This is a genomic window from Pseudoxanthobacter sp. M-2 (assembly GCF_046156265.1).
Lineage (GTDB): Bacteria > Pseudomonadota > Alphaproteobacteria > Rhizobiales > Segnochrobactraceae > CAMDHY01.
In genome coordinates, this window is record NZ_JAWDIR010000001.1 from 1 (window position 1) to 201,038 (window position 201,038).

Sequence of the window (201,038 nt, forward strand, 5' to 3'; positions counted from 1 at the left end):
CAGCGACAGAAGGTCTGCGGGACGATCTTCTTCAGCCGGGTCGTCGGCGCACCCTGCCGTGCGATGTATTCGGAAACGCCGTACTTGTCCTCGGCCGCCGGGTTCCAGTCGTAGGACCACCCCATCGCCGTGAACGGATAGCCGTAGGACTCCTTTGTCGGCACATTGCGCGTGTAGGACGCCCACATCTGCCGGAACACGAACGCCTGAGTCTCGGCGAACGCCGGATCGACCGCAGCGCGGGCGACCGCGGCGGGATCGTCGGGCAGCATGAAGCTGCAGGTCTTCGCCGCCACGTCCGGCCCGCTGGCGCAGGGACGGAAGGCCTTGCGGACCGGAATGGTGAACTCGACCATCACATATTCGCCGGTGCGTGGCGGCAGGCCGAGGATCTGTTGCATGGCCAGCACCGGGTCCGCCGCCCCTGCGCACGCCGCCGCGAGTTCCTTCGGCAGCGCAACGAACAGCGACGCCTTCAGCCGGCCCTTCGCGTCGACGATATCGGAGGCCCCCACCCATCGCAGCGCGATGACGCGAACGTTCGTGCGCGTGTCGTCGATCGGTCTCAATGCCTTCGCGAAGCCCGGGCGCTTGATCGCAGCATCACGCACCGCCGCGTTGTAGGCGTCGAGCTGGTCGGCGCGCACTTCCGCCGGCGCCGGCCAGAAGATCGCCTCCTCCGCCATCACGGCACCGGCGGCGGTCAGGGCGATCCCGGTGAAGGCCAATCGGCCGAGTTGCAGCAACCACGATCCGATCGAAGACATGCCTCATCCCCCGACATGCGGCTCCGTCTTGGCGCGCCAAGGCGCGCAAAACGACGACCACGTTCCTTCGAAGGTCTCACTACGACGGGTGAACGGGCAATGTCTTGCGCTGGCGCAATTCCAGCGTCAGGTGCCACTTCCGGCGTCAGGCCGCCGCCGTCCCTGTAGCGCACCGAACAGACGCGACAGCGCGGGCCTGACCGGCAGGAACATCCGGTAGCCGGTTTCCAGGATGGTCATGGCGCCGGGCAGCGAGGCGAGACGGGCCGCCCAGCGCCAGCGCGGCAGCACCCGCCAGATGCCGACGAATGCAGCCGCCCCCGACAGCAGCGCCCCGTCGGCGCGGCGGACATGGAAGCGCGCCATCGCCTGCGGGCCCGTGAGACCCGGCCCGAGCGTCGCCTCGTCTTTCGAGACGTCGCGAAAGCACAGCGCGGCAGCGCCCGGCTGTGAGGCGTAGTGGCCGATCTCCGCCCGGCACAGCGGACAGGAACCGTCGAAATAGACCGTCAGCTCGGGCGGATCAGGCGGCACGGCCGACCTCCAGACCCGCGACGACAGCGTCCGCCATCGCCTCTCCGCTGTCGAAGGCGGCCTCAACACGCGGGCCGAGGCACCAGTCGCCACAGGCGCCGAGCCGCGAGGACTTGTCCCACAGGAACGGCGAGCCCGCGGTCTCCTCGACCCGTGCGTAACGCCAGCGGTGCGCGGCAGCGAAGGTCGGTGTGGAGGTGATGCCGGTGGCTGCGCGCCAGTGCGGCTCGAGAAGTGCGGCCACGGTCTCCTGCGTCGCTTCGAGGTTGCGACGCGACCAGTCCGCCCCCGCATGGACGACGAGCGTCTCGCGACCACCACGCCGACCGAGCTTGGTGCCGTTCCGCGCGACCCAGGCGAGCGGCCCGTCGTGCGGCCTCAGGTGGTCCCAATCCACCGAGAGTGGCGTCTCGAACGCCAGCATCAGCGCCCAGCAGGGCGCGTAGCGAACCGCCGCCAGCTGCGGAAGCGCCACGCCGGCAGTCGCCGCGATCGGCACCGCCTGCGGTGCCGGCACCGCCAGCACGACGGCCGAGAAGGCGCCGTTGTCGGGCGCGTCGGCGACGCCCGCGGAGTTGAACACCGTCCAGCCCGAGGCGCCTCGCTCGAGGGCCGTGACCGCACGCCCGCCAACCACCGTCAACCCGTCGGCCATCGCCCGCGCCGGTGCCGTCATGGCGGGCGTGCCGACGAAGCCGCCGTCGAACCACTCGCCGACCATTCGCTCGACGCACCAGTCCTCGACCAGAGCGGAGAAGCGGAGCCCCTTCGCCGTGAAGTACTGCACTCCATGGTCGAACTGGAGGCCGTCCACACGGCGGGTCGCCATCCGCCCGCCGAGCCCGCGGCTCTTGTCGAAGATGACCGGCTCGATGCCGGCCGCCGTCAGGCGTCGCGCCGCAGCGAGGCCCGCCATGCCCGCCCCAATGATCGCCACCCTCGTCGTCATGTCCGCACCACTCGATGACCCGCTCCTGGTCAAGTTTCCGGCGCTCCATACGCTCGACGGACCGGTGTGGACCTGTGCACTGGCGTCACGCCTCGGCCTTCGGCGGAGGCCCGTGACATGGACTGCCCCCCCGATCCGCATCCCACCGGCTGCGCGTCACCGCCGGGCGCCAGGATTGCCGGCGGGATTGCGCGGGTCGCGCAGCGCCGCCGGCAGGGGCCGATCGCCGAAATCGATCGTCGAGCGGCGGAGGGCCCGGCCAGCCGCATCGACGACGAGGTTCAGCCGCGCATTGCGGAAGAAGAACACGCAGAGCCACTGCCCAGCGTCCTCACCGACGCCCTCGTAGAGCCGGCCGGTGATCGCGCCGGTGCGCATGAGATCTGGAACCGCCGAGGCCTCGAGGCCGAAGCCAGTGGCAATCGCCTCCGCATCGACCTCGAAGGGTGCAGCGAACGCGTTCATCTGACCGACCTCGCGACGACTTGCTTCATCACGGCTCGAATTACGCCGGCGTGCGCTTGAAAGCGCAACCACCGGAACGATCCGGGGGCGGCACCGCCCCCGAAATCGGAATCGGCGGAGGTCCGGGGGTCGCGGGTCAGATCAGATCACAGAGATCCGGGCCGGTGCACCAGTGGATCCCGTCGTCGCCGCGGATGATCGCGTCGAGGCTCTCGTCGGTCATGCGGTCTGCGGCTACACGTCGAATGGGGCGGTGTCGGCGCGGCCGTCCGCCCGGGAGTGTCACCGTCCGGTCGATCCGCCGTCGCGTCGTGCGCGGTTGCGCACGGCCGCGGCAGCCCCGCCTCGCGCCTCGCCCCGGCAGACCGAATGACTTGACCGCCGCCGAGCAGGGCGGTCATTGCTTCGGAAAGGGCCCGTCGCCGATCGTGCTGCCGCGCCGGCGAGCATGGGATCGAGGGAAACAGACTTGATGCTGAAAGATGGCCGCGCCATCGCGTCGATCGCCCAGGGGAGCCTTTCGCAGCGGGCCTACTCCGTCCTGCGCGACGGCCTCATCAATGGACACTTCCGGCCGGGCCAGCGGCTGGTGATGCAGGATCTTGCCGACCAGCTCGGCACGTCGATCACCCCGGTGCGCGAGGCCTGCATGCGGCTCGTCAGCGAAGGCGGCCTGCAGCTGCGCTCCGGGCGCTTCGCCATCGTGCCGCCGATGACCCTCGATCGCTACATGGAGGTCCGGCTGATGAGGCTCGAGCTCGAGGGGCTCGCCGCCGAGATCGCCGCAAAGAAAGCGACGCCCGAAGACCTCGCGCGCCTTCACGAGATCCACCCGCTCTACACCGCCGCCGACAAGCCGGAACTCCCCGAAGAAGCCTTTCGCCTGAACCGCGAGTTCCACTTCGCGGTCTACGGGATGTCGCGCCTGCCGATGCTGGTCAGTCATATCGAGAGCCTGTGGACCTCGATGGGACCCATGCTGACGATATTCTTCATCCGGGGGCGGCGGACCTACTATGGTGCCGATACCCACAAGCAGGTCATCGAGCGTATCGAGGCTGGTGATGGCGCCGGAGCGCGTGACGCCATCCGTCGCGACATCATGGCGGGCGGCGTCGATTTCATCCGCTTTCTGGAAGAAGAGAACGAAATCACGGTCCCGTAGCGCCCGAGTCTGGAGTTTCCGATTCTCCGACGGGGCACCCCTAAGCCGTTGACTCGTATTTTATAAGTTGCATGATGAGGCCTCATCCGAGCGGGGCGGCCGGGGGAAAGAGGCCATGTGGCTGGGAGGCTCTGCCGCAGCACCGGGGTCAGCCACGGCGACCGTCGTCTCGACGGGGCCGCAGGCGACAACCGACGCCCACGTGCCGTTGGCCCGTAAGCCCACGACCGCACGGTCCCGGAGACCGACACTGACACCGGGTGCGGGCCGGTCGGTCACGATGACCTCCATGGTGCCACCGCCCCTCCGTCGCCTGGCGTTCCAACGCGAGATGCCGAGGAGCCCAGGTGCTACGGCGACGCACTTCTCGCCACCGGTCGGATACGCTGCTCCGACCTCCTCTCTTCAACAGAAGCCGCAACGGCCCTCAGCCTTCGAACAAGGAGAACCACGATGCACCTGACCAAAGCGCTTCTCGCCTGCTCGGTTCTTGTCGCCTCGGTGTCGGCCGCCTCGGCGGAGGACTGGTTTCCCTTCTCCATCGCCACCGCCAAAGGTGGCGACCTGACGAAGGTCGAGACGATCGACTACACGCCCCTCGAGAAGGCAGAGAAGCCCTGGAACCTGTGCGTCCTCTTCCCGCATCTGCAGGACAGCTACTGGCTCTCGGTGAACTATGGCATTGCCGAGGAAGCGAAGCGCCTCGGCGTGAAGTTCACGCTGCTGCAGGCCGGCGGCTATTCCAACCTTCCGAAGCAGATCTCGCAGTACGACGACTGCCTGGCCGCCGGTGCCGACGCCATCCTGATCGGCGCGATCTCGGAAGCCGGCCTCGCCGCCAAGATCAACGAGGGCATGGCGAAGGGCGTCGTCAACATCGCGGTCGCCAACCCGGTGCTCGAGACCAAGATCACCGCGCGCATCACCCCTGACTTCCACGCCAAGGGCTTCGAGACCGGCGAATACGTCAAGGCCCATCTCGCCGACAAGGGTGGCGCCGCGGTCGGCTTCCCCGGGCCGCAGGGCTCTGGCTGGGCCGAGACCTACATGTCCGGCTTCCGCGATTCCACGGCGAACGGCAACGTCAAGCTGCTCGCGGAAGTGTTCGGCGAGGCGTCGGTGCCGGCGCAGCTGCGCCTCGTCGAGGACGCCCTGCAGACCTATCCCGACATGACCGTGATCTGGGGCGGCGCGCCGACGGCGGAAGCGGCGATCGGCGCCGTGGCCGACGCCGGCCGCGACGACATCACGATCATCTCCTCCTACGAGAACCAGACGATGCTGGGGTCGGTGAGGGACGGCAAGGTTCTTGCCTTCTCCACGGAGTATCCGGTGATCATGGGCCGCATCGGCGTCGATCTCGCCGTCCGCGCGCTCGAGAAGAAGGAACACGAGACGATCCTGCTCGTCGCCCCCGGCATCGTCAGCAAGGACAATGTCGAGACGATCGACACGACGCAGATCTTCGCGCCCGACGGCTTCCAGCCCGTCTTCTCGGCCGAGTAAAGCGTCGCCCGGCCGACGGACCCCTCCGGACGCGTCTTCGGCGCGTCCGGAGCACGTCATCGACAAGGAACCCACCGCGCATGCTGGAACTCACCGGTTTCTCCAAGGCGTTCAACCACGTGGTCGTTCTGGACAATGTGGATTTCACGCTGGAGCCGGGTGAGGTCCATGCCCTCCTGGGGGAGAACGGGGCCGGCAAGTCGACCCTGATCAATCTCGTCATCGGCACCTATGCCCGCACCGCCGGGCGGATGGTCCTGAAGGGCCGCGAGATCGAGACGCTCGATCCCAAGACGTCCCGCGAGCTCGGCATCGCCGCGGTGTTCCAGGAGTTCTCGCTGCCGCCTGACCTGACGGTGGCCGAAAGCCTGTTCCTCGGCCGTGAGGAGAGGATCGGCCCGTTCCTGCGCCGCAGCAGGATGCGCGCGGCTGCGCAAAAACTCCTCGACGAGTTCGGCTTCCACGTGCCGCTCGATGCCAAGATCGCGAGCCTCAGCCGCGCGCAGAAGCAGATGGTGGAGATCGCCAAGGCGCTCTGCATCGGTTCGGACGTGCTGATCCTGGACGAGCCGACGGCCTCGCTGACCGACGGGGAGGCGGAAAAGCTGTTCGAGGCGATGGCGAAGCTGAAGGCCCGGGGCGTCGGCATCATCTACGTCTCTCACCGCATGAGCGAGATTCGTGACCTGTCCGACCGGGTGACGGTGCTGCGGGGCGGCAAGCGTGTGGCCACCGTCCGAACCTCCGACGTCACCGACGGCGAGCTCATCGAGATGATGGTCGGCGTGCCGGTGGACAAGCTGTTCCCGGAGATCGACGCCGAGCCGGGCAAGGAGCGCCTGCGCGTGTCGCATCTCACTAGCGCCTCGGGATCGGTGCGCGACGCCTCGATCCGGCTGCACGCCGGCGAGGTGGTTGGGCTCGCGGGGCTCGTCGGCTGCGGGCGCAGCGAGCTCTGCCGCGCCATCTTCGGGCTCGAGCCGCTCGCCGATGGCGAGATCATCCTGTCGGGGCGTCACGTCACCCACCCGACGCCAGCGCGAATGCTGCACCAGCGCCTGTGCTACTTCCCGAGCGACCGTGGTGCCGAGGGCCTCGCGCTCGTGCGGCCCGTGCGCGAGAACGTCACCATGGCGACCCTGGACGAGCCGGCGATCGCCTCCGGCCCGCTCCTGCGCTCCTGGGACGAGGGGCGCGTCGTCCGCACGCCGCTCGAGGACCTCGGATTGAAGCCGATGGCGCCGGAGCGGCGGGTGATCGCGTTTTCGGGCGGCAACCAGCAGAAGGTGATGCTGTCGCGCGGCCTGATGCGGCCCTTCGACGTCTACCTGTTCGACGAGCCGACCGTCGGCATCGACGTCAACGCCAAGTCCGATGTCTATGCCCTGATCAAGCGCCTCGTCGAGGACGGCGCCGCCGTGATCCTGTCGAGTTCCGAACTCCCGGAACTGCTGCACCTCGCCAGCCGCATCTACGTCATGGCCGAGGGACGGATCGTGTCCGAGATTGCCGGTGAGGAAAGGACAGAGGCTGCGATCCTGTCACACTATTTCAGCCACTGAAGGCGGGGGAGACGGACGATGACCGCTTCCGCCTCGGCCGGCTCCGCGCCATCGACGCCTGCGAACCAGCGCGTTCGTCTCGAGTTCTTCCTCGTCAACGGCGGGATCGTGCTCGCCCTCCTCGTCGTGGCGGTGGTCTGCACCGCGCTCGCCGAGCCGCGGTTCCTGAACCGGCTGAACCTGATCAACCTCGGCCGCAACTTCTCCTTCCTACTCATCCCGGCGATGGCGCAAATGCTGGTGATGACGGCCGGCGGCTTCGACCTGTCCGTCGGCGCCGTGGTGGCGATCGGCTCGGTCGTCAGCGCCCTGGCGATGGGCGCAGTGCTGACCGCGATGCCGGGCGCCGAGGGGCTGTCGATCGCCCTGGCGCTCGCGGTCGTCCTCGCGGTGGGTCTCGGCGTCGGCCTCGTCAACGCCGTGCTGATCGCCGGTTTCCGGCTGTCGCCGTTCATGGTGACGCTCGCCGTCATGTCGGCCCTGACGGGGCTGGCGCTCTACTACACGCAGGGCATCCCGATCTACGGCGTCGCCGAGAGCTTCGTCACCAGCGTCGGCCGCGGCCAGATCGCCGGCCTTCCTGTCATCCTGGTGATCGCGCTCACGATCCTCGCCCTGTGCATCCTGCTGCAGCGCTTCACCGTGCTCGGCCAGCACATCTACGCCGTCGGCAGCGACGAGCGGGGCGCGCGGCTCTCCGGCGTGCCGACGCGGCGCGTGCTGGTCATCACCTACGCGATGGCCGGGATGCTCGCCGCCTTCACCGGCTTCCTGATGACGGCGCGGATCGGCTCGGGTCAGGCGACCATCGGCGGCACGCTGGCCCTGGAGACGATCGCCGCGGCCGTGATCGGCGGCGTGTCGCTGCGCGGCGGCGTCGGCCGGGCCGGCCTGGTGGCGATGGCCGCGCTGTTCCTGACGGTGATCGCCAACGCCATGAACCTCCTGCAGTTCGACAGCAAGTACCAGACGCTGGTGCTGGGCGTGGTCCTCATTCTCGCCCTCGGCATGGAGCGCCTGCTGCTGAGGAGCCGGGGTTCATGAGCGCGAGCGCCTCCGCGACCGTCGGCCTGCGGTTCGTCCTGCAGCGGCTCGGCCCCTGGCGGCTGCCGATCGGCATCCTCGTCATGCTGCTGGCCTTCGCCGCTGTCGAGCCGCGCGTCGTCTCTGGCGCGAACCTGCGCAACATCACCGTGCAGGCGAGCTACCTCGCCGTCTTCGCCCTCGCCCAGTGCCTGGTCATCCTGACCCGGGGCTTCGATCTCTCCCTCGGCTTCACCGTGTCGCTGGTCAGCGTGCTTTCGGCGATGGCGATGGTGGCGACGGGCTCGCCCCTGGTGGGCATCATGGCCGGGCTCGGCGTCGGGCTGCTCGTCGGCGCGGCGAACGGCCTGCTGATCGGCGGCATCGGTCTCAACCCGCTGGTGACCACCCTCGGCATGGCGAACATCGTCATGGCGCTCGCCTCCACGGTCAGCGGCGGCTTTCCGGTCTCGGGGCTGCCTGCCAGCTTCACCGGGACCTTCGCCCAGGGCAGCTTGCTCGGCATCGCGGCCCCGGTGTGGATCGTCGCGGTGCTTTTCCTCGGCGGCTTTCTCCTCCTCACCGTCACGCGCTTCGGCCGCAGCCTCTACATCATCGGCGCCAACCCGCGCGCGGCGGTGGCGGCCGGCATCAACACGTTCGGCACGCTCGGCTTCGCCTACACGCTGTGCTCGCTCGTCACGGCGACGGGAGCGCTGCTCCTGACCGCCCGAACCGGCTCGGGCGAGCCGAACCTCGGCGGCAACCTGACGCTCGAGGCGATCGCTGCGGCCGTCGTCGGCGGTGCCAAGCTCTCCGGCGGCGAGGGCGGGGTCGCCTCCGCCCTGCTCGGCGCGCTCTTCGTCACCGTGCTGTCGAACGGCATGAACCTCATCCAGCTCGACGGCTACCTCCAGCAGATCTGCCTCGGCGCCATCATCGTCATCAGCCTCGTCCTCAGCCGCGACACCTTCCGCCGCTGACCGGACCAATTCGGGTACAGTGCCAATGGGCTATCAGGTTTGCATCGACATCGGCGGGACCTTCACGGATTGCCTGGTGTCCGACGGTGACGGTCTGATTTCGATCTTCAAGTCGCCGACGACACCTGGGGAGTTCGAGAAGGGCTTCATCAATGTGCTGCACGCCGCCGCCGAGGGCCATGGCCTGACCCCCGACGCCTTCCTGAAGGACATCGAGCTGATCGTGCACGGGTCGACCGTGTCGACGAACGCGCTGGTGGAGAAGAAGACCGTCAAGGTCGGCCTGATCCTCAACGAAGGTCACGAGGACGTGCTCTTGCTGCGGCAGGGGCCGCGCAAGGGCGCCTTCCAGTGGAAGCTCGACTATCCCGACCCCTACGTGCCGCGCCATCTGACGCGCGGCGTCACGGGCCGGATCGACGCGCGCGGGCGCGAGCTGGTGGCCCTCGACGAGGACGGCGTGCGCAGCGCGGCCGCCGCCTTCCGGTCGCTCGGTGTCGAAGCGGTCGCCGTCGGCCTGCTCTGGTCGGTGGTGAACCCGGTGCACGAGCTGCGCGCGGGCGAGATCCTCACCGAGGAGCTCCCCGACATCCCGATCACGCTCTCCCACGAGATCAACCCGATGCCGCGCGAGTACCAGCGCATCATCGCCACCGCGATCGACGCGTCGATCCACCCGATCGTGTCGCGCTACATCGGGCGTCTGCAGAGCGCCCTCGACGAGGCGGGCTTCGCGGGGGAACTCCTGCTGGCGAACTGCGTCGGCGGGATGATGCCGCAGCCGGAGATGCTGAAGAAGCCGATCTACTCGGTGATGTCGGGCCCGACGCTCGCACCCATGGCGGCGCTCGCCCTGTCGGACGAGCCGGACATCATCGTCGGCGACATGGGCGGCACCACCTTCGACGTCTCGGCGCTGCGCGATCACCAGATCATCATCACCCCCGACAGCATGATCCACGACGACTCCCTCGGCATTCCGAAGGTCGACGTGCGCTCGGTCGGTGCGGGCGGCGGCTCGATCGCCCACGTCGACGCCGGCGGTCTCCTGAAGGTCGGGCCGCAATCCGCGGGCGCCCGTCCGGGTCCGGCCTGCTACGGCGCGGGGGGCGAGCGGCCGACGGTCACGGATGCCAACGTGGTGCTCGGCCTCGTCGATCCCGACTACTTCCTTGGCGGCAAGATGAAGCTCCACCGCGATCTGGCGGAGAAGGCGGTCGGCGAGGTCGCCGCGGCGCTCGGCATCGGCCTCGAGGAGGCGGCCTACGCGATCTACACGACATCCAACCACAACATGGTCGCCGCGATCGAGGAGATCACGGTGCGCGAGGGCATCAACCCGCGCGACAGCGTGTTCGTCTGTGGCGGCGGGGCGACGGCGATCCACATCGCCGAGATGGCCGATATCCTCGGCCTCAAGCGCTACATGGTCCCGCGCTTCATGGCCGGCCTCAGCGCCTTCGGCGGGCTCATCTCGGACATCCGCAATGAAAAGAGCGGCGTGCTGCTGACGTCCGACGTCGACTTCGATCTCGACGGCGTCAACGCCCTTCTGGCGCAGTTGCGCACGGCCGGGGACGGCTTCCTGGCAGATGCCGGCGTCGCACCGGAGAACCGCCAGTTCGAGGTCTCCTACATGGGCCGCTACGAGTTCCAGTCCTTCGAGATCGAGGTGCCGCTCACCCTCCCCGAAGGCGGGCTGACGGCCGCCGACCTGCCGGTGCTGGTCGAGGCCTTCCACCGGATGCACGAGCGCATCTACTCGATCCGCATCGACGGCGACGTGGTGGAGTTCACCGCCTGGAAGCTGCGCGCCATCGGCAAGCGGCCGGGTCAGGAGGCCTGGCGGCTGCATACTCTACCGGCGCAGGCGGGACCGGTGACGCCGAAGGCGTCGCGCCGGGTCTACGACCAGCCCGCCCGCAGCATGGTCGAGGTGCCGGTCTACGAGCTGTCGACGCTGGGCGAAGGGGCAAGGCTCGCGGGTCCGTGCCTCATCGAGTCACCGACCTTCACCGCCTACCTCAAGCGGGGCCACGACGGATCGCTGGACCCGTTCGGCAACCTCAACGTCACCGTCGCCTGACGCGGAAGAAGGAGACAGACGCCATGAAACTCCCCGACACTTCCGCTGCTGCCGATGCCGATGTCGCGAGCCGCCGCATCGACCCCTTCCTGATGTCGGTGCTGAAGAGCCGCTTCGAGGCGATCGTGCGCGAGATGACGCTGGTCGTGATGCGGGCGAGCCGCTCCGCCGTCATCAAGAACGCGCGCGATTTCAGCTGTGCGATCCTCACCTACGACCACCAACTCGTCTCGGTCGAGGACGCCCTGCCGATCCACGTCATGTCGATGGACATGGCGACCCGGCCCCTGACGCAGCTCTTCGACGACATCAAGCCGGGCGACATCTACATCAACAACTGCCCCTTCACGGGCGGCACCCACCACGCCGACCTGATCATGTCGATGCCGGTGTTTTTCGAGGGCGAGCCGCTGTTCTGGGTGGTCGCCCTCTCCCATCACGCCGACACGGGGGCCCCTGCCCCCTCGACCTACCTGCCCTTCGCCAAGACGATCTTCGAGGAGGGGCTGCATTTCCCGTGCGTGCGGCTCGCCGAGAACTACAAGGAGAAGAAGGACATCCTGCGCATCGGCTCGATGCGCAACCGGGTGCCGGACCTCTGGCTTGGCGACGTGGCGGCGCAGAGCGGTGCCTGCCGCACGGCCGAACGGCGCATCATCGACCTGATCGGGCGCTATGGCCGCGACACCGTCGTCGACTTCGTCGCGGACTGGTTCGACTATGGCCGCCGCTGCGCCAAGGCCGCCATCGCCAAGCTGCCGGCTGGCACCTACGAGTACACCACCACCCACGATCCGGTGCCGGGCGTCGCCGACGCGGGCATTCCGGTGCACGTGAAGGTCACCGTCGATCCCGTCGCCGGCGAGATCGTCGTCGACGTGCGCGACAACATCGACAACGTCCCGGGCGGGCTCAACCTCTCGGCCAACACTTGCACGGGCTCGTGCCGCATCGGCGTGTTCAACAATCTCGACGAGTCGATTCCCCACAACGAGGGATCGAAGTCGCAGATCAAGGTACTGTTGCGCGAGGGTTGCGCCATTGGCGCGCCGAAGTATCCGGTCGGCACCTCGGTCGCGACGACGAACGTCAACGACCGCCTGATGATCGCCGGCAACGCCGTCTTCTCGCGCATGGGCGCGCCCTACGGCCAGGCGGAAGGCGCCTCGCACCTGCCGGCGGGCGTGGGCGTGATCTCGGGCTCGGATCCCTTCAAGCGCGGCAAGGGATACGTCAACCAGATCTTCGTCGGCTATGGCGGCGGCGCGGCGAACCACGGCCACGACGGCTGGCTCACCTATTGCGGCCCGGCGAATGCGGGCCTCATCCAGCTCGATTCCGTCGAGGTGGACGAGTCGATGTATCCGATCGTCATCGAGCGGCGCGGCGTCGTGCGTGACAGCCAGGGCCTCGGCGAGTTCGAGGGCGCGCCTGGCATGGGCGGCGTCTTCTATCCGCTCGACCACGACATGACGATCATCTATGCGGCCGACGGTACGTCCAATCCGCCGCGCGGCGTGCTGGGCGGGACGACGGCGAAGGCGAGCTATTCGAAGCGCCTCGATCCGGACGGGAGCGAGGAAGTGCTGCCGGCGTTCTCCGAAGAGGTGATCCCGGCCGGCAGCCGCATCGCCTTCACCGCCTGCGGCGGCGGCGGCTACGGCGAGCCTCTGCAGCGGGACCCCGATCGCGTCCTGCGGGCGGTCAACCGCGGCTGGCTCAGTCCCGAGGTGGCGCGCGAATCCTATCGCGTCGCCCTGGCGGAGACGGCGGAGCCGGGCGTGCATGTTCTGGATGCTGCGGAGACCGCCAGGTTGCGCGGCGGCGCCTAGAAGATGTCCGGCCCCCGCGCCTTCCTGCTCCTGCTCGTCGCGGCCCTCCTCTACGGTGGCAGCTTTCCCGTCAACCGGCTGGCCTCGGAAGCGGGCTGGCCAGCCCTGGCCTTCGCCCTGGTACCGGCGCTGCTCGCCGGCATCGCCCTGACGGTGCTCTGCGCATTGCGCGGCGTGCGGCTGTCGCTCGGGCGGCGGGCCCTCACCGCGAACCTCGTCATCGGTGGCCTCGGGATCGGCCTGCCGGTCGGCATCCTCGTCGCGGCCGCCCAACATCTCCCCGCCTCGACGCTAACTCTGGTGCTGTGCCTCTCGCCGATCCTGACATTGGCGCTCGCGGCGGCGACCGGCACCGAGCGATTCGAACGCCGGGTCTTTTTCGGCATGATCCTCGGCACGCTCGGCATCGTGCTGATCGTCTGGCCCGACAGCGGCGTGGTGGAAGAAGGAGGCGCGGTGTGGTTCCTGCTCGCGCTCCTGGCGCCGACGATGTTCGCGGTGACCAACAACTGTGCGGTCTGGCTGCGCCCGCCCGCCACGCCCGCTCTGGCGATGGCGGCGGGAACGCTGCTGGGGGGTGCCTTCGTCGCCATCCTGGTGGCGCTGGCGACCGGGGCCGCATTCTGGCCGGCGGAGACCGAAGTTGCGCAGATCACGCCGTTGCTGCTGTCGACGGTGATCAACGGCGTGGTGTTCTGGCTGTTCTTCACGCTTGTCGCGGCGATCGGGGCTGCGCGCTTTTCGCTCTTCAACTATCTCGCCGTGGCCGCCGGAATCCTGTGGAGCATGGCGGTGTTCGGCGAGCGTCCCACGCCCGTCTTCTGGGTCGCGGCAGCGATGATGCTCGTGGGCATGCATCTGGCGTTGCGCGCCGGGCGGGGCGCCGCAGCGAAGCCGGCCGCCCCGAGTTGATCCGCCACCACGGCGGCGCGCCGTGGTGGAAGGATATCCGCGGGCGACGGCTGCCGATGGATGCGGCGCTACTTCGTGCCGTCGGGCAGGATGCGCGCCTCGACGTCCGGATTGCGGGTGTAGAGCCCGAGCACCTGGCCCTGCATGCGCAGGAGCGCCGCGACCGCGTCCAGCATCGGCGTGGCGATGTCGAGCCGGCGGGCGATCTCCAGCACCGAGGAGACGAGCGGGTCGATCTCCATCGGCCGGCCGAGCTCGACGTCGTGGCGGGTCGAGGGCTTGTGGCCGACGATGTCGGTGCCACCCTTGATGCGCTGCTCGATGCCGACGGCGAAGCGGGCACCGACGGCCTCCCCCACCTGCTTGCACTCGACCATCATGTCGTGGATCAGCTGCCGGGTGGCCCGGTCGGCGCCGATGACGTCGAGGCTTGCGCCGGTGAGCGCGGACACCGGATTGAACGACGAGTTGCCCCAGAGCTTGATCCAGATCTCGTCGCGCAGGCGCGGCTTGCGCGGTGCCTTCAGCCCGCCGGCGATCATCATCTCCGACAGCACCTTGACGCGCTCGCTCTCGGATCCGTCCGGCTCGCCCAGCGTGAAGCGGTCGCCGCTCGAATGGTGGATGACGCCGGGCTCGGGAATGTCGCAGGCCGGGTAGACGACGCAGCCGATCGCCCGCTCGGGCCCGAAGAACTTCCACTGGGCGCCGCCGGGATCGACCGTCTCGAGCCACGTCCCGTCAAGGGAGGTGCCGGTCTTGGCACCGTGGAAGTACCACCACGGCACGCCGTTGACGGCCGGCACGATGGCCGTGTTAGGCCCGAGCAGCGGGCCGAACTGCTCCACCACGGCCGGAACGCTGTGCGCCTTCATGCCGACGATGACATAGTCCTGCGGCCCGAGTTCGCGCGGGTCGCTGGTCGCCTTCAGCTTGTACGTCTTCGCCTCCCCGTCCTTCTGCAGCGTCAGGCCCTTCGCCTGGATCGCCGCGAGGTGGGGGCCCCGGGCGACCAGCGACACCTCGGCCCCGGCCTCCGCCAGAGAGGCGGCGATGTAGCCGCCGATCGCGCCGGCGCCGAATACACAGACTTTCGCCATGGTCACGCGTCTCCCAGTCCGAGCGTCTTCGCGAGGCCGATGCGCTGCACCTTGCCTGTGGCGCCCTTCGGAATTTCCGGCAGGAACAGGATCTTCTTCGGCACCTTGAAGTGGGCGAGCTTCGCCTCGGCGAACGACTGCAGCTCGCCGCTCGTCAGCGCCTGGCCCTCCGCCAGCACGATCGCCACGCCGACCTCCTCGCCGAGGATCTTGTGGGGGATGCCGAAGGTAACGCACTGCTGCACCGCCGGGTGCTCGAGCAGCACGTCGTCGACCTCCAGCGGAGAGATCTTCTCACCGCCGCGGTTGATGATCTCCTTGATGCGACCGGTGATCTTCAGATAGCCGCCGTCGTCGAGAAAGCCCTGGTCGCCGGTGCGGAACCAGCCCTCGATGAAGCCGGTGGCGTTCGCCTGCGGGTTGTTCTCGTAGCCGCTCGTGACGTTGGCGCCGCGGATGCAGACCTCGCCCTCCTCGCCCGTCGCCGCCCAGTGGTCGGCGGCGCGGATGCGGATCTCGGGGCCGGCCGCCATGCCGACGAACCCGGGCTTCTGCTCGCCGGGGGGCAGCGGGTTGGACGCCATCTGGTGCGTCGCCTCCGTCATCCCGTAGGCTTCGATCACCGGGCAGCCGAAGGTCTCGCGCAGGGCCATGAACACGGGCGGCGGCAGCGAGGCCGACGAGGAGCGCACGAAGCGCAGCTTCAGGGCGGCGACCAGGTCGGCGTTGCGCTCGGCGCGCTGCAGGATCGCCTGGTGCATCGTCGGCACCGCGGAATACCAGCTCGGCTTCTCGTCCGCCGCCCAATGGAAGAACTTCAGCGCGTTGAAGCCGGGCGTGCAGCAGACCGAAGCGCCGGCCGCCGCCGAGGAGAGCACCACGGCGATGAGGCCGTGGATGTGGAAGAGCGGCATGACGTTGAGGCAGTGGTCGTCCGGCGTCAGCTTTAGCGTCGCGACGATGTTGTTCGCCGAGGCGTTGAGGTTCGCCTGCGAGAGCGGCACCACCTTCGGGCGGGACGTGGTGCCGGAGGTGTGCAGCACGAGCGCCTCGTCGGTCTCCGACGGGGGCGTCGGCTCCGCCTCGTCCGCCCAGAGGGTGAAGGCGCCGGCGGGATCGTCCTCGGCGACCGCCAACTCGGCGACGGGAATGCCGAGGCGGTCGGCGACGCTGCGGACCGGGTTGTGGGAGCCGCTTTCGACCAGCACCAGCTTGGGCTTCAGGTCGGAGAGGTAGAACTCGTACTCGGCCTCCTTGTAGCCGGGGTTGAGCGGTGCCGCCGAGACGCCCGAGGCGACGGCGAGGAAGGCCGAGGCCATCTCCGGGCCGTTCGGCAGCACGATCGCCACCCGGTCGCCGGGACCGATGCCGCGCGCCGCGAGCTGCCGGTGCGTCTTCGTCACGAGCCCGCGCAGGCCGTCGAACGTCAGCGGTCGCCGGCCCGGCGCCGTCAGCGCCGTCGCGCCGGCTGGCGCCCCCTGCAACAAGCTCAAGACGGTCTTCGCCATCTGCATTTCCTCTCCCGGTCCTCGTCTCGTCTTTTGGTGGCGAGATCGCCGGATCATTTGCAGGCGTCTCACCCCGTTGCGCAAGATGTGACGACCACACGAAACGTGGGAACCAATTCCCTTTTGGTTCCCAAGACTTACCGAGCCGATTTGCTGACCGAAGCGAACCGCCGGACCCGGAGGTTCGGCTCCCATCGCCGGCTCCCCTGCGGAGCGTCGGACGATATCGCCCACGATCCGCTGCGGCATTGAGCGTCGACGTCCCGCCTCTATCTTTCCCACCACGCGACACCGTGGGTGCAACGCGGCGGGAGGGGGGGACGATGGTGAACCGACCGATGCGACTGCCGCCCGGACCCGGACAGGAGTCCGTCTGGGACTATCCGCGGCCGCCGCGGCTGGAACTCTGCGGGCTGCCCATCCTCGTCCGCTTCGCCGGCGAGACGATCGCCGAGACGAGCCGCGCCTATCGGCTCCTGGAGACGAGCCACCCGCCGGTCTACTACCTGCCGCCGCAGGACATCCGCCAGGATCTGCTGGAACCGGCGGCGGGAAGCTCGTTCTGCGAGTTCAAGGGCAAGGCGTCCTACGTCACCATTGTCGCCAACGGCCGGCGCTCGGAGCGCGCAGGATGGCTCTATGAGCGCCCGGCAGCGCCTTATGGCGCGCTGGCAGGCCACATCGCCTTCTATGCCTCGCGCGTTGACGAGGCGCGGGTCGGCGACGAGATCGTCCAGCCGCAGCCCGGCGACTTCTACGGCGGCTGGGTGACGTCCGGGATCGTCGGCCCGTTCAAGGGCGCGCCCGGCACGATGGGCTGGTGACGCGCACGACATCGTGCGGTCCGAGCTTGCGGCGTGTCAGCCTCGCGGCAGTCTGCTAGGAGAGAAGCAGAAATCCGCTGCGGCGCGCGTGCTGATCGACCGCCTGCAGGGATAGGAGGAGCCTCGGCACGGCGGCGGGCGATGGCGCGCACCGGCCGGCGGCGCAACTGCCTGTTTCGATTGCCCAACGGGGAAACACGATGGCTGGAGTTCGGGTCGCGGACGTGATGGCACGGACGCTCGCGTCCGCGGGCGTGGAGCGGGTCTGGGGCGTCGTCGGCGACAGTCTCAACGGCTTCACGGATGCCTTGCGCGCCACGCCGCAGGTGAAGTGGATGCACGTGCGCCACGAGGAGGTGGCCGCCTTCGCCGCCGGCGCCGAGGCGCAGCTCACCGGCAAGCTCGCCGTCTGCGCTGGCTCGTGCGGTCCCGGCAACCTTCACCTCATCAATGGCCTGTTCGACTGCCACCGCACCCGCACGCCGGTGCTGGCGATCGCCGCGCACATCCCGAGCCCCGAGATCGGCTCCGGCTACTTCCAGGAAACGCACCCGGAGAGCCTGTTCAAGGAGTGCAGCCACTACTGCGAGCTCGTCTCGAACCCCGCCCAGATGCCGCGCATCCTCGAGATCGCCATGCGGACGGCGATCCAGAAGCAGGGCGTCGCGGTGATCGTCATTCCCGGCGACGTGGCGCTGCTGCCGGCCGTCGGCCACACCGACGGGGCCTTCACGGCGGTGGCGGCGCCGACGGTGGTGCCGGCCGAGGCGGAGCTCGACAAGCTCGTCGCGATGGCGTCGAGCGCCGCGCGGATCACCATCCTCGCCGGAGGCGGCTGCGCGGGGGCGCACGACGAGCTGGTGGCCCTCGCGGCCGCCCTGAAGGCGCCGGTGGTGCACACGCTCCGCGGGAAGCCCTTCGTCGAGTACGACAATCCCTACGACGTCGGCATGACCGGCTTCATCGGCTTCCCCTCGGGCTATCACGCGATGCTCGACGCCGACCTCCTGCTGATGGTCGGCACCGACTTCCCCTACCGGCAATTCTATCCGACCGACGCCAAGGTGGCGCAGATCGACATCCGGCCGGAGAACCTCGGCCGGCGCACGCGCCTCGATCTTGGCCTCGTCGGCGACGTCAAGCAGACGCTCACAGCCCTGCTCCGGAGGCTGAAGCCGCGCGACGACGCGCGCTTCCTCGAGGAGGTGCAGGCGCACTACAAGCTGTCGCGCCGCGACCTCGATGCGCTCGCCACCGGCAAGCCCGGCGACAAGCCGATCCACCCGCAGTACCTCGCCAAGATGATCGACGAGGTCGCCGCCGCGGACGCGGCCTTCAGCGTCGACGTCGGCGAGACGACGGTCTGGGCGGCGCGCTACCTGAAGATGAATGGCCAGCGCCGGCTGATCGGATCGCTCATCCACGGCTCGATGGCGAACGCGCTGCCCCAGGCGATCGGTGTCCAGGGCGCCTTCCCCGGCCGGCAGGTGATCTCGATGTCGGGCGACGGTGGCTTCTCGATGCTGATGGGCGACCTCCTGTCGCTGCGCCAGCTGAAGCTGCCGGTGAAGGTGGTGATCTTCAACAACGGCCTGCTCGGCTTCGTCGACATGGAGATGAAGGCGGCCGGCTTCCTCAATGTCGGCACCGACCTGCAGAACCCCGACTTCGCAGCGATGGCGAACGCCATCGGCATCCTCGGCATCCGCGTCGAGGATCCGGCCGACGTGCGGGGCGCGCTGGAACAGGCATTCGCCCATGACGGCCCGGCGGTGGTGGACGTCGTCACCGACAAGATGGAGCTCGTCATGCCGCCGGCCGTGAAGGCCGAGCAGGCGATCGGCTTCTCGCTCTACGCCGCCCGGGCGATCCTGAACGGCCGCGGCGACGAACTGCTCGAACTCGCCAAGCGCAACCTGTTCCGGTAGCGCGAGCCGGCACGGCGGGGTCGCCCGAGGCGCCCCGCCGGTCCCTCAGCCGGGATCGCCTCTCAGATCTTCTGACGGACCGTCTCCCCTGCCCGCCCGTCAGCGGGCCGCGGCGGGGACGACGCCGGACCACTTCGGAAAGTAGTGCTCCAGCATCATCTTCGGCAGGATCAGGCCGAAGGCCATCGCCAGCAGGATCACCGCCGCGGTGGTGCCGTCGACGACGAGCGGCATCAGCAGGGCCGGCGACGCACCCTCCCCGGCGTTCATGATCTCGACCAGTCCCGCCGCCAGCCGGAACAGGAAAACGCCGGGAATCAGCGAGACGACGGAGGCGAAGGCGACGGCGGAGAACGGCAGTCGCAGGCGGTTCGCCACCGGCGTGACGATGGTGCCGACGATGAGGCAGGCGATGAAGGCGCCGGTCGCGAGGTTCGCCCCGTCCGCCAGCACGAGCCAGCGGCTCGCGTGGGCCAGCATGCCGATGGCGATCGGGATCGCCAGCGTGCGCCAGGGCATCGAGAAGAACGTGCCGTAGGCCGCCACGGCGACGCCCGCCGCCAGCACGTCGTAGAGGAGCGGCACGGGGATCGAGCGGCCCGGCGGCGGCAGGCTCTCCTGGCCGAGCGACAGTCCGGCGATGAGCCCGGTGCAGATCAACAGGATGACGAGGCTCGCAAAGCCGAAGCGGGCCATGCCGAGGGCGATGCGCAGCCGCGACAGGTCGAGGGCGCTGTTGAGGAGGTGTGGCCCGGGCACCAGCACCATGCACGGGCAGAGCGCGACGAGGTAGGGATCGGCGGAGGGGAGCAGACGCGACGCCAGCGCGCCGATCAGACCGGCGAGGAGCGCCGCGCACAGTGGCTGCGCGAGAAAGTTCGACGAGACGTGCGAAAGGCCGCGCCGCAGCACCGCCCCGGCACCGGCGCTGAAGGCCGTGATGCCGAGCGTCAGCGGATCGCTCGCACCGAAGATGATCGCCAGAGCCGCCGCCCCCGCCGCGGTCATGGTGGCGAGGCGGACGAGGGAGACCGGCGCCACGTGGCCGATCGCCTCGAGCGTGGTCAGCGCCTGGGCCGCATCCATCCGGCCGGCGGCAGCGGCGTCGACGACGTCCAGCGTCCGCGTGACCTTGTTCATCTCGACGCCCGCCGGCGCAGCGACGAGCGTTTCCACCCTGAGCCGGCCCGGAATCGCCTCGCCCTCGATGCGCAGGACGATCTCCCCCCAGGCCGGGAGCATCGACACCGACAGGCCGAAGGCGCGGCCGAGCCGCTCGACATTGTCGATGGTGCGCTGGGTCGTCAGGCCGTTGGCGTAGAGGAGCCTCGCGGCGGCGGTGACGGCGGCGACGGCGGCCTCGTGGGGCGCCGTCGCCGGGCTTTCGGTTGTCGCCACCTCAGATGGCGGGATAGCTCGGGATATAGGCGAGCTCATTGATGTGCGCCTCGATGTCGGCGGGACGCGCGACGCGGGCGAGGCCCTTGTCGAAGATGTGCTCGGCGATCCGCGCCGCGACGTGCAGCGACGCCTTCCGGATGTCGCGCTGCGGCGGGTAGATGAGGCCCTGGGCGAGGTCCGCGTCCGTCACCTGCTCGGCGACCGCCTTGGCGGCGACGATGAACATGTCCTCGGTGACGCGCGTCGACTGCGTCGCGAGCACCGCCATCCCCATCGCCGGGAAGATGTAGACGTTGTTGCCCTGCCCCGGGACGAAATGCTTGCCGTTGAAGTCGACCGGCGGGAACGGGCTGCCGCTGGCGAAGATCGCCTGGCCGTTCGACCACTTGTAGGCCTCTTCCGCCGTGCACTCCGACCGCGAGGTCGGGTTCGAATAGGGGAAGATGATCGGCCGGGCGTTGATCTTCGACATCGCCTCGATCACCGCCTGGTTGAACAGCTTCGGGACGGTGCTGACGCCGACGATGCCGGTCGGCCTGATCGCCTCGATCGCCTCGACGAAGGAGGAGATCGGCGCGTGGTCGTGGGCGAACGGCTTCTGGAAGGCCACCACGTCGGTGCGCGAATTGACCATCAGGCCGTTGACGTCGAACAGCCAGTTGCGGGCGCGCGCTTCGTCGATGGTGGCGCCTTCCAGCACCATCGCCTGGCTGATCAGTTCGGCGATGCCGGTAGCGGCCGAGCCGCCGCCGAGGAACAGGAAGGTCTGGTCCGTCAGCTTCTCGCCCGACATCCGCAGCGCGCCGTAGATGCCGGCCACCGCAACGGCCGCCGTGCCCTGGATGTCGTCGTTGTAGGTGCAGATCTGGTCGCGGTAGCGCTCCAGGATCGGCACGGCGTTGATGTTGGCGAAGTCCTCCCACTGCAGGCAGCAGAGCGGGAAGAGCTCCGTCACCGCGGCGACGAACTCGGCGATGAAGGCGTCGTATTCCGGACCGCGGACGCGGTTCTGACGCAGCCCGAGATAGAGCGGATCATCGAGCAACGTGCCGTTGTTGGTGCCGACGTCCAGCGTGATCGGCAGCGTCATCTCGGGCGGCACGCCGGCGCAGACGCTGTAGAGGGCCAGCTTGCCGACCGGGATGCCCATGCCGTTGACGCCGAGGTCGCCGAGTCCGAGGATCCGCTCGCCGTCGGTCACGACGATGAAGCGCACATCCTTCTGCGGCCAGTGCGACAGCACCTCCTTGATGCGGCCCTTCAGAGTGATCGGCAGGTACATGCCGCGGGGCGCCCGCAGGACGTGGTCGTATTTCTGGCAGGCCTCGCCGACGGTCGGCGTGTAGACGAGCGGCATGAAGACGGCCGGGTCGGACATCAGCACGGCGTAGTAGAGCGTCTCGTTGCGCGCCTGGAGGTCGCTCAGGAGCAGGTACTTCTGCAGGTCGTTGTCGAGCATCGACAGCTGCAGGTGGATGCGGGCGACCTGCGTCTCCAGGCTGTCGGGGACGGGGGGCAGGAAGCCCTCGATGCCGAGCCGGGCGCGGTCTTCGGTGGCGAAGGCGCTGCCGCGGTTGAAGGCGGGATCGTGCAGCAGGGACGAACCGCTCAAGGCGGGCTTTGCGCCGGACTGCGACATGGCTCGGATACTCCCCGGGAAGGACGTTTTATGGTTCGATGACGCACGGTCGACGGCAAGCGCAGGCGCTCGACCGGCGGGAGCGCGAGTGGCCCGCCGGCAAACTGCGTGGCGTCAGCCGTCTTCCTTGGCGACGTAGGGTTTCACCATCTTCGCCGGGTCGACGACCCGCAGGAACTCTTCCTCCGTCACGAAGCCGAGCGCCAGCGCCGCTTCCTTGAGGGAGAGGTCGTGGTCCATCGCATGGTGCGCGATCTTCGAGGACTTGTCGTAGCCGATGACCGGCGCCAGCGCCGTGACGAGCATCAGCGAGCGGTCGACATATTCCTGGATGCGCTTCAGGTTCGGCTTCGTCCCCTCGATCAGGTACTTGCGGAAATTGTCGCAACCATCGGAGGCGATGACGATCGAGTGCATGACGTTGAAGATCATCAGCGGCTTGTAGACGTTCATCTCGAGATAGCCGCTGGCGCCACCGAAGCCGACGCTGACGTCGTTGCCCATCATCTGCACGGCGACCATGGTGAGCGCCTCGGCCTGGGTCGGGTTGACCTTGCCGGGCATGATCGACGAGCCGGGCTCGTTCTCCGGGATGATCAGCTCGGCGAAGCCGGCTCGCGGCCCGCACGACATCAGGCGGATGTCGTTGCCGATCTTGTAGAGCGAGACGGCAAGCGTGCGCAGCGTGCCGGAGAACTGCACCAGCGCGTCGTGGGCGCCCTGAACGGTGAACTTGTTGGGGGCCGTGACATAGGGAAGGCCGGTGATCGTGGCGATCTCGGCCGCCACCGCCTCGGCGAAGCCCGGCGCGACGTTGATGCCGGTGCCGACGGCGGTGCCGCCGAGCGCCAGATGGTAGACGTCACCAAGGGCGTGTTCGAGGCGCCCGATGTCGTCGGCCAGCATGCCCGCGTAGCCCGACCATTCCTGGCCGAGGGTCAGCGGCGTCGCGTCCTGCATGTGCGTGCGGCCGATCTTGACGATGTCGGCCCACTCGTCGGCCTTGGCCGAGATGGCGTCGTGCAGCGCCTTGACGGCCGGGATCAGCCGCGCCGTCGCGTTCACCCCGGTTGCGATGTGCATGGCCGACGGGAACGAGTCGTTCGACGACTGCGACATGTTCACGTGGTCGTTCGGATGCACCGGCGCCTTGCTGCCGAGCGGCGTGCCCGCAAGCTGGCAGCAGCGGTTGGAGATCACCTCGTTCACGTTCATGTTGAACTGGGTGCCGCTGCCGGTCATCCAGACGTGCAGCGGGAACATGTCGTGGTGCTGGCCGGCGAGGATCTCGTCGCAGACGGCGACGATGAGCTTGTACTGCTCTTCGGGCAGGCGGCCGCCGGCGTGGTTGGCGCGCGCCGCGGCCTTCTTCAGGATCGCGTAAGCCGTGATCATCTCGCGCGGCATCAGGTCCTTGCCGATGCTGAAATGCTCGAGTGATCGCTGGGTCTGCGCGCCCCAAAGCTTGTCTGCCGGGACCTCAACCTCACCGAGACTATCGGCTTCCTTGCGAAGATCCGGCATGATAGTCTCCCTCAATTGTTGAATTCTTGGCGCTCGCGGAATTTTCTGGCGCTCTGGCGGGCAGCAAACGTGTTTTCATGCCACGCTAGGACCTTCGTCGCCACATGCTCTATGGGTTCTCCGGCGAGTGTCAAGGCTCACCGGGGCAACGGCAAGAGCACCGCCATCGTGGCGTCCGCGCGCATGTCGACGGATGGCCAGAGGGCCGGAAGCGTCACGTCGCGTGCCGCGATTCTGTTCGCGGCACGCTTCGGTTTGACGACGGGATCGCCCACCCGCGGGAAGCCGTCGGCAGTGGATGCCGCCGACGGCCCGATGCCGATCAAGCCGTCGCGGCGTTCGGAAGACGCCAGGCCACGGGCTTGGACTGCAGGGCACCGTCCTTGGCCGTCCGGCTGCCCGCCCGGTCCACCCTGAACAGGCAGCGCTGGGATTCCAGGGGCTGGAAGGCCGCCGTCAGGCCCAGGACCGTCTCCGCCCCGCCGAGCACGAGCACGCCCTCCGGGCGCATGATCGTCGCCATCCGCTCGAGCACGCTGCGCTTCGTCTCCACGTCGAAATAGATCAGCACGTTCCGACAGAAAACGACGTCGAAGATTCCTAGATCGGAAAAATTGTCCAGCAGGTTGACGAACTTGTACGTCACCATGCGACGGATCTGCGGCGAGATCTGCCACCGGTCTCCCACCTTGGTGAAGTACTTGGCGAGATAGTGGACGGGAAGACCGCGCTGGACCTCGAACTGCGTGTAGATCCCCTCACGGGCGCGCTCGAGGATCGGCTGGCTGATGTCGGTCGCGATGATCTCCACGCGCCTCCCCGCGACCAGCGCGGGATTCTCCGACAGCAGCATCGCCAGCGAGTAGGGCTCCTGCCCCGACGAGGCCGCAGCGCACCAGATCCGGATCGTCTGCCCCGCCGACGTCTGCTGGATCAGGGCCGGCAGCACGACGGCCTGGAAGGCGTCGAAGGGGAGCTTGTCGCGAAAGAAGAACGACTCGTTGGTGGTCATCGCCTCGACGACACTCTGCACCTCCGCATGGGCGCCCGGAGTGCGCAGCCGCGCGACCAGTTCGCCGAGCGTGGCGCACCCGAACTGGCGGGCAACCGGCAGCAGACGGCTCTCGATCAGGTAACCCTTGTCCGCGGCGAGCACGAGGCCCGAGCGCGTCTTCAGCATCGTCTGGAGGAACGCATAGTCACTGGCACTGATCATTTCCTGCCCCCAAGCATGCGGATCACCTTCGGGCCGATGTCGCTGATCGGCAGCACCTCGAACGCGGCACCCGCCGCGACGACGGCGCCCGGCATTCCCCACACCACGCTCGTCGCCTCGTCCTGTGCCAGAACGTTGCCGCCGGCACCGGTGATGGTCGTCGAACCGCGGGCGCCGTCGGCGCCCATGCCCGTCAGCACGATGCCGAGGAGGCCCGAGCGGTAGACCGCCGAGGCGGCGTCAAACAGGACATCCACGGCCGGCCGGCAGAAGTTGACCGGCGGGTCGTCGTTGAGCTGGATGCTCGCGACGCCACCCGACTGGGTGATGCTCATGTGACGCCCGCCGGGGGCGACGTAGATGTGGCCTGGCCTAACCGTCTCGCCGTGTTGACCTTCTGCGGCCGGTCGTCCGGCAGCGCGGGCGACGTGTTCGGCCAGGATCGCCGTGAACGTCGGCGGCATGTGTTGGGTGACCAGCACCGGCAGGTGGCCGATAGCCGGGCCGATCGCCGTGAAGAGCCGGTTGAGCGCCTGTGGCCCGCCGGTGGAACTGCCGACGACGATGGCGGAGACCGGGCCAGGATTGTAGGCGCGCAGCTTCACCGGGGCCTTCACCCGCGCCGCCACCGTCGGCGCCGCGGCTGCGGCCTTGCGCTCGCTCGTCCGCGCCGCAGACGAGGGGCGTGAGCGACGACCGAGTGCGCGGATCTTCGCCAGCAGTTCGTCGCGGAACGGCTCCGCTCCCGACTGGCCCTGCACCGCCTCCGGTTTCGCGAGATAGTCTGCCGCACCGCGCGTCAGGGCGCGAAGGCTGATCTCGGCGCCACGCCGTGTCAGGCTCGAGGCGACGAGAACGACGGTGCCCGGCGCCCGCTCGAGGATCAGCGGCAGGGCGGTGAGCCCGTCCATCTCGGGCATCTCGAGATCGAGCACGACGACGTCGGGGCGGCTCTTGGCGACGTCGTCGACGGCGCGGCGGCCGTTCGCATGCGTCGCGACGACCTCGAGGTCGGGGGCCGCCCGGAGCCACCCGCCGACGATCGAGCGGATCAGCATCGAATCGTCGACGATCATGACCCGGAGCTTTTCGGCGGTGGGAGCCGCCACGCCGCTCGAAGCTTCGGACTGGAGAGGGAGTGTCTGCATTGTGAGGGCCTTCCTTTTGCGGCGCGGATCGCTTTACGCCGCGATCAGGCCCACCTCGCGAAGCTTCTCTTCGATCACTTCGGAATCGAACGGCTTCATGATGTATTCGTTGGCACCGATCGAGATCGCCTCGACGATGTCCTCCAGCTCGCTCTGCGTCGTGCAGAAGATCACCTTCGGATCGGCGCCGTGGGGACGCCGCCGCAGCTCCCTGAGGAAGTCAGGGCCGTTGAGCAGCGGCATGTTCCAGTCGAGCAGGATCGCATCCGGCATCTCCCGCTCGCACGCCGCCAGGGCGACCACGCCGTCGCCGGCTTCCGTGACCTCGAAGTCGAGGCTTTCCAGGATGCGTCTGACGACGCGGCGCACGACGCGGGAGTCGTCGACGACGAGGCAGGTCTTCATGGCTGTTGTCTCTTCAGATCTGGTGCCGGAGGCTGATGGCGTGACCCGGAGGTCACGCCCGCAGCTCCGTCGGCGCCCCGCCGACGGTGCGGCCGACGTCGAGGATGACCATCAGTTCCGCGGGCAGGCGGTGGACGCTGCCGACGATCGCGGCCCAACGGCGGTCGAAGTTGGCCGGGGGCGGCTCGGACTCGCTCGTGTCGACGGTGCAGACCTCACCGATCTCGTCGACGATGAGACCGTATGGCTCGCCGCGGTACTCGACGCCGATCGCCATCGGGCGGTTGACGTCCCCCTGGGTGTAGCCGAGCACCCGGCGCATGTTGAGCGCGGTGACGATCCGTCCCCGCAGGTTGAGGACGCCCTCGATCGCTCCGGGCGCCAGGGGGACGCTGGTGATCCCCTCCGGCGTGAAGACCTCCTGGACGGCCTCGATCGGCAGGCCGAACAGCTGGCCGGCGATCCTGGCGGTGACGTACTGGCGAAGCGACTGGGGAGTGTCGCGCTTGCTATCGGTTTTCATGCCGCTGCATCCGTGAGCTGCGAGGTGGACGAGGAGGAGGCGGAGATTTCGGCGAGCGCCGAGACGAGGCCCGCCCGGTCGAACTTGCCGACATAGTCGGTGAAGCCGGCGGCCCGGCCACGCTCGACCGCCTCAGGCGTGCAGACGCCGGAGACCGCGATGATCGGCGTGTGCAGGAAGCGGACGTCCTGCCTCAGGATGGTGGTGAAGGCGAAGCCGTCCATCACCGGCATGTCGATGTCGCTGACGATGGCGTCGCACGGCCCGCCATTGGTCAGGTAGCTCAGCGCGTCTTCCGGCGCGCGGAAGCCGGTGACGTCGCAACCGGCCGCCCGCATCATCGGCTCGACCAGGCTCCGGTAGAAGTCGCTGTCGTCGACGAGAACGACACGCAGTCGGGCCGTGGTGCGATTGGCCGGGGCACGATCGAACCAGTCCTTGAAGCCGGTGGCGAGGAAGTGGCCGACGTCGAGAACCGCGGTGGCTGCGCCATTGATGATCGCCGCTCCGAAGGCACCCGGAACGTCCGACGGCAGCTGGATGTCGAGACGATCCTCGACGATGTCGACGATCTCGTCGACGACCAGGCCCATCGACCGCTCGCCCTCGGTGAAGACGAGAACCAGCAGCGTGCCTTCGGTCCGCTTCGGCATGTCCTCCGAGGCGGGCACCAGCGGGATAAGGTCGCCGCGATACTGGAAGACCTGGCGGCCGTTGGCGTACTCGACCGCGGTCGCCTCGACTTCCTCGAGCCGGGTGATGAGCGACAGCGGCACCGCCTTCGGCTCCTTGGAGCCGGCGCGGACGATGAGCATCGACACCAGCGCGGCATCGACCTTGTCCTCGCCCGACACGCCCGGCCCGTCGTGGGCGGCGGTTGCCTCGGACGCAAACGTGGCGGCCTGTGCGACACCATTGGGATCGACGATCATGATGACGCGACCGTCGCCGAGGATCGTGCAGCCCGAGAAGATCGCCACACCGCGCAGCTTGGAGGACATCGGCTTCACGACGATCTCTTCCGTCTGGCACACCGTGTCGACCACCAGGCCGAAGACCTGGCCGCCGACCCGCATCACCACCACAAAGCCCGCCTGGGGATCCGCCGCGGCGTCGGTGTCGGCCGTGCCAAGGAGGTCGGCGAGACGGACGATCGGCAGCAGCGTCTCGCGGAGCCGCATCACCGGGGCACCCTTCAGCTGCTCGATGACGTGCTCGGAACCCGCCTGGGCGCGTACCAGTTCGACGACCGCGAGCTGCGGAATGGCGAAGCGGTCCTGGCCGACGGAGACGATGAGCGCCGGCAGGATGGCGAGCGTCAGCGGGATCTTGATCGTGAAGGTCGAGCCCTCGCCGAGCTTCGAGCGGACGTCGACGGTGCCGCCGATCTGCTCGATGTTGGAGCGGACGACGTCCATGCCGACGCCGCGACCCGACACGCTCGTGACCTTCGCCGCGGTCGAGAAGCCGGGCTGGAAGATGAAGCGGAAGACCTGGGCGTCCGACATCTTGGACACTTCGGCCTCGGTGGAGAGGCCGTTCTCGATTGCCTTGGCCCGGATGCGGGAGACGTCGAGGCCACGGCCGTTGTCACCGACCTCGATGACGATCTGCCCGCCCTGGTGATAGGCGGCGAGCTTGATCACGCCGCGCTCGGACTTGCCGGCCTTGATCCGCTCGGAGGGGGACTCGAGCCCGTGGTCGGCCGAGTTCCGCACCATGTGGATCAGCGGATCTTTGATCAGATCGAGGACCTGGCGGTCGAGCTCGGTCTCGGCTCCGGTGAGCTCGAGGTCGATGTACTTGCCAAGGTCGTTCGACAGGTCACGAACGAGGCGCGGCAGCTTCTGCCAGGCGTTGCCGACGGGCTGCATGCGCGTCTGCATCACCGCGGTCTGCAGCTCTGCGGTCACCGTCGACAGCCGCTGCAGGCTGACCTTGTACTCGTTGTCCTCCGAGCGCCGGGCGATCTCGAGCAGCTGGTTGCGCGTCAGCACCAGCTCGGAGATCGTCGTCATCAGATGCTCGAGCGTGTCGACATTGACGCGGATCGTCTGGCCGGAGACCGGGCCATGGCCACCGCCGTCGTCGTTGGCCGCAGCGGCCGGAGCGGCCGGAGCCGCCACGGGCGGAGCGGTCACCTTCTCGACGAGCTTGGGAGCAGCGGCAGGCTTCGGCGGATCGACCGGCGTCTCCCGGAACATGCGCTCGAGCTCGTCGAGCGAGACTTCGCCCGGCATCAGGTCGCGGTCGAGCGTCTGGACCGGCGCTTCCGCCTTGACCGGCGCCGCAGCCGGCTTGGGGGGCTCCGCCGGCTTGGGGGCCTCGGCCGGCTTGGAGGCCTTGGTGGCCTTCGCGGCCTTGGCCGCTGGCGCGGGCGCCGCCTCGCCGGAAGCCATGGCGACCAGTTGGCTGATCAGGTCCTCGTCGGATCCGACGGGCTCGATGCCCTCGCTCGCTTCCAGACCCGCCAGGATCTCCTTGATCCGGTCGATCGTGGACAGAACGAGGCCGACCGCGTCGGAGGTGACGGTCATTCCCTCGCGGAACCGATCCATCAGCGACTCGGCCGCATGAGCGAGGGTCGCCAGACGGGTCAGGCCGATGAAGCCGCAGGTCCCCTTGATCGTGTGAACCAGGCGGAAGATGTTGTTGAGGATCTCGGCGTTGCCAGGGTCCTGCTCGAACTTGATCAGCTGAGTATCCGCGACGTCGAGATTCTCGTTAGTCTCGGTGAGGAAGTCGCGCAAAAGGTCGTCCATCGGTCAATCCCCGGCGTTTCGTACGGTTTTGAGTTCGACGGCCGGTCGAGGCGCAGCCGCGCCCGGCCGTCGCGATGCTTCAGGCTGCCCGAACGCGGGCAATGAAGGTGTCGACCTGGCTGCGCAGGCTGCTCGCCTGGTTCGAGAGGTCGGCGGCGGCGTGAACGATCTCGGTGGAGACGCGACCCGTGTCGTTGGCGGCCCTGCTGACGCCGACGATCGTCGTCGTCACTTCCTTGGTGCCGTAGGCCGCCTGCTGCACGTTCTGAGCGATCTCGCCCGTCGCGGCGCCCTGCTCCTCGACCGAGGAGGCGATCGCGGAGGAGATCTCGTCGATCCGGCGGATGGTGCCGGAAATCGCCTCGATCGCCTTGACGACCTCGTTCGTCGAGCTCTGCACCGCGTTGATCTGGGCGGAGATCTCGCCGGTCGCCTTCGACGTCTGCTCGGCCAGCGTCTTCACTTCCATGGCGACCACCGCGAAGCCCTTGCCGGCCTCGCCGGCGCGTGCCGCCTCGATCGTCGCATTGAGCGCCAGCAGATTGGTCTGCGAGGCGATGTCGGTGATCAGGTTCACGACCTGGCCGATGCGCTGGGCGCTGGCCGACAGGCTGCGAACGGCTTCCGCCGTGCTGCTCGCCTGGCCCGTCGCCTCTCCGGCGACCGAAGCGGCCATGCTGACCTGCTGGCCGATCTCACGCACCGACGCCGACAGCTGCTCCGCGGCCGAGGCCACGGTCTGGACGTTGGTGGTGGCCTGCTCCGCTGCCGCGGCAACGGCGGTCGACTGGCGGGACGTCTCGTCGGCCGAGGTGCTCATCACGCCGGCGCTCTGCTCGAGCTGCGAAACCGCGGCCGCCACCGAGCGGACGATACCCGACACTTCGTCGTCGAAACGGTCCGCGAGTTCGTTCATCGCCGACCGCTTCTCGACCTCCGCCCGCTGGGCAGCAGCGATCTGGTCCTTGCGCATCTGGTCGGCCGCCTGGAGCTCCTTCAGCAGCGCCTCGGTGGCGTTCCAGATGTCGCCGATCTCGTCCTTCGAGCGCCGCGGATCGATCTCGAGGTCGAGCTTGCCACCGGCGATGTCAGTAAGAGCCTGCGAGGCCCTGACGAGGGGGCGGCTCAGGAGGCGCGTGCCGATCCAGATGGCGAGGCCGATGCCGATCAGGAGACCGGCGGCGGCGGTCAGGAGGATGGTCGTCTGCTCCCGCTTCGCCTTGGCGACCATGGTGTCGCGGATCGGGCCAACCTGCGCCTGCAGCTGCTCGGCGTATGCGTTGACGGAAGCCTGGAGCGCCTTGCGGTTGGCTCGGTTGGCGTCGTTGTTGCCCTGGACGTTCGCCGCCTGGGGTCCCTCCTCCAACGCGAGGCGGGCCGTCTCGGCACGGAACTCACGGAAGCCCTTGAGGTCGCTCGCCATCTGGTCGAACAGCGGGGCATCCGCCGGCGGCGTCAGCGCCCGCAGATGCTCGGTAACATCGTCGATACGGTCGAGGTTCTTCATGATGCCCTCCGCAAAGGGCTTCGCCTTCTCGGAGCTCGCGGACATGTAAGTGCCGCGGGATTCCATCACGACCGCCGTGATGAACTTGTCGATACGTTCGACGAAGAAGGCGCGCTGCGCCGTCTGGTCGAGCAGCAACGCTTCATTCGCCGAACTCTGCAGCGAGCGGTACGACGTCACTCCCACGACGACGGTCGCCGCCGCCAGAACGCCGACGATTAGGAATAGCTTTCCACTGATCTTCACGTCATGTCTCCCATTGTGCCGCATCAGTGCGCCGCATCGGCGGCTTTCGTCGGCTTCTGCTCATCCTTCATCGCCTGCATGGCGATGCGTCTCATGTCGTCTTTTTCGATGTAGTTCAGTCCTTCGACGAGGATGTCCTGCACGACCTCGTAGTTCATCCGGCGGTTGGTATTTTCCTTCACCGCAACGGTGATTTCATTGAGATTGTACTTTGACAGCTTGCCGAACTCGACGACACCGTTCGTGTAGATCTCTCGGAATGCCTCGTCGGTTACGAAAGAGTCCGGCTCGACACTCATCTCGTTCAGAAGACCCGCGTCCGCCGTGTAAACAAGCTTCGCAACCACATATCCTTTGACTTCTCCCTCGGAAATCATCGGAACCGTGATCGTCGGGAGCTTTCGGTACTCCAGCCCCTCGAGATAAACTTCCTCTTCCTTGCCGGACTGGCCGACGGCCCAATACGCCGCGGCGTAGCTCGAGCCGATCGTGATCAGGCAGACCCAGAGCCCGATGAACAGGAGCTTGATCATCCGGGCGTCACCGGATCGGCGATGCGGCTGTCGTAGGTTCCATCCCAGTCCACGTCGCGCATGGCCCTGGACAGAATTTCTGAGACTTCTTGCGATGCCTCATAATGCAGGGCCAACAACGAGCGATCGCGGACGAGCTTCTCGCGAATTCCACGAAGCCTATCGGCCAGCACCTGGTCCGCAGCAACGTCGACGTCCGTCACCTGTGCTCGAACGAGTTCCAGCAGCGCCCGCGACTTCTGGCGAGTGGCCATGTCGTGGTCGTAGGGCTGGCGCGTGGACAGTGCTTCGATCTCTGCGTCGAGGATGGCCTCGAGGCGATTGAGAACACTCGTGACGGCCTGTTGGGCGGGGGTCATCACGAGGCCTCCCCGATCTGCTGGTCGAAGTCGAGCGGGAGGCCGACGCCGCCGGCGAGGTGAGGCGCCTCGGCCTGCAGGCCTCGAGAGGCGGCCATCGGCGTCGAGCCGTCCATGGACGACCCCCGCAGCGCCGCGGCCGCACGCATCTGGTCGGCGATGCCGATGCCACCGGCCTCCGCCAACTGGGCCGCGATCTTCTCGGCCAGCATCCCCTTCCAGATGCGGCCGCTGGTGCCCTCGCCGAAGACCGCATCACCGCGGCTCGGCATCATCGTTTCGACGAAGGTGGTGAGCGCCATCGCTTCGAACCGGCTGTAGACGTCGTCCTGGCGCCGAGGGCCGGCGGCACCGTTCGAGAAAAGAGCCTCGTTGGTGCGACGGGTCGCGAGGACGCCGGCGGCGTCGGTGAGGTGCCGCGGGCGCGAACCCGCGGCCCGGTCGAGGGCTGCATCGAACGCGAGGGCGTCCACGGAGGCGCCGCGCGTCAGACGCCGGCTCGCCTCTGCCACCTGGGTGGGGTCGGCGGCCCGAACGACATCGAGGACGATGTCGGAGGGTGGGCGAATGCTCATCGGGGGAACACCAGGCTCAGCGACTTTGTTGCTGGCACACTGCCCGCCCTAGCTTACGGGAGGCTTGCACGATGTCCGCGACAGGGAGCGCAGCGCGATTTCTTCCATCGCCTTGCGCTCTTCTTGGCGTGCGTGCTCGACGGTGAGCCGATCGGAGGTCGTCTCCGCCCGTCGCAGGCGCAAGCCCGCCTCGCGGACCGTCTCGCGCTGACTGTCGGCCTTGCGCCGCGTCTCGCTGACGCTCACCGCAACACCACGCAGATGCTTCGCCGACTGCTCGACGAACAGGCCGTGCAGATGCGAGCCCTCGCTCAGGGCCTCGAGGAGCGACCGCTCCTCCGCTGCCAGGCGCTGTTGCGCCTCGAGCGTCGTGGCGAGGGCCTGCTGGGCGCGCGTGTGCAGTTGCGACTGCACGGAGACGATGCGCTGCATCCGTCGAAGGCGTGACTGTGACATGGCGCTACCCCGTCGCCAGCCACGTTCCGACCGAGCCGCTGAAGATAGACAGCAGCTCCTTCACCGTGAACAGCAGCAACAGCATGCCGCCCGCCAGGAAAAACGGCACGGCGACGAAGAAGATTGGCACCGTCGGCGTCAGCTTGTTGACCAGGCCCGCCGCCAGGTTGACGATGATCGAGAACACGATGAAGGGGCTCGCGACACGCAGGGCGAGCAGGAAGGCTTCCGACAGCTGATCCGTGATCGCGACGAGGGCGAACTGCGGAAGGAAGCCGCCCGACGGTGGCATCGCATCGTAGGAGGCGACGAGGCCGCGCAGGAGTTCCCAGTGCTGGTCGGTGACGAACAGCATGACGGTCGCCGTCATGGTCAGCAGGGTCGAGAGCGCTGGCAGTTGTTCACCTTCGTCGACCATCGCACCGGGCATGCCGCCGATACCGATCGACTGGGCGATCACCGCGGCAAAGGACTGCAGCGCCAGGAAGAAGAGGCGGCCGAGCAGGCCGATCAGCAGCCCGATAGCGCTCTCCGAGACGATCCCCGCCAGGAGGCTCGCCGGTGTCGCCCCCTCGGCGAGGGGAAGCACGGTCGGGTAGAGCGTCGGCGTCAGCGCCAGCGAGACGGCGATTGCGATGTAGAGCCGGACAGACGCCGGGATGCGGCTGCTCGAGAAGCCCGGCGCGATCAGGATGCAGCCGCCCACCCGGCAGAACACCAGGAACGTCGCCAGTAGAATCTCGGACGGCACCGCCATCAGGAGATGCTGCCGAGCGACTTGATTTCGACGCCCCGGGCGATCTCGACGTGGGACAGTACCGGCAGCGAGGGGAACATCCGCTCGACGATCATGCGCACGTAGGGGCGCGAATCGGGCGCGGTGACGACGACAAAGGAATGGTTCTGACGCAGACGCTCGCGGATCGCCGCCGAGGCCTCGGTCCCGAACTGCTCCACCAGCCGCGGGTCGATGTCGAACTCGACGACGTCGCCCTTGCCGTCGCGCTTCAGGCTCTGGTGGAAGGCGAGGTCCCAGCGGTTGCCGAGGCGCAGGACGTTCAGGACGCCGTTGGTCGCGAGGTCGCCGCAGATCTGCTGCGCGATCCGCATGCGCACATGCTCGGCGACCTGCTCGGAGCGGCGCGCATGCGGCACGATCTCCGCCACCGCCTCCAGGATCAGCTTCAGGTTGCGGATGGAGATGCGCTCGGCCAGCAGCAGCTTCAGCACTGCCTGCAGCCCCGAGTAGGAGATCTGCGAGGGGCAGATCTCCTCCATCAGCCGCTTGTATTCTGGCTCCAGGCGGTCGAGGAGGGAGCGCATGTCCTTGTAGGAAAGGAGCTGCGGCAGGTTGTTGCGGATGACCTCGGCGAGGTGGGTCAGCACGACCGAGAGATTATCGACCGGAGCGAAGCCGTCGCGGCGCACCTCAGACGCGAAGGCCTCCGAGACCCAGACCGCAGGCAGACCGAACGCGGGCTCACGAACCTCGTCACCAGGCACATTCGGCTTGCGTCCGTCTCCGGTCACGACGAGGAGCTCGCCGATCCGCAATTCCTGATTGGCGATGGCCGTGCCGTACAGCCGGATCTGGTAGCTCTTGGCCGCAACGCCGAGGTCGTCGGAGATCTTCACATCCGGAATGACGAAGCCGTACTGCTCGGCGAACTTGCGGCGCATCTTGCCGACGCGGTGCGAAAGCTCGGTCGGCGAGCGGAGGATGGCGTTGGCGAGTTGCTTGCCGACGACGAGTTCGAGTTCAGCGACACGCAGCGATTCCTTGACTGACTCGCGGGTCTCCCGGGCTTGCTTTTCTGTCTGCTGGCGCTGCTGTTCCTCGCGCGCGGCCTGCTTGGCGGCGAGTTGTCTCGGGATCGTGTAGCCGATGAAGGCCATGACGCCGCCGAGCACCATGAACGGCAGTGCCGGCAGTCCCGGCACGATGGCAAAGCCGAACATCAGGGCGGCGGCGACGAAAAGTGCCCGGGGGTAGGCGCCGAGCTGGCTCAGGATCGCCTGTTCGGCTGAGCCGCGAGTGCCACCCTTGGAGACCAGCAGGCCCGCCGCCAGCGAGACGATGAGCGCGGGGATCTGCGAGACGAGGCCGTCGCCCACCGACAGCCGCGTGAAGACGTCGGCCGCCTCGGCGAGCGGCATGTCATGACGCGTCGTACCGATGATGATGCCGCCGAAGATGTTGACGGCGATGGTGATCAGGCTCGCGATCGCCTCACCACGGACGAACTTGGAGGCACCGTCCATCGAGCCGAAGAAGGCGCTCTCCTCCTCGAGTTCGCGCCGCCGGCGCTGAGCCTCCTTGTCGTCGATCAGCCCGGCCGAGAGATCGGCGTCGATCGCCATCTGCTTGCCGGGGATCGCATCGAGGGTGAAGCGCGCGCCCACCTCGGCGATGCGCGTCGCGCCCTTGGTGATCACCAGGAAATTGACGGTGACCAGGATGAGGAAGACGACGATGCCGATGACGAAATCGCCGCTCATGACGAACTGAGAGAAGCCGGCGATGACGTGGCCGGCGGCCGTCACGCCCTCATTGCCATGCGCCAGGATCAGCCTGGTCGTGGCGATCGAGAGCGCCAGACGCATCAGTGTTGCGATCAGCAGGATCGTGGGAAAGGCAGAAAACTCGAGTGGCTTCTGAATCCACAATGCCACCATCAGGATGAGAACGGAGATCGCCACCGACATCGCAAGGCCGATGTCGATCAGGACTGTCGGGATCGGCAGAAACAGAACCGCCAGGATCGCGACGATGCCGAGCGCGAAGCCGACGTCGTTCAGCGATTTGCGCTCCACGGCTGGCGTTGCAGCCAGGGTCGCGTTGGTTGGCTTCACTGCGGATCTCCCCCCGCGCCGGCTGTCAATAACCAGTCGCGATCCGGCCGTATACTTCTTCGGTGAAGGCGAAAATCTGCGCCCCGATGAAGGTTCCCGTCAGCGCCGTGACCACGAGGATCGTGATGATCTTCGGGATGAACGTCAGCGTGACTTCCTGAACCTGGGTCAACGCCTGAAAGAGAGCGATCGCGATGCCCACGACCATCGCGGCGGTAACAGCCGGGCCGGCCGCCAGGATGACGGTCCAGATCGTCGACTGGACGATATCGAGGGCGTCCGACTCATTCATGGCTAGGCGATGACCACGCCGTCGTCGAGCTTGAGGGTCTTGCCATCCGCCAGGGTGCACACCGGGCCGTCGCTGGTGATCTTCACCGATACGACTTCACCGCTGATCTTTCCGTCGCCGGACGTGACCGTCCGGCCGATCATGTTCTCGGCGAGGCTGAGGGCCGACGAGGTGAGAAGAGAGTCGAGCTTGTTGTTGACCTGAACGCTCTGCTCGACCTGCGAGAAGGAGGCGAGCTGCGCGATGTATTCGGTCGACTCCATCGGCTTGGTCGGATCCTGGGTCTTCATCTGGGTGACGAGCAGGCGCAGGAAGGCTTCCTGGTCGAGGGTCGAGCCCTGGGGACGCGCCGTCACCGGGTTGATCTGCTGTGTGCTTGCACCGAGTGCCGTCACGTCGGCCATGGCGTTCTCCTGTCCGCTGCGCGGAACGTCTTGTGATCAGGCGGCTTCGGCGATGGAAAGGCTCGGGCGAGCCAGGATCTCGGCCTCGACAGGAAGCAGCCGGCGGATCTCGCGCAGCGCGTCGAAGCATCGGTCCGCCGCGACGAGCGCCTCGGCACTGGCGAGGCCGGACAGGATCGGCCCGCTCGAGAACGCCGAGCGCGTGCGGAACATCAGGTTGGAGAAGAGCTTTTCCGCCGCGGCAGCATTCTGCGGGTCCATCAGCGCGGCCTGCAGCACGAAGTAGAGCTGACGCAGCGGCGTCGTCGTCTCTTCCGGCTGCAGGACGTGCCCTTCGAGCAGGAAGGTCGCATCGTTCAGGAGCTCGAGGGTGACCTTCCGGTTGGCGCGCAGGACGGCGCCGTTGATGAAGACGCGGTCGCCCGCCTTCAGGGTGAGTTGCATGGGCTTGCTCATCTCAATCCATCCCTGACGGTGCGGTTGATGTCGATCAGCCCGGTGAAGCTCTGGCTCGCCCCGCTGAGCAGCCGATCGGCCTCGCGGATGACCCAGAGGCCGATCGAGATGAGGTCGGTGCGCAGCGGCCCGGAGAGGCTGTTGCCCGGATCCGACAGGTCGGAAATCAGGAAGCCCCAGAGCTGCTGGACGTAGCGCACCGCCTCGGTCGCCTCGGCGGAACGGGGATCGCCGGCCGCAGCTCGGGTCAGCAGCTCGATGCCGTGATCGAAGGCCAGCACCTCGCGGCTGCGGCGCTCCTGCGAGTCGTCGTCCGCGATCTCAGCATAGGACATTCTGTACATGTTCGCTCCGCTTATCAGCGATAGTTGAGAATGCTGAGGTTCATGATCTTTGACGTCAACGAATAAGACATCTCGATCTGGGTACTCAGCGTGTCGATTTCGACTTTCTTTTCAGCCGGATCGACGCGCTCCTGGGCGATGATGCGATTGGCCACGATGTCGAGCTGGAGAGAAAGCCTGTCGTTGGCGACCTTGATCTCCTGCTGGGCGACTCCGAGACGTGCTTGCAGGCCGGCGAGGTCCGACAGGGCTCCGTTCAGCGTCGAAGCAGCATGATCGACGAGCACTTTCCGCGTATCGGACCGCAACTCGCCGGCACCGAGCCTCGACAGCATCGTGTATGCCTCGGCAAGCTTGCGCAGCCCTGTGTCGTTGGCGCTCGCCGACGTGGCGATCGTCCGGCTGCCGGAAATTCGGCTCTGCTGGGCCGCATCGCTTGCCGACGACCAGTTCGCCTTCCACGACGCCTCGGAGAAGAGATCGGCGAATGCGCCGTTGAGGAAGGACTCCATGGCGGCAGGAGAAATGTTCTCGACGAGGGGGCTCGACTGCGGATCGGTGGCCGGAAGCCCGAAGGCTGCGGCGAAGGCCGCGTCGACAGCCTGCATCGGCGTCGTCTCGATGTCCGCCAGGGGCTTGGCGGTCGTGTTGATGCCACCGAACAGATAGGAACGGCCATCGCTGGAATTCATCGCGCTCGCGAAAGCCGTCAGGGCCGCGGACGCCTGGTCCTGCAGAAGCGCCACGGCGTGATCGGAGCCTGGCAGCGCGAGCGTCGAACGCAGGAGTTCGTTGGCGGTATCCGAGACGTTCTGCAGCGCCACCTGCGTCTGATCGAGACGTGCCACCGCCAGCGAGTTGCCTGTCCGCATCCCTTCCAGCCCGTCGAAGTCGTTGCGCAGGAAGACGAGCCTTCCGGACTGCGCACCGAGCGTCGTTCCGATATCGGCGTGTCGACCAGTGACGACTTCCGACGTTGCCCTCGCCAACTGCTGCTGCAGGCTCGTGAAGTTCGTCCGGGCGGACGCGGCGATGGACAGGCTCGAGATGAAACTGGTCCGCATGAGACTATCCTGCTGAGGCGAGCAGCGTCTTGAACAGCTCGTCGATGATCGAGATCAGCTTGGCGGAGGCGGCGTAGGAGCGCTCCAGCTGCAGCTGATTGGCGTATTCCTCGTCGAGGTTCACGCCCGTGGCGTTCGACAGTGACTCCGAGGCACGAGACAGCACGGCGGTCTGATATTCGGTCTCTGTCGTCGCGGTCTGGCGGCGGCTCTCCAGCCAGCCGACGGAGGCGGTGGCAAAATCGGCGAGGCTCGAGGGGCTCGCCAGACCGGTATCGCCCGCGAAGGACTGCGAGGCATTGGTCGCCACTGCGAGGGCGAGCAGGCGGTCCGGGTAGGCCGCGGACCCCGATGCGTTGTAGCGGTAGTCGGCACCGTTGACGCCGCCGTCGCGGATGAGGTCGACGGAGCCGCCGGCCGCGGGATCGACCGCGCTGCTGAGGCGAATGCGGCTGGCGATCCCCGCCGTGCCCGCGTCGGGGATCGTCGCGCCGCCGTCATTGAAGATGCCCGCCAGTGCCGGCCCTCCGGCACCCGACTGGTCGAGTTCCGCGAACGCCGTGATCACGCCACGGGCGACCTCGTCGAGCTGGCGCTGGTAGCTCAGCGAGACGTCGTCCCGCAGACGCGCGAGGCCGGCGAGGCGTCCGTCGCGCAGCGGCATGCCGGCCGCCTCGCTCGTCACCGGCACGCCGTCGATCATCACGGCGTTGCCGACGGTATCGGCGAGATAGACGTGGGTCGGATTGAAGGAAACCGCGCGCGCGCGTCCCTCGAACAGCGTGACGCCACTGTCCGTATAGATCGCGAGATCGTTGTTCTCCCGCGTGATGGTCGTGACGCCGAGTTCCTCCGACAGTGCGGCGAGGACACCGTCGCGCTTGTCGAGCATGTCGGTGACGTCCGCACCCAGCGCGGTCCCGGCAACGACGGCACTGTTGAATTCCGAGAACTGCCCGAGAAGATTGTTGATGCGCGCAACCGACGTCGCCATGTCCGCGTCGGCGTCGCGGCGGACCGTGATCACCGCCGAGGCAGCCGAGTTCAGCGTGTCGACGAGATCGCGACCGGCCGTCACGACGCCCTGGCCGAAGAGCGGGTCGTCCGGCGCATTGGAGTACTGCGCTACGGCCGTCGAGAAGGCACCGATCTTCGCCGCCGGCGACTGCTGCAGTTGCGGGTCGGCAACGGTCTCGGCGAGTTGCTTCAGGCCGTTGAGCATCGCCTGCTGCCCCGCCGCCCGAGATGTGGCGTCGAGCATGCGGGTGTAGAGCGGTGCATCGGCCGCCCGCGTCACCTGGGGGATGCGGGCGGCGCCGTCGGCGGTGGTCGTCGTCGTGGCGATCTTGCGCGAGTATTGGGGGTCGTTCGCTCCGGACACGTTGCGTCCGGAGACCGAGACCTGCGTCGACGTCGCCTGCAGCGACGACCGTGCAGTGTGAAATGCAGCTGTCAGGCTCATCCGCGACCCCGTCTACCGGTTCGGTGCCTTCGCTCGGCCCATCACCGCTTCAGGTTCATCAGGACATCCAGCAACTCGTTGCCCGTCTGGAAGCTCTTCGAGTTGGCGGTGTAGTCGCGCTGGGCGATGATCATGTCGGTGAGCTCGGTCGCCATGTCGACGTTCGACTGCTCGAGCGCGCCGGAGATGACGCCGCCGTAGCCGCCCTCGGTCGGGAAGCCCATCTGCACCGCGCCGGAATCCGTCGTCGTCGCGAAGACGTTGCCGGGCATGGGCTGCAGGCTGTCGGGACTCGAGACGTCGGCGAGCGGGATGCGGAAGGCCGGCAGCTTGGCGCCGTTCTCGTAGACGGCATAGACCGTGCCGTCGCCTTCGATGGCGATATCGGACACGACGCTCGGAGCACTGCCGTTCACGGCGACGTTGATGGGCGTGTAGTCGGTCGCGAGCTGTGTCATCGAGCTCACGTCGAGCTCCAGCGTCTCGCCGCCGGGAATGTCGATCGACAGCATGTCGCCACTGGTGAGGTTGCCGTCCTCGTCGAACTCGAGCGTCTGCGTCCCGATCGCGGCGTCGGCATAGGGGAAGCCGCCGTCGGCCGCGGCGCCGGCCTGGTCATAGACTGCCATTTCCCACGAAGCCGGGCTTTCGGACGTCTTCGTCATGTAAATGTCGAGGACGACCTCATTGCCGAGCTTGTCGTAGGCGATCATCGACGACTTCACCGAAGTCTCGGCATTGGCATTGTTCGAGGACGGCAGCGGCCCCGTCACGACATCGTTCGTCGACGGCAGGTTCGCCGTGAAGACGCCCTCGGTGCTGGCCTTGGCCTGCAGATTCATGTTGGAGAGATTGATCGGCTCGAGATTGCCAAAGCCGTTCAGCTCGACCGACTTCGGGCCGTTGCTGATGTCGTAGCCCATCAGCGTGTAGCCGCTGGAGTTGACGAGGTTGCCGGTGTTGCCGTCGATCACGAAGGCGCCCGCGCGAGACAGGAACGGATTGCCCGTCGCATCGGTCACCGCGAAGAAGCCACGCCCCTGGATCGCGAGGTCGGTCGGCGACGTCGTGTAGTTCAGCGCACCCTGCTGCGACACGGAATAACGGACGTTGGTGACGACCGCGCCGGAGTTGTAGTTGTTCTTCCCACTCTCGAGAATGAGCGAAGAGAAATCGGTCCACGCCCGCTTGTATCCAGTGGTACCGGCGTTGGCGATATTGTCAGCAATGGTGCTCAGCCGGTTGGACTGTGCATTCATGCCGGAGACGCCGGTGCGCAGAACGCCATAGAGGCTCATCGTGGGAGTCCTTCAAGTGACTGATTGAGGAGAAGATGGAATGGCTCGCTTGCGCGAGGCTGGCGCTCGTCCTCGCCGTTACTGCGGCGCCAGCGACTGTGCGAGTTCGGAGAAAACATCACGGCACAAGGGGTTCTCGGGCCCCTGCCTGAGGGCGTCGTAGAGGCGGGTGGTGATCGAGACCGCCTGATCGAGTTCCGGATCACTGCCGGGGTGGTAGCCGCCGAGAAGGCGCAGGTCGCGGGTGTCCTCGAAACGCGCGACCAGCCGGCGCAGGCGGACGACGAGCTCGCGCTGCTCCTTTGTCCACACCAGGTCGGAAAGCCGTGAGATCGAGCCGAGGATGCTGACCGCTGGAAAGCGGCCCTGATCCGCAATGGCGCGGTCGAGCACGATATGGCCGTCGAGAGTGCCGCGGATCGCGTCGGCGACGGGATCGTTGTGGTCGTCGCCATCAACCAGCACGGAGAACACGCCGGTAATGGTGCCGGTCCCTTCCGGGCCGGGGCCGGCTCGCTCCAGGAGCCGCGGCAGATCGCTGAAGGTGCTCGGAGCATAGCCGCGGGCCACAGCCGGCTCCCCGGCCGCCAGCGCCACGTCGCGCGAGGCGTGGGCATAGCGGGTGACCGAATCGATGATGAGCAGCACCGAGCGACCGCGGTCGCGGAAGTATTCGGCTGCGCACATCGCGGTCTGCGGCGCCAGCCGGCGCATCATCGGGCTCTCGTCACCCGTCGACACGACGACGACCGACCGGTGCCGGTTCGCAGCGAGCGGGCCCTCGAGGAACTCGCGGACCTCGCGGCCACGCTCGCCGACGAGACCGATGACGACGACGTCGAACTGCTCGGCGCGCGCGAACATCGACAACAAGGTCGACTTGCCGACGCCCGAACCGGCGAAGATGCCGATGCGCTGGCCCTCGCAGATCGGCGTGAACAGATCGACCACCTTGATGCCGGTGCGCAGCGGCTTGCGGATGCGTCCGCGCGTCATCGCCGCCGGCGGCGGGGCCTCCGTCGGCAGCATGATCTCGCCCTGCGGCAGCGGCCCGCCGCCGTCGATCGGTTCGCCGAGGGCGTCGATGACGCGGCCGATCCAGGCGTCGGACGGGGCGAGGCCCTTGCGGCCCACCCGGAACGCGACATCGCCGACGCCGACCGAACCATTGTTGTCGAAGGATTTGACGGTCGCGCCGGCCTCGTCGATCTGCACTACTTCGCCGATCGATGGCCGTCCGGCGCTCTCGAAGCCGATTCGCTCTCCGAGCGAGACGAAGCGCGACAGCCCCGAGACGCGATAGTGGCTCGGCGAGACCTCGCGGACGATGCCCCCGACGCGCACGAGCGGCACGTTCGCACTGCAATCGTCGATGGTGGCGGCGAGACGCGCGAGCGAACTCATCGGGCGAAAACTCCGTCGCTGTGGGGCCGGCTCACGACGACGGGCCGAGGCTGCGGATGGCCTGCGCCAGCACATCCTCGCCTTCGCGGATGGCCGAGGCGGCGCTGTCGAAGGTCCGCGAGATCGTGATGAGCTTCGTCATCTCCATCACCGGATCGACGTTGGCGCCCTCCAGGAAGCCCTGGCGGACACCCTGCGCGGCGAGATCTTCCACCGGTAGGGCCGCCTCGCTGGACATGACCGCCGTCTCCCCGTAGCGCTGGAGACGGGTCGTATCCGGCAGGTTGAAGAGCCCCAGCGCGCCGACCTGAATGGTCCCCTGCACGATCGAGCCGTCGGCGCCGATGTGGACCGGGCCGCCGTTCGGATCGAGGGCGATCGGCGCGCCGCCGGCGTCGAGTATCGGCTTGCCGTCCACCGAGACGAGATCGCCCGCCTCGGTCATCTGCAGCCGACCGTCACGCGTGTAGGCGACGCCGTCCGGGGTCGAGACGCTCAGCCAGGCGTCGCCAGAGACGGCGACGTCGAGCGGGTTGCCCGTCGGTGCCACGCTGCCGGCCCGGCGGGAAATGTAGCTCTCGCCGCTGTCAGCGTAGGATACCTCGCGCGACCCCATCTTCGACAACACGGTCTCGAAGCGGACCTCCTCGGCCCTGAAACCAGCGGTGTTGAGGTTCGCGACGTTGTTGGCGACCGTTTCCATCCGGCGCTGCAGCGCCATCTGCGCCGACAGCGCGACGTAGATGCTGGACGTCATCAGTAGCCACCGCGTTTCAGGTTCTGCAGGGACATCACCAGGTCGAGGCCGACCGAGGGCGCCGAGGACGTCTCGAAGAGCATCAGCAGCGGTGAGGTGTTGGTGGAACTCGCCGCATCCCAGAGCGCGGTGAAGCGCGTCAGCAGCTTCTCCACTTCCTTCGGATCCTGGAGCGAGGCGATGTCGAGGCGGGCCTCGATGGCCGCGGCCTGCCTGTCGATGTTGGCCGCCTTCATCTCGTCGGGGAAGCCGAGCGCGGTGAAGACGACCTCCTGGATGGCCTCGTCGGCGAGGATGCCGTAGGCCGACGTCACCGATGCGGCACTGCGCTGGAAGTAGAGTGCGAGCCGGACACCCTCGTTCTCCTCGCCCGCCGACACCTCGAGGGACTGGCGCACATAGCGGTCGACGACGCCCTGCCGGACCGCGCTGCCTTCGACGGCGGAGCTGCCCTTGCCCTCGAAATTGAACATGGTGGCGAACTGGGTGAAGCGATCGTCCGACAGCCGCTTCACGAAGGCGTCGTCGGCGGAGATGCCTTCCGTCAGCACCTTGCGCATGTACGCCTTCGCGTACGACATCTCCTCGAGGCCAAACGCCTTCATGGCGAACTTGAAGAGACGCGTGTCGTCGAGGAAGTCGTCGATGGTTTCGACCTTCCCGATGTTCTCGAGATAGTAGTCGCTCTCCAGCGCGACCTGCCGCTCGGACGCCTTCAGCGTCAAGGACCGGTCGAGATCACGCGTGATCAGTTTGTAGCTTGTGTATGTCGAGAGCATCGTGGCCACCCGGTTTCCCGATGACCGTCGCCCCCCTGCCTTGCGCCAGCCTTGCAGCACCGCCGTGACGGGGATTCAGCCTCGCGCAAGCAACGCCACCTAAGCCTCCGGGCCAAGTTCTGGCGAAGGAGAGCGCTGGTGGGAATTCTGATCGGACTGGTCGTCGGGCTCGCCTCGATGCTCGGTGGCTTCATGGCGATGGGCGGCAAGATCGGTGTGATCTGGCAGCCGTGGGAATATGTCATCATCCTCGGCATCGCCCTCGGCACCTTCATCATCGCCAACCCGATGTCGACGATCAAGGACTCCGGCAAGGCGATCATGGAGGCGGTGTCCAATTCCGTTCCGAAGCGGGAAGACAACCTAGCGCTGCTCGGTCTCCTCTACACACTGATGCGCGAACTGCGCAGCCGGCCCCGCAACGAGGTCGAGGCGCACATCGACGATCCGGAAAACTCCGAGATCTTCAAGCACTACCCGAAGATCCAGAAGGACAAGTACCTGACGCAGTTCGTCTGCGACTACGTGCGGCTGATCATCATCGGCAACGCTCGCTCTCACGAGATCGAGGGGCTGATGGAGCAGGAGATCAGCACCGTCAAGAAGTACAAGACGAAGCCCTACAGCGCACTGTCGACGGTCGCCGAGGCGATGCCGGCGATCGGCATCTGCGCCGCGGTGCTCGGCATCGTCAAGGCGATGGGCGCCATCGACCAGTCCCCGGAGATCCTCGGGCATTACATCGGCTCGGCACTGATCGGCACCTTCATCGGCATCTTCGCCTCCTACGCGATGCTGTCGCCGCTCGCCGCGAAGGTGAAGCTGACGCGGGAGAAGCAGTGCCAGCCCTATGTCATCGTGAAGCAGACGCTGATCGCCTACATGAACGGCGCGCTGCCCCAGATCGCTCTCGAGCACGGTCGCAAGACGATCTCCGCCAGCGATCGTCCGACCATCGACGAGGTCGAGAACGACGCGATCACCAACACGCCCGGTTCCGGCGCGGCCCTGAAGCAGGCGGCCTGATATGAGCGCTCCAGCCACCACCGGTCGCGGCGACATCCGCGACATGCTCCTCGACGCCGCCGGTCTGTCGCTCGACCGGCTGCCGATGCTCCACGTCATCTTCGATCGCCTCGCGACGACCTGTGCCGACGGGATGCGCACCCTCGCCGCGTCGCAGTGCTACTACTCGCTCAGCAACGTCGAGAGCGCCCGCGTCGGCGATGTCCTAGACGCCTACGAAGGGACGGCCCTGGCGGCCGTGTTCCACGCCCCGGGCTGGGATTCCCACGTCATCGTCGGCTTCGACCGCGACTTCATCTTCACGATGGTCGAGGTCCTGCTCGGCGCCGACGGTTCCGAGCCGCCGGTGGAGGACGAGCGCAACTTCTCCAGCATCGAGGTCCGACTGGCGCAGTCTCTTTCGGAACTGGTCGGCAAGGCGCTGCAATCCTCGTTCTCAATGGTCTCCACGACCCAGTTCAAGCTCGAGCGCCTCGAAAGCCGCATGGATTTTGCCGTCATCGGGCGGCGCAACAACCTCGCGGTGGTGGCGAAGTTCCTGCTGCAGGCGATCAACCGCGGCGGCGAGATGTTCGTCATCATTCCGCAGTCGGCCCTGACGCCGATGCGCCAGACGCTGTCGCGCGTCATCACGGGCGACTCGTCCTCCCGCGACCCCGCCTGGATGAAGCAGATCCGCAGCGAGGTGCACCGCACCGAGGTGACCCTGCGCGCCGTGCTCGAGGAGCGAAGCTATCCGCTTGGCGAGATCGCTGACTTCACCGTCGGCCAGGTCCTGATGCTGCAGGCCACGCCGCGGTCGCGCGTGAAACTGGAGGGCAGCGACCAGCCGCTGTTCTGGTGTCACCTCGGACAGGCAGACGGCACATACGTCCTGCGCGTGGATGAAGTCGTGGACCAGGAAAAGGAATTCATCGATGACATCCTACCTGTCTGAAACTGCTCTTCTGGCGGCGCTGGTCGTCACCTGCATCTGCGTGGTCGCCATGTACATGCGGCTGCGGCGGCTCGACCGGCATCAGGCCGAGTATGAGCGAACCTTCGCCCGGACTTCCGACGCGCTCGACGCCACCCGCATCGAACTGGCGCGGTTCCGCCAGGACGGCCGTGACCTCACGGTGGCGCTCGAGGAGCGCATCGCCGAGGCACAGGCGCTGCTCAATGCCCTCGACCAGCGGGTCGGCGAGCGTGACACGCGCCCCCTTCACCGCCAGGCGAACTGACCGCCGCTCGCCCGCCTAAGCCGCAACCCGACCCTCTGAGAGGACACCATGTCGATCACGAACGACGGCAAGTCGCCCGCCGCCATCAGTCACGACGACGCACTCTTCGCCCGCGGTGGCGCCGAGGGCAACGACCAGGCGTGGAACTTCGGCGGCGCCCGCAACATCGACTCGATCCTGCGCATCCCCGTGCTCATGCAGGTGGTGCTCGGTTCGGCGACGATGCCGGTCGCCAACCTGATGAAGCTCGGCCGCGGCGCCACGGTGCCGCTCGACCACCGCGTCGGCGAGCCGGTCGACATCGTCGTCAACGGCCGCGTCATCGCCCGCGGCGAAGTCGTCGTCGTCGAGGACGACAACTCCCGCTTCGGCGTGTCGCTGACCGAGATTGTCGGCCCGGCCGGCGCCGACGGGGCCTGACGGAGCACACCCCGATGGCAACGGCCACCGCCAAATCCGTGCGCCCGATGCGCGGCCCCGACAAGGCGGCCGCGCTGCTGATGGCGATGGGCAATCCGCTGGCAGCGCGTGTGATGGCGCATTTCGAGCCGGAGGACATCCGGATCGTGACGCGCTCGCTCGCCGAGCTGCGACCGGTGGCCCCTGCCCAGCTCGAGACGATCGTCGAGGACTTCGCGACCCAGTTCGGCATCGGCGCGAATCTCGTCGGCACGGCGAGCGACGTCGAGAAGATGCTGGCGGGCGTCCTGCCGCCCGACCAGGTCAGCGAGATCATGGCCGACGTGCTCGGCAATGCCAACGCCTCGATCTGGGACCGGATGTCGGCGGTCTCGGAGGCCGCCCTCGCCGCCTATGTGATCAAGGAGCATCCGCAGACGGCCGCGCTCATCCTGTCGAAGGTGAAGCCATCGGCCGCCGCCAAGGTGATGAGCCAGATGAACTCCGAGCTTCGCAACGACATCATGCGCCGCATGCTGACGTTCAAGCCAGTCGTCGAGGAGACGATGCGGATCATCGAGCGAACGATCCACGAAGATTTCATGATGAACTTCTCGCGCACCGTAGGCACCGATACCCATGCGCGGATGGCCGACATCATCAACAAGATGGAACGCGAGCACATGGACAATGTGCTGAACAGCCTCGCGGAGACGCGGCCGAAGTCGGCCGAAATCCTCAAGGGGCTGCTGTTCACGTTCGATGACATCATCAAACTGGCTCCGAAAGCCCGCACGACACTGTTCGACAAGGTGCCGAACGACAAGGTCGTGCTCGCGCTGAAGGGCACCGAACAGGACTTCCGCGACACCATCCTGCAGTCGCTCGCCTCGCGCGTGCGCCGGATGGTCGAGCAGGAACTGACGAGCGGCGAGCCGTCGTCGCAGCGCGACGTGCTCGACGCACGACGGATCATCACCGATCTGGCGCTCGAGATGGCCGGACGAGGTGAGATCGAGCTCGGCGCCGACGGCGACGACGAAGGCTTCCTGAGCTAGATCGGAGCACGCGTGAGCGAGGACGCCGACAAAGACAGCAAAACCGAGGAGGCGACCGAGAAGAAGGTCTCCGACGCGATCGAAAAGGGCAACATCCCGCTCTCCCGCGAGATGACCGTCTTCGTCTCGCTCATCGGGATCCTCGTGACGCTGGCGTTTCTCGTCAGCGAGCGGTTGCCACCGATGATCGCCAGCCTCGCCCGCCTGATCGACGACGCCGGCGGCTACAGCCTCGCCGACTCGTCGTCGGCGACGGTGCTGGGCGTCGATGTCGCCCGCGCGGTGGCCGTCTTCCTCATCCCCATCGCGGTCGTCCTCGCGGTGCTGGGCGTCGTCGGATCCGTCGCTCAGCATCCCCCGAAGATGGTGCTCGAGCGCATCCGGCCACAGTGGAGCCGTGTCTCACCGGTCTCCGGACTGAAGCGCATCTTCGGCGTCCAGGGGTTCGCCGAGTTCTTGCGCTCTCTCACCAAATTCGCGGCGGTCGGGCTCGCTTGCGTCGTCCTGCTGCAGAGCGAACTGCGGCGGCTGATCAACGCCATGTACACCGACCCGACGCTACTGCCGGCCGAGATCCTCGCGATGTCGACGCGGCTCGTCGCGACGGTTTGCGCGGCGACGATCGTCCTCGTCGCCGCCGACCTCGTCTGGTCGCGGTTCAAGTGGCGCAGGGATCTGCGCATGTCGCGCCAGGACATCAAGGACGAGATGAAGCAGATGGATGGCGATCCGCTCGTCAAGGCGCGGATGCGTTCCATCGCGAAGGACAGGGCCCGGCGCCGCATGTTGACGGGGGTGCCGCGCGCCACGCTGGTGATCGCCAACCCGACACACTACGCGATCGCCCTGCGCTACGAGCGCGAGGCCGGCGGGGCACCAATGGTCGTTGCCAAGGGAACTGACCTCGTCGCCCTGAAGATCCGCGAAATCGCCACCGCCAATGACATTCCCGTCGTCGAAGACCGCCAACTCGCCCGCGCCATGTATGACGCGGTCGAGGTTGATCAGTGGATTCCGCCTGAGTTCTATCACGCAGTCGCACGTGTCCTTTATTTTATTTATGCGAGAGAAGGCCATGGAAAATAAATCCAGCCGGTACCTATCGAATTTCGCAGGATCGGGAGATGGCGATCGACGCTCCTTCGAGAGGCTGCTGGCGGATGTCCTGAAGCCGTTCATCCGCGAGCTACTGCTCGTCGATGCCGCGACGCTGATCGGCTATGCGCTGTCCGAGGACTGCTCCAATTTCGAGGACATCATCGCCTCGTGCGGTGAATCGATCGCTACACCGGCACTGCTGCGCTATGGCGGCTGCGTGGCGGTGACGTGCGAGTGGGGCTCCGCCCCCGCGGTGGCGATCGAACTCGAACTGCACCACACCGCCCTGACCACCTTCTTCCAGGTCGTGCTGGCGTCCGACTCGGTCGAGATCCAGCTGCATGGTCTGATTTTTCCCGGTCCGGCTCCGACACCGGCCGAGGCCTGGCGGCAATACCGCGCTGCATTGTCGAAAACGCCACAAGCGACGAGCGAGACCGCGGCGCAAGTCCTGAGCGCCATCGCCATCCCGGCCATCCGGCAGATCATGTAGCCGCGGAACGACCAGGTTCGCTCCGGTTCCGGGTCACCAATCGGCCCGAGGAGGCCGCAGGCAGGCACGCCAGCCTCGGGCAAGTTAGCCCCTCTATCTCTCCCTGCTATGGGCAAGGAGAGTTTCGTTGGAACCAGTTTACCTCTTCGACCTGGCGACCCGACATTCGCAGTGGGCCGCGCAGCGGCAAGTCACGATTGCCGGCAACATCGCCAACGCCAATACACCGCGCTTTCAGGCACGTGACATCGAGCCGTTCTCTGCGTCGCTCGACAAGACCCGTCTCGTCATGACCGCCACGCGCCCGGGTCACCTGAACCCTGCGGCGAACGGGGTCTCGGAGATCGGCTCCGAACACGCCGAGACCTGGGACGTCACCCACTCCGGCAACTCCGTGCGGATCGACCAGGAACTGATGAAGGCGAACCAGGCGGCCCGCGCCGTTTCCCTCGACACCAGCATCATGCGGTCGTTCCACCGCATGCTTCTCACGAGCTTGAGGTCAGGCGGATGATAGATTCTCTTCAGGCGATCGGCCAGATCGCGGCCGGCGGTCTCGAGGCGCAGTCGACGCGGCTGCGCATCGTTTCGGAAAACATCGCCAACGCACGCTCCACCGGCAACACCGCGGGGGCCGATCCCTACAGCCGCAAGACGGTTCTCTTCCAGGCCCAGCTCGATCGTGAGCTCGGCGCCTCCGCGGTTTCCATCAAGGGGCTGTCGACCGACAAGTCGCCGTTCCGCATCGAGTACGACCCCGGACATCCGGCCGCCGACGAGAGTGGCAACGTCAAGCTGCCCAACGTCGACATGCTGGTCGAGATGGCTGACATGCGCGAGGCGACGCGGTCCTACGAGGCGAACCTGCAGATGATGAAGCAGGCGCGCTCGATGATCTCGATGACGATCGACCTTCTGAGGGGCTCGTGATGATCAATTCGCTTGGTTCCGTTTCGTCCGTCGATACCTTCACGTCCATTGCGCCGAAGGCGCCCACCGGGGCCGGAGCGGCCGCTGGCGCCTCGCCGGAATTCTCGCAGGTGCTCGCGGACGTCGCCACCGATGCGATCGGTACCGTGCGTACCGGAGAGGCGATGGCGATCTCGGGCATCGAAGGCAAGGCATCGATCCAGAGCGTGGTCGCCGCTGTCATGGCGGCCGAGCAGACGCTGCAGGCGGCGGTCTCGATCCGCGACAAGGTCGTTTCCGCCTACCAGGAAATCAGCCGGATGGCGATCTGAGGGCCAGACCATGAGAGCACTTGCAATCGCCGCCACCGGCATGAGCGCACAGCAGACCAACGTCGAGGTGATCGCCAATAATATAGCGAACATCAACACCACCGGCTTCAAGCGAGCGCGAGCCGAATTCTCCGATCTTCTCTACCAGTTCGATCGCGTGCAGGGCGTTCCGAACCGCGGAGGCGAGAGCCCCGTCCCGGAAGGCGTGCGCGTCGGGCTCGGTGTCCGCACCGTCGGCGTACGCAACCTGCACGTCCAGGGCTCGCTCACCAACACTGGAAATCCGCTTGATCTCGCCATCAACGGGAGCGGCTGGTTCGAGATCTCCGGCCCGAACGGCGAGGCACTCTACACCCGCGCCGGTTCCTTCAACAAAGGTCCGGACGGTCAGCTCGTGACGATCGACGGCTACGCCGTCGAGCCGGCGATCGTGTTCCCCCAGGACACGGTCCAGATCGTCGTCAATGAGTCGGGTGAGATTTACGCAATGCTCCCCAACCAGGCGGACCCTCAGATGGTCGGCCAGTTGTCGATCGTCTCCTTCGCCAACGACGCCGGCCTGGAGCCGATGGGTGACAACTTGTTCAGAGAGACGGCCTCGTCGGGACAACCGTCCGCCGGCGTCGCCGCCCAGGACGGCCTCGGCAAGATCCACCAGGGCTACCTCGAGGCCTCGAACGTCGATCCGATCAAGGAGATCACCGAACTGATCTCCGCCCAGCGCGCCTACGAGATGAATTCGAAGGTGATCCAGGCGGCCGACGAGATGGCCGGCACGGTTTCCAAGGGAATCCGATAGATGAAACGGCTGTTGCGCGCCTTCTCGACCCGCCTCGCGAGGGCGGTCGCTCTCGCGGCCGCGACGTCGATGGCCGCCGCTGCGCTCACCGGCGCCGCGGCGACGCCGACGGCCGTCATCCTGCCGGTCCCGGCCGCCACGATCTATCCGGGCGATCACATCTCCGAGGAGATGCTGACGGAGAAGCAGTTCTACGTGCAGGCCGGCCGGCCGCACAGCTTCGTCGAGGACGCCGCTCCGGTGATCGGCAAGGTCGCGCGGCGCACCCTCGTCGCCGGCAAGCCCATTCCGAACAACGCCTTCGCGGAGCCTAACCTGCTGTCGCGGGGCGTCGCGACGGAAGCGCGCTTCGTCTCCGGCGGGCTGACCATATCAGCCCTCGTGGTGCCGCTTCAGAACGGCGCCCTCGGTGGTGTGGTGCAGGCGCGCAACGTCGACTCGGGCCAGGTCATCTCCGGTGTCGTCCAGTCGGACGGCACGCTGCTGGTGGGTGGACGATGAGAGCCCTCCTCGCAATCGCCGCCCTCGCCCTCGCGGCTCTGTCGGCCGATCCGGCAGCGGCGACGCGCATCAAGGACATCACCAGTGTCCAGGGCGTGCGCGAGAACCAGCTGATCGGCTACGGCCTCGTCATCGGCCTGCAGGGCACCGGCGACACGCTGCGCAACGCCCCCTTCACCGAGCAGGCGCTGCAGTCGATGCTCGACCGCATGGGCGTCAACGTCGACAGCGTGCCCCTGCGCGCCCGCAACGTCGCCGCCGTCACCGTCACCGCCGAGCTTCCGGCCTTCGTGGGCGTCGGCTCGCGCATCGACGTCACCGTCGGCTCCATCGGTGACGCCTCCTCGCTGATGGGCGGCACCCTGCTGGTGACACCGCTGATGGGCGGCGACGGCATCGCCTATGCCGTCGCCCAGGGCCCGATCGCGGTGTCCGGCTTCGCTCTGGAAGGCCAGGCCGAAACCCTGACGCAGGGCGTGCCGACCGGAGGCCGAATTCCGAACGGCGCGATCGTCGAACGGCAGGTACCGGCCCAGGTGGGCTCGGAGGGGCGCCTCGTGCTCGAGCTGCGCAACCCCGACTTCCGCACCGCGGCCAACATCGCTGACGCCGTCAACGCCTTCACCAAGGCGCGCTACGGCAAGGCGTCGGCCAGTGACCGCGACCTGCGGACCGTCGTCGTGGCCAAGCCGGCGAAGGTGTCGATGTCCCGCTTCCTCGCCGAGATCGGCGACTTGCAGGTGAAGGCAGACGCACCCGCCCGCGTCGTCGTCGACCAGCGCACCGGCACCGTCGTCATCGGGCAGAACGTGCAGGTCTCGACGGTGGCGATGGCACACGGCAACCTCACGGTCCGCGTGACGGAGACCCCGGAGGTCTCGCAGCCGAAACCGTTCTCCGAGACGGGCGAGACCGTCGTCGTGCCGCGCACGACGATCGAGGCCGAACAGGGCAGCGGCCACCTGGCGCTCGTCGAGGGCACTGACCTGCAGACGCTCGTACACGGGCTGAACCGCGTCGGGCTGAAGCCGACCGACATCATCTCCATCCTCCAGGCGATCAAGACCGCCGGCGCCCTGCAGGCCGACCTGGTCGTCCAGTGACGGGCCCAAGCGGGGCTTGAACCGAGGCATCCTCCCCATGCGCAACAGCATCCAACGGGCTCGCTCGGCCGCCGTCGCCGTGTCGCTGGCCGTCGCCCTCGCGAGCGCTTCCGCAGGCGCCTTCGCGACAGAGAAGGCGGACGCCACGCCGGAGGCGCCCGCGGTCACGCCGTCCGCAGAAACCGTGGCCGCCCAGTACTGCAACAACATCGCCGACGCCGCGGGGGACGCCCGCTTCGCCCGCCAGGCCGCCGCGCTTGCGGCGCTGGAGCGGGACATCGAGGACCGCCTCGCCCGCCTGGAGGCCAAGCGCGCCGAATACCAGGACTGGCTGGATCGCCGCGAGAAGTTCCTGAAGACGGCCGAAGAAGGCCTCATCGCCATCTACACGCAGATGAAGCCCGACGCCGCCTCGGCACAGCTCTCGATCATGGACGAGATGACCGCCGCGGCGATCCTGAGCAAGCTCCCGCCCCGCACCGCCAGCGCCATCCTCAACGAGATGGACGCGGCAAAGGCGGCCCAGCTCACCAACATCATGGCCGGCCTGGCCGACCGCACGACGAGCCAGAGGAAATCGGGATGAGACCGCTTCTCTTCGCACCGCTGCTGCTTCTGCTCGGCGCCTGCCAGAACTCGCACGACAACATCTTCACGGGACCGGAGATGACGCCGGTCGGCTACGGTCTGGCGACGACACCGCGGGCCGAGTTGCCGTCGAGCTTTGCGCCGGCGCAGCCACGGACCTTCGGCTCCACCTGGGGCAACAGCGGCGCGGAGCTGTTCAAGGACATTCGCGCCTACAAGGTCGGCGACGTCGTCACCGTCTCGATCGACCTCGACGACAAGGCCCAGTTCGACAACGAGAGCGACCGCTCACGCGAGTCGGGCTCGATCTTCGATGCGGCCGGGGCGCTGGCAGCCGCAGGCTTCGGCCTGGCGCCGGCCGCCGCGGACGCGTCGGGCAGCCTCAACATCGACGCCGGCACCCGCACGCGCGGCGCCGGCTCGATCGACCGGTCGGAGAAGCTGACCCTGTCGGTCGCCGCCGTCGTCACCGAGGTGCTGCCCAACGGCAACATGTTGATCAGCGGCACGCAGGAAATCCGCGTCAATTACGAGATCCGGGTGCTCAACATCGCCGGCATCGTCCGGCCGCTCGATATCTCCGCGCAGAACCGCATCCCCTACGACCGCATCGCCGAGGCGCGGATCTCCTACGGCGGGCGCGGGCGCCTGACGGACATGCAGCAGCCGGCATGGGGGCAGCGCCTCTATGACGTGACGATCCCCTACTGACGAGGTCGATGATGGCAGCTGCGGCGAGCAAGGACGCTCCACAGAAGGGCAAGGGCAAGGGCGGCGGTCTGTGGATCGCCGCCGGCGTCCTGACGGTGCTCGCCCTCCTCACTGGCGGCGGGCTCGGCCTTCATCTGTCTTCCTCGCTCGAGGAGGTGATCACCGAGCGCGAAAAGGAACAGACCGAAAAGGTCCCGACCGAAATCAAGTACAGCGGCGACATGGTGCTGAGCCGCCTCGATCCGATCATCGCCAACCTCGCCGCTCCCAGCGACACCTGGATCCGCGTCGAGACCGCGATCGTCTTCGAGAACGGCAAGGTCGCCAATCCAGAGATCACCATCGCCGAGATCAGCCAGGACATCGTCGCCTATCTGCGAACCCTGACACTCAGCCAGTTGCAGGGCCCGATGGCCTTCCAGCACCTGCGCGAGGATCTCAACGAGCGCGCCAGCCTGCGCACCTCCGGTGCCATCCAGGAACTCGTCATCGAGACGATGGTGATCCAATGACCTCGGCGGCCTGCACGGTACCACAGCAGCACCGGTGCGCGCCGGGGCAGTGGACCCTCGGCGTCGCCGCCCTCCTCACGGCGGCGCTCGCCTTCACCGCGACCGCCGGTCCGGCGGCGGCACAGGATCTCGCGGCGCTGGCCGACATGCTGCCGGAAGGCGGCGGCTCGGTGAGCGGCCGGATCATCCAGTTCGTCGCACTGATCACCGTCCTCTCGATCGCCCCGGGCCTGCTCATCATGGCGACGAGCTTTACCCGGCTCATCGTCGCGCTGTCGTTCCTGCGCTCGGGGCTCGGCGTCCAGAGCACGCCGGCCAACCTCGTCCTGATCAGCCTGGCGCTGTTCATGACGTTCTTCATCATGGGGCCGACCTTCGACCGCGCCTGGCAGGACGGCGTCAAGCCGCTCACCGAAGGCCAGATCACCGAGGCCGAGGCGTTCGAGCGGGCGACGGCGCCGTTCCGCGAGTTCATGCTCTCTCAGGTCCGGCCGAAGGACCTGCAGCTTTTCGCCGATATCGCCAGCGCCACGCAGCCGCAGTCCGCGTCGCCGGCATCGCCCGCACCGTCTCCGGTGGCCGAGGAGGTGGAGCTGCGCGTGCTCATCCCCGCCTTCATGATCTCCGAGCTGCGTCGCGGCTTCGAGATCGGCTTCCTGATCGCCCTGCCCTTTCTCGTCATCGACATGATCGTCGCCACCCTCGTCATGTCGATGGGCATGATGATGATGCCGCCAACCGTCATTTCGCTGCCCTTCAAGATCCTGTTCTTCGTCCTGATCGACGGCTGGAGCATGCTCGTCGGCAGCCTGGTGAGGTCGTTTGGCTGATCGGCCGACCGACCATGCCGAATGCCTCCCGAAAGCGCGCTCCGGCGCGCTTTTTCTTTTCCCGACCGAGGAAAATAGAGGGCCGTTGCTCTCACTGCTCGCGGGAAAGGCCTTCAGAGTGCGGCACGCAGCCCCGTCCAGCCCCGGAATCCGGGGCGCTGCGTCAAAAACTCTCCAGCGATGCGCTGGTGTCAGAAAACGCAAGCTTCGCGCAAGCATGCCCTGTCATGGTCTTTCCATAGCAGGTTGGTGACTTGGAACGACAAGTCGATGCGCCGCTCGTGAAACGGGGCGCCCACCAAAGGCATGATGCCGCCCTGCTATGCCGGCCAATCCGGCATGTCCCCCTAAATTTTGTGATCTAGTGCAAGAGGGACATCGCTATGTCTAGCCTTCTGACCAACACCTCGTCGATGGTTGCCCTGCAGACCCTGCGGAGCATCAACGATAGCCTCGACCAGACCAACAGCCGCGTTTCGACGGGCCTGAAGGTCAACTCGGCGTCTGACAGCGCCGCGTACTGGTCGATCGCCACGACCACGCGCTCCGACAACGGTGCCCTCGGGGCCGTTTCCGACGCGCTGGGTCTCGGCGCTGCCACTGTCGACGTGGTCTCCACCGGCATGAACGAGATTCGCAACGTCCTGCAGGAAGTGAAGCAGCTTCTCGTCACGGCTCTCGAGCCGGGCGTCGACAAGACGAAGATCCAGACGGAAATCACCGCCCGCCTGGAAGACATCTCGAACAAGTCGAAGACGTCCGTCATCAACGAGGAGAGCTGGCTCACGGTCGACTCGTCTGATGCGGACTACAACGGCACGAAGAGCGTTGTCGGGTCGTTCACCCGCGTTGGCGGCGCCGTGTCGGTCGATACGATCGACATCGACCTCGCCACCGTCAGCCTCTACGACGCCAACGGCAACATCGGCATCATGGACAAGGACCGGACCGCCGGCGGCACCACCATCGCCGTCGCCGACATCGACATCTCCGCTCTGACGAACGCCGCCGCCGACCTCACGACCATCGAGGAGTACATCTCGGTCGTCGACGAGGCTCTGACGGACATGACCACGGCTTCGACGGAACTCGGAACCGTGTCGACCCGCATCGAGTCGCAGCGCAGCTTCGTGAAGGCGCTGATGGATGCGAACGACCGGGCCATCGGCACCCTCGTCGATGCGGACATGGAGGAGGAGTCGACCCGACTGAAGGCCCTGCAGACTCAGCAGCAGCTCGCCGTCCAGTCGCTGTCGATCGCCAACTCGTCCAGCCAGAACATCCTGTCGCTGTTCCGTAACTAACGGGTCGTCGGCTCTCCCCCCTACGACGACTCTTGGGCCACGCTCCGCAAGGAGCGTGGCCCTCCTTCTTCCCCTGCCGACGATGCCGAGCCGCAGCGCCGCAACGCCCGCGCAAGGTTGACCCCCGACAGTCCCCCTCGTGCCCGCACCGATGGGCCGGCCGCATGCCGCGAACGCGTCTGCCGCCCGGCCGAGGTCGTCTCCCCGACGGCCGCGCCCGGTGTCGGAGCCTTCGAGGAACGGAAGCTGTCGATGACGGGCCGCGCACAAGCCGAAAAGCTCTGGCAGAACATTCTCGCCTTGGGTGGGCGGAGGCTGGCCGCACTCGGCCTCGTCGGCCTGACGGTGCTGCTGGCCGTCGGCGGCGGCGCCTACTATCTGAGCCGCCCCGTCCAGGAGGCGCTCTATACCGGCCTCAGCAGAGAGGACGTCAACCGCATCGGCGGCGCCCTGAAGGATGCCGGCATCGCCTTCGACGTCAGTTCCGATGGCACCTCGGTGCTCGTCGCCTACGCCGACACGGCGCAGGCGCGCATGCTGCTCGCCGAGCAGGGCCTGCCGCAGAATGCCAACTCCGGCTACGAGCTGTTCAACGAGCTCGGCTCGTTCGGCCTCACCTCCTTCATGCAGGAGATCACCAAGGTCCGTGCGCTCGAGGGCGAGCTCGCCCGCACCATCCAGACGATGAAGGGCATCAAGGCCGCCCGCGTTCACATCGTGCTGCCGGACCCCGGCTCGTTCCGGCGAGACCAGCAGCCGGCCTCGGCCTCCGTCGTCATCCGCACCGAACGCGCCGACGATACCTCCGCCGCCCAGGCGATCCGCCACCTCGTCGCCGCCGCCATCCCCGGCATGAAGGTCGACTCGGTGACCGTCCTCAACACCGAGGGCACCGTGCTCGCCTCCGGTGACGACGGCACCAACGCCGCCAGCGGCAAGCTCGCCAGGCTGCAGCAGGAGGTGAGCCAGCAGATCGAGGAGAACATTCGCCGCACGCTGACGCCCTATCTCGGCCTCAACAACTTCGAGATCAGCGTCGCCACCCGCCTCGACGTCGCCTCGACGCGGACGAGCGAGACGATCTTCGATCCGGACTCGCGCGTCGAACGGTCCGTCCGCGTCATCCGCGAGAACGCCCAGTCGCGCAACAGCTCGAGCAACGTGCCCGCCACCGTCCAGCAGAACATCCCTCAGGAAGAGCTTCCGACCGGCGACGGTGCCGATTCGAACGAACAGAACGAGCGCCGCGAGGAGCTGACGAACTTCGAGATATCGTCGAAGGTCGTCGAGACGCAGAACGACGGCTTCGCCATCGAGCAGCTGTCGATCGCGGTGCTGGTCAACCGGGATCGCCTGATGGCGAACGCCGGGACGGATGCGGGCTCGATCCCGGTCGATGCCCAGATCGTCGACATCGAGCAGCTCGTCACATCCGCCGCCGGCCTCGATCTGGCCCGCGGCGACAAGCTGAAGGTCGCGGCCGTCGGCTTCGCCCAGGGCGCCGGTGACCTCGAGCCGACGCCGCCGCTGTCGATGTTCGACCTGCTGATGCGCCAGATGGGCACGCTCATCAACGCCGCGACCATGCTCGTGATCGCCGTGCTGCTGATCCTGTTCGGTCTCCGGCCCGCGATGAAGGTCATCCTCGGCCGGCCGAAGGAGGAGGAGGAGCCGCTCCCGGACCTCCTCGAGGGCCCGGAGACGTCACTGCCGACCATCGATGCGGCTACCGGCGCGCCGATCTCCGCCGAGGCTCAGGCAGAACTCAACCTCATCGAAGACTTGACCAGCAAGATGAACCGCACGCCCCAGAAGCGGCTCGAGCAGATCATCGAGTACGACGAGGAACAGGCGGCTGCGATCCTGCGCCAGTGGCTTCGCCTCGAAGAGAAAGTCTGACGAATGAACGCTTTGGCTCGTTATATTCAGCGCTTCGACACCGTCGAGACGGCCCCTCCCGCCGAGTTGGTGCTCGCACCGCAGGACAATCATGCCCCGGAGCCCCCCGTCGATCGGGTCGCGGAGGCGCGGGCCGAGGGACAGCGTTTGGGCCGGATCGAGGCGGAGCGTGCGTTCGAGGAGCGCCTCGTCGCCGAGCGCGAGTCCTTCGCCCAGTTGCTGCTGGACGAGCGCGCCCGCTGGTCTCGCGAGGAAAGCGGGCGGCTGGCCGAGGCCATCACCGCCGCCGACCAGGCACTCGTGTCGTCCGTTTCGGAGGCCGTGTCGCGGACCCTGCTGCCGTTCCTCACAGCCCGCGCCCGCGAACGCGCCATCGCCGACCTCGTCGCCACGCTGGACGCACTCCTCGCCGACGGCAAGAACCCGGTCGTGACGGTCGGCGGCCCCCGCGACCTTCTCGCCGAGGTGTCGGACCGTCTCGGTGCGCGGGCCGACGGCGTGACCTTCCAGCCGTCGGAGCGGCCGGACGTCCGCGTCGTCGCCGACTCCACGATCATCGAGACCCAGCTCGCCGCGTGGCTCGGCCGCCTCGCCGATCTCCAGGATTGATGGTGCGCCATGGCCGACGCCGAGCATCAAGAACTGATCATCATCAAGCGCTACGAGGAGGAGGAGCACGAGGCGCACTCGAGCGCCTGGAAGGTCGCCCATGCCGACTTCATGACGGCGATGATGGCGTTCTTCCTGATCATGTGGCTGATCAACGCGACCGATGACGAGGTCAAGAAGTCGATCGCCAACTACTTCAATCCCGTCAACCTCGCCGAGAGCATGACGGACCGCAAGGGCCTGCACGACCCCGAGGACGTCGAGGCGGCGCCGCCGCCGGAGGCCGGGAAGCAAGGAGATGCTGGCGGAGCCGCTTCGGAGAGGCCAGCGGCCATCGCCGTGGTGATGGCCGCGCGCGAGCAGGCGGCGTTCCAGGACCCCTACGCGATCCTGGCGAAGCTCGCCGCGGAGGCCGACGCGATGGCCCCTGAAGCCGGGGACATCGACGCGCCGGAAATCCAGACCGGCGAGCCCGGCGACCCTGGCGGCGACACCGCCCGCGATCCCTTCGACCCGGTCTACTGGCAGACGAACGCGACCCGTCAGTCGCGGACCGAGAACCCCGGCCGTTCCGGCACGATCGCCAACGCCCGGATCGGCGCCGAGATCGACGCCGCAGCACGGGCGAGCGACGCCTCGGCGACGGCCGCCGACGGCGAGGTCGGTGACTCGGGTAGCGAGCCTCCTGCGGCCGCCACCGGCGCGGCAGACGGACCCGACGCCTTCGCGAATGAGGCGTTCGAGGGTGGCGCCGACGCCGCCTATGACGGCGGTCCGCATCTCGAGATCCGGCGCACCGCGGAGGGCACGCTCGTCAGCCTGACCGACGACATCAACTTCAGCATGTTCGCCGTCGGCTCCGCCATTCCGGACCCGCAGACCGTGAAGGCGATGGAGGAGATCGCCAAGGCGCTCTCGACGCGCTCGGGCGAGATCGTCATCCGCGGCTACACCGACGCCCGACCCTTCCGCTCCGAGACCTACGACAACTGGCGGCTGTCGACGGCGCGCGCCCACATGGCGCAGTACATGCTCGTGCGCGGTGGCCTTCAGGAGGATCGCATCCGCAGCGTCGAGGGCTTCGCCGACCGCGACCTCAAGAACGCCAAGGATCCGAACGCCGCCGAGAACCGCCGCATCGAGATCCTGCTGCGCGCCCCCGCCGCCGAGGCGCCTCGATGAGCGGCGGCAAGCTGGCCCGTCTCGCGTTGGCGGCTGTCCTGACGGCCGGTGTCGGCGCGCCCGCCCTCGCCCAGAGCGAGCGCAACAGCCGGCTGCTGCCGCAGGCCGCCGCCCCGGTCGCGCCGGCGGTGGTCGCGGCTCCAGAACCCGTCATGGCGCCGCCGCCCGTCGCGGTGCCGCCGCCGGCCGTCCCGGCCGCGGCCGCGGAGTCCATGCCGGCGCCCGACGCCGCCGCTCCGACCGTGCTTCCCGGTGCCGCCGCGAGCACCTTCTCGCCCCCGCCCGCGGCCGGGTCGCCGACAACGAACGCTCAGCCGATACCGAACCAGGCCGTGTCGGCCCCACCGTCACCGGCGCCGCGCGCCCTGCCACCCGCGCCGCGACCCGCCGCGGCGACCGCCGCCCCGCCGGCGGCCGTCGCTCCGTCGCCAGTTGCTGCTTTCACAACGCCGGAAGCGCCATCGCAGCCGATCGCAGCCGTGCCGGCGCGGGTGAGAACACCCGTGCCCGCCGTGCGCGTCGCGGCGCCCGTCGTGCCGGCGCAGGCACCGGTGGCCGCCGCCGCGAGCTCGACCGATGCGGCGACGGAATCGGCGACGGCCGTCGATGCCCTGGCGGAGGACACGGAAACGCTGCTGAGCGAGACGGTCGAAACAGAGGCCGCCGCTGGTCCGACTGCAGTTGCCGTGGAAGCCGCTCCCGAGGGTACGGCCATCGCGAACGACGCCCTTGAAGTCATGGCGCGCGATGCCGAGGCGATGCGGTTCGCCGCCGAGCAGGAACAGGCGGCGTTGACGGTGCAGCAGGCCGTGCCACGGCCCGCGCCACGCGTCGAGACCGTCGTGGAAGCCGCCGAAGTCGTCGCCGTCGTCGAAGAGCCGCCGGCGCCCCCCGCTGCGCCGGTGGAGCCGACTGCCGACGAGGTAGCTGTCGTCGCCGCGGAGCCGCCTGTGGCGGTGGAACACGAGGCTGCGGCGGAGCCGGCTTCCGAGGGCACCGCGGCCGCTTCGGCGCAGCCCGTCGTGACCGTGGAGCCCGAAACCGCTCCGGAGAGCGCGGTTCCCGCCGCCGCGGATGCGGCACACGCCTCCGTCGACGGCGCCGCCACGGTGGACCAGGCCCCCACCCCGGTCGATGCCGAGCCGACGGTCGCTGCCGAGGCCGCCGGAGGCAACGAGGATCGCGACAGGCGATCGGGCGGCATCCGCTGGATCGCAGGCGCCGGCCTGCCACCGCCCAACCCGGACGCGCCACGGGTCGCGGGGGAGTTGGACCCCGCACCGACCGACACCGACGGACCGTCGGACGAGGCCACCCTCGACACGGCTGCCGTCACCGCTGAACGGGAGGTCGCGCCGCGCGTGCGCCGTCGCCCGTCGACCCCGCCGATTGCTGCACCCTATGAGCTCGTGCGCACGCTGCAGGCCATGCAGGACGACATGGCCGGCGGCTCGACCGCCGCGCTGGCCGCACAGCGCACGCTGCTGCAGCGCATGGAGGAGGAGTTCGCCGGCGCCGATCCCCTCGTCTGGCAGGATCGCCGCAACGCCCGCGCCCTCGTCGCCTATACGCTCGGCGGCGGTCGGCCGGTGACGCTCCGGCGGTTGCTCGCCAGCGAGACGCCGCCCGACGGCGACGCCGCGCTGATGCGAGGAGCCCTCGCCTATGTCGAAGGCGACGAAGCGACCGCCCGCAAGTACCTGACCGACATCGACCCGACGAGCCTGCCCGCGAGCCTTGGTGGCCAGCTGGCGCTCGCCCAGGCGGCGCTCGCTGTCGGCGAGGACCCGAAGAAGGCCATGCTCCTGCTCGATACCGCGCGCCTGCTGGCCCCGGCACGCTGGTCGAGGAGGGCGCCCTGCGCCGCCAGATCTTCGTCGCCAGCGAACTGAACGACCTCGTCCGGTTCGAAGCACTCTCTGGCCAGTATCTCAGGCGCTTCCGCCGCTCCGTCTATGCCGGCAACTTCCGCCGTCGCTTCGCCGCAGCTCTGTCGCGCATGGAGTTTCTCGACGACCCTGCGCAGTTCCACCGCCTCGACGACATGCTGGCGGAGACGGACCCGGAGGCTCGACGCGAGCTCTACCTCGTCGTCGCGCAGGCGGCGGTAAACGAGGGCAAGACGACGGTCGCGGCCACCGCGGCCGAGCGCGCCCTCGCATCCGCCCCGCCGGGCTCGGTGGATGAGGCCCGCGGCCGGCTCTATCGCGGCGCGGCCCTGGCGGTCACCAGCGACGGGCTCGACGCCGCGATGTCGGAGCTCGGAAAGGTCAACCGCGGTGGCCTGCCGCGCACCGACGCAGCACTCCTGCAGGCGGCGACCGAGACCGCCATGCTGATCCGGACGGCCGCGGCAGCGGCGGGGGCGGCCCACGCGTTGCCCGTCGAGGCGGCCCCCGACGACGAGACGCCGTCGGCAACGGTCACCCGCGCCCGTGACGCGATCGCCGCCATCGACACGTTGCTGGAGCAAGCCCAATGAGCGGACTCCCCCTCATGAAGGACGCCTTCGCGAATGGAGGGCCGTCGGCAGCGGCCGGAGCCGCCGCCGACAGGGCTGCCACCGGCCATCGCCGCCCGTCCGCGGACGGAAACGCCTTCGCCGAGATCGTCTCGTCGCTCGGCCCCGCCCAGGCGCGGCCGGAGCCTCGCGCCGCGGAAGGGCCAGGCGAGGCGGCGACGCCCCCGGGCCGGCTCCCGCTGCCGGGGAGCCCCGTCGCGGCGCTCGAGCCGGCCGCCGGTGCGGCTCTGATGGCATCCGGGCCGCGGTCAGCCCGGGACATGCTCGGGCCCGTGTCCCGCCTCGAAGCCGCGTCGGCACTCGAGCCCGCAGCGGCGCTCGGGGTCACGCCAGCGCACCGGGCCGCTTCGGTGGCCGGGGGTGCTGCGGCACTCGCCCCCAGCACGCCGTCCGGCACGGCCGCAGGCCTCGGTGCGGGGCTCCAGGCCGCCCTGGCGGGAGCGACGGCACCGACCGGCGGTAGCCCCCCCGCGTCTGACGCCCTTCCGCCCGACACCGGCGCGGTCTCCAGCCAGCCGGCCACCGACCACGACGACCAGGCCACGGTATCCATCCTCCCCGACCGGCAGCCGCCGGCCGCGGTCCGCGAGGGGCGAGTACCCATCGCGGTGGACGTCCCGGCGGACCGGGACACCGCCCGTGCCGACGGACCGTCCGTCGAGGACGCTCCGTCCGGCGGCGAGACGCCCCGCACCGACACGGTCGACGCGGGGGCCGAACGGGCACCGCGTCTCGACACCATCGCCCAGCCGCCACCCGCGGCTCCTTCTACCGGTCCGGCAGGCGTCGGTGCGGCCGACGCGGACCGGGCCGTCGCCCTGCTCCCGGGCGCCCCCGCCGCGAACGGCCAGGCGACCGGTGCCCCGACCGAGGCCGGCGAGACGTCTGCGTCTCCCGGCACGCGGCCCTCGGGGTCGCTCGGCGCCCCGTCGGCGCCAGCCGAACCCGATGCGAGGCTACCCGGCGCCGGACCGTCCGATCCCGCCACGATGGCCGCCTTCCGGGACACAGCGCCGGGATCGAAGGCCACGCCGGAAGCGAGCCTGCCGCGTCCGGCGACGCCCGTGCCTGCGCAAGGCACCGCGTCGGCGGCCACCCAGGTGGAGACGGGTGCAGCACAGCCCGCCCTCCCCGCCACGACGGCCGCTGCCCCGCTCGGGTCGGTTTCTGCCGCCGATGCGCCCGCTCAGGCGTCCGGCACGGGCGGCGGCCGAGTATCCGCGCAGGTGCGGGACATGCGCACCCATTTCGCTCCGGTCGTTCCGCGGACACTTGCGGCGACTGTCGGCGGAAAACCGGAAGCGGCTGCTTCGGCCGGCTCGGCACCCGTGGCGATGGAGGCCGCGGCGCCCGCCGTCGAAGCGGAGCTCGCCCGCGCCGTCACGGCGCCGTCCCCCGCCCCCGCCGCGTCAACCGCCCAAGCGACCGCACCGTCGACCGCCCAGGCGACGCTTGCGGCGGCGTCGTCTCCGACCGTCATCGGCGCATCTGTTGCGGACGAGGTCGGCGGCCCGCCGTCTGCCACCGCCCGCGCCGTCACCGAGGGCGTCCGGGGCTCCGGGCCGCGTGAGACGGCACCCCCTGTTGCGACGACACCGGACCAGCGGGTCACGCAGCGTCCGGAGGGCGCGGCAGCTCGCCGTGCGGACGTGTCCGAAACCACCAATGGTGCCACCACGGTCGCCGAGACCGCGCCGGTCGCCGCGAGCCCGGATGGGGCCACACCGACAACCAGTGCAGGGTCCCCGACGGACCTGCCGCTGCGCACGCTCGCCCAGGAGATCGGGCGCGTCGCCCGACCGATCGCCGCCGACGGCGGATCCCAGCTGGCCACCACGACGGCCGGCCAGCCGAACGCCCTGCGACGCGACGTCGAAGTGGAGCTCTCGGCACCGGAGTTCGGCGTGGTGCGGGTGCGGATGCGCCTCCACGGCTCGTCGCTTGAACTGCGCCTGAGGACCGACGACCCCGCCACCCTCGCGCTTCTGGCCGAGCGCCGCACCGAGCTGGAGCGGGCCATCTCCGAAGTCGGCGTCGACGCGAAGGTCGTCGACGTCAGCCGTACGGCGGCGTCGGCCTCGGCGGCTTCCCCGTCCTCCCCGGGCGGCCAGGCGCCGACGAGCGACGGTGGCCGCGGTGGCGAAGGTCAGCCGTTCGATCAGCGGCCGTCGCCCGATCGCAACGACCGCCGCCCCCCCTTCGACCGACAGACCGATGGATCAATGCCCGATGAAGACCCGACTGCTCGTGCCGGCACTCGCCCTGGCACTCTGTTTGTCTGACGCCACTCTCGGGACCGCGTCCGCCTCCACCGGCGCCGACGCCGTCTGCGAGCGGGAAATGGCTGCCGCCTCGAAGCGTCACGACGTGCCGCTCGCAATCCTCTATGCCGTCGGCATGACCGAGAGCGGCCGCAAGGGCTCGCTGCATCGCTTCGCCATGAACATCGAGGGCAAGTCCTACTTCGCCTCGAGCGTCAACGACGCCCTGTCGGCGTTCCAGTCCGCCCGCGCCCAGGGCAAGAAGCTGATCGACGTCGGCTGCATGCAGATCAACCACCACTTCCACGGCAAGAAGTTCAAGTCGGTGGCGCAGATGTTCGATCCCCGTGCGAACGTCGAGTACGCGGCTCTCTTCCTGTCGGAACTGCGAGAGCGCGAGGGCAGCTGGACGATGGCGGTGGCCCGCTATCACGCCGGCCCGAACAACAATCCGGCCCAGAAGCGCTACGTGTGCGCCGTGATCACCAACATGGTGGCGAGCGGGTTCGGTGAGTGGACGGCCAACTCCCGTCGCTTCTGCGGCAAGTAGGAAGGCGGCTTTCGCTCCCGCGCGAAAGCGAAACCTCTTCCCTGGCAAAGCGAAACCTCTTCCCTCGCGAAGATCGTATCACGCCGGCGCGTCACCGCCGGCGGTTTGCGGACATGGACGCGCGCGACAGCCCGGGGATCGGGCTGTCCGTCGGACTTGCGTCCGTTTTCGTCGGTGGTGGGGGGATGGTCGCGCACAGCCGGCGCCACGGGCCCGAAGCCTCGGCGGCTGCAGGGTCAAAGGCGCGCGCGGTGATGGCGCGGCGGTCTGTCCGCCAGGGCACATCACAGTGGAAGCATCCGGCCGGCGATCCGCGAGGGGCGGCCGGATGCACTCTCATCGTCAGTTGAAAAGGGAGTCGATGTCGTCCTGCGAGACCACGCCGAGGTCACCCGCCAGCGCCGGTCCGTTGAGGAGCGAGTCCTCCTCGTCCATCTCGTCGATGTTGTTCTCGGTGGCGCCGAGTTCCTGCCAGATCTCACCCATGCTCCGAATGCGCTCTTCGATGTACTGCATCAGCGAGACGACCTTGCGGATGCGCTGGCCGGTGATGTCCTGGAAGTTGCAGGACTCGAAGATCAGGATCGCGTCGGCGCGCAGGCTGTCGATCGCCATCCGCGTCTCCGGCTCGGCCCGGCTGGCGAGCTCGGCCGCACAGGAGTCGATCCGCTCGGCGGCGGAGAGAATGGCTTCCGTCGCGCTTTCGGTGTCGGCCACAACGGCGTCGAGTTCGTCTGTGGCGCGGTGGAGCTCGGCCCGGTTGGAGCCCTTGGCGTTCAGCGCGCTCACCTCCGTGCGCGTCTTGCTGATGGCGCCGAGAATGCTCTCGATGCCCTCCCAGAGCAGGGCGCCGCCCTGCTGGACCCGCGCGACGTCGGGGCGCGACTGCACGGTCGCGACGAGCGTCCGCAGTTCCGCCAGCTCGGTGAAGATCTTGTCGAGATGGCCGTGAACGGCCGTCGACACCGCCGCGGCGCTGTCGCGGTCCCGCCGCGGATTGGTTTCTATGCGGAAGGGTCGCCGGGCCGCCGACATGTCAGTCTCCTCTCATCCTGTTCCTCGCGGATGAGCATCGTATTAGATTGGCGCCGCAAACGCGTAAATGGGGTGAGAGTTCAGCCTGCAAGCTTCGCACAAGTCTCAGCATCATAAAGGGTACCTTGCCACGTCGGCAAAGTCGCGAGCGACGGAAGCTTGACGTCGACGATGAACGATGGAGTGAACAAATGTCGCTGGACCCTTCGATGCCGATCCTGGTCGTCGACGACTACAAGACGATGATCCGCATCATCAGAAACCTGCTGAAGCAGCTCGGCTTCGAAGATGTCGATGAGGCCGCTGACGGCACAGAGGCTCTCGGGAAGATGAAGGAGCGCGGCTACGGTCTCGTCATCTCCGACTGGAACATGGAGCCGATGACCGGTTACGAGCTGCTGCAGCGCGTCCGCTCCGACGACGCCCTCTCCGCCATCCCCTTCATCATGGTGACCGCCGAGGCGAAGTCCGAGAACGTCATCGCCGCGAAGAAGGCCGGCGTCAGCAACTACATCGTGAAGCCGTTCAACGCGCAGACGCTGAAGGGCAAGATCGAGTCGGTCTTCCAGGCCTGATCCGGTGGAGCGGGACCCTTGCCGTGTCCCTCCTGACGGCGCAACTGCGACAGGCGCTATGGATCACGACACTCATCGTCATCTGGTGGGGACGTCCGCCGGCTATGGCGGACGACCGGCCGTTTGCCGGTTCGCCCGCCCCGGGAGCGTTCAACGCCGCGCCCCTGTTCATTCCCGCCCCGGACCGCAGCGCCATCGAGGAGGAACTCGGAGCCACCATGGCGATGACGCCGCCGGACCGACGCGTCATGGCGGAACTACCGTCGGGCTCCAGACTCTGGATCCGCCCGGGCGCCTACGAGCCCGGCCCATCCGGCAGTGACTGCCGGCGCTTCGACTACGAGTACGAGGCGATCGGCGGCGGGACAGCCGTGGTGATCGGCGCGCGGTGCAAGTCCGCGGCGGAGGTCACCTGGCATCCCTTGTCCCCGGACGTGGCGGTGGACGTGCGAGGGCTCGAGCGAGCCGAGCCGCCCGTCGCCATCGAAGCACCGGTCCGCCGGGCACCGACGGGTGACGGCGGCGGCCCCGCGAAGGCCGAGGTGCAGCCGCCGGCACAGCCGCAACCGTCGCGGCCCGCAGCGACGGCGCCGCCCGCGCGCGTCATTCTTCCCTTCACTCCGAGCCCCTGAACCCGGCCAGGCGGCAGCGGCTTCACTTTGCGCGCGCGGAGTTCGCACTCGCTTTCGTCTCTTTCGTATCTCACTCCGAATCTGGAGTCGTTCGTCTCTCAAATGCGATCCAATAGAGATTGAGTGGAGCGATTCCAAACCATACACGTCAGCCCATGGATGTTCTGCATCTCGCGCCCAGCGCCGCCGAACGAACTTGATGCAAATTAAAAATGGGGGAAGACCATGTACGTGGTTGTGGATCACCGAGACGCTGTAATCGCAGGTTACACTTCTGGTTTCGCTCGTGAGGGTTTCGCTTCCATGGGGTTCTGCTCTGGTGAATTCAAGGCATGGCTGGAGACCGCGCCGGATGAGGACCTCGCGTCAGTGCAGGGTTTCCTGCTCGGTGACGTCGATGGACGGACGTCCGTTTCGCAAGTGATCCGAAACCACTCGCGCGCGCCGATCATCGCCCTCAGCGAGGAGCGCTGCCTCGACCAGACGCTCGAGCTCTTCAGCGCCGGCATCGACGACGTCGTCCGCAAGCCCGTTCACGTTCGCGAGATCGTGGCGCGTTCCGATGCCGTTTGGCGGCGGGTGAACGATGTCGTGGCGCCGGCGACGTCCGGCCGCCTCCAGGTGTTCTTCGACGGCCGCGATCCGATGGTCGACGGCGAGCCGCTGCAGCTCCCGCGCCGCGAGCGCCACATCCTCGAATATCTCGTGAAGAACAGCGCGCGCCGGATCACCAAGACCCAGCTCTTCAATGCGATCTACGGCGTCTTCAACGACGACGTCGACGAGACGGTCATCGAGGGCCACATGAGCAAGCTGCGCAAGAAGCTGCGCCAGCGCCTCGGCCACGACGTCGTCGATGCGAAGCGCTTCATGGGCTATCGCTTCGTCGGCTGACGAAACCGACTCCGAACGTCTTGCAAGATGGTGGCCCGTGGCAGCGCTGCGGGCTTCGCCGTTTTCGGGCCTGCGCGCGAGCCGCCGCGCACCCGATGACGTCGCCGGGCGCGGCGCGCGTCAGGTTCCGAGCCGCTTCGCCTGCCGCTGCACGAAGAGCTCCATCTTCTCCCGGCCCCTCGACGTCATCGTCACGAGGATGCGCCGTCTGTCGGAGGGATCCGGCTGACGCTCCAGCAGGCCCGCCTCCTGCAGGTCCTCGATCCGCCGGAGTGCCGTCGTCGTGGATGCGCCGGAGGCGAGGCAGAGGCTGGTGACCGAGATCGACCGCCCCGTCGCCTCGGCGAAGGCGAGGTCGAGCAACATCTCCCACGCCGGATCCGAGAACAGCCCGGCATCGAAGATCGCCTCGCGATCGGCCCGCGCGGCGACGAGCGCCTTCAGATAATCCGGCGGCGAGGCCGGGGGCTTTGCCTGCCCGGCACCGTCCTCGATCATCGACAGCGCATGCTGGATCGACTTGGCGACTTCCTCGGCGGAGACCGGCTTCTGCAGGAAATCGACGGCATTCAGCCGCAGGGCGGCGACGGCCCGGTCGAGGGCGGCATTTCCCGTGATGACGATCGCCGACAACGGCCTCGACTGGCGGCGCACGGCCAGCTTCTGCAGGAGCTCGATACCGTCGATCTGCGGCATCATCAGATCGGTGACGACAATGCGCAGCGACGCGTGCTTCTGCACCAGTTCGAGCGCTTCATGGGCCGTACACGCAGCTATTGTCGGAAACCCCAACAGGGACAAGCCCTCCTGAAGCTCTTCCAGCACGTCACGATCGTCGTCTACTATCAGAACTCGCGGGGAGTCCTTGTTCATTGTCACCCACCTTGACTAGCTTCTAACGTCTCCATTCGCTGGCGGGTGTCGCTGCTGAGCCGCGGAAGCAACTTCATCAACTCCGAAAGCGGGCGCTTGTGAGAGATCAGATAGCCTTGGAGGAAGTCTACACAATGGGCGCGCGCCAAGGCAACGTCCTGCGGTGTCTCGATTCCTTCGGCGACGACAGCGAGGTTGAGACGGCGGCCGAGCCCAGCGAGCGCGGCGAAAATATCGCGCGCCTTGCTCCACGTGCGGGCAGATCGCACGATCTCGATGTCGATCTTCAGTTCCGTGACGGGGAGGTTGGCCAGCTGCGTCAGGCCGCTGCTGCGCTGGCCGACGTCGTCGAGGGCGAGGCCGAAGCCGGCGAGCCGCAGCTTGACCAGGGTCGAGAGGGCGCTCGCCGAGGAATCGTAGAGTGAATCCTCGGTCAGTTCGAAGGTCACCTGCTGCGGCGGCAGGCCGGCCGACTTGGTGATCGCCGTGATCGCCTCGACCGTGGAGCGTTCGAGCAGCACCGTCAGCGGCAGGTTGACACTGACCTGGCCCTGGTAGCCAGCCGCCAGCCATTCCGCGCACGCGGCCGCGGCCTGCCGGGCCACCTCGACGGAGAGAACGGAGATGATGGCAGGCTCGGTCATCGCAGCCGCGACGATCGCCGGCGGCGAGACCTTGCCGATCTCCGGCAGTTCGCCGAGCAGCAGCGCCTCGGCGCCGGCGAACTGCAACGTGTCGCTCCTGACGATCGGCTGGAAGGCGACCTTCAGGGAATTGTCGCGCAAGGCCGCCTCGAGGGCACTGCGGATCAGCGTCGAGGGAGGATCCGTGGGTGCGGCCCCCGCGCGGGCTTCCTCCGGCACTGCGTCGAGAAGAGCGGACAGCTGGTCCGGATCGAAGGGCTTTGCGAGGCCGCCGATGACCGTCAGGCCCTGGCGCTCGGCAGCGGCCGTGGTGCCGCGCAGGACTGCCTCGCCATGCCCCGTCATCAGCACGAGCTTCGGCGGTGCGCGCCACTTGCCGAGACGCCGCAGGACATCGAGCCCGTCGACGCCCGGCATCATCAGATCCAGAATGAGGACGTCGACCCCGTCGAAGGCTGCGGGATCCAGCAGACACGCGTCGCTCAGCGCCACCACGTCGTGGCCGCCGAGCTCCAGCATCTGGCTGATTTCCCGCCGCAGATCGCCATCGTCGTCGAGGATGACGACATGGCGGCGTTTCTGGGTCATTGCGTTTGCATTCGTCAGTCGCTCATCTTGCTGAACAGCATATCTTCCATCTCTTGCGCGAGCATTGCCGGGTCGATCGGCTTCAATCGCAGGATGTCGACGCCGAGGTTCTCCTTGCTAGCACTGCCGAGAATGTTGCCGGTGATCACGACCGTGAGACGAGGGCGGATCGCCGCCGGTAGCGACCGCGCCGTCGCGACGAGCCGGGAGCCGTCCATGTCGCCGAGCCGGAGGTCCGTCATCAGGCAGTCCGGCGCCAACCCCTCGACGAGCAGTCGCTCCGCCTCACCGCCGGTGTTGCAGATGCGCACGACCCAACCGCTCTCGGCAAAGAATTCACCAAGTTCTTCCGCCAGATCCGTCTCGTCGTCACACAGCAGCAGCGACTTGCGGATGGCCTCCGTCATTGGGCCGCCTCGCTCATTTCCCCATCCCGGTGATACTGCGGCAGGGTGATCGCGAACAAGGCCCCGCCGGCCGAGTTCGAGGCGGTGATCTCGCCCTTCATGCTGCGGATGATCTTTCGCGACAGGGACAGGCCGAGGCCGGTGCCTTGGCTCTCGGACTTCGTCGTCGTGAACGGCTCGAAGACCACGTCCAGGATGTCCTGCCGGATGCCGCCCGCCTGGTCCTGGATGCGGACGGAGACTTGCTCTCCCTCGACACGCGCCTGGACCTGCACGATCGGATGGGCCCCCTTCGACCGGTTTTCCTCGAATGCGTCGCGGGCGTTGATGAGGAGGTTGACGATCACCTGCTCGAACAGCGTCTGTTCGCCGGCGACCTGCAGTTCCAGGGGCAGGTCGAGGTCGATCACCAGCCGGATCCCCGACATGCCGTACTGCTCGGCGACAAAGCTGATGGCGAGGTCGATGGCGCGCCGCGGGGAGAAGGGCTCGGAGGTCAGCGTCGGTGTCCGACCGTAGCGTCGCACCTGGTCGGTGATGCGCCGGGCCCGCTCGATCTGGGCGTTGATGCGCTCGAGCTTGGCCTCGAGAGACGCCGTGTTGCCGTTGGCGAGCAGCCGCTGGGCGTTCGCCGCGGCCATGCGGATGACAGTGAGAGGCTGGTTGATTTCATGGGCGATGGCGGAGGCCATTTCGCCGAGGGTGGCGAGCTTGGCGGTCTGCATGATCTGAAGTTCGGCGTCGCGGATCTGGGTGGTGTCGGCAAGCGCGAGCATGCACTGCTGGCGGCCCTCCCACATGACACGCTGGCGACGGCCGCGCAGCGCCAGGATGGAGCCGTTGGCCCGCTGGAAGGAAAAGCTGACGAGGACGCCTTCCGCCTGGTCCGCCGAGAGAGAGTCCTGCGCCGCCTTGAGAAAGCGGCGCCACTCCCGCGACGTCGGCGGCGCGGTGTCGATCAGTGTCTGCGCCTGCGGATTGGCGAAGCTGACGACGTTGTTGAGGGAATCGAACACCACGACCAGCGCCGGCATGGCCCGGATGAGGGCACGCAGGTTCTCCTGCATGTGCGTCGCTTCCGCCTGCGCGTGCTCGACGGCGAGAAGGCGCTGGCGGTCCCGCATCGCCTGCATCAAGACGAAGACGACCAGCGACGTGACGGAGAAGAACATCAGGGCCAGCGGAATGAAGGCCGGGCTCTTCGCCAGCTCCTGCTCCCGCTTGTAGATGTTCTCGTTGTAGGCGACCGACGTCTGCAGGATCTTCTGCAGGGTCCTGTTCAGGGGCTGCAGTTCGTCGTGGAGCTTGTTGAGGCGCGGCGCGGGAACGATGACGTCCGGCTGCAGGTCGACCTCGGCGAGGAAATCATCGATGATCGCCTCGTAGCGCTTGATCGTCGGAATGTGGGCCGGCAACTCGTTCAGGAGCCGGCCTTCCTCCGATTCGTAGAGGATCGGAAGGCGCGAGCGCAGGATCTCGATGCGCAGGATGACATTTCCTGCCCCACCATCGTCGGATCGACCGCGTCGATACGCAGGGCGGCAAGCGACTTGATGAGCTCGATTTGCGCCTGATAGGCGACCCAGCCAGACGTGCGTACGCCAACCGACAACATCTCACGCTGTCGGGAATGATCCAGATAGAGAAAGGTCGTCGCCGCAAACAGGCAGGCCGTGGTCGCGACGAGCGCGACCGTGACGAACAGTGCCCACTGTCTGCGGATATTACTCAGCTTCAAAGACAATCGCTTTCACCTGCCACACCATGCGTCCATGGTAGAACTGTGAGTTGAGCTTGGGGTCCGACGAAATCGGATACATGACCCAGTAGGGCCCCTTGTCGACGACGGGCATGGTCTCGCCGTTCCGGCGCGACGCCAGGATGGCCCCGCTTTCTTCCCAGTCTTCCGCGGGGACGTCCATCTCGTAATCGTTGAGCGCGGTCACGCGCGCGCTCGAGACGGGGACGCCGCCGAGCGCGGCGAGGGTGCCGAGCGAGGGTCCCGAGAAGCGCTGATCGCCGCTCGTCCACGGGGTCTCGGTGGTGAACTCGACCTGCGGCAGCGCATCGACGGCCGCTGCATCCAGCGTGCGCTCCGCGATCACCGTTCCGTCCTTCGCGTGCCACTCCAGCACGAGATCGATATCGGCCGCGAGCGCCGCAGTGGCAAACAACGATGCCGAGATGATCCATCCAAGGACCAGGGCAGACGCAACCTTGAGCACGATCGTCCTCCTCAATCTCAACCCGGAATGTCGCCCGTCAGACGCCTGCCGGCCCAGGAATTTCGCGCGCGCAGCGTTTCATTGAGGGGCCTGCCCCGCCAGCCCAACAACCACCAATTTGACGCCGCGCACGAGAATTTGCTCCGGAAGTGGAATGATCCGCGCTCCAGCGTCCACATGGCACCCGTCACGCCTCCCTCCCGTGCATCGGCCGGGCCATGACAGTCTGATACGCGATGTGACCCCGTTCGCCGGTGACCGCGGAACCACTTCGGAGTAGGAAGGCGGCTGAATGATCGCCGGCGAGTCGAGCCGGCCATAAACGAGAACGGAACGGACCCCGCCATGGGGCGACGCTTTTTCGGAACCGACGGCATTCGCGGCAAGGCGAACACCTTCCCGATCACGCCAGAACTGGCCCTGAAGATCGGGATGGCCACCGGCATCGCCTTCCGCCGTGGCAATCACCGCCATCGGGTCGTCATCGGCAAGGACACGAGGCTGTCCGGCTACATGATCGAGACGGCACTCGTCGCCGGCTTCACCTCGGTCGGCGTCGACTGCTTCCAGACCGGACCGGTGCCGACCCCCGCCATCGCCATGCTGACCCGGTCGCTCAGGGCCGACATGGGCGTGATGATCTCGGCCTCGCACAATCCCTACGACGACAACGGCATCAAGATCTTCGGCCCGGACGGTTTCAAGCTTTCCGACGATCTCGAGATCGAGATCGAGGCGATGCTGGAGACGGACCTGTCGTCCAAGCTTGCCCCGTCGGCGGGCCTCGGCCGCAACACCCGCATCGACAGCGCCGCTGATCGTTACGTCGAGTTCGTCAAGCGGACGCTGCCGCGCAATCTCGGCCTGGACGGGGTGCGCATCGCGCTCGATTGCGCCAATGGCGCCGCCTACAAGGTCGCGCCGATCGCCCTGTGGGAGCTCGGCGCCGAGGTGATGGCGATCGGCGTCTCGCCGGACGGCTTCAACATCAACCGGGAATGCGGATCCACCGACACCAAGGCGCTGTGCGAGAAGGTGCATGAGGTGCGCGCCGACATCGGGATCGCCCTCGACGGCGATGCGGACCGGGTGATCGTCGTCGACGAGCGCGGCCAGATCATCGACGGCGACCAGTTGCTGGCGGTGATCGCCGGAACCTGGGCGGACGAGGGCAAGCTGTCGCAACCCGGCGTCGTCGCCACCGTGATGTCGAACCTCGGCCTCGAGCGCCATCTGGCGGATCGGGGCCTGACCCTCGAGCGCACCAAGGTCGGCGACCGCCACGTCGTCGAGGCGATGCGCAGCGGCGCCTACAACGTCGGCGGAGAGCAATCCGGCCACATCATCCTGTCCGACCACACGACGACGGGCGACGGACTGATCGCCGCCCTGCAGGTGCTCGCCGTGGTCGTCCAGACCGGCCGGCCGGTGTCGGAGGTCTGCCGCCGCTTCGAGCCCGTGCCGCAGGTGCTGCGCAACGTGCGCATCGTCGAGGGCAAGCCGCTCGAGGATGAGCGCGTCAAGGCGGCGATCGACGACGCCCGCCGTCGCCTCGGCAACCACGGCCGCCTCGTCATTCGCCCGTCGGGCACCGAGCCCCTGATCCGCGTGATGGCGGAGGGCGACGATGGCGGTTTGGTGAACGAGGTGGTCGACGATATCGTCGCCGCTGTCGGTCGCGCCGCCTGAACGACGCCGCGACGGGCTTCGCCTGGCGCCCGCGCCACCTCAGCCGGGGAGCAGACGCCTGAGGCGCTTTTCGAGGCGGTCGAGGCGCGCCAGCAGCGCCGGATCCGGCCGATCGACCGGCTCCGCCTCGAACAACCGCATAACCTCTTCGGCCGTCGCCGGCAGGCCGCTGACCGGGTCCGTCCAGGCCGTCCCGACGACGGCGGCGAGTGCGACGAACTCCTCGAACGACAACCGGCGTGGCCGCGAAGGCGGCGCGTGGTCTCGCGTGAAGCCCCATCCCGCATAGATCGCCGGCCCGTGCACGGCGACCGGCAACCCCAGCGCCACTGCGTCGAGGGCGCTGAACGCCGCATCGGTGTGGACGGCGACGACACGTCCGAGCGCCGCCGCCATGGCGCGGGCCGGCGGACGGGTGGCCTGCCGGGGTGGCAGCAGCGTGTTGCGCCAGGCACGGCGGAGATCGCGCGGCGGACGCGGCCGCTCGCGCAGGACGACGATCGCCGCCTCCGGGCGTTCGGACCGGACGGCCGCGACGACGTCCCCCTCGCTCGGCAACGCTGCGGCGAAGGGCGCCGCCGCATCCCCGGCCGCGGCCAGCACCACTGCCACCGTCGGCGCCGCGGCATCGCCGGAGGCGGCGGCGATGCGTCGCTCGGCGACGAGGTCGATGCGGGCGAAGGCCGTGCGGGAAAGCAGGGAGACGACGGCGCCGGCCCGCGCCTGGTCCAGCAAGCTCACCTCCGCGGAAGCGAGCAGGGCCAGTAACGCCCCGCTCTCGGCGAACGGATCGCCGCGCGGATCGACGTGAAGCCCGCCGTCGAACCCGTAAGTGCGAGCGAGGCGGTCATCGCGGATGACCCCGGGTCGCGCCGTGCCGGCCGGAGGGGACGGTTCTGCCGCACCGGCCCATGCGACGAGGTCGCCGCCACCGCCCGCGTCCAGCGGAACCACCGTCACCGGTGCGCCGCCACCGCCGAAGACCGCCTCGGCCAGTCGCCCGTCCAGGGGCGAGGCTGCGAGCCGCACCGGTGACCGCCGGCGCGCCAGCGTCTCCCGCCACTCGAGCAGCCGGTCGATCGCCTGTTCGACGCCGATCGCCTCGCAGCGTACCGGGTCGGCGTAGTGGGGGTAGGCCACGTAGGCGGCGGCGAACACTTCCAGCAGACTGCGCGGCTGTCCCCGGCGGCCGAGGGCGGCGCTGGCGGCGGCTTCGGTCGGGGTATCTTCCGTGAGCCCCCAGCCGGCATAGAACGGCACGCCGAAGGTGCGCACCGGCACGCCGGCGACGAGGGCCTCGAAGCCGAGCTGGCTGCTGACGGTGAACACGCGTCCGACCCGCGCCAGGAGATCGAACGGGTTGCCGGCGTCGGCGATCAGCGCGAGCCCGTGGCGTCGCGCATGATCAAGGAGGTAGCCCGTCGCACGCCCAGCCAGCACGTCGGGATGCACCTTCACCGCGATATCGGCGGCCGCCGCCTCGGTGAGAGCGGCCGAGACCATCGCCGCGAAGCTCGCCGCGCTGGCGAGGCCGCCGGCGATCGACTGGTCGCCGAAGACCTGGTCGACGAGCAGGATGCGCACAGACTTGCCGTCGGCCGCGGAAGGCGGGCCGAGGACGTTGTACTTGGTCAGTTTCTCGCCGCGGACCCGCGCCAGCGCCCGCTCGGCCGCCGCGATGCGGGCGGCGTCGAACGCAGGCGCGGCGACGATCAGCCGCTCCAGCCGCGAGGGCGTCGCGGCGCGGTAGTAGATCCCCTCATCGTCGAGCACCAGCGACAGCGGCGGCGGCTTGATCCGGTGCGATCCGACCGACCGTAGAAAGCCGTCCTCGGCCGCGAGAAAGGGCACCGCGTGGCGCTCGCCGAAGCGTCGCGGCCGCTGGGCGCTCGGCTTGTCGCCCCAGCCGACGACGAAATCGAGACGTTGCGCATCCACTCCGCGCGGAAATGCCACCACCGTCTGCACCCCGAGGAGGACGTCGAGGTGAGGGAAGGCCAGCGAATTGCGCGAGAAGACGCCGGCGGCCCGTCCGAGCGGTGTGCCGGGACGGCTCGACGGAGCGGCGGGATCGGGCAGGACGGCGCGATGCATCGTCATGCGTATAGGGCCCGTCACGCGCCCGCGAAAGCGGAGCGGGGGATGCGGCGGAGCGCCACGATGCGATTGCCCTTGGCGGAACCCTTCCAACCGATATATATCAGTCGTGAATATGCCGGACTGGAATACCCCCTCCGGCCGCCCGGCCCCGTCGAACGGACCCGTCGCCCGACATGAACATCCGCACTCTCTGCCTGGCGATCCTCCACGAGAGCGATGCCACCGGCTACGAGATCAAGAAGCTCTCCGTCGAGGGGAAGTACCGCTACTTCGCCGAGGCGAGCTTCGGGTCGATCTATCCGACCCTCGCCCGCCTCGAGCAGGAGGGGCTGGTGACGCTGCGCGAGGAAACGCAGCCCGGTAAGCCGGCGCGCAAGATCTATTCGATCACCGAGACCGGCCGTCGCGCCCTCGTCGAGGCCCTGAGCGAGCCGCCCGCTCCCGACGTCTTCCGCTCCGGCTTCCTGCTGGTGGCTCTCTGTGCCGAGCTTCTCGACCGCCGCACGATCACGGCGGCCGTCGAGGCCCGCATCACCCATCTGCGCGACGAGATCGGCCACCTCGAGGACCTGCTGCGCTCCACCAACGACCCGGCGACCCACTGGGCCGCCTCCTACGGCGTCGCCTGCATGACGAAATCGCACGAATACCTCGCCGAGCATCGCCACGAGATCGAGGCCCTGGGACGCGACGACGGTTCTGCACCGGCGGGCCGACCCAACCCGATCCCGGCCGCCTCATGAGCACGTCCGACGATCGCCCGACCCCTGCGCCGTTCCGGCCCCATCGCCTTGCGACGGATGAGTGAGATGACTGTTCGCGTATCGCCCATCTGCCTGTTGCCCGCGTCCCGCCGGCCGAGTTCCGCGCGTGGTCTGGCCGGCTCACTCGCGGCCGTTCTCGGGGCCGCTCTCCTCGCTGCGAGCCTCTCCGGCGGTGTCGGCGAGGCCCTGGCGGCAGAGGCGGCGCTCGATCCCGCGGTCGGGCCGCAGCCGCCGGCCGTCACGGTGGCCGACGTGGTGGCCGGAACCCTCACCGAGCGCGTCATCGTCACCGGCGACCTGGTGCCGAAGGAGGAGATCCTCGTCACCCCCGAGGTCGAGGGGCTGGCGACGATCGAGATTCTCGTCGAGGAGGGCGACAGGGTCGCGAAGAACCAGGTGCTCGCCCGTCTGTCGCGCGACACCGTCGACGTGGCGATCGCCCAGGCCGACGCGCAGATCGCCCGGGCCCGCGCCTCGATCGCCCAGGCCCGCACGCAGATCGTGCAGGCGAACGCCACGCTGAAGCAGGCGCAGAATTCGTTCGAGCGCGCCGAACGGTTGCGCAAGACCGGCACCGCCTCGATCGAGACCTATGAAACGCGGGAGGCGGAGGCCCTTGTTGCCCAGGCGCAGGTCGCCGCCGCGGAGGAACAGCTGGCCCTCGCCGAGGCCGATCTCGCCCTGGCCGAAGCCCAGAAGCGCGAACAGATGGTCGGCCTCGGCCGCACCGAGATCAAAGCCCCGACGGCCGGCATCGTCAGCCGCCGCGAGGCCCGCCTCGGCGCCGTCGTGAGCATGGCCGGGACACCGATGTTCCGCATCATCGAGGACGGCGAAGTCGAGCTCGAAGCCGATATCGCCGAAATGACGCTCGCCAAGCTGCGCGTCGGACAGAAGGCCACGGTGTTCCCGGCCGGGTACAGCGAGGGCCTGCCCGGCGAGGTCCGCCTCATCTCGCCGGAAGTCGACAACGCCACGCGCCTCGGCGAGATCCGGGTGTCGCTTCAGGAAGCCGAAGGGCTGGCCATCGGCGCCTTCGCCTATGCATCGATCGAGACGGCGACCCGCGAGGGCGTGATCATCCCCCTGTCGGCCGTGCTCTACGGCACCGGGGGGCGGGCGCAGGTGCAACTGGTCGAGGATGCCGTCGTGGTGTCGCGGCCCGTCACGATCGGCCTCCACGCCGACGGCCTCGCGCTGGTCACCGACGGTCTGAAGGCGGGCGATCAGGTGGTGTCGATCTCCGGCACCTTCCTTCGCCCAGGCGACCGGATCACGCCCATCGTGGCGAAGAACTGATCCTCCCGCAGCGCAACCAACCGGAACCCGCGCGATGAACATATCCGCCTGGTCGATCCGCAAGCCGGTGCCGTCGCTGGTGCTGTTCGTCGTGCTGATGCTGCTCGGCATCTTCACGTTCCAGACCCTGCCGATCACCCGCTTCCCGAACATCGACGTACCGGTCGTATCGGTGACGGTGACGCAGGCCGGCGCAGCCCCGTCCGAGCTCGAGACGCAGGTGACGCGCGAGGTCGAGGACGCGGTGGCGAACCTCGCCGGCGTCAAGCACGTGCAGTCGACGATCACCGACGGCCAGTCGGTGACGGCGATCGAGTTCCGCTTGGAAGTGCCGTCCGACGAGGCGCTCTCGGACGTCAAGGACGCCGTCGACAAGATCCGCGCCGATCTGCCGGGCGACATCGACGAGCCCATCGTCGAGAAGATCGACATCGAGGGCCAGGCGATCCAGACCTTCGCCGCCTCGGCGCCGGGGATGACGCTCGAGCAGCTCTCCTGGTTCGTCGACGACGTCGTCATCCGCAAGCTGCAGGGAATGCCCGGCGTCGGCCAGGTCGACCGCTATGGCGGTGTCGACCGCGAGATCGTCATCGATCTCAATCCGGCACGCCTGATGGCGCTCGGCATCACGGCCGCCGACGTGAGCAACCAGCTGCGCGCCACCAACGTCGACCTCGCCGGCGGCCGTGGCGAGGTGGGCGGCAAGCAGCAGTCCATCCGGACGCTCGCGGGCGCGCGCACCGTGGAAGAACTGGCAGAGACGAAGATCGTGCTGAGCGGCGGTCGCTCGGTACGGCTGTCCGAGCTCGGCACCGTCATCGACGCTTACGAAGAACAGAAGACCTTCGCCCGCCTCAACGGCGATACCCCGGTGGTCTCGTTCGCCGTCTTTCGCTCCAAGGGCGCCAGCGACTACGACGTTGGCAACGTCGTGCAGACGGCCATCGCCGAGCTCGAGGCCTCATACCCGAACGTTTCCTACGAGATGACGGACGATTCCGTCCGCAGCACCTACGGAAACTACGAATCCGCGATGATGACGCTGATCGAGGGCGCCATCCTCGCGGTCATCGTCGTCTTCGTGTTCCTGCGCGACTGGCGGGCGACGCTGATCGCCGCCACGGCGCTGCCGCTGTCGATCATCCCGGCCTTCTGGGTGATGGACCTGATGGGGTTCTCGCTGAACCTCGTCAGCCTGCTCGCCATCACGCTCGTCACCGGCATCCTCGTCGACGACGCGATCGTCGAGATCGAGAACATCGTCCGCCACATGAAGATGGGAAAATCTCCCTACCGGGCGGCGATGGAGGCGGCCGACGAGATCGGCCTCGCCGTGATCGCGATCTCGCTCACGATCGTCGCGGTGTTCGCGCCCGTCTCGTTCATGGGCGGCGTCGCCGGCCAGTACTTCAAACAGTTCGGCCTGACGGTGGCCGTCGCCGTGCTGTTCTCGCTTTTGGTCGCGCGGCTGATCACACCGATGATGGCCGCCTATCTGATGCGGCCGCACAAGCACGTCGAGCCGAAGGACGGCTGGCTGATGCGCGCCTACACGCGCTTCCTCGCCGGCACGATCCGCTACCGCTTCCTGACGCTGATCGTCGGCGTCGGCGTGTTCGCGGCCAGCATTCCGGCGATGGGGCTGCTGCCGACCGGCTTCATTCCGCCCGAGGACGTCAGCCGCATCGTCGTCTCGATGGAGCTGCCGCCCGGCGCCCGGCTCGACGACACCCAGGCGAAGACCGACGAGGTGGTCAAGTCGCTGCAGGAGATCCCCGAGGTCAGGAGCGTCTTCGTCCTCGGCGGCTCGTCCCCCACCGGCGAGATCGACCTGCGCCGCGCCTCCATCTACATCCAGCTGTCCCTGAAGGGGGAGCGCGAGCGCACGCAGAAGCAGGTCGAGGCGGAGGTGACGCGTCGGCTCGCCGCCATCCCGGACATGCGCGGCTGGTACGTGAACGACCGTGGCGAGCGCGAGCTGTCGGTGTCGCTGCTCTCCAACGACCCCGCCGCTCTCGACCAGGCGGTCGCACAGGTCGAGGCGGCGGCGCGCAAGCTCGAGGGCTTCTCCAACGTCGCGGCGAACGCCGGCATCCAGCGGCCCGAGATCTTCATCAAGCCGCGGCTCGACGAGGCGGCCCGCTTCGGCATCTCCACGCAGCAGATTTCACAGGCGGTGCGCGTCGCCACCATCGGCGACGTCGATGCCAACCTGCCGAAGTTCAATGCCGGCGACCGGCAGATCCCGATCCGCGCCCGCCTCGATCTCGAGGCGCGCGCCGACCTCGCGCTGGTGCGGGCCATCCCGATCACCGGCGCAAGCGGCATCGTCGCACCGCTCGAGGCAGTGGCCGACGTCAGCTTCGGCCTCGGCCCCTCCTCGATTACCCGCTATGACCGCGAGCGCCGCGTCGTCATCGGTGCCGACCTCGTCGGCGGGCTGGAACTCGGCGAGGGCCTGGAACGCCTTTATGCGATGCCCGAGGCCCAGAACCTGCCGGAAGGCGCCCGCATCCTGACGAGCGGCGACGCCGAGATCATGGGCGAGGTGTTCTCCGGCTTCGCGATCGCGATGGGCGCCGGCCTGATGATGGTGCTCGGCGTGCTGGTCCTGCTGTTTGGCAACGTCTTCCAGCCGATCACCATCCTCTTGTCGCTGCCGCTGTCCATCGGCGGCGTCGTCCTCAGCCTGCTGCTCACCCAGAACGCCGTCTCGATGCCGGTCGTCATCGGCATCCTGATGCTGATGGGCATCGTCACCAAGAACGCCATCATGCTGGTGGACTTCGCCATCGAGGCGGTGCACCGCGGCGAGAACCGCGTCGACGCCATCATCGACGCCGGCCGCAAGCGCGCCCGCCCGATCATCATGACGACGATCGCGATGATCGCCGGCATGGTCCCGAGCGCGCTCGGCACCGGCGAGGGCGGCGAGTTCCGCGCGCCGATGGCGATCGCGGTGATCGGCGGCCTCGCGGTGTCCACCGTGCTGTCGCTGATCTTCGTGCCGTCGTTCTACACGGTGATGGACGACGTCAGCCGCTTCTTCGGCTGGGTGTTCGGCCGCTTCATCGGCCCGACGGAAGACGTGAGCCAGCCGTTCGTGCACCCCGAGGAGGCGCCGCCTCAAGGCCAGCTCAAGCTGCCGCTGCGCGAAGCAGCGGAATAGCGTGAGGCGGCGGAAGTCGCCTCCGGCTCGGCGTCACGGCCCCGGCGCCGAGGCCTCCGCCTCATCGATCGCTTCCGTCCGCTTCGCCGCGAGATCGGCGGCGACGTGCTTCTCCCACGCGCGCCAGCCGAGCGGCAGGCACGCGAGGTAGAGGACCGACCCGACCGCCAGCATCTCGAACGGGAAGCTGACGAAGAGCGCCACCACCAGCACCACCAGCACGAACAGCGGCAGGATCAGATCGCGCCGGATGCGCATGCCGAAGCGCTTGCCCGAGAACGTCGGCACCCGGCTGACCATCAGGAAGCCAATCAGAAGCGTGTAGAGCGCCACGACGATCGCGCCCGCTCGCTCGCCGAGCCCCGTCCCGCCGAGGTCGACGCCGACGAGGCCGAGATAGATCGGCAGCAACACCACGATCGCCCCGGCGGGGCTCGGCACGCCGATGAAGAAGTTGCTCTGCCAGGCCGGCCGGGACGGGTCCTCCAGCATGACGTTGAAGCGCGCCAGCCGGAGCGCCGCGGCGATGGCGAAGACGAGGACGACGATCCAGCCGGCCGACCGCAGCTCATCGAGGGTCCAGGTGTAGAGGATGACCGCCGGGGCGACGCCGAAGTTGACGAAGTCGGTGAGGCTGTCGAGCTCGGCCCCGAACTTCGACGTCGACTTCAGGAGCCGCGCGACCCGACCGTCGATGCCGTCGAGCACCGCGGCGAGTGCGATCGCGGCGATCGCAAGTTCGTAGCGCCCCTCGATCGCCATGCGGATGGCGGTGAGGCCGGAACAGAGCGCGAGTAGCGTGACGACGTTCGGCAGCACCGTCCGGATCGGCAGGTGACGGAAGCGCAGCCGTCGCTTGGTGCGCGGGCGCTGCGGATCGAAGGGGGGAAACAGCGTCGCCATCGCCGGGCTCTCCTCGCGTTCCTCAGCCGATGCGGGTGGCGTCGAGCGCCGGGCGCAGCCCGGCGAGATCGGCGATCGGCGTCTCGCCGGCGACCGCCCGCTGCCCCACCGCCACCAGCGGCCGGGCACCGGCCGGCAGATAGACGTCGACGCGCGAGCCGAAGCGGATGAGACCGATGCGCTCGCCGACCATCAGATGGTCGCCGATCGCGTGCAGCGGCACGATGCGGCGGGCGACGAGGCCGGCGATCATCACCACCGCGACATCGCCGGCGGCCGTGTCGAGCAGGATGCTCTGGCGCTCGTTCTCGGCGCTCGAGGCCGGGTCCTCGGCGTTGAGGAAGCGGCCTGGCCGGTGCTGCGACTGCACCACCCGCCCAGTGATCGGGGTGCGGTTCACATGCACGTCGAAGACGCTCATGAAGGTGGAGATGCGCAGGCGCGGCTCCGTGCCAAGCCCGAGCTCGGCTGGCGGGGCCGCATGGTCGACCAGCGAGACGCGGCCATCGGCCGGCGCCACGGCGATGCCGTCTGACAGCGGCGTGACGCGGGCGGGGTTGCGGAAGAAGGCGGTGCACCAGATCGTCAGGATCAGGGCGATCCATCCGAGCGGCTGCCAGATCACGAGCAAAACCACGGTGGCCACCGCAAACATCGCGATGAACGGTCGCCCGGCCGGATGGATGGGCACCATCGCCCGCCGGATGGATTCGGTCACACCGTGCGCCATGCCGTCTGTCGCCTCGTCGCTTGCTGCCGCCGCCCCCGCGTCGGCAGTCCTTTCCCACGGATCGCCGCGGGTGTGAAGCGCACGGGCGGCCGGGTCGTTCCCTCTCGTCGCGGCCGTCGCGGCGCGTTAGCGTGTCGGCGGGGGGCGCAGTGGGGAAGGCGCGATGGGCAATCGGAACTGGCTCGCGATGGTGGCCGCGCTCGCGGCGGCGCTTCTGACGACGCCGACCGAGGCGAGCAAGCTCGTCGTCCGCAACCTGTGCACGGCGACCGTCTGGATGGAGCAGCTCAACGTTCCAAACGCGCCGAAGGTGGCCCGGATCGCCGCCGGCCGTCAGCGCACCTACAAGATCCCGGACGGGCGGACCGTCGAGGCGACGCGCTGGTGGCCGAAGACCGGCTGCGACGAGAACGGCGAGAACTGCAAGGTCGGCCAGTCGATCGGCCCCTGCCCGGACGGCGGCTGCGCGCCGCCGATCGATTCCAAGTTCGAGGCGACGTGGTGCGTCGGCGGCAACTGCGAGACCTTCTTCAATCTCTCGATGGTCGACGGCTACACGCTGCCGGTGTCGATGCGGCCGAAGGCGCCCGACAACATCAGCGCCGGCTGCAAGCCCGCCGCCTGCCCGTCCCTGTCGACGCGCAAGAACGTCTGCCCCACCGACGAGGACCTCAGCACCGACGGCCAGTTCCCGGCGCTGAAGGGCCAGGACCTCAGGATGCGCAATCCCGTGAGCGGCAAGGTGACGGGCTGTTTCTCGCCGTGCGGCAAGCTCACCTACGCGAAGGCCTTCGGCGGCCACGGCTTCAAGCCGCAGGACCCCGAAGCCGCCCACTACTGCTGCAAGGGCGTCGCCGACACTCCCGAGGTCTGCGGCGCCGGCCCCGTCCGCCACACGTCCTATGCGAAGCTGATCGACGAGGCGTGCGACCGGCAGGTCTACGGTTGGGCCTATGACGACGCCAACGGCACCCACACCTGCACCGGCGACGTCACCATCGTGCTGACGATCTGCCCGAGGGGCTGACGTCCGCATGTGAAGGGCGTGGCGGAACGGGACGGCGCGCCCCCGGCGCTCACAGTCCCGAACGCTCGCGCCATTGCGCTGCTGCCGCTATCGTGCCCGGAACAGACAAGAACTCCGGGAGGGCACCATCATGCTGCTGCGCCGCATCTCCGCTCTCGCCGCGGCGGTGGCGTTCGCCATCGTCGCCTCCATCGGCACCGCCGCCGCCAACAAGGTGGTCGTGCAGAACCAGTGCTCGTTTCCGGTCTGGATCGAGCAGCTGAACGTGCCCGGCGCGAAGAAGGTGGTGAAGATCGCCAAGGGCAAGCAGTACACCTACGATCTTCCCGACAACCAGCTGATCGAGGCGACCCGCTGGTGGCCGAAGACCGGCTGCGACAAGAACGGCGAGAACTGCACCCAGGGCCAGACGATGCCGCCCTGCCCCGCCCAGGGGTGCACGCCGCCGATCGATTCCAAGTTCGAGGCGACGTGGTGCGCCGGCACCAACTGCCAGACCTACTTCGACATCTCGATGGTCGACGGCTTCACCCTGCCGGTGACGATGAAGCCGAGCGCGCCGAAGAACACCATCCCCGGCTGCACCCAGGCGGCCTGCCCGTCGCTGTCGACCAGCGCCAAGGTCTGCCCGACCAGCGAGGACCTGAGCACCAACGGCAAGTACCCGGCGCTCCGCAACCAGGACCTCAGGATGACGGACCCGAAGACCAAGAAGGTCATCGGATGCTTCTCGCCCTGCGGCAAGCTCACCTACGCCAAGGCCTTCGGCGGCTACAACTACCAGCCCCAGGACCCGCAGGCGGCGTTCTATTGCTGCAAGGGCGAGGCCGACACCAAGGGCACTTGCATCAAGGGGCCGATCAGGTCGATGAGCTACGTCAAGCTGATCGACAGCGCCTGCAAGAACGAGGTCTACGGCTGGGCCTACGACGACGCCCACGGCACCCACACCTGCACCGGCCCGACGACGATCAACTTCACCATCTGCCCGAAGAGCTGAGCCGGCGGATGGTCCCGGGACGGTCGGGGAGCTGGTGGGGGCGGTTGCTGGCGGCGACGGCGGCTTTTGCCGCCGGCGTCGGACCCGGCCTCGCCGCGTCGGCGACATGGCAGCCGATCCGCGACACGGGCGGCCTCCGCGGCACGATGGCCTGCAGCCCCGACGGCGCGGTCTGTCTCGGCCTCGCCTGCCGGCGGGGCGGCCCGATGCAGTGGATGGTCCGCCTCACCGGGGGCCGTGTCCCGGCGAGCGGCCAGATCACGCTCTCAGTCGATGGGAAGCGGCTCGGCAGCTTCGCCTACGCAGCGAAGACGTCGGGGGCTGTCACCACGGCCGAGGCCCGCTACTCGTCGGTCCAGCACGGGGCCATCGCCGACGCACTGAAGCGCGGCCGGCGGACGACGGTGACGGTGACCGGGCTCGATCGCCCGGTCGACCTCTCGCTCGAGGGCGCCGCGCGGCAGATCGAGCGCACGTTCGCGCGCTGCGGCGTGCCGGAAGGAGAGCCGGCGCGCCCGATGTCGGCGCCCCCGACGGAGACCCGCGACCACGGCGCGCTGCGCGGGACCGTGGTCGCAAGCCTCGCGGCGCGGCCCGGACCCGGCGCGGGCGCGTTCTCGGGCCGTTGCTGACCGGCGACAGCCGGCCGGTGTTCGGCCTTGCGCGGGACCCGCCTCGCCTTGCCGCGTTCCCCCCTTTCGTCTAGGACACCCTCGCTTTCCGGCCGGCCCGCGCCCTGCGGCGCCGGCCGCATCACATGCGGGATTTCGGCGATGGCGAAGGGTGGCAAGGCGGACGCGGCGGAGGTCGGACCGGACGAGCGCGCGGGCGCCGCCGGGCACGCCCGCCCGGTGCCGCGCGCCCCGCGCGGCTTCGTCGATCGCGGCCCGGCGGAGATCGCCGCCACCGACCGCCTGCTCGCGGCGATCAAGGAGAGCTACGCGCTCTACGGCTTCGAGCCGGTGGAGACGCCGCTCGTCGAGTACGCCGACGCGCTGGGAAAATTCCTGCCCGACCAGGACCGGCCGAACGAGGGCGTCTTCGCCTTCCAGGACGACGACGAGCAGTGGCTGTCGCTGCGCTACGACCTGACCGCGCCGCTCGCCCGCTACGTGGCGGAAAACTGGGAAAAGCTTGCCAAGCCCTACCGCAGCTACCGCGTCGGCTGGGTGTTCCGCAACGAGAAGCCGGGACCGGGGCGGTTCCGCCAGTTCATGCAGTTCGATGCGGACACGGTCGGCACCGCGAGCGTCGCGGCGGACGCCGAGATCTGCATGATGGCCGCCGACACGCTGGAGCGCCTCGGAATCCCGCGCGGCGACTATGTGATCAAGGTCAACAACCGCAAGATCCTCGACGGTATGATGGAGGCGATCGGCCTCGCCGGAGAGGAGAACGGCAACCGCCGGCTCGTGGTGCTCAGGGCGATCGACAAGCTCGACCGCCTCGGGGCCGAGGGAGTCAAAGCCTTGCTCGGCGACGGGCGGCTCGACGAGAGCGGCGCCTTTACCCCGGGCGCGCAGCTCGCCCCCGGCGCGGCCGAGCGCATCCTCGCCTTCGTCGCCGCCGGCAGGACCACCGCCGCCGAGACCCTTGCCGCCCTGGTCGCCCTCGTCGAAGGCACCGACCTCGGCCGGCAAGGTGTCGCGGAGCTCTCGGACATCGCGGCCCTCGTCGACGCCGCCGGCTATACCGGCCGTGTCCGCATCGATCCCTCCGTCGTGCGCGGGCTCGAGTACTACACCGGCCCGGTCTTCGAGGCGGAGCTCACCTTCGAGGTGACCGGCGAGGACGGCAAGCCGGTGCGCTTCGGCTCGGTCGGCGGCGGCGGGCGCTATGACGGGCTGGTCGGCCGCTTCCGCGGCGAGGACGTCCCGGCGACCGGCTTCTCCGTCGGCGTCTCCCGGCTCGCCGCCGCGCTCGCGGCCCGCCGTGGCGACGCGGCGTCTGAGGGCACCGGCCCGGTCGTGATCCTCGTGCTGGACCGCGACCCGGCGGCGATGGCGAGCTACCAGACGATCGCCGCCGAACTGCGCGGCGCCGGCATCGCGGCCGAGATCTATCTCGGCTCCTCCGGCATGAAGCCGCAGATGAAGTACGCCGACCGGCGCAACGCGCCCTGCGTCGTCATCCAGGGCTCGAACGAGCGCGAGGCCGGAACGCTGGAGATCAAGGACCTCGTCGAGGGTGCCAAGCGCGCCGCGGCGATCAAGGACAACAAGGCCTGGCGCGAAGAGCGCCCGGCGCAGCAGACCGTGGCGCGCACCGACCTCGTGCCCGCCGTCCGCGACCTCCTCGCCCGCTACGGCCGGTGACGGCGATGGCGAGCGTCGTCTTCGCGGCCGCCCCCCCTCCCTACCCTCCCCCGCGAGGGGGGAGGGTTCGCGTCGTGCTTGGGGGACAGTGACATGGCGCCGACGGCTGCAATCGGGGTGCTCGAGGCGGATGCGCGGCTGGCGAGGCTGCGCGGGCTGCTGGAGGCCGCCGGCCACGCCTTCGTCGAGCCGGCGGTGCTGCAGCCGGTCGAGCCGTTCGTCGACCTTGCCGGCGAGGACCTGCGCCGGCGGCTGTTCCTGACGAGCGCCGCCGACGGGCGCGAGCTCTGCCTGCGGCCCGACTACACGATCCCCGTCTGCCGCCTGCACCTCGACACAGGGTCTGCCGGGCGGCAGGCGCGCTACGCCTATCTCGGGCCGGTGTTCCGCCAGCGCCCGCAGGGGCCGAGCGAGTTCCTGCAGGCCGGCGCCGAATGGCTCGGCCATGCCGACGAGGAGGCGACCGACGCCGAGGCCCTGGCGCGGGCGCTGGAGGCGGCGGCCGTGCTCGGCCTCGACCGGCCGACGGTGCGGATCGGCGACGAGGCGCTGTTTGCCGCCGTCGTCGGTGCCCTCGACCTCTCCGACGCGTGGCGGCGGCGGCTGACGTCGCTGTTCGGCGACGGCCCGCGCCTCACGGCCGCCCTCGACCGGCTCGACGGCACGGCGGCGCCGGAGCGGGCGGCGGTCGCCGGCGCGCTGGCATTCGCCGAGCCCGAGACGGCGCGCGCGCTCGTCGAGGACATGCTGTCGATCGCCGGGCTCTCCACCGTCGGCGGCCGCGGCGCCGGCGAGATCGCCGAGCGGCTGGCCGAGCAGGCGGCGTTTGCCGCCGGCGCCCGGCCGGCACCGGAAGCCGCCGCCGTGATCCGCCGCTATCTCGCCATCGCCGCGCCAGCTGACGCCGCCGGCGATGCGGTCGCCGCGTTCGCCCGCGACGCCGGCAGCGGTGTTTCGGCCGCGCTCGCCGCGGCGCTCGACGCCTTCCGCCGCCGCCTCGACCTGCTCGCCGAGCGAGGCGTCGCGGCGGCCGGGCTCGGCTTCGAGGCCGCCTTCGGCCGGCCGCTCGACTACTACACGGGCTTCATGTTCGAGCTCTACGACCCGGCCCGGCCGGACGGCGCGCAGGTGGTCGGCGGCGGCCGCTACGACCGCATGCTGACGCTGCTCGGCGCCGAGGCGCCGGTGCCGGCGGTCGGCTTCTCGGTCTGGCTCGACCGGCTCGGCTTCGGGGGGCGGGCATGACCACGGAATCGGCCGGCGGGCCGCTGATCATCGCGGTGCCCTCCAAGGGGCGCCTGCAAGAGAACACCGCCGCCTTCTTCGCCCGCGCCGGCCTGCCACTGGTGCAGGCGGGCGGCGCGCGCGGCTACCGGGCGAAGGTCGCCGGCCTCGCCGACGCAGAGATCGCCTACCTGTCCGCCTCCGAGATCGCCCGCGAGATCGCCGGCGGCGGCGTCCACCTCGGCATCACCGGCCTCGACCTCGTCCACGAGACGATCGCCGAGCCGGCGGCGCGCGACCGGCTCGTCCACCTCGTCGTGCCGCTCGGCTTCGGCCACGCCGATGTCGTCGTGGCGGTGCCGAAGGCGTGGCTCGACGTGCGCGGCATGGCCGATCTCGCCGACGTCGCGGCCGACTTCCGCGCCCGCCACGGCCGGCGGCTCAGGGTCGCCACCAAGTACGTGCACCTGACGCGGTCGCATTTCGCCGCCCACGGCATCGTCGACTACGCCATCGTCGAGAGCGCCGGCGCCACCGAGGGCGCACCGGCGGCGGGCTCGGCCGAGTTGATCGTCGACATCACCACCACCGGCTCGACGCTTGCCGCGAACGCGCTGAAGCAGATCGAGGGCGGGACGATCCTGAAGTCGGAGGCGCACCTCGTCGCCGCCCGCCGCGCCACCTGGGCGCCGCATCAGCTGGCGGCTGCTGGCGCCATCCTCGACCGGGTGGCGGCGGAAGCGCGCGGCCGGGCGCTGAAGGCGGTCGCCGCCGTCGTCGCGAACCCCGCGGCGGTCGCGATGGAGGCGGCGGAGCGCTTCGGCTGCACGATCCCGTTCGGCAGCGACAGCGCCGTGCTGACGCTGCACTGCCCGGCGAAGCGCGTCTACGACTGTGCGGCGTGGCTCAGGTCCGAGGCGGGTGCGGCGATGGTGACGGTGTCCGCGCTCGACGAGGTGTTCACCGCCGACAACCCGATGCTCGACCGGCTGGCGGCGGTGGTGCACGGCGGCTGAGCCGTCGCACCGTCTAGCCTCAGGTCGGCCGCACGAAGGTGTCTCGCGCCGCCTCCACCGCCTCGCGGTCGGCGCAGCCCTCGACGTGGTCGTTGACCATGCCGACCGCCTGCATGAAGGCATAGAGCGTCGTCGGGCCGACGAACGAGAAGCCGCGGCGCTTCAGCTCTTTCGCGAGCGCGTGCGATTCCGGGCTGTCGACCATCTTGCGCAGGCTCTCCCAGTCGAAAGCCTTCGGCCGCGAGGCCGGACCGGGCTCGAACCGCCAGACGAAGGCGGCGAGCGAGCCCGTCTCCTCCTTCAGCGCCAGCACGCGACGGGCATTGTTGATCGCCGACAGGATCTTGGCGCGGTGGCGGACGATGCCGGCATCCGCGAGCAGCCGCTCGACGTCGCGCTCGTCGAAGCGGGCGACCGTCTCGGCATCGAAATCGGCGAAGCCGGCGCGGAAGGCCGGCCGTTTGCGCAGGATCGTCAGCCACGACAGGCCCGACTGGAAGCCCTCGAGGCAGAGCTTCTCGTAGAGCCGGCGGTCGTCGGAGACCGGCCGCCCCCACTCGTCGTCGTGATAGGCGCGGTAGAGGTCGGAGCCGGCGCACCACTGGCAGCGGTGGCGGCCGTCCGGCCCGGCGACGAGCCCGGGCGCCACCGGCACGTCGGCTTCAGGCGAAGGTACGGCAGGCATCGTCCGGTCTCCCTCCCCACGGTGCCGTTGCGGCCCGTCCATCGAATCGGCCGAGCCTAGACCAAAACGGGAACGATTTCAGCTTTGCCCTGCGGCCGGAGGCAACCGGCGTGCCGGGGTGTGCGTTCGGGCGAGGTTGCCAGCACCCCCTCCGTGCGGTGTTATGGCGATCCGAAGGACGAGGCTCCCCCGTGATGTTTTCCCGCGTTCGACTGTGTTGCCTCGCCCTCGTGATCACCCTTCTCGTTCCGGTCGCCGCGGTGCGCGCCGCGACGCCGACGCCCGACGAGGTCGCCAACGCCTTCACCGACGAGGAGATCATCGACGGCTTCATGCGCACGGTCTTTGGGGCGGAAGGCAATCAGGATGCCCGAAAGGACATCGTCCGCAAGTTCATGAAGCCGGTTCGCGTCGTCATCATCAACCGCGCCGTCACCGACCGGACGGCCCAGGTGGCGAAGTTCATCGCGACGCTCGACAAGGTGGTCGACAACCTGTCGATCCGCACGGTGAAGAAACAGACCGACGCCAACATGGCCATCTTCCTGGTTGACCGCAGCGGCTACCGGGCGGTCATCCGCGAGACGCTGCCCGAGGGCTTCGACACCCGCTTCATCGAATCGAGCCACTGCTCGGGCGTCACCGGCGGCAAGCGCGACGGCACGCTCGAGAGCGCCTACATCTACATTCCGACCACCGAGGGCTGGCGTAGCACCCGACACTGCATGGTCGAGGAGATCACCCAGTCGCTCGGGCCGGTGAACGACGACTGGCGGCTGCCGAATTCGATCTTCAACGACTATTCCGACGTGCCGGGCTTCGGCATCTTCGACTGGTTCATCCTCAACACCCTCTACGACCGCCGCATCAAGCCCGGCATGAGCCCCGACGAGGTGAAGACGCTGCTGCCGGCGGTGATCGCCGACGCCCGCAAGCGCCTGAAGCGGCTGGTCGCCACCAAAGTGATCGACCCGGGCCGGAAGCCGGGGGAGTAAGGCGGCCTTTCCATGCGCGCCGAGGACATCCTCGTGCCGACGCCGGCGGGCCTCTGGAGCCCGGCGGCCGAGGTCCACATCGATCCGGTGCGGCCGGTTCCGCGGGCACTGATCACCCACGGCCACTCCGATCACGCCCGTGCCGGCCACGGCGCCGTGCTCGCCACCGCCGATACGCTCGCCATCATGGCCGCCCGCTACGGGGCGGACTTCGCCGGCACGACGCAGGCCGTCGGCTATGGCGAGACGGGCCGGATCGGCGGCGCCGCCGTCACGTTCTTCCCCGCCGGCCACTGTCTCGGCTCGGCGCAGATCCTGCTCGAGGCCGGCGGCCAGCGCGTCGTCGTCTCGGGCGACTACAAGCGCGAGCGCGACCCGACGTGCGCGCCGTTTGAGCTGGTGCGCTGCGACGTCTTCGTCACCGAGGCGACGTTCGGCCTGCCCGTGTTCCGCTTTCCGCCGGCGGCGGACGAGATCGCCAAGCTGCTTGGCTCGCTCGCGCTCTTTCCCGACCGCACCCACATGCTCGGCGCCTACTCGCTCGGCAAGGCGCAGCGGCTGATCGCGCTTCTGCGCGAAGCCGGCTACGACCGGCCGATCCACCTGCACGGCGCCATGGTGGCGCTCTGCCGGCTCTATGAGGAGCGCGGCGTGCCGCTCGGCCCGCTCGCGCCGGTGGAGGGGCGCGCGCGTGCGGCGCTGCCGGGTGAGATCGTGCTCTGCCCGCCGTCGACGCTCGGCGACCGCTGGTCGCGCCGCTTCGCCGACCCCGTGTCGAGCTTCGCCTCCGGCTGGATGCGCGTGCGCGCCCGCGCCCGCCAGCGCGGCGTCGAGCTGCCGCTCGTCGTCTCCGACCACGCCGACTGGGAGGACCTCTGCACCACCGTCGCCGAGACGGGTGCATCGGAGATCTGGGTCACCCACGGCGAGGAGGACGCCCTCGTCCACTGGTGCCTCACCCACGGCATCGCCGCCCGCCCTCTCCGGCTGGTGGGCTATGGCGACGAGGAGGAGAGTACGGTGGCCGAAGCGGTTGCACTGGCACCATGATGGTGCCAAAATTTTAGGGTAGGCAGTCTTGGAGAAGCGCCGGCCTTCCTACGATCTCACCCTCATCAAGGAGGTGTGTGGCGATCCGGGCCGGCTGGTGATGACGACGACCGCGGCGCTCTCGGCACGCGCACTCGGCTTCACGACGACCGACGTCTCGACGCTCGTCCGCGGGATCGACCGGCGCATGTTCTACAAGTCGATGACGAGCTACGCCGATGCCCGGGTCTGGCAGGACGTCTATCACGTGCCGGCGGATGGTCTGACCCTCTATGTCAAGTTCACTGCCGATGTCGTGACCGAGTTCGTGGTGCTGTCGTTCAAGGAGAAGGGTGAATGACCGACACCGTGAGGCTTCACCCCGAAACCGGTGCCACGCTCACCCGCGGCGTCCGGCGCACCCCCGTTGAGTATCGTCACGGCTCCGTCACCGTTGATCTGCCCGGCTGGTACCCCGACGGCGATGGTGACGGCCTGCACGATGTCACCGACATGCGGCTGCTCGACCGTGCCCTCAACCGCCTCAAGGCGGAGGCGGAAGGACTTCCGACGGCCGAGGACATCCGGCGGATCCGGCGACGCCTGCGCCTCTCGCAGCGGCGTGCCGGCGAACTCCTCGGGGGCGGGCCGCGCGCATTCCAGAAATACGAAGCCGGCGACGTTCTCGTCAGCCGACCTATGGCGAACCTGCTGAAGCTGCTCGATTCAGAGCCGAGCCTGCTCGCCCGGCTTGGCGACCAGCGCGCCGCATGACTCCCTTCGCTGAACTCCTCGACCGGCTCGCCTTCGAGCCGAGGCGCAACGCCAAGCTGGCGCTGATGGAGGCGTTCTTCCGGGAGGTGCCGGACCCCGAGCGTGGCTTCGCGCTGGCAGCACTCACTGGCGGGCTCGTCTTCCAGCACGCCAAGGGCGGGCTGATCCGCGGGCTGATCGCCGAGCGCGTCGACCCGATGCTGTTCGCCCTCTCCTACGACTACGTCGGCGACCTGTCGGAGACGGTGGCGCTGATGTGGCCCGAGCGGCCGGGCCGCAACGCGCCGCCGCCGGCGCTGTCGGAGGTGGTGGACGGGCTGTCGACGAGCGGCAAGGCGGCTTTGCCGGGGCTGCTCGCCGGCTGGCTCGACGGCCTCGACGAGACCGGCCGCTGGGCGCTCCTGAAGCTCATCACCGGCGGGCTGCGCGTCGGCGTCTCCGCCCGGCTCGCGAAGGCGGCCGTGGCTCGCCTCGGCCCCGTCGACGCCGACGCGGTGGAGGAGGTCTGGCACGGGCTGGCGCCGCCCTATCTGGAGCTGTTCGCCTGGGTGGAGGGGCGGGGTGAGGCGCCGGCGAGTGTCGACCCGGCGCCGTTCCGGCCGCCGATGCTGGCGCAGCCGCTCGACGAGGCGGAGCTAGCCAGCCTCGACCCGGCGGCCTTCCGCGCCGAGTGGAAGTGGGACGGCATCCGCGTGCAGGCAGCCTGCGGCACCGCCGAGGACGGACGGCGGGTGGCGCGGCTCTATTCGCGCACCGGCGAAGACGTCTCGGCCGCCTTTCCGGACCTGCTCGGGATGCTCGAGTTCGACGGCGCCGTCGACGGCGAGTTGCTGATCGTCCGCGACGGCTGCGTCGAGCCGTTTTCGGTGCTGCAGCAGCGGCTGAACCGCAAGGCGGTGTCGCCGAAGCTGATGGCGGAGTTCCCGCCGAAGATCCGCGCCTATGATCTCCTCGCCGAGAACGGCGAGGACCTGCGCGCCCTCCCCTTCGATGCGCGGCGGCAGCGGCTGGAAGCCTTCGTCGCCGGCCCCGCCGGCCCGGCCTTCGACCTGTCGCCGCTGGTGCCGTTCGACGACTGGGAGGGCCTCGCCGCGATCCGCGCCGACCCGGCAGGGGCCGGCACCGGCGTCGATGCCGACGCGGTCGAGGGACTGATGCTGAAGCGCGGCGACAGCACCTACGTGCCCGGCCGGCCGAAGGGGCCGTGGTTCAAGTGGAAGCGCGACCCGAAGACGGTGGACGCCGTGCTGATGTATGCCCAGCGCGGCCACGGCAAGCGCTCGTCGTTCTATTCCGACTACACCTTTGGCGTCTGGCGGGACGGCGAGGCGGGCGACGAGCTCGTCCCCGTCGGCAAGGCCTATTTCGGCTTCACCGACGAGGAGCTCGTGCAGCTCGACAAGTTCGTGCGGGCGAACACGACGAACCGCTTCGGCCCCGTCCGCGAGGTCGTCCACGAAGCCGCGAAGGGCCTCGTGCTGGAGGTGGCCTTCGAGGGGCTGCAGCGGTCGACCCGGCACAAGTCGGGCGTGGCAATGCGCTTCCCGCGCATCGCCCGCATCCGCTGGGACAAGCCGCCCGGCGAGGCCGACCGGCTCGAGACCCTCGAGACGCTGCTGCCGGGCTGAGCCGGCACTGCCCTCAGGGCCGCTTCACCTCGAGGATGTCCTCCGGCTGGTCGAGCGGCATTGTCACGATTCCGCCGCCCTCGCTCGCAGCTGCCGCCGCGAGGTCGAACATGCGGATCTGCCGGTTGTCGAAGGTGGTGATGTAGTAGCGGAGGTTCTTCAAGTCCGCCGCGCCGGTCCAGAACGTCACCTCGTAGTCGCTGGCGCCCTTGCCGCTGCGCACCGTGCCCGGGGGCAGGTCGAAGTTGTCGAGGATGTGGAAGGCGAGCTTCATCGCCGCCTCGCCATCGGCGGCGGGGGCGGCTGCTTGGGAGAACGCCACGGCACGGATGAAGCGCGAGGGCGGGGTGAAGTCGCCGGGCATCCCGAGCAGGCCCGACCCCTGGCCGGTCTGGTCGATCTTGATGTCGCCGAGCGCGAGCTGCGGCACGTTGAGCGCCGACAGGTTGACGAAGTTGCGCAGGTTCGTCGTGTGCCAGTCGAAGCCGGGCGAGTTCGTGAGCACGCCCAGCGGGTTGTCGTAGGTGTGCAGGACGCCGCCGACATATTCGACGACGAGGCTGTCGCCGGCTGCGTCCGTGACGATCATGTGAACCGGCGGCGCGCCATCGAAGCCCTCGAGCGGCGCTGTGCTCACGAAGATGTCCGAAAGCCCCGCCTTCACCTCGGCGACAGTGGCGAAGCTGCCGAGCACGTAGGTGAGGAGCTCCCACGAGCCCATCGACTTCTCGACGTCGCTCGCCGCGACCTCCTGGAAGCCGGCGTAGCCCGGGAAGTAGAACAGCCCGCCGCCCAGCCCCTTTTCGTTGAGCCCGTCGACGACGATCGGCATGCCGAAGCCGTTGGCGCCCGCGACGGCGTACTTGCTCGTCCACTGCAGGCCGCCGGGCTTGCCGGACGGCGCGGTGCCGGTGATCGCCTGCCCGCGCGGCATGTAGATCAGCTCGGACTTCGGGTCCGCCTGGAACTCGAGCGTCCGCGCCCGCACGACGGCACCGTCGGTCGCCGTGAGCTTGATGCCCGTGCAGGCGGCGGCCGGCGTGATCGCGGATGTCGCGAGCAGCGCCGAGGCCGCGAGTGCGGTGATGATGCGGCGGATCATGGTTGTTTCCCCTTGTTTGGCCCCCTTCCCTCGGGAGGCGGCTTCTCAGGCCGCCCCGAGGCGGTGCGGCGCCAGCCGATCGTAGAACCGGCGGGCGGCGTCGGCGACGGCGCGCTGCTCCGGATCGAGGCTCTCGGCATCGACGGGCGGCTTCGGCGCGGCAAAGCCCGTGGACTTCTCCACCGAGGCGTACCAGTGGGCGGCCCAGACGCCGTCGCTGTCGCGCCTGCCGGCGGGCCACGACAGCATCGCCGCGTCGAAGGGGATGCCGACGGCGGCGCAGAGCGCCGTGAGGATCCCGCGCGGATCGGCGAGCACGTCGGCGGCATCGATCACCGGCGGGGCATGGCCGAGCCGATCAGCGACGCGGTCGAAGATCTCCGCCTGCTCGACGACGCCGATGTCGTCGAGGGTCACCTGGCCGCGGCGGTCGGCGTAGGAGGCGACGACATCCTCCGGCCGCCGGATCAGGAAGGCGCTCGTCACGCCCGCGAGCCACTCGCGCCCGAACTCCGGGATCATGTGGTGGGTCATATGCTTCTGGTAGAAGACCGACGCCCCGCCGGGGATCGGGCCGACCAGCCAGTGGGCGACGCGACGGGCGTCCTTCTCGCCGGCGGCGATGATCTCGTCGCGCATCGGGTGCGGCGTGCCGGTGGCGGCGAGCCAGGCCGCGTAGAACGGCTCGTCGACGACGGCGGTGTCGGGGCGGTTCTCGAAGGCGCGCATCATCGCGGTCGAGATGTTGCGCGGCCCGGACCACATGGCGATGCGGACGGGCTCGGTCATCGGACGCCCCTCCGCGCTCGGGTCTGGAGCGTTCTCGCTGCGCAGCGCCGCCGGCGGTCACGGAAGAGCTGCGACTTGCGGGCCGCCGCGACGAGGGGCGGTGAGGCGGAGGCGGGGTGGTGCAAAGCCGTTCGCGTCATGCGCCCCTCGCCGGACGTGCCGCCTCGCGGCGGGCGAACTGCTTGTAGAGCTCGCGCAGTCGGCGCGTCACCGGGCCGGCGCGGTCGCCGTCGTCCGGAGCCCTGCCGATCACCCGGCCGTCGACCTCGCGCACCGGCACGAGGCCGGCGAAGGTGCCGGTGACGAAGGCCTCTTCGGCGCCGTAGACGTCGACGAGCGAGAAGCGCTTCTCGCGGATCGGCACGCCTGCGTCGCCGCACAGGCGGATGACGTTGGAGCGGGTGATCCCGCCGAGGCAGTAGAGGCCGTCGGAGGTCCAGACCTCGCCCTTGCGGACGATGAAGAAGTGGGTGGAGTTGCAGGTTGCGACAGCCCCCGCGTCGTCGAGCATCAGCGCCTCGTCGGCGCCCGCCTCCGTCGCCTGGATGCAGGCGAGGATGCAGTTGAGCTTGGAGTGGCTGTTGAGCTTCTGGTCCTGCTCGGCCGGGCCGGTGCGGCGGATGTGGACGGTGAACAGCTTCAGGCCACGCGCGGCGACCTCCGGGGCGGGCGACTTGTATTCGGGGATGGCGACCACCGTCGCCTTGCCGATCGTCACGCGCGGGTCCTGATAGGGCGTGCGCTTGACGCCGCGCGTCACCATCAGGCGGACGTGCACGCCGTCGGTCATGCCGTTGGCGTCGAGGCAGTCGAACAGGCGCGCCGTCAGCTCGTCCCGCGACAGGCCGATATCGATCTTCAGGGCGTGGGCACCCTCGTAGAGACGGTCGAGATGGGCGTCGAGGAAGCAGATGCCGCCGTCGACGACGCGCAGCCCCTCCCAGACGCCGTCACCCAGCACGAAGCCGGAGTCGAACACCGACACCACCGCCTGCGCCCGGGGCACCAGCGCGCCGTTGACGGAGATCAGCACATCGTCATTGCGCGGGTCGTCGACGTAGTCGTGGACGCCCTTGGCGAGTGGCTGGTCGGGGGGCGATGTCGTCATGGCGTCGGGCTCCGGTCTCCCGTCGATGTGTCACGACCTCCCGAACGGCACAACCCCGTGGCATCGCGGCGCGCCGCGCGTCGATGGTGGGCCACACCGCCCGGAGACGCGTCGGAACCGGCGAAACAGCGCCACGGCTGGGGCCGGGGTCGGCCCTCTAACGGCAGAAGGGGAGCGGCAAGGCCGCTCCCCTTCCTGTTCTCGGATATGCCGTCGCGGCCAAGTCCCGCCTAACGGCCGAGGAACATGGCGGCCAACCGCTGCAACAGGCCCTTCGGCTGAGCCGGAGGCGGCTCCTGTGCAGGGTGGTTTCCGCTCTACGCCTTCGCGGCGAACGGATGGGCCGCGCTGGCACGGTTGGCGGTGACGGTGGCCGCCTTCGGCTCGCCGGCAACGGCGCGCTGAATGGACTCCTTCACGGCCTTGTAGTTGTATTCCTGGATCTTCGCGTCGTCCTCGGCATCCCAGTGGATGAACACGCCGACGCAGATGAACAGGTCGTCGGCCTCGTCGGCCGGGATGGTGCCGTCGGCGACGCTGTCCTGCACGGCCTTGGCGACGCCGTACTGCGCCGGGCCGAACATCTGCACCGCCTGCTTGGCGCCCTTGATCGTGACCTTGTTGAACATCACGGTGTTGGGCTTGCAGGGCATGTTCGGGGCGAGCACCGCGAGCAGCGAGGTGAAGCCGTCCTTGTTGTTCGTCAGCGAATTGCAGAACGCCATCTCGGCGGCGCTGCCGCGCGGCCCGATGATCAGGTCGATGTGGGCGACCTCGTTGCCGTCGCCAACCAGCGACTCGCCGACCATCACCTTCGTAATCTTAGCCATAATAGGGCTCCCTCCCATCTTGGGGCATAGACCGGTTACCGATAAGAAGCCGCCCGACCACCCCCGCCCGCAGGCGACGGTTTCCGGCTATCCTTGTTGTCAGCGCTCGGCGCGTAGGCCGAACCGGTTGGCCAGATAGGATCTCTGGTTCTGCGGCGCCGAGAACCTAATCCGATTTCGATGACAACGGCAAGGCGCGGGGCCACCGCGCCGGCCGCCGTCCGGACTGCCCCGGAGGCCGGCAAAACGGCCCCGAGAGACGAGAAAACCCCGCCGTCGCGACACCTCGTCTTGAAACCTTCATCCTCGACACATTACTATAAGCAACGGCGGCGGACTCCGCCGCGACCACGCTGCGGCCAGCCAGTTCTCATCGACAGACGGGCCGAGGGTGGGGCAGAGCGCAAGTCGACAGTCAAAGTCGTTCGAGAGGAAGCTTCCCTGACCATCGCAATCGACGCCGAGGGTGCGGCACGCGTCGCCCCTCCGGAGACGGTCGGCGCCCTCCGTGACGCCGACACGTCCCTTGAAGCCGTTCTCGCAAGCCTTTCCGATTCCAAGGCCGAGGACATCACAACCATCGACATCGCCGACAAGACGACGATCGGAGACCACATGGTGGTCGCCTCCGGCCGCTCGCATCGGCACGTCGGCGCGATCGCCGAGCACCTGCTGCAGAACCTCAAGGACCAGGGCTTCGGCAACGCCCGGGTCGAGGGACTGCCGCAGTGCGACTGGGTGCTGATCGACGCCGGCGACGTCATCGTGCACGTCTTCCGCCCCGAGGTCCGCAGCTTCTACAATCTCGAGAAGATGTGGTCGGCCGAGCCCGCGCCGAAGGTTCGGCTGACGGGCTGATCGGCTCGGGCCGGCATCGAGACACGCAAAGCGGCGGGGCACCACCGTGCAGATCGTCGTGGCCGCCGTCGGCCGGCTGAAGGCCGGCCCGGAGCGTGAGCTCGCCGCCCGCTACCTCGACCGCGCGGCCAAGACCGGCCCGCGGATCGGCCTCACCGGCTTTCAGGTGCGGGAGGTCACGGAGGGCCGCGGAGCGTCGGTCGCGAGCCGCCGCGCCGAGGAAGCCGCCGCCCTCGCCGGGCTGCTGGCGCCGGGCGCGGCCCGCGTGGTCCTCGACGAGCGCGGCGCCGCCCTCGCAAGCCGCGACTTCGCCGACTTCCTGGCGCGCGAGCGCGACGGCGGCCGCACCGCCGCTGCCATCGTCATCGGCGGTCCGGACGGCCACGACCCGGCGATCCGAGACACGGCTGCGCTGGTGGTTTCGTTCGGCGCGATGACGTGGCCCCACCAGCTGGTGCGCGTCATGCTGGCCGAACAGCTCTACCGGGCGGTGACGCTGCTCTCCGGCCATCCCTATCACCGCGACTGACGGTCCCGCGCCGACGCCTTCTGCCGCCAAACGCCCGCGTTCTGGGCACGATGGCGACGCAATCCGGCGCTAACCGACCAGGAGTGCGGGGTTCAACTCGCGAGGGTCCGGTCGCATCGGGGCCGGTGTTGACGCTTCATTTACCATTTCGCCGGCGGACTGATCGCGGCGGCCGCTGGTCCGGCCGCGACCCGGAGGACAAGGCTACGGCTACCCTGTCGCCCCTGTTTCGAGCGTCCCGTAGCGTGACGGCCCTCGCCGTCGCGGCAGGCGTTCTGTGTGCAGGCGCCGTCATGGCCGAGGACGTCGCCCCGAAGGCGGATGCTCCCCTCCCGCAGTCCGGTGAAGGTTCCGGCCCGAACGCCGCCGCTTTCGAATTGCTGGACGCCGCCAAAACGCCGGGTGAGAGCCGCCGGAAGCTGCGCGAGAGCGAGCTTGCCGCCCTGCGGGCCCGCATCGAGGTGTCCGTCGAGCGCCAGGCGGCCCTTGCCGAGGAGGTCGCCGCCCTCGACGCCGACCGCGCGAGCCTCAACGCCGCCCTGATCGAGACGGCGAGCGACATCGGTGAGCTCGAGCGCTCGCTCACGACGGCGGAAGCGCGGCTCCTGCGGCTCGATGAGAGCCTTGCCGCCATCCGCCTCTCGCTCGACGAACGGCGCGAGGCGCTCGTGGAGGTTCTGGCCGCTCTCGAGCGGCTCGGGCGTCATCCTCCACCCGCACTGCTCGTCGCGCCGGCCGACGCCCGCGACGCCGTGCGGGGGGCCCTGCTGCTCGCCGCCGTCACCCCACAGATCCGAGTCGAGGCCGAGGCGCTCACCGCCGACCTCGCGACGATGGCCCGCCTCAAGACCGATGCCGACGCGGAACTGTCGCGCTTCTCCGCCGACCTCGAGGCGATCGCGGAAGAGCGCCAGCGCGTCGAACTGCTGCTCGCCGAGAAGCGGCGGCTCTACGAGCAGTCCTCCGCCGCCCTTGCCGAGGAACGCCAGCGCGCCGAAGCCCTGGCGGGTCAGGCGACCGGCCTGCAGGACCTCATCGGCCGCATGGAGGCCGAGGTCGAAGCCTCGAAGCAGGCGGCGACCGCAGCCCGCGAAAGCACTCCGAAGGGCGGCGCCGACCCCGGCCGCCTGTCGCCGGCCACCGCCTTCACCGCCAGTCGCGGCACCCTCCCCCTGCCGGTCGCCGGCGCGGTGACGGTGCGCTTTGGCGATGCGGCCGACGACGGCGTCCCGTCACAGGGCTGGACGATCGCCTCCACGCCCGGCGCGCGCGTCACCGCACCGGCTGACGGCTGGGCCGTCTATGCCGGTCCGTTCCGCTCCTACGGCAAAATCTTGATCTTGAACGTCGGCGACGGCTATCATCTGCTGCTGGCGGGCCTTGATAGAATCGACGTGGACCTCGGGCAGTTCGTGCTCGCCGGGGAGCCCGTCGGAGTGATGGGCGGGCGGGAGCCTTCGCGTACGGACGGAACGGGTGTGTCGGGCGACGCCCCTGTCGACAACGGTCCGGCGCTCTACGTAGAGTTTCGCAAGGACGGCTCGTCCATTGATCCGGCCCCCTGGTGGGCCGGCCGGGAAGACCAAGAGGTTCGCGGATGATGCGCAGACTTTCCCTCGTCGGCGTCGGTGTCCTGATCGGCATCGGCACAGCGGTCATCGCGACCGAGCCTCGCCTGCTCGGCCCCATGAGCGCCAACGCTGCCGTCAACGACATCTACCGGCAGCTCAACCTGTTCGGTGACGTCTTCGAGCGCATCCGCGCCGACTATGTCGAATCGCCCGACGACGCCAAGCTCATCGAGTCGGCGATCAACGGCATGCTGACCTCGCTCGATCCGCACTCGAGCTACCTTCCGCCGAAGGACTTCCGCGACATGCAGGTGCAGACCCGCGGCGAGTTCGGCGGGCTCGGCATCGAGGTCACCATGGAGGACGGCCTGGTCAAGGTCGTCACCCCCATCGACGACACCCCGGCCCAGAAGGCCGGCGTGATGACGAACGACTTCATCACCCACATCGACGGCGAGCAGGTGCAGGGCCTGACCCTGAACGAGGCCGTCGAGAAGATGCGCGGCCCGGTCAACACCGAGATCAAGCTGACGATCCGCCGCGAAGGCGCGGAGGAACCGGTGGAGATGACGCTCAACCGCGCCGTCATCCGGATCAAGTCGGTGCGCTCGCGCGTCGAGGGCGACGTCGGCTACGTCCGCATCTCGCAGTTCAACGAGCAGACCTTCGAGGGCCTGAAGGCGGCCGTCGAGGAGATCGAGAAGGAGGTCCCGGCCGACAAGCTGAAGGGCTTCGTCATCGACCTGCGCAACAATCCGGGTGGCCTGCTCGACCAGGCGATCTCCGTCTCCGACGCCTTCCTCGACCGCGGCGAGATCGTCTCGACCCGCGGCCGCCAGGCCGACGAGACGCAGCGCTTCAACGCCCGCGACGGCGACCTCACCGACGGCAAGCCGGTGATCATCCTCGTCAACGGCGGCTCCGCCTCCGCCTCCGAGATCGTCGCCGGCGCGCTGCAGGACCACCGTCGCGCGACGGTGCTGGGCACCCGCTCGTTCGGCAAGGGATCGGTGCAGACGATCATCCCGCTCGGCGCCAACGGCGCGATCCGGCTCACCACCGCGCGCTACTACACGCCGGCCGGCCGCTCGATCCAGGCGAAGGGCATCGATCCCGACATCGAGATCCTGCAGGACCTGCCGGAAGAGCTGAAGGGCAAGGCCGAGACCAAGGGCGAGGCGTCGCTGCGCGGCCACCTCGAGTCCCAGGACGGCCAGGAAGGCGGCGGTTCGCAGGCCTATGTGCCGCCGGACGCCAAGGACGACAAGCAGCTGAACTACGCACTCGACCTCCTGCGCGGCATCCAGATCAACCAGGCCTTCCCGCCGAGCGCCGACAAGGCAGCGGCCGAGGTGGTGGTGCCGAACTGAGGCGGCGTAAGCTGCGGATAATCAGAAGGTCGCTTCGCAATGACCGACCCCGACGCTGATACAAATCAAGCTCGCGGCACCCCCGGTGCCGCGAGCCCAGTCGCGGTTAGAACCCTCTATTTCAACGGATTCGACTTGGGCGCGACGTTATCGGACGTCGGCGTCCTAACGTTGTTGAACGGGCAGCCGCAGGTCCGACTGTCGATGTCGTTCACGACTGCAAAGACACTCTGTGCAGAGTTGTCGGCGTTGATATCTGAGTTCGAGAGCGTAACTAATCATTCCATAATGACAATGTCCGAGGTTCGGGCGGGGTATGACCAGCTGCGGCGCGGAGAGGAAAAGAAGTGACGGCAATTGGGCTACGGAATTCGAAGCCGGAGATGTCGTCGACATTCGCCTTTGAGCCGTATGTCTTGGCAATTACTGGATTTCTTAGGCTGCCCACCGGTTGGCACTACGGCAGGGGTATCGCCGCTTTGCCAGAGGTCGCCTGGACTGCGCTGGAGGTCGCAGGCCTCCTGCGCGACGCCGGTGCAACTTCTATTGAAGCATTCCCCGACGAGAGCGGCGGCATTTTGGTCTCTGGCTACAATACTGCTGACTGCGTTGATGTTTTTTGCAACCCTGGTGGGTATGTATCACTGCAGCATACGCGTGGTGACGCTGATGTGGCAGACGTTTCCTACCTGCAGCTCGCAGAATTGGGAGACTATCTAGGGGGTTTGCCGTGGAGAAGGAAGAGGTCGTTAGACTCATCCATCCACTTCATTTCAGTGCAGAATTCGGAAGATTTAAGAGTCTCGCCTTCAAGAACTCAACGGGAGGCGGCATCTCAGTCATCGACCCGGAATGCGCAGAGCTTGCAAGCGGGAACATTTGCAGCCACATCCGAAAGCATTATGAACCGAGAATTTCTGGGGATCCGGCGATCTTCTGGAGAGTTAAGTCGTCATCCCTCCCTCCGGGATGCAGCTTGACCCCTGACCCATCCGATGGTGACCCTTGCCACTTCAACCTTTTTGGCATCTCGGACAAGCAATGCAAGACCCTGCTATCATCGACAGAATTGGGTAGTTTCGAGACATGCAGGAATGGAGCGTCGAGGCCGTTACGGATTGAAGATCTGAGATAGTTGTGCTGGCGCTTGGCGCGTCAGCACCTTTCTCTATGCGATGCCTACTGCGTATCGAGGTCGCGGCAGGCCTGCAGGAACGACTGCGCGGTGCCCTTGATGCCCGGCAGCGGGCACTTCTTGTCGATGTCGCAATATTCCATGTAGGCCCAGTGGCTGATCTGCAGATCGTCCGAGCCGGTGGTCATCTGCATCTCCATCGTCCACGCCTTGTCGAACTTCTGCATGAAGCCGACGCCGGTGGTGCGCGAGCCGCCGCCGAGCGGCGTGAAGGAGACGTTGAGGGTGCCCTCCGGTGTGATCGAGCCGACCATGCGGGCGCACGTCGGGTCGCTGTCGGGCGTGACCGGCATCTGGTCGGACTTCGACCAGAACTGCACGCGCTGATAGCCCCAGATGTAGCCCTTCCAGTAGCGGTCGATCGAGTAGACGGTCTGGTCGTAGACCTCGAGAACCTCGTTCGTGTCCGGGCTCGAGACGATGGCGGGGAAGCCGGCCGGCGGCACGTACCAGATCGTCCCCTCGGTCCACTTCCACCGGCCGGGCTTCGGGTCCGCCGCTGCGGCCGGAGCTGCCGCCGCCAGCGCGGCCGCTGCGGCACCCGCCGCCAGCATCGCCCACATCCACGTCTTCTCAGTCCGCATCGCCGACACTCCCCGCGCGACATCTGGCCGTCATTCTGCCGGCCGCACCGTTCTGCTAATGCTGCCTCTTCGGCCGCGCGATTGCTACGGCCCTTCCACCCCTCATCCTTCGCGAGGCTTGCGTGAAGCACGGCAAACCCGGCTCGACCACCGGCGACGACCCGCTCGCGGGCCTTCCCTACCGGCCCTGCGTCGGCATGATGATGCTGAATGCCGACAACCTCGTCTTCGTCGGCCGCCGACGCGGGGGGCAGGAGCACGTCGCGCCCGGCTTCGAGTGGCAGATGCCGCAGGGCGGCGTCGATGCGGGCGAGGACCCGCGCGCCGCCGCCGCCCGCGAGCTTTGGGAGGAGACCGGCGTCAAGGCGGTGCGGCTTCTCGCCGAGGCGCCCGAGTGGCTGCCCTACGACCTGCCGCCGCCGATCGCCAAGGCCGCGTGGAAGGGGCGCTATCGCGGCCAGACGCAGAAGTGGTTCGCCTTCCGCTTCGAGGGCTGCGACGCCGACATCGACGTCCGCAATCCGCCCGACGGCCACAAGGAGGAGTTCCTCGAGTGGCGCTGGGTGTCGATGCGCCAGCTGCCGGAGCTCGTCATCCCGTTCAAGCGGCCGGTCTACGAGGAAGTGGTGCGCATCTTCGCGCCGCTGGTCGAGGGGCGGTAGAGTCTACGCCTTACTCAACGTCATCCCGGACAAGCGAGGCGCAGCCGAGCGCCGATCCGGACCCAGCGCAAGAGTGCGCGCCGGAGGCGCGACTTCAATGTCGCGCTACGCGCGACAACTCTTCCGCTGGGCCCCGGCTCGCTCCGCGTTGCTCCGCGTCCGGGGTGACGGCCGCGGGGGATGGCAAGTCATCGTCCCTCGCCCCCTAAAGCCGCAGCTTCCCACGCCGCATCTCGTAGAGCGCCACGGCCGTCGAGACCGCGAGGTTAAGGCTGTCGGCCTTGCCGGCCATCGGGATCTTCACGAGGTGCGTGCAGGCGGCCGCCAGGCGCTCGGAGAGGCCGGACTGCTCGGTGCCCATGACGAGCATTCCTGGCTCCGCATAGGGCACCGTGCGGTAGTCCACGGCGCCGGCGAGGTGCGTGCCGACGACCGGTCCCCTGAAGCCCACCCGCCAGGCGAGGAAAGCGTCGAGGCTCGCCCGCGCTACCTTGATATTGAAGATCGAGCCCATGCTCGCCCGCACGGCTTCCAGGCCGAACGGGTCGGTGGTGTCGCCGACGAGGATGACGCCGGTGGCGCCGGCGGCGTCGGCGGTGCGCAGGATGGTGCCGAGGTTGCCGGGATCGCGGATGCCCTCGAGCACCACCCAGACGGTGGCATCCGCCGGGTCGAGCGTGGCGAGATCGGCGAGGCGCTGGACGAAGACGCCGACGACGGACTGCGGGTTGTCCCGCCGCGTCACCGATTCCATCACGGCGTTGTTGGCTTCCAGCACCAGCGCGCCGTGGGTGCGGGCGGTGGCGGCAACGCGGCCGGCGACCGGGTGGCGCATCATGTCGGCGGCCACCACCAGCGTCTCGACCTTCCAGCCGGCATCGACGGCGTCGGCGACGAGCTTCAGGCCCTCGGCGAGGAAGAGGCCGGTCTCGGCGCGGCGCTTGCGCTGCGTCAGCGCGCGGATCTCCTTCACCGTCGGGTTGGAGACGCTGGTCACCGCCTTGACGAGGCCCGGCCGACCGGCCTCCCCCCACGAACTGTCGTCGGTCATGCGGCGCTCCATCGCGAGAACAGCGAGGTCGGCAGCAGGCGGTCGCTGCCCTCCTCGGCGAGCGCGAGTTCGCCCGTCTCGAAGCGGCCGCCGAGATCGCCGAGCTCCTGCTGGACGAGCCGGTCGATCGCGAGGTGCGAGGCGCGGATGGCGTAGACGGTGGTGACGACGGCGAGCGGCTCGGGCGTCAGCAACTGGCGGACGAGCGACAGCATCTCCGGCAGGTGCTCGAACAGCTGCCACACCTCGCCGGCCGGTCCGCGGCCGAAGCGCGGCGGATCGAGCACCACGGCGTCGTAGCGGCTGCCGCGGCGCACCTCACGGGCGGCGTACTTCATCGCATCGTCGATGATCCAGCGGATCGGCAGGCCGCCCATGCCGGAGAGCGCCTGGTTCTCGCGCGCCCAGGCGACGGATTTCTTCGAGGCGTCGACGTGCGTCACTTCCGCACCGGCATCGGCGGCGAGCAGCGAGGCGAGGCCGGTGTAGCCGAACAGGTTGAGCAGCCGGATCGGCCGGCCGGCGCCGCGGATCGCCAGCGCCATGTCGTCCCAATGGCTGCGCTGCTCGGGGAAGATGCCGAGATGGCGGAAGCTCGTGAAGCGGCAGAGGAAGCGGGCGGAGCCGTAGCCGAGCTCCCACGCCTCCGGCAGCGGCCGCGCCATCCGCCAGCGGCCGGCGCCCTCCTCGTCCGTCGAGCCCGTGAAGACGGCATCGGCCGCGTCCCAGCGCGCGAGCGGCAACCGCGGCCGCCACATCGCCTGCTCCTCCGGCCGCACGACGGTGACGCGGCCGTAGCGCTCGAGCTTCGCGCCATTGCCGGAATCGAGCAGCGCATAGTCGTTCCAACCCGCCGCGACGAGCACGGTCGAGGAGCGGGTTGTGGTGCCGGCGGCGGGGGGCGGAGCGATCTCTGTCACGGGCGGGGAGTTTAAGGACCAGGCTGGGCCGCGGGTCAACGTGTCACGTGCGGGGGCGCGCGACGGGCACGGCGGCGGGGCCATCCGCCACGTGCAACAGTCGTGGCATCCCGCCGCTCCTTTCCGCTGTTGCCGAGAACCGTTCCAAGGGGCAAGCTGCCGCCGACAGTCTCGGACCACCTGCGGGTTGGTGCACGGGGCGACGCCTCCCGCCGCAAGGGCGGCCGGGCGAGTCGACGGGAGCGAGCTTTCGATGGAGATGACCGGCGAGTACCGGATCGCAGCCCCGCGCGAACGCGTGTGGGCCGCCCTCAACGACCCGGAGGTGCTGAAGGCCTGCATTCCCGGCTGCGAATCGCTGGAGAAGACATCCGACAACGAGATGACGGCGGCGGTCACCGCCAAGGTCGGCCCCGTGAAGGCGAAGTTCACCGGCGCGGTGACGCTCCTGAACATCCGCCCGCCCGAGGGCTACACGATCTCCGGCGAGGGCAAGGGCGGCGTCGCCGGCTTCGCCAAGGGCGGCGCCGACGTGGCGCTCACCGAGGACGGGCCCGACGCCACCATCCTGAAGTACGCCGCCAAGGCGCAGGTCGGCGGCAAGCTCGCCCAGCTCGGCGCGCGGCTGATCGATTCCACCGCCAAGAAGATGGCCGACGACTTCTTCGGCGCCTTCGCCGCCAAGGTCGCCGCCTCCTCGGCCGCCACGGACGGCATGGCCGACGCGACGGCCCCCGCCAGCGCGGCGCTGTCGGAAGAAGATGCGGAGATGATCACCGCCGAGTCGCGCTCGTCGATCGCGCCGACCGACGCGCCGATCATCGGTGCGCCCGGCGCGGCCCACGGTGTCATCCTCGAGGCGGAACACGCCGTGGAAGACGCCGAGCAGAAGATGGAGGTCGCCGCCGGCAAGGGGGTGCTGGGCGGCCCGGTGGTCTGGGGACTGATCGCGCTCGCCGTGGTGATCGCGCTGCTGTGGGCCTTCAACTGATCGAGTTTTTGGAACGAGCGACGGCGCTCTCGGTGCCGCCAGCCCAACAATCGAGGGAGAGACGCGAATGACGGCGGTTTCTTTGACCGTGAACGGACGGGCGGCGAAAGCCGACGTCGAGGACCGTACCCTGCTGGTGGCGCTGCTGCGCGACACGCTCGGCCTCACCGGTACCCACGTCGGCTGCGACACGTCGCAGTGCGGCGCCTGCGTGGTTCATATCGACGGCGTCGCCGTGAAGTCGTGCACCATCCTCGCCGTGCAGGCGAACGGCGCGACGGTGACGACCATCGAGGGCCTGGCGAAGGGCGACGAGCTGCACCCGGTACAGGCGGCGTTCCGCGAGCATCACGGCCTGCAGTGCGGCTTCTGCACCCCCGGCATGATCATGACGGCGGTGGACATGATCAATCGCCACGGCGGCAAGGCTCTCGACGAGAAGACCATCCGCCACGAGCTCGAGGGCAACATCTGCCGCTGCACGGGCTACCACAACATCGTCAAGGCGATCGAGGCGGCTTCCGCCGAGATGGCCGGCATGGCGCAGGCCGCAGAATAAGCGTCGCGTCGTCGAGGAAACCGTTGGAGGAACCCAGATGGGTGTCGAGGGAATCGGCGCGCGCGTGCTGCGCAAGGAAGACAAGCGCTACATCACCGGCCGCGGCCGCTACACGGACGATATCGGCCTGAAGGACATGACCTACGCCGCGTTCGTGCGCTCGCCGCACGCGCACGCGAAGATCGTCTCGATCGACGCCAGTGAGGCGCTCGCCGCGCCGGGCGTCGTCGGCGTGCTCACCGGAGCGGACCTCGCCGAGGACAAGATCGGCGGCCTGATCTGCGGCTGGATGATCCACTCCAAGGACGGCACGCCGATGAAGGCGGGCGCCCATCCGGCGATCGCCCACGACCGCGTCCGCCATGTCGGCGACGCCGTCGCCGTGGTCATCGCCGAGACGCGCAACCAGGCGCGCGACGCCGCCGAGAAGGTGGCGGTGGAATACGAGGAACTGCCGGCGATCGTCGACCTCGCCCACGCCCAGGACGAGGACGCGCCGCAGCTCCATCCGGAGGCGCCGCGCAACACCATCTTCAACTGGTCGCTCGGTGACCAGGGCGCGGCCGAGGCGGCACTCGCCCGCGCCGCCAAGGTGGTGTCGCTCGACATCGTCAACTCGCGCCTCGTGCCGAACGCCATGGAGCCGCGCGCCGCGATCGGCTCCTATGACCCGGCCGAGGAGCACTTCACCCTCTACAACACGACGCAGAACCCGCACGTCGCCAGGCTGGTGCTCGCCGCCTTCGTCGGCATCGCGCCGGAGCACAAGCTGCGTGTCGTCGCCCCGGACGTCGGTGGCGGCTTCGGCTCGAAGATCTTCATCTATCCGGAAGAGACCGTCTGCCTGTGGGCGTCGAAGCGCATCGGTGGCCGGCCGGTGAAGTGGACGGCGGACCGCACCGAGGCGTTCCTCACCGACGCCCACGGCCGCGACCACGTCACCCGGGCGGAAATGGCCTTCGACGCCGACAACAAGGCGATCGGCCTGAAGGTCAAGACGATCGCCAACCTCGGCGCCTACATGTCGACGTTCTCCTCGTCGATCCCGACCTACCTCTACGCGACGCTGCTGTCGGGCCAGTACGACATCCCGGCGATCTATGCCGAGGTGGACGCGGTCTACACCAACACCACGCCCGTCGACGCCTATCGCGGCGCCGGCCGGCCGGAGGCGACCTACGTCATCGAGCGGCTGATGGAGACCGCGGCGCGCGAGTTCGGCGTCGACCCGGCGGAGCTCCGGCGGAAGAACTTCATCCGCACCTTCCCGCATCAGACGCCGGTGATCATGTGCTACGACGTCGGCGACTATGACGCGACGCTCGACGCGGCTCTGAAGGCGGCCGACTATGCCGGCTTCCCGGCCCGCAAGGCCGAGGCGGCGCGCCGCGGCAAGCTCCGCGGCATCGGCTTCTCCTGCTACATCGAGGCGTGCGGCATCGCGCCGTCGCAGGCGGTGGGCTCGCTCGGTGCCGGCGTCGGCCTGTGGGAATCGGCCGAGGTGCGGGTCAACCCGGTCGGCACCATCGAGGTGCTCACCGGCTCGCACAGCCACGGCCAGGGCCACGAGACGACCTTCGCGCAGCTCGTCAGCGAGCGGCTCGGCGTGCCGACCTCGTCGGTCTCGATCGTCCACGGCGACACCGACAAGGTGCAGTTCGGCATGGGCACCTACGGCTCGCGCTCCGGCGCGGTCGGCATGAGCGCCATCCTGAAGGCGCTCGAGAAGGTGGAGGCGAAGGCGAAGAAGATCGTCGCCCACCAGCTCGAAGCCTCCGAGGACGACATCATCATCGAGAACGGCAACCTGAAGGTCGCCGGCACCGACAAGGAAATGCCGTTCTTCCAGGTGGCGCTCGCCGCCTACACCGCCCACAACCTGCCCGCCGGCATGGAGCCGGGCCTGAAGGAGACGTCGTTCTACGACCCGACGAACTTCACCTTCCCGGCCGGCACCTACATCTGCGAGGTCGAGGTCGACCCCGACACCGGCACGGTGGAGATCATCCAGTTCGTCGCCGCCGACGACTTCGGCAAGATCATCAACCCGATGATCGTCGAGGGCCAGGTGCACGGCGGACTGGCGCAGGGCATCGGCCAGGCGCTGCTGGAAGGCTGCACCTACGACTCGGGCGGGCAGATCCTGACGGCGTCCTACATGGACTACTGCATGCCGCGCGCCGACGACCTGCCGATGTTCAACGTGATGACCACCGAGACCGTCTGCCCGGGCAACCCGCTCGGCATGAAGGGCTGCGGCGAGGCCGGCTGCATCGGCTCGACGCCGGCGGTGATCAACGCCATCACCGACGCCCTCGGCGTTCGCGAGCTGCCGATGCCGGCGACCCCGCAGGTCGTCTGGAAGGCCGCCCAGGCGGCGCGCCGGCCGATGGCGGCCGAGTGACGAACTGACCCGCGGCCGCCGCACCCCGGCGGCCGCCCCTTTCATCGCTTGACGCTCCCGCCGGCCGAGCGGCCGCACCGGGACGGAGGGACGAAACAGATGTACGAGACCACCTACCACCGCCCGGCGAGTGTTGCGGACGCCGCCTCGCTCGTCGCGTCTTCCAGCGAGGCGAAGCTGCTCGCCGGCGGCCAGACGCTGCTGCCGACGATGAAGCAGCGCCTCGCCGCGCCTGAGCACCTCGTCGACATCGGCAAGCTCGCCGAGCTCAAGGGGATCACCGTCACCGGCGACACCGTGACCATCGGCGCCGCCACCAAGCACGCCGAAGTCGCCGCCTCCGCCGACGTGGCGCGGGCGATCCCGGCGCTGGCCGCGCTCGCCGGCATGATCGGCGATCCGGCCGTGCGCCACATGGGCACGATCGGCGGCTCGGTCGCCAACAACGACCCGGCGGCCGACTACCCCGCCGCCCTGCTCGCCCTCGGCGCCACCGTCGTCACCAACAAGCGCTCGATCGCGGCCGACGACTTCTTCACCGGCCTGTTCGAGACGGCGCTCGAGGACGGCGAGATCATCACCAAGGTGTCGTTCCCGATCCCGCAGAAGGCCGGCTACGAGAAGTTCCGCAACCCGGCCTCCCGCTACGCGATGTGCGGCGTGTTCGTCGCGAAGACCGCGAACGGCGTGCGCGTCGCCGCCACCGGCGTCGGCTCGTCGGGCGCGTTCCGCGTCTCCGCGATGGAGCAGGCGCTGGCGTCGAACTGGTCGCCGGAGGCGGTCGCCTCGATCACCGTGCCGGCCGGTGACATGCTGTCGGACATCCACGGCTCGTCGGACTACCGCGCCCATCTCGTGACGGTGATGGCGAAGCGGGCGGTGGCGAAGGCGGGCTGAGTCCGAAGCGGATGTCGAAACGCGTCAAAGGGCGCCGGCAGAAGCTGGCGCCCTTCGAGTCAACGAAGCCCAGGAGGAGGAGGGGGACGCGAACCTCGCGTCCCGCCCCCGGATAGAACGGGGGCCGGGACTGACGCGCCGGGCGGGGGAACACCGTCGCAGTCGTCCCGGCCTCCTCACCAACCGACGCCTCGGTGCAAGGCGGCTCGGTCGGCTTGCTCATAAACGCCGGCACGAGGGGGCGGTTCCCGGCTGGTGACGGCGAACGCTAATTATTTGTACGGGCACCGGGGCCGCCTCGCCGGGGCGACTACAATCCCATGATCTACAAAGAAGAATCCCCGATGCGTGATACTGGCCCCTCGCCGCAAGCCACCGAACCGACGGGACGGCTCCGTCGCGCCGCCCTGGCCACGGCCGCGGCCGTGCTGGCCCTGCCTCTCGTCGCTCTCGCCGGCCCCGTTCGTCCGGCCGTCGCCGACACCGTCGCCACGATGGAGCGCCATCTCGACGCCCTGCAGACGATCGCCGACCAGAACAACGGCAACCGCGCCGCCGGCAGTTCGGGCTACAGGGCATCGGTCGACTATGCCGCCAAGGTGCTTGAGAAGGCCGGCTACGATGTCACGCGGCAGCGCTTCGAGATCACCACCTATCGCCTGACGGAGCGCCCGGCGGTGGCGGTCGTACGCCCCGAGAAGCAGCGCCTGCGCGAACGGAAGGACTATCTCGTCGCCAACTTCTCGGGATCAGCGTCTCTGCAGCGGCCGGTCGTGCCGGCCGGTGGCACCCGCGTGCCACCGCCCGCCGACGGAAAGGGCCTGAAGAGCGGTTGCAGCGCCGACGACTTCCCGGCCGAGACGCGCGGCGCCATCGCCCTCGTGCAGCGCGGCGGCTGCATGCTCACGCAGAAGTTCGAGAACGCCCAGCGAGCGGGGGCCAGGGCGATGCTGCTCTTCAACAGCGGCCTCCCGGGCGAGAAGGAGGTGGTGACGATCACCGCCGAGAACGGCAACACGCTGCCCATCGTCTTCCTCAGCTACCGGGCCGGCCGCGACCTGTTGCGCAGCGCCGAGGCGCGCCGCACCGTCGTCCGCCTCGACATCCGCGGGAAGGTGCTGACGAAGCCGACGTGGAACCTCATCGCCGACAGCCGTGGCGGCGATCCCGAGCGCACGCTGGTGGTCGGCGGCCATCTCGACTCCGTCCCCGATGGCCCCGGGATCAACGACAACGGCTCCGGCATCGCTCTGGTGCTGGTGGCGGCGCAGCAGATGGCGGAACGCGGGGAGAAGCCGCGCAACCGGGTGCGTTTCGCACTCTGGGCGGCCGAGGAAATGGGCCTGCTCGGCTCGGTCCACTACGTCACGACACTGCCGAAGCACGAGCGCCAGCGGATCTTCGCGTATCTGAACTTCGACATGGTCGCCTCGCCGAACTATGTCCGGTTCGTCGACGAGACCCTCGCAAACCCGGCGTCGGTAGCGATCGGTGACGACTTCCGTGCCGCGTTCAAGCGCAAAGGCCTCGTCTCCGCGCACTTCGATTCTGGCGGACGCACCGACACCTTCGCCTTCATCGAGGCGGGCATTCCTGCGGCCGGGCTGTTCTCTGGCGCGGAGGGCGAGAAGACGAAATCGCAGCAGAAGCGCTACGGTGGCCGCGCCGGCGAGCCTTACGACGCCTGCTATCACCAGCCCTGCGACACCATCGACAACATCAATCGGCGGGCGCTGCGCGAGTTTTCCTCGGCGGCGCTGACGGTGGTCGGAGAGATGGCGCGACGGAAACCGGCGGTGCCCGAGGCGACCGCTGCCAGAACACTGTCGTCATCGCCACGCTACAAGGGGCCATACGCGTTGTACTGACCACCCGCGATTTCGTCTCCGGGGCGCCACCTCGCCGGGGCTGACGCGAAGATGCCCGTTTCGACCGCAGAGGCGCTCCGACGGCGTGCCTGTGATGATTGACCAGCGAGGGATATGCGAGATGTCCAAGGGCCCCGCGCAGCGCAGCCTCGTCGCGCTTGCGTTCGCCGTGCTTGCTCCCGCGACGTTCGGACTTCCCGCCGCCGCTCAGACGGCGCCGTCCGACACCGTGGCCACCATGGAGCGCCATCTCGACGCCCTGCAGACGATCGCCGACGAGAATGGCGGCAACCGCGCCGCCGGCACGCCCGGCTACCGGGCGTCGGTCGACTATGCGGCGAAGGTGCTGGAGCGCGCCGGCTACGCGGTGACGCGCCAGCGTTTCGAGGTGAAGACGTTCGAACTGACGCGCAAGCCGGTGGTGGCCAAGGTGCGGCCGGAAGCCCGCCGCCTGCGGGACGGCAAGGACTACCTCGTCTTCGACTATTCCGGATCCGCCGAGATTCAGGGCCCGGTGGTGCCGGCCCGCGGCATCCGCGTGCCACCGCCAGCGAACGGCAAGGGTCTTGCGAGCGGCTGCAGCGCCGACGATTTCCCCGCCGAGACGCGCCACGCCATCGCGCTCGTGCAGCGGGGCGGCTGCTTCTTCACCGACAAGATCGAGAACGCCCGCCGAGCCGGCGCCAAGGCGATCCTCATCTTCAACACCGGCCTCGACGGCGAGACGGCGCCGCTCTCCGTCACCGCGGGCGAGGACAACGACCTGCCGGCAGTCTTCCTGAGCTATGGCGCCGGTCGCGACCTCTATCGCAGCGCCCGCCAGCGCCGCACCGTCGTCCGCCTCGACATCCGCGGGACCATCAAGACCAAGGCGACGTGGAACGTCATCGCCGACACGGCGGAAGGCGACCCGGACCGGACGCTGGTGGTGGGCGCCCACCTCGATTCCGTGCCGGAAGGCCCCGGCATCAACGACAACGGCTCCGGCACGGCGTTGGTGCTGGCAGCCGCCGAGGACCTCGCCAAACGCTCCACGAAGCCGCGCAACCGCGTCCGCTTCGCCCTTTGGGCGGCCGAGGAGATCGGGCTGCTGGGCTCCACCCACTACGTCCTTTCGCTGTCGAAGCGCGAACGGGCCCGGATCTTCGCCTATCTCAACTTCGACATGGTCGGCTCGCCGAACTATGTCCGCTTCATCGACCGCACCCGCGGCGACGCCCGGTCGGAGGCGATCGGCGCCCTCTTCGAGAAGGCGTTCGCGCGGCGCGGCCTCGGCGCCGGGCACGTCAACTCCAAGGGAATGACGGATACCGCCTCGTTCCTCGAGGCCGGCATCCCGACCGCAGGGCTGTTCGCCGGGACCGACGACCTGAAGACGAAGTCGCAGCAGCGCCGCTACGGCGGCACCGCCGGCGAGCCGTACGACGCCTGCTATCACCGCGCCTGCGACACCACCGAGAACATCAGCCGCCGCGCCCTCGAGGAGTTCTCCGACGCGGCCCTCAGGGTGATCCGCCAGATGGCGCGCCGGAAGCCGTCGCAGATCTTCGCCACCACGTCGGTGGAGATGGCCGCGCCGGCAGCGACTGCCGAGCCCGAGCTCCTCTACCGCGGTCCTTACGCCCTGCGCTGACGGCGGGCGTCAGCCCCAGCGGGCGAGGTCGGCGGCGCGGATGCGGCCGTCGTGCAGGGCGGTCGCGATCAGCGCCCCGGCGATGCCGGCCTCGGCGAGCGCCGCGAGGTCGTCCGGCCCGCGCACGCCGCCGGCGGCGAACACCCGGCGCGCGCCAGCGCGATCTTTCACATCGGCGAGGCGGGCCATGTCGGGCCCGCTGCCGGTGCCGACGCGGGCGAGCGTCATGACGATCAGCGTGTCCGGCCACAGCGCCGGGTCCGACCACAGCGCCGGCGGGCCCGCGAACGCCTCACCGTGGAAGTCGAGAGACAGCGCCACGGGCACGCCGGCCTGCTCCAGCCGCACAGCGAGGCCGAGGTCGTCCGCCGCCTGGCTCTCGCTGCCGATCACCACCCGCCCGGCCCCCCAGCCGCGAGCGGCCCGCACGGCCGCCTCGCCCGCCACGCCGGCGTCGAGCCAGAGTTCGGCCGTCGGCGCGGCCGCCGCCATCGCCGCGGCGGCCTCGACATTCGGCGCGCCGCGCTCGATCGCATCGAGGTCGGCGACGTAGACGGCGCGGAACGGGAACAGGCTCATCAGGCCAGCGAGAGCCGTCACCGGCTCGGGCGTCGTCACCAGGGGGCTCGACAGCGGCGCATAGTTCGCGCGATCACCGGCGCGGGCCTGCACGGCGATGCCGTTGCGGATGTCGACGACCGGGACGACGGTGAACACGGGATGGACCACCCTCTGAAGGCCACTGCAACGGCCGTCGCCGGTCTGGACGTCGGCGGCGCCCACGTCAAGGCGGCGCGCCTGGAGGGCGGGCGCATCGTCGCGGTGGTGCAGATCGCCTCGCCGCTGTGGCAGGGAATCGGCCGGCTGGAGGCCGCGCTCGCCGAGGCGCGGGCGTTCGTCGGAGCCGTCGACCGCATCGGCGTCGTCATCACCGCCGAGCTCGCCGACACCTTCGAGAGCCGCCACGACGGTGTCGCACAGGTGGTGCGGCGGATCGGCGAGGCGTTCCAGGGCATGCCGGTCTCGCTCTACGCCGGCCCGGATGGCCTTATCCCCCTCGCCAACGCCGCCGGCCACGTCCGCGGCGTCGCCTCAGCGAACTGGCACGCGACCGCGAATCTCGTGGCACGAGTGCTGCCGGACGCCCTCCTCGTCGACATCGGCTCGACCACGGCAGATCTCGTGCCCGTCCGCGCCGGCACCGTCGCCGCCGCCGGCTACAGCGACGCCGAGCGCCTCGCCGCCGGCGAGCTCGTCTACACCGGAGCGACGCGCACCTCGCTGATGGCGGTGGCCGACCGAGTGCCGTTCGGCGGCGCCTGGCAGCCGCCGATGAACGAACACTTCGCCGCCATCGGCGATGTCCACCGGATCACCGGCGCCCTGCCAGACGGCGTCGACCAGCACGCCACCGCCGACGCCCGTGGCCAGTCCGTCGCGGAAAGCCGCGCCCGCCTCGCCCGCCTGCTCGGCCGCGACACGGAGGACGCCTCGGAGGGGGAATGGCGCGCTGTCGCCGGGTACCTCGCCGAGCTGCAGTTGCGCACCCTGCACGACGCCGCGGCCCAGGTGTTGTCGCGCACGCCGCTGCCGGATGGAGCCCCGCTCGTGACCGCGGGGATCGGCGCGTTCTTGGCAGAGCGGCTGGCGGCCCGGCTGGAGCGGCCGGTCGTGCCGTTCGCGGGGCTGCTGCCGGTCGAGGCGGAAGCCGCCGAATGGGCAAGCCGCGCCGCCCCGGCCGTGGCGGTGGGGCTGCTCGCCGCCGCGGGTCGGCCCCCCTAACCCGCCCGCACCTCGTAGATCTCGACCGGCTCGGCGCGGCCCTTCGCCTGCACTTCGCCGAGGGGGCGGAAGGTGACACCGCCGGTGGCGTGGTCCCGCACCTGCCGGCTCGCCAGGATGGTGGTGCCGTATGCCTTGTTGATGCCCTCGAGCCGCGAGGCGACGTTCACGGTGTCGCCGATCGCCGTGTACTGCAGGCGGTCGGCCGCCCCCATGCTGCCGACGACGGCCGTGCCAGTGTGGAGGCCGAAACGGGTGACCAGCACCGGCTTGCCGAGCGCCGCCTCAGCGGCGTTGTAGGCCTCGATGCGGGCGGCGAGCGACAGCGCGCAGGCGAGCGCGTGGTCGACGTGGTGCGGGTCCTCGATCGGCGCGTTCCACATCGCGTAGACGGAGTCGCCGAGGAACTGGATGATGGCGCCACCGTGGTCGCGGATGCAGCCGCTCATCACGTCGAAATAGGCCGACAGCATCGCCACCACCGCCTCGGGCTCGTGGGTCTCGCAGATCGTCGTGAAGTCGCGGATGTCGGTGAACATCACCGTCACCTCGCGCCGTTCCGCCACCCGCCCGCTGAAGCGACCGCCGCCGACGAGGAGGCGCACCACCTCGCTCGGCACGTAGAGGGCGAAGGAGCGCACGGCGTTGCGCGCCGCCGTCATGGCGCTGGCGAGCGCCATCACCTCGCTGATGCGCGAATTGATCGGCGGGCCCGGCTCGAGGTCGAGCGCCTCGAAGCGCTGCGCCTGCCGGGTGAGGGCGGCGAGCGAGCGGCTGATGGCGATGGCGACCAGCAGCGCCGCCAGGATGCCGGCGAACAGCACGCCGGCGGCGATCGCCACCCCCTGTTGCAGCAGCGCGATGGTGTCGGCGGTGAAGTCGGATTCCGGCGCCGCCACGACGACCGTCGCACCCTCGGCGAGCGTGCCCGCGCCGCCGCCCGAGAGGTGGATCAGCCACGCCTGGCCCTTGTACTGGAAGGTCTGCAGCAGCGTCTCGCCGGGCTGGCGCTCGGACAACATCGTCTGGGCGACCTTGACCAGCCCGGCTTCCGGCAGGGCGCGCAGCTCGGCCATGCCGTCGCGCGAGCCGATCGCATCGGGAAGCTGGTCGGCGATCTGGCGGTTCGAATGGACGACGAGGCGGCCGTTGCGGTCGAAGACGAAGGCCTCGGCATGGCGCGACAGGCGGGCGTCGACGAGAAAGGCGCCGATGGTGTCGAGCAGCACGTCGACCGAGACGATGCCACCGTCAGGGCCCGACGTGACCCGTGACAGGCTGATGCCGACGGAGCCGGTCGTCGCCATGGCGTAGGGCCCGCTGAGCGCCGGTCCCGGTGCCGCGGCCAACGCCGCCCGGTACCACGGCCGGCCGCGGGGATCGTACCGGGTCGGCCGTTCCGGCGATGCGCCGAGGCGCGCGCCGGCACCATCGAAGTAGGTCCAGCTCTCGGTGGCGGTATCGGCGCCGGTGCGCCGGATCAGCCTGAGGGCGGTGACGGCCGCCTCCGGCGCCCCCGAGGCGCGCCGCCAGCCGTCGTCGTCGAGCTTCACCGCCTGCAGGAAGCCGCCATCCGGATAACCGACGTGGGCGGTGTCGATCTCGGGCGCGGCGGTCAGCATGCGCAGCAACATGCCCTGCTTGCCCGCCATGTCGGCGTCGACGGGCGCGGCAAACTGCACCGCGGCACTCGCCAGCGTCACCGGGGCGAGGCTGCCGGCGACGAGGTCGGACAGGCGGTCTGAGACCCGCTCGGCGAGCAGCTGCATCTGCCGGCGGGCGCCCTCGAGCGCCGTTTCCTGGCCCTGGCCGTAGGCGAGCAGCACGAGTGGCGTCGCCACCGCCAGCAGCAGCCCGACGATGAGGACCGCGAGGTGGATGCGCAGCGACTGCGTCCACCGCAACGGAGCCCCGGCCCCTCCGAGAGACCGGTCCCCGCTCACCGGCTGCGCCGCAGGAAGGTCCCGAAGGCGCGCGGGCCGTCGCCGACGCGCACCTCCGCCACCACCGCGAGCGTCTCCGGGTCGATCACCGACAGGGCGTTGGAGAACCAGTTGGCGACGACGATCCGGCCGTCGCTCGCCGTTTCGATGCCTTCCGGGTACTCGCCGACGCCGATCGCACCGAGCGGCTTCAGGGTGGCCAGGTCGAAGGCGGTCACCGTCTCGGCGTACTGGTCGGTGGCGAAGCCACGGCCGGCCGAGAGCGCGACTGCATACGGCCGCTCGCCGACCGGCACCGTCCCCACCGCCCGGCGCGCGGCAATGTCGATGACCGTGACATCGTTGGAGCCTACGTTCGCCGTGTAGGCGCGCCGGCGGTCGGCATCGATGGTGACGCCGAACGGGCGCGTGCCGACCTTCACCACGCCAACCACGGCGAGGCTCGCCGCGTCGATGATGGAGACCTGGTCGGCGTCGCGGTCGGCGGTGAGGATCAGCCTTCCGTCCGGCGTGACGGCAACGCCCGACGGCGAGGCCCCGACCGGGACCGTGGCCGTGACCGCGCCAGCGTCAGGATCGACCACCCACAGCCGCGCCCCGTACCAGTCGGCGACGTAGACCGGCGCACCGTCCGGATGCACGGCGACGCCGAGCGGGCCGCCGTCGAGCGCAATCCGCCGCACGACTGTGCGGGCCGCCGTGTCGAGCACGGTTAGGTACTTGCCCTCCGGGCTCGTCACGTAGGCGCGCGCACCGTCGCGCGAGACCGCGATGCCGGCGGGCCGGCCGCCGATCGGGATCGTCGCCACCACCTGGCCAGCCGCGAGGTCGACGACGCTGACGTCCTCGCTTTCCTGGTTGGTGACGAAGGCCTCATCAGCGGCGGCGGGCGCCGAGACGACGAGCGCCGCCAGGGCGGCGGCGCGCAGCACGCGTGCGGCGAGCGCCATCGCCGGCGAGATCGTCACGGCAGCCATCAGCTGCCCGATTCGATCTTCTTCTTCAGCGCCTCGAGCCCGGACTTGTAGACGGCGGTGACGGCGGCGATCGCCGCGTCGTCGTTGAGCTCGGCCGGCGGATCGTTGTTCGGATAGCCGCGATAGAAGGCGCCGCGCCATTCCACCGTCGAGGTCTTGCCGTCCGGCCCGGGCAGCACGGTGATCGTCGAGGAATAGTTGGTCACCGGCAGCACCTTCACGTCGACCGCGGTGATCCGGTACGAGTAGGACATCTTCGCCGGCTCGTACTTGTAGAGCACCTCGTCGATGGTGCCGTCGTTTGGCAGCGTCAGGCGGCGCGTGGCGTCGATGGCATTGCCGTTCTGGCCTTCCTGCTTCACCACCGCCGGGTGCCAGGACATGTCCTGGAAGTTACCGATCGCCGCCCAGACCTTCTCGGGCGGGGCGTTGATCTCGATGGTCTCGGTGATCTTCTTGCGGGTCGGGCCATGCGCCTCGGCCGGCGGGGCGAGCAGCGGCGCGGCGACGATGGCCGCCAGGGCGACGGCGAACAGGCTCTTCAACATCGGTCGTCTCCTTGGATTGTTCAGGGCAGCGCCGGTTCAGCCGGCGGCGTTGTTGTGGGTCCGGCTGTTGTGCGCCTCGATGCGGTCGATGATCCAGCCCCAGGCTTCGCGCTCGGCCGGACCGGCGGTCTTCTCGATGGCGATCGACAGGTAGGCGATCTCGGTCGCGACCTTCTCCGGCGGCAGCATGGAAAGCCGCGTCGACAGGATCGCCGCCTCCAGCACGGCGTTCTGGGCGCGGTTGTACCCCGGCCACGCCGTGACGGCGACCGTCTCGACCACCCGGCAGCGGAAGCGCGGCCGCTGCGCGTCCTCCACGACGCCGTCGACGGCGAGCTCGAGATGGGCATGGGCGTATTCGCTCGAGAGCCGCCGGCCGGGCACGTGGTCCGCAGGCTCCGTCGGCCAGTCGCGCCGCCCGGTGACGCAGCCGGCGATGACGCGCACGTCGCGCGGCGACGAGGCGACGGCGAAGGGGTTCTCGGAGAGGTTGGCGATCGCCGGTGACGGGCGGAACGGCGCGAGCACCCAGGCATCCCCGTCGGCGATCAGCCCGTAAGGGGCGATGTGCGGGACGCCAGCGGCATCGGTGGTGACCACGACCGTTTCGAGGATGAAGGCCATCGCCTCACTCTCTCCGCTCGCGGCCGGCGCGCAAGGTGTGGCCGGCCTCCTGCAGGCGCGTCTCGTCGCCGCGCGGGCGTGGCGGCGCGGCGACGCCGAAGTCGAGCCCCTCGTCCTGGGCGTAGCGCTTGCCGAGCCGCCAGGCGATCTCGGCACGGGCGAGTTCGGCGCCGAGATAGAAGGCGTGCGCCCCGTCCGCCTCGACGCCGAGCTTCGGGAAGGCGTCGAAGGCATCGGTGACGACGTGGTGGCCGTCGCGGTTGAAGACGTGGATGCCGTCCTCCGCCACCTCGATGCGGTAATTGCGGTCGCGCACGGCCCCGGCGAGCGCGTCGATCTCGGCGGGCGTACTCGCGAACGGCAGCCGGTCGTGTAGCCCGAGCAGCATCTCGCCGTAGCCCTTCGGCAAAGCCGCGTCGCGGTGGGCGGCGTAGAGGATGCGGCGGGCGGCATCGTGCTCGGCCACCGTGGTGCGGGTGTGCGGGCTCACTTGCACGATCAGCGCGTTGCGGATCGAAAGCTCCGAGGCGATGCCGAGGAGGATCGCCGTGATGCCCGTGGTGTCCGCCTCGGTGAGTTCGGTGAGATTGCCGGTGCCCATCAGCATCTCGACCTCCGGCCGGGCGCGGCGGAAGGCGGCATAGCGCTCGATGGAGGCGGTGAAGCCGAAGTGGATCGGGTCGAGCACCGGGTCGGCGAGGAACGGCCGCCCCGCCGCCGTCAACTGGTCCGTTGACCGGACCAGTGAGGCGAGGTCGCCGGGCTCGGCCGGGATCAGCACCGGCGTCGCGGCGATCTCGTCGAGGTGGGAGAGCGTCGCCTCGCTGAGGCTGAGCACGAAGTCGCAGCCGGCCTTGGCACCGCGCACGAGGTCGGCCGGATCGCCGGAATCGACGCTGACCAGGAAGCCCGCCGCCTTCAGCGCCCGCACCGTCTCCTCGAGATGGGGAAACGGCGTGCCGGGCAGGCAGCCGATGTCGACGACGTCGCCGCCGGCGTCGCGATCTCGCTGCGCGCGGGCGACGATCGCCTCGACCGACATCGACGTCGCCTCGACGAGCTCGACGAACAGCCGGAGGTCGTGACGCGACAGGTCCGGCGGCTGGCCACCGCGGCCAAGCCAGCGCGGCAGGTCGGCGATCTCCTCCGGCCCGCGCTCGAACGGCACGCCGAAGCGCCCCGTCAGGGCTGCGAGGTCGACGCGGGCGCGGCCGGGCAGGATGACGCGGCTCGCCCCTTCCGGCAGCGACAGGCGGCGGTTGAGGATTTCCTCCGTCATCAGCGCGGCGACCTTCACGCCGGCGTCGAGGATCGTCCAATCGAACTCGTCGCGCCCGATCGCGGCCATCGTCCGCTCCAGCCTGGGGCGGGCGAGGTGGCCGGTGACGAAGACGAGGTGGTCCGCCATCGCGACGGTCAGGCGAGCTTCCGGCGCCGCATCGCCGCCGTCAGCTCGTCCAGCGTCTCGACCACTTCGGTGTCCTCGAAGCTGCGCAGCCGCTCGACGTTCTCGAGGTCGACGCGGCGCGGATAGACCTTCACCATCCCCTTCGGCGCCATCGTGTCCATCTCCGGCGCGGTGTCGCAGGCGAACACGATCGTCGGCACCCGGCACTTGCCGGCGTGGGCGAAGACGTTGGTCGCGAGCGTGTCGGAGATGCCGTAGACGCATTTGGCCACCGTGTTCGAGGTGGCCGGGCCGATGATCGCGGTGTGGTAGTCGCCGTAATAGAACCGCCCGATCGGCGCGGCGCTGGCCGTGGTGTCCTTGATGACGCGCACCGACGGCGGCAGCGTGTCGAGGCGCTGCTTGTACATGCTGACGACCTCGGCCGCCGCCTTGGAGACGAACAGGTCGACTTCGCCCGCCGCGGCGACGAGTTCCAGCGTCTCGGTGAAATAGTGGCCGGAGCCGGTCAGCGCCCAGGCAAGGCGCGGCAGCACCAGCCCCGTCGACCGCTTGCGCGATGCCTTCGCCGGGCGGCTCGAGGCAGCCTGGTCCGCGGCGGGCGACGGGGGCGCGGGGTCAGGCATGAGGCTCTCCGGTGCGGCGGCGCGGAACAGGTCGGGGACGACACTGTTGCCGTGCCACGCCCGCCGGCCGGGCGCAATCAGGCGGCATAGGGACGGGCGGCGGCAGCCAGCGCCGCGACCAGGGCGGCGACGCGGCCGGCGTCGAGCGGCGCCGTGCGGTCGGGGCCAGCGGTGGCGGCACCGCGGACGCCGACGAGCTCCGGCGATAGGGCCGCGAGCGCGGGAATGTCCTCCAGCCGCACCGATCCGGCGAGGCCGCAGAAGAGGCCGGCGGCGCGGCATGCCGCCACCACCGCGGCGAGATCCGTGGGGTCGAGGTGGTCGAGCAGGCGGCCGGTGCGCTTGCCGGCCGTGTCCACGACGAGGCCATGGAAGCCAGCGTCGGCCAGCGGTGCGATCAGTCCGGCGTCGAAGCCGTGGTCGGCGAACAGCACGCCGACGAGACGCGTCTGCGCGCCGAGGCCGAGGCCGAGCGTCTCGATCAGCGCCCGCCGTCCCGCGCCAGGAAAAAGTCCGACCTTGACGTAGTCGACCCCGGTCTCGGCGACCGCGGTGGCGGCGGCGAGCACGGCGGCGGGGTCGTCCGGGGAGACGTCGCCGGTGGTGGCGCTGACCGGCCGGCGACGGCCGACGGCGGCCACGGCGCGGCGCATCTCGTCCACCGCCACCATGCCGAGCGCGCCCTCACGCGGTTCCTTGAGGTCGATGACATCGGCGCCGGCGGCCAGCGCCACCAGCGCCTCCTCGGCGTCGCGGGCGCTGACGAGCAGGCGTGTAGGGCCGCCGGGTCTCACCGCCGCCCCTCCAGCGCACCCCCGGCCGGGCGGTCGCCGCCGACGGGAACGAGCACGGGGTGACCCTCGGCGAACAGGCGGGCATGCACGGCGGCGCGGACTGTCGCGTCGCGGCGGCCGCTCGCGTCGAGGCCGATGCGGACGTCGCGGACGATCGAGACCGGACTGCCGGCGACCTCGATCAGCCGGTCCGCCAGCATCACCGTCTCGCGGGTGTCGTGGGTGACGAACAGCACCGTGGCCGGCCGCACGGCGAGAAGGTCGAGCAGCAGCAGCCGCAGCCGTTCGGCCGTCGCCTCGTCGAGCGACACGAACGGCTCGTCCATCAGCAGCACATCGGGCTCGGTGGCGAAGGCGCGGGCGAGGGCGGCGCGCCGCTGCATGCCGACCGACAGCCGCTCCGGGTGCTGGTCCGCCGCCTCGGTGAGGCCGACGAGGTCGACAAAGCGGTCGACGAGGCCGCGCGCCAACTGCTCCGCATCAAGCGCCAGTGCGACGTTCTCGCGAACGGTGCGCCACGGCAAAAGCCGCGGGTTCTGGAAGACGTAGGCGAAGCGCGGCGACGGCGGCGCCTCGCCGGTGCCGCTGCCGGTCACCGTGCGGACGGCGCCCTGGAAATCGCGGTCGAGGCCGGCGACCATGTTGAGCAGGGTGGTCTTGCCGCAGCCGGACGGGCCGATCAGGGCGACGAAGGAGCCCGGCTCCACCGCCAGCCGGAAATCGCGGTAGAGCAGCCGCTCCGCCGTGGCGCCGACGGCCGGGAACGCCTTGCGATCGATCGCGATGTCGAGGCCGCTCATCGACGCCATCGGTTCGCCGCGCGCTCCCAGGGCTGCAGGATCAGGATCTCGATCGCCTGAACGACGAGGATGAAGGCGATCGCATAGGCGAGGATAGAGGCGACGTCGAACAGTTGAAAGTAGAGATGCAGCTGGAAGCCGACGCCGTTCGAGCGGCCGAGAAGCTCCACCACGAGCACGATCTTCCAGACGAGCGCGAGCCCGGAGCGGGCCGAGGCGGCGAGGAACGGCGCGAGCTGCGGCATCACCACGTGGCGCAGGCGGCGTCGCCAGGAGAAGCGGTAGACGGTCGCCATCTCGTCGAGGTCGCGCGATAGCGCGCGCGCCCCCTCCCGCACCGTGACCGCGACGTTCGGGATCTTGTTGATCGCCACCGCCGTGATGGCGGCAACCTCGGTGAGGCCGAACCAGACGTAGCAGAGGATGATGACGACCAGCGCCGGGATGTTGAGGAGGACGATCAGCCAGCCGTCGAAGAAGCGGTCGGCGCGCGGCGAACGCCCGAGGGCCAGGCCGATGGCGCCGCCGATGAGCATCGCCAGCGAGAACGACACCACCACGCGGCCGAGCGTGATGGCGACGTTGTAGGGGAGCTCACCGGTGGCGCTGTCGCGGACCGCCGCCGCCAGCACGGCGGCGGGGCCCGGCAGCACGCGGCTGTCGATCAGGGCGGCGGCGGTGCCCCAGACCGCCACCAGCGCGGCGAGCGAGACGAGCGTCCAGCCGATGCGCGACAGCGTCGATGACACGCCAGATCCCGTCGCCACCGTCGCCGCCCCGCCCGCAAATCCGCCCCGGGATCCGTCGTCAGGACGACGGCATCCAGAACACCGAGGGCTCGAACGTCGACTTCGGCCCGACCAGCGTCTCGCCGCCGAGCGTCTCCAGCGTCTGGTAGAGCTTGTCGGCGGAGCCGGTATAGGCGGCGGACCAGCCTTCCACCATGCCCTCGCGGTAGCGCGTCTTCAGCGCCGCGAACTCGGCGTCGCTGTCGACCTGCATCAGCGGACGCAGGCGGTCCCACTCGGCGTCGGAGGTGGCGAGCAGGCGGTTCGCCTCGACGACCGACTTCATGAAGCCGGCCACGGCGGCGCCGCGATCGCCGAGCTGCGAGGAGCGCCAGACGAAGCCGACGAGCGGCGGGTTCGGCTCGATCTCGAGCGCGTCCATCATCTCCGGCACGCCGATGATCTGCTTGAGGCCGGAGCCTTCCAGGCGGGCGGCGAAGTGCCAGTAGGTCAGCACCGCGTCGAGGCTGCCATTCTTCAGCTGCTCGTTGAGGAGCGGCGGCGCGCCGAACACCGGCTCGGCGGCCGAGGCGAGGTCGACGCCGGCCTCCTTCTCGCCGTAGCCGCGCAGCAGCAGCCAGCTCTTGTCGAGCGGGCCGCCGGCGACGCCGATCTTCTTGCCGACGAGATCCTTGACGCCCTTGATGTCGCTGTCGCCGCGCACGATGACGGCGCCGAGCGCCGCCGAATAGGGCGCGAACATCATGTCCTCGCCCTCGCCGCGGGCGCGCAGCGCCCAGAACCAGTCGGCGGTGATGAGGTCGACGTCGCCCGCCTGCAGGGCCACCGTGGTGGCATCACGGCCGGCGAGTTCGACGAGCTCCAGCGCGTAGCCGTTCTTGGCGTCGAGGCCGTTCGTCTTGATGACGTCCATCAGCCAGTTGACGGTGCCGAACTTCAAGACCGCGACGCGAATGGCGTCGGCCGCGGCGGCGCGGTCGGCGGTGACCGCGACGGCGAGAAGCGCGACGGCCACCGCGGCCGCGCGCAGGAAGGAGAAGGGCCGCGACAGCGACCGTGCGAAGGCTTGCAGCATCGGACGAACCTCCCTGTTCGTGCTCCGGCCCCGGCGCGCCGCCGGCCCCGGCTTCAGTTCGGCGCGCCGCCGGGCGGGGCGGCGAGCAGTCTCTTGTCGACGAGGAAGCGCAGGCCGCGCTGCCAGGATTCGTCGGTGTTGCCGCGGATCGAGGTCTTGGCGACCTGGACGACGCGGCCGGTCTCGACATCGCGCACATAGATGGCGACGTCGAGGATGAGGTTCGACACCTTCTGCACGATGCCGACCATGCCTTGCGTGGCGCCGAGCTCCTTGGCGAGGTCGATGTCGCAGCCGTTGCAGCCGCGCATTGGCGCGAGGCGCGCATAGTCAGCCTCGACCGGGGTCAGATCGATGATCTCGTAGCGGCCGGAGGCGGCGAGTTGCGCCTTGAGGTCGGCGGTCAGCCTGTCGAGGCGCGCTTCCTGGTCGGCCCGCGCGCCGTCCATCTCGCCCTCCTGGCTGGTGTCGACCAGCTCGAACGGGAAGATGACGACCCTGGTGGGCGTCGTTGCCGCGTCCTGCGCAGCGAGCGCGGGTGTCGCGAGCGTGAGGGCGGCGACCATCGCGATGACCGCGCGGCGCACCCGCGTCGCGGTCGACCGCATGGGGCCGGCCCTCGTCGCCGGTACCGCTCCGACCCTCTGCGCCCTCACGGCGAACCCTCCATCATCCGCGCCCCGTTCCTTTTGGTCGGGAACTTTTGCCAAAGACACATAGAAAGATGATTTCTGAAAAGCAAAGACAATCTCGCTTATTAGCTTCTTAATATCTTTCGAAACTTGATCGCTGTTCCATACATGCTAGATGTCGGGAAAAGTTCAATCGGGAGGTAGGACAGCATGCACCGGTCATTCCGGCAGGAGAAGTTCCGGTCCGCGGCACATCGGACCGGGACGAGCCGCATCGGCGCCGCCCTCGTCGCGGTGGCGCTGGCATCGGCGCCGCTGCCGGCGATCGCTCAGGATGCAGCACCCGCCACGCCTCCCGCGGCAGCCAAGCCTGCCGCCGAGGTCGCCAACGTCAAGATCGCCGTGCTCAAGCAGGCGGTCGATGCGCCGACGCCGCTGTCGCTGCTCGACATCCCGCCCGCCGACGACGGTTTCTCCGGCGCCCGCCTCGCCGCCGAGGACAACAACACCACCGGCCGCTTCATGAAGCAGCACTTCGACATCGTCGAGGTGGAGGTGCCGGTCGGCGGCGACGCCGTGACGGCGCTGAAGGACCTGCTGGCCGAGGACGTCCACTTCATCGTCACGCTGGCACCCGCCGACACCGTGCTGGCGCTCGCCGATGCCGCCGGCGACGAGGCCCTCATCCTCAATGCCGGCGCGCCGGACGACCGCCTGCGCGGCGAGGACTGCCGCGCCAACGTGCTGCACCTCGGGCCGTCGCGCGCCATGCTCGCCGACGCGCTCGCCCAGTTCATGATGTGGAAGCGCTGGGACGAGTGGTTCCTGATCCGCGGCAGCCATCCGAACGATCAGCTCTGGGCGGCGGCGCTGCAGCGGGCGGCGACGCGCTTCGGCGCCAAGGTCGTCGAGGAGCGGGTCTACGAGGACACCGGCGGCTCGCGTCGCACCGATTCCGGCCACGTGCAGGTGCAGAAGCAGATTCCGGTCTTCACCCAGCGCGCCGAGGACCACGACGTCATCGTCGTCGCCGACGAGAGCGAGATCTTCGGCGAGTACCTGCCCTACCGCACCTGGGAGCCGAGCCTCGTCACCGGCTCGGCAGGCCTTGTCCCGGTCAGCTGGCATCCCGCCCACGAGCAGTGGGGCGCGACGCAGTTGCAGAACCGCTTCGTCAAGAAGAACAACCGCACCATGCGGCCGCTCGACTACCAGGCGTGGATGGCGGTGCGCACCATCGGCGAGGCCGCGACCCGCACCAAGTCCGTCGAGTACGCCCCGGTCCGTGACTACATCAAGGGACCAGATTTCAACCTCGCCGCCTTCAAGGGCCAGGCGCTGACCTTCCGGCCGTGGGACGGCCAGTTGCGCCAGCCGGTCATCCTCGGCACGCCGAAGCTGCCGGTCACCGTCTCGCCGCAGGAAGGCTACCTGCACAAGGTCACCGAGCTCGACACCCTCGGCTACGACCAGCCCGAGAGCGCCTGCAAGCTCTGACCGCCAGGGTTTCGGCCACACCATATCGTCCGTCGTCGACGGCCGACCGAAAATGCTTCCAGGGAGGAAACCACCGATGACGACACGCCTCATGACGTATGCCGCCACCGCCCTCCTCGCCGCGACGATGCTGGCCGGCCCGGCCAGTGCCTACACGGTCTATGTCTCGAACGAGAAGGACAACACCGTCACGCTGATCGACTCGACCACCCTCGAGGTGATCAAGACGGTCGACGTCGGCAACCGGCCGCGCGGCATCACCATCTCGCTCGACGGCAAGCACCTCTTCGTCTGCACCAGCGACGACGACACCGTGCAGGTCTACGACGCCAAGACGATGGAGCTGCTCTACGACCTGCCCTCGGGCCCGGATCCGGAGCTGTTCGTGCTCGCCCCCGACGGCAAGCACCTCTACATCGCCAACGAGGACGACGCGCTCGTCACCGTCGTCGACGTCGAGAGCCGCAAGATGGTGGCGGAGATCCCCGTCGGGGTCGAGCCGGAGGGCATGGGCGTGAGCCCCGACGGCAAGTACGTCGTCAACACCTCCGAAACGACCAACATGGCGCACATCATCGACACCGCCACCCACGAGATCGTCGAGAACGTCCTGGTCGATTCGCGCCCGCGCTTCGCCGAGTTCACCCCGGACGGCAAGGAGCTGTGGGTGAGCGCCGAGATCGGCGGCACCGTCTCGGTGATCGACATGGACACCAAGCAGATCACCGAGAAGATCGAGTTCGAGATTCCCGGCGTCGCCAAAGACGCCATCCAGCCGGTCGGCGTGCGCGTCGCCAAGGACGGCAAGAAGGCCCTCGTCGCGCTCGGACCCTCGAACCGCGTCGCGCTCGTCGACGTGCCCACCAAGAAGGTCGAGAAGTACCTGCTCGTCGGCCAGCGCGTCTGGCAGCTCGCCTTCACGCCGGACGGCAAGCTCGCCTTCTCGACCAACGGCAACTCCAACGACGTCTCGGTGATCGACACGGCGTCCTGGGAGGTGACGAAGTCGATCCCCGTCGGCGGCCTGCCGTGGGGCGTCGTCGTCTCGCCGGATTGAGGATCGTCGCCGCCGTCTGACGCGGGACGCATGTTTCGGGTAGCCTAGCGCCATGACGGCATCGGCCAGCGACAGTCCCGCCCTCGTCGTCGAGGGAGTGAGCCACGCCTTCGGCGCCCGCAAGGCGCTGACGGACGTGTCGCTGACGGTGCCGCGCGGCCGCTTCACCGTGCTGCTCGGCCTCAACGGCGCCGGCAAGACGACGCTGTTCTCGCTGGTGACGCGCCTCTACGGCAACGTCTCCGGGTCGATCCGCGTCTGCGGCTACGACGTTCGCCGGACGCCGCGGCCGGCGCTGGCCCGCCTCGGCGTCGTCTTCCAGAGCCGGGCGATCGATTCCGACCTGACGGTGATGGAGAACCTCGTCTACCACGCCGCCCTGCACGGCATCGGCGGCCGGCAGGCGCGGGCGCGGGCGATGCAGATGCTGGAGCGCACCGGCCTCGCCGACCGCGCGAAGGACCGGGCCCGAACGCTGTCGGGCGGCCAGCTGCGCCGCGTCGAGATCGTCCGCGCCATGCTGCACGGGCCGGAACTGCTGCTCCTCGACGAGGCGACCGTCGGCCTCGACGTCGGCGCCCGCCAGGCGATCCTCACCGCGGTGCGGACGCTGGTCGCCGAAGACGGCCTCGGCGTTTTGTGGGCGACGCACCTGATGGACGAGGTGGAGCCGGACGACCGCGTCGTCGTCCTCCACAAGGGCGTCGTGCTCGCCGAGGACTCGGCCGCGGCGATCGTCGCCCGCGCCGGGGTCGCAACCATCCGCGACGCCTTCGTGGCGCTCACCGGCGAGCGGCCCGTGGCGGAACGGGAGGCGGCGGCGTGAGCGGCTTCGTCCCGGCCGGCGGTGGGCGCGGCATCGGTGGCTGGCTCGTCTGCCTCGGCGGCATCGTCTGGCGCGAGGCGCTGCGCTTCGTCCACCAGAAGGAGCGCTTCCTGTCGGCGCTGGTGCGCCCGCTCGTCTGGCTGTTCATCTTCGCCGCCGGCTTCCGCGCCGTGCTCGGCGTGTCGATCGAGCCGCCCTACCAGACCTACGTGCTCTACGAGGTCTACGTGACGCCCGGCCTCGTCGCGATGATCCAGCTGTTCAACGGCATGCAGTCGTCGCTGTCGATGGTCTACGACCGCGAGACCGGCACGATGCGCACGCTGCTCGTCAGCCCCTACCCGCGCTGGTATCTCTTGTCGTCGAAGCTGACGGCCGGCGTCGTCGTCTCGATCTTCCAGGTCTATGCCTTCCTGGCGATCGCCTGGTTCTGGGAGATCCGGCCGCCGTGGATCGGCTACCTCACCGTGCTGCCGGCGCTGGTGCTGTCGGGGCTGATGCTGGGCGCCCTCGGCCTCGTGCTGTCGTCGCTGATCAAGCAGCTCGAGAACTTCGCCGGCGTGATGAACTTCGTCATCTTCCCGATGTTCTTCGCCTCCTCGGCGCTCTATCCGCTGTGGCGGGTGCGCGAGGGCAGCGTGCTCCTCTACGACATCTGCCGCTTCAACCCCTTCACCTACGCCGTCGACCTCATCCGCTTCGCGCTCTACGGGCAGTTCAACCCCTTCGCCTTCGCCGTCGTGGCGGGCACGGCGGCGCTGTTCCTCACCATCGCCATCGTCGCCTATGATCCCTCGCGCGGCATGATGATGCGGCGTGGCGGCGGCGCGGGCTGACGGCGAGCGAACAGCGACGCCACGAGAACAACACTGGAGGAAGCATGCACAGCGCGCATTCCGGCGATCGTCCCCGGCGGTCCGGTCGGCTGGCGGCGATGGCACTCGCCGCCCTCGTCGCGGCGTCGTTCATCGCCGATCCCCGGCCGGTTGCCGCCGCAACGGGCGGCGACTGGCCGTGCATCCAGCGCAAGGTCGCGCGGCTGTCGATCGGCCAGATGTGGAGCGGGCCGCTCGTCGAGGGCGAATGGCAGGCCGACGCGGCGATCCGCGACCTCGCCCCGAAGCTCGCCTCGCGCCGCCTGCCGGTCGAGGAGGCCGCGCCGCTGATCGACGCCTTCGCGAGCACGGCGGGCGCCGACAAGGGGCAGCGGCTGGCGATGCTGTTCGCCGCCACCTTCGAGATCATCGACCGTGACCGCGCCTCGGTCGTCGCCGGCATCGAGCGCTATTCGAAGCGCCAGCAGGCGCTGGCCGCCAGGATCGGCGACGAGCACCTGAAGATCGCCGAGCTGAAGCGCTCCAGCGACGGCTCCAACCCGGCCCTCGACCGCATCGAGGATGCGGAGGTGGCGCTGAACTGGGACATGCGCATCTACGAGGAGCGCGAGCGCTCGCTCACCTATGTCTGCGAGGTGCCGGTACTCTACGAGCAGCGTGCCTTCGCCATCGCCAAGCTGATCGAGGCGAAGCTCGACTGACGCGACTGAAGGATTGACGGGCGGCGAACCGCGCCGCCGCCCGGGTCTCGCCGCTGCTCAGGTGTCGGCTTCCAGCAGGCCGGAGCCGAACAGGATGCCGGCGACGCCGGCGCCGATCAGCGGCGCGATGATGAACAGCCAGATCTGCGCGAGCGCCGTCGGGTTGGTGGCGACGCCGACGATCGCCGGGCCGAGCGAGCGGGCCGGGTTGACCGATACGCCGGTGACGTTGATGCCGACGATGTGGATGACGACGAGCGTCAGGCCGATGGCGATGCCGGCGAGCCCGGTGATGTGCTGGGAGTTGCACTTCTGCGTCACGCCGAGGATGCAGACGAGGAACAGGAAGGTCGCCACCACCTCGAAGATGAAGGCGGAGACGACGTTGTACTCGCCGAGATAGCCCGTGCCCCAGCCGTTCTGGCCGAGCCCGCCGCTCCAGCCAGACGCCTTTCCTGACAGGATGACGTAGAGCACCACCGCGCCGGCGATGGCGCCGAGCACCTGGGCGATGACGTACTGGACGAAGTCGCCGACCGACATGCGCCCGGCGAGCAGGACGCCGAAGGAGACGGCCGGATTGACGTGGCAGCCCGAGACCGGGCCGATGCCGTAGGCCATCGCGACGATGGCGAGGCCGAAGGCAAACGCGATGCCGAGCACGTCGATCGACGTCGGCCCGGTACCCATGCCGGCGATGACGGCCGCACCACAGCCGAACAGCACGAGCGTGAAGGTGCCGATGAACTCGGCGAGAGGCTTCTTCATGATGCGAGTCCCCCGACTCCCGCGGATGATCCGCTGGTCGCGACTTCGGAGCGGGGTTCGACGAAAGTCGAATCAATGTCGGGTGATGCGGCGGCGCGGTGCCGCCGCCGGACGCCCGTGGCCGGGTGCCGTCGCGCGACGGTCGCCGCGCGGCCCTCTGCGCCGCCTCAGCCGGCGATCTTGGAGAAGTCGGCCACCGTCAGCGTCGCGTCGCGGATCTCGTTCAGCAGCGTCAGCCGGTTCTCGCGCACCGACCTGTCGTCGGCGTTGACGAGGATGCCTTCGAAGAACGTGTCCACCGGCGCGCGCAGGCTCGCGAGCGCGGCCATGGCCGCGGCGAAGTCCTCGCGCGCCACGGCGTCGGCCGCCGTCGCCTTGGCGGCGACGATCGCCTCGAACAGCGCCTTCTCCGCCGGCTCGACGAGGCGGGCCGGATCGGCGGGGCCGTCGAAGGCGCGGCCGTCCTTCTTCTCCTCGATGCGCAGGATGTTCGCGGCGCGGCGGGTACCCGCGAGCAGGTTCTTGCCATCCTCAGTCTCGAGGAATTTGCCGAGCGCCTCGACCCGCTTGACGACGAGCACGAGGTCGTCCTGCGGGCGGGGGGCGGTGGAGGCCATACCAATCGCGGTCGACGCCGAAGGCGCACCTTGCGGGACGCTGATGGATTCGTCCCCTTCCCCCGCGCGGGGGGAGGGTTTCCGCACTTCCGTTGAGGTGCTGACTGTAGCGATCGCAGTTGACGCTGAAGAGGTGGCTCCGTCCGGGAAGCGAATTGTTGCGTCCCGCCCTCCCTCGATCGCGAGGCGCCACTCGCCGAGGGCGAACACAGCGTCCACGAGGTCATGCCGCGCCCCCTGCTCGCGGATCTGGACCTTCAAGCGGTCAGCGAGGAAGGCGAGTAGCTGACGATAAATATAGCGCACCAGAGTATTCAGTTCATTATCGCTTTCTGGCGGGCTTGGAAGCTTTATATATTCCGCGCCATTCTCGGATATCGCCCCAAAGAAATAGTATGCACGAATCCCATCAAGCCATTCGAGTCGCGCGCGAATTAACTGAAGAGAAACTGATCTACGTTTGCCTTCCAGAACATCGTCTGGGTCCGATTCATCCAGATCGGGGTTGCCCATCTGCGCCGCGCTCGCAGCTTCGCCGTGCGCGTCAAGAAGGCCGTCGAAATTCAGCAGAGTTTTCAAAGGCGGTTGCCACCAGTCCGCGGGATGCTCACCGCGCGACTGATCATAGTAGTCAGCAACACCAGAATATCCATCGATCGGCCGAAATGAACCAGAGATATAGGTGAAAATCGAAAGCCTGATCAATGAAAACAAATCGACACTGAGGTCATTCGTGACTAAGAGATTGTCCCATCCGAGTCCCGCGCGTCGCAGAGCATAGGGATCCCTACTCCCCGTCGGCTTCTCGTCGATCGCCCAGAAGCCGACGAGCATGTCGAGCTTGTCGGCGAGCGCCACCGCCACCGAGACCGGCGCTGTCGGCACGGAGTCGGACGGCCCCTGGGGCTTGTAGTGCTCCTCGATCGCCGCGGCGACTTGCGGGTCCTCGCCCTGCTTCTCGGCATAATGCCGGCCCATGTGGCCCTGCAACTCGGGGAACTCGCCGACCATCTCGGTCGCGAGGTCCGCCTTGGCGAGCCGGGCGGCGCGCTCCGCCTTGTCGGGATCGGCACCGACCAAGGGCGCGAGCTCCCGCGCCAACCGGGCGATGCGCTCGACGCGCTCGAACTGCGTGCCGAGCTTCTCGTGGAAGGTGACGGACTTGAGCTTTTCGAGCCGCGTCTCGAGCGGCAGCTTCAGGTCCGTCTCGTAGAAGAAGCGGGCGTCCGACAGGCGCGCCCGCACGACGCGCTCGTTGCCGGCGACGATCGCCTTGCCGCCGTCCTTCGCCTCGATGTTGGCCGTCAGCACGAAGCGCTCGGCGAGCCGGCCGGTCGCCGGATCGCGCAGCACGAAGCACTTCTGGTTCGCCCGGATGGTCGAGCGGATCACCGCGTCGGGGATCTGAAGGAACGCCTTGTCGAAGGAGCCGACCAGCACCACCGGCCACTCGACGAGGCCGGCGACCTCTTCCAGCAGCCCCTCGTCCTCGACGAGCTCGAGCCCCAGCGCGAAGGCGCGGTCGCGGGCGTCGTGCAGGATGATGTCCTTGCGGCGGTCGGCGTCGAGCACGACGTGCGCCTTGTCGAGCTTCGTCACATAGTCGTCGAAGCGGCGCACGGTGATCGCCGCCGGCGCGTGGAAGCGGTGGCCGTACGTGGTGTTGCCGGAGGCGACGCCGGGCACCTCGACGATCACCACGTCCGGCTCCTCGGTCTCCGGCCCGAAGGTGCAGAGGATCGAGTGCAGCGGCCGGACCCAGCGCAGCGCGCCGGCCTCGGCCGAGGCGTCGCCCCAGCGCATCGACTTCGGCCACGGGAAGGCGCGCACCACCGACGGCACGATCTCGGCCAGCACATCCGTCGCCTCGCGGCCGGCCTTCTTCGTGCGGGCGACGTAGAACTCGCCCTTCTTGGCGTCCGTGACGATCTCGGCCTGGTCGAGCGAGGTGAGCCCCGCCGCCTTCAGGAAGCCGGCGACGGCCTGCTCGGGCGCGCCGACGCGCGGCCCCTTGCGCTCCTCCTCGACGTCCTTCGAGCGCACCGGCACGCCGGTGACGCGTAGGGCGAGCCGCCGCGGCGTGGCGTAGGCGACGGCGTTCTCGTAGGCGAGGCCGGCGGCGACCAGGCCGTCGGTCACCAGCGCCTTCAGGTCGGCCGCCGCCCGCCGCTGCATGCGCGCCGGGATTTCTTCGGAGAACAGTTCGAGCAGGAGTTCGGGCATGGCACCGGTCGACGCGTGTGGAGGGCGGACGCGACGCCGCTCGACACGAGCGGAGCCGGCCATGACAAGAGGCAAAGGCGCCGCTCTTGTAGAGCAACCGCCGGCCCGTGTCCCCGCGTCGGCATAGGCGATGGCGGCGGTCGGTTTCAAGGCCGCCGCCGGTCGCGGCCCACCGCCGCCCCGCAGAACCCTGGGACCAATGGCACATTGGGCTTGCCCAATCGTGTTCCGACAGCCCTTGAGATGCCATCGCGAGCCACTAGGATCGCGCCCGGTGCAGAGGCTCGGGGACACAACAACGGAGGCGCGATGCGCTCCGCCGACCGCGCTCGATTCGAGCTCCTGCATGGCCGCGTCACCGGCGAAGGCAGGGAGATCGCCGTGCTGTCGCACGGTTTCGGCACCGACCAGAGCGCCTGGGATGCGCTGCGGCCGTGGTTCGAGGCGCGCTACCGCGTCGTCTCCTTCGATCTCGCCGGCTCGGGTCCCGATGGCTATGCGGGCTACGACCCGCGCCGCCACAACTCCCTCTACGGCTTCGCCGACGACCTGCTCGAGATCTTCGACGAGCTCGGGATCGAGCGCTGCGTCTATGTCGGCCATTCCGTCAGCGGCATGATCGGCGCCGCCGCCGCGGTGACGCGGCCCGAGGCGTTCCGCCGGCTCGTGATGATCGGCGCCTCGCCGCGCTACCTCAACGAGCCCGGCTACACCGGCGGCTTCGAGCAGCAGGACCTCGACGAACTGCACGACGCGATGGCGGCGAACTTCCAGGCCTGGGGCGCCGGTTTCGCCCCCGTCGTCGTCGGCGTCAGCGACCGGGCCGCCGTGCACGAGTTCTCGCGCACCCTCTTCCAGATGCGCCCGGACGTGGCGCTCGCGGTGTCCAGGACGATCTTCCAGTCGGACATGCGCCAGGTCGCGAGCCGCCTCGACCGGCCGACGAACCTCATCCAGACCCGCAGCGACGTCGCGGTGCCGACGGAGGTCGCCGAGTGGCTGCGGGGGCATATCGACGGCGCCAGCCTCGATATCGTCGATGCCGTCGGCCACCTTCCGCACATGACCGCCCCGGACGAAGTGGTACGCGCGCTCGAACAGCGTCTTGCGTGAACCGGAGCGACGGCATGGATTCGAAGCCCAGTTCCTGGAGCCTTCCCTCGGCGAACGTCGACGCCGATGACACCGACGGCCTCGACGCCCTCACCCGCTTCGCCCGGCTGACCGCCGGCGCCGACCTCGCCGTCGCCTTCGAGGCGGCGGACGGCGTCGCCGTGCCGCTGTCGTCCGATCCCGGACCGCTGCCGCAGCCCTTCCGCCTCGCCGGCGCCCGCCTCGACGGCGCCGACTGGACGACGGGGCCGCAGCCGGTCGAGGGCCTGCGCCTGCCGAGCGCCCTCCTCGCCGCCCTCGGGCGGCCCGCCGACACGGCGCTGTTCTTCCCGGCCCCGGTGGCGGAGGCGCCGCAGAGCGGCGTGCTGCTGCTGTTCGCCACCAACGCCGGCCGCAAGTGCGTCTGCCCATTCCGCAGCGAGGTGGAGGGCAGCGTGACACTGCTCGGCACGGCGTTCGCCCACGTCATGGCCGCCCGCCGCGCCCTGCGCCGACGCAGGCTGACGAGCGACCGTTTCCGCGACCTGTTCGACAGCGTCGCCTCCGCCGTCGTCATCCTGGAGGGCGACGGCACGACGGCGCTCGTCAACGATCGCGCCGCCGCCCTGCTCGACATGACGGCCGGCGAGGTGCCGGTCGGCGAGGTGGCTGGCCGGATGCGGGCCTTGCGGGAAGGCGCCGACAACCACGCGGAACTCACGGCGCTCTACGGGCCGCTGCAGGCGAAGGTCGACTATGCCGTCACCACCGTCTGGGCGCTCGGCGAGCGGCGGATGGAGGTCGACACCCACCCCGTCCTCGGAGACGGCCGCAAGGGCCGCATCTGGCTCTTCAACGACGTGACGGCCGAGGTTCAGCAGGCCGAGGCGCTGCGGGCCCTCGCCCAGACCGACGCGCTCACGGGCCTCGCCAACCGTCGCCGCTTCCTGGAAATCAGCGAGGCGACGCTCGCCGGCGCGGAGGTCGGCGCGGCGTCGCACGCCGTGCTGATGCTCGACATCGACCACTTCAAGTCGGTCAACGACCGCTTCGGCCACGCCGTCGGCGACGCCGTGCTGCGGGCGGTGGCCGGCCGCTGCCGCGCCGTACTGAAGGCCGGCGACCTGCCGGCACGCCTCGGCGGCGAGGAGTTCGCGGTGCTCTTGGCGAATGTCGAGCGGGACGAGGCGACGGCCGCCGCCGAGCGCCTGCGCGCGGCCGTCGCCGCCACCCCGGTGCAGGTCGAGGCCGAGAGCGTCGACGTCCGCATCAGCATCGGCGGCACCGTGATGCGGCCGGGCGACGCCACCGTCGACACCCTCCTGCAGCGCGCCGACGCCGCGCTCTACACGGCGAAGCGGACGGGCCGGAACAAGGTGGTGTTCGAGGGGGAGTGAGGGGGCAGCTATCCGAACCGGCGGCGTCGCGCCGAGCCTCAACCGGGCAGCCCGTTCGCTCCGTATCCGAGGATGGCGTCACTGGAGCGCTCGTCGAGGACGGGAAGCGACGCGCAGTGCTCCCCGATCGCCAGGACCTCCGTCAGCAACGCCTCATCCCGGGCCTGGAGTCTCGCCGCGCGTTCGCGCAAGGCCGTGAGGACGACCTGGGGCACCGTCTCGCCAGTCATCGCCGCGATCTCGCGGGCCAGTCGCTCGGCTTCGGGATCTCGGATCGTCAGCGCCATCACGCCACCCCTCCGCCGGCCTCCGTCGCCAGCCAGGCCTCGCCGCAGGCGCGCGCCAGCGTGCGGACGCGCAGGATGTAGCTCTGCCGCTCCGTCACCGAGATGACGCCGCGGGCGTCGAGCAGGTTGAACAGGTGCGAGGCCTTGATGCACTGGTCGTAGGCCGGCAGCGCCAGCAGGTGGCGGCGCGAGGCACCCTCGCCGCTCCAGCCGGCCTCGACGAGGCGGCCGCACTCGGCCTCGGCGTCCTGGAAGTGCTTCAGCAGCGCCTCGGTGTCGGCGTGCTCGAAATTGTAGCGGGAGAACTCCTGCTCGGCCTGCAGGAAGACGTCACCGTAGCTGATCTTCTCAGCCCCCTCGCGGCCGTTGAAGTTGAGGTCGTAGACGTTCTCGACGCCCTGCACGTACATGGCGAGGCGCTCGAGGCCGTAGGTGAGCTCGCCGGAAACGGGCGCGCACTCGAAGCCGGCGACCTGCTGGAAGTAGGTGAACTGCGACACCTCCATGCCGTCGCACCAGCACTCCCACCCGAGCCCCCAGGCGCCGAGCGTCGGGCTCTCCCAGTCGTCCTCGACGAAGCGGACGTCGTGCAACAACGGGTCGATGCCGATGGCGGCGAGGCTCTGGAGATAGAGGTCCTGCAGGTCCGCCGGCGACGGCTTCAGGATCACCTGGAACTGGTAGTAGTGCTGGAGGCGGTTGGGGTTCTCGCCGTAGCGACCGTCCTTCGGCCGTCGCGAGGGCTGCACGTAGGCGGCCTTCCACGGCCGCGGCCCGAGCGAGCGCAGCGTCGTCGCCGGATGGAAGGTGCCGGCGCCGACCTCCATGTCATAGGGCTGCAGCACCGCGCAGCCCCGCTCCGCCCAGAACCGCTGCAGCGTCAGGATCAACCCCTGGAACGAGCGGGCGGGGTTCATCGGGTCGAGAGCCTTGGGGTCGCGATCTTGGGGGGCGGGCGTGTCGGATGCGAGTGCTGCGGCGGCCATGCGGGTCTCCCGGCGGGACGCCAAGGCGCTCCCGGCGAAGGAAAGCCGCCCCCGGCGAAGGGTCGCGACAGTTATGCGGCAGGGCGGCGGGGGTCAAGGCGGCGGGGGGCGCCCCCTCACTCTGCCAGCAGAACCGTCCGGCATTCCGCCGGCAGCGCCGACAGGGGCAGCGGCGGTTTCGGCTTGGCCGGCTTCGCCGGGGTCGCCGGCTGCGGGCGGGGGCGGACCTTGGCGAGCCACTCCTTCACCTCGGAGCCGCAACCGTCGCCGGAGCCGGGCGGGTCCTGCGGGCGGCAGCCCTCGCTGCCGGGCGGGCAGTCGAGGCGGACGTGGAAGTGGTAGTGGTGGCCCCAGTAGGGCCGCACCTTCGACAGCCACGCCCGGTCGGATCCGGCACTGGTACAGAGCGCCTGCTTGATCGCCGGATGCACGAAGATGCGCTCGACCTCCCGGTCCAAAGCGGCGCGGCGGATGAGGCGGGCGTGCGCCGCCGTCCACAGCTTCGGGTCGACCTCGACGCCGTTCTCCTTCAGCATCGACTGGGCGCTGAGATCCTCGCGCTCCTTCGTCGACAGCGTGCGGTTCGGCATCGGCGTCAGCCAGATGTCGGCGTCGAGGCCGATCTGGTGGCTGGCGTGGCCGGTCAGCATCGGCCCGCCGCGCGGCTGCGCGAGGTCGCCGACGAGAAGGCCGCGCCAGCCGAGCCCGGGGGCGGCGGCGGCGAGCTTCTCGAGATAGGCGATCAGGGCCGGATGGCCCCAGTTGCGGTTGCGCGACAGCCGCATCACCTGCCAGGTCTTGCCGTCGACCGGCAGCGCCTTCGCCCCGGCGAGGCAGCCGCGCGAGTAGAAGCCGATGGCGCGGGCGGCGAGCGGCGCGGGGACGCCGACATTGCCGAAGAGCTCCTTGGCCGGCGCGCTGGCGGTGACGGGGATGGTGAAACGGGGGCGGCCACCGGTCGACGGGGCGGCAGGCGCCGCAGGCAGCGCATCCGCGGCGTCGGCCGACGGCGCCGCGCGGGCCGGAGCCGCCGCCTGAGCGGGGCCATCTTCGGAGGGAGCGGCGGCAGCAGGCGGCGCTGGCGTGGCAGGCGCAGCGGTACCGGGCCCGGGTCCGATCCAGCTCGGCGGTGGGCGCACCGGCGGCAGCGGCACCGCCGCGGTCGCGACAGGGCCTGCGAGCGGCGCGGCCAGAAGCGCCGCCAGAGCGGCGAGCAGCGGCGCGCGAATCGGCGTCCGTCCCATGGAGACTAGAAATCCGGCCAAGCGGGCCCGTCGTCAAGCCGCGCCCGGCGTTCGGCGCCACCTGCCCCGCTGCCGATCGCGTCCGTCACACGTCGAAGAACACCGTCTCGTCGTCGCCCTGCAGGTGGATGTCGAAGCGGTAGACGCGGCCGTCCGGCCCCTCGCTGTCGGCACGGGCGACCAGCGTGCCCCGTCGGTCCTCCGGCACCAGCGCGAGGATGGCGTCCTCGTCGTTCGCTGCCGGCTCGTCGGAGAAGTAGAGCCGAGTCGCCAGCCGCTTCAGCAGCCCGCGGCCGAGCACGGAGACCATGATGTGCGGCGCCTGCAGGGCGTTGCCGCGCCCCGGCACCCGCCCCGGCTTGATGGTGACGATGCGGAAGGAGCCGTCCTTGTCCGTCGGCACCCGCGCGGCGCCCTTGAAGCCGGGGGTGCCCATCTCGTCGGCGCGGTCGTCCTCGGGGTGGTCGTAGCGGCCGCTCGCGTCCGCCTGCCAGGTCTCGATCATCGCGTCCGGCACCGGCTGGCCGGCGCCGTCGAGCACGCGGCCCTCGATGACGATGCGCTCGCCCGGCACGCCGTCGCCGGCGACGATGCCCGCGCGGTCGAAGGGCACGAGGGCATAGTGGAAGAACGGGCCGACGGTCTGGGAGGGCGTGACGAGGCGGGCCATCAGGCGTGGTCCTCCATCGGCGTCGCCGTACGGCCGCGCAGCACTATGTCGAAGACGTAGCCGGTCGCCCACTCGGGTTCCGTCAGGTCGATGTCGAAGCGCGAGATCATCCGCTGTTGCGCCTTTTCGTCCGTCACCGACTGGAAGATCGGGTCGTAGGGGAAGAACGGGTCGCCCGGGAAATACATCTGCGTCACGAGCCGCGTCAGGAACGACGGGCCGAACAGTGAGAAGTGGATGTGCGCCGGCCGCCAGGCGTTGTGATGATTGCGCCAGGGATAGGGGCCGGGCTTTACCGACAGGAAGCGGTAGCGCCCCTCCTCGTCCGTCACCACCCGGCCGGCGCCGGAGAAGTTCGGGTCGAGCGGCGCCGGGTGCTGGTCGAGGGCGTGGACATAACGGCCCGCCGCGTTCGCCTGCCAGATCTCGACCAGCGTGTTCGGCACCGGCCGGCCGTCCTCGTCGAGCACGCGGCCGGCGACGATGATGCGCTCACCGATCGCCTCGCCCTCGTGCTGGCGGGTGAGGTCGTGGTCGGTCGGGCGGATCATCTCGTGGCCGTAGACCGGCCCGGTGATCTCCGACAGCGTCTGGGGAATGGGAACCAGCGGCCGCTTCGGCGCGCGCAGCGCTGTTGACTTGTAACCGGCATAGTCGGAGCGGGGATCATCCTCGCTCGCCGGCCGGTAGGGCCTCGGGGTCTGCATGGCGGCGTCTCCTCGGACAGGCGCGCCGCGACAGACCTCTGGGGGCCTCTGGCGGGCGGCGCGCCGATAGCGCCCCAGTCTTCACGCTGCGGCGGAGACGGCAAGCGCCGGCGCCGACCAGTTCGCCGGGTTCACCGACCGAATGCGGGGGGAACGGCTACCTGCGACCCGAAGGCGGCAGCGCCGCCTATTTGCGACCCTTGCCGCGGCCGTGGTCGTCGTAGCCGCAATTGCAGAAATCGTCGTTCGGCAACGAATCCAGCTGGTCGACGAGGTTGCTCGGCTGGTCGGTGTCGACGAACTCGCGGCGGCGGTCGAGGTCGAGATGCCAGCCATAGAGCGGGAACGACACCGGACCGATCACCGAGCGGATCGAGCCGTCCCAGGCGCGGGGCCCCTCCACCCGACCGCCGGAGCGGACGACCAGATAGGTGCCTGGCTGGACGAGGCCGGTGCAGCCGGCACCCTCGATACAGACGTCCGACGCCCCCTCCTCGAGGATGACGATCGCCTCGCCGGGCCGCACGAACACGTCGACGATGGTGCCGCGCACGCCGATGGTCGCGACCGGAGTGCGCACCTTGTAGGATTCCGACTTCGACGAGCCCGAGACGAAGCGCAGCGCGCCGCGGGTCGCCTGCACCGCGAAGTCGCTGGCGCGGCGGTTGCCGTCGAAGACGAAGCGGTCGAGCACCACGTCGGAGGACGGGCCGATCGTCAGGCTGGTCTGGTCGAGGAAGAGCAGCTGCGCGTTCGATTCCCGCGCGGTCGAGATCGTCTCGTCCTGGAAGATGTCGGTGCCGACGTTGAGTACCCGCGGCGCGCCGCCGGCCGAGCCGGTGACATCGCGCACCACCACCGCGGCGATGCCGATGCCCTCCGCCGCCGCGCCCGCGGTGAACGAGGCCGCCATCACGGCGGCGAGCATCATCGCCCGTGTGCCCCGGATCGCCGTCGCCGTGATGGTGTGGTGCTGCATGGTGGCCGCCCATGGTCCGCCGCGCGCCTGTGGCTGCGGCACCGTCAGCCGAAAAATCACCGATCCGCGCGCCTGGCGCAATGGCCGGCGCGCGGATCGGGGTCACCGCCATCGGTTCGCCCGACCCCTGCAGAAGAGCGCTCCGAACTGTGACGAAAACATCATCATCGAACGCCGCGGATGTCGATGTGATGGAGATCACGGTTTCGTCGAATTGACGGGGGCGCCCCGATCGCCCACCGTGCATCCGGGAGTAGTTGCTCGAGCGACGGCGACAGGGCGTAAAGAGCATGCTGGACGACGGCGGCGGGACGGGCGCCTCCGCGATCATCCGGATCGCGTTCGCGGTCGTTTGCCTTGCGTCCGCGGGCCTGGTCGCACTCCCGTCGCCGGCCGCGGCCGACGAGCTCGACATCCTCTACGCCCGCATCCTGACGAACCCGCGCGATGTCGAGGCGAACCTCGCCTACGCCCGCGCCGCCGAGGCGCGCGGCGAGCTGCGCAAGGCGCTGACCACCTACGAGCGCGTGCTGCTGCTCGATCCCGCCCAGGCGGAAGCCTCGGAAGGCCTGTGGCGCATCCGCCGGCTGCTCGAGCCAGCCTCGACCACGGTCGTGATGGAGGCCGGCGTCGGTTACGAGAGCAACCCGACCGAGCAGTCGCAGCCGCGCTTCTACGAGGACAGCGCCTCCGTCTTCGCCGCCGCGCGGCTCCGCGACGAGCGCCGCCTCGGCGACCTGCGCTGGCGCACCGACGTGCAGGGCTACGGCATCTGGTATCCGGACGCCGAGACCGTAAACAACGCCGGCGTGGCGGCGAGCGTCGGCCCGGTGCTGCCGGTCGGCGACAGCGGCTACACCATCCGCCCGGCCGTCGTCGGCGCGCTGGAATGGCTCGACCAGAGCTTCCTCTATGGCGAGGCCGGCGCCAGCCTGACCTTCGAGGGCCGCTTCGCAGGCGCCATGCAGGCGGTCGAGCTGCGCGGCGTCTGGCGCGGCTACGGCGATCGGTGGGCCTCCGACAGCGGCCCGGTGATCGACCTCTCCGGCCACTTCGCCACCGCCGGCCTGATCGCCGACCGCGACCTCCTCGCCATCCGCCCGCGGTTGCGCTGGAGCGGCGTCGACGGCACGTCGCTCAACGTCGTGCCCACCCAGTTCGAGCCGGGCAACTACATCGAGCTCGGCGCCCGCGTCGATTACAACGTGCAGGTCGTCGACTGGCTGGTCGCCGGGGCCCACGTCGGGCTCTACGAGCGCTGGTTCTCGGCTTCCGCCGCGCCGGGGCGCTCGGATCGCGAGGACACCCACTTCGCCCCCGGCGCCTCGCTCACCTTCACCAACCTCATCACCTTCGCGACCGACTTCAAGGTCGACTACACCTACCAGCGCCAGCTCTCCAACGCGCCCGGCCGCACCTTCTCGAACAACGTCGTCACGGGCCGGGTGATCGCCCGCTTCTGAGTGCCTCGGGGGTCGACGCGGTGCTTCGCCACACGATCCGCCTGCGCACCGCCGTCGCCGTGGCGCTCACGGCCGGCCTCATCGCCGCTGGCGGCACCGTGCTGCGCCTCGCCGACCCGGTGCCGCTGATCGGGCTGCGCAACCTCGTCTTCGACGAGTTCCAGCGCCTGCGCCCGCGCGCCTACGACGCCGAGTTGCCGGTCCGCATCGTCGACATCGACGACGCCTCGCTCGCCCGCTTCGGCCAGTGGCCGTGGCCCCGCGACCGGCTGGCGGCGCTGGTCGAGGCGACCGCGGCGGCCGGCGCCGCGGCGATCGCGATCGACCTGGTGATGGCCGAGCCCGACCGCTCATCGCCCGAGCAGATCGTCGCGTCCCTGCCCGACACGCCGGCGCGCCGCGCGCTGGAGCGCGCCATCGAGCTCGGCGAGCCCAACGACGCCGTGCTCGCCGGTGCGCTGGCCGCCTCCAACTCCGTTACCGGCGCGATCCTCGTGCACGGCGACGGCCCGCAGGTGCGCCCGAAATCCGGCTTCGCGGTTTCAGGCGACGACCCGCGGCCGGCGCTGCCGACCTTCTCCACCGTGGTGGCGCCCCTGCCGATCCTGCTCGAGGCTTCGCACGGCGTCGGCTCGACCAACTGGCTGCCCGACATCGACCAGGTGGTGCGCACGGTGCCGCTCGTCTTCGTCGTCGGCGACGGCTTCTTCCCGAGCCTGTCGGCCGAAGCCCTGCGCGTCGCCCAGGGCGCCTCGACGATGCTGCTGCGCGCCTCCAACGCCAGCGGAGAGACGGCGTGGGGCGCCTTCACCGGCCTCAACGCCGTCCGCATCGGCGACATCACCGTGCCGACGGAATCGAACGGCGAGATGCGCATCCACTTCACGCCTTCGACGCCGGAGCGCTACGTGCCGGCGTGGCAGGTGCTCGACGGCACCATGCCGGCGGGCGCGCTCGAGGGGCGCATCGTGCTGATCGGCACCAGCGCGCCCGGCCTGTTCGACCTGCGCGCCACGCCGCTCGAATCCGCCGTTCCCGGCGTCGAGGTCCACGCCCAGGCGATCGAGCAGATGATCGCCGGCGGCGCCCTGACGCGGCCCGACTGGGCGGCGGGTGCCGAGCTCCTCGCCTTCGTCGTCGCTACACTGACCGTGGCGCTCGCCGCCGCCCTGCTCGCCTCGGTCCGCGTCGCGCTCGCAACTGGCCTCGCGGTGCTGATCGGGCTCGCCGCCACGAGCTGGTTCCTCTTCAACCGCTCGCAGATGCTGGTCGACGCCTCGTTTCCGGTGGTCGGCGCCGGCCTCGCGCTGGCCGCCTCGATCGGCCTCGTGTCGCTGCGCGAGGAGGTGGAGCGACGGCGCATCCGCAACGCCTTCGGGCGCTATCTCGCCCCGGCCTTCGTCGAGGAACTGTCGCGCAATCCGGAACGGCTGAAGCTCGGCGGCGAGATCCGGCCGATGACCATCCTGTTCTGCGACATGCGCTCGTTCACGACGATCTCGGAGGGCATGGACGCCCACACGTTGACGCGCTTCATGAACGCCTTTCTGACGCCGCTCACCGACGTCATCCTCGAGCGCCGCGGCACAATCGACAAGTACATGGGCGACGCCATCATGGCGTTCTGGAACGCGCCCCTCGACGACCCCGACCACGCCGCCCACGCCTGCGATTCCGCGCTCGCGATGCTGGTCGCCATCGACCAGTTCAACGCGGACCGCCGTGCCGGCAAGGTGCCTGGCCCGAACCGCGACGTCGCCATCGGCATCGGCCTCAACGGCGGCGACTGCTGCGTCGGCAACCTCGGCTCGGAGCGGCGCTTCGACTATTCGGTGATCGGCGACTGCGTGAACGTCGCCTCGCGCCTCGAGGGCCAGACCAAGGCCTACGGCGTGCCGGTGCTGGTCGGCGAGAGCGTCGCCACCGCCGCGCCTCGCCACGCCTTCCTCAAGGTCGACCGCGTGCGAGTGAAGGGCAAGACCGCGGCGGTGCGGCTCTATGCGCTGTGGGGCGACGCCGCGACACTCGCGGACCCTGCCTTCCAGGCGCTGCGGGCGGCGACCGACGCGATGCTCGCCGCCTACGCGAGCGGCGACTTCGCGGCGGCCGCGTACCTGCTGGACGAAGCCGAGGCGATGGCCGACGGCCGGCTCGCCGGCGTCGCGGCGATCTATCGGGAGCGCATCGCCGAGCGGATCGGCCAGCCGCTGCCGGCCGGCTGGGACGGTAGCCACGACCTGTTGACGAAGTAGGTGCGCCCAAAGCGGGCGGCTCGCCGACTGCGCCCGCTCAGTCGAGAACGACGCGCCCGGCCGGCGTCACGAGGGAAACAGCCAGAGACGGCCCGCCGTCGACGATGTGCACAGTCGGGTCATCCAACCCGACGCGCGCAAGACCATCGCGAATGCGCTGTGACCCCGGGTGGTGGATCGTCAGCCGCTCCAGCGTGCAGCCCGCGTCCGGCATCCGCTTCGTCGGGTGCACCCCCGGCGGCCATTCGATCAGCGTCGGCACGGCGCCACTTTCAACCGTCCGGCCGTCGTCCGGGATGGTGATGCGCCAGACAAGGTCGCCGCGCGTCATCTCGTGTACCGGCCCGAGGGGGAACGGTGAGGCCGCCGCCGCCGCGTCAAGGTCGTCGGTAGCAGCGACCCAGGCGACGAGCCGCGGACGCTCGGCAAGGCGGGCGGCGAGGGCCGGCTCGTCGAGGCCGAACCAGCGTGGCCGTCCCGGCGGCGGCGCGTCCGGGTCGATGGCGATGAGTTCCAGATAGAGGCCGTCGCCGAGCCGAAGCACGCGGTTGTGCGTGCCCATGCGTGGGTGCCTGCCGCCCGGCGCGAGTGGCACACCGAGCCGCGCCTCGAGCCAGGCGGCGCCCGAGGCGAGGTCCGTCGCGGCAATGGCGAAGTGGTCGAGCCGGGCGGTCATCGCTTCCCCCGCGAAGGGCGGCGGCGATGCGACCTGCCGGTCATCCGCCCTTCTTCAGGAAGTCGAGGATCGCCGTCGACGGGTTGCCGTCGGCCGGCAGGCCCTTGTCCGACTGGTAGGCGCGGATGGCGTCGCGCGTGCCGGGGCCGGCCATGCCGTCGATTCCGCCGGGGTCGTAGCCCTTCTGCGCGAGCAGACGCTGCAACTCCTCCACCTGCGCGCCGGAGAGCGGGCGCATGTCCGCCGGCCAGGTCGCGGCCAGCGGCGGCGCGCCGATGAGGCGGTCCGACAGGATGCCGACACCGAGCGCATAGGAGGTGGCGTTGTTGTAGCGCTTGATGACGTTGAAGTTCGGCAGGATGAGGAAGGCCGGACCGCGCGCGCCGGCCGGCAGAATCAGGGTGGCCTTGTCGTCGGGGCGCGGGAAGGCGCCGCCCGAGGCGCGACGGACGCCCATTTTCTGCCAGTCGGCGAGCGTGCGACCCGCCTTCTCGTCGACGCGGGCATAGTTGAAGCCCTGCGGCAGCACGACCTCGTAGCCCCAGGTCTCGCCGGTCCGCCACTTGTTCTTGTGAAGCAGGTTCGCCGCTGTGGCGAGCGCGTCGGGGATGTTGGTCCAGATGTCGACCTTGCCGTCGCCGTCGGCATCGGCGGAGAAGGCGAGGTAGCTCGTCGGGATGAACTGGGTGTGGCCCATCGCGCCGGCCCAGGAGCCGGTGAAGCGGCTGAGCGGCACGTCGCCGCGCTGCAGGATCTTCATCGCCGCGATCAGTTGCGAGCGGCCGAACTTGCCGCGCTTCGGGTCGCAACAGGCGAGCGTCGCCAGCGAACGGATGACGTTCTTCACCACGGCGGGGTTGTCGAGCACCTTGCCGTAGTTCGATTCCATGCCCCAGATCGCCACCAGGACCTGCCGCGGCACGCCCGAGCGCGCCTCGATCCTGTCGAGCCACGGCTTCCACTTCACCAGCATCTCGCGACCCGTCTCGATGCGGGCGTCGGAGACGGCGGTGGCGAGATACTCGCCGATCGTCTTGACGAATTCCGGCTGGTAGGCGGCCTTCTCCAGCACCTCCGGATCGCGCTCGGTGATGCCGGCGAAGGCGCGGTCGTAGGTGGCGCGGCTGATGCCGGCCTTCTGCGCCTGCGGCCAGAAGCCGGTGACGAATTTCTGGAAGGTTGCGTCCGCGCGGGCCTCGCTCGGGCCGGCGAAGCTCAGCGCCGTGCAGACGGCGAGCGCGGCCGCCACGAAGCGGATGGAACGGTTGGTGGATCGGGTGCGTGACGGCATCGGCGCGCCTCCTCTCGTGTCTTCCCGGCGCGTCGCCGAGCCTCCCCCCAGAGACCCCACAGGCTAGTCTGCCATGGTTAACGCACGGTTTCGACGGACCCGACGCGGGATGGCGCGGCCCCGGGCCGCTGCCCGCCGACACGAATCTGTGATACTGGCTCGGATCGGAGAGGTCCGACGGCGGGTTGCGAGAGGCGCATGGACGACAGGACTGTTGCCGCTGAGGCGGCCGACACGCTGCCCCTTCCTGAGGGCGCGACGTCGCCGCTCGACTGGCTCGCCTCCGGCCGGCGCACCATCGAGATCGAGATCACCGCCATGAAGGCGCTGAGAGCCGCGCTCGCGCACGGCCTCGGCGACGCCTTCTGCGCCACCGTGGGCGTGCTGCGCGGCATCCGTGGCCGCGTCATCGTCACCGGCGTCGGCAAGAGCGGCCACATCGGCTGCAAGCTCGCAGCCACCCTCGCCTCCACCGGCACGCCCGCCTCCTTTGTGCACGCCGCTGAGGCGAGCCACGGCGACCTCGGCATGATCACCGAGAACGACGCCGTGCTCGCCATGTCGTGGTCGGGCGAGACGAAGGAGCTCGCCCCGATCATCGCCTACGCCAAGCGCTTCCGCGTGCCGCTGATCGCCGTCACCTCGAAGGGCGGCTCGACGCTCGGCCGCGCCGCCGACCACGTCCTGAAGCTGCCGAAGGTCGACGAGGCCTGCCCGCACGGCCTCGCGCCGACGTCCTCCACCGTGCTGCAGCTCGCCATCGGCGATGCCCTGGCGATCGCCCTCCTCGAGGCGCGCGGCTTCACGCCCCACGATTTCCGTATCTTCCACCCCGGCGGCAAGCTCGGCGCCAGCCTGCAGTTCGCCCGCGACCTGATGCATTCCGGCGATGCCATCCCGCTCGCCGCGCTCGGCACGCCGATGAGCGAGGCGATCGTGCTGATGACCTCGAAGGGCTTCGGCTGCCTCGGCGTCGTCGACGCCCGCGGCCGTCTCGTCGGCATCATCACCGACGGCGACCTGCGCCGCCACCTCACCGGCGACCTGCTCTCGCAGACCGTCGAGGTGGTGATGAACGCCCGCCCGAAGACGGTGAAGCCCGACACGCTGGTGGCGGCCGCGCTCGAGATCATCAACACCTCCGGCATCACCGCGCTCTTCGTCGTCGACGCCGGCAAGCCCGTCGGCATCCTCCACTTCCACGACCTGCTGCGGTCGGGGGTGGCGTAGGGCGGGCGGCGTCTTTTCGCGCCGGGAGCCGCTCAGTTGGACGCCGGTCCCACGGCCATTCCCGCCAAATCGGGAGGGTCCGATGAAGCGCATCCCGAGTTTCGACTTGTCCCCCAGCCGCTGTCAGAGGAGGCGGCGCGCCTGCCAGGCTTCGAGTTTGCTCCGGCCGAGGTCGGAACACGCCACAAGCTCGGCGGAACGCCGGATTTCATCAACGGGGATGAGTGGCCGAAATGCAGCCCGTGCCGGCGTCAAATGTCCTTCGTCGGACAGTTCGACTCGGTCAACGACGACTTTGTTTTTGCGGATTGCGGGCTCATCTACGTATTCTTCTGTTTCGACTGCATGGAACCGGCAGCCGTCGTGCAGTCCTATGGACCGGCTGGACGTCAATGCCCGCACGCTCGGCATCGTCCGCGTCCGCGAGCGGCAGCACCTATCAATTGGATAGTACCTACCTAACTATCAATTGACTTGTTGCACCTCTGCCACCAGAGTGTATCCATCGAGTGGCGATGGAGGTCGCGATGAGTTCGCTGGACGAGGTGGTGCGGGAGCCCGGCACGAAGTCGAGCAAGATCCGCAAGCTCGCGGCGGCCGGCCACAGTCGCTCCGACATCGCCAAGGCCCTCGGCATCCGCTACCAGCACGTCCGCAACGTCCTGGTCGCGGACGAGGCGGCACTGGACCGCCAGGCGGCGAACGGCGTCGTGTCACCAGCCAGCCGCACTCCGATCGAGACGACCGTCCTACCGGGCGCTCCCTTCCGCCTGACGGTGGATGCCGCCGGCTGCGTCAGGCTCCCCACCGATGCCCTCGCCGCGTTGCGGGCGCAGCCGGGGTCGGTCCTCGTCGGCGAGATGGTGGGCACGGAACTCCACCTTTACCCGCTGCAGGACGCGATCCGTCGGGCACAAGCCCTGGTAAGGGACTTCGTCCCCGCCGGCCGCTCGCTGGCGGACGATCTGATCGCCGATCGGCGGCGGGAGGTGGCGAAAGACGCCGGACATGGCGAGTAGCGTCCTCGACGCCTCGGCCCTGCTCGCACTGCTGCAGGGCGAGCCAGGAGCGGAGGCGGTCGCCGCGATCGTCGGGGACGCCGTCGTCGCCTCCGTCAATCTGGCGGAGGTGCTGGGCAAGCTGCTGGAATTCGGCCAGCCACGGGATGCGGCGCTGCGGGCGATCGGCCAGACGGCGGTCCAGGTCGTCGCGTTCGACGGCGGCATGGGAATCGAAGCCGGCGAGATGATCCCGGCCGCCCGGCGCGCCGGCCTCTCCCTCGGCGACGTCGCCTGCCTGGCAGTCGCCCGCCGTCTCGGCCTTCCTGCCTACACCGGCGACCGATCGTGGACGCGGCATGACTTCGGCGTCGAGATCCGGCTGATCCGCTGAGCCCTAGTCCGCCCGCTCCACCTTCAGCCGCACGCCGTCCGCCCCGGTGACACGCACCGTCGTGCCGGCCGGCAGGTCCGGACCCGACACCAGCCACACCGTGTCGTCGAGGTCGATGCGGCCGCGGCCGTCGACGAGCGCCTCGGTGAGTTGCGCGCGGCGGCCGATGTGGCGGGCGGCGCGCTCGTTGAGGCCGCTTGCGTCGGACGGCTCCTGCCGCCGGCGGCTCATCCACGCCCGCCCGGCGATCACCGCGACGATCGCCAGCACTACGAACAGGCCCGCCTCCGCCTGCCAGGTGAGCGCCGTCCAGCCGGCGGCGTCGGCGGCGAGCGCCACCACGCCCGTCACGATCGCCGCGATGGCGAACCAGAGCATGAAGGTGCCGGGCACCACCACCTCGAGCCCGAGCAGCACGAGGCCGAGCAGCAGCCAGGCCCAGCCGCCAAGCGCCGTCATCATCGTTGTCACCAGAGAGCCCTCACCCATCTCAGGCCGCTCCGCCGCCCGCCGGCGGCATCGCGCCACCGGCCGCCGGCACGGCGCCGCGCCGCGACTGGCGGGGCGTCGCCGGGCCCTCGCCGCCGAATGCCTCGCGGGCGATCTCGCCGATGCCGGAGAGCGCCCCCAGCACGGCGGTGGCCTCCATCGGCAGGATCAGCGTCTTCTGGTTCGGCGATGTCGCGAACTGGCCGAGCGCCTCGACATATTTCTGCGCGACGAAGTAGTTGATCGCCTGCACGTCGCCGGCGGCAATCGCCGAGGAGACGAGCTCCGTCGCCTTCGCCTCGGCCTCGGCGGCCCGCTCGCGCGCCTCGGCATCGCGGAAGGCCGCCTCGCGCCGCCCCTCGGCCTCGAGGATCTGCGACTGCTTCAGGCCCTCGGCCTTGAGGATCTGCGCCTGCCGCGCGCCCTCCGCCTCGAGGATCGCGGCGCGCTTCTCGCGCTCGGCCATCATCTGGCGCGCCATCGAGTCGACCAGGTTGCGCGGTGGGTTGATGTTCTTGATCTCGATGCGGGTGATCTTCACGCCCCACGGCTCAGCCGCGGCATCGACGACCCGCAGCAGGCGGGTGTTGATCTCGTCGCGGTTCGACAGCAGCTGGTCGAGGTCCATCGACCCCATCACCGTCCGGATGTTCGTCATCGTCAGGTTGAGAATGGCGTTTTCGAGCCCGCTCACCTCGTAGGCCGCCCGGGCGGCGTCGACGACCTGGTAGAAGGTGATGCCGTCGGCCGTCACCGTGGCGTTGTCGCGGGTGATCACCTCCTGCTCGGGCACGTCGAGCACCTGCTCCTTCATGCTCATCTTCGCGCCGACGCGGTCGATGAACGGGACGATCAGGTTGAGGCCTGGACGGAGGGAGCGCGTATATTTGCCGAAGCGCTCGATGGTCCAGTTGTAGCTCTGCGGCACCGTCTTCACGCCCGCGAAGACGATCAGCACGACGAGCACGACGAGGGCGATCAGCACGACGTCGAAGGCACTGAGCGAGACGTTCATGGACGGGCTCCCGATGGCCGCAGAGGCCCGGCGACCAAAGGCCTGCGCGCCGTCACGGTCAAGGGTGTCGCGGGCGGGCGCGGTTCACGACGCCGCGCCCCTCTCGGCACTGTCAGCCGGCCTGCTCCGCCCAGCCCGACAGCTCGCGCCGCACCACGTGGGCGATCACGTCCATCCCCTCGGGCGAATCGTTCAGGCAGGGGATCGCGGCGAACTGCTCGCCGCCGTTTTCCTTGAAGTAGTGACCGTTCTCCTCCGCGATCTCCTCGAGCGTCTCGAGGCAGTCGGCGACGAAGCCCGGCATCACCACGGCGAGCCGCTTCACGCCCTCGCGGGCGAGCGCCATCACCGTCTCGTCGGTGTACGGCTTCAGCCATTCGGCACGGCCGAAGCGCGACTGGAAGGTGATCCGGAGCCGCTCCGCCGGCCAGCCGAGCCGCTCGCGCAAGAGCCGCGCCGTCTTGTGGCACTGGCAGTGATAGGGGTCGCCCTTCTCCAGATATTCCTTCGGCACGCCGTGGAAGGAGGCGAGCACCACCTCCGGCTCGAAGTCGAGGCTGGCGAGATGGCCCTCCAGCGAGCGGGCGAGGGCGTCGATGTAGACCGGGTCGTCGTGCCAGGGCGGTGCCGTGCGCACCGCCGGCTGCCAGCGCATCTTGGCGAGCTGCTTGAACGCCATGTCGTTGACGGTCGCCGTCGTCGCCGCCGCGTACTGCGGATAGAGCGGCACCACCAGGATGCGGTCGCAGCCCGCGTCCTGCAGCGCCTGCAGCCGCTCGCCGATCGGCGGCGAGCCGTAGCGCATCGCCCAGTCGACGATCGGCCGCGGCTCCATGGTGGCGAGGATCTCGCCGAGCTTGTCGGACTGCGAGCGCGTGATCGTCTTCAGCGGCGCCTCGTTGCGCTCCTTGTCCCAGATCGACGCATAGGCGGCGCCGGAGCGCTGCGGCCGGCGCGACAGGATGACGAGGTTGAGCAGCGGCCACCAGAGCAGCCGCGGCGCCTCGATCACCCGCCGGTCGGAGAGGAACTCCTTCAGATAGCGCCGCATCGACCAGTAGTCGGTGCCGTCCGGCGAGCCGAGGTTGACGATCAGCACGCCGATGCCGCCGGTGCGCACCGGCGGATGGCCCTCGGGAAGCCGCATCGGGGCGTGGTGGCCGTCCGGCGCGGGTTTCAGGGACGGGCGGTGATCGGACCGGGGGCCGGCCACGGCGGTTTCGACGGTGCTCAAGAGCGGACTCGCGACTGTCAGGAGGTGGCAACCGGGCCGTGTCGAGGCCCTTTGGACTGACATAGCCCGACACCGGCACGGAACCTAGCGCGGGATGCTTGCGCGGAAAGGTCGCCGCCCGGCATCCCCGCGCGCGGCGGACGCAAGCGAGGCCTCGCCAACGCCGCGCCGGATAGCCACAATCGCCGCCGATCCCGCCCCTTCGAGGAGATCGTCATGCTCGCCGTTCTGTCGAAGCCGTTCCGTGGCGGCCGCGCCGCCCTTGCCACTGCGCTGTTCTCGGCCGCCGTCTTCGCCGCCGCCCTCCCCGCCCGCGCGGCCGAGATCACCTTCATGGTCGCGAGCGACATCGACCGTGCCGAGGCCGGCGAGGGGCGCGGCGGCTTCGCCCGGCTCGCCGGCGCCATCGCCGCCGAGCGCGCGGCGGGCGGCAACCTCGTCGTCGCCCACGCCGGCGACACGATCTCGCCGTCGCTGCTCTCCGGCTTCGACCAGGGCGCCCACATCGTCGCCCTCACCAACATGCTGAAATTCGACGTCTTCGTCCCCGGCAACCACGAGTTCGACTTCGGCAAGGACGTGTTCCTCGCGCGGATGGGCGAGCTCGAGGCCGGGCACAAGCTCGCGGCGAACCTCCGGATGCCCGACGGCAGCCCGGTCGCCGGTTTCGCCGACACCGCGATGCTGGAGTTCGACGGCATCAAGGTCGGCGTCGTCGGCGCCGCCGGCGACCACTCCTACGCGGTGTCGAGCCCGGGCGACCTGAGGCTCGCCGGCACCGTCGACACCGCCCTGTCGCAGGCGAAGGCATTGCGCGCCGAGGGGGCCGACATCGTCGTCGCCGTCGCCCACGCCATGCGCAGCCAGGACCTCGCGATGATGCACGGCGGGTCGATCGACCTCGTGCTCTCGGGCGACACCCACGACCTGCTCATCAACTATGACGGCCGCGCCATCCTCGCCGAGGCGCGCGAACAGGCGGAGTACCTGCCGCTCATCACCCTCGACGTGACCGCCGAGACCGTGGACGGCAAGCGCAAGGTGACGTGGACGCCGCAGTTCCGCGTCATCGACACCGCCACCGTGACGCCAGATCCGGCCGTCGCGGCGAAGATCGCGGAGCTCGAGAAGACGCTGTCGGCCGAGCTCGACATCGAGATCGGCAAGAGCGACACCGAGCTCGACAGCCGGCGTGCCGCCGTGCGCGGCGGCGAGGCGGCGATCGGCAACCTGATCGCCGATGCCATGCGCACCTCCACCGGCGCCGACGTCGCCCTGATGAACGGCGGCGGCATCCGCGCGAACAAGCTCTACGCCGCCGGCTCGACCCTGACGCGCCGCGATGTGCTCGCCGAGTTGCCGTTCGGCAACGTCGTCGTCGTGGTGGAGCTCTCCGGAGCCGACCTCAAGGCGGCGCTCGAAAACGGTGTCAGCGCCGTCGAGGAAGGGGCGGGTCGCTTTCCGCACGTCTCCGGCATGAGGGTCGTCGCCGACGTCTCGAAGCCGGCGGGCAGCCGCATCGTCGCGGTCGACGTCGGAGGCGCGCCGCTCGATCCGGGCAAGACCTACACCGTCGCCACCAACGACTACATGGCGCGCGGCGGCGACGACTACGTGGCCCTGCGGAGCGGCGACTACGTCGTCGGCCCGCGCGACGGCAAGCTGCTCGCGACCGTCGTCATCGATGCCGTCGCGGCGGCGGGGACGGTGTCGCCGAAGGTCGAAGGCCGCGTGCAGCTGCAGAACTGAGGCCGGGTCGCCCTCACCACGTCGCCGCCGGCGGCACGCCCTCGACCACCTCGGCGAGGCGCCGCAGCGTCGCCGGCGTCGTCTCGGCCGGCGGCGCGTCGGCTGAGAAGAAGCCGGCGGCGGCGATCTCGCGGCCGAGGCGCGGCGGCCCGCGCACGGCGAAGCGGCGCACCACGTAGAGCGCAACGTGGTCGCGGCCGAGCCCGGCGTTGAGGTAGAGCCCGGCGAGTTCGGGATCACCCTCGGCGGCGATGTTGCCCTCCTCGGCGAGCTCGCGCACCGCCGCCGCCACCGCCGTCTCGCCGGGATCGACGGCACCACCCGGCAGGTGCCAGCCGTCGACATAGCCGTGCCGGACGAGGAAGACGCGGCCGTCGTCGGACAGCACCATCGTCCGCACGCCGAGGGTGACGGAGCGTGTCAGCCGCGTCCACAGCCTCAGTCCGCGGCGCACCGGAGGGGTGGCAGCCCGCATCAAGCGGCTCACCATGTGCCGCCCCCGCGTCGCCCACCGGCAAGTCGCGTCGGATCGGTGAAACTGCCGCACGGCGAAAGCCGCGCTTGGCATCGGTCGCCGCAGCCGGCTATACGGTCGGTGACTGTGCCGTCGTCGCGCGCCCTCCCAGCGTGTTCCGGCCGAACCCTTTTGATGATCGAGAGTTCCCGTCTCATGCTGTCCCTGTTCTCGCCCCGCCGGTGGCGCTTCGTCTGGTCGCCCGCGGTCGACTTCTCGCACGGCCGCGTCGCCATGACGCTCGCCACCTTCCGCAGCCGCTGAGCCGACGGCCGCGGGCGCGATGTTCACACTCGCTCATCTGTCTGACCCGCACCTCGGCCCCCTTCCCGACCCGCAGTTCCTGGAGCTCGCCTCCAAGCGCGTCGTCGGTTACGTCAACTGGCATCGCAACCGCGCGGTGAAGCTTGCGAACTCGGCGCTCGACGCGCTGGTCAACGACATCCACGCGCGCGACCCGAACCACATCGTCGTCACCGGCGACCTCGTCAACCTGTCGCTCGCCGGCGAGATGGGACCGGCGGCGAAGTGGCTCGGCACCCTCGGCCCGCCCTCCGAGGTTTCGGTCGTCCCCGGCAACCACGACGCCTATGTGCCCGGCGCCCTCGGCCGCGCCCGCCGCATCTGGGCCGCGCACCTGTCCGGCGATCCCGGAGACCACCACTCGCCCGGGCGGCCGCACTTCCCCTATCTCCGCCGCCGCGACAATGTCGCGATCATCGGCGCCTCGAGTGCCAAGGCGACGGCGCCGTTCCTCGCCACCGGCCACTTCGACTCCCACCAGCAGCTGCTCTTGACGGAGATGCTGCAGGCGGCAGGCCACCAGGGGCTGTTCCGGGTCGTCCTCATCCACCATCCGCCGAACCACAAGGCGACGGCGTGGCACAAGCGGATGATCGGCGCCTCGCGTTTTCGCGCGGCGATCGACGAAGGTGGCGCAGAGCTCGTCCTGCACGGCCACACCCACAAGCCGAGCATCGCCTGGCTGAACGGCCGCGACGGCCTCGTGCCGGTGGTGGGCGTGCCATCCGCCTCGGCAATGCCGCACGGCCGCAACCCGGCCGCCCGCTACAACCACTTCACCATCGGTGGCGAGCCGGGATCGTGGACCTGCCGTCTCGAGGAGCGCGGCGTCGCCGACCGCTCGATGACGGTCGAGACCGTCTCGATCGTCGACCTGCACGGCGGCGAGGCGCCGATCCCGCGCGAGATCGTTCAGCCGACGGGCGGCCAGTCCGGCGAGACGGCCACGTCGAGCAAGCCATCCAAGCGCGGGTCGGGCACGATCTCCACCGCCCGCCGGTAGGCCACGAAGCCGAACGACCGGTAGAAGCGCACCGCCCCCGGGTGGTCGAGCGTGCAGGTGTGCAGCCAGACCCGGCGCACGCCCTTGCGTCGCCAGGCGCGCGCCAGGAGGTCGGCCATCAGCCGCCGGCCGAGCCCCCGCCCGACGGCATCGGGCACGAAGCCGAAGAGCACGATCTCGACCTCGCCGGGCTTGCGCAGGTCGAGTTCGACGAGACCGATGTCCCGCCCCTCCTCGATCACCGCGAGCGTGGCGATGCCGGGATCGCCGATGCGCGCGGCGATTGTCTCGTCGGAATGCCGGAGCCGCGAGACCCACAGCCATTTCTCGCCGACGGCGCGGAAGAGCCGGCGGAAACGCTCCGCCTCGGTCGGACCGAGGCGCTCGGTCGCCGGTGGGTCGCCGACCGGTCCCGCCGCCGGCGGTGAGCGCATCTCCATGAACGTGACGATGGCGGGCAGCACGCCGTCGGGCAGCGCGACGATGCCGTCGAGAGGAACGGCGATGGTCGGCGTCCCGGACGGAACCGGACCGGGCTCTGGCATGATGACCTTCGTGCTTTGGCGGGAAGGGGCCTCTACGGCGCGCCCTTAGCAGACCGGCGATGACGCGTCACCGTCCGGCGGTGCCGGCCACGAAGCGGCTTACTGTTCGCGGTATTCCTGGACGCGGGTGGCGCGCAGGCCGGCTAGGCCGTGCTTGTCGATCAGCGCCTGCCAGGAGAGGAATTCGTCGACCGTCAGCGTGTAGCGGCTGCAGGCTTCTTCCAGCGACAGGAGCCCCCCGCGCACCGCCGCCACCACCTCCGCCTTGCGCCGGATCACCCAGCGCTGCGCGTTGCTTGGGGGCAGATCGGCAATTGTCAAGGGGCTCCCGTCGGGGCCGATGACATAGCGCACTCGGGTTCGGACCTGTTCGGTCATTCTACGCTCACACACACCGCCTCTTCACAGCCTCGACTCTAGGTGCGCGGGCTTTAACAATGAGCTAAACCCGCCGGGGTGATTTGGTTAACACACGGTTACTTTTGACGACTGTCGGCAAGGCGTTGCAATACGGCAACACCAGGCGTTGCGCCGCTGCCACGGTTGCGGGGGAGCGGTTTCGGTAGCCGTAGCGCGGTGCTTGGACGGCGCCGGTCGGGTTCGCTATAGTGTCGCCGCAATGGTCGGCCACGCGGGGCCGGGTCCTCCGTGCCGGCGTTGCTTAAGGGACGCCGGTCGCCGATCCGACTTGTCGATCCGGTGTGCCGACACCATCTGCCAACCGGTCTTGCCGATCCGATTTCCTGCGCGCCGGTGGGCGGCGCCCCAGAACGCGACAGGACGATGAACCTCGACGGCTTCGCCCCGAACGCCTCTCCGGCCGACACTCGTATCGTCGTCGCCATGTCCGGCGGCGTCGACTCGTCCGTCGTCGCGGCGCTCCTCGCCGAGGCCGGCTACGACGTCGTCGGCGTGACGCTGCAGCTCTACGACCACGGCGAGGCGACGCACCGCTCCGGTGCCTGCTGCGCCGGCCGCGACATCCACGATGCCCGCCGCGTCGCCGAGCACCTCGGCATTCCCCACTACGTCCTCGACTTCGAGGCACGCTTCCGCAACGCCGTCATCGAGAGCTTCGCCGACAGCTACCTCTCCGGCGAGACCCCGGTGCCCTGCATCGCCTGTAACCAGACGGTCAAGTTCTCCGACCTGATGGCGACCGCGCGCGAGCTCGGCGCCGCAGCACTCGCCACCGGCCACTACATCGAGACCCGCCGCGTCGGCGGCCGCTGGCAGATGTTCCGCCCCGTCGATGCCGAGCGCGACCAGAGCTACTTCCTGTTCGCCACCACGCCCGAGCAGCTCGCCTTCGCGCGCTTCCCGCTGGGGGCGATGAGCAAGGCCGAGACGCGCGCGCTCGCCCACCGCTTCAGCCTGCCGGTCGCCGACAAGGCCGACAGCCAGGACATCTGCTTCGTGCCGACCGGTCGCTATGCCGACGTCATCGAGCGCCTGCGCCCGGGCGCGGTGGAGGGCGGCGAGATCGTCCACATCGACGGCCGCGTGCTCGGCCGCCACGACGGCATCGTCCACTACACCATCGGCCAGCGCCGCGGCCTCGGGCTGTCGCTCGGCGAGCCGCTCTACGTCGTCCGGCTCGATGCGAGCGCGCACCGCGTCGTCGTCGGCCCGCGCGAGGCGCTCATGGTCCATCGGTTGACCCTGCGCGAGCCGAACTGGCTCGGCGACGGCCCGCTCGACGCCCGCCTCGACGGCCTCGAGGTCTATGCCCGCGTCCGCTCGACCCGCCCGCCGGCCCCCGCGACGCTGCGCGTCGGCCGCGACGGCGTCGCCGTCGAGCTGCCGGCCGGCGAGACCGGCGTTGCGCCCGGGCAGGCCTGCGTGCTTTACGACAGTGGCGAGCCGCGGGCGCGGGTTCTCGGTGGTGGCTTCATCGATGCTGCCTCCGGCCTGCGTGCCCTGGAAACACCCACCGCCGACCGCCGACCCGCCGCCGTCGCCTGACGGTCGTCACCCCCTCCCGCGCGAGGAACCGGATGTCCGACAAGAGCTCAGAAGCGGTGGTCGGGCGTCGCCGCTCGGAGGGCCTGACGGTTTCGATGGTCCGCTCGGCCTATAGCCGATGGGCTCCGATCTACGACGCGGTGTTCTGGGGTCCCACCTTGTGGGGCCGCGAAATGGCGGTCGCCCGGGTCAACGCCATCGGCGGCGAGGTGCTCGAGGTCGGCGTCGGCACCGGCATGGCGCTGCCCTGCTACGGCCCCTCCGTCGAGGTCACCGGCATCGACATCTCGCCGGAAATGCTGGTGAAGACCGCCGAGCGCGTCGAGCGCGAGCGCCTGCGGGCCCGCGTCACCGGCCTCACCGTGATGGACGCCGGCAACCTCGCGTTCGCCGATGCGAGCTTCGACGTCGCGGTGGCGATGTACGTCATCACCGCCGTGCCCGATCCGGATGCGGCGCTCGCCGAGATGTCGCGCGTCGTGCGCCCCGGCGGCACCATCATCATCGTCAGCCACTTCCGCTCCGAGCGCGGCGGCTGGAAGATCGTCGAGCATCTCGCCGAGCCGTTCACCACCAAGCTCGGCTGGGACGCCGGCATGCCCGTCGACCGCGTGCTGAACAGGCCCGAGCTGACGCTGGTCGAGCGCTGCCCGGTGCCGCCGCTCGACCTCTACACGCTGCTGCGCTTCGAAAAGCGCGCCTGACGGGCCGCGACCCGCGACCGCGCGCGCCCGAGCCTTTCTCACATCACAGGAACGACGTCCCGTGCCGTCCCGGCGCGAGGCCGAGCCAGGCGGCGACGCTCTCGCCGATGTCGGCGAACGTCCCCCGCCGCCCGACCGTGCCGCCGGCGATGCCGGGCCCGAAGGCGAGGATCGGCACGTGCTCGCGGGTGTGGTCTGAGCCCGCCGCCGTCGGGTCGCAGCCGTGGTCGGCGGTCAGCACGACGAGATCGCCCGGCCGCAGCGCCGCCCGGAGCTCAGGTAGCCGGCGGTCGAAATGCTCGAGTGCCGCGGCATAGCCCGCCGGGTCGCGGCGGTGGCCGAAAAGCGTGTCGAAGTCGACGAAGTTCGTCATCACCAGGGCGCCTGCCGGAGCCCGCGCCACCGCCGAAAGCGTCGCATCGAACAGCGCGTCGTTGCCGGCGGCCTTCACCGTCTCGGTCATGCCGCGGTGGGCGAAGATGTCGCCGATCTTGCCGATGGCGATGACGGACCGGCCGTCCGCCTTCGCGCGGTCGAGCAGCGTCGGCTCCGGCGGCAGCACGGCGTAGTCGCGGCGGTTCGCCGTGCGGGTGAAGCCGGTCTCGGCGTCGCCGGTGAAGGGCCGGGCGATGACCCGGCCGATGCCGAGCGGGTCGACCAGCCGGCGGGCGATCTCGCAGACTTCATAGAGCCGCTCCAGCCCGAAATGCTCCTCGTGGGCAGCGATCTGGAACACCGAATCGGCCGACGTGTAGCAGATCGGCTTTCCCGTCCGGACGTGCTCTGCGCCGAGGCGTTCGATGATTTCGGTGCCGGAGGCGTGGCAGTCGCCGAGGATGCCGGGGAGCTTCGCCTCGGCCACGAGCGCAGCGATCAGGTCCGGCGGAAAGGTCGGCACGGTCTCGGGGAAATAGGTCCACGCGAACGGCACCGGCACGCCGGTGATCTCCCAGTGCCCCGACGGCGTGTCCTTGCCGAGCGACACCTCGGCGCCGTAGCCCCAGAGTCCCTCCGGAGCCTTCGCCACATGCAGACCGGCCGGCACCGCTCCCGTCGAGGCGGCGGCCGCCGCACCGAGGCCGAGGCGGTCGAGGTTGGGTAGGCGCAGCGGCCCGGTCGCGCCGCCCCCGCCGTCAGAGGCACCACGACCGTCGCAGTCTCCCCGCGCGCACGCCGCGGCGACGTGGCCGAGCGTGTCGGAGGCGGCATCCCCCGCGCCCCACCGGGCGGCGTCGCCGGCGGCACCGATCCCGACGGAATCGAGCACGAGCAGGAAGGCGCGGCGGGCGGGCGAAGAGGGCTCAAGGGTCTGGCTCATCGCCGACGATGTGCGCCCGGCGCGACGGGGTGGTCAAGACGGGCCATCCCAACCTTCGGCGCGAACCCCTCCCCCTTGCGCGGGGCCTGCCCGGACTTGATGCGCGGTAGCCGGCACAGCCGATCGGAGGCGGGTCCACACATCTCACCCCGCCGCCGTAGTGCGCCCCCTCCCCCCTCGTGGGGGAGGTGGCCGGCGCAGCCGGCCGGAGGGGGCCGCCGCGCGCGAGCGCGGCGGTACGGCGCCAGAGATTGCCGAACCGCCGCCCGCCGCCGGCCGGCACCTCTCCTTCACGAAGGCGGCGGAGGAGCTGAACGTCACGCCGGCCGCCGTCAGCCACCAGATCCGGGCGTTGGAGGAACAACTCGGCGCCAGCCTGTTCGAGCGCTCGACGCGCAGCCTCGCGCTCACAGCCGCCGGCCGCCGGCTGCTGCCGCCGGCGACGGAGGCCTTCGAGCTGCTCGCTCGCGCGCTGGCCGATGTGCGCCACGGCGAGCGCGTGCTGACGGTCACCACGACGCCGTCCTTCGGCGCCCGCTGGCTGGCGCCCCGCCTCGGCCGCTTCGTCGAGAGACATCCCAACATCGAGATCTCCATCCGCCACACGAAGGCGACGCTCGACCTCGCCCGCGAGGGCATCGACGCGGCGGTGCGCTGGGGGCGGGGTGAGTGGCCGGGGCTGGAGGCGGAGCTCGTCGGCCCGTCGGTGCTCGCTCCGATCGCCTCGCCCGGCTATGCCGCCAAGCTGGCGTTGGCGCGCCCCGCGGACCTCGCCCGGGCGACGCTCCTGCACGACGATTGTTGCGAGGAATGGCACGACTGGATGCTGCGCGCCGGCCTCGACCCTTCCCCCGCCCGCAGCGGCCCCGTCTTCGACGACGAGAACGCACTGATCCAGGCGGCACTCTCCGATCAGGGCGTTGGACTGATCTCGGTGGCGCTGGTGCAGGCGGACCTCGACGCGGGTCGGCTCGCCGTTGTCGCCGACCTGCCGATCGCCGAGGGCTACGGCTACTATCTCGTCACCACCCCCGCCTCCGCCACCACCCGCAAGGTCAAGGCCTTCCGATCGTTCCTGCGCGAGGAGGTGAAGCGGGACACGCGGGCGTGAGGCGTAAGCCAAAGGCGTGAATGGACGGCCGGAACCGGCTGCGGCAGGGTCGTGACGCCCGAGGACCGAGGGCCACCGATGAACGCCACCTGTCGCGCCAGACTTGCCGCCGTCTTTGCCGTCTGCGCCCTGTCGGCCGGCCTGGGCCTGCAGACGCCGGCGGCCCATGGCGCCGTCTGCGCCGGCCGGCCGGCGGACCGGACGCTGGCGCAGCTCTTCATGGAGAGCAACGCGGTGGCGAGCGGAACCCTCACCGTCTCGAAGGCCGCGGTTCGCAAGGCGTTCAGCACCGGCGACTATCTCGACCTGCCGTTCGTCGGCCTGACCAGCATCGCCGGCAAGGTCCCCCAGCGCCTCACGGTCAAGATCTACGCCGAAAGGCGACGCGGCGGCGTGAAGCCCGAGCAGTTGGAGACGCTGGCGGGCGGGCCGGTGCTCGTGTTCCTCGTCCGGGGACGCGACGGCGAGTTCTATCTGACCCGGGGAGAAAAGGCCCTGCAGCCGGCCACCCCCGCGACCGTCCAGGCGGCAGAGCGGGAACGCGACCGGCAGTGGGCCATCCTCAGGGCCTGGAAGCCCGACCGGTCGCTCCCCCACTTCGGAGACGTGAAGGCGCTCGTTGCGGAGCTCGCCGCCATCCGCAGGCCGGCAAAGGGAAACGAGGCGGGCTATGACGAGGCGCGCGCCCGGCAGGACGCGATCTTCGTCAGGCTGGAGAAGCTGGGGAAGTCCGCGGTGCCGGCGATCGTCGCCCACCTCGACAACCGCCGGCCGCTCGCCGTCCAGCAGTTGGCGCTGGTCAATCAGCCGCCCAACCCCATCGAGGCCATCCGGACCTACGAGCCGGAGCAGATCGTCGACGCCCTCGCCGCGACCCTGAACCAGGTGGCCGGCCAGACCTTCGACGCGATCTACAGTGGCGGCAGCGAGGCTCAGCGGCGATCGGCCATCGCCGCCTGGCGGATCTACACCGACGACCTCCTCTGCTACGGCCGCTGAGCCGCGCCCGCGCCGGCGGCAGTCTGATCGCTCAGTTGTCGCCGATGCGGCTGCGCCAGATGCGCTCGCCGATGGTGCAGAACGGGTCGACGGTGGTGGTGAGTTGCGCCGGGATGACCGTCGCCCGCTCCGGCGGCCCGCCAGCGATCTCCAGCACGAGCTTGCGGCGAACCGCCTCGCCGAACGCCTCGATATCGCGCACGGGCACCAGGAAAGCGCCGTTCCCCCCGATCACGCACGTCGTGTAGTACTCGTCGAGGTTCGGCAGGTCGAAGTAGCTGTTCGCCGAGCGCTTCAGCATCAGCGGCAGGCCGTTGATGGTGATGCCGGCCGCCACCGCCCGGTCGCGCGCCGCGGTGACGAGACGGCCCTGGTTGTTCGGCCCGTCGCCGGACACATCGATGACCTTGCGGATGCCCTCGTAGCCGTTCTCGGCGATGAGGTCGGTCGCCACAGACAGCGCCTCGGAGATCGAGGTGCGGAAGACGCGCCGGATCGGCTGCTGGCCGAGTTGCGCGGTGAACGCCTCCGCGGAAGCCGCGTCGCCGATCACCTGCCAGTCGACGACGACGCGCTGCTCGGCGGCACCGGCCCATTCCATGTAGGCGATGGCGATCTTGCCGTGGATGCCGTCCTTGATGGCGGCCAGCACCTCCGCCGAGCGGATCGCCTCGACATAGCCGAGGCGCTGCAGGCGCTGCTCGTCCTCGTCCATCGAGAACGACACGTCGACCGCCAGGACCAGCTCGAGGTCGACCTCCTCGGCGCTCGCCGGCGTCGCCGGCCAGAAACTGCCAGCGGTGATCGCCATCGACAGGCATGCCGCAGCGAGCCAGCGGGACGGTGTCGGTGCGGCGTCGGTTCGACGGAACTCCTGCATGTTGCGTGCCTCCGCCCCCGCGGCCACGCCCCCGACAGATAGTGTGGCAGAGCGTCCCGGCCAGCCGAAGCGTTTTCGATGCCCGTCCACTTTCTCGTGATGGCGGGCGCGGCCGCCCCACGCGACGGTCACGCGATCGGGAAACTTGACCGGATGGCAAAAATCCGGCGATCGTGGGGGCGTGGACGTCGGAGGCAACTGCCCGCTCGGGGCCGGCCCTCCTGCCTCGACCGACGCCGGAAAAAGAGGGCCGGCCCGGTCGCGTCAGCGTCGCATTCGTTCGCGCCGTGGCTCGCTCGGGGCCGCGGCCGCCTTCGGGCCTGTTCGAGAGGCCGCCCGCGGGATGCGGTGCGGCGGCGGAGGAACCATGATCGACATCTTCAAGCGGGCGACGACGAAACGGCGCGGCCTCGCGGCGGCGCGCGCAGCCCTTCTGGGTCTGGCGGCGGCGACGCTGCTCTCCGGCGCGGCGCTGGCGCAGGACGCCGTCCAGCCGGGCCTCGTCTACGACATGGGCGGCAAGTTCGACAAATCCTTCAACGAGGCCGCCTACAACGGCGCCGAGGCCTTCAAGAAGGCGACCGGCACCGAGTACCGCGACTTCGAGGTGCAGAACGACGCCCAGCGCGAGCAGGCGCTCAGGAACTTCGCCCGCCGCGGCCTGTCACCGATCGTCGCCATCGGCTTCAGCCAGGCGGCCGCCGTCGAGGAAGTCGCCAAGGAGTTCCCCGACACCAAGTTCGCCATCGTCGACATGGTGGTCGACCTGCCGAACGTCCGCTCGATCCTGTTCCAGGAGCACGAGGGCTCCTACCTCGTCGGCATGCTCGCGGCGATGGCCTCGAAGACCGGCAAGATCGGCTTCGTCGGCGGCATGGACATCCCGCTCATCCGCAAGTTCGCCTGCGGCTACGTCGAGGGCGCCAAGGCGGCGAACCCGAACGTCGAGGTGTTCCAGAACATGACCGGCACCACCGGCGCGGCGTGGAACGACCCGGCGAAGGGCGGCGAGCTCGCCAAGTCGCAGTTCGATCGCGGCGCCGACGTCGTCTACCACGCCGCCGGCGGCACCGGCATCGGCGTGCTGCAGGCCGCCGCCGAAGCCGGCAAGCTCGGCATCGGCGTCGATTCCAACCAGAACTACCTGCATCCCGGCCACGTGCTGACCTCGATGCTGAAGCGCGTCGACACCGCCGTCGAGAAGGCCTTCACCGACGCCAAGGACGGCAAGTGGACGAGCGGCGTCTACGTGCTCGGCCTGAAGGAGGACGGCGTCGGCTGGTCGCTCGACGAGTACAACAAGGCCCTGATCACCCCGGAGATGCAGGCGGCCGCCGACAAGGCGAAGGCCGGCATCGTCGACGGCTCGATCACCGTCCACGACTACATGTCGGACAACGCCTGCCCGGCGGGCTGACCGACAGCGGCGGCAGCGGGGGCCGCGCCATGACGAACGGCAAGGGCGCGGCACTGCCGCGCCCAACCTTTACGACAAGCGCGGCTCTGCCACGCCCAGACGCGGCATCCGGCACGGCTCCGCCGCGACCGCTGTTTGCTGAGGACTGGGCGCGGCCGGCCCGCCGAACCGTCGTTCTCGGCCTCGCCGGCGTCGCACTCGCCGGCTGCGCCGGGCGTCTCCTCGACGCCCGGCCACTGCCAGCGGACGGCGCCCTCGGCGTCCTGCTCACCTCCCGCTATCGCGCCGAGAATGGCCTCGGCCCCGTCACCCTCGACGCCCGCCTGTCGCGCGCCGCCGCCGCCCAGGCGCTGCAGATGGCTCGCCACGACGACCTTTCCCATTCCATCGGCTGGGGCAACGCGCTGCCCGCCCGCCTTGCCGCCGTCGACTACGACTGGGAGGTGACGGCGGAGAACATCGGCATGGGCTACCGCACGCTTCAAGCCGCCTTCGACGGCTGGGTCGGCTCCGCCGGCCACCGCGCCAACCTGCTGAAGCCCGGCGTCACCCAGGTCGGCTTCGGCGCCGCCGAGGCGCCCGCCTCGCGCTCCCGCTTCTACTGGGCGATGATCCTCGCCGCCCCGCGCATCCGGCGCGACGGGCCGGTCACGCAGACGCCGGACGTCGACCACGGAATGCCCGGATGACCGCCCCCGCCACACGGCCGCTGCCCGCGTCGCGCCCTCACGCTGGCGCACCATTCGCGGCGCTCCCCCTCCCTGCCCTCCCCCGCGAGGGGGGAGGGTTCGCACCGAGGCTTGGACGAACGGTGTGCCGCAAGCACAACGCAAACCCTCCCCCCTCGCGGGGGAGGTGGCCGGCGCAGCCGGTCGGAGCCTTTGGAACGGCCCGAAGCCTCCGCCGCCCCGCTGATCACCGGGGTCGCCGATGACCGCCCCCGCCATCGAGCTCGTCGGCATCGACAAGCGCTTCGGCGCCGTCCACGCCAACCGCGACATCCATCTCGTCGTCGAGAAGGGCACCATCCACGGCATCGTCGGCGAGAATGGCGCCGGCAAGTCGACGCTGATGTCGATCCTCTACGGCTTCTACCAGGCCGATGCCGGCAAGATCCTGATCGACGGCACCGAGGTGTCGATCCCGGACTCGAAGGCGGCGCTCGGCCACGGCATCGGCATGGTCCACCAGCACTTCATGCTGGTCGAGACCTTCACGGTGCTCGAAAACGTCGTGCTCGGCGCTGAAGGCGGCGCCCTCATCGGCCCGGCCCTCAATCGCGCCCGCGCCGAGCTCGCCCGCCTCTCCGACGCCTACGGCCTGAAGGTCCATCCGGACGCGGTGGTCTCGTCACTGTCCGTCGGCGAGCTGCAGCGCGTCGAGATCCTGAAGGCGCTCTACCGCGGCGCCGAGATCCTGATCCTCGACGAACCGACCGGCGTCTTGACGCCGCCCGAGGCCGACGAGCTGTTCGGCATCCTCCGGGTGCTGCGCGGCCAGGGCAAGACGGTACTGCTGATCACCCACAAGCTCAGGGAGATCAAGGCGGTCACCGATGCCGTCTCGGTGATGCGCCAGGGCGCCATGGTGGCGACGCGCACGACGGCTGACGTTTCGGTCGAGGAGCTCGCCTCGCTGATGGTCGGTCGCAGCGTGCTCTTGCGCGTCGACAAGGGCCCGGCGAAGCCCGGCCGCACGGTGCTGGCCGTCGAGGGCCTCACGGTCATCGACCGCCGCGGCGTGCTGCGCGTCAAGGACGTGTCGTTCGAGGTCCGCGCCGGCGAGATCGTCGGCATCGCCGGCGTCTCCGGCAACGGCCAGTCGGAGCTGATCGAGGCGATCGCGGGCCTGCGCCGCCCGACCCTCGGCCGCGTCCTCATCGATGGCGCGCCCGCCGCCGGCACGCCCGAGAAGGTCCGCCGCCAGGGCCTCGCCCACGTGCCCGAGGACCGCCACCGCATGGGCCTCGTCATCCCCTTCGAGGCGTCCGAGAATTCCATCCTCGGCTACCACGACGACCCCGCGCTCGGCCCCGGCCCGATGCTGTCGCCCGACCGCGTGCGCGCCCACGCGAAGGAGGCCTTCGCCGCCTACGACGTTCGCCCGCCCGACGTGCGGCTGAAGACCGCGAACTTCTCCGGCGGCAACCAGCAGAAGATCGTGCTCGCCCGCGAGATCGAGCGCGACCCGGTGGTGCTCGTCGTCGGCCAGCCGACGCGCGGCGTCGACATCGGCGCGATCGAGTTCATCCACCGCCGCCTCGTGGCGCTGCGCGACGCCGGCAAGGGCATCTTGCTCGTCTCCGTCGAGCTCGACGAGATCCGCGCGCTGTCGGACCGCATCATCGTGATGTTCGACGGCAAGCTGATGGGCGAATGCACCACCGACGCCCCCGAGGGCGAGCTCGGCCTGCTGATGGCCGGGTGTATGCCGGAGGCGGCGCAGTGAGGGGGGCGGTCTCTCCCTGTGGCGCAGCGGTTACGATGCGCCGGCTACTGCCCAGCCAGCAGGTCCGTTGGAACCTTCAGCGCGGCTGCCAGGCGCTCGCGAACGGCGTCGGTAACCTCACCTCCCGCTTCCAAGAGGTCGATGTCGGCAGGAGCGAGCCCCGCCAGCAACGCCAATGTCTCGACGGACATACGGCGAAACTCGCGCAGCACTTGGACCGGGGCTTCGCCGCTCTCCAGCGCCTCCCACACCGCCTCGGGCAGCGCCACGTCCTCTCCCGCCGCCAGCCGAGCGTCAGACTGGTCGAGGATGCGTGCCGTCACCGAATCCTCGGCGACCTCCTCCCCCGCGCGAGCTGCGAGAGCGTCATAGTCCCGACGCGCCAGCACGACGAGTTCCTCGCCGGCATCGGTCTTGATGATCTGCACCTGTCCCATGAGACGCCTCACCTAGCGGTACACGTCACGCCGGTCACCAACCGCACGGACCTCGATGACCTCCGCAGTCTCGACGAAGATGACACGAAAATCGCCGACACGCAGGCGGGCGCCTTCGCGACTGACGAGCCGCTTGACGTCGCCGATACCGGTCGATGCGTACCGGCGCAGCCGCTCTTCCACCTGCGCCCTCGCGTCCGCAGGAAGTTTCTTCAACGCTCTTCGTGCGCTGATCGTGTAGGCGATCGTCTTCACGTTCAAAGTGTGCCGCAAGACGGTGCGGCTTGCCAGCGGCACGTTTCCATCGCTGTTCGCGTGGTGCACCCATGAGCCGCGGCGCCCTTCCCGGCTGGGTCGACTACGGCCTCGTGCCGCTCCTCAACGTCGTCGCGGCGTTCCTTATCTCCGGCGTCGTCGTCCTCTTCATCGGCGAGAACCCGCTCGAGGCGGCGCGCGTGCTCGCCTACGGCGCCTTCGGTTTCGGCGAGGGCTTCGGCTTCACGCTGTTCTACGCGACGAACTTCGTCTTCACCGGGCTGGCGGTGGCCGTCGCGTTCCACGCCGGCCTGTTCAACATCGGCGCCGAGGGGCAGGCGGCGCTCGGCGGCCTCGGCTGCGCCTTCGCCTGTCTCGCCCTCGACCGCTATGTGCCGTGGTGGGTGACGTTCCCCGTCGCCATCGTCGCCGCGGCCGCCTTCGGCGCGCTCTGGGCGCTGATCCCCGCCTGGCTGCAGGCGGCGCGCGGCAGCCACATCGTCATCACGACGATCATGTTCAACTTCATCGCCTCCGCCCTGATGAGCTGGCTGCTCGTCGACGTCATCAAGCAGCAGGGCTCGATGCAGCCGGAGACGCGCACCTTCGAGGCCGGTGGCCAGCTGCCGCAGTTCCGCGAGCTCATCCCCGATCTCGGCCAGGCGCCGCTCAACATCGCCGCCGTCGTCGCGGTGGCCGCCCTCGTCGGCGTCTGGGTGCTGATCTGGCGCACCCGCCTCGGCTACGCCATGCGCGCCTTCGGCCTCAACCCGACGGCCGCCGGCTATGCCGGCGTCTCCGCCGTCGGCATCACCGTTGTCGCCATGCTGATCTCCGGGGCGCTCGCCGGCCTGATGAGCCTCAACGAGGTGATGGGCGCCCAGGGCCGCCTGCTGCTCGACTTCACCGCCGGCGCCGGCTTCGTCGGCATCGCGGTCGCCCTGATGGGCCGCGCCCACCCGGTCGGCATCCTGTTCGCCGCGATCCTGTTCGGCGCCCTCTACCAGGGCGGCGCCGAGCTCGCCTTCGAGATGCCGGCGATCACCCGCGACATGATCGTCGTCATCCAGGGCCTCGTCATCCTGTTCGCCGGCGCGCTCGAGCACATGTTCCGTCCCGCCCTCATCGCCCTCTTCGCCCCGCGGGCGCCGCAGCCGAGGGCCGCGTGATGGACGTGTTCGTGCTCGTCCTGCAGGTGCTCGACGCCACTGTGCGCATCGCCACACCGCTGCTGCTCGCGGCGCTGGCCGGCCTCTACTCGGAGCGGGCCGGGGTGTTCGACATCGGCCTCGAGGGCAAGATGCTGGTCGGCGCCTTCGCCGCCGCCGTCGCCGCCTCGGTGACCGGCTCGGCCTGGATCGGGCTCCTCGCCGGCATCGGCGCCGCCTGCGCGCTGGCGCTGGTGCACGGCTTCGCCAGCATCACCGCGCGCGGCAACCAGATCGTCTCGGGCGTGGCGCTCAACTTCGTCGCCCTCGGCCTGACGGCGCTGCTCGGCCACAGCTGGTACGGCCAGGGCGGCAAGACCCCGCAGCTCCCCGCGGAGGCCCGCTTCGGCTCGATCGACCTGCCCTTCGCCGAGACACTCTCGGCCGTGCCCGTCCTCGGGCCGATCTATGCCGACGTGATCTCCGGCCACAACATCCTCGTCTATGCCGCCTTCCTCGCCGTCCCCTTCACCGCCTGGGTGCTGTTTCGCACGCGCTTCGGCCTGCGCCTGCGCGCCGTCGGCGAGAGCCCGGCGGCGGTCGACACCGCCGGCATCTCGGTCGCCTTCCTGCGCTACCGGGCGGTGCTGATCTGCGGCGTGCTGTGCGGCGTCGCCGGCGCCTACCTCTCGATCGCCCAGCTCGCCGGCTTCAGCCGCGACATGACCGCCGGCCGCGGCTTCATCGCGCTCGCAGCCCTCATCTTCGCCAAGTGGATGCCGGTCAACGTGATGTGGACTTGCCTGCTGTTCGGCTTCCTCGACGCCGCCGCGATCCGGCTCGAAGGCACGCCGATCCCGCTGATCGGCTCCATTCCGGTGCAGGTCTTCCAGGCGCTGCCCTACGTGCTGACGGTGGTGCTGCTCGCCGGCTTCATCGGCCGCGCCGTCCCGCCCAAGGCGGGCGGCGTGCCCTATGTGAAGGAACGCGGATGAGAGTCGCGACGATCGAGGCGGGGGATGTCGCGCTGGGCACCCCGGCAGTCGGCAGTCGGCAGTCCGCAGTCGGGGGCCTCACACTGGAAGCTCGAGAGAAGGTTAAACCCTCCCCCTTCGCGGGGGAGGGTTCGCGCTGCGGGCGGAGCACCCCCGATGATCCCCGACGCCACCCTCGCCGCCCTGTTCGCGGCCGCGGTCGCCGCCCGCGAGAACGCCCATGCGCCCTATTCGCGCTTCCATGTCGGCGCCGCAGTGCTGTCGGAGAGCGGCGCGATCCATGCCGGCTGCAATGTCGAGGTCGCGAGCTTCCCCGAGGGCTGGTGCGCCGAGACGACGGCGATCGGCAAGCTCGTCTCGGCCGGCGAGAAATCAATCCGCGCCGTCGTCGTCGTCGCCGAGGGCGACCGGCTGACGACACCGTGCGGCGGCTGCCGGCAGCGTCTCGCCGAGTTCGCAGCCCCCGACACCCCCGTCCACGTCGGCGGCCCCGACGGCATCCGCCGCGTCTTCACCGTCGGCGAGTTGCTGCCGGCCAGCTTCGAACTGGAAGAGCAGCCGTGAACACCCCCGTCGACGACACCGCCGCCCGCGCCGCCGACATCGTCCGCGCCCGCCGCCCGGACCAGTACCGCGCCGCGATCGTGCTCGGCTCCGGCCTCGGCGGCTTCTCTGAGTCCGTCGAGGACGCCGTCCGCATCCCCTATGGCGAGCTTCCGGGCTTTCCCGCCGCCGGGGTCTCCGGCCACGCCGGGGCGCTGGTCTGCGGCCGCGTCGGTGGCCTGCCCGTCCTGGTGCTCGCCGGCCGCGCCCACTTCTACGAGCACGGCGACGCCGCCGTGATGCGGCCGGCGCTGGAGGCCGTCGCGGCGCTTGGCGTCGACACGCTGATCCTCACCAACGCCGCCGGATCCGTGCGCCAGAAGATGCCGCCGGGCTCGCTGATGGCGATCGCCGACCACATCAACGTCAGCGGCCTGAACCCCTTGATCGGCGAGCCCTCCGACCGCCGCTTCGTCAACATGGTCGACGCCTACGACCCGGCGCTCCGCGCCCGCCTCGCCGCGTGTGCCGCCCGCCTCGGCGTCCACCTCCATTTGGGCGTCTACGCCTGGTTCTCCGGGCCGAGCTTCGAGACGCCGGCCGAAATCCGCATGGCGCAGGCGCTCGGGGCAGACACCGTCGGGATGTCGACGGTGCCGGAAGTCATCCTCGCCCGCTTCCTCGGGTTGCGGGTGGCGGCGATTTCGACCATCACCAACCTCGGTGCCGGCATGGCGCCGCACGGCCCGAGCCACGGCGAGACCAAGGAGGTCGCCGGCGCGGCGGCGGGCCAGCTGTCGGCGCTGCTTGCCGGCTTCCTCGCCGACCTCGCCGGAGACGTCCCGTGACCACTGCCGCCACAGACCTTTCCGCCAAGACCCTCTGCGCCGCCGATCTTGACGATGCCCGCCGGGCGCTCGCCTGCCTCGACCTGACGGACCTGTCGGACGACGCCAGCGAGGCCGGCGCCGAGCGCCTCTGCGCCCGTGCCGTGACGCCCTTCGGCCCCGTCGCCGCCGTCTGCCTGTGGCCGCGCTTCGTGACGGTTGCGAAGCGCGCGCTCACTGGCACGCCGGTCAAGGTCGCGACCGTCGTGAACTTCCCGGCCGGCGGCGAGAAGACGCTGGAGGTCGTCGAAGAGGCGAAGCGGGCCGCCGCCGACGGCGCCGACGAGGTCGATCTCGTCATCCCCTGGCGCGCCGTCTCGGACGCCCGCCCCGGCTTCGCCGAGACGCAGGTCCACCGCGTCCGCGCCGCCCTGCCGGCCCACGTCCGCCTGAAGGCGATCCTGGAGACCGGCGAACTCGTCGACCCCGCCCTCATCCGCATAGCCGCGGACGCCGCAATCGCTGGCGGCGCCGATTTCCTCAAGACTTCCACCGGCAAGACCAAGGTCAGCGCCACGCCGGAGGCGGTCGCGGTGCTCATCGACGCCATCCGTGCCGCCCCCCGCCCGGTGGCGCTGAAGGTCTCCGGCGGCGTGCGTACGCTTGCGGATGCCAAGGCCTACCTCGCGCAGGTCGATGCCGGCCTCGGCGCCGGCTGGGCGACGCCGGCGACCTTCCGCTTCGGCGCCAGCGGCCTCCTCGACGCGCTGACGGCGGCGCTCGCCGGCTCTGCCACGCCGAAGCCCGCCGCTGGCTATTGAGGAACCGTCGATGTCGCAGTTCCTCCCCCAGGAGACCATCCGCCGCAAGCGCGACGGCGCCTCGATCGAGCAGAGCGAGATCTCCGCCTTCGTGCGCGGCATCTCGGACGGGTCGGTCACCGAGGGCCAGATCGCCGCCTTCGCCATGGCGATCTATTTCCGCAAGTTCGGCCTCGACGAGCGCATCGCCATGACGCTCGCCATGCGCGATTCCGGCACCGTGCTCGACTGGTCGGCGCTGCCCGGCCCGGCGCTCGACAAGCACTCCACCGGCGGCATCGGCGACACCGTCTCGCTGCTGCTGGCGCCGGCGGTCGCCGCCTGCGGCGGCTACGTGCCGATGATCTCCGGTCGCGGCCTCGGCCACACCGGCGGAACCCTCGACAAGCTCGACGCCATCCCCGGCTACCGCTCGACGCCGCAGCTCGACGAGATCCGCCGCGTCGTCCGCTCCGTCGGCTGCGCCATCATCGGCCAGACCGACGACCTCGCCCCCGCCGACCGCCGCCTCTACGCGATCCGCGACGTCACCGCGACGGTGGAGACGCTCGACCTCATCACGCCCTCGATCCTGTCGAAGAAGCTCGCCGCCGGGCTCACCGGTCTCGTCCTCGACGTCAAGGTCGGCTCCGGCGCCTTCCTGCCCTCGCTCGACGCCGCCCGCGAGCTCGCCGAGAGCCTCGTCGCCGTCGCCCGCGGCGCCGGCCTGCCGACGGTAGCGTTGATCACCGACATGGACGCGCCGCTCGCCTCGGTCGCCGGCAATGCGCTGGAGACCCGGCTCGCCATCGACGTGCTCGCCGGCCGCGCCGCCGAGCCACGCCTCGTCGACGTCACGGTGGAGCTCGGCGCCGAGATGCTGGTTTTGGGCGAACTCGCCCCGGACGTCGCCACGGGGCGCGAGCGCATCGCCGCAGCCCTCGTCGGCGGCCGCGCCGCCGAAACCTTCCAGCAGATGGTCTCCGCCCTCGGCGGGCCGGACGATCTCGTCGAGCATCCGGGCAAGCACCTCGCCCACGCGCCGATCGTCCGCCCGGTGTCGCCGACCGCGTCCGGCACCGTCGCCCGCGTCGACACCCGCTCTCTCGGCCTCGCGGTCATCGGCCTTGGCGGCGGCCGCCGCCGGCCCGACGACGTCATCGACCCCGCCGTCGGCCTGACACACCTCGCCGGTCCCGGCGATGAGGTCGGCCCGGACTGCCCGCTCGCCGTCGTCCACGCCCGCACCGAGGCCGGCGCCGACGCAGCTACCGCCGCCGTACTGGCCGCCTACCACCTTGGCGATACGCAGCGGCCGCATCCGCTGATCGTCGAGCGAATCAGCTGATCGGCGGAAGCAGCTGCGGGATAGTGAGTCGGGTTATCCGGCAGGGCGATCCAGCTGAGGTCTTTCACCTTGTCAGCCGCAGGAATGGCGGCTCCTCCCGTGTCAGCGAGGGATTGGCTCAGCCGTCCCCGCGCACGAGCGCCACGGCGGCAAGCAGCGCGTCACGCGCGACGACCTCCACTGGGACATCACCCGCCCGGCCGTCGCGCACCAGTCCGTAGCCACCCGCACGGCCGACGATCGTCAGGTCGGCCGGGGCGGCGCGAGCGCAGCCCTTGGCGCAGCCGGTGAGGTGGACGCTGCCGCCGGCCGCGATCAGCGGCGCCGCGGCCGCCACGACGGCGTCCGCCAAGGGTCGCGTCGGCGCCTCGCCGGAGCCGCACACCGGGGCGCCGGCACAGACCGACAGGGCCAGCCGGGGATCGTTGCGGCGGGCGATGAAACCGAGGTTCGCCGCCGCGGCAAGCAGCACGGCGGGTGAGAAGCCACACGACTGCGGGGCTCGGTCCCCTGCGGGCGACGAGGCATCGGTGACGCCACCGGAGACGCTGCGGCCGCTGGCACCGGCTCCGTCGCGGGAATCCCTTGCCATTCCCGCTCCCGTCCCGACGAACACCAGCCCGTGCCCCGGCGCCAGCCGCACCGTCTCGGCGCCTGCTTGCCCCGCCGCCGTGGCGAGCGCCGAAAGCAGCCCGGCGTCCGTGAAGCCGTAGGGGACGACGACGCCGACAGCGATCGCGTCGCCCCCCCACCCGACCGGAAGCAACACGCCCACCGGCGCCACCGGCACGCGCGGGCGCGGCCGCCGCCGCCGTGACCGGTCGAGGCCGGCGACGAAGTCGCCCGCCGCCGCCACGGCCTCGGCGGTCGCCAGCGGCGGCGAGATCGGGCCGTCGTCCGTTTCGAGCCGCCATGCCGTCGCGCCGTCCGTGCGCACCGCGACGAGCCGGAGGTCCGCCGCCAGCCCGTCGAGGCCAAGATCGCCGCCGCCATCGACGACGATCGCGAGCTTCGCCGGTGACGCTGCGGTCACCGCTGCGGCGAGGCGCATCCGCAGCATCGCCGCGAGCGGCCGCGGGTCGGCGATCTCCGCCGGGTCGTGCCCGGCGAGCGGGCCGACGTGCACCGGCGGCCCGGCCGGCGGCGACGCACCGGCCGCGTGCACCGCATGCTCCAGATCCGCCGCCGTCGCCGCCGAGAGCCCGCGCACCTGCAGGCTGCCTCGCTGCGTCACCTCGACGACACCGTTGCCGCAGCGTGCGGCGGCGGCCGCGATCGCCGCCAAGGCTGCCACCGTCAGTTCCCCGTCCGCCGGCAGCAGCCGGGCGATCAGCCCGTCGCCGGTCGCCATCGGCGCCACCAGCGACGGACAGGCCTCGCGGGGAACCGGGCGCCGGGCCGCCGGTGGCGCGCCCGTGTCCGCCGGCGCGCTCATTCCGCCGCCTCCGCCACCAGCGTCGCGAGGTCGCCGTCCACGTCGTTGCGGCGGGGGTGCCAGAGGCCGCGGCGGCGGGCGTCGGCGAATCGGCGGGCGATCAGCCGCGCGGCGTCCGGATTGGCGTCGAGCAGGAAGGCGCGCACCGCCGGGTCGCCGAGATAGGCGGCGTGCACCGCGTCGATGAGGTGGCCAGGCACGGCGCCGGTGGTCTCGGCGAAGCCGATCAGGCGGTCGACAGTCTCGGCGAGCTCGGTGGCGCCGCGCCAGCCGTGGCGCATCTGGCCGGCGATGAAGCGCTTCGACAGCGCCCGTCCACGCACCACGCGGGCGATCTCGGCGCCGAGCGGCCGTGCCACCGGGCGATCGGAGTTCTTGGTGTCGAGCACGACGAGGTCCGGCGTGCCCCCGAGCAACGCCGCCGCCGCCGCGAACCCACCGATGAAGCCAACATCGCCGCCGCCCTCGAGCAGGTCGCGACCGGGATCGTCGGCGCCGTGGACGAGCATGTCAGCGGCCGCGACGCGAGCGGCGAAGCCTTCGTTTGGGGTACTCCGCCTCCCCAAATTCGAGGCGGACCCTCCCCCCTCGCGGGGGAGGGCAGGGAGGGGGGGAGCGGCAAACTCAGCGCTGGCGTTCGTCTCGGCGCCGGTGCGGCCCTCCCCAGGCAGGACGTCGGACGTCGAACTCGTGGCGCCCCCCCTCCCTACCCTCCCCCGCAGGGGGGGAGGGTTCGCGTTTGCGGTCTGATCTACCGTCGTGGCCGCTTCGGGCGTCCCCTCCCCTTCCCCGTGGAAGGCGTGGCTCGCCGCTGCGAGGTACGCGCGTCCGAGCTCGGCGCGATCCTCCCAGTCGCCGAAGGTGAGCTTCTCGTCGATCCCCGACCCGTAGACGCCCGGCGCCGTGCCGTAGACGCGGGCGAGCGGGTCGTCCGGCACGGCGCGGCGGCGGGCGGCGAGCGGGTTTTCGCTATCGTCCTCGTCGCGGGCGGCCACCGCCTTCACCGCCGCGTCGAGGACCGCGATCTGCGTCGGGAAGAGGTCGCGGAACAGGCCGGAGATCCGGCAGGTGACGTCGACCCGCGGCCGGCCGAGCGCCGCCGTCGGCAGCACCTCGACGCCGGTGACGCGGCCGCTCGCCCGCTCCCACTCAGGCCGGCACCCCATCAGCGCCAGCGCCTGGGCGATCTCCTCGCCGCCGGTCCTGAGCGTCGCCGAGCCCCAGAGATCGAGCACCACCGACCGCGGCCAGTCGCCGTGCTCCTGCAGATAGAGCCGCACCACCTCGTCGGCGGCGCGGCGGCCGAGTTCGACGGCGGTCGGTGTCGGGATCGCGCGCGGATCGGCGGTGTAGAGGTTGCGCCCGGTCGGCAGCACGTCCGAGCGCCCGCGCGACGGCGCCCCTGCGGGTCCTGCGGCGACACGGCGGCCGGACAGCGCCGCCAGCATGCCGGCGCGCTCGGCGGTGGCGCTGGCGATGCGGCCGGGCTCGTCGCCCGCCGCCGCGCGGCCGTAGACGTGCAGCCCGTCTTTCAGCGCCAGTTCCTTGACGTCGCAAAGCCAGGCGTCGATGCGCGTCAGCGCCTCGTCGGGGCCGTCGGCGTCGGTGGCGCCGGCGTCGCGGGAAAGGCCGGTCCGCTCGGCCTCCTCCAGGATCAGCGCCGCCAGCCGCTCGCGGCGCCGGCCGTCGAGCCCGTCGGCGGAGGCGTATTCGTCGACCAGCCGCTCGAGGTCGGCGAGCGGGCCGTCGAGGGCACCGGCGACCAGCGGCGGCGGCAGATGGCCGAGGGTGACGGCCGCGATCCGCCGCTTCGCCTGCGCCGCCTCGCCAGGATTGGTGACGATGAACGGATAGACCACCGGCAGCGGCCCGAGCACCACCTCCGGGAAGCAGTTCGCCGTCAGCGCCACCGCCTTGCCCGGCAGCCACTCGAAGGTACCGTGCGCCCCCATGTGGACGACGGCGTCAACCTTCGCCTCGTGTTGCAGCCACAGCCCGAAGGCGACGAGCCCGTGGCGCGGCGGCAGCGCCGGATCGTGATAGTCCGCCCGCCGCTCCGCCGACCGCCCCCGGTCCGGCGGGAGAGCGACGATGACGGCGCCGAAGGTAGCCGCGCGGAAGCGGAAGGCGCCGTCGGCGATGTCGCCATCGTCGGCGGGATCGCCCCAGGCGGCGTTGACGGCTTCGCGGACGGCGGCGGGGAGGTCGGCGAAGAGGGCGCGGTAGGTGGTGAGCGGGAGTGAGGGGGAGGGTTCGCGTTATGCCATTCAGATCCGGCACCGACGGACGGCCCGGAGCACGTCGGAGCCACCAGCCCCCGCATCAGCGCCGTGCCGTCGGCCGGCACGTCCTCGACGCTCCACCCGGCGTCCGCAAGGTCCGCCAGCAGCGCGACGACGCTGGCCGGCACATCCAGGCCGACGGCGTAGCCGGCGCGGCCGGCGGGGCCGGGGTAATCGGGGAGCAGCACGGCCAGGCGACGCTCCGCGGACGGCGTCCGCTGCAGGCGGACGAGCGCCGCCACGCGGTCGGCGACCATGGCCACGCGGTCGTCCTCGGCGCGGTTGACGAGGGCGGTGATGCCGAAGTCGGGGTCCGGCGGCGCGGTGTCCTTGAACGACACGGCGCCGGCGAGCACGCGGCCGTCGAGCTCCGGCAGCACGACGTGCATCGCCATGTCGGCCGAGGCGAGCCCGCGGCGGCCCTCCACCCAGGCGTCGCGCCGGGTGGTGGCGACGATCGCCTGAAGTACCGGCACGCCGGCTGCGTCGAGCACCGTCGCCTCCCCCGGCTCGCCGGCGGCGAATGCGGTGGCGGTGATGATCGCGGACGGACTCAGCCGGCCGAGCGCCTCGGCGACGAACGCCTTCGAGCCCGGCTCCTTCAGGCTGGCGACGGCGAGCGGCGCGGCGGCGAGGCCGCGTTCGGCCAGCGCCGCGCACAGCGCCGCGATCGGCGCGAGGTCGTCGGCGAGCAGCATCGAGCGGTAGAAGATCACCGGCACGACGGGGCGGCCCGCAAGCAGTGCCGCGGCGAGGTCGTCGAGCGAGAGCGCGCCGCGCCCCGGCAGCCAGGCGGTGGCGCGCGGGATCGGAACGGCGGGTGGGATGGTGGAGAGGGCGAGCTGGGGTGAAAGCCCAGAGGGGCCACCACCAGACCCACCCGAAACGATAGCGTGGGGCAACCCTCCCCCCTCGCGGGGGAGGGTAGGGAGGGGGGGAGCGGCAGATTCGGGGCCGGCGAGCGTCTCCCGGATCGCCAACTCGCGGCTGCCCACCTCTCCGGTTTCGAGGGCCGAGTTCGCGGCGCCCCCCCTCCCTGCCCTCCCCCGCGAGGGGGGAGGGTTCGCGTTGTGCCAAGCGGATTGGGCACCACCCAGCGGTGAGGGCTGAGGGTTCCGGATGTGCCCCAAGGTCAGATCTTCGCGATCCGCAAACCCAACCCCCGGCGCCGCCATCGCCCTGAGCTGCCGCGCGAAGTTGCGCAGGTTGTCGCCGCCGCCCTCGCGGAAGTAGGCGAGCAGCGCCGCCAGCCGCTCCGGCGGCAGGGTCGAGAACTCGGCGAGGCGGGAGTCGTCGCGGTCGCAGCCGGGCAGGACGGCGAGCGTCAGCGGCTCGCCCGCAGCCGTGCGGGCGGTCGCCAGCGCGTGCAGCCGCTCGACGCCGTAGCGCCACCAGTCGAGGCCGCCGAGGAGCCGCACGACGACGACGCGGGCCGAGGCGGCGACGCCGTCGATCCACAGGTCCACCGACATCGGATGGCGGAGATCGCGCAGCGAGGCGAGGCGGAGGGTGGGGGCGCCGGCCTTGGCGCCCGCGTGACCCGGCAGTCTACCAGCGTATGCTTGGGGAACCCCTCCCCCCTCGCGGGGGAGGGTAGGGAGGGGGGGAGCGGCAGGCGCGGGGGTCGCGATGTGACCGGCAAGGTGAGGGATGCGAGGATCGGGTTCGGCTTGGAATGTCGCAGGCGCGTCGACGCTGCATAACGCTTGTCCGCCGTCGTGCCCTTCCACCACCGTCGAGTTTGCGGCGCCCCCCCCCCCTACCCCCCCCCGCGAGGGGGGAGGGTTCGCGTCGCAGTCGGGGGAAAGGTCACTTCCGCACCTCAGCGCAGGGACTGCCTCCGAGCGACCCCGTCCCTCTGTCGCCCGCCAGGCGGCGGCGACGGCGGCGAGGTCGCTGTCGGTGAAGGAGAGGAACGCGACGTCGCCGGGCGCCTGGCGCAGGTCGACGGGCTCGACGCGGTCGTCGAGGCTCGCGGACGTGGTCGCCAGGATGTGCATCGCCGGGTCCGTCCTCCTCGCGCGCGGCAGCGCCGCGCGGCCCCCCCTACCCCGCCAGCGCCGCCTCCACCGCCGTGCGGTCGAAGCCCTTCAGGCCGATGACGACGAGGCGGCTGGTGCGCGCCTCGCCAAGCCCCCACGGCCGCTCGAACTGGTGGCCGACGCGCGGGCCGACGGCCTGGACGAGCAGCCGCAGCGGCTTGCCCGCCACCGCCACGAAGCCCTTGACGCGCAGCACGCCCTCGACGGCCGCGGCCGCCTCGACGCGGGCGGCGAGCGCCGCCGGCGAGGCCGCCTCGCCCACCGTCACCACGATCGTGTCGAAGTCGTCGTGGTCATGGTCGAGTTCGTCGTCGTGGTGGGTCTTGCGCGCCTCGATGTCGGCCTCGCTGCCGACGCCGAGCCCGAGCAGGGCGTCGATGTCGACGCGGCCGAGAGCCGACGGCACGACGGTGACGGCGCGCGGCAGCGCCTCCGCCACGAGCGCCTGCGCCCGCGCCAGCCCGGCGGCGTCGACGAGGTCGGTCTTGGTCAGCACGACGAGGTCGGCGCAGGCGATCTGATCCTCGAACACCTCCTCGATCGGGTCGTCGTGATCGAGCGAGGGATCGGCCGCGCGCTGGCGGGCGAGCGCCGCCTCGTCCATCGCCATGCGGCCGCTCGCGAGCGCCTGCCCATCGACCACCGCGACGACGCCGTCGACGGTGACGCGGCTCTTGATCGCCGGCCAGTTGAAGGCCTGCACCAGCGGCTTTGGCAGCGCGAGGCCCGACGTCTCGATGAGAATGTGGTCGACCGCTGGCGAGCGGGCGAGGATGGCGTCGAGCGCCGGCACGAAGTCGTCCGCGACGGTGCAGCAGAGGCAGCCGTTGGCGAGCTCGACGATGTTCTCCTCCGGGCAGCTCTCGATGCCGCAGCCCTTCAGGATCGAGCCGTCGACGCCGAGATCGCCGAACTCGTTGACCATGACGGCCAGCCGCCGGCCGTTCGCCGTCTCCAGCACGTGGCGGATCAGGGTGGTCTTGCCGGCGCCGAGGAAGCCGGTGACGATCGTGCACGGCACCTTGGCGAGCGGGGCGTCGGCGGGGCGGGCGGAGGCGGGGGTGTCAAAGCTCATGTCGGAGCCCTTTCGGGTCTGAAGGCGGTGGGCGGCACGCGCGCGACAACGCCCTTCTTGAAGGCGGGCGGGCGGTCGGCCCAGCGCAGGATGCCGGTCTCGCTCGCCGCGTAGGCGCGCGCGGCGGTGGCGATCTCGGCGACGTGGGCCTCGCCCTCGACGTCGCCGACGATGTAGGTCCACTTCTCCGGGGCCACGAAGGCGACGGTGCAGGCGCGCCGGCAGACGGCGAGGCACTCGACCGGCACGACGGCGATGCCGGGTTCCTCGGCGAGCGCCCCGGCGAGCGCGGTGGCGAAGCTGCGGCCCGGCTCGACGTGGGGCATCGCCGGGTCGCCGGCGGTCTCGCCCTCGGCGCGCGGCCGGCGGCAACTGACGCAGACGAACACCGAGGCCTGCAGCGGCCCCGCCTCAGCAGGCGCCGTCACCGCGGGCCCCGCCGATGCCTCGTCCCCGGCTTGCGCCGGCGACGGGGCCTCGACGAGCGCGCTCAGGGTGCCGTCCTCGCGGCGAACCGCGGCCAGAGCGCGCCGACGGCCCAGCCGATGGCGAGCCAGAACAGGCCGGAGAGCACGATCGAGCGGGCGGCGAACTCGCCCTGCAGCTCCGCCGGAACGGCCGAGGTGAACTCTGCCGGCTGCGGCGCGCCGACGATCTGCGGCGCGAGCGCCAGCACGACGGCGAGCGGCTTCGCCCAAGGCCGGTCGACCTTGAGGAACAGGAACAGCGCAACGGCCGTCATCGCCACGGTGACGACCCACCAGAGCTGGCGGGCGTCGAGGCCGGCGGCGGCGGAGGCCGGCAGCTCCGGCGGCAGCCCGAAGGCCGGTGCCAGCACCACCGCCACGAAGGCGGCCGCGCCCCAGGCGAGGCCCGTGCGCTCGGAGATCGTCTCCCCCGAGGCGACCATTGCCGCCGTCAGCATCAGCGCGAAGCCGACGCCGGCGAGAAGGGTCGCGAGCGCCGTGAACGCCGTCCGCTCGAGGCCGTCCTCGGGCGCCCAGCCCTCCTCGCCGTCGGCGTGCTCGGCGACGGAGTGGGCGAGCATCAGCTTGGCGTCGCCGAAATCGTGCAGGACGCCGGAATGGGCGGCCTCGCCGGCGTGCTCGAAGCTCTCGGCGTGGAGAATCAGGGGGGTGACGGAGAAGTGCTGCAGGACCGCGATCGCAAGTCCCACGGCAAGGCCGGCCAGCAAGCCGACCGACAGGATACGTCCGAGCATGGCCCGCTCAGTGGCAGGGGAAGGCGAGCGTATGCCGGGTGTCGTGCGCGGCGTTGTGCAGCGCATCGGAATGGGCGAAGCCCACGCCGAAGACCATGAACGCGCCGATCGCAAAGGCGATCGCAGCCGCGATCAGGGCCTCGGAGCGGGCTTGTGGCCGGGTGGCGGCGAGTTCTTTCGAAAATTCCGTCATGTCATCCTCCGTCGCCGCCCCACCGGCGGCGCAACGAGTAAAGGTCTGACGGCAGGTCTCCTGGCTCACGGGTCACCGCCCGGCGCCGCCTTCCCAGAACCGACGGTTCCAGTGGCCTTCGACGCGGGCTCGCCGCTCACAGTTGCGGGGGCAGCCGCGGATTTGGCGCTCTCCTCTCGAAGAAAGCCGCACCGCGTTCCCTTTTCACCTTCCGAACAGGGAAGGACCGTCGAGGATTTGGTACAGGACGGGGACGCCGGCCGTCAATCGAGTCGGCCGGGCCGGAGAGGACTCATGACCCGGGACATCGACGAGGCGGAGGCGGCGCGCCACAAGGCGAAGGCGGAAAAGCGCAAGGCGGTGCAGGACGCCGAGGTGGCGGGGAAGACGGTCGAGAAGGGCCTCCTGATCGTCACCACCGGCCCCGGCAAGGGCAAGTCGACGGCCGCCTTCGGGCTGGCGCTGCGCATGCTCGGGCGCGGCCGGCGGGTGGCGGTGGTGCAGTTCATCAAGGGCGCCTGGGACAGTGGCGAGCGCGCCGCCCTCGAGACGTTCGGCGACCGGGTGGTGTGGCGTTCGATGGGCGAGGGCTTCACCTGGGAGACGCAGGACCTCGCCCGCGACATCGCCGCCGCCGAAAAGGCGTGGGCGCAGGCCGAGGCCTTCCTCGACGACCCGTCCTTCGGCCTCGTCGTGCTCGACGAGCTCAACATTGCGCTTCGCTACAACTATCTGCCGCTGGAGGCGGTGGTGGCGCGGCTGGCCGGGCGGCGCGCGGGCCTGCACGTCGTCGTCACTGGCCGCAACGCCAAGCCGGAGCTCGTCGCCGCCGCCGACTGCGTCACCGAGATGGCGGCGACCAAGCACCACTTTGCCGCCGGCGTGAAGGCGCAGGAGGGGGTGGAGGTCTGAGCGCCGGCCCCCCGTTCGCGTCGCGCGCACTTGACCGGCGCGATGCGGCGGCGGAGACAACGGGCGGAACGACGGCGCCGCGGCCTGACGCGGCGAGCGGGGAGTGCGGTGGTGCGGCGAGGCGAAGATCAGCTCCGGCCGGCGGGATCGGTGGCGCGATGACGGCACCCCGCTACGACTATGTCCGCGACGGCACCGGCATCTACGAGCGCTCGTTCGCGATCATCCGGGCCGAGGCGGACCTGTCGGCCTTCTCTGAGGAGGAGGCCGACGTGGCGGTGCGGATGATCCACGCTTGCGGCGCGGTGGAGGCGGCGTCCGTGATCGCGTTCTCGCCCGGCGTGGTGGCGGCGGCGCGGGCGGCGCTCGCAGCCGGCGCGCCGATCCTGTGCGACGCCGAGATGGTGGCGCGCGGTGTGACGCGGGCGCGGCTGCCGGTCGACAACGCCGTGATCTGCACCCTCAACGACCCGCGCACGCCCGGCCTCGCGGCCGAGATGGGCACGACGCGCTCGGCGGCGGCGGTGGACCTCTGGGACGAGCACATGGCCGGCGCCGTGGTGGCGATCGGCAACGCCCCGACCGCCCTCTTCCGCCTGCTCGAGCGCCTCGACGCCGGCGCGCCGCGCCCGGCCGCCATCCTCGGCATTCCCGTCGGCTTCGTCGGCGCGGCCGAATCGAAGGAGGCGCTGACCGAGCACGCGGCCGGCGTGCCGTGGATCGTCGTGCGCGGCCGGCTCGGCGGCAGCGCGATGACGGCGGCCGCCGTCAACGCGCTTGCGAGGCCGGGGCTGTGAGCGAGCCGGAAGCCGGGGCAGCGATCCGGCCCAACGGCCGAGGATGCGGCGCGTGACCGACGTCCCGACGGGCGATACAAGCTCCTCCCCCGGCCGCCTCTACGGCGTCGGCGTCGGGCCGGGCGATCCGGAACTGATGACGCTGAAGGCAGCGCGCGTGCTCGCCTCCGCCGACGTCGTCGCCTGGTTCGCCAAGGCGGGCAACGCCTCGAACGCGCGGGCCTGCGCGCTGGCGCACCTGCGCCCGGGCGTCACGGAGCTGCCGCTGCTCTACCCCGTCACCACCGAGATCCCGAAGGCGGACGCCGCCTACCGCGACGCCATCGACCGCTTCTACGAGGACAGCGCCGCCGCGGTCGCCGTGCACCTCGAAGCCGGCCGCTCGGTGGCGGTGCTGAGCGAGGGCGATCCGCTGTTCTACGGCTCCTACATGCACATCCACGTCCGCCTCGCCCACCGCTTCCCGACCGAGGTGGTGGCGGGAATCACGGCGATGTCGGGCTGCTGGTCGCTCGCCGGCGTGCCGATCACCCAGGGCGACGACGTGCTCACGGTGCTGCCGGGCACGCTGCCGGAAGACGACCTCGCCCGTCGCCTCGCCGGGGCGGACGCCGCCGTGATCATGAAGCTCGGCCGCAACCTGCCGAAGGTGCGCCGGGCGCTCGCGGCCGCCGGCCTCCTCGACCGCGCCGTCTACGTCGAGCGCGGCACGATGGCGACGGGGGCGGTGGTGCGGCTCGCCCACAAGGCCGACGACAAGGCGCCGTATTTCTCGCTGGTGCTGGTGCCCGGCTGGACGGGGCGGGCATGACCGGCAGCGAGCGAGCCCGGAGCGCCGGCCGCCTCGCCGTCGTCGGCATCGGCCCCGGCGCGGCGGACCTCGTGACGCCGCAGGCGGCGGCGGCTTTGGCGGAGGCCGAGGCGCTCTACGGCTACGGCCCCTATCTCGACCGCGTGCCCACCCGCGCCGGCCAGGTCCGCGTGCCCTCCGACAACCGCGAAGAGCGCGCTCGCGCCGATGCGGCGCTCGCCGAGGCCGCGAGCGGCCGCAGCGTGGCGCTCGTCTCCGGCGGCGATCCGGGCGTGTTCGCCATGGCGGCGGCGGTCTGCGAGGCGATCGAGGCGGGGCCAGAGGCCTTCCGGCGGGTGGATCTTCTTGTCGTGCCCGGCGTCACCGCGATGCTGGCCGTCGCCGCCCGCATCGGCGCGCCGCTCGGCCACGACTTCTGCGCCATCAACCTCTCCGACAACCTGAAGCCCTGGTCGCTGGTGGAAGCCCGCCTCGACGCGGCGGCGACAGCCGGCTTCGTCATCGCCCTCTACAACCCCGTCTCGAAGGCACGGCCCTGGCAGCTCGGCGCCGCGTTGGAGCGGCTGCGCGGGCACTTGGGCGCCGACGTGCCCGTGGTCTTCGGCCGCGCCGTGTCACGGCCCGACGAGCGCATCGAGATCATGCGGCTGGCCGACGCCGACGCGGCCCGCGCGGACATGGCGACGCTGGTGCTGGTCGGCACCGCCGAGACGCGCGTCGTCGACCGACCGGGCCTGCCGCCGCTCGTCTACACGCCGCGATTCGCCCGCGAGGCGGCGAGATGATCGACCCATGCCACGGCCTCCTCGACGGTGGCGACCGCCGGCACGTCCGGCACGGCGGGACGGCGCACCATCAGGACCGGCAGGCCGAGGCGGCGGGCCGCCGCGATCTTGGCGTAGGAGGCGTCTCCGCCGGCGTTCTTCGACACCACCACGTCGATGCGGTGCTCCGTCAAGAGCCGCACGTCGTCCTCGACGCCGAACGGCCCACGCGCCGTGACGTAGACGGCGTCCGGCACCGCCAAGGGCGGCTCCACCGGATCGACGCTGCGGATCAGGTAGGCGTGCTGCGGCAGCGCCTCGAAGGGGGCGAGTTCCTGCCGGCCAAGGGCGAGGAAGGCGCGGCGCGGGGCAGCGCCGAGGGCCGCCGCGGCTTCCGCGACGCTGTCGACCTCCGTCCAGCGGTCGCCGGCGACCGGTTCCCACGCCGGGCGGCGCAGCGCCACGAGCGGCACGCCGGCGAGGGCGGCAGCCTCAGCGGCGTGGCGCGACATCTGCGCGGCGAAGGGATGGGTGGCGTCGATCAGCCCATCCACGGCATTCTCGGCGAGGTAGGCCGCGAGCCCGGCGACGCCGCCGAAGCCACCGCTGCGGACGGGCACGGGCATCTTCACGGGATCGAGCGTGCGGCCGGCGAGCGACAGCGTCACGCGGATGTCGTCGCGATCGGCGATCCGCTCGGCGAGCCGGCGGGCCTCCGTGGTGCCGCCGAGGATGAGGAGGCGCGTCGTCATGTCGGCGGTCGGACCTGAGCGGCAGCTGATGGCGGTCGATGGCGCCCCGGAGGTCGATTCTCCGGCGACCGTCACCACGGCGGCCGACACTGCCCGGCCGGGACGCTGGCTGTCCATCGTCGGCATCGGCGAGGACGGCGCCGACGGGCTGACGCCCGCCGCCCGCGCGGCGATCGCGGCGGCCGAGGTGGTGTTCGGCGGCCGGCGGCACCTGGAGCTCGCGGGCGCGCTGATCTGCGGCGCGGCGCGGCCGTGGCCGAGCCCGTTCGAGGTGGCGTGTGCCGCCGTCGTGGCGGAGCGCGGCCGCCGCGTCTGCGTGCTCGCCTCGGGCGATCCGATGTGTTTCGGCGTCGGCGCGACGCTCGCCCGCCATGTGCCGGCCGACGAGACCACCGTCCTGCCGGCGCCCTCGGCCTTCGGCCTCGCCGCCGCGCGGATGGGCTGGTCGCTACAGGACGTGGTGACGCTGTCCGCCCACGGCCGGCCGCTGGCGCTGGTTCGGCCGCACCTGCACCCCGGCGCGCGGCTGATCGTGCTGACCTCCGACGGCGCCGGCCCCGCCGCGCTGGCCGCGCTGATGACGGCGCTGGGCTTCGGCCCCTCCCGCCTCACCGTGCTGGAGGCCCTCGGCGGCCCGCGCGAGCGGCTGCGCACGACGACCGCCGGCGGCTTCGACCTCGATGCCATCGACGCGCTAAACGTCGTCGCGATCGAGGTCGTGGCCGACGCCGGCGCGGCGATCCTGCCGTTGACGTCGGGGCTGCCGGACGCCCTGTTCGAGAGCGACGGCCAGCTCACCAAGCGCGAGATCCGCGCGCTCACCTTGTCGGCGCTCGCGCCACGCCGCGGCGAGCTTTTGTGGGACGTCGGCGCCGGCTCCGGCTCGGTCGGCATCGAATGGATGCTCGCCGACCCGTCGCTCGCCGCCATCGCCATCGAGGCGCGGAGCGACCGCGCCGGCCGCGTCCGCCGCAACGCCGACGCCCTCGGCGTGCCCGGCCTCCGCCTCGTCGAAGGCGCGGCGCCGGTGGCGCTCGCGACCCTGCCCGTCCCCGACGCCGTCTTCGTCGGCGGCGGTGCGACCGACCCCGGTGTGCTCGACGCGGTGATCGCGGCGCTGAAGCCAGGCGGCCGCCTCGTCGTCAATGCGGTGACAGTGGAGACCGAAGCGGTGCTCGCAGCCCGCTACGCTGCCCACGGCGGCGATCTCGTGCGCCTGCAGGTCGCCCGCGCCGCCCCCGTCGGCGGGATGACCGGCTGGCGGGCGGCGATGCCGGTGACGCAGTGGGCGTGGACGAAGCCGGCTGCGGCGGAGGCCGGCGACGACGCCGAGGCATCGTCGGCCGGCGCCGGCCAGCGTGACACGGAGGGCGCCCCGTGATCGTCGCCGGCATCGGCAGCCGCAAGGGTGTCACCAGCGCCGAGGTCGCCGCTGCCCTTGATGCGGCCCTCGACCGCGCCGGGCTGACGCGCGCCGACGTCGGTGCGCTCGCCACGCCGGCCGTAAAGGGCGGCGAGCCGGGCATCACGGCGGCCGCCACCGCCCTCGGTCTGCCGCTGGTGCTGGTGCCACAGAAGACGCTGGAGGCCGCCGCCGGCCGCACCCTGACGACGTCCGACCGCGTCATCGCACTGATGGGCGTGCCCTCGGCCTCCGAGACGGCAGCGCTCGCCGCCTGCGGTCCCGAGGGCAAGCTGATCGCGCCACGCACCGCCGTCGGCCCGGTCACCTGCGCGCTGGCGCGACGGGAGCCGCCGCCATGACGATGGCATCGCCCGACCGTACGCCTTTCACGACCGTCCGCCTGCCATGACCGTCCACTTCATCGGCGCCGGCCCCGGCGCGGCGGACCTGTTGACGTTGCGCGGCCGCGACATCCTCGCCCACTCGCCGGTGTGCCTCTACGCCGGCTCGATCGTGCCGCCGGAGATGCTGGTCCACTGCCCGCCCGGCGCCCGCCTCGTCGACACGGCTCCGATGAGCCTCGACGAGATCGAGGCGGAGTACGTGGCCGCCGACGCGGCCGGCCTCGACGTGGCGCGGCTGCACTCCGGCGACCTCTCGGTCTACAGCGCGGTCGCCGAGCAGGTGCGCCGGCTCGACCGGCTCGGCATCGCCTGGACACTGACGCCCGGCGTGCCCGCCTTCGCTGCCGCCGCCGCCGCGCTGGGCCGCGAGTTGACGGTGCCGGGGGTGGCGCAGAGCCTCGTCATCACCCGCATCGACGGCCGCGCCTCGCCGATGCCGGCGGGCGAAAGGCTCGCGGCCTTCGCCGCCACCGGCGCGACCCTCGCCATCCACCTGGCCGTCCACGCGCTTGATCGGGTGGTGGCCGAGCTCGTGCCGCACTACGGCGCTGACTGCCCGGTGGCGGTGGCGGCGCGCGTCTCGTGGCCGGACGAGCGGATCGTCCGCGGCACGCTCGCCACCATCGCGGCACAGGTGGCGGCCGACCCGATCGAGCGGACGGCGGTGATCCTCGTCGGCCGGGCGCTCACGGCGCACGATTTCCGCGACAGTGCCTTGTATGACGCGGCGTATCAGCGGCGGTTCCGCGGGCGGGAGGGTGGACCGGAGCGGGGGTGAGTTTCCGCGAGCCTGGGTCCCAAACTGCAACGCGAACCCTCCCCCCTCGCGGGGGAGGTCGGCGCGCCGTAGGCGCGACGGGAGGGGGGCTGCCGCGCGGGAGCGCGGCGGACAGACCGCTCTCCGCAGGTCGCAGCATTTCAGTGCGGCACCGTCCAGCCCCAATCGAACCGAAGCACCCGCGGCGGCCCCCCCTCCCTACCCTCCCCCGCGAGGGGGGAGGGTTCGCGCTGTGCCTCATTGTTCACGTCGTGCCCACAGCACGCGTTGTGCCCGGCCGCACTCGCTGTGCCTGGCATGCCGACGCGAAAACTCGCCGCCGCGGAGAACGCCCGTCACCGCTCTTGATCCCCGTCCCGCGCCGTGGTGTTGAGAGGCGCGCCGAACGACGGCGGCTGGGGACCTTCCGATGACCGAGACCTTCGATCCGCTGCGCCTCAAGCGCGACAAGCGCCTCGATCCGAAGCGGACGGCGGTGTTCGTCGTCGACGCGCAGAATTCCGAGGTGACGCCGGCCTACCAGCACGAGAAGCCGGAATACTGGGCGGCCGTCCACGACCGCGCGCTGCCGGCGATGCGGCGGCTGATCGACGAGGCGCGGGCCGCCGGTTGCGAGATCGTCTACACCGTCATCGAGGCGCTGACGCGCGACGGTCGGGACCGCTCGCTCGACCACAAGCTCTCCGGCATCCTCGTCCCGAAAGGCGCCTGGGAGGGCAAGGTCATCGACGCCGTGGCGCCGGGCGAGGACGACGTGCTCATGCCGAAGACGTCGTCCGGCGCCTTTAACTCGACCAACGCCGACTACGTGCTGCGCAATCTCGGCATCGACAACGTCATCGTCGTCGGCTTCCTCACCGACCAGTGCGTCGACATGACGGTGCGCGACGCCGCCGACCGCGGCTACTACGTGGTCTGCGCCGAGGACGCCTGCGCCACCCACACCGACGCCCGCCACCGCGCGGCGCTGAAGGCCTTCGGCGGCTATTGCCGGGTGCAGACAGTCGACGAGGCGCTTTCGACGCTCATTCGCTGAAGCGGCGGCGTGGCCGACATGATCCGGCCGTCACTGCTCTGAAAGCGGGACCTTGAGGCAGCGGGCCCCTCAGCCTGAGAGCCGCCGCCGCCCCCCGCTCACGTCCCCATGAAGTAGCGCTGCCACTCGAAGTCGCTGATGTGGCTCGCCCGCCAGGCCTCGAAGGCGTCGAGCTCGAACTGGCGGCTGAGCCCGTAGTGGTGGCGGAGCTCCGGCCCGAAGACCCGTTCGATGAAGTCCGACGCCGCGAACACTGCCATCGAGGCCTCGAGCGAACGGGGCAGGGCCTCGTGCGTCTCCATCGCCGGCACGCCGGGGCTGATGGCGATCGGCTCGATCTTCTCCTCGATGCCGTCGAGGCCGGCGGCGAGCATCGCGGCGATGCAGAGATAGGGGTTCACGTCGGCACCCGGCACGCGGTGCTCGAAGCGAGCAGCGCCAGCCGACGGCGTGGTGATGGCGCGGATCGCCGCGGCGCGGTTCTCGAAGCCCCAGGAGACGTTCTCCGGCGACCACGACAGCCGCTCCATGCGGCGGTAGGTGTTGAGCGTCGGGCGGAACAGGAGGTGGCTGTCGACCATGCGCGCCAGCAGCCCGCCGAGATAGAGCCGGCCGACATCCGTCAGCGTGTTCGCGCCGCCGGCAAACGCGTTGCGGCCGTCCTGCCAGAGGCTCTGGTGGTGGTGGGCGCCGCAGGCGCTTTCGCGGCCGGGGGGCTGGAAGCGCGTCATGAAGGTGGCGACCAGGCCACGCTCGGCGCAGAGCTCCTTGAGGTGGAGCTTGGCGCGCACCGCGTCGTCGGCGGCCTCCAGCGCGGTCTTCGGCCCGAGCGCGATCTCGTACATGCCGTGGCCGTATTCGGTGACAACCGACGACACGGTGATGCCGATCGAGGCCATGCGCGAGACGTAGGTGGCGAAGAAGTCCTGGTAGGTGCCGGAGCGGGTGAGGTCGTAGTTGATGTAGGAGTTGCCCCAGGGCTTCAGCTCGCGGAAGCGGCCCTCGCGCATCGCCTCTTCGTCGGCGTGGAAGATGCCGAACTCGTACTCGACGGCGAAGCGCGCCTCGTAGCCGAGCGCCTCAGCGCGCTCCTGCTGGCGGCGCACCGCCCAGCGCGGGTCGATCGGGCAGGGTCGGCCGTCGAGCCAGAACGCGTCGGTGATGACGGAGGCGAAGCGCTTGTCCCAGCCGTGATGGCGCACGCTCGCCGGATCGGCGAGCGCCATGATGTTCGGGAAGCCGTTATCGGTGTTGGAGATCGGCCCGGCGAACACCGGGTCGCCCACCGGCGCGCCGTCGGCATGGCCGACGCAGAACAGGATGCCGTTCAGGGCGTCGCCGTCGTAGGAGAGCTTCAGCGGCGTCGTCTTCGAGCGGAAGACGCCGTTCATCTCGGCGGTGTGGACGTGCATCAGCTCGGCGCCGGCATCGGCGAGCTCGAGCTTCAGGGCCTTCAGCTCGTCGCGCCGGGCGGCGGCATACGTCTCGAACGACATCGTCTTCAACCTTGCGGCATTGCGCTTTGCGAGGGGGAGGAGAGGGTTCAGGAGCGCCTGAGGCGCCGGAGCCAGCCGGCGGCGAGCTCGTCGAGCTCGAGGCGGCCCATGATGCCGTTCGGACGGAACGCCATGCCGAGCACGATGACGGCGCCGAGCGACAGGCCGGAAAGGCCGAGCATCTCCGGCAGCTTGACGCCCATCACGGTGGCGCCGCTTTCCAGGCTGCGGATCGCCTCGAGGCCGATCGAAAGGATGGCGCAGCCGACGACGGCACCCGACACCGTGCGCATGCCGCCGAGGATCAGCATGGCGAGCGTCAGGAACACCTGCTGGAAGAAGAAGGCGCGGGCGATCACCGCGCCCATGAAGTAGGCGTACATGATGCCGGCGGCGCCGCAGACGAGCGCGCTCAGCACCCACGCCTTGAAGCGCAGCTTGACGACGTTGACGCCGAAGGTGCGCGCCGCCAGCACGTCGTCGGCGCTGGCGCGCAGCTGCACGCCGTCCTGGCTGTCGCGGAAGACGCGCGCCACGACGATCGCCGCAACCGCGACCGCGATCGCCGTCGGCAGGCCGATGACAACGGGGATGCCGAAGAAGGCCTGCGCGCCCTTGAACAGGTCGGTGTAGTTGATGAAGACGCCGTGCGAGATGATCAGCAGCGACAGCGTCACGATCGAGGCGGCGATGCCCGACAGCCGCGCGATGATGAAGCCGGTGAGCAACGCCAGCACGCCGACGATGCCGAGGGCGACGACTGCGGCGACGATGGGATCGAGCACGACCTGGGAGAGGCCGAAGGGCGCGTTCGGGATGGAGAGCTTCTTGGCGGCGAGCGGGGTCGCGAGGATCGCGACGAAGTAGGCGCCGACGCCGACGAAGGCGCTGTGACCGAAGTTGCCGATGTTGGCGTTGCCCATGAAGATCTGCAGGCCGACGACGATCACGAGGTTGACGTAGCCGGCAAAGGCGATGCGCACCTGGTAGGGCGGCGCGAGCCACAGGATCAGCACGCCGATCACCACGACGGGGATCGCCACGACGAGGCCACCGAGGATCGAGCGCAGCAGCGGCGGCATCGAGCGGTCGGCGGGCATGGGGGCGGCGGGCGACTGGGCGGGGGCCATGACTCAGACCTCCTTGTCGCCGAGTTCGACGGTGCGGCCGAGCAGGCCCTGCGGCCGCCAGAACAGCACGACACCGACGAGGAAGTAGGTGAGCGCGTCGCGCAGACCGCCGAACTTCTGCGGCAGCGCCACCAGGATGGCGACGTCGAGGAAGCCCAGCACCATGCCGCCGACGGCAGCACCCGCGAGCGAGCCGAAGCCGCCGAGCACGCAGGCGACGAACGCCTTGATGACCGGCGCCGAGCCGAAGTCCGGCTCGACGCTGCCGCGGCGGGCGAGGATGAAGACGGCGACGAGCCCCGCCAGGAAGCCCGACAGCGCAAAGCCGGTGGCGATGACCCGGTTCGCCTTCACGCCCATCAGCCGCACGGTCGAGAAATCGCGCGCCGCGGCGCGGATGGCGAGGCCGAGCAGGCTGCGGTTGAGGAAGAGCACCAGCGCGACGATGGCGATGATGGTGACGGCGAGCTCGAGCAGTTGCAGCGACGACACCGCATAGGGGCCGATGAAGAAGGTCTGGTTGAGCGGCCCGAGGACCGAAACGGCGCGCGCCTTCGGCGAGACGAACAGCGTCAGCATGTTCTGCACGACGATCGAGACGCCGAAGGCCGTCAGCAACCCGGTCGTTGTCGGTGCGTATCTTACAGGCCGGAAGGCGACGCGCTCGAAGACGAGCGCCGTGACGATGCCCATGACGATGGCGATAGTGACGGCGCCGAGCACCGACTGCAGCCCGAGCGCCACGGCGAAGAAGACCGAGTAGCCGGCGACCGCGATGATCTCGCCGTGGGCGAAGTTGACGAGGCCCATGATCGAGAAGACGAGGGCGAGCCCGAGCGCCAGCAGCGCGTACTCCGACCCGAAGGCGAGCGCGTTGACGATCTGCTGGATGGCGTAGTCCATCACGCGCCCTTCAATGTCCGCCGATGGCAAGATCGGCGAGCCGCGGGTCGGCCCTGAGCTCCGCCGCCGGGCCGGCGTGGCGGATGGTGCCGGTGGAGAGCACGTAGGCGCGGTCGGCGACGGCGAGCGCCTGCATCATGTTCTGCTCCACCAGCACGATGGTGATGCCGGACTTCTTCAGCTCGACGATGTGCTCGAAGATGCGCGCGACGATGCGCGGCGCGAGGCCGAGCGATGGCTCGTCGAGGATGAGCAGCCTCGGCTTCGACATCATGGCGCGGGCGATCGCCAGCATCTGCTGCTCGCCGCCGGAGAGCGTGCCGGCGAGCTGGTCGAGGCGCTCACGCAGCACCGGGAACATTGCGAGGTAGCGGTCGCGCTCGGCATCCTGGTCGCGCTCGCGCCGCCGCACGAAGCCGCCGAGGCGGAGGTTCTCGGCGACCGTCAGGTTGGCGAAGACGCGCCGCCCCTCCGGCACTACCGTCATCGCCGACCGCACCCGCTCCTCCGGCGACAGATTGGAGACGTCGCGGCCGTCGAAGCTGACGCGGCCGGTCGAGGGCACGAGGCCGATGACGGCCGAGACGATCGAGGTCTTGCCGGCCCCGTTCGGACCGAGGAGCGCCACCGTCTCGCCGGCGCCGACCTCGATCGAGACGCCGCGCACGGCCGTGATCGGGCCGTAGCGGACGACGAGGTTCTCGACGACGAGCATGCCGGTCCGATGCGTCAGGAGGGCGGGAGCGTCAGGCGGCGGGTCGTCCGGCGCGGTCGGGATGGGCCGCGCCGGACGGGTCGCTCACGGCAGGCGAACGCTTACTGCAGATACGGGACGAAGGCGGGCACGGCGTCGACGATGACGACGCGCTTGCCGTCCTTGAAGCCGATCACCGGGATCGTCTTCACCGGATAGGCGCCCTTCTCCTTGAAGGAGAGGTTGTCGCTCATCACCGTCTTGGAGCCGTCGCTGGCGCGGATCGCCTCGCGCAGCTTCACCGGATCGTCGCTGCCGGAGGCCTTGGCGGCGTCGTAGACCACCTGAACCATGTCGGCGCCGAGCGCGTCGAAGATGCCGTTGACCTTGTAGCCGGCGGCCTTGCAGGCGGCGATGAACTGGTCGATGCGGCCACCGTCGCCCATCACGCCGTGGGTGGCGAAGATCACCTTGTCGAGATAGGCGGGGTTGCCCACCGTTTCCTCGAGGGAGGGGTCGTCGAAGCCGTCGCAGCCGGCGACGATGCCGTCGAAGCCGTTCGAGCGCAGCTGGCGCACCAGGATGCCGACGTCCGGCACCGGGCCGCAGACGTAGACGACGTCGGGCTTCTCGGCGATCGCCTTGATCTCGGCGATCTGGGGCGACCAGTCGGTGGTGCCGAAGGAATAGGCGAGCTTGCCGACGACCTTGCCGCCCTGCTTCTCCAGCGCCTCGCCGAACCACTCCGGCGTCTTCGCCGACCAGGACGCGCCGTCCTCGGAGGTGAGGATGACGGCGTTGCGGCCACCGGCCGCGAACACCGCCTCGGCGCCGGCGGCGGCGTTCATCGGATCGGGCACCGCGCCGGCGATGAAGTTGTCGAGGCCGACCTCGTGCATCTCCACCTGGGTGTTCGGGGCGGAGTAGACGGTGGCGCCGTAGCTCGCGGCCATCTGCGACATCGGGATCAGCGCGTCGGGGAACGGCACGCCGGCGATGACCTGTGCCTTCTCGTCCAGGAACTTCTGGCCGAGCGAGACGGAGAGCTGCGCGTCGGAGCGGGAATCCTCGATCAGGATCTCGATCTTCGGATCGTCGGGACCGGCCGCCTTGTTGAGCTGGTCGGCCATGCAGCGGGCGCCTTCGGCCTCGCTGTAGGGGGCGAAGTCGCCGGTGAGCGAGGCGGCGAGGCCGATCTTGATGGTCGGCCCCTCGGCGAGCGCCGGACCGGCGAACAGGGCCAGCGCGGCGGCCGTCCCGAGCAAGAGCGAACGATGCGACATGGCTGCTTCCCCTGTTTGTCTCCCCCGTCGGCGCTGCGCCGGCCGGGGGCCTCTCCCTTTGCGGATCGCCGCGGGCGGAGCATCGCCTGCGACGGGTGCGAAATCGGTGCCAGCGCGCGGGCGCGCTTCAGTGCACCGTGCCGAGATAGATCTCGATCACCACCGGGTCCTTGCGGATCGCCGCGGGCGTGCCGTCGGCGACGACGCGGCCCATGTCCATGACGGTGATGCGGTCGCACAGCCCCATGATGAAGCCGAGGTCGTGGTCGATGACGACGATGCCGAGCGGGCGCTCGTCGCGGATCTCGCGGATGGTGAGGGCGAGCGCCTCGGTCTCCTGGTCGTTCATGCCGGCGGCGGGCTCGTCGAGCAGCAACACCTCGGGGCCGAGCGCCAGCGCCCGGGCGATCTCGAGGCGGCGCTGGTGGCCGTAGGAGAGCACGCCGGCCGGCGCCTCGGCGAGATCCGACAGGCCCTGCTGGGCGAGCAGCGCGTCGATTGAGAGCCCGGCGACGCGGTCGGCCCGGTGCCGGCGGCCGGAGGTGAGCGCCACCTCGACGTTCTGGCGGACGGACAACTGCTTGAACAGGCGAAGGTTCTGGAAGGTGCGGGCGACGCCGGAATGGGCGGCGAATTCCGGCCCGCGGCCGCCGAGCTCGCGGTCGCCGAGGCGGACGCGGCCACCGTCAGGAGCGATCAGGCCGGTGACGACGTTGACGAGCGAGGACTTGCCGGCGCCGTTCGGGCCGATCAGCCCGACGATCTCGCCCGGGCGGCAGACGAGCGTGACGTCCTGCAGCGCCTGCACGCCGCCGAACCGCTTGCTCACCTGCTCGACCGACAGCACCCGGCCCGCCTCCCCGTCCGATCTCGTCGTCCGCCGTCCGGCCCCTCCGCCACGGCATCAGCGATGGTAGGATCGCCGGCGGAGGGAGGCAAGCGAATTTTCCGAAATGGAAAATTGCTGCGAAACCTTTCGCCCGCAAAGGGTCGACGACAGCGCGCTCGCGACCACGCCGCGCCGCCTAAACCGCCTCGCCACCCTCCTCGCTGGTGTCGAGCGGGATGGTGTTCGACATCAGCAGCACGGCGTCGCCCTCGCCGCCGGCGACATAGGCGTGGCGCATGGTGGCATCGAAGAGGATCGAGTCGCCCGCTCCGAGCCGCACCGTCTCGTAGTGCTCGGTGTGGAGTTCGAGAGTGCCGGAGATGACCGACAGGAACTCCTCGCCCGGATGGCTGCGCCAGCCGCCGCCCTCGTCGAGCGAGCGGGCGGAGACGGTGACGCGCCAGAAGAAGTTGCGCTTCTCCTTGAAGTCGGCGCAGAGCACCTCGAAGCGCAGGCCGTTGACGTCGTGCACGACCCCCTCGCCCGCCCGCGTGATCGAGCGCCGCGCCGTCGGCCGCACCACGTCCTCGGCGAGAAAGCCGGTGACGGGAACCTTGAGGATGCCGGCGAGGACCAGCGCCGTATCGAGGGTGAGCCGCGTCTTGCCGTTCTCGATCTTCGACAGCGTCGAGACGGAGAGGCCGGACATCGCCGAGATGTCCTGCAGCGTCAGCCCCTGCTTCTTGCGGTAGTCGCGGATCTGCGCCGCGATCTCGTGGACGGAGACGCGGGTCATGGGCGGGAACCGGTAGAAGGGCTGAGGCCGGAATAGGCCGAGGCACACGCACCACCCTCCCCTTGAGGGGGAGGGTCGGCGACCGCAGGTCGCCGGGGTGGGGTGGCGCCGCCGGGAGGCGGCGGGAAAGACAGCAACATCGGTGGCGGTGAGCCTCGTGCGCGGGCTCCCGCCCGCGGCCACCCCACCCCCCCGCGCCCCCC

General features: G+C 69.9%; 197 protein-coding genes, 2 pseudogenes and 1 riboswitch. Of the genes and pseudogenes, 102 read left to right on the plus strand and 97 right to left on the minus strand.

Translation table 11 applies throughout. The annotated features are described in order from the left end of the window. From RUR49_RS00005 to RUR49_RS00020, 4 genes are all read right to left on the minus strand, one after another. A partial coding sequence (locus RUR49_RS00005; protein ID WP_409144262.1) for a hypothetical protein occupies positions 1–767 on the minus strand: 767 nt, incomplete at its 3' end. A 126-nt stretch (positions 768–893) separates the two neighbouring features. Next, positions 894–1,301: a thiol-disulfide oxidoreductase DCC family protein gene (locus tag RUR49_RS00010; protein WP_409144263.1), complete on the minus strand. Its 408-nt coding sequence runs from the start codon at positions 1,299–1,301 to the stop codon at positions 894–896. Continuing rightward, positions 1,291–2,250: an NAD(P)/FAD-dependent oxidoreductase gene (locus tag RUR49_RS00015; RefSeq protein WP_409144264.1), complete on the minus strand. Its 960-nt coding sequence runs from the start codon at positions 2,248–2,250 to the stop codon at positions 1,291–1,293. Before RUR49_RS00015 ends, RUR49_RS00010 begins: the two co-directional genes overlap by 11 nt. A 156-nt stretch (positions 2,251–2,406) precedes the next feature. Beyond that, entirely contained in the window at positions 2,407–2,715 is a 309-nt protein-coding gene (locus RUR49_RS00020) for a DUF6522 family protein (RefSeq protein ID WP_409144266.1), read from the minus strand. Positions 2,716–3,187: 472 nt separating this feature from the next. On the opposite strand from RUR49_RS00020, the gene RUR49_RS00025 reads away from it, so the two are divergent. From RUR49_RS00025 to RUR49_RS00060, 8 genes are all read left to right on the plus strand, one after another. Then, positions 3,188–3,880 (plus strand): GntR family transcriptional regulator, encoded by a 693-nt coding sequence (locus tag RUR49_RS00025; protein ID WP_409144267.1) that lies wholly within the window; start codon positions 3,188–3,190, stop codon positions 3,878–3,880. A gap of 453 nt (positions 3,881–4,333) precedes the next feature. After that, positions 4,334–5,386, plus strand: a complete 1,053-nt coding sequence (gene torT / locus RUR49_RS00030) for a TMAO reductase system periplasmic protein TorT (protein WP_409144268.1) — start codon at positions 4,334–4,336, stop codon at positions 5,384–5,386. An 80-nt stretch (positions 5,387–5,466) separates the two neighbouring features. Next, positions 5,467–6,948, plus strand: coding sequence for a sugar ABC transporter ATP-binding protein (locus RUR49_RS00035; RefSeq protein ID WP_409144269.1), 1,482 nt, complete (start codon positions 5,467–5,469; stop codon positions 6,946–6,948). Positions 6,949–6,966: 18 nt separating this feature from the next. Then, positions 6,967–7,992 (plus strand): ABC transporter permease, encoded by a 1,026-nt coding sequence (locus RUR49_RS00040; protein WP_409144270.1) that lies wholly within the window; start codon positions 6,967–6,969, stop codon positions 7,990–7,992. Next, on the plus strand, positions 7,989–8,954 hold the full coding sequence (locus RUR49_RS00045) for an ABC transporter permease (protein ID WP_409144271.1): 966 nt from the start codon (positions 7,989–7,991) through the stop codon (positions 8,952–8,954). The genes RUR49_RS00040 and RUR49_RS00045 overlap by 4 nt, the downstream gene beginning before the upstream one ends. Before the next feature lie 25 nt (positions 8,955–8,979). Then, a complete protein-coding gene (locus RUR49_RS00050) occupies positions 8,980–11,040 on the plus strand; it encodes a hydantoinase/oxoprolinase family protein (RefSeq protein ID WP_409144272.1) in 2,061 nt (686 codons plus the stop codon). Between the two features lie 23 nt (positions 11,041–11,063). Beyond that, the gene (locus RUR49_RS00055; protein WP_409144273.1) at positions 11,064–12,872 is read left to right on the plus strand and encodes a hydantoinase B/oxoprolinase family protein; all 1,809 of its coding nucleotides are present in this window, start codon (positions 11,064–11,066) and stop codon (positions 12,870–12,872) included. A 3-nt stretch (positions 12,873–12,875) separates the two neighbouring features. Beyond that, the gene (locus RUR49_RS00060; RefSeq protein WP_409144274.1) at positions 12,876–13,784 is read left to right on the plus strand and encodes a DMT family transporter; all 909 of its coding nucleotides are present in this window, start codon (positions 12,876–12,878) and stop codon (positions 13,782–13,784) included. A gap of 68 nt (positions 13,785–13,852) precedes the next feature. On the opposite strand, the gene RUR49_RS00065 is transcribed toward RUR49_RS00060, so the two are convergent. Both RUR49_RS00065 and RUR49_RS00070 read right to left on the minus strand, forming a co-directional pair. Beyond that, a complete protein-coding gene (locus RUR49_RS00065) occupies positions 13,853–14,884 on the minus strand; it encodes a 2-dehydropantoate 2-reductase (protein WP_409144275.1) in 1,032 nt (343 codons plus the stop codon). A 2-nt stretch (positions 14,885–14,886) separates the two neighbouring features. After that, positions 14,887–16,398 (minus strand): acyl--CoA ligase, encoded by a 1,512-nt coding sequence (locus tag RUR49_RS00070; RefSeq protein ID WP_409144276.1) that lies wholly within the window; start codon positions 16,396–16,398, stop codon positions 14,887–14,889. 317 nt (positions 16,399–16,715) lie between these two features. Between RUR49_RS00070 and RUR49_RS00075 the strand changes: the two genes are divergently transcribed. Together RUR49_RS00075 and poxB are read left to right on the plus strand one after the other, a co-directional pair. Continuing rightward, positions 16,716–17,216 (plus strand): DUF427 domain-containing protein, encoded by a 501-nt coding sequence (locus tag RUR49_RS00075; protein ID WP_409144277.1) that lies wholly within the window; start codon positions 16,716–16,718, stop codon positions 17,214–17,216. 200 nt (positions 17,217–17,416) lie between these two features. Continuing rightward, positions 17,417–19,144, plus strand: coding sequence for a ubiquinone-dependent pyruvate dehydrogenase (poxB, locus tag RUR49_RS00080; RefSeq protein ID WP_409144279.1), 1,728 nt, complete (start codon positions 17,417–17,419; stop codon positions 19,142–19,144). A 99-nt stretch (positions 19,145–19,243) separates the two neighbouring features. On the opposite strand, the gene RUR49_RS00085 is transcribed toward poxB, so the two are convergent. The 25 genes from RUR49_RS00085 to RUR49_RS00205 all read right to left on the minus strand — a co-directional run bounded on the left by RUR49_RS00085 (position 19,244) and on the right by RUR49_RS00205 (position 44,551). Next, complete coding sequence (locus tag RUR49_RS00085; RefSeq protein WP_409144280.1) at positions 19,244–20,542, minus strand: threonine/serine exporter ThrE family protein; 1,299 nt, start codon at positions 20,540–20,542, stop codon at positions 19,244–19,246. A 1-nt stretch (position 20,543) separates the two neighbouring features. Continuing rightward, positions 20,544–22,184 carry an NAD-dependent malic enzyme gene (locus tag RUR49_RS00090; protein ID WP_409144282.1) on the minus strand — a complete coding sequence of 547 codons (1,641 nt, stop codon included), beginning with the start codon at positions 22,182–22,184 and terminating at the stop codon, positions 20,544–20,546. A 114-nt stretch (positions 22,185–22,298) separates the two neighbouring features. Beyond that, positions 22,299–23,708 (minus strand): class II fumarate hydratase, encoded by a 1,410-nt coding sequence (fumC, locus tag RUR49_RS00095; protein ID WP_409144283.1) that lies wholly within the window; start codon positions 23,706–23,708, stop codon positions 22,299–22,301. Between the two features lie 322 nt (positions 23,709–24,030). After that, positions 24,031–24,924 carry a CheR family methyltransferase gene (locus RUR49_RS00100; protein ID WP_409144284.1) on the minus strand — a complete coding sequence of 298 codons (894 nt, stop codon included), beginning with the start codon at positions 24,922–24,924 and terminating at the stop codon, positions 24,031–24,033. After that, positions 24,921–26,072: a chemotaxis response regulator protein-glutamate methylesterase gene (locus tag RUR49_RS00105; RefSeq protein WP_409144285.1), complete on the minus strand. Its 1,152-nt coding sequence runs from the start codon at positions 26,070–26,072 to the stop codon at positions 24,921–24,923. Before RUR49_RS00105 ends, RUR49_RS00100 begins: the two co-directional genes overlap by 4 nt. Before the next feature lie 33 nt (positions 26,073–26,105). Then, on the minus strand, positions 26,106–26,477 hold the full coding sequence (locus RUR49_RS00110) for a response regulator (protein WP_409144286.1): 372 nt from the start codon (positions 26,475–26,477) through the stop codon (positions 26,106–26,108). A 52-nt stretch (positions 26,478–26,529) separates the two neighbouring features. Continuing rightward, positions 26,530–27,000 (minus strand): chemotaxis protein CheW, encoded by a 471-nt coding sequence (locus RUR49_RS00115; RefSeq protein WP_409144287.1) that lies wholly within the window; start codon positions 26,998–27,000, stop codon positions 26,530–26,532. Then, positions 26,997–29,762 (minus strand): chemotaxis protein CheW, encoded by a 2,766-nt coding sequence (locus RUR49_RS00120; RefSeq protein WP_409144288.1) that lies wholly within the window; start codon positions 29,760–29,762, stop codon positions 26,997–26,999. The genes RUR49_RS00115 and RUR49_RS00120 overlap by 4 nt, the downstream gene beginning before the upstream one ends. Before the next feature lie 79 nt (positions 29,763–29,841). Then, positions 29,842–31,515: a methyl-accepting chemotaxis protein gene (locus RUR49_RS00125; RefSeq protein ID WP_409144289.1), complete on the minus strand. Its 1,674-nt coding sequence runs from the start codon at positions 31,513–31,515 to the stop codon at positions 29,842–29,844. A 23-nt stretch (positions 31,516–31,538) separates the two neighbouring features. Then, on the minus strand, positions 31,539–32,048 hold the full coding sequence (locus RUR49_RS00130) for a hypothetical protein (protein ID WP_409144290.1): 510 nt from the start codon (positions 32,046–32,048) through the stop codon (positions 31,539–31,541). Continuing rightward, on the minus strand, positions 32,045–32,407 hold the full coding sequence (locus tag RUR49_RS00135) for a flagellar protein FlgN (protein WP_409144291.1): 363 nt from the start codon (positions 32,405–32,407) through the stop codon (positions 32,045–32,047). Before RUR49_RS00135 ends, RUR49_RS00130 begins: the two co-directional genes overlap by 4 nt. Then, the gene (locus tag RUR49_RS00140) at positions 32,407–32,982 is read right to left on the minus strand and encodes a rod-binding protein (RefSeq protein ID WP_409144292.1); all 576 of its coding nucleotides are present in this window, start codon (positions 32,980–32,982) and stop codon (positions 32,407–32,409) included. Before RUR49_RS00140 ends, RUR49_RS00135 begins: the two co-directional genes overlap by 1 nt. A 48-nt stretch (positions 32,983–33,030) precedes the next feature. After that, positions 33,031–33,414: a hypothetical protein gene (locus tag RUR49_RS00145; protein ID WP_409144293.1), complete on the minus strand. Its 384-nt coding sequence runs from the start codon at positions 33,412–33,414 to the stop codon at positions 33,031–33,033. A 28-nt stretch (positions 33,415–33,442) separates the two neighbouring features. After that, entirely contained in the window at positions 33,443–34,195 is a 753-nt protein-coding gene (fliR, locus tag RUR49_RS00150) for a flagellar biosynthesis protein FliR (protein ID WP_409144295.1), read from the minus strand. Next, a complete protein-coding gene (gene flhA / locus RUR49_RS00155) occupies positions 34,195–36,291 on the minus strand; it encodes a flagellar biosynthesis protein FlhA (protein WP_409144296.1) in 2,097 nt (698 codons plus the stop codon). Before flhA ends, fliR begins: the two co-directional genes overlap by 1 nt. A gap of 25 nt (positions 36,292–36,316) precedes the next feature. Further along, positions 36,317–36,583 carry a flagellar biosynthesis protein FliQ gene (gene fliQ / locus RUR49_RS00160; RefSeq protein ID WP_409144297.1) on the minus strand — a complete coding sequence of 89 codons (267 nt, stop codon included), beginning with the start codon at positions 36,581–36,583 and terminating at the stop codon, positions 36,317–36,319. Positions 36,584–36,585: 2 nt separating this feature from the next. Further along, positions 36,586–36,987, minus strand: a complete 402-nt coding sequence (gene flgD / locus RUR49_RS00165) for a flagellar hook assembly protein FlgD (RefSeq protein WP_409144298.1) — start codon at positions 36,985–36,987, stop codon at positions 36,586–36,588. Positions 36,988–37,023: 36 nt separating this feature from the next. Further along, a complete protein-coding gene (gene flbT, locus RUR49_RS00170; protein WP_409144300.1) occupies positions 37,024–37,443 on the minus strand; it encodes a flagellar biosynthesis repressor FlbT in 420 nt (139 codons plus the stop codon). Beyond that, a complete protein-coding gene (gene flaF / locus RUR49_RS00175) occupies positions 37,440–37,778 on the minus strand; it encodes a flagellar biosynthesis regulator FlaF (RefSeq protein WP_409144301.1) in 339 nt (112 codons plus the stop codon). The genes flbT and flaF overlap by 4 nt, the downstream gene beginning before the upstream one ends. 23 nt (positions 37,779–37,801) lie before the next feature. Continuing rightward, entirely contained in the window at positions 37,802–38,851 is a 1,050-nt protein-coding gene (locus RUR49_RS00180; RefSeq protein WP_409144302.1) for a flagellar hook-associated family protein, read from the minus strand. A 4-nt stretch (positions 38,852–38,855) separates the two neighbouring features. After that, positions 38,856–40,313: a flagellar hook-associated protein FlgK gene (gene flgK / locus RUR49_RS00185; RefSeq protein ID WP_409144303.1), complete on the minus strand. Its 1,458-nt coding sequence runs from the start codon at positions 40,311–40,313 to the stop codon at positions 38,856–38,858. 41 nt (positions 40,314–40,354) lie between these two features. Next, complete coding sequence (locus tag RUR49_RS00190) at positions 40,355–41,611, minus strand: flagellar hook protein FlgE (RefSeq protein ID WP_409144305.1); 1,257 nt, start codon at positions 41,609–41,611, stop codon at positions 40,355–40,357. Positions 41,612–41,689: 78 nt separating this feature from the next. Further along, complete coding sequence (gene fliI / locus RUR49_RS00195) at positions 41,690–43,015, minus strand: flagellar protein export ATPase FliI (protein WP_409144306.1); 1,326 nt, start codon at positions 43,013–43,015, stop codon at positions 41,690–41,692. A 31-nt stretch (positions 43,016–43,046) separates the two neighbouring features. Further along, positions 43,047–43,772, minus strand: a complete 726-nt coding sequence (flgF, locus tag RUR49_RS00200; protein ID WP_409144307.1) for a flagellar basal-body rod protein FlgF — start codon at positions 43,770–43,772, stop codon at positions 43,047–43,049. Then, positions 43,772–44,551: a DUF1217 domain-containing protein gene (locus tag RUR49_RS00205; RefSeq protein ID WP_409144308.1), complete on the minus strand. Its 780-nt coding sequence runs from the start codon at positions 44,549–44,551 to the stop codon at positions 43,772–43,774. The genes flgF and RUR49_RS00205 overlap by 1 nt, the downstream gene beginning before the upstream one ends. A gap of 138 nt (positions 44,552–44,689) precedes the next feature. On the opposite strand from RUR49_RS00205, the gene motA reads away from it, so the two are divergent. The 25 genes from motA (at position 44,690) to RUR49_RS00330 (ending at position 66,459) form a co-directional block, all read left to right on the plus strand. After that, positions 44,690–45,577: a flagellar motor stator protein MotA gene (motA, locus tag RUR49_RS00210; protein WP_409144309.1), complete on the plus strand. Its 888-nt coding sequence runs from the start codon at positions 44,690–44,692 to the stop codon at positions 45,575–45,577. A 1-nt stretch (position 45,578) separates the two neighbouring features. Further along, positions 45,579–46,514: a flagellar motor switch protein FliM gene (locus RUR49_RS00215; RefSeq protein WP_409144310.1), complete on the plus strand. Its 936-nt coding sequence runs from the start codon at positions 45,579–45,581 to the stop codon at positions 46,512–46,514. Then, positions 46,495–46,800 (plus strand): hypothetical protein, encoded by a 306-nt coding sequence (locus RUR49_RS00220; RefSeq protein WP_409144311.1) that lies wholly within the window; start codon positions 46,495–46,497, stop codon positions 46,798–46,800. Before RUR49_RS00215 ends, RUR49_RS00220 begins: the two co-directional genes overlap by 20 nt. 48 nt (positions 46,801–46,848) lie before the next feature. Next, the gene (fliN, locus tag RUR49_RS00225) at positions 46,849–47,220 is read left to right on the plus strand and encodes a flagellar motor switch protein FliN (RefSeq protein WP_409144312.1); all 372 of its coding nucleotides are present in this window, start codon (positions 46,849–46,851) and stop codon (positions 47,218–47,220) included. A 14-nt stretch (positions 47,221–47,234) separates the two neighbouring features. Beyond that, the gene (locus tag RUR49_RS00230; protein WP_409144313.1) at positions 47,235–48,257 is read left to right on the plus strand and encodes a flagellar motor switch protein FliG; all 1,023 of its coding nucleotides are present in this window, start codon (positions 47,235–47,237) and stop codon (positions 48,255–48,257) included. Positions 48,258–48,269: 12 nt separating this feature from the next. After that, positions 48,270–49,343, plus strand: a complete 1,074-nt coding sequence (gene flhB / locus RUR49_RS00235) for a flagellar biosynthesis protein FlhB (RefSeq protein WP_409144314.1) — start codon at positions 48,270–48,272, stop codon at positions 49,341–49,343. Next, entirely contained in the window at positions 49,333–49,848 is a 516-nt protein-coding gene (locus tag RUR49_RS00240) for a hypothetical protein (protein WP_409144315.1), read from the plus strand. Before flhB ends, RUR49_RS00240 begins: the two co-directional genes overlap by 11 nt. Positions 49,849–49,975: 127 nt before the next feature. Beyond that, entirely contained in the window at positions 49,976–50,362 is a 387-nt protein-coding gene (gene flgB, locus RUR49_RS00245) for a flagellar basal body rod protein FlgB (RefSeq protein ID WP_409144317.1), read from the plus strand. Further along, positions 50,359–50,778 (plus strand): flagellar basal body rod protein FlgC, encoded by a 420-nt coding sequence (gene flgC / locus RUR49_RS00250; protein ID WP_409144318.1) that lies wholly within the window; start codon positions 50,359–50,361, stop codon positions 50,776–50,778. Before flgB ends, flgC begins: the two co-directional genes overlap by 4 nt. Beyond that, complete coding sequence (locus tag RUR49_RS00255) at positions 50,778–51,089, plus strand: flagellar hook-basal body complex protein FliE (protein WP_409144458.1); 312 nt, start codon at positions 50,778–50,780, stop codon at positions 51,087–51,089. The genes flgC and RUR49_RS00255 overlap by 1 nt, the downstream gene beginning before the upstream one ends. Before the next feature lie 10 nt (positions 51,090–51,099). Then, the gene (gene flgG, locus RUR49_RS00260) at positions 51,100–51,888 is read left to right on the plus strand and encodes a flagellar basal-body rod protein FlgG (RefSeq protein WP_409144319.1); all 789 of its coding nucleotides are present in this window, start codon (positions 51,100–51,102) and stop codon (positions 51,886–51,888) included. Next, positions 51,889–52,389 (plus strand): flagellar basal body P-ring formation chaperone FlgA, encoded by a 501-nt coding sequence (gene flgA / locus RUR49_RS00265; protein WP_409144320.1) that lies wholly within the window; start codon positions 51,889–51,891, stop codon positions 52,387–52,389. Beyond that, a complete protein-coding gene (gene flgI / locus RUR49_RS00270; RefSeq protein WP_409144321.1) occupies positions 52,386–53,492 on the plus strand; it encodes a flagellar basal body P-ring protein FlgI in 1,107 nt (368 codons plus the stop codon). The genes flgA and flgI overlap by 4 nt, the downstream gene beginning before the upstream one ends. A gap of 37 nt (positions 53,493–53,529) precedes the next feature. Beyond that, positions 53,530–54,078 carry a MotE family protein gene (locus RUR49_RS00275; protein ID WP_409144322.1) on the plus strand — a complete coding sequence of 183 codons (549 nt, stop codon included), beginning with the start codon at positions 53,530–53,532 and terminating at the stop codon, positions 54,076–54,078. Then, positions 54,075–54,791: a flagellar basal body L-ring protein FlgH gene (flgH, locus tag RUR49_RS00280; protein ID WP_409144323.1), complete on the plus strand. Its 717-nt coding sequence runs from the start codon at positions 54,075–54,077 to the stop codon at positions 54,789–54,791. Before RUR49_RS00275 ends, flgH begins: the two co-directional genes overlap by 4 nt. An 8-nt stretch (positions 54,792–54,799) precedes the next feature. Beyond that, positions 54,800–55,303, plus strand: a complete 504-nt coding sequence (locus RUR49_RS00285; protein WP_409144324.1) for a flagellar basal body-associated FliL family protein — start codon at positions 54,800–54,802, stop codon at positions 55,301–55,303. Next, on the plus strand, positions 55,300–56,133 hold the full coding sequence (fliP, locus tag RUR49_RS00290) for a flagellar type III secretion system pore protein FliP (RefSeq protein ID WP_409144325.1): 834 nt from the start codon (positions 55,300–55,302) through the stop codon (positions 56,131–56,133). Before RUR49_RS00285 ends, fliP begins: the two co-directional genes overlap by 4 nt. A 383-nt stretch (positions 56,134–56,516) precedes the next feature. Beyond that, positions 56,517–57,437 carry a flagellin gene (locus tag RUR49_RS00295; RefSeq protein WP_409144326.1) on the plus strand — a complete coding sequence of 307 codons (921 nt, stop codon included), beginning with the start codon at positions 56,517–56,519 and terminating at the stop codon, positions 57,435–57,437. Between the two features lie 252 nt (positions 57,438–57,689). Further along, positions 57,690–59,336 carry a flagellar basal-body MS-ring/collar protein FliF gene (gene fliF, locus RUR49_RS00300; RefSeq protein ID WP_409144327.1) on the plus strand — a complete coding sequence of 549 codons (1,647 nt, stop codon included), beginning with the start codon at positions 57,690–57,692 and terminating at the stop codon, positions 59,334–59,336. A 3-nt stretch (positions 59,337–59,339) separates the two neighbouring features. Further along, on the plus strand, positions 59,340–59,945 hold the full coding sequence (locus RUR49_RS00305; RefSeq protein WP_409144328.1) for a hypothetical protein: 606 nt from the start codon (positions 59,340–59,342) through the stop codon (positions 59,943–59,945). Positions 59,946–59,954: 9 nt separating this feature from the next. Then, positions 59,955–61,127: a MotB family protein gene (locus tag RUR49_RS00310; protein ID WP_409144329.1), complete on the plus strand. Its 1,173-nt coding sequence runs from the start codon at positions 59,955–59,957 to the stop codon at positions 61,125–61,127. Positions 61,128–61,630: 503 nt separating this feature from the next. Beyond that, the gene (locus tag RUR49_RS00315) at positions 61,631–63,019 is read left to right on the plus strand and encodes a hypothetical protein (RefSeq protein WP_409144330.1); all 1,389 of its coding nucleotides are present in this window, start codon (positions 61,631–61,633) and stop codon (positions 63,017–63,019) included. A 107-nt stretch (positions 63,020–63,126) separates the two neighbouring features. Next, positions 63,127–63,609: a hypothetical protein gene (locus RUR49_RS00320; RefSeq protein WP_409144331.1), complete on the plus strand. Its 483-nt coding sequence runs from the start codon at positions 63,127–63,129 to the stop codon at positions 63,607–63,609. Between the two features lie 14 nt (positions 63,610–63,623). Then, positions 63,624–65,930 carry a hypothetical protein gene (locus RUR49_RS00325; protein ID WP_409144332.1) on the plus strand — a complete coding sequence of 769 codons (2,307 nt, stop codon included), beginning with the start codon at positions 63,624–63,626 and terminating at the stop codon, positions 65,928–65,930. After that, positions 65,878–66,459, plus strand: coding sequence for a transglycosylase SLT domain-containing protein (locus tag RUR49_RS00330; protein WP_409144333.1), 582 nt, complete (start codon positions 65,878–65,880; stop codon positions 66,457–66,459). The genes RUR49_RS00325 and RUR49_RS00330 overlap by 53 nt, the downstream gene beginning before the upstream one ends. Positions 66,460–66,801: 342 nt before the next feature. On the opposite strand, the gene RUR49_RS00335 is transcribed toward RUR49_RS00330, so the two are convergent. Next, positions 66,802–67,494 carry a protein phosphatase CheZ gene (locus tag RUR49_RS00335; protein WP_409144334.1) on the minus strand — a complete coding sequence of 231 codons (693 nt, stop codon included), beginning with the start codon at positions 67,492–67,494 and terminating at the stop codon, positions 66,802–66,804. 191 nt (positions 67,495–67,685) lie between these two features. Here RUR49_RS00335 and RUR49_RS00340 point away from each other — a divergent pair, with 191 nt between their 5' ends. The 3 genes from RUR49_RS00340 to RUR49_RS00350 all read left to right on the plus strand — a co-directional run bounded on the left by RUR49_RS00340 (position 67,686) and on the right by RUR49_RS00350 (position 69,595). Next, entirely contained in the window at positions 67,686–68,069 is a 384-nt protein-coding gene (locus RUR49_RS00340; RefSeq protein ID WP_409144335.1) for a chemotaxis response regulator CheY, read from the plus strand. A 23-nt stretch (positions 68,070–68,092) separates the two neighbouring features. Next, positions 68,093–68,701, plus strand: a complete 609-nt coding sequence (locus RUR49_RS00345) for a hypothetical protein (RefSeq protein WP_409144337.1) — start codon at positions 68,093–68,095, stop codon at positions 68,699–68,701. A gap of 225 nt (positions 68,702–68,926) precedes the next feature. Beyond that, positions 68,927–69,595: a response regulator transcription factor gene (locus RUR49_RS00350; protein ID WP_409144338.1), complete on the plus strand. Its 669-nt coding sequence runs from the start codon at positions 68,927–68,929 to the stop codon at positions 69,593–69,595. Between the two features lie 120 nt (positions 69,596–69,715). Here RUR49_RS00350 and RUR49_RS00355 read toward each other — a convergent pair whose 3' ends face one another. Genes RUR49_RS00355 through RUR49_RS00380 form a run of 6 tightly spaced genes read right to left on the minus strand, consistent with a single transcriptional unit; the run spans position 69,716 to position 74,332 of the window. Beyond that, on the minus strand, positions 69,716–70,468 hold the full coding sequence (locus RUR49_RS00355) for a response regulator (RefSeq protein ID WP_409144339.1): 753 nt from the start codon (positions 70,466–70,468) through the stop codon (positions 69,716–69,718). A gap of 2 nt (positions 70,469–70,470) precedes the next feature. Beyond that, positions 70,471–71,700: an EAL domain-containing protein gene (locus tag RUR49_RS00360; protein ID WP_409144340.1), complete on the minus strand. Its 1,230-nt coding sequence runs from the start codon at positions 71,698–71,700 to the stop codon at positions 70,471–70,473. A gap of 14 nt (positions 71,701–71,714) precedes the next feature. Continuing rightward, positions 71,715–72,107: a response regulator gene (locus RUR49_RS00365; protein ID WP_409144341.1), complete on the minus strand. Its 393-nt coding sequence runs from the start codon at positions 72,105–72,107 to the stop codon at positions 71,715–71,717. Next, complete coding sequence (locus RUR49_RS00370; RefSeq protein WP_409144342.1) at positions 72,104–73,522, minus strand: sensor histidine kinase; 1,419 nt, start codon at positions 73,520–73,522, stop codon at positions 72,104–72,106. Before RUR49_RS00370 ends, RUR49_RS00365 begins: the two co-directional genes overlap by 4 nt. Positions 73,523–73,527: 5 nt before the next feature. Beyond that, on the minus strand, positions 73,528–73,851 hold the full coding sequence (locus tag RUR49_RS00375) for a hypothetical protein (RefSeq protein WP_409144343.1): 324 nt from the start codon (positions 73,849–73,851) through the stop codon (positions 73,528–73,530). Continuing rightward, positions 73,832–74,332: a hypothetical protein gene (locus tag RUR49_RS00380; protein WP_409144344.1), complete on the minus strand. Its 501-nt coding sequence runs from the start codon at positions 74,330–74,332 to the stop codon at positions 73,832–73,834. The genes RUR49_RS00375 and RUR49_RS00380 overlap by 20 nt, the downstream gene beginning before the upstream one ends. Positions 74,333–74,677: 345 nt before the next feature. Between RUR49_RS00380 and glmM the strand changes: the two genes are divergently transcribed. Then, positions 74,678–76,021 carry a phosphoglucosamine mutase gene (gene glmM / locus RUR49_RS00385; protein ID WP_409144345.1) on the plus strand — a complete coding sequence of 448 codons (1,344 nt, stop codon included), beginning with the start codon at positions 74,678–74,680 and terminating at the stop codon, positions 76,019–76,021. Positions 76,022–76,060: 39 nt separating this feature from the next. Here glmM and RUR49_RS00390 read toward each other — a convergent pair whose 3' ends face one another. Further along, the gene (locus tag RUR49_RS00390) at positions 76,061–78,121 is read right to left on the minus strand and encodes a hypothetical protein (RefSeq protein WP_409144346.1); all 2,061 of its coding nucleotides are present in this window, start codon (positions 78,119–78,121) and stop codon (positions 76,061–76,063) included. A 173-nt stretch (positions 78,122–78,294) separates the two neighbouring features. On the opposite strand from RUR49_RS00390, the gene RUR49_RS00395 reads away from it, so the two are divergent. The 3 genes from RUR49_RS00395 (at position 78,295) to RUR49_RS00405 (ending at position 83,353) form a co-directional block, all read left to right on the plus strand. Then, on the plus strand, positions 78,295–78,864 hold the full coding sequence (locus tag RUR49_RS00395; RefSeq protein WP_409144347.1) for a PadR family transcriptional regulator: 570 nt from the start codon (positions 78,295–78,297) through the stop codon (positions 78,862–78,864). Between the two features lie 66 nt (positions 78,865–78,930). Next, complete coding sequence (locus RUR49_RS00400; protein ID WP_409144348.1) at positions 78,931–80,184, plus strand: efflux RND transporter periplasmic adaptor subunit; 1,254 nt, start codon at positions 78,931–78,933, stop codon at positions 80,182–80,184. A 34-nt stretch (positions 80,185–80,218) separates the two neighbouring features. Beyond that, the gene (locus RUR49_RS00405; protein ID WP_409144349.1) at positions 80,219–83,353 is read left to right on the plus strand and encodes an efflux RND transporter permease subunit; all 3,135 of its coding nucleotides are present in this window, start codon (positions 80,219–80,221) and stop codon (positions 83,351–83,353) included. 33 nt (positions 83,354–83,386) lie between these two features. Here the strand turns inward: RUR49_RS00405 and pssA are convergent, their stop codons facing one another. Both pssA and RUR49_RS00415 read right to left on the minus strand, forming a co-directional pair. Next, positions 83,387–84,256, minus strand: coding sequence for a CDP-diacylglycerol--serine O-phosphatidyltransferase (gene pssA / locus RUR49_RS00410; RefSeq protein WP_409144350.1), 870 nt, complete (start codon positions 84,254–84,256; stop codon positions 83,387–83,389). A gap of 22 nt (positions 84,257–84,278) precedes the next feature. After that, a complete protein-coding gene (locus tag RUR49_RS00415) occupies positions 84,279–84,986 on the minus strand; it encodes a phosphatidylserine decarboxylase (protein ID WP_409144351.1) in 708 nt (235 codons plus the stop codon). A 163-nt stretch (positions 84,987–85,149) separates the two neighbouring features. On the opposite strand from RUR49_RS00415, the gene RUR49_RS00420 reads away from it, so the two are divergent. The 6 genes from RUR49_RS00420 to hisG all read left to right on the plus strand — a co-directional run bounded on the left by RUR49_RS00420 (position 85,150) and on the right by hisG (position 91,568). Beyond that, complete coding sequence (locus RUR49_RS00420; RefSeq protein ID WP_409144352.1) at positions 85,150–86,013, plus strand: thaumatin family protein; 864 nt, start codon at positions 85,150–85,152, stop codon at positions 86,011–86,013. Between the two features lie 130 nt (positions 86,014–86,143). Beyond that, the gene (locus tag RUR49_RS00425) at positions 86,144–87,013 is read left to right on the plus strand and encodes a thaumatin family protein (protein ID WP_409144353.1); all 870 of its coding nucleotides are present in this window, start codon (positions 86,144–86,146) and stop codon (positions 87,011–87,013) included. 8 nt (positions 87,014–87,021) lie between these two features. Beyond that, entirely contained in the window at positions 87,022–87,645 is a 624-nt protein-coding gene (locus tag RUR49_RS00430) for a hypothetical protein (protein WP_409144354.1), read from the plus strand. A gap of 141 nt (positions 87,646–87,786) precedes the next feature. Further along, positions 87,787–89,328 (plus strand): histidine--tRNA ligase, encoded by a 1,542-nt coding sequence (gene hisS / locus RUR49_RS00435; RefSeq protein ID WP_409144355.1) that lies wholly within the window; start codon positions 87,787–87,789, stop codon positions 89,326–89,328. 93 nt (positions 89,329–89,421) lie between these two features. Then, positions 89,422–90,573: an ATP phosphoribosyltransferase regulatory subunit gene (locus tag RUR49_RS00440; protein ID WP_409144356.1), complete on the plus strand. Its 1,152-nt coding sequence runs from the start codon at positions 89,422–89,424 to the stop codon at positions 90,571–90,573. Next, complete coding sequence (gene hisG / locus RUR49_RS00445; protein WP_409144357.1) at positions 90,570–91,568, plus strand: ATP phosphoribosyltransferase; 999 nt, start codon at positions 90,570–90,572, stop codon at positions 91,566–91,568. The genes RUR49_RS00440 and hisG overlap by 4 nt, the downstream gene beginning before the upstream one ends. A gap of 19 nt (positions 91,569–91,587) precedes the next feature. Here hisG and RUR49_RS00450 read toward each other — a convergent pair whose 3' ends face one another. After that, on the minus strand, positions 91,588–92,253 hold the full coding sequence (locus RUR49_RS00450; RefSeq protein WP_409144358.1) for a DNA-3-methyladenine glycosylase I: 666 nt from the start codon (positions 92,251–92,253) through the stop codon (positions 91,588–91,590). Positions 92,254–92,447: 194 nt separating this feature from the next. Between RUR49_RS00450 and RUR49_RS00455 the strand changes: the two genes are divergently transcribed. The 5 genes from RUR49_RS00455 to RUR49_RS00475 are packed head-to-tail and all read left to right on the plus strand — an operon-like array spanning position 92,448 to position 96,679. After that, positions 92,448–93,248, plus strand: a complete 801-nt coding sequence (locus RUR49_RS00455) for a DUF2927 domain-containing protein (protein WP_409144459.1) — start codon at positions 92,448–92,450, stop codon at positions 93,246–93,248. Between the two features lie 12 nt (positions 93,249–93,260). Beyond that, positions 93,261–94,298 carry a ligase-associated DNA damage response exonuclease gene (locus tag RUR49_RS00460; protein WP_409144359.1) on the plus strand — a complete coding sequence of 346 codons (1,038 nt, stop codon included), beginning with the start codon at positions 93,261–93,263 and terminating at the stop codon, positions 94,296–94,298. A gap of 28 nt (positions 94,299–94,326) precedes the next feature. Then, a complete protein-coding gene (locus tag RUR49_RS00465; protein ID WP_409144360.1) occupies positions 94,327–94,638 on the plus strand; it encodes a type II toxin-antitoxin system MqsR family toxin in 312 nt (103 codons plus the stop codon). Continuing rightward, entirely contained in the window at positions 94,635–95,051 is a 417-nt protein-coding gene (locus tag RUR49_RS00470) for a type II TA system antitoxin MqsA family protein (protein WP_409144361.1), read from the plus strand. The genes RUR49_RS00465 and RUR49_RS00470 overlap by 4 nt, the downstream gene beginning before the upstream one ends. Then, positions 95,048–96,679: a cisplatin damage response ATP-dependent DNA ligase gene (locus RUR49_RS00475; protein ID WP_409144362.1), complete on the plus strand. Its 1,632-nt coding sequence runs from the start codon at positions 95,048–95,050 to the stop codon at positions 96,677–96,679. The genes RUR49_RS00470 and RUR49_RS00475 overlap by 4 nt, the downstream gene beginning before the upstream one ends. A gap of 13 nt (positions 96,680–96,692) precedes the next feature. Here RUR49_RS00475 and RUR49_RS00480 read toward each other — a convergent pair whose 3' ends face one another. From RUR49_RS00480 to fae, 4 genes are all read right to left on the minus strand, one after another. After that, positions 96,693–97,781, minus strand: coding sequence for a linear amide C-N hydrolase (locus RUR49_RS00480; RefSeq protein WP_409144363.1), 1,089 nt, complete (start codon positions 97,779–97,781; stop codon positions 96,693–96,695). 45 nt (positions 97,782–97,826) lie between these two features. Further along, positions 97,827–98,570, minus strand: coding sequence for a hypothetical protein (locus tag RUR49_RS00485; RefSeq protein ID WP_409144364.1), 744 nt, complete (start codon positions 98,568–98,570; stop codon positions 97,827–97,829). A 136-nt stretch (positions 98,571–98,706) separates the two neighbouring features. Continuing rightward, a complete protein-coding gene (locus RUR49_RS00490; RefSeq protein ID WP_409144365.1) occupies positions 98,707–99,678 on the minus strand; it encodes an aminotransferase class IV in 972 nt (323 codons plus the stop codon). A gap of 317 nt (positions 99,679–99,995) precedes the next feature. After that, positions 99,996–100,508, minus strand: coding sequence for a formaldehyde-activating enzyme (gene fae / locus RUR49_RS00495; RefSeq protein WP_409144366.1), 513 nt, complete (start codon positions 100,506–100,508; stop codon positions 99,996–99,998). A gap of 447 nt (positions 100,509–100,955) precedes the next feature. Between fae and rsfS the strand changes: the two genes are divergently transcribed. The 5 genes from rsfS (at position 100,956) to RUR49_RS00520 (ending at position 105,816) form a co-directional block, all read left to right on the plus strand. Continuing rightward, positions 100,956–101,366, plus strand: coding sequence for a ribosome silencing factor (rsfS, locus tag RUR49_RS00500; RefSeq protein WP_409144460.1), 411 nt, complete (start codon positions 100,956–100,958; stop codon positions 101,364–101,366). A 46-nt stretch (positions 101,367–101,412) separates the two neighbouring features. Continuing rightward, entirely contained in the window at positions 101,413–101,895 is a 483-nt protein-coding gene (gene rlmH / locus RUR49_RS00505) for a 23S rRNA (pseudouridine(1915)-N(3))-methyltransferase RlmH (protein WP_409144367.1), read from the plus strand. A 245-nt stretch (positions 101,896–102,140) separates the two neighbouring features. Beyond that, a complete protein-coding gene (locus RUR49_RS00510) occupies positions 102,141–103,496 on the plus strand; it encodes a murein hydrolase activator EnvC family protein (RefSeq protein WP_409144368.1) in 1,356 nt (451 codons plus the stop codon). Beyond that, positions 103,493–104,836 carry a S41 family peptidase gene (locus RUR49_RS00515; RefSeq protein WP_409144369.1) on the plus strand — a complete coding sequence of 448 codons (1,344 nt, stop codon included), beginning with the start codon at positions 103,493–103,495 and terminating at the stop codon, positions 104,834–104,836. The genes RUR49_RS00510 and RUR49_RS00515 overlap by 4 nt, the downstream gene beginning before the upstream one ends. A gap of 383 nt (positions 104,837–105,219) precedes the next feature. Continuing rightward, the gene (locus tag RUR49_RS00520) at positions 105,220–105,816 is read left to right on the plus strand and encodes a hypothetical protein (protein WP_409144370.1); all 597 of its coding nucleotides are present in this window, start codon (positions 105,220–105,222) and stop codon (positions 105,814–105,816) included. A gap of 199 nt (positions 105,817–106,015) precedes the next feature. On the opposite strand, the gene RUR49_RS00525 is transcribed toward RUR49_RS00520, so the two are convergent. Next, positions 106,016–106,615 (minus strand): hypothetical protein, encoded by a 600-nt coding sequence (locus RUR49_RS00525; RefSeq protein WP_409144371.1) that lies wholly within the window; start codon positions 106,613–106,615, stop codon positions 106,016–106,018. A 122-nt stretch (positions 106,616–106,737) separates the two neighbouring features. Between RUR49_RS00525 and RUR49_RS00530 the strand changes: the two genes are divergently transcribed. After that, positions 106,738–107,277, plus strand: coding sequence for an RNA pyrophosphohydrolase (locus RUR49_RS00530; protein WP_409144372.1), 540 nt, complete (start codon positions 106,738–106,740; stop codon positions 107,275–107,277). Between the two features lie 205 nt (positions 107,278–107,482). Here RUR49_RS00530 and RUR49_RS00535 read toward each other — a convergent pair whose 3' ends face one another. Together RUR49_RS00535 and RUR49_RS00540 are read right to left on the minus strand one after the other, a co-directional pair. Then, the gene (locus tag RUR49_RS00535) at positions 107,483–108,328 is read right to left on the minus strand and encodes a TrmH family RNA methyltransferase (protein WP_409144373.1); all 846 of its coding nucleotides are present in this window, start codon (positions 108,326–108,328) and stop codon (positions 107,483–107,485) included. Continuing rightward, on the minus strand, positions 108,325–109,248 hold the full coding sequence (locus RUR49_RS00540; RefSeq protein WP_409144374.1) for a class I SAM-dependent methyltransferase: 924 nt from the start codon (positions 109,246–109,248) through the stop codon (positions 108,325–108,327). Before RUR49_RS00540 ends, RUR49_RS00535 begins: the two co-directional genes overlap by 4 nt. 253 nt (positions 109,249–109,501) lie before the next feature. Here RUR49_RS00540 and RUR49_RS00545 point away from each other — a divergent pair, with 253 nt between their 5' ends. The 6 genes from RUR49_RS00545 (at position 109,502) to RUR49_RS00570 (ending at position 117,600) form a co-directional block, all read left to right on the plus strand. Beyond that, complete coding sequence (locus RUR49_RS00545) at positions 109,502–110,239, plus strand: SRPBCC family protein (protein ID WP_409144375.1); 738 nt, start codon at positions 109,502–109,504, stop codon at positions 110,237–110,239. A 67-nt stretch (positions 110,240–110,306) separates the two neighbouring features. Continuing rightward, complete coding sequence (locus RUR49_RS00550) at positions 110,307–110,798, plus strand: (2Fe-2S)-binding protein (RefSeq protein WP_409144376.1); 492 nt, start codon at positions 110,307–110,309, stop codon at positions 110,796–110,798. Between the two features lie 37 nt (positions 110,799–110,835). Then, entirely contained in the window at positions 110,836–113,202 is a 2,367-nt protein-coding gene (locus RUR49_RS00555; protein ID WP_409144377.1) for a xanthine dehydrogenase family protein molybdopterin-binding subunit, read from the plus strand. Between the two features lie 99 nt (positions 113,203–113,301). After that, positions 113,302–114,099, plus strand: a complete 798-nt coding sequence (locus RUR49_RS00560; RefSeq protein ID WP_409144378.1) for an FAD binding domain-containing protein — start codon at positions 113,302–113,304, stop codon at positions 114,097–114,099. Positions 114,100–114,524: 425 nt separating this feature from the next. After that, positions 114,525–115,967: a M20/M25/M40 family metallo-hydrolase gene (locus tag RUR49_RS00565; RefSeq protein WP_409144379.1), complete on the plus strand. Its 1,443-nt coding sequence runs from the start codon at positions 114,525–114,527 to the stop codon at positions 115,965–115,967. 121 nt (positions 115,968–116,088) lie between these two features. Continuing rightward, the gene (locus RUR49_RS00570; protein ID WP_409144380.1) at positions 116,089–117,600 is read left to right on the plus strand and encodes a M20/M25/M40 family metallo-hydrolase; all 1,512 of its coding nucleotides are present in this window, start codon (positions 116,089–116,091) and stop codon (positions 117,598–117,600) included. A gap of 9 nt (positions 117,601–117,609) precedes the next feature. Here the strand turns inward: RUR49_RS00570 and RUR49_RS00575 are convergent, their stop codons facing one another. Continuing rightward, positions 117,610–118,317, minus strand: a complete 708-nt coding sequence (locus RUR49_RS00575; protein WP_409144381.1) for a HisA/HisF-related TIM barrel protein — start codon at positions 118,315–118,317, stop codon at positions 117,610–117,612. 3 nt (positions 118,318–118,320) lie between these two features. On the opposite strand from RUR49_RS00575, the gene RUR49_RS00580 reads away from it, so the two are divergent. Continuing rightward, positions 118,321–119,382, plus strand: coding sequence for a hydantoinase/oxoprolinase family protein (locus RUR49_RS00580; RefSeq protein WP_409144382.1), 1,062 nt, complete (start codon positions 118,321–118,323; stop codon positions 119,380–119,382). On the opposite strand, the gene RUR49_RS00585 is transcribed toward RUR49_RS00580, so the two are convergent. From RUR49_RS00585 to RUR49_RS00635, 11 genes are all read right to left on the minus strand, one after another. Next, the gene (locus RUR49_RS00585) at positions 119,379–121,286 is read right to left on the minus strand and encodes an adenylate/guanylate cyclase domain-containing protein (RefSeq protein WP_409144383.1); all 1,908 of its coding nucleotides are present in this window, start codon (positions 121,284–121,286) and stop codon (positions 119,379–119,381) included. The two genes, RUR49_RS00580 and RUR49_RS00585, sit on opposite strands and share 4 nt — an antisense overlap. A 35-nt stretch (positions 121,287–121,321) precedes the next feature. Beyond that, positions 121,322–122,302 carry a YncE family protein gene (locus RUR49_RS00590; RefSeq protein WP_409144384.1) on the minus strand — a complete coding sequence of 327 codons (981 nt, stop codon included), beginning with the start codon at positions 122,300–122,302 and terminating at the stop codon, positions 121,322–121,324. Continuing rightward, positions 122,302–122,850 (minus strand): SRPBCC family protein, encoded by a 549-nt coding sequence (locus RUR49_RS00595; protein ID WP_409144385.1) that lies wholly within the window; start codon positions 122,848–122,850, stop codon positions 122,302–122,304. Before RUR49_RS00595 ends, RUR49_RS00590 begins: the two co-directional genes overlap by 1 nt. 36 nt (positions 122,851–122,886) lie before the next feature. Beyond that, positions 122,887–123,474, minus strand: coding sequence for a DUF447 domain-containing protein (locus RUR49_RS00600; protein WP_409144386.1), 588 nt, complete (start codon positions 123,472–123,474; stop codon positions 122,887–122,889). A 4-nt stretch (positions 123,475–123,478) separates the two neighbouring features. After that, the gene (locus RUR49_RS00605; RefSeq protein ID WP_409144387.1) at positions 123,479–124,882 is read right to left on the minus strand and encodes a DUF6513 domain-containing protein; all 1,404 of its coding nucleotides are present in this window, start codon (positions 124,880–124,882) and stop codon (positions 123,479–123,481) included. A gap of 8 nt (positions 124,883–124,890) precedes the next feature. Further along, complete coding sequence (locus tag RUR49_RS00610) at positions 124,891–125,508, minus strand: flavoprotein (protein WP_409144388.1); 618 nt, start codon at positions 125,506–125,508, stop codon at positions 124,891–124,893. A 77-nt stretch (positions 125,509–125,585) separates the two neighbouring features. Then, complete coding sequence (locus RUR49_RS00615) at positions 125,586–126,302, minus strand: (5-formylfuran-3-yl)methyl phosphate synthase (RefSeq protein ID WP_409144389.1); 717 nt, start codon at positions 126,300–126,302, stop codon at positions 125,586–125,588. Further along, the gene (locus RUR49_RS00620; protein ID WP_409144390.1) at positions 126,299–127,111 is read right to left on the minus strand and encodes an ABC transporter ATP-binding protein; all 813 of its coding nucleotides are present in this window, start codon (positions 127,109–127,111) and stop codon (positions 126,299–126,301) included. Before RUR49_RS00620 ends, RUR49_RS00615 begins: the two co-directional genes overlap by 4 nt. Further along, entirely contained in the window at positions 127,099–127,869 is a 771-nt protein-coding gene (locus tag RUR49_RS00625; protein ID WP_409144391.1) for an ABC transporter permease, read from the minus strand. The genes RUR49_RS00620 and RUR49_RS00625 overlap by 13 nt, the downstream gene beginning before the upstream one ends. 40 nt (positions 127,870–127,909) lie before the next feature. Then, a complete protein-coding gene (locus RUR49_RS00630; RefSeq protein ID WP_409144392.1) occupies positions 127,910–128,926 on the minus strand; it encodes an ABC transporter substrate-binding protein in 1,017 nt (338 codons plus the stop codon). Positions 128,927–128,979: 53 nt separating this feature from the next. Beyond that, on the minus strand, positions 128,980–129,534 hold the full coding sequence (locus tag RUR49_RS00635; RefSeq protein ID WP_409144393.1) for a DUF3280 domain-containing protein: 555 nt from the start codon (positions 129,532–129,534) through the stop codon (positions 128,980–128,982). A gap of 297 nt (positions 129,535–129,831) precedes the next feature. On the opposite strand from RUR49_RS00635, the gene RUR49_RS00640 reads away from it, so the two are divergent. The 5 genes from RUR49_RS00640 to RUR49_RS00660 all read left to right on the plus strand — a co-directional run bounded on the left by RUR49_RS00640 (position 129,832) and on the right by RUR49_RS00660 (position 134,475). Beyond that, on the plus strand, positions 129,832–131,055 hold the full coding sequence (locus RUR49_RS00640; RefSeq protein ID WP_409144461.1) for an ABC transporter substrate-binding protein: 1,224 nt from the start codon (positions 129,832–129,834) through the stop codon (positions 131,053–131,055). Between the two features lie 76 nt (positions 131,056–131,131). Further along, complete coding sequence (locus RUR49_RS00645) at positions 131,132–132,112, plus strand: YVTN family beta-propeller repeat protein (RefSeq protein ID WP_409144394.1); 981 nt, start codon at positions 131,132–131,134, stop codon at positions 132,110–132,112. A 52-nt stretch (positions 132,113–132,164) separates the two neighbouring features. Next, a complete protein-coding gene (locus tag RUR49_RS00650; RefSeq protein WP_409144395.1) occupies positions 132,165–132,938 on the plus strand; it encodes an ABC transporter ATP-binding protein in 774 nt (257 codons plus the stop codon). Next, complete coding sequence (locus RUR49_RS00655) at positions 132,935–133,774, plus strand: ABC transporter permease (RefSeq protein WP_409144396.1); 840 nt, start codon at positions 132,935–132,937, stop codon at positions 133,772–133,774. The genes RUR49_RS00650 and RUR49_RS00655 overlap by 4 nt, the downstream gene beginning before the upstream one ends. A 44-nt stretch (positions 133,775–133,818) precedes the next feature. After that, on the plus strand, positions 133,819–134,475 hold the full coding sequence (locus RUR49_RS00660; RefSeq protein WP_409144397.1) for a hypothetical protein: 657 nt from the start codon (positions 133,819–133,821) through the stop codon (positions 134,473–134,475). 57 nt (positions 134,476–134,532) lie between these two features. Here the strand turns inward: RUR49_RS00660 and RUR49_RS00665 are convergent, their stop codons facing one another. Next, a complete protein-coding gene (locus RUR49_RS00665) occupies positions 134,533–135,243 on the minus strand; it encodes an aquaporin (RefSeq protein ID WP_409144398.1) in 711 nt (236 codons plus the stop codon). Between the two features lie 167 nt (positions 135,244–135,410). Further along, the gene (glyS, locus tag RUR49_RS00670; RefSeq protein ID WP_409144399.1) at positions 135,411–138,083 is read right to left on the minus strand and encodes a glycine--tRNA ligase subunit beta; all 2,673 of its coding nucleotides are present in this window, start codon (positions 138,081–138,083) and stop codon (positions 135,411–135,413) included. Between the two features lie 309 nt (positions 138,084–138,392). Here glyS and RUR49_RS00675 point away from each other — a divergent pair, with 309 nt between their 5' ends. Both RUR49_RS00675 and RUR49_RS00680 read left to right on the plus strand, forming a co-directional pair. Further along, positions 138,393–139,196 carry an alpha/beta fold hydrolase gene (locus tag RUR49_RS00675; RefSeq protein WP_409144400.1) on the plus strand — a complete coding sequence of 268 codons (804 nt, stop codon included), beginning with the start codon at positions 138,393–138,395 and terminating at the stop codon, positions 139,194–139,196. A 14-nt stretch (positions 139,197–139,210) separates the two neighbouring features. Then, positions 139,211–140,572: a GGDEF domain-containing protein gene (locus RUR49_RS00680; RefSeq protein ID WP_409144401.1), complete on the plus strand. Its 1,362-nt coding sequence runs from the start codon at positions 139,211–139,213 to the stop codon at positions 140,570–140,572. Positions 140,573–140,610: 38 nt separating this feature from the next. Here the strand turns inward: RUR49_RS00680 and RUR49_RS00685 are convergent, their stop codons facing one another. The 6 genes from RUR49_RS00685 to RUR49_RS00710 all read right to left on the minus strand — a co-directional run bounded on the left by RUR49_RS00685 (position 140,611) and on the right by RUR49_RS00710 (position 145,445). Further along, positions 140,611–140,859: a type II toxin-antitoxin system VapB family antitoxin gene (locus tag RUR49_RS00685; RefSeq protein ID WP_409144402.1), complete on the minus strand. Its 249-nt coding sequence runs from the start codon at positions 140,857–140,859 to the stop codon at positions 140,611–140,613. Beyond that, positions 140,859–141,776, minus strand: coding sequence for a glycine--tRNA ligase subunit alpha (locus RUR49_RS00690; protein ID WP_409144462.1), 918 nt, complete (start codon positions 141,774–141,776; stop codon positions 140,859–140,861). Before RUR49_RS00690 ends, RUR49_RS00685 begins: the two co-directional genes overlap by 1 nt. Before the next feature lie 185 nt (positions 141,777–141,961). Continuing rightward, on the minus strand, positions 141,962–143,089 hold the full coding sequence (mepA, locus tag RUR49_RS00695; protein WP_409144403.1) for a penicillin-insensitive murein endopeptidase: 1,128 nt from the start codon (positions 143,087–143,089) through the stop codon (positions 141,962–141,964). An 85-nt stretch (positions 143,090–143,174) separates the two neighbouring features. Continuing rightward, the gene (gene pcaG / locus RUR49_RS00700) at positions 143,175–143,759 is read right to left on the minus strand and encodes a protocatechuate 3,4-dioxygenase subunit alpha (protein ID WP_409144404.1); all 585 of its coding nucleotides are present in this window, start codon (positions 143,757–143,759) and stop codon (positions 143,175–143,177) included. After that, positions 143,759–144,466 (minus strand): protocatechuate 3,4-dioxygenase subunit beta, encoded by a 708-nt coding sequence (gene pcaH / locus RUR49_RS00705; protein WP_409144405.1) that lies wholly within the window; start codon positions 144,464–144,466, stop codon positions 143,759–143,761. The genes pcaG and pcaH overlap by 1 nt, the downstream gene beginning before the upstream one ends. Positions 144,467–144,653: 187 nt before the next feature. Further along, on the minus strand, positions 144,654–145,445 hold the full coding sequence (locus RUR49_RS00710; RefSeq protein ID WP_409144406.1) for a FecR domain-containing protein: 792 nt from the start codon (positions 145,443–145,445) through the stop codon (positions 144,654–144,656). A 290-nt stretch (positions 145,446–145,735) separates the two neighbouring features. Between RUR49_RS00710 and RUR49_RS00715 the strand changes: the two genes are divergently transcribed. Next, the gene (locus RUR49_RS00715) at positions 145,736–146,908 is read left to right on the plus strand and encodes a tetratricopeptide repeat protein (RefSeq protein ID WP_409144407.1); all 1,173 of its coding nucleotides are present in this window, start codon (positions 145,736–145,738) and stop codon (positions 146,906–146,908) included. Between the two features lie 20 nt (positions 146,909–146,928). Continuing rightward, positions 146,929–149,160 (plus strand): CHASE2 domain-containing protein, encoded by a 2,232-nt coding sequence (locus tag RUR49_RS00720; RefSeq protein ID WP_409144408.1) that lies wholly within the window; start codon positions 146,929–146,931, stop codon positions 149,158–149,160. A gap of 37 nt (positions 149,161–149,197) precedes the next feature. On the opposite strand, the gene RUR49_RS00725 is transcribed toward RUR49_RS00720, so the two are convergent. Next, positions 149,198–149,836: a VOC family protein gene (locus RUR49_RS00725; RefSeq protein ID WP_409144409.1), complete on the minus strand. Its 639-nt coding sequence runs from the start codon at positions 149,834–149,836 to the stop codon at positions 149,198–149,200. A 40-nt stretch (positions 149,837–149,876) separates the two neighbouring features. Next, entirely contained in the window at positions 149,877–151,127 is a 1,251-nt protein-coding gene (locus tag RUR49_RS00730; protein ID WP_409144410.1) for a lytic murein transglycosylase, read from the minus strand. Between the two features lie 198 nt (positions 151,128–151,325). Between RUR49_RS00730 and RUR49_RS00735 the strand changes: the two genes are divergently transcribed. The 3 genes from RUR49_RS00735 to RUR49_RS00745 all read left to right on the plus strand — a co-directional run bounded on the left by RUR49_RS00735 (position 151,326) and on the right by RUR49_RS00745 (position 153,749). Beyond that, the gene (locus RUR49_RS00735) at positions 151,326–152,357 is read left to right on the plus strand and encodes an SIS domain-containing protein (RefSeq protein ID WP_409144411.1); all 1,032 of its coding nucleotides are present in this window, start codon (positions 151,326–151,328) and stop codon (positions 152,355–152,357) included. Between the two features lie 527 nt (positions 152,358–152,884). Next, entirely contained in the window at positions 152,885–153,376 is a 492-nt protein-coding gene (locus RUR49_RS00740; RefSeq protein WP_409144412.1) for a hypothetical protein, read from the plus strand. Beyond that, complete coding sequence (locus RUR49_RS00745) at positions 153,366–153,749, plus strand: PIN domain-containing protein (protein ID WP_409144413.1); 384 nt, start codon at positions 153,366–153,368, stop codon at positions 153,747–153,749. The genes RUR49_RS00740 and RUR49_RS00745 overlap by 11 nt, the downstream gene beginning before the upstream one ends. A gap of 3 nt (positions 153,750–153,752) precedes the next feature. On the opposite strand, the gene RUR49_RS00750 is transcribed toward RUR49_RS00745, so the two are convergent. From RUR49_RS00750 to hemH, 3 genes are all read right to left on the minus strand, one after another. Beyond that, positions 153,753–154,238: an NfeD family protein gene (locus tag RUR49_RS00750; RefSeq protein ID WP_409144414.1), complete on the minus strand. Its 486-nt coding sequence runs from the start codon at positions 154,236–154,238 to the stop codon at positions 153,753–153,755. A 1-nt stretch (position 154,239) separates the two neighbouring features. Next, positions 154,240–155,253: an SPFH domain-containing protein gene (locus tag RUR49_RS00755; RefSeq protein ID WP_409144415.1), complete on the minus strand. Its 1,014-nt coding sequence runs from the start codon at positions 155,251–155,253 to the stop codon at positions 154,240–154,242. Between the two features lie 112 nt (positions 155,254–155,365). Beyond that, complete coding sequence (gene hemH / locus RUR49_RS00760; protein ID WP_409144463.1) at positions 155,366–156,400, minus strand: ferrochelatase; 1,035 nt, start codon at positions 156,398–156,400, stop codon at positions 155,366–155,368. Positions 156,401–156,703: 303 nt separating this feature from the next. On the opposite strand from hemH, the gene RUR49_RS00765 reads away from it, so the two are divergent. Further along, complete coding sequence (locus tag RUR49_RS00765; protein WP_409144416.1) at positions 156,704–158,236, plus strand: bifunctional metallophosphatase/5'-nucleotidase; 1,533 nt, start codon at positions 156,704–156,706, stop codon at positions 158,234–158,236. 13 nt (positions 158,237–158,249) lie between these two features. On the opposite strand, the gene RUR49_RS00770 is transcribed toward RUR49_RS00765, so the two are convergent. Next, the gene (locus tag RUR49_RS00770; RefSeq protein ID WP_409144417.1) at positions 158,250–158,711 is read right to left on the minus strand and encodes an NUDIX domain-containing protein; all 462 of its coding nucleotides are present in this window, start codon (positions 158,709–158,711) and stop codon (positions 158,250–158,252) included. A gap of 174 nt (positions 158,712–158,885) precedes the next feature. Here RUR49_RS00770 and RUR49_RS00775 point away from each other — a divergent pair, with 174 nt between their 5' ends. Together RUR49_RS00775 and RUR49_RS00780 are read left to right on the plus strand one after the other, a co-directional pair. Continuing rightward, on the plus strand, positions 158,886–159,014 hold the full coding sequence (locus RUR49_RS00775; protein ID WP_409144418.1) for a hypothetical protein: 129 nt from the start codon (positions 158,886–158,888) through the stop codon (positions 159,012–159,014). 19 nt (positions 159,015–159,033) lie between these two features. Continuing rightward, entirely contained in the window at positions 159,034–160,056 is a 1,023-nt protein-coding gene (locus tag RUR49_RS00780) for a metallophosphoesterase family protein (RefSeq protein WP_409144419.1), read from the plus strand. Here the strand turns inward: RUR49_RS00780 and RUR49_RS00785 are convergent. After that, positions 159,966–160,601, minus strand: a complete 636-nt coding sequence (locus tag RUR49_RS00785; RefSeq protein ID WP_409144420.1) for a GNAT family N-acetyltransferase — start codon at positions 160,599–160,601, stop codon at positions 159,966–159,968. The two genes, RUR49_RS00780 and RUR49_RS00785, sit on opposite strands and share 91 nt — an antisense overlap. Before the next feature lie 99 nt (positions 160,602–160,700). Further along, complete coding sequence (locus tag RUR49_RS00790; RefSeq protein ID WP_409144421.1) at positions 160,701–160,979, minus strand: DUF1153 domain-containing protein; 279 nt, start codon at positions 160,977–160,979, stop codon at positions 160,701–160,703. Between the two features lie 405 nt (positions 160,980–161,384). Between RUR49_RS00790 and mnmA the strand changes: the two genes are divergently transcribed. Next, positions 161,385–162,566 carry a tRNA 2-thiouridine(34) synthase MnmA gene (gene mnmA / locus RUR49_RS00795; protein WP_409144422.1) on the plus strand — a complete coding sequence of 394 codons (1,182 nt, stop codon included), beginning with the start codon at positions 161,385–161,387 and terminating at the stop codon, positions 162,564–162,566. Between the two features lie 32 nt (positions 162,567–162,598). Beyond that, complete coding sequence (locus RUR49_RS00800) at positions 162,599–163,270, plus strand: class I SAM-dependent methyltransferase (RefSeq protein WP_409144423.1); 672 nt, start codon at positions 162,599–162,601, stop codon at positions 163,268–163,270. A gap of 43 nt (positions 163,271–163,313) precedes the next feature. On the opposite strand, the gene RUR49_RS00805 is transcribed toward RUR49_RS00800, so the two are convergent. Continuing rightward, complete coding sequence (locus RUR49_RS00805; protein WP_409144424.1) at positions 163,314–164,588, minus strand: phosphopentomutase; 1,275 nt, start codon at positions 164,586–164,588, stop codon at positions 163,314–163,316. Positions 164,589–164,748: 160 nt separating this feature from the next. Between RUR49_RS00805 and gcvA the strand changes: the two genes are divergently transcribed. Further along, positions 164,749–165,699: a transcriptional regulator GcvA gene (gcvA, locus tag RUR49_RS00810; RefSeq protein WP_409144425.1), complete on the plus strand. Its 951-nt coding sequence runs from the start codon at positions 164,749–164,751 to the stop codon at positions 165,697–165,699. Positions 165,700–165,777: 78 nt separating this feature from the next. Then, complete coding sequence (locus RUR49_RS00815; RefSeq protein WP_409144426.1) at positions 165,778–166,698, plus strand: hypothetical protein; 921 nt, start codon at positions 165,778–165,780, stop codon at positions 166,696–166,698. A 31-nt stretch (positions 166,699–166,729) separates the two neighbouring features. Here RUR49_RS00815 and RUR49_RS00820 read toward each other — a convergent pair whose 3' ends face one another. Continuing rightward, positions 166,730–167,578, minus strand: a complete 849-nt coding sequence (locus RUR49_RS00820; protein WP_409144427.1) for a DUF1194 domain-containing protein — start codon at positions 167,576–167,578, stop codon at positions 166,730–166,732. Between the two features lie 367 nt (positions 167,579–167,945). On the opposite strand from RUR49_RS00820, the gene RUR49_RS00825 reads away from it, so the two are divergent. The 3 genes from RUR49_RS00825 (at position 167,946) to RUR49_RS00835 (ending at position 171,443) form a co-directional block, all read left to right on the plus strand. After that, positions 167,946–168,995 carry a BMP family protein gene (locus tag RUR49_RS00825; protein ID WP_409144428.1) on the plus strand — a complete coding sequence of 350 codons (1,050 nt, stop codon included), beginning with the start codon at positions 167,946–167,948 and terminating at the stop codon, positions 168,993–168,995. A 29-nt stretch (positions 168,996–169,024) separates the two neighbouring features. Further along, positions 169,025–169,684 carry a CAP domain-containing protein gene (locus RUR49_RS00830; protein ID WP_409144429.1) on the plus strand — a complete coding sequence of 220 codons (660 nt, stop codon included), beginning with the start codon at positions 169,025–169,027 and terminating at the stop codon, positions 169,682–169,684. A gap of 241 nt (positions 169,685–169,925) precedes the next feature. Continuing rightward, on the plus strand, positions 169,926–171,443 hold the full coding sequence (locus RUR49_RS00835; RefSeq protein WP_409144430.1) for an ABC transporter ATP-binding protein: 1,518 nt from the start codon (positions 169,926–169,928) through the stop codon (positions 171,441–171,443). 44 nt (positions 171,444–171,487) lie between these two features. Here RUR49_RS00835 and RUR49_RS00840 read toward each other — a convergent pair whose 3' ends face one another. Continuing rightward, the gene (locus RUR49_RS00840; RefSeq protein ID WP_409144431.1) at positions 171,488–171,880 is read right to left on the minus strand and encodes an XRE family transcriptional regulator; all 393 of its coding nucleotides are present in this window, start codon (positions 171,878–171,880) and stop codon (positions 171,488–171,490) included. A gap of 12 nt (positions 171,881–171,892) precedes the next feature. Then, positions 171,893–172,204 (minus strand): type II toxin-antitoxin system RelE family toxin, encoded by a 312-nt coding sequence (locus RUR49_RS00845; protein WP_409144432.1) that lies wholly within the window; start codon positions 172,202–172,204, stop codon positions 171,893–171,895. Positions 172,205–172,206: 2 nt separating this feature from the next. Here RUR49_RS00845 and RUR49_RS00850 point away from each other — a divergent pair, with 2 nt between their 5' ends. The 6 genes from RUR49_RS00850 (at position 172,207) to deoA (ending at position 177,796) form a co-directional block, all read left to right on the plus strand. Continuing rightward, positions 172,207–173,304 carry an ABC transporter permease gene (locus tag RUR49_RS00850; protein ID WP_409144433.1) on the plus strand — a complete coding sequence of 366 codons (1,098 nt, stop codon included), beginning with the start codon at positions 172,207–172,209 and terminating at the stop codon, positions 173,302–173,304. Next, on the plus strand, positions 173,304–174,278 hold the full coding sequence (locus tag RUR49_RS00855; RefSeq protein ID WP_409144434.1) for an ABC transporter permease: 975 nt from the start codon (positions 173,304–173,306) through the stop codon (positions 174,276–174,278). The genes RUR49_RS00850 and RUR49_RS00855 overlap by 1 nt, the downstream gene beginning before the upstream one ends. A 156-nt stretch (positions 174,279–174,434) precedes the next feature. After that, positions 174,435–174,842, plus strand: coding sequence for a cytidine deaminase (locus tag RUR49_RS00860; protein WP_409144435.1), 408 nt, complete (start codon positions 174,435–174,437; stop codon positions 174,840–174,842). After that, positions 174,839–175,669, plus strand: coding sequence for a purine-nucleoside phosphorylase (locus tag RUR49_RS00865; protein ID WP_409144436.1), 831 nt, complete (start codon positions 174,839–174,841; stop codon positions 175,667–175,669). The genes RUR49_RS00860 and RUR49_RS00865 overlap by 4 nt, the downstream gene beginning before the upstream one ends. After that, a complete protein-coding gene (gene deoC / locus RUR49_RS00870; protein WP_409144437.1) occupies positions 175,666–176,469 on the plus strand; it encodes a deoxyribose-phosphate aldolase in 804 nt (267 codons plus the stop codon). Before RUR49_RS00865 ends, deoC begins: the two co-directional genes overlap by 4 nt. Before the next feature lie 10 nt (positions 176,470–176,479). Next, positions 176,480–177,796, plus strand: a complete 1,317-nt coding sequence (gene deoA, locus RUR49_RS00875) for a thymidine phosphorylase (protein WP_409144438.1) — start codon at positions 176,480–176,482, stop codon at positions 177,794–177,796. A 118-nt stretch (positions 177,797–177,914) separates the two neighbouring features. Here deoA and RUR49_RS00880 read toward each other — a convergent pair whose 3' ends face one another. The 8 genes and pseudogenes from RUR49_RS00880 to RUR49_RS00915 all read right to left on the minus strand — a co-directional run bounded on the left by RUR49_RS00880 (position 177,915) and on the right by RUR49_RS00915 (position 186,045). Beyond that, on the minus strand, positions 177,915–179,231 hold the full coding sequence (locus tag RUR49_RS00880; RefSeq protein ID WP_409144439.1) for a hypothetical protein: 1,317 nt from the start codon (positions 179,229–179,231) through the stop codon (positions 177,915–177,917). Beyond that, the gene (locus RUR49_RS00885; RefSeq protein WP_409144464.1) at positions 179,228–180,679 is read right to left on the minus strand and encodes a cobaltochelatase subunit CobN; all 1,452 of its coding nucleotides are present in this window, start codon (positions 180,677–180,679) and stop codon (positions 179,228–179,230) included. The genes RUR49_RS00880 and RUR49_RS00885 overlap by 4 nt, the downstream gene beginning before the upstream one ends. Before the next feature lie 99 nt (positions 180,680–180,778). Further along, positions 180,779–181,414 (minus strand): annotated as a pseudogene (locus RUR49_RS00890) (cobaltochelatase subunit CobN); the annotation flags it as partial. Between the two features lie 182 nt (positions 181,415–181,596). Then, a pseudogene (locus RUR49_RS00895) lies at positions 181,597–183,513 on the minus strand (cobaltochelatase subunit CobN); the annotation flags it as partial. Positions 183,514–183,559: 46 nt separating this feature from the next. Next, positions 183,560–184,630 (minus strand): cobalamin biosynthesis protein CobW, encoded by a 1,071-nt coding sequence (gene cobW, locus RUR49_RS00900; protein ID WP_409144440.1) that lies wholly within the window; start codon positions 184,628–184,630, stop codon positions 183,560–183,562. Then, the gene (locus RUR49_RS00905; protein ID WP_409144441.1) at positions 184,627–185,058 is read right to left on the minus strand and encodes a DUF1636 domain-containing protein; all 432 of its coding nucleotides are present in this window, start codon (positions 185,056–185,058) and stop codon (positions 184,627–184,629) included. Before RUR49_RS00905 ends, cobW begins: the two co-directional genes overlap by 4 nt. A gap of 62 nt (positions 185,059–185,120) precedes the next feature. Then, positions 185,121–185,852, minus strand: coding sequence for a CbtA family protein (locus RUR49_RS00910; RefSeq protein WP_409144442.1), 732 nt, complete (start codon positions 185,850–185,852; stop codon positions 185,121–185,123). Positions 185,853–185,859: 7 nt separating this feature from the next. Continuing rightward, positions 185,860–186,045, minus strand: a complete 186-nt coding sequence (locus tag RUR49_RS00915) for a CbtB domain-containing protein (protein WP_409144465.1) — start codon at positions 186,043–186,045, stop codon at positions 185,860–185,862. A gap of 32 nt (positions 186,046–186,077) precedes the next feature. After that, a riboswitch (cobalamin riboswitch) is annotated at positions 186,078–186,291 on the minus strand. A 48-nt stretch (positions 186,292–186,339) separates the two neighbouring features. Here RUR49_RS00915 and cobO point away from each other — a divergent pair. The 4 genes from cobO to RUR49_RS00935 all read left to right on the plus strand — a co-directional run bounded on the left by cobO (position 186,340) and on the right by RUR49_RS00935 (position 189,350). Continuing rightward, a complete protein-coding gene (gene cobO, locus RUR49_RS00920; protein WP_409144443.1) occupies positions 186,340–186,957 on the plus strand; it encodes a cob(I)yrinic acid a,c-diamide adenosyltransferase in 618 nt (205 codons plus the stop codon). Between the two features lie 158 nt (positions 186,958–187,115). Beyond that, positions 187,116–187,754 carry a precorrin-8X methylmutase gene (locus RUR49_RS00925; protein WP_409144444.1) on the plus strand — a complete coding sequence of 213 codons (639 nt, stop codon included), beginning with the start codon at positions 187,116–187,118 and terminating at the stop codon, positions 187,752–187,754. Between the two features lie 43 nt (positions 187,755–187,797). Then, entirely contained in the window at positions 187,798–188,565 is a 768-nt protein-coding gene (locus tag RUR49_RS00930; protein WP_409144445.1) for a precorrin-2 C(20)-methyltransferase, read from the plus strand. Further along, positions 188,562–189,350, plus strand: coding sequence for a precorrin-3B C(17)-methyltransferase (locus RUR49_RS00935; RefSeq protein ID WP_409144446.1), 789 nt, complete (start codon positions 188,562–188,564; stop codon positions 189,348–189,350). Before RUR49_RS00930 ends, RUR49_RS00935 begins: the two co-directional genes overlap by 4 nt. On the opposite strand, the gene RUR49_RS00940 is transcribed toward RUR49_RS00935, so the two are convergent. Continuing rightward, the gene (locus RUR49_RS00940) at positions 189,314–190,081 is read right to left on the minus strand and encodes a cobalt-precorrin-6A reductase (protein WP_409144447.1); all 768 of its coding nucleotides are present in this window, start codon (positions 190,079–190,081) and stop codon (positions 189,314–189,316) included. The two genes, RUR49_RS00935 and RUR49_RS00940, sit on opposite strands and share 37 nt — an antisense overlap. Positions 190,082–190,109: 28 nt before the next feature. Here RUR49_RS00940 and cbiE point away from each other — a divergent pair, with 28 nt between their 5' ends. The 4 genes from cbiE to RUR49_RS00960 all read left to right on the plus strand — a co-directional run bounded on the left by cbiE (position 190,110) and on the right by RUR49_RS00960 (position 193,704). After that, positions 190,110–191,462, plus strand: a complete 1,353-nt coding sequence (gene cbiE, locus RUR49_RS00945; protein ID WP_409144466.1) for a precorrin-6y C5,15-methyltransferase (decarboxylating) subunit CbiE — start codon at positions 190,110–190,112, stop codon at positions 191,460–191,462. Then, complete coding sequence (locus tag RUR49_RS00950; RefSeq protein WP_409144448.1) at positions 191,459–191,845, plus strand: cobalamin biosynthesis protein; 387 nt, start codon at positions 191,459–191,461, stop codon at positions 191,843–191,845. Before cbiE ends, RUR49_RS00950 begins: the two co-directional genes overlap by 4 nt. Before the next feature lie 46 nt (positions 191,846–191,891). Then, positions 191,892–192,668: a precorrin-4 C(11)-methyltransferase gene (gene cobM / locus RUR49_RS00955; protein ID WP_409144449.1), complete on the plus strand. Its 777-nt coding sequence runs from the start codon at positions 191,892–191,894 to the stop codon at positions 192,666–192,668. A gap of 409 nt (positions 192,669–193,077) precedes the next feature. Continuing rightward, positions 193,078–193,704: a cysteine hydrolase family protein gene (locus tag RUR49_RS00960; RefSeq protein ID WP_409144450.1), complete on the plus strand. Its 627-nt coding sequence runs from the start codon at positions 193,078–193,080 to the stop codon at positions 193,702–193,704. Positions 193,705–193,802: 98 nt separating this feature from the next. Here the strand turns inward: RUR49_RS00960 and RUR49_RS00965 are convergent, their stop codons facing one another. The 7 genes from RUR49_RS00965 to RUR49_RS00995 form a co-directional block, all read right to left on the minus strand. Beyond that, complete coding sequence (locus RUR49_RS00965) at positions 193,803–195,200, minus strand: glutamine synthetase family protein (protein ID WP_409144451.1); 1,398 nt, start codon at positions 195,198–195,200, stop codon at positions 193,803–193,805. Positions 195,201–195,247: 47 nt separating this feature from the next. Further along, positions 195,248–196,330, minus strand: coding sequence for a branched-chain amino acid ABC transporter permease (locus RUR49_RS00970; protein ID WP_409144452.1), 1,083 nt, complete (start codon positions 196,328–196,330; stop codon positions 195,248–195,250). A gap of 3 nt (positions 196,331–196,333) precedes the next feature. Beyond that, on the minus strand, positions 196,334–197,233 hold the full coding sequence (locus tag RUR49_RS00975) for a branched-chain amino acid ABC transporter permease (RefSeq protein ID WP_409144453.1): 900 nt from the start codon (positions 197,231–197,233) through the stop codon (positions 196,334–196,336). A gap of 10 nt (positions 197,234–197,243) precedes the next feature. Next, on the minus strand, positions 197,244–197,948 hold the full coding sequence (locus RUR49_RS00980) for an ABC transporter ATP-binding protein (protein ID WP_409144454.1): 705 nt from the start codon (positions 197,946–197,948) through the stop codon (positions 197,244–197,246). A 101-nt stretch (positions 197,949–198,049) separates the two neighbouring features. After that, a complete protein-coding gene (locus RUR49_RS00985; protein WP_409144455.1) occupies positions 198,050–199,210 on the minus strand; it encodes an ABC transporter substrate-binding protein in 1,161 nt (386 codons plus the stop codon). A 127-nt stretch (positions 199,211–199,337) separates the two neighbouring features. After that, positions 199,338–200,057 carry an ABC transporter ATP-binding protein gene (locus RUR49_RS00990; protein WP_409144456.1) on the minus strand — a complete coding sequence of 240 codons (720 nt, stop codon included), beginning with the start codon at positions 200,055–200,057 and terminating at the stop codon, positions 199,338–199,340. Positions 200,058–200,235: 178 nt separating this feature from the next. Further along, positions 200,236–200,835, minus strand: a complete 600-nt coding sequence (locus RUR49_RS00995; protein ID WP_409144457.1) for a helix-turn-helix domain-containing protein — start codon at positions 200,833–200,835, stop codon at positions 200,236–200,238. Positions 200,836–201,038: the final 203 nt, after the last annotated feature.

What these genes read in the sequence shown, in the direction of transcription:
- RUR49_RS00015 (WP_409144264.1), bottom strand. Translation starts at nt 2,250, where the DNA reads ATGACGACGAGGGTGGCGATCATTGGGGCGGGCATGGCGGGCCTCGCT.
- RUR49_RS00020 (WP_409144266.1), bottom strand. Translation starts at nt 2,715, where the DNA reads ATGAACGCGTTCGCTGCACCCTTCGAGGTCGATGCGGAGGCGATTGCC.
- RUR49_RS00025 (WP_409144267.1), top strand. Translation starts at nt 3,188, where the DNA reads ATGCTGAAAGATGGCCGCGCCATCGCGTCGATCGCCCAGGGGAGCCTT.
- torT (WP_409144268.1), top strand. Translation starts at nt 4,334, where the DNA reads ATGCACCTGACCAAAGCGCTTCTCGCCTGCTCGGTTCTTGTCGCCTCG.
- RUR49_RS00035 (WP_409144269.1), top strand. Translation starts at nt 5,467, where the DNA reads ATGCTGGAACTCACCGGTTTCTCCAAGGCGTTCAACCACGTGGTCGTT.
- RUR49_RS00040 (WP_409144270.1), top strand. Translation starts at nt 6,967, where the DNA reads ATGACCGCTTCCGCCTCGGCCGGCTCCGCGCCATCGACGCCTGCGAAC.
- RUR49_RS00045 (WP_409144271.1), top strand. Translation starts at nt 7,989, where the DNA reads ATGAGCGCGAGCGCCTCCGCGACCGTCGGCCTGCGGTTCGTCCTGCAG.
- RUR49_RS00050 (WP_409144272.1), top strand. Translation starts at nt 8,980, where the DNA reads ATGGGCTATCAGGTTTGCATCGACATCGGCGGGACCTTCACGGATTGC.
- RUR49_RS00055 (WP_409144273.1), top strand. Translation starts at nt 11,064, where the DNA reads ATGAAACTCCCCGACACTTCCGCTGCTGCCGATGCCGATGTCGCGAGC.
- RUR49_RS00060 (WP_409144274.1), top strand. Translation starts at nt 12,876, where the DNA reads ATGTCCGGCCCCCGCGCCTTCCTGCTCCTGCTCGTCGCGGCCCTCCTC.
- RUR49_RS00065 (WP_409144275.1), bottom strand. Translation starts at nt 14,884, where the DNA reads ATGGCGAAAGTCTGTGTATTCGGCGCCGGCGCGATCGGCGGCTACATC.
- RUR49_RS00070 (WP_409144276.1), bottom strand. Translation starts at nt 16,398, where the DNA reads ATGCAGATGGCGAAGACCGTCTTGAGCTTGTTGCAGGGGGCGCCAGCC.
- RUR49_RS00075 (WP_409144277.1), top strand. Translation starts at nt 16,716, where the DNA reads ATGGTGAACCGACCGATGCGACTGCCGCCCGGACCCGGACAGGAGTCC.
- poxB (WP_409144279.1), top strand. Translation starts at nt 17,417, where the DNA reads ATGGCTGGAGTTCGGGTCGCGGACGTGATGGCACGGACGCTCGCGTCC.
- RUR49_RS00090 (WP_409144282.1), bottom strand. Translation starts at nt 22,184, where the DNA reads ATGTCGCAGTCCGGCGCAAAGCCCGCCTTGAGCGGTTCGTCCCTGCTG.
- fumC (WP_409144283.1), bottom strand. Translation starts at nt 23,708, where the DNA reads ATGCCGGATCTTCGCAAGGAAGCCGATAGTCTCGGTGAGGTTGAGGTC.
- RUR49_RS00100 (WP_409144284.1), bottom strand. Translation starts at nt 24,924, where the DNA reads ATGATCAGTGCCAGTGACTATGCGTTCCTCCAGACGATGCTGAAGACG.
- RUR49_RS00105 (WP_409144285.1), bottom strand. Translation starts at nt 26,072, where the DNA reads ATGCAGACACTCCCTCTCCAGTCCGAAGCTTCGAGCGGCGTGGCGGCT.
- RUR49_RS00110 (WP_409144286.1), bottom strand. Translation starts at nt 26,477, where the DNA reads ATGAAGACCTGCCTCGTCGTCGACGACTCCCGCGTCGTGCGCCGCGTC.
- RUR49_RS00115 (WP_409144287.1), bottom strand. Translation starts at nt 27,000, where the DNA reads ATGAAAACCGATAGCAAGCGCGACACTCCCCAGTCGCTTCGCCAGTAC.
- RUR49_RS00120 (WP_409144288.1), bottom strand. Translation starts at nt 29,762, where the DNA reads ATGGACGACCTTTTGCGCGACTTCCTCACCGAGACTAACGAGAATCTC.
- RUR49_RS00130 (WP_409144290.1), bottom strand. Translation starts at nt 32,048, where the DNA reads ATGATCAAGCTCCTGTTCATCGGGCTCTGGGTCTGCCTGATCACGATC.
- RUR49_RS00135 (WP_409144291.1), bottom strand. Translation starts at nt 32,407, where the DNA reads ATGACCCCCGCCCAACAGGCCGTCACGAGTGTTCTCAATCGCCTCGAG.
- RUR49_RS00140 (WP_409144292.1), bottom strand. Translation starts at nt 32,982, where the DNA reads ATGAGCATTCGCCCACCCTCCGACATCGTCCTCGATGTCGTTCGGGCC.
- RUR49_RS00145 (WP_409144293.1), bottom strand. Translation starts at nt 33,414, where the DNA reads ATGCAGCGCATCGTCTCCGTGCAGTCGCAACTGCACACGCGCGCCCAG.
- fliR (WP_409144295.1), bottom strand. Translation starts at nt 34,195, where the DNA reads ATGGCGGTGCCGTCCGAGATTCTACTGGCGACGTTCCTGGTGTTCTGC.
- fliQ (WP_409144297.1), bottom strand. Translation starts at nt 36,583, where the DNA reads ATGAATGAGTCGGACGCCCTCGATATCGTCCAGTCGACGATCTGGACC.
- flgD (WP_409144298.1), bottom strand. Translation starts at nt 36,987, where the DNA reads ATGGCCGACGTGACGGCACTCGGTGCAAGCACACAGCAGATCAACCCG.
- flbT (WP_409144300.1), bottom strand. Translation starts at nt 37,443, where the DNA reads ATGAGCAAGCCCATGCAACTCACCCTGAAGGCGGGCGACCGCGTCTTC.
- flaF (WP_409144301.1), bottom strand. Translation starts at nt 37,778, where the DNA reads ATGTCCTATGCTGAGATCGCGGACGACGACTCGCAGGAGCGCCGCAGC.
- RUR49_RS00180 (WP_409144302.1), bottom strand. Translation starts at nt 38,851, where the DNA reads ATGCGGACCAGTTTCATCTCGAGCCTGTCCATCGCCGCGTCCGCCCGG.
- flgK (WP_409144303.1), bottom strand. Translation starts at nt 40,313, where the DNA reads ATGAGCCTGACAGCTGCATTTCACACTGCACGGTCGTCGCTGCAGGCG.
- RUR49_RS00190 (WP_409144305.1), bottom strand. Translation starts at nt 41,611, where the DNA reads ATGAGCCTCTATGGCGTTCTGCGCACCGGCGTCTCCGGCATGAATGCA.
- fliI (WP_409144306.1), bottom strand. Translation starts at nt 43,015, where the DNA reads ATGAGTTCGCTCGCGCGTCTCGCCGCCACCATCGACGATTGCAGTGCG.
- flgF (WP_409144307.1), bottom strand. Translation starts at nt 43,772, where the DNA reads ATGACGTCCAGCATCTACGTCGCGCTGTCGGCGCAGATGGCGCTGCAG.
- RUR49_RS00205 (WP_409144308.1), bottom strand. Translation starts at nt 44,551, where the DNA reads ATGCTCTCGACATACACAAGCTACAAACTGATCACGCGTGATCTCGAC.
- RUR49_RS00215 (WP_409144310.1), top strand. Translation starts at nt 45,579, where the DNA reads ATGAGCGCTCCAGCCACCACCGGTCGCGGCGACATCCGCGACATGCTC.
- RUR49_RS00220 (WP_409144311.1), top strand. Translation starts at nt 46,495, where the DNA reads ATGACATCCTACCTGTCTGAAACTGCTCTTCTGGCGGCGCTGGTCGTC.
- fliN (WP_409144312.1), top strand. Translation starts at nt 46,849, where the DNA reads ATGTCGATCACGAACGACGGCAAGTCGCCCGCCGCCATCAGTCACGAC.
- RUR49_RS00230 (WP_409144313.1), top strand. Translation starts at nt 47,235, where the DNA reads ATGGCAACGGCCACCGCCAAATCCGTGCGCCCGATGCGCGGCCCCGAC.
- RUR49_RS00240 (WP_409144315.1), top strand. Translation starts at nt 49,333, where the DNA reads ATGGAAAATAAATCCAGCCGGTACCTATCGAATTTCGCAGGATCGGGA.
- flgC (WP_409144318.1), top strand. Translation starts at nt 50,359, where the DNA reads ATGATAGATTCTCTTCAGGCGATCGGCCAGATCGCGGCCGGCGGTCTC.
- RUR49_RS00255 (WP_409144458.1), top strand. Translation starts at nt 50,778, where the DNA reads ATGATCAATTCGCTTGGTTCCGTTTCGTCCGTCGATACCTTCACGTCC.
- flgG (WP_409144319.1), top strand. Translation starts at nt 51,100, where the DNA reads ATGAGAGCACTTGCAATCGCCGCCACCGGCATGAGCGCACAGCAGACC.
- flgA (WP_409144320.1), top strand. Translation starts at nt 51,889, where the DNA reads ATGAAACGGCTGTTGCGCGCCTTCTCGACCCGCCTCGCGAGGGCGGTC.
- flgI (WP_409144321.1), top strand. Translation starts at nt 52,386, where the DNA reads ATGAGAGCCCTCCTCGCAATCGCCGCCCTCGCCCTCGCGGCTCTGTCG.
- RUR49_RS00275 (WP_409144322.1), top strand. Translation starts at nt 53,530, where the DNA reads ATGCGCAACAGCATCCAACGGGCTCGCTCGGCCGCCGTCGCCGTGTCG.
- flgH (WP_409144323.1), top strand. Translation starts at nt 54,075, where the DNA reads ATGAGACCGCTTCTCTTCGCACCGCTGCTGCTTCTGCTCGGCGCCTGC.
- RUR49_RS00285 (WP_409144324.1), top strand. Translation starts at nt 54,800, where the DNA reads ATGATGGCAGCTGCGGCGAGCAAGGACGCTCCACAGAAGGGCAAGGGC.
- fliP (WP_409144325.1), top strand. Translation starts at nt 55,300, where the DNA reads ATGACCTCGGCGGCCTGCACGGTACCACAGCAGCACCGGTGCGCGCCG.
- RUR49_RS00295 (WP_409144326.1), top strand. Translation starts at nt 56,517, where the DNA reads ATGTCTAGCCTTCTGACCAACACCTCGTCGATGGTTGCCCTGCAGACC.
- fliF (WP_409144327.1), top strand. Translation starts at nt 57,690, where the DNA reads ATGACGGGCCGCGCACAAGCCGAAAAGCTCTGGCAGAACATTCTCGCC.
- RUR49_RS00305 (WP_409144328.1), top strand. Translation starts at nt 59,340, where the DNA reads ATGAACGCTTTGGCTCGTTATATTCAGCGCTTCGACACCGTCGAGACG.
- RUR49_RS00310 (WP_409144329.1), top strand. Translation starts at nt 59,955, where the DNA reads ATGGCCGACGCCGAGCATCAAGAACTGATCATCATCAAGCGCTACGAG.
- RUR49_RS00320 (WP_409144331.1), top strand. Translation starts at nt 63,127, where the DNA reads ATGGAGTTTCTCGACGACCCTGCGCAGTTCCACCGCCTCGACGACATG.
- RUR49_RS00325 (WP_409144332.1), top strand. Translation starts at nt 63,624, where the DNA reads ATGAAGGACGCCTTCGCGAATGGAGGGCCGTCGGCAGCGGCCGGAGCC.
- RUR49_RS00330 (WP_409144333.1), top strand. Translation starts at nt 65,878, where the DNA reads ATGAAGACCCGACTGCTCGTGCCGGCACTCGCCCTGGCACTCTGTTTG.
- RUR49_RS00335 (WP_409144334.1), bottom strand. Translation starts at nt 67,494, where the DNA reads ATGTCGGCGGCCCGGCGACCCTTCCGCATAGAAACCAATCCGCGGCGG.
- RUR49_RS00340 (WP_409144335.1), top strand. Translation starts at nt 67,686, where the DNA reads ATGTCGCTGGACCCTTCGATGCCGATCCTGGTCGTCGACGACTACAAG.
- RUR49_RS00350 (WP_409144338.1), top strand. Translation starts at nt 68,927, where the DNA reads ATGTACGTGGTTGTGGATCACCGAGACGCTGTAATCGCAGGTTACACT.
- RUR49_RS00355 (WP_409144339.1), bottom strand. Translation starts at nt 70,468, where the DNA reads ATGAACAAGGACTCCCCGCGAGTTCTGATAGTAGACGACGATCGTGAC.
- RUR49_RS00360 (WP_409144340.1), bottom strand. Translation starts at nt 71,700, where the DNA reads ATGACCCAGAAACGCCGCCATGTCGTCATCCTCGACGACGATGGCGAT.
- RUR49_RS00365 (WP_409144341.1), bottom strand. Translation starts at nt 72,107, where the DNA reads ATGACGGAGGCCATCCGCAAGTCGCTGCTGCTGTGTGACGACGAGACG.
- glmM (WP_409144345.1), top strand. Translation starts at nt 74,678, where the DNA reads ATGGGGCGACGCTTTTTCGGAACCGACGGCATTCGCGGCAAGGCGAAC.
- RUR49_RS00390 (WP_409144346.1), bottom strand. Translation starts at nt 78,121, where the DNA reads ATGACGATGCATCGCGCCGTCCTGCCCGATCCCGCCGCTCCGTCGAGC.
- RUR49_RS00395 (WP_409144347.1), top strand. Translation starts at nt 78,295, where the DNA reads ATGAACATCCGCACTCTCTGCCTGGCGATCCTCCACGAGAGCGATGCC.
- RUR49_RS00400 (WP_409144348.1), top strand. Translation starts at nt 78,931, where the DNA reads ATGACTGTTCGCGTATCGCCCATCTGCCTGTTGCCCGCGTCCCGCCGG.
- RUR49_RS00405 (WP_409144349.1), top strand. Translation starts at nt 80,219, where the DNA reads ATGAACATATCCGCCTGGTCGATCCGCAAGCCGGTGCCGTCGCTGGTG.
- pssA (WP_409144350.1), bottom strand. Translation starts at nt 84,256, where the DNA reads ATGGCGACGCTGTTTCCCCCCTTCGATCCGCAGCGCCCGCGCACCAAG.
- RUR49_RS00415 (WP_409144351.1), bottom strand. Translation starts at nt 84,986, where the DNA reads ATGGCGCACGGTGTGACCGAATCCATCCGGCGGGCGATGGTGCCCATC.
- RUR49_RS00420 (WP_409144352.1), top strand. Translation starts at nt 85,150, where the DNA reads ATGGGCAATCGGAACTGGCTCGCGATGGTGGCCGCGCTCGCGGCGGCG.
- RUR49_RS00425 (WP_409144353.1), top strand. Translation starts at nt 86,144, where the DNA reads ATGCTGCTGCGCCGCATCTCCGCTCTCGCCGCGGCGGTGGCGTTCGCC.
- RUR49_RS00430 (WP_409144354.1), top strand. Translation starts at nt 87,022, where the DNA reads ATGGTCCCGGGACGGTCGGGGAGCTGGTGGGGGCGGTTGCTGGCGGCG.
- hisS (WP_409144355.1), top strand. Translation starts at nt 87,787, where the DNA reads ATGGCGAAGGGTGGCAAGGCGGACGCGGCGGAGGTCGGACCGGACGAG.
- RUR49_RS00440 (WP_409144356.1), top strand. Translation starts at nt 89,422, where the DNA reads ATGGCGCCGACGGCTGCAATCGGGGTGCTCGAGGCGGATGCGCGGCTG.
- hisG (WP_409144357.1), top strand. Translation starts at nt 90,570, where the DNA reads ATGACCACGGAATCGGCCGGCGGGCCGCTGATCATCGCGGTGCCCTCC.
- RUR49_RS00450 (WP_409144358.1), bottom strand. Translation starts at nt 92,253, where the DNA reads ATGCCTGCCGTACCTTCGCCTGAAGCCGACGTGCCGGTGGCGCCCGGG.
- RUR49_RS00455 (WP_409144459.1), top strand. Translation starts at nt 92,448, where the DNA reads ATGTTTTCCCGCGTTCGACTGTGTTGCCTCGCCCTCGTGATCACCCTT.
- RUR49_RS00460 (WP_409144359.1), top strand. Translation starts at nt 93,261, where the DNA reads ATGCGCGCCGAGGACATCCTCGTGCCGACGCCGGCGGGCCTCTGGAGC.
- RUR49_RS00470 (WP_409144361.1), top strand. Translation starts at nt 94,635, where the DNA reads ATGACCGACACCGTGAGGCTTCACCCCGAAACCGGTGCCACGCTCACC.
- RUR49_RS00475 (WP_409144362.1), top strand. Translation starts at nt 95,048, where the DNA reads ATGACTCCCTTCGCTGAACTCCTCGACCGGCTCGCCTTCGAGCCGAGG.
- RUR49_RS00480 (WP_409144363.1), bottom strand. Translation starts at nt 97,781, where the DNA reads ATGATCCGCCGCATCATCACCGCACTCGCGGCCTCGGCGCTGCTCGCG.
- RUR49_RS00485 (WP_409144364.1), bottom strand. Translation starts at nt 98,570, where the DNA reads ATGACCGAGCCCGTCCGCATCGCCATGTGGTCCGGGCCGCGCAACATC.
- RUR49_RS00490 (WP_409144365.1), bottom strand. Translation starts at nt 99,678, where the DNA reads ATGACGACATCGCCCCCCGACCAGCCACTCGCCAAGGGCGTCCACGAC.
- fae (WP_409144366.1), bottom strand. Translation starts at nt 100,508, where the DNA reads ATGGCTAAGATTACGAAGGTGATGGTCGGCGAGTCGCTGGTTGGCGAC.
- RUR49_RS00515 (WP_409144369.1), top strand. Translation starts at nt 103,493, where the DNA reads ATGATGCGCAGACTTTCCCTCGTCGGCGTCGGTGTCCTGATCGGCATC.
- RUR49_RS00520 (WP_409144370.1), top strand. Translation starts at nt 105,220, where the DNA reads ATGTCGTCGACATTCGCCTTTGAGCCGTATGTCTTGGCAATTACTGGA.
- RUR49_RS00525 (WP_409144371.1), bottom strand. Translation starts at nt 106,615, where the DNA reads ATGCGGACTGAGAAGACGTGGATGTGGGCGATGCTGGCGGCGGGTGCC.
- RUR49_RS00535 (WP_409144373.1), bottom strand. Translation starts at nt 108,328, where the DNA reads ATGACCGACGACAGTTCGTGGGGGGAGGCCGGTCGGCCGGGCCTCGTC.
- RUR49_RS00545 (WP_409144375.1), top strand. Translation starts at nt 109,502, where the DNA reads ATGGAGATGACCGGCGAGTACCGGATCGCAGCCCCGCGCGAACGCGTG.
- RUR49_RS00550 (WP_409144376.1), top strand. Translation starts at nt 110,307, where the DNA reads ATGACGGCGGTTTCTTTGACCGTGAACGGACGGGCGGCGAAAGCCGAC.
- RUR49_RS00555 (WP_409144377.1), top strand. Translation starts at nt 110,836, where the DNA reads ATGGGTGTCGAGGGAATCGGCGCGCGCGTGCTGCGCAAGGAAGACAAG.
- RUR49_RS00560 (WP_409144378.1), top strand. Translation starts at nt 113,302, where the DNA reads ATGTACGAGACCACCTACCACCGCCCGGCGAGTGTTGCGGACGCCGCC.
- RUR49_RS00570 (WP_409144380.1), top strand. Translation starts at nt 116,089, where the DNA reads ATGTCCAAGGGCCCCGCGCAGCGCAGCCTCGTCGCGCTTGCGTTCGCC.
- RUR49_RS00580 (WP_409144382.1), top strand. Translation starts at nt 118,321, where the DNA reads ATGGACCACCCTCTGAAGGCCACTGCAACGGCCGTCGCCGGTCTGGAC.
- RUR49_RS00590 (WP_409144384.1), bottom strand. Translation starts at nt 122,302, where the DNA reads ATGGCTGCCGTGACGATCTCGCCGGCGATGGCGCTCGCCGCACGCGTG.
- RUR49_RS00595 (WP_409144385.1), bottom strand. Translation starts at nt 122,850, where the DNA reads ATGTTGAAGAGCCTGTTCGCCGTCGCCCTGGCGGCCATCGTCGCCGCG.
- RUR49_RS00600 (WP_409144386.1), bottom strand. Translation starts at nt 123,474, where the DNA reads ATGGCCTTCATCCTCGAAACGGTCGTGGTCACCACCGATGCCGCTGGC.
- RUR49_RS00605 (WP_409144387.1), bottom strand. Translation starts at nt 124,882, where the DNA reads ATGGCGGACCACCTCGTCTTCGTCACCGGCCACCTCGCCCGCCCCAGG.
- RUR49_RS00610 (WP_409144388.1), bottom strand. Translation starts at nt 125,508, where the DNA reads ATGCCTGACCCCGCGCCCCCGTCGCCCGCCGCGGACCAGGCTGCCTCG.
- RUR49_RS00620 (WP_409144390.1), bottom strand. Translation starts at nt 127,111, where the DNA reads ATGGCGTCGATGAGCGGCCTCGACATCGCGATCGATCGCAAGGCGTTC.
- RUR49_RS00630 (WP_409144392.1), bottom strand. Translation starts at nt 128,926, where the DNA reads ATGCTGCAAGCCTTCGCACGGTCGCTGTCGCGGCCCTTCTCCTTCCTG.
- RUR49_RS00635 (WP_409144393.1), bottom strand. Translation starts at nt 129,534, where the DNA reads ATGCGGTCGACCGCGACGCGGGTGCGCCGCGCGGTCATCGCGATGGTC.
- RUR49_RS00645 (WP_409144394.1), top strand. Translation starts at nt 131,132, where the DNA reads ATGACGACACGCCTCATGACGTATGCCGCCACCGCCCTCCTCGCCGCG.
- RUR49_RS00650 (WP_409144395.1), top strand. Translation starts at nt 132,165, where the DNA reads ATGACGGCATCGGCCAGCGACAGTCCCGCCCTCGTCGTCGAGGGAGTG.
- RUR49_RS00660 (WP_409144397.1), top strand. Translation starts at nt 133,819, where the DNA reads ATGCACAGCGCGCATTCCGGCGATCGTCCCCGGCGGTCCGGTCGGCTG.
- RUR49_RS00665 (WP_409144398.1), bottom strand. Translation starts at nt 135,243, where the DNA reads ATGAAGAAGCCTCTCGCCGAGTTCATCGGCACCTTCACGCTCGTGCTG.
- glyS (WP_409144399.1), bottom strand. Translation starts at nt 138,083, where the DNA reads ATGCCCGAACTCCTGCTCGAACTGTTCTCCGAAGAAATCCCGGCGCGC.
- RUR49_RS00675 (WP_409144400.1), top strand. Translation starts at nt 138,393, where the DNA reads ATGCGCTCCGCCGACCGCGCTCGATTCGAGCTCCTGCATGGCCGCGTC.
- RUR49_RS00680 (WP_409144401.1), top strand. Translation starts at nt 139,211, where the DNA reads ATGGATTCGAAGCCCAGTTCCTGGAGCCTTCCCTCGGCGAACGTCGAC.
- RUR49_RS00685 (WP_409144402.1), bottom strand. Translation starts at nt 140,859, where the DNA reads ATGGCGCTGACGATCCGAGATCCCGAAGCCGAGCGACTGGCCCGCGAG.
- RUR49_RS00690 (WP_409144462.1), bottom strand. Translation starts at nt 141,776, where the DNA reads ATGAACCCCGCCCGCTCGTTCCAGGGGTTGATCCTGACGCTGCAGCGG.
- mepA (WP_409144403.1), bottom strand. Translation starts at nt 143,089, where the DNA reads ATGGGACGGACGCCGATTCGCGCGCCGCTGCTCGCCGCTCTGGCGGCG.
- pcaG (WP_409144404.1), bottom strand. Translation starts at nt 143,759, where the DNA reads ATGGCCCGCCTCGTCACGCCCTCCCAGACCGTCGGCCCGTTCTTCCAC.
- pcaH (WP_409144405.1), bottom strand. Translation starts at nt 144,466, where the DNA reads ATGCAGACCCCGAGGCCCTACCGGCCGGCGAGCGAGGATGATCCCCGC.
- RUR49_RS00710 (WP_409144406.1), bottom strand. Translation starts at nt 145,445, where the DNA reads ATGCAGCACCACACCATCACGGCGACGGCGATCCGGGGCACACGGGCG.
- RUR49_RS00715 (WP_409144407.1), top strand. Translation starts at nt 145,736, where the DNA reads ATGCTGGACGACGGCGGCGGGACGGGCGCCTCCGCGATCATCCGGATC.
- RUR49_RS00725 (WP_409144409.1), bottom strand. Translation starts at nt 149,836, where the DNA reads ATGACCGCCCGGCTCGACCACTTCGCCATTGCCGCGACGGACCTCGCC.
- RUR49_RS00730 (WP_409144410.1), bottom strand. Translation starts at nt 151,127, where the DNA reads ATGCCGTCACGCACCCGATCCACCAACCGTTCCATCCGCTTCGTGGCG.
- RUR49_RS00735 (WP_409144411.1), top strand. Translation starts at nt 151,326, where the DNA reads ATGGACGACAGGACTGTTGCCGCTGAGGCGGCCGACACGCTGCCCCTT.
- RUR49_RS00740 (WP_409144412.1), top strand. Translation starts at nt 152,885, where the DNA reads ATGAGTTCGCTGGACGAGGTGGTGCGGGAGCCCGGCACGAAGTCGAGC.
- RUR49_RS00745 (WP_409144413.1), top strand. Translation starts at nt 153,366, where the DNA reads ATGGCGAGTAGCGTCCTCGACGCCTCGGCCCTGCTCGCACTGCTGCAG.
- RUR49_RS00750 (WP_409144414.1), bottom strand. Translation starts at nt 154,238, where the DNA reads ATGGGTGAGGGCTCTCTGGTGACAACGATGATGACGGCGCTTGGCGGC.
- RUR49_RS00755 (WP_409144415.1), bottom strand. Translation starts at nt 155,253, where the DNA reads ATGAACGTCTCGCTCAGTGCCTTCGACGTCGTGCTGATCGCCCTCGTC.
- hemH (WP_409144463.1), bottom strand. Translation starts at nt 156,400, where the DNA reads ATGCGGCTTCCCGAGGGCCATCCGCCGGTGCGCACCGGCGGCATCGGC.
- RUR49_RS00765 (WP_409144416.1), top strand. Translation starts at nt 156,704, where the DNA reads ATGCTCGCCGTTCTGTCGAAGCCGTTCCGTGGCGGCCGCGCCGCCCTT.
- RUR49_RS00770 (WP_409144417.1), bottom strand. Translation starts at nt 158,711, where the DNA reads ATGCGGGCTGCCACCCCTCCGGTGCGCCGCGGACTGAGGCTGTGGACG.
- RUR49_RS00775 (WP_409144418.1), top strand. Translation starts at nt 158,886, where the DNA reads ATGATCGAGAGTTCCCGTCTCATGCTGTCCCTGTTCTCGCCCCGCCGG.
- RUR49_RS00780 (WP_409144419.1), top strand. Translation starts at nt 159,034, where the DNA reads ATGTTCACACTCGCTCATCTGTCTGACCCGCACCTCGGCCCCCTTCCC.
- RUR49_RS00785 (WP_409144420.1), bottom strand. Translation starts at nt 160,601, where the DNA reads ATGCCAGAGCCCGGTCCGGTTCCGTCCGGGACGCCGACCATCGCCGTT.
- RUR49_RS00790 (WP_409144421.1), bottom strand. Translation starts at nt 160,979, where the DNA reads ATGACCGAACAGGTCCGAACCCGAGTGCGCTATGTCATCGGCCCCGAC.
- mnmA (WP_409144422.1), top strand. Translation starts at nt 161,385, where the DNA reads ATGAACCTCGACGGCTTCGCCCCGAACGCCTCTCCGGCCGACACTCGT.
- RUR49_RS00800 (WP_409144423.1), top strand. Translation starts at nt 162,599, where the DNA reads ATGTCCGACAAGAGCTCAGAAGCGGTGGTCGGGCGTCGCCGCTCGGAG.
- RUR49_RS00805 (WP_409144424.1), bottom strand. Translation starts at nt 164,588, where the DNA reads ATGAGCCAGACCCTTGAGCCCTCTTCGCCCGCCCGCCGCGCCTTCCTG.
- RUR49_RS00815 (WP_409144426.1), top strand. Translation starts at nt 165,778, where the DNA reads ATGAACGCCACCTGTCGCGCCAGACTTGCCGCCGTCTTTGCCGTCTGC.
- RUR49_RS00820 (WP_409144427.1), bottom strand. Translation starts at nt 167,578, where the DNA reads ATGCAGGAGTTCCGTCGAACCGACGCCGCACCGACACCGTCCCGCTGG.
- RUR49_RS00825 (WP_409144428.1), top strand. Translation starts at nt 167,946, where the DNA reads ATGATCGACATCTTCAAGCGGGCGACGACGAAACGGCGCGGCCTCGCG.
- RUR49_RS00830 (WP_409144429.1), top strand. Translation starts at nt 169,025, where the DNA reads ATGACGAACGGCAAGGGCGCGGCACTGCCGCGCCCAACCTTTACGACA.
- RUR49_RS00835 (WP_409144430.1), top strand. Translation starts at nt 169,926, where the DNA reads ATGACCGCCCCCGCCATCGAGCTCGTCGGCATCGACAAGCGCTTCGGC.
- RUR49_RS00840 (WP_409144431.1), bottom strand. Translation starts at nt 171,880, where the DNA reads ATGGGACAGGTGCAGATCATCAAGACCGATGCCGGCGAGGAACTCGTC.
- RUR49_RS00850 (WP_409144433.1), top strand. Translation starts at nt 172,207, where the DNA reads ATGAGCCGCGGCGCCCTTCCCGGCTGGGTCGACTACGGCCTCGTGCCG.
- RUR49_RS00855 (WP_409144434.1), top strand. Translation starts at nt 173,304, where the DNA reads ATGGACGTGTTCGTGCTCGTCCTGCAGGTGCTCGACGCCACTGTGCGC.
- RUR49_RS00860 (WP_409144435.1), top strand. Translation starts at nt 174,435, where the DNA reads ATGATCCCCGACGCCACCCTCGCCGCCCTGTTCGCGGCCGCGGTCGCC.
- deoA (WP_409144438.1), top strand. Translation starts at nt 176,480, where the DNA reads ATGTCGCAGTTCCTCCCCCAGGAGACCATCCGCCGCAAGCGCGACGGC.
- RUR49_RS00880 (WP_409144439.1), bottom strand. Translation starts at nt 179,231, where the DNA reads ATGAGCGCGCCGGCGGACACGGGCGCGCCACCGGCGGCCCGGCGCCCG.
- RUR49_RS00885 (WP_409144464.1), bottom strand. Translation starts at nt 180,679, where the DNA reads ATGCTGGCGGCGCTGTCCGGCCGCCGTGTCGCCGCAGGACCCGCAGGG.
- cobW (WP_409144440.1), bottom strand. Translation starts at nt 184,630, where the DNA reads ATGAGCTTTGACACCCCCGCCTCCGCCCGCCCCGCCGACGCCCCGCTC.
- RUR49_RS00910 (WP_409144442.1), bottom strand. Translation starts at nt 185,852, where the DNA reads ATGCTCGGACGTATCCTGTCGGTCGGCTTGCTGGCCGGCCTTGCCGTG.
- RUR49_RS00915 (WP_409144465.1), bottom strand. Translation starts at nt 186,045, where the DNA reads ATGACGGAATTTTCGAAAGAACTCGCCGCCACCCGGCCACAAGCCCGC.
- cobO (WP_409144443.1), top strand. Translation starts at nt 186,340, where the DNA reads ATGACCCGGGACATCGACGAGGCGGAGGCGGCGCGCCACAAGGCGAAG.
- RUR49_RS00925 (WP_409144444.1), top strand. Translation starts at nt 187,116, where the DNA reads ATGACGGCACCCCGCTACGACTATGTCCGCGACGGCACCGGCATCTAC.
- RUR49_RS00930 (WP_409144445.1), top strand. Translation starts at nt 187,798, where the DNA reads ATGCGGCGCGTGACCGACGTCCCGACGGGCGATACAAGCTCCTCCCCC.
- RUR49_RS00935 (WP_409144446.1), top strand. Translation starts at nt 188,562, where the DNA reads ATGACCGGCAGCGAGCGAGCCCGGAGCGCCGGCCGCCTCGCCGTCGTC.
- RUR49_RS00940 (WP_409144447.1), bottom strand. Translation starts at nt 190,081, where the DNA reads ATGACGACGCGCCTCCTCATCCTCGGCGGCACCACGGAGGCCCGCCGG.
- cbiE (WP_409144466.1), top strand. Translation starts at nt 190,110, where the DNA reads ATGGCGGTCGATGGCGCCCCGGAGGTCGATTCTCCGGCGACCGTCACC.
- cobM (WP_409144449.1), top strand. Translation starts at nt 191,892, where the DNA reads ATGACCGTCCACTTCATCGGCGCCGGCCCCGGCGCGGCGGACCTGTTG.
- RUR49_RS00960 (WP_409144450.1), top strand. Translation starts at nt 193,078, where the DNA reads ATGACCGAGACCTTCGATCCGCTGCGCCTCAAGCGCGACAAGCGCCTC.
- RUR49_RS00965 (WP_409144451.1), bottom strand. Translation starts at nt 195,200, where the DNA reads ATGTCGTTCGAGACGTATGCCGCCGCCCGGCGCGACGAGCTGAAGGCC.
- RUR49_RS00970 (WP_409144452.1), bottom strand. Translation starts at nt 196,330, where the DNA reads ATGGCCCCCGCCCAGTCGCCCGCCGCCCCCATGCCCGCCGACCGCTCG.
- RUR49_RS00975 (WP_409144453.1), bottom strand. Translation starts at nt 197,233, where the DNA reads ATGGACTACGCCATCCAGCAGATCGTCAACGCGCTCGCCTTCGGGTCG.
- RUR49_RS00980 (WP_409144454.1), bottom strand. Translation starts at nt 197,948, where the DNA reads ATGCTCGTCGTCGAGAACCTCGTCGTCCGCTACGGCCCGATCACGGCC.
- RUR49_RS00985 (WP_409144455.1), bottom strand. Translation starts at nt 199,210, where the DNA reads ATGTCGCATCGTTCGCTCTTGCTCGGGACGGCCGCCGCGCTGGCCCTG.
- RUR49_RS00995 (WP_409144457.1), bottom strand. Translation starts at nt 200,835, where the DNA reads ATGACCCGCGTCTCCGTCCACGAGATCGCGGCGCAGATCCGCGACTAC.